The organism is Pilimelia anulata (assembly GCF_014647895.1).
Taxonomy (GTDB): Bacteria; Actinomycetota; Actinomycetes; order Mycobacteriales; family Micromonosporaceae; genus Pilimelia; species Pilimelia anulata.
Genome location: NZ_BMQB01000001.1, coordinates 170,010 through 400,695, shown reverse-complemented (window position 1 = coordinate 400,695; position 230,686 = coordinate 170,010). Strand labels below are relative to the sequence as shown.

Genomic DNA, 230,686 nt, shown 5'->3' with positions numbered 1-230,686 from the left:
GCCGGCGTTGACGCCGATCCGGATCGGCGTGCCGGCCGCGGCGGCGGCCCGGGCGATCTCGCCGACCTTGTCGTCGAACTTCTTGATGTTGCCCGGATTCACCCGGACGGCGGCGCAGCCGGCGTCGATCGCGGCGAACACGTACTTGGGCTGGAAGTGGATGTCGGCGATCACCGGGATCGGCGACTTGCGCGCGATGGCCGGCAGCGCCTCCACGTCGTCCGCCGACGGGACCGCCACCCGGACGATCTGGCAGCCCGCCGCGGTCAGCGCGGCGATCTGCTGGAGCGTGGCGTTGACGTCGGCGGTGAGCGTGGTGGTCATCGACTGCACGCTCACCGGCGCGCCGCCGCCGACCGGCACGCTGCCGACCATGATCCGGCGGCTCGGGCGCCGGGGGGCCAGGGGCGGGGGTGGGACGGGCGGCATACCGAGGTCGACGGCACTCAACGGGCTAACCCACTTTCGGCGTCAGCGGAACAGGGTGATCGGGTTGATGATGTCAGCCGCCACGGTCAGCAGCGTGAACGCCCCGAACACCAGGATGACCCCGTATGTCAACGGCATGAGCTTGGCGTAGTCGACCCGGCCGGGGTCGCGCCGGCCGATCCGGCCGTACAGCCAGGAGCGGGCCTTCTCGTACCAGCTGATCGCGATGTGGCCGCCGTCCAGCGGCAGCAGCGGCAGCAGGTTGAACAGGCCGACGAAGAAGTTCAGCGAGATGAACAGGAACAGGAACATCTCCCACGCGTCGTGGGCGAACGCCTCCCCGCCCAGCCGGCTCGCGCCGACCACGCTGATCGGGGTGTCCGCGTCCCGCTCGGCGCCGGTCAGCGACGCCCACAGGGCCGGGATCTTCTCCGGGAACCGCTGCATCGCCTCGACGGTCTTGTCCGCCAGGAAGCCGGTGAACGACAGGGTGGCGCCGACGGCCTCGCCGGGCCCGTACGTGAGCATGGTCCTGGTGCCCGGCGGCAGGGTGAGGCCCACGCCCATCGCCGAGACCGTGCGCGGCGCGCCGGCCGGGTCGTCGACCGGCGCCCGCTGGACGGCGGCCAGGTCGACGGTGAGCGTCCGCGGCTGCCCGTCCCGCTCGAAGCTGATCGTGGCCGGGCCGGGCGGGACGGTCCGGGTGGTGGCGAGCAGGTCGGCGAACGTGCTGACCGGGGTGCCGTTGATCGCGGTGATCCGGTCGTTGTCGCGCAGGCCGGCGAGGGCGGCGGGGCTGCGCGGGTCGGCCGCCGAGCAGGCCCGGGTGGGGTCGTTGGCCACCACGACGCACTCGGTGACCTTGACGTACGCGGGCAGCGCCGACGCCTCGTCGGGCAGGCTGCGGTTGGGCAGGCCGAGCGTCATCGCCATCACCCAGGTGGCGACCAGCGCCAGCAGGAAGTGCACGGCCGAGCCGGCGGACATCACGATCGTCCGCTTCCACACCGGGTACCGCCACATGGCCCGGTGCTCGTCCTGCGGCTCGACGTCGTCGTCCGCGGCCGTCATCCCGACGATCTTGACGAAACCGCCCAGCGGGATGCCCTTGAGGCCGTACTCGGTCTCGCCCCGGCGGAACGACCAGAGGGTCGGGCCGAAGCCGACGAAGAACCGCGTCACCTTCATCCCGAACATCTTGGCCGTGGCCATATGTCCGGCTTCGTGCAGACTCACGGAGATCAGGATCAGGAGCGCGAAGGCGACGATGCCCAGGATTTCCTTCATCAAGCTCCCTTACCGGTCTTGCTGGCGCGGTCGATCAGCTCGTTGGCCCGGCGCCGGGCCCACGTTTCGGCGGCGAGGACATCGCCCACGGTACTCGGTTCGGCAAGGTCGGGCGCCAGGCTGAGGGTTCGCTCGACGGTGTCCACGATCCCGAGGAACGGCAGCCGGCCGGCGGTGAAGGCCGCGATGCACTCCTCGTTCGCCGCGTTGTAGATCGCCGGGCGGCACCGGCCGGCCCGACCGGCGTCCATCGCCAGCCGGACGGCCGGGAAAGCCGACCCGTCCAGCGGGGCGAACTCCCAGGTGTGCGCGGCCGTCCAGTCGACCGCGCCGGCGGCGCCGGGGACCCGGTCCGGCCAGCCCAGGGCCAGCGCGATCGGCAGCCGCATGTCCGGCGGGCTGGCCTGGGCCAGCGTCGAACCGTCGGTGAACTCGACCATCGAGTGCACCACCGACTGCGGGTGCACCATCACGGTGATGTCGTCGTACGCCGTGCCGAACAGCTCGTGCGCCTCGATCACCTCCAGCGCCTTGTTGACCAGGGTGGCGCTGTTCAGCGTGACCACCGGGCCCATGTCCCAGGTCGGGTGCGCCAGCGCCTGCGCCACCGTGACGTCGGCCAGCTCGTCCCGGCCGCGCCCGCGGAACGGGCCGCCGCTCGCGGTCAGCACCAGCCGGCGCACCTCGGCGGCCCGGCCGCCGCGCAGGCACTGGGCCAGCGCGCTGTGCTCGGAGTCCACCGGCACGATCTGGTCCGGCCGGGCCAGCGCGGCCCGGACCAGCGGCCCGCCGGCGACCAGCGACTCCTTGTTGGCCAGGGCCAGCGTCCGGCCGGCGCGCAGGGCGGCCAGCGTCGGGGCCAGGCCGAGCGAGCCGACCACCCCGTTGAGCACCACGTCGCACGGCCAGCCGGCCAGCTCGGTCATCGCCTCGGGGCCGGCCACGATCCGCGGGACGGCGAAGCTGCCGGTGGCGTAGCCGCGCTTGCTCGCCGCGGCGTAGAAGGCGAGTTGCAGGTCCTGGGCGGCGCTGGCCCTGGCCACCCCGACGACCTCCACGCCGAGGTCGAGGGCCTGGGCGGCGAGCAGGTCGACGTTGCCGCCGCCGGCGCCGAGGGCCACGATCCGGAACCGGTCGGGGTGCCGCCGGGCGATGTCGACCGCGCTCCGGCCGATCGATCCGGTGGAGCCGAGCAGGGCGATCCGCCTCACGTCACCAGTCACCCGCCCATTCTCCCGGAGCCCCGCCCCGCCCCCGCCCGCCGGGTCAGCCGCGGTCCGCCGGGGTCCACGCGTCGTAGCGCTGGGCCGCCGCCGACTCGCGCAGCCCGAACCGGCGGTACAGCCGGGCCAGCGGCCGCGGCGCCCACCAGTTCCACCGCCCGAGCAGCCGCATCGTCGCCGGGACCAGCAGCAGCCGGACCAGCGTGGCGTCGAGCACGATCGCCACGATCACGCCCACCCCGACCATCTTGATCATGGTGATGCTGCCGGCGGCGAACCCGGCCACCACGAGGATCAGCAGCAGCGCCGCCGCCGTGATGATCCGCCCGGTGTGCTGGAGGCCGAGGGCGACCGCCCGGGTGTTGTCGCCGGTGGCCTCCCACTCCTCGCGGACCCGGGAGAGCAGGAACACCTCGTAGTCGGTGGCCAGCCCGAACAGCACCGCCAGCATGATGATCAGGTTCGTCGGGTCGAGGAAGCCGGTCGAGGTGAAGTGCAGCAGGCCGGCCAGGTGGCCGTCCTGGAAGCCCCAGACCATCACGCCGTACGAGGCGCCGATCGAGATCAGGTTCATCAGCACGGCCTTGAGCGGCAGCAGCAGCGACCCGAAGGCGAAGAACAGCAGCACGTACGTGCTCGCCGCCATCAGCACCGCCATCCACGGCAGCCGGTCGCGCAGGCCGTCGAGGACGTCCACGTCGTTCGCCGTCCGGCCGCCGACCAACACCTCCGCGCCCGCCGGGGCGGGCACCGCGCGCAGGTCCCGGACGAGGTCCTGGGTGCGCGCGTCGGTCGCCTCGCCGGGGTACCGGACCGCCACCAGCGCCGCGTCGCCGCGCTGGGTGACGACCTCCGCGCCGGCCGCCGGCGGCACCGCGCCGAGGGTGGCGGCGAGGCCCGGCACCGCGGCCGCGGGCACCCCGCGGACGAACACCTGGATCCGGTCGGCGCCGCCGTCGGGGAACTCCCGCCGGGCCACCTCGCTGACCGTGCGCGCCTCGGTCCCCGCCGGCAGGATGCGCTCGTCGAAGCCGCCCCAGGTCATCCGGTACGCCGGCACCGCGAGCGCGAGCAGCACCGCCGCCACCCCCACCGCGTACAGCACCGGCCGGCGCATGACGCTGTGCGCGATCCGTGCCCACGCCCCGGCCGCCGCGCCGGTCGGCCCGACCGGGCGGCGCCGTCGCGGCAGCGGCAGGCGCAGCGCGTTGACCCGGTGGCCCAGGACGGCGAGCAGCGCGGGCAGCACGGTCAGCGCGCCGAGCATCGCCACCAGCACCGCGGACATGGCGCCCAGGCCCATCGACCGGAGGAAGAACTGCGGGAAGATCAGCAGGCTGGCCAGGGCGAGCGCGATGGTCAGGCCGGAGACCAGCACGGTCCGGCCGGCGGTGCCGACGGTGCGGGCGATGGCGGCCGGCACGTCGTACCCGTCGGCCAGCTCCTCGCGGAACCGGCTCACCACGAACAGCGCGTAGTCCACCGCCATGCCGAGCCCGAGCAGCGTGATCACGTTGATGGCGAACACGGACACGTCGGCGAACATGGTCACGACCCGGACCATGATGAACGAGCCGAGCACCGCCAGCGCCCCGATGATCAGCGGCGTGGTCGCGGCGATCAACCCGCGGAAGATCAGCAGCAGCATCAGCAGCAGGACCGGCGCGGAGAACAGCTCGGCCCGGGTCAGGTCCGCACTGGACCGCTCCTTGACCTGCGCCTGGAACCCGACGCCGCCGCCGACGTCGGTGCGCAGGCCGGGCGCCCGGGCGGCCGCGGCGACCCGCTCGTACGCGGCCAGCCGGCCGTCGTCGTCGCCGGCGGTGAGCTGGATCGTCACCAATGTCGCGTGCTGGTCCCGGGCGATGTACCGGGCGGCCAGCGCCGCCGCGGCCGGCGTGCCGGGCGGGGCGTCGAAGGCGCTGCGCACCTCGCGCACGCCGGGCAGCGCGCGCACCCGGGCGACGGCCTCGGTGACCGGCTGCCGGAAGGTCGGCTGCTGCACGGTGGCGAGCGGGTCCCGGTACAGCACGACCACGTGGCTGCCCTGCTCGCCGAACGCCGCGGTGATCGCGTCGCCGGCCCGGGCCGCCTCGCTGTCCTTGACAAAAAAGCCGCCGCTGACGACCCGGTCGAAGACGCCGCCGCCCCAGGTCGCACCCAGTACCGCGACCGCGAGCCCGAGGGCCAGCACCCACCAGCGCAGCCGGACGACCGCGCGCCCCCACCAAGCGAACACGGCGACCTCCCAGATCGGACGGGCCCGACGCCGGTTCCGCGGCGTAGGCTTACGCCACGGCCAGCGAGGGTTGGACACCGGCCGCCGCCGCGAACCGAACGGCTGCCGCGGGCGACCGGTGGTGAACACTGTTCGCTGTTGCGAACAGTGTGGGCCAGCGGTGATGGTGTTTACCACACTCGGGAGAGCGATGACGTCCACCACACCGACGCGCGACGTCGGCCCGTCCCGCCGGGAGCGGCAGCGCGCCGCCACCCGTACGGAGATCAAGTCCGTGGCCCGCGGGCTGCTCGTGCGCGGCGGCGTGGCCGAGGTGTCGGTCCGGGCCATCGCCCGCGAGATGGGGCTGACGGCGGCCGCGCTGTACCGGTACTACCCCGGCCTGGACGCGCTGGTCGCGGCGCTCGCCACCGACCTGTACGACGAGCTGCGCGGCGAGGTGGAGGCCGCCCGGGACGCCTGCGCCGGCCCGCCGCCCGCGCCGCCGATCGCGATGGCCCGCGCGCTGCGGGCGTGGGCGCTGCGCCACCCGGCGGAGTTCGGGCTGCTGTTCGGCAACCCGGTACCGGCGATCCAGGCGCTCGAGGCCAGCGGCCTGGAGCGGCCGCCGGACCACGCCGGGCGGCGGCTGGGCGAGGTGTTCATCGCCGCGTTCGCGCCACTGTGGAACAACACCGCGGCGGCCCGGCAGCCGGCGGCGCTGGACGAGACGGCGATCACCCACTTCCGCCAGGTGCACGGCGACGCGCTGCCGACCGCGGCGGTCGCGTACTACCTGCGCGCCTGGACCCGGCTCTACGGCGTGGTGGCGATGGAGGTGTTCGGCCACCTGCGGTTCTGGGCGGCCGACGACCTGACGCCGCTGTTCGAGGCGGAGGTGGCGGCGTTCAACGCCGAGCTGTCGCCGCCGCCCGGCTGAGCCGCGCTCAGTCGACGCGCTCGGCGCGCAGCTTGTGGCCGACGCTCGTCAGGCACTTGCCGGAGTTCAGGTCGAAGCGCCAGCCGTGCAATTGGCAAGTCAGTACGTCGCCGTCGACCACGCCGAACCGGGTCAGGTCCGCCTTGAGGTGCGGGCAGCGGCGCTGCACCCGCCAGCCGTCCAGCTCGATGTCCTCGGCGTCGGTGGTGCGCTCGTGCTCGTCGTACCAGCCCTCGGCGTACTGCAACCGCTCCTCGGACAGGCACTTGAAGAACGAGTAGACGAACTCGTTGTACTGGCCGATCCGCGCCGCCGAGAACCGGCAGGACAGGAACAGCGAGTTCACCCAGTCGCCCTCGTCGATGTGGATCAGGTGCTCGATCAGCGCCCGGCCGGTGCGGAACCGGTACCGGACCTTCTCCCCCGCGTACGGCCGGACGACCTTGCCCGGGAAGTCCACGCTGATCGACTCGACCACCTCGCCGGCCTCGTCGGTCAGGTCGAACCGGACCGGCCCGCCGACCCCCTTGGCCATGTAGATGGACTCCTCCAGCAGCGGCTCGATCCGCTTCCTCAGCGCCGCCAGCACGTCGATCTCCGGGTGCCGCCAGGACGCCTTCTCCGCCTCGATGACCGGCCGCTTGCGGTCGCGCATCTCCTCCAGCACGGCCTTCTTGTCGGCGAAGTAGCCCTCGACGGACGGCACCGGCTGCACCGTGTCGCAGGTGTCCGCGGTCAGCTCGGTGACCGTGCCGGGCAGCAGCACGACGGCGTTGCTCCCGCCCACCTTGGCGTACTCGCGGACGAAGTCGGCCTGGTCCGGGAAGATGTTGCCCTCGTCGCCGTGGATGTCGTTGAGGTGCCACAGCTCGTCGTCCAGGAAGCACGGTGGTCCGGCGATCGGGAACACCCACGACGCCCTGAGGTCGTCGATGTACCGCCAGGTGCGGTCGTACTGCCGCTCCCGCTTCTGCTTGCCGAAGGCGGTCTTCGCCGCCTGCGGCAGCTCGTAGACCATCGGGTACCAGATCGCCCCGGAGAACTGGAGCAGGTGCGCGTGCACGTGGCCCAGCTCGGTGAACCGGGTCAGGTCGGTCGGGCGGGCGTCGTTCTGGTTGAGCAGCCGGACGCCGTCGTACTCCACCCACAGCGACGAGTCGCCGATCGGCCCGTCGGTGGGGCTGATCAGCGCCTGGATCATGACCCTGAGACCGCCGTCCAGCTCGTGCACCTCGTCGGAGACCGTGCGCAGGAACCGGGTGAAACCCAGCTCGCGCAGCTCGTCCTCCAACTGGCTGGTCGGGTACTCCGGCAGCAGGACCGTGGCCTTCTTGCTGACGTACCGGCGCAGGTGGGCGGCGTCGAAGTGGTCCCGGTGCAGGTGCGAGACGTACAGGTAGTCGACGTCGCCGAGCGACTCCCAGTCGAGCTGCGCGTTGTCCGGGAACGGGAACCAGGACGCGAAGTACGCGGGGTTCACCCACGGGTCGGTCAGGATGCTGCCCGCCGGGGTGTCGATGCGCATGCTGGCGTGACCGGTACCGGTGATCCGCACCGTGGATTCTCCCTTGGCCGTGGCGATGTCTCCCCACGACTATCCCAGTCTCCGCCACAACCATCCCACCAGGGCCCGACCCGGCCACCGGCGGCACGGCCGGCGTGCGAGACTGGGCGCGGACGACGCGCCTCGCGCCCGCGCCCGCCGCCCCGGCCCGATCGGCCGACCGGCCGCGCTCCGGGCGCGCGAGTAGAGCCCCGGGCGCGCGAGTAGGAAGGGCCGGACGACGTGGCTGGCAACGCTCCCGTGACCGCACCGGACCAGCTCAGGCCGACCCGCCGCAGGCCGTGGCAGATCGCCGGCGTGCTCTCGGCCCTGGTGATCGTGCTGATGGCCGTGTTCGGCAACCACCAGGGCCGGGTGGAGAACTACGTCTCGTACGTGATCGCCGGCCTCATGCTGCTCGGCATCGTCGTCGAGGAGGGCCTGCGCCGCAGCGGCCTGCGCTCCTGACCCGCCGCGCCACCCCGGCCGGACCGCGCTCCGCGGCCCGGCCGATCCCGCGCGTCAGTACCGGCGCAGCAGCTCGCTGACCTCGCGCAGCGCGGCCTCCACCTCGGCCTCGAAGTAGCCGCCGGGCACCAGGCCGAACCGGGCCCGCTCCAGCTCCGCCGGGCTCACCGGCATCGGGCCGCGGCCGGACAGCGCCGACAGGATCCCGTCGAACAGCCGGTCCACCTCGGCCGGGTCGTACCCGCTGCCGAACCGGCGCGGCTGGAACCCGCGCCGCAGCTCCTCGACCCGCTGGAACTCCGGACCCGGCCCGCCGGCGGGGCCGCCGCCCGGTCCGGGCGGGCCGCCGAAGCCGCCGCCCGCGGGCGGGCCGAAGCCGCCGCCGGGCGGCGGGCCGTAGCCGGGATCGCGCGGCGGCGGTCCGCCGTAGCCGGGCTCCGGCGGCTCGGGCCGGGCGGCGCCGAAGCCGCCGGTCGACGGCTCGCCGTAGCCGGGCTCGCCGCGCCGGCCGTAGCCGCGCGGGTCGTCGCGCTCGGGCTCGCCGTAGCCCGGCTCGGCGCGCGGGGCGCCGTAGCCGGACTCGGGGCGCGGGGGCTCGGGGGCGCGGGGCTCGGGCCGGCTGTACCCGGCCGGCTCGCGGGGCGGCTCGCCGCGGCCGAACCCGGGTCCGCCCGGGCCGCCGGGGTCGGGCTCGCCGCGGCCGTAGCCGGCCGGCTCGGGGCGGCCGCCGTACTCGCCGGGCGCGGGCTCCCGGCCGCCGTACGCGGGGGCGGGCTCGCCGCGGCCGCCGTACGGGGCGTCGGGGCGGCCGTACCCGCCGCCGTTCTGCTCGCCGCGGCCGAAGCCGGCGGGCTCGGGGGCGCGCTCGCCGTACCCCGGCTCGCCGCGGCCGCCGAAGCCGCCGGGCGGGCCGTCGGGTCCGGGGCCGCCGTAGCCCGGTTCGGGGCGGTCCCGGTCGGCCAGCCGCATCTCGGTCGTCATCTCGGCCTTGCCGTGCCGGCCCGGCCCGCGGCCGCCGAACCCCGGCTCGCCGTAGCCCGGCTGGTCGTCGCGGGTGGCGCCGGCGAACCGCTCGTACCCGGCCGCCTCGCCGCCGCCGCGGCCGTACCCGCTCGGCTCGCCCGTGGCGTACGCCGGCTCGGCGTACCGGCCGCCCTCGCCCGGCCGGGCGGCCGCTGCGGCCCGCTCGGGCACGCCGGCCCGCTCGCCCCGGCCGGCGTCGGCGGAGTCGCGCAGCGGCGCCCGGCCGCCGGACTCCTCGCGCTCGGCGAGCTGCCGCTCGACGCGGTCCAGGTGCAGGTCGACCTGCCACTCGTCGTACCCGCCGAAGCGCACGCGGAAGACCACGTCGTGCACCTCCTGCGCGGAGACCGGGGCGCCGGCCTCGTCCCCGGCGAGGGTCGCCTCGACCCGGTCCAGGAAGCCGTCGACCTCGTCGACCTTGTACCCCCGGCGGAGGGCCCGCCGGCGGAACCGCTGACCCTGACTGGTCACTGTGCCGCCTTTCGTTCACGACCGGTGGTCGCCGGCTGCCCGGCGGCGGCCAACTGGCCGCACGCGCCGTCGATCTCCCGGCCGCGCGTGTCACGGACGGTGGTGGACACCCCGGCGGCCCGCAGCCGGCGGACGAACTCCCGCTCGACGTGCGGCTCGCTGGCGTCCCACCGACTACCCGGCGTCGGGTTGAGCGGGATCAGGTTCACGTGGGTGGACCAGCCCGCCAGCAGGCGGCCCAGCAGGTCCGCCCGCCACGGCTGATCGTTCACATCCCTGATCATTGCGTACTCGATGGAGACCCGGCGGCCGGTTCGTGCGGCAAAGTCCCGGGCCGCGCCGAGCACCTCCGCCACCTTCCACCGCTGGTTGACCGGCACCAGTTCGTCCCGCAGCTCGTCGTCCGGGGCGTGCAGGGACAGCGCGAGCGTCACCGCCAGGCCCTCGTCGGCGAGCTTGCGCATCGCCGGGACCAGGCCGACGGTGGAGACCGTGAGGTGCCGCTGGGACAGGCCGAGCCCCTCGGGCGCCGGGCTCGTCAGCCGCCGCAGCGCGGCGGCGAGGCGGGGGTAGTTGGCGAGCGGCTCGCCCATCCCCATGAACACCACCCGGGACAGGCGGGCCGGCGAGCCGACCACGGCGCCGCTGGCCGCCACCCCGGCCAGGTGGACGACCTGGTCAACGATCTCCGCGACGGACAGGTTGCGGGTGAGCCCCGCCTGCCCGGTCGCGCAGAACGGGCACGCCATCCCGCAGCCGGCCTGGCTGGAGACGCAGGCGGTGACGCGGTCGGGGTACCCCATCAGCACGCTCTCGACCAGTGCCCCGTCGTGCAGCCGCCACAGGCTCTTGCGGGTGGCGCCGCCGTCGCAGACCTGCTCCCGGACGCGGTCGAGCAGCGGCGGCAGCAGGGCCGCCCCGGCGTCGGCGCGGAGCGCGGCCGGAAGGTCGGACATCTCACTGACATCGCGTACGAATCGTCCGAAATAGTGATTCGAGAGCTGATTAGCCCGGAACGGGGGCAGGCCGTGCGCGGCCAGCGCCGCCCGGCGCCCGGCGAGATCGAGGTCGGCCAGGTGGGTCGGGGGGAGCGCGGCCCGACCGCGGCGCCCGGCGCCGAAGTCGAGAATCGGCAGCTCACGCGGGGTGGCCGGATCCGGCTCGACGCCGGACGCGGGGGCGTGCTGGCCGGGCACGGTGGCCCGGGACGGGGACTGCGCAGTCATGGTCCAACCAGTCTCGCACGTCCACCCCGTACCGCGCCGGCAGCGGCCCGGGTGCGCGGACCTCCCCCGACGGCCGCCCGGCGGCCGCGGGCGGCGACGCCGCCCCATCAGCGCCGGCGCGGGAGCAAGGCATCGCGTACCTGCGCGCGGCGGCGCGGTCGGTCGCGGCGGGGCCGGTGGTCACGGTGGGGCCGGTGGGCTGCCGCCGCGGGTGGCGGCGGCGGGTGGGTGGCGGCGGTCAGCCGGGGATGAGCACGGACAGCAGCAGGTACGCCGTCGGCACCGCGAAGATGATCGAATCCAGCCGGTCCATCAGGCCGCCGTGGCCCGGCAGCAGGTTGCTCATGTCCTTGACCCGCAGGTCCCGCTTGATCATCGACTCGGTCAGGTCGCCCACCACCGCCATCGCCGCCACGGCGACGCCGAAGACCAGGCCCGCCCACGGCGCCAGGTCCAGCAGCGCCCAGCCCAGCCCGAGCCCGCCGAGGCCGGCGGCGGCCAGCGAGCCGAGCAGCCCCTCGCGGGACTTGTTCGGGCTGACCTGCGGCGCCAGCGGGTGCTTGCCGAAGCGGACCCCGACCGCGTACCCGCCGGTGTCCGACAGCACCACCACGGCCAGCGTCAGCAGCACCCGGAGCATGCCGTCCGGCGCGAGCGCCAGCGGCGCGGCGAAGCCGAGCAGGAACGGGACGTACAGCGCGATCAGCGCACCGGCGGCGATATCCCGCTCGTACCCCGCCGGCCCGTCCCCCAGCCGCCACACGCTGGTGGCCAGGACCGTGACCAGCAGCCCGATCGCCAGCCCGTCGGGCCCGGCGACGAACCCGAGGAACGGAATGATGGCCGCGCCGAGCAGCAGCGGCGGCAGCGGCGCGCGCATCCCGGCACTGCGGACGGCCCGGACCATCTCCCACACGCCGGCCCCGGCGGCCAGCGCCACGACGGCGGCGAAGGCGAGCGGATGCGCGAGCGACCCGAGCACCAGCACCCCGAGCCCGAGCCCGACCCCGATCGCGGCGGGCAGATTCCGCCCGCCCCGCGGCGCCTTGCTCCCCGCGGCCGGTACGGCCGGCAACTCCGTGGTGGCCCCCGCCTGCTCACCCCCCGCATGGCCCGCCGCCCCGCGATCACGGGCTGAGGTACCCCTGCCGGCGTCCTCGGGGTAGCTGTCCTCATGTTCGCCGTGGGCGGTCCCGGCGGCGGGCGGGGGGTGGTCGGGGTTTCGGCGGCGGCGGCTTGCCGGGTGGTCCGTGGCTGGTGTGCGGCCGGGCGGCTCGTCGCGGGGGTCCCGGGCGCCGGGGCGGGCCGGCGGCGGGGCGTACGGGTCGTAGGGCTCGGGCGGACCCTGGGCGTCGGACCAGCCGGCCGGCTCGTCACGCGGATGCTCGGCGTCCGACCAGCCCGGCGGCTCGTCGCGCGGGTGCCCGGTATCGGACCAGCGCGGCTGCCCGGCATCGGACCAGCCGGCGGGCTCATCGCGCGAGCGGCCGGTGCCGGACCAGCCGGGCTCATCGCGCAAGCGGCCGGCATCGGACCAGCCGGTGGACTCCTCACGGGAGTGACCGGCGTCGGACCAGCCGGGCTCGTCGCGTGAGCCGCCGGCATCGGACCAGCCGGCGGGTTCGTCACGGGAGGGCGGCCACCCGCCTGTCGCACCCGGCTCGCCCGCCCACGCCGCGGGTCCTCCGCCCGCGGGTCGGTCGTCCGACCACCCGGCGGGCGGTCCGCCCGCCCGCCGATCACCGGACCGGCCCGCCGGGCGGTCGCCCGTGGAGCGGTCGCCCGGCCGGCCGGGCGGCTCGCCGTAGCCGGGCCGGGGCGGTTCGCCGTACCCCGGTCGGTTCGGCTCGCCGTAGCCCGGCGGCGGGCCGTCGGCGTCCGGGGTCGGCCAGGTGCGGGCGCCGTCCGCCTCGGCGGACCGGCGGTGCCGGGGCCGGCGCGGTTCGTCGCCGGCCCACTCCCCCGGCGGCCAGCGCGGCTCGGCCGGGTTGCCGGGCCAGTCGTCGGCGGGCTTGTCGGTGTCGGTGGCGGCGTGCCGGGCGCGCCGCGAACGCCGACCCCCGACGGCGGACGGGCCGTCGGCGTGGTCAGTCGGGTCGGCGAACATCAGGTCACACCTCTAGGAGTTCGGCTTCCTTGTGCTTGATCAAGTCGTCGATGGTGCCAACGTAGCGCTGGGTGAGGTCGTCCAGCTCCTTCTCGGCCCGCCGGCCCTCGTCCTCGCCGGCCTCGCCGTCCTTGACGATGCGGTCCAGCTCCTCCTTGGCCTTGCGGCGGATGTTGCGGACGGAGACCTTGGCCTCCTCGCCCTTCTGCCGCACCACCTTGATCATGTCCCGGCGCCGCTCCTCGGTCATGGGCGGCAGGTTGATCCGGAGCTGGGTGCCCTCGTTGTTGGGGTTGACGCCGAGGTCCGAGTCGCGGATCGCCTTCTCCATCGCGCCGAGCTGGCTGGCGTCGTACGGCTTGATCAGGACCATCCGCGGCTCGGGGATGCCGACGGAGGCCATCTGCGGCAGCGGCGTCGGCTGTCCGTAGTAGTCGATCATGATCTTGGAGAACATGGCCGCGGTCGCCCGGCCGGTGCGGATCGCCGAGAAGTCCTCCTTGGCGAACTCCACGGCGCGGTCCATCTTCTCCTCGGCTTCGAGCAGCGCGTCATCGATCACGGCTCGTCTCGCCTCCTCTTCAACCTGGTGGGGGTGCACGGGGCGGCGGTCAGGCCGCGTCAACGCCGGTGCGGCTCACGCCGCGGTGATCAACGTACCGATCTGCTCGCCGCGCAGGGCGCGCACGATAGTGTCCTCGCCCTCGGCGCCGAAGACCAGCATCGGCAGCCCGTTGTCCATGCACAGGCTGAACGCCGCGGCGTCGGCGACGCGCAGGTCGCGGCGCAGCGCCTCGCCGAAGGTGACCGCGTCGAGCTTGCTCGCCGTGGGGTCGGTGCGCGGGTCGGCGGTGTACACGCCGTCCACGCCGTTCTTGCTCATCAGGACGATGTCCGCGTGGATCTCCAGCGCACGCTGCGCGGCGACGGTGTCGGTGGAGAAGTACGGCAGCCCCGCCCCCGCCCCGAAGATGACCACGCGGCCCTTCTCCAGGTGCCGGATCGCGCGCCGTGGGATGTACGGCTCGGCGACCTGCGCCATGTTGATCGCGCTCTGCACCCGGGTCTCGATGCCCTCCTTCTCCAGGAAGTCCTGGAGGGCGAGGCAGTTCATGACCGTGCCGAGCATGCCCATGTAGTCGGCCCGGGCCCGGTCCATGCCGCGCTTCTGCAGCTCCGCGCCGCGGAAGAAGTTACCGCCGCCGATGACCGCCGAGACCTGCACGCCGGTCCGGACCACCAGCGCGATCTGCCGGGCGATCGCCTGCGCCACGTCGGGGTCCACGCCGACCCGGCCGCCGCCGAACACCTCGCCGGACAGTTTGAGAACCACGCGCCGGGCGGGGCTGCGCCGCTGCGCCACCCGCCGTACCGCGGGCGCGCTCTCCTCCGCCGTCACCGCCATCCGCCCTGCCTTCCCTGTCCACCCCGCGTGTTGTCACCGGCGACATCGCCACCCGCGCGGGCGCCGGTCCGCCCCTCGCGGCCGGGGCCGGGCCGTACGGCCGCCCCGGTGGACCATATGCGACAAGGAGGCCACAGCGACCGATTGGTCCACCCGTGACCCCCTCGTCACCTCGAACGTGTGATCGCGCTCAGGCCTGGCCGACCTCGAACCGCAGGAAGGCCGTGACCTCGATCCCGGCCTCGCCGAGCACCTGCTTCACCGACTTCTTCTGGTCGGCGACCGACGCCTGCTCCAGCAGCACGAAGTCCTTGAAGAAGGAGTTCGTCCGACCCTCGACGATCTTCGACAGCGCGGCCTCCGGCTTGCCCTCCTCGCGGGCGGTCTGCTCGGCGATCCGGCGCTCCGACTCGACGACCTCGGCCGGCACGTCCTCGCGGCGCAGGTACCGCGGGCGCATCGCCGCGATCTGCATCGCGGTGGCCCGGGCGTCGGCGTCGGCGGCCTCGTCGGACTTGCCGGTGTACTCCACCAGCACGCCCACGGTCGGCGGCAGATCCTGGCTCTTGCGGTGCAGGTAGACGCCGACGGTGCCGTCCAGCACGCCGAACCGGTTGACGACCAGCTTCTCGCCGATCTTCGCCGACAGCGCCTGTACGGCGTCGGCGACGGTGCCGCCCTCGAACGCCGCGGCCAGCAGGCTCTCGGCGTCGGTGGCCTTGGCCTGCACGCCGTGCGCGACGAGCTTGTCGGCCAGCTCGATGAACTCGGCGTTCTTCGCGACGAAGTCGGTCTCGCAGTTCAGCTCCAGCAGCGCGCCGCCGGAGTGGGCGATCAGGCCGTTGGCGGCCGTCCGGCCGGCGCGCTTGCCGACGTCCTTGGCGCCCTTGATCCGCAGGATCTCGACGGCCTTGTCGACGTCGCCCGCAGCCTCGTCCAGCGCCTTCTTGCAGTCCATCATCCCGGCGCCGGTCAGCTCGCGGAGTTTCTTGACGTCCGCGGCGGTGAAGTTAGCCATGACTCTCTTCTCGGGTGTGTCGGGCTGGTTCGGTAGTGGGTGACCGGTGGGCGGCGCGGCGCGCCGCCCACCGGGACATCATTCGGCGCTGGCGGTCGCCGGCTGGGCGGCCGGCGCGGCAGCCTCGTCGGCGGGAGCAGCGGCCTCGACGGGCGCAGCGGTCTCGGCGGGCGCAGCAGCCTCGACGGGCGCAGCGGCCTCGGCGGGGGCGGCCTCGGGAGCGGCAGCAGCGGCTTCGGCGGCCGGGGCGGCAGCGGCGGGCGCGGCCTCCGCGGTCTTCTCCAGGAGGTCCCGCTCCCACTCCGGCAGCGGCTCCTCGGCCCCGGTCTCGGGCTTCTCCCGGTCGCCACCGCCACCGCGCTTGCCCGAGCGGGCGATCAGCCCGTCGGCGACGGCGGCCGCCACGACCTTGGTCAGCAGCTCGGCCGACCGGATCGCGTCGTCGTTGCCCGGGATCGGGAAGTCGACCTCGTCCGGGTCGCAGTTGGTGTCCAGGACGGCGATGACCGGGATGTTGAGCTTGCGGGCCTCGTCGACCGCGATGTGCTCCTTCTTGGTGTCCACCACCCAGACCGCGGACGGGGTGCGCTGCATGTCGCGCAGACCGCCGAGCGTGCGGCTCAGCTTGATCTTCTCGCGGGAGAGCTGCAGCGTCTCCTTCTTGGTGTACCCGGCGGCGGTGCCGGACAGGTCGCCCAGCGCCTCCAGCTCCTTCATCCGCTGGAGCCGCTTGTAGACGGTCTGGAAGTTGGTGAGCATGCCGCCCAGCCAGCGGTGGTTGACGTACGGCATGCCGACGCGCGCCGCCTGCTCGGCGATGGCCTCCTGGGCCTGCTTCTTCGTGCCGACGAACAGGATGGTGCCGCCCTCGGCGACGGTGGTGCGGATGTACTCGTACGCCTTCTCGATGTACTCCAGCGTCTGGCGCAGGTCGATGATGTAGATGCCGTTACGCTCGGTGAAGATGAAGCGCTTCATCTTCGGGTTCCAGCGCCGCGTCTGGTGCCCGAAGTGCACCCCGCTCTCGAGCAACTGACGCATCGTCACGACGGCCATGGAAAACTCCTCGGTTCCCTGGTTGTGCGGGTGCCGGTCGGCCCCGCCCTGGCGCCCGGTCGCCGGCCGCGCGGGCCGCGCTGCGGGCGCGGACCAGGGAGGCCGCCGCCACCGTCGGTAACCGACGGGGAGGGCGCGCGAGATGCGGCGCATCGATCGGCCGGACCGGTCCCCGGACGGGGTGCCGGCTCGGTGATCGCTGTGCCGGGCGGCCATCCATGGACGGTCGCCAGTTGGCAAGTGTACGCGCCACCGGGGCGCCGGCGGTGGCCGGGCCGGGCGGGCGGCGGGCCGGTGGTGGCGGCGTCGGCGACGGGTCGGCGGGGTATCGGCGCAGCCTGCCGCGGTCGCCGGTCCCGCCGCGGCGCCGCGCTGCGACGCCGCGGCCGGCTCACCGGTCGATGCGGTCCTCGCCGCGGGCGCCCCTCGGCTCGCCGCCGCCACCGGAGCCGCCAGCCGACCGGCGGGCTCGGGCCGCCGAGCCCGGAGCGGCAGGCCGGGGATGGCGTGCTGGGGGTGTGGCTCGGAGCGGCGGCCCGGGGTGGCGGGCCCGGGTAGCCGTGGCCGCACGGCGGCTTCAGGGGTAGCGGGCCCAAGTGGTGGGCTCGGGGCGCGGCCTCAGGGTGGCGGGGCGCGGGGTGGCGGGCCCGGGGTGGCGGGCCCGGGGTGGCGGGCCCGGGGTGGCGGGCCCGGGGCGGTGACCTCGGGGCGGCGGCGAGCCCGCGGGCCGAGCGCCCTCACGGCGTCCTGCTCCCCGCCCAGCCGGCAGTGTGAGGTTGACCGCGGCGTCGCCGACGGCCCCGGGGTGACCGGGTCAGTTCTGTTACGTCCGAGATCGATCTGGTTGACCCAAGCCGATCCCGGAGGAGCCGAGTCGGAATACTGCGGGCAATTCGGGCGAGCGCACAGGTCGGGGACCGTCCACAGGTCGCGCGGCGGCGTGGTGGCGGGCGGGTCGGGCGGCGGCGACCGTACCGGCATGGACAAGGCGACCCCCCGATCCCTCGGCGCCCGTGGCGAGGTGCTGGCGGCCGAGTACCTGGCCCGCGCCGGCCTGGTGATCATCGAACGCAACTGGCGCTGCCCCGACGGCGAGATCGACCTGATCGCCCGGGACGGCCCCGCGCTGGCGTTCATCGAGGTGAAGACCCGCCGCGGCGTCGGCTACGGCACCCCGGCCGCCGCCGTCGACCCGCGCAAGGCGGCCCGGCTGCGCCGGCTCGCGGCCCGCTGGCTGGCGACGAGCGGCATCCATCCGCCGGTGGTCCGCTTCGACGTGGTGGCGATCCTCGCCGACGACGCCGGGCCGCCGCGGATCGAGCACCGGGCGGGGGCGTTCTGATGGGCTACGCGCGTGCCCTCGGCGCCGGCGTGGTCGGCGTCGCCGGCCGCGCGGTCGAGGTGGAGGCCGACGTCGCCAACGGGCTGCCCACCATGCGCCTGTCCGGCCTGCCCGACGCGGCGCTGCACGAGGCCGGCGACCGCGTCCGGGCGGCGATCGCCAACTCCCGACTCCCCTGGCCGGACCGGCGACTCACCGTCAACCTGCTGCCGGCCGCGCTGCCCAAGCACGGTTCGGGCTTCGACCTCGCCGTGGCATGCGCGATTCTGGGCGCGGTCGGGGCGCTCCCGGTACCGGCGCTGCGCGGCGCCGCACTCATCGGCGAGCTCGCCCTCGACGGCGGCGTCCGCCCGGTCCGCGGCGTCCTGGCGATGGTCATCGCACTGGCAGCGGCCGGCGCCCCCGAGGTACTCGTACCGGTCGGCAACGCCGACGAGGCGGCACTGGTCCCCGGCGTGACCGTCCGCCCGGTCCGCCGACTCGATGAGGTCGTTTCCCACCTCCGCCGCGAGACCGAACTGGCGCCGGTCGACCCGCCGGTCGACGGCGCGCCCGCCCACGGCCCCGACCTGGCCGACGTCGCCGGCCAGGAACTCGGCCGCCGCGCGCTGGAGGTCGCCGCGGCCGGCGGCCACCACCTCGCCCTGCTGGGCCCGCCGGGCGCCGGCAAGACCATGCTCGCCGAACGCCTGCCCGGCATCCTGCCGGCGCTGGACGACGCCGCAGCGCTGGAGGTCACCGCGCTGCACTCGCTGGCGGGCGTCCTCGCCGACGGCGCCCTGGTCCGCCGCCCGCCGTTCCAGGCCCCCCACCACACGTCCACGCTCCCGGCGCTGGTCGGCGGCGGCAGCGGCCTGGCCCGCCCCGGCGCACTGTCGCTGGCCCACCGGGGCGTGCTGTTCCTGGACGAGGCGCCCGAGTTCGCCGGCCGGGCACTGGAGGCGCTGCGGCAACCGCTGGAGACCGGCCGGATCGTCGTGGGCCGCGCCGGCGGCGGCACGGACTTCCCGGCGCGGGTCCAGCTCGTCCTGGCGGCCAACCCGTGCCCGTGCGCGAGCGTCTCCCCCGACGGCCTCTGCCCGTGCACGTCGATCGCGAAGCGCCGGTACACCGGCCGCCTGTCCGGCGCCCTGCGCGACCGCATCGACATCCAACTCGAACTCCTCCCCGTCCGCGCCGCCGAACTGACCGGCTCGACCGCCGGGGAGTCCTCGGCCGCGGTGGCGGGGAGGGTCGCGGCGGCCCGCGCGGCCGCCGCCGAACGCTGGGCGCCGCTGCACCGCCGGACGAACGCCGATGTCAGCGGGGCTGACCTGGGCAGCGCCCGGTACGCACTGCCCGCGGCCGACACCCGCCGGCTGCACGAACGCCTGGACCGCGGCGACCTCACCGCCCGCGGCTACCACCGCACCATCCGCCTCGCCTGGACGATCGCCGACCTGGACGGCCGCTGCCGCCCGGACGCCGACGACGTCGCCGAAGCCCTGACCCTGCGCACGGGAGCCCTCACATGACCGCCGTCCCCCCGCCCGCCCCCAGCCGACCGCACGACGATCTCGTGGGCCTCCCCGCAACCAGCACGATCTCGGCCCCACCGCTTCGGCAGCCGGCCGACAGCGGCAACTCGGACTCCCACAGCAACAGCGGGAGCAGGGACGACGCTCGCGGAGACAGCAGCGGTGCCGCCGGACGTAACGCGTCCACCGGAGATCGGGGCGACGGCAGCGACGCCCGTGCGGACGTGAGCGCCGCCAGCACAAGCAACCTCCGCGCCGGCGTCAACGACGGCAACGGCAACGGCAACGGCAACGGCAACGGCAACGGCAACGGCAACGGCAACGGCAACGGCAACGGCTCAACGATCGAGGACGTGCGGGCGCGGATCATCCTCACCTGGCTGACCGAACCCGGGCACCGCGTGGTCCACGACCTTGTCGCGGCCGAGGGCGCACCCGCGGTGGTCGCGCGGGCGCTGGCCGGCGAGCTGCCGGGCGACCGCCTGCGCGACGCGATCGCCGCCCGCCTCCGCGCCGCCGCACCCGACCGCGTGGCCGACGCGGCTCTCGCCCGCGCCGACCGCCTGGGCGCCGACCTGCTCACCCCGGCCGACCCGGCGTGGCCCGGGCAACTCGCGGACCTGATCCGGCTCGACGGCACCGGCGACGGGCACAGCCGGCCGCCGCTGCTGCTCTGGGTCCGCGGCGACGGCGACCGCGATCTACTCGGCCGCCCGAGCGTGGCGGTCGTGGGCGCACGCGCCTGCTCGCCGTACGGCGTCCATGTCGCCGGGTCGCTCGGCTACGGGCTCGGTCAGCGCGGCTGGCCGGTCGTCTCGGGCGGGGCATTCGGCATCGACGCCGCCGCCCACCGCGGCGCGCTGTCGGCCGGCGCGCCGACGGTCGCCGTGCTCGCCTGTGGGGTCGACCGACCGTACCCGGCGGGCAACGCGGCCCTGTTCGATCGCATCCTCGCCAGCGGGCTGCTGATCAGCGAATGGCCACCCGGAGCGGCGCCACATCGACACCGATTCCTCGTCCGGAACCGGGTGATCGCGGCGCTCGCCGCCGGAACCGTGGTCGTCGAGGCGTCCCCGCGCAGCGGCGCCCTGGCCACGCTGCGCCGGGCACTCGCGATCGAACGGGTGGCCATGGCCGTACCGGGACCGGTGACCGCGGCCACCTCGACCGGCTGCCACCTGGCGCTGCGCGAGGAGCCGGCCACCCGGCCGGTGACGAGCGCCTCGGACGTCATCGAGGAGGTCGGCCGGATCGGCGTCGATCTGGCGCCCCTGCCGCGCGGCCCGGAGGGCGTGCGCGACCGGCTGCCGGCGGACGCCGCCGCGGTACTGGAGGTGGTCCCGGCCGGGCGTCCGGCCGGCGCGGACGCGCTCAGCGCCGCAGCGGGCGTACCCCTGCGGACGGTCCTGCGCGTCCTGCCCCTGCTGGTCGACCTCGGCCTGGCCCGCGCGCTGGACGGCGGCTACGTACTCGGCCCGCGCCGCTGAACCCCAACCCTGCCCACCCCGGCGTCGACCTCGCGGTCCGACGCTGACCTCGTGCCCTGACGCCAACGTCCGTGCCCTGATATCCGTGCCCCCTGATATCAGCCTCGTGACTGGGCATCGCCGCCGTCACCGCCCTGCTCGACGCCGGCCTTGACGTCGACTTCGTGCCTTGGCGTCGGCCTGTGTGGCGGCAGCAGGGGCCGGGCTGCTGGTGCGGGTCGGTACCTCCCCGCAGGTGCAACCGGTTCGCGCGGCTACCCGAGTAGCGGTAGCAGGCGGCTGCGGCCCAGGCCGAGGACGGCAAGGGGATCCAAGTAGTCGCGTTCACGGCGCAGTCCCCAGTGGAGGCAGGCCGGACGGGCGCAGCCGCGATGCCCCGCCGCCAACCGTCCGAGCGGCCCACCGGCGACAACCTCGGTACCGGCCGGTGGTGGCCCGGTCACCGGCTCGTAGGTGGTCCGCAGTCCGTCGGCGTGCGCAACACTGACCACGCCGCGACCGGCCACGGTCCCGGCGAAGAGCACTCGGCCGGCGAGCGCCGCCCGGACCACGGCACCGCCGCGGCCACCGAGATCCACGCCCCGGTGCCCCGGCCGCCACGGCTCGGGCGGCGGATCGAACGGCCGCGCCACATCGACCACCCCGTCGAGCGGCCATCGCCCCTCCACGCCAACACGAACGTGCGCGCCGTCCACGCCACCGCGGATGTCTCCGCCGACCGCGTCGCCGCGAGAGTGTCGGTAAGAGTGCGTCGGAGCGGGGATGGCGCCCGCCGGCGCGGTCCCGACCGACCGCTCCGCCGCGACAGCCGCGGTAGCGGCGGTAGCGGTAGCGGCGGTAGCGGCGCCGGGGGTCGACTCGATCGCAGCCGAGCCGACCGCGCTGATCCAGCACATGCCCACAACCAGCGCCCGGGCCGCACGCGCCGCAGCCCGGGCCCAGCCGCCAGCGGTATCACCCGGGCCGGGGCGAGCCCGACGATCAACACCAGAACCATGATCAAAGCAGGGGCGGGGTCGTCGGAAAGGTGACAGCCGCGACGGGCGCGAATCCCCCTCCACGCGGTGATAACCGGACGGTGGAGCCGGCGCGATACGCGGAGCTGCCGGGCATGGTGTCGCAGGTGTGGGCATGCGCCCACCCTCGGCGGCCCGGGCGGACAGCACCACCCGTCACCACCCTCGCCTGTGGACAACCACCGGCCTGTGGATAACTCCCGGCTGCCCGCCGGGAGGCGCTACGGTCGGCTCAGCTCCCGAATCCGGAGTCCGACGGCAGCGAGATGTCGGGCTTCTCCAGCTCCTCGACGTTCACGTCCTTGAAGGTGATCACACGAACATTCTTCACAAACCGCGCGGGCCGGTACATATCCCACACCCATGCGTCCTGCATCTCGACCTCGAAGTACACCTCGCCGTCGGCGTTGCGCACGTGGACGTCGACCTGGTTCGCCAGGTAGAAGCGGCGCTCGGTCTCCACGACGTACGAGAACTGCCGGACGATGTCGCGATACTCCCGATAGAGCTGCAGCTCCATCTCGGTCTCGTACTTTTCGAGATCTTCGGCGCTCATCGCCCTCCGCCTTCCATGGCCCCATCTTCCCCCACGGGCGGGGTCGACCGGCGGCGCGCCGGGCGCGCCACGCCGACCGTACCCCCCAGCGCACCGACCCGTGTCGGCGGCACCGCGCCGGTCCCCCCGGCTGCGCGGGCCGCGCCCGCGACGTTGACGTACGAGAACCGGTGCTCGGAGCAGGGCCCGAGCCGGGTCAGGGCGGCGCTGTGCTCGGCCGTCACGTAGCCCTTGTGCACGGCGAAGCCGTAGCCGGGGTACAGGGCGTCCAGCTCGACCATGATCCGGTCCCGGGTCACCTTGGCCAGCACGCTGGCCGCGGCGACGCAGGCCGCCACCCGATCGCCCTTCCACACCGCCAGCCCCGGGATGCCCGCCCCGTCCACCCGGAAACCGTCGGTGAGGACGTACTCCGGGCGGACCGCCAGCCCGGCCAGCGCCCGCCGCAGCGCCGCCACGTTGCACACGTGCAGCCCGCGGGCGTCGATCTCGGCGGCCTCGATGATCACGACCCGGTGGGCCAGGCAGCGGGCCATGACCTCGTCGTACACCCGTTCCCGGGCGGCCGCGGTCAGCAGCTTGGAGTCGGCCAGGCCGGGCACCTCGCCGCGGCGGCCGGGGGCCAGCACGGCGGCGGCGGCGACCAGCGGGCCGGCGCACGCCCCGCGCCCGGCCTCGTCGGCGCCGGCCACGACGGCGAAGCCGCGGCGGTGCAGGGCGCGTTCGAGGGTGTACAGGTCGCCGTCGCGGCGCAGCAGGGTCCGGGGCGGGGTCAGCATCGCGCCTCCCCGAGCACGCGGGACACCAGGCCGGCGAGGCCCTCCGGGTACACCACGTCGGTCGTCGCCGCCAGCTCGTCGAGCGGCCACCAGCGATGCGCGTCGATGCTGCGCCGCTCCACCTCGTCGAAGCCGGCGGTCACCACGGCCAGCGGGGGCGTCCGGAGCAGGAAGAAGTCCTGCTCCTGGCAGAAGGCCCGGCCGTCGAACCGGAACCGTACGGTCTCCCGGTGCACCGGCGCGCCCAGCGCGGCGGGCGGCACCCGCAGCCCGGTCTCCTCGGCCAGCTCCCGCGCGGCACCGTCGGCCGGCGACTCGTCGGGGTCGAGGCCGCCGCCGGGCGTGAACCAGTACGGGCTCGGGGCGCTCGAATCGAAGCCGTGGAACAACAGCACCCGCTCCCGGTCGTCCACCAGCAGCACCCGCGCGGCGCGGCGAAATTCGTCCTCCATCGCACCGCCCAGCCTAATGCGCCGCCCGACCACGACCCGCGGCCGGGACCGCCCGCCCGCCCGCGCCGGCCCACACCCCGGAGCGCGACGCGCCACCGACCCCGGTAGCGCACGCGCGAGGGTCGGTACCACCGAAGGCAGCGCGGCCGGCGCCACCGGGACCGACGGCACCGGGGCCGGCGCGGCCGCGTACCCGGGCGTCAGGAGCCCTTCGGAGCCGGGACCCCGTCGAACGTCGACGGCGGGCTCAGCCAGGTCGCCCGGGAGAACGGCCAGAACAGGACGAACGCGCGCCCCACCACCGAGTCCAGCGGGATGGTCGCCACCTGGATGTCCGCGCTGCGGCCCCAGTGCTCCAGCGAGTCCCCGGACTGGGACCGGTGGTCGCCCATCACCCACAGCCGCCCCTCGGGGACGGTCACCTCGAAGTCGCGGTCGGCGGGCGCGTCCCGCTCGCCGTTCTCCTGGAACAGGTACGGCTCGTCGATCGGGTTGCCGTTGACGGTGATGCGGCCCTCGGCCTGGACGTACTTGAGCTGGTCGCCGGGCAGGCCGATGACCCGCTTGATGAAGTCCTCGCTCTCGGCGCCCGTCCGCCACTCGGACGGCGCCTTGAAGACGATGATCTCGCCGCGGTGCGGCTCCCGGAAGTCGTAGACGAGCTTGTTGACCAGTACCCGGTCGTTGAGGTCGAGCGTGTGCTCCATCGACTGCGACGGGATGTAGAACGTCTGGAGGACGAATGCCCGTACGACGAAGGCGACCAGGACGGCCACCGCCAGCAAAATGGGCATTTCACGCCAGAAGGATGACCGGCGCTTCTCGGTCTGCTCGTCAATCACCCGAGAAGCCTACGACGTGGCCCCGGGAACTTCCTGCGGGTACGCGCGGACAGCGCCCAACTGGCCACGAGCGGGAGTACCACCCCCGCGCCGACGTCGTTCCCGCCGCCGGCGGTGCCGCGCAGCGGCGCGTTGGCCGCGTTCGGCACGGCGTCGAACGTGGACGGCGTACCGAGCACGCGCCAGCTCTTGGTGGGCCAGACGATGACGAACGCCTTGCCGATGATGTTGTCGATCGGGACGAGCCCCTGACATCGACCGTCCAGTGATACGAGACGGTGGTCGCCCATGACGAACATCTGCCCCTTGGACACCACGACCTCGTCGAACCGGCGCCCCCGGCACTGGCCGCCGGCGGGGGCGTCCAGCGGGGAGTTCTCGAAGACATACGACTCGTCGAGCGGCACCCCATTGACCAGCACCCGGCCGTCGGGGTCGCAGCAGGACACCCGGTCGCCGGGCAGGCCGATGACCCGCTTGATGAAGTCCTTGTCGCCGGGGCGGGTCACGCCGACGAGGTCGCCGAGCGTCCGGCCGAACTTGGCGGCGAAGCCCAGGCCGGGCTCCGGCGGGATCTCCGGCAGCCACGAGTCGGTGCCGGAGAACACGACGATCTCGCCGCGCTGCGGCCCCTGCATGTCGTACACCATCTTGTTGACCAGCACGCGGTCGCCGACCAGCAGGGTGTTCTCCATCGACCCGGACGGGATGAAGAACGCCTGGACGAGGAACGTCCGGATCAGCACCGCCAGGCAGAACGCCACGGTCAGCAGGACCGGCATCTCCTGCCAGAGCGGCATCTCCTTGCGCCGCGCCGGCGCGGGCGCCGGGCCGGCGCGGCCGACCGGGCGGGGCCGGCCGCCGTTCCCGCCGGCCAGGTCCACCCGGGCGCGCGCGGGAACCCGGAACCGCCCGGACGTGTCGCTGTCGGCCCGCAGCGGCTCGCGGCCGACTCCCCGGCCGTTGCGGTAGTCGCGCGGCGGCGCGAGCGGGTCCGGGCGCCCGCCAGGGCCGCTGTCGAGCGCCCGCGGGCCGCGCGGCGCGACGTCGCGGTACGACCGTGGCCGCTCGGTCGCCGGCCCGCTGCCGGCCCGGTCGCCCACAGCCGGCCTGCTACCGGCCCGGTCGCCCACCGCCGGACCGTCGTCCGGGCCGTCGTCGATCCACTTGTCCACTGCCGGCCCGGTCGCGGCCGTCGCGCCGGGGCGCGTCGCGCCCTCGCGGTCCCGGCTGGCCCGGTACCGGGGCTCCCCGTCGCCGGCCGCCCGCCGGCCACCGGCCGGCGCGTCGTCGACCCCGCGCCGGCCGCCGCCGGGGGCGTCGTCGTCCGCTTCGTGGCGGCCGCGCCCGTCCACCGGTCCCGGGTCGTCGTCGTCCGCGGCCGCGCGGCGGCGCCCGCCGCGCCGGTACGCCGCGTCGCCGCCCGGCTCGTCGACCAGCAGCGGCTCGCCGTACCCGGACCGCCGGCCCGGACCGGCGCCGTCGGTGTACTCGTCCCGGCGGTGGGTGCCCGCGGCCTGCGCGTCCCACTCCAGCCGGCGCTCGCGGTACCCGCGCTGCTCCCGGTACGCCCCCGGCTCCCGGCGCGGGCGGCGGCCGTCGTCGGCGGGGCCGCGGTCGGCGTGCCGACCCTCCCGGCCGGTGCCGCCGCGGATGTCCAGTTCGCGGCCGGCCACGCCGCCGGAGCGCTCCCGGCCCTCCGGGCGCGAAACACGACTACCGCTCGGGGGTGCATCCACCGAGCGGTAGTCGTACGGTTCGCCGCGATCGTCGTCGCGGTCGGAGCGTGTGGCGGACATCGGGGTCAAGCGTAGAGCGCGAGCGTGATCATGCCCAGCCCCGATCGGTCATTGCCGATGCACTGCTCGGCCGAACGGATCAGCCGACCTTCTCGCGCAGCTCCTTGATCTTGGCGGCCTTGCCGCGCAGATTGCGCAGGTAGTAGAGCTTCGCCCGGCGTACGTCGCCGCGGGTCAGGACCTCGACCCGGTCGATCGCGGGGCTGTTGAGCGGGTACGTCCGCTCCACCCCGACGCCGAAGCTGACCTTGCGGATCGTGAAGGTCTCGCGCAGTCCGGCGCCCTGGCGGCGGATCACGACGCCCTGGAACACCTGCACCCGGGAGCGGTTGCCCTCGACCACCCGGGCGTGCACCTTGAGCGTGTCGCCGGCACGGAAGTCCGGGGTGTCGGTCCGCAGGGACTGGGCGTCAAGAGCGTCCAGCGTGTTCATCGCTGCTGTCCTCGTCGGCTCAAGGCACACCGGACCACGCGGGGCCGACATGCGTACGTATCTGGTCGCTGAGCAATTCCCAGCACTGTCCCGCCGGAAAGGGCGGGGCGGGTGGCGCGCGGCGCGAAACGGCCGCGGCAACCTCCCTACTTTGCCATACCGCCGGCCGGGGGCGGAAATCCCCCCTCGACCAATACGGCGATGTCACGTTCGTCCAGGTTCGGCCGGGCCGGTCCGGCCAACAGGTCGGGCCGCCGCCGGGCCGTGCGCCGCAGCGCCTCGTCCCGGCGCCACCGCGCGATCCTACCGTGGTCCCCGGAGCGCAGGACCTCCGGTACGTCCCGCCCGCGCCACTGCGCCGGCTTCGTGTAGACCGGGGCCTCCAGCAGCCCGGCGGCGTGCGACTCCTCCAGCAGCGAGTCGGCGTTGCCGAGCACGCCGGGCAGCAGCCGGGTGACCGCCTCCAGCATCACCAGCACGGCCACCTCGCCGCCGAACAGCACGTAGTCGCCCAGCGACACCTCGGTCACCGGCATCCGGGCCGCCGCGTCGTCGAGGACCCGCTCGTCGATGCCCTCGTACCGGCCGCAGGCGAACGCCAGCCACGGCTCGGCGGCCAGCTCGACCGCGAGCCCGTGGTCGAACCGCGCCCCGGCCGGACTCGGCACGATCAGCCGCGGCACCCCGCCACCGACGGCCGCACCCCCGATCACGCCCGAGCCGCCGGCACCGACACCGACACCGTGCTTCCCGCCGCCGTTCTCGGCACTACCGCCGCCGACCCCGCCGTCGGCGGGTGCGCCGCCGACCAGCAGGGTGTCCAGGGCCTCGCCCCACGGCTCGGGCCGCATCACCATGCCCGGCCCGCCGCCGTACGGCGTGTCGTCCACCGTCCGGTGCACGTCGTGGGTCCAGTCGCGCAGGTCGTGCACGCGCACGTCCAGCGTCCCGGTGGCCCGCGCCCGCCCGACCAGCGACAGGCTCAGCGGCGCGAAGTAGCCGGGGAAGATCGTCAGGATGTCGGCCCGCAGCCGGGGCGGCGGGGCCGTCACAGCTCGAACAGCCCGGGCGGGGCGTCGACCACGACCCGGCCGCCGGGTACGTCGACCTCGGGCACGATCGCCGCGACGAACGGCACCAGCGCGATCGCGCCGTCCGGCCGGCGCAGCACGAGCAGGTCGGCGGCCGGCGCGTGGTCGATCCGGAGCACCTCGCCGACCGGGTCGCCGGCCGGGTCGACGGCGCGCAGGCCGACGAGCTGGTGGTCGTGGTACTCGTCCGGGTCGGCGGGCGCGCCGATGTCGGCGACGGGCACCCAGAGCACGACGCCGCGGACCTCCTCGGCGACGTCGCGGTCGGTGACCTCGTCGAACGTCACCAGCAGGCGCCCCTGGTGCGGCCGGACGGTACGCAGCCGCAGCCGCTCGGGTACGACCCAGCGCCCGTCGGTGGCCGGCGGTGCCGGGGCCGGGCCGCGGGCGGTGCCGGTCAGCAGGGCGGTGCCGGGCGTGAACCGCTGCTCCGGCTCGTCCGTCCGCACGTCCACGATGACCTCACCGCGGATGCCGTGCGGACGGACGATCCGGCCGACGATCACATGCATCGGTCGCGGGCGGTTCAGTAGGCGTCGACGATGTCGACGCGCACGCCGCGCCCGCCGATCGAGCCGACGACGGTACGCAGGGCCTTCGCCGTGCGGCCGCCGCGGCCGATCACCGTACCGAGGTCCTCGGGGTGGACGCGGACCTCCAGGCGCTTGCCGCGCCGCGAGTCGACCAGCCGCACGCGCACGTCGTCCGGGTTGTCGACGATGCCCTTGACCAGGTGCTCCAGGGCCGGCCGCAGCGCCATGTCAGGCCTGCTCACCGGCGGCGGCCGCCGGCGCGGCCTCCGCACCGTCGTCGGCCTTGGCCTTCTTCGGCGCGGCCTTCTTGGCGGCCGGCTGCTCCGCGGCGGTGTCGGCCGCGGCCGTCTCGGCGGCGGCGGCAGCGGCCTCCGCACGGGCCTTCACGGCCGGGACGAGCAGCGGCTTGGTCGGGGCCGGCAGGCCCTTGAACTTCTGCCAGTCGCCGGTCAACTCCAGCAGCCGCTGGACGGCCTCGCTGGGCTGGGCACCGACCGAGAGCCAGTGCTGGACCCGCTCGGACTTGACCTCGATCAGCGACGGGTCGTGCTTCGGCTGGTAGATGCCGACGTACTCGATCGCGCGACCGTCGCGCTTGGTACGCGAGTCGGCGATGACGATGCGGTACTGCGGGTTGCGGATCTTGCCCATCCGCATGAGCCGGATCTTGACGGCCACGTGTGCTCGCTCCTGATGTCTGTGGAAGCCGAGCGTGCGACCGACACCGTGGGGTTGGCCCGGTCGAACAGCTCTGGTGGACTGGGCAGCCCGCCCGGTTCAGAGGGCTCGCGCGCGCTGCCGCATACCAACTCGTCATTCTGCCAGACGCCGCGCCCGCCCGTGCCCCACCCCCGCCATCGACCATTGCCCGACATTTCGACCGCCCGACGGGACCCGACAGGGGTCACCGCGGGGCGCGGGGTCGGTTCAGCGGGCCGAGGGCCGGTCCCAGCCGGCCGGCAGCGCGTCCGGCACGGCCCACGCCGGGTCCGGCCGGAAGTCGCACCACGTCCCGTCGAACGGGAACGCCCCGGCCTCGATCAGCCCCGCCACCCGCCGGCCCTCGGCCCACACGGCGTCCGGGTCCGGCACCCAGTACCGGTCGGGCAGGGCGAGCCGCTCGGCGAACTCGTCCTCGTCCTTCCACACCCAGGTCCGGTCCGGCAGGGCGACGATGTCGAGGTCCTGGTCCCGCATGTCGACGCCGGCCAGGCCGGCGTCGGCCCAGCGGACGGCGGGCTCCTCCAGGTTGACGTACCAGTTCTTGAACCGGTCGTCGCCGTCGAAGAACCACCACACCGAGTGCGCGGCGCCCGGCGGCATCAGCTTGAGCACGCCCGGCCCGGACCAGCGGTGCGGGTGCACCCGGTGCTCCAGCGTCACCCACTCCGCGAACGGCATCGCGCGCAACTGCCGCCCGTCCGCCGCCACGCTGCTGCCGACCGGCGCGCCGCGCGGGATCCAGACCAGCAGGCCGCGGTCGTCGTCGGCGACGACCACGGCCGTGCGGACCCAGCCGATCACCCGCGGCCGGACGTTGCGGTGGACGATCACCTCGCCCGGCGCGAACCGCCGCATCAGTACGCGCGGGACAGGACGGCCACGAGGCCGTCCTCGTCCTCGCTGTCCGGCACCGAGCCGTCGGCCCGGACCAGGCAGCGGACGGTGACGCCCTGGTTGTTCGCCTCCGCCTCGCCGGCCGCGCCCACGGCCGACCACGGCACCCGGGCCCAGCCGGAGCCGGCGGCCTCCAGCGCCTCGCCGAGCGTGCCGACCTCCACGGTCCGGGCCTCGCGGGCGGCCAGCGCCGCGTCGTACAGCGCCCGCTGGTCCTCGGCCAGCGCCCGGACCACGGCGTCGACCACGGCGTCGACCGGCAGCGGGGTCTTGCTGCCGTCGACCCGGCGGACCAGCGTGGCCCGGCCCTCGGCGAGGTCGCGCGGGCCGACCTCGACCCGGACCGGGTACCCCTTCAGCTCGGCGTCGACCGCGCGGCGGCCGAAGGCGGTGTCGACCCGGTCGTCCAGGGCCACCCGGACGCCGGCGTCGCGCAGCGCGTCGCGCAGCTTGTGCGCGGCCGGCAGCACGCCGTCGCCGTCCTTGACCACCATGACGTACGCCTGCACGGGCGCGAGCGCCGGCGGGACGCGCAGCCCGTCGTCGTCGCCGTGCACCATGATCACGCCGCCGATCATCCGGGTGGTGACGCCCCAGGACGTCGTCCAGGCGTGGCTGAGGCCCTTGTTGGCGTCGGAGTACGTGATGTCGAACGCCCGGGCGAAGTTCTGCCCCAGCTCGTGGCTGGTGCCCATTTGCAGCGCCTTGCCGTCGCCCATCATGGCTTCCAGCGGGTACGTGTGGGTCGCCCCGGCGAACCGCTCCCGGGTGGTCTTGCGGCCGACCACGACCGGCACCGCGAGCACGTTGACCATGAAGTCCTCGTACACGTCGTGCAGGATCCGCCGCGCGTACGCCCGGGCGTCGGCCTCGTCGGCGTGCGCGGTGTGCCCCTCCTGCCAGAGGAACTCGGAGGTGCGCAGGAAGATCCGCGGGCGCAGCTCCCAGCGGACGACGTTGGCCCACTGGTTGAGCAGCATGGGCAGGTCGCGGTACGAGCCGATCCACTTCGCCATCGACTCGCCGATGATGGTCTCGCTGGTCGGCCGGACGACGATCGGCTCGGCGAGCTGCTTGCCGCCGCCGTGGGTGACGACGGCAAGCTCCGGCGAGAAGCCCTCGACGTGCTCGGCCTCCCGGGTCAGGTAGCTCTCCGGGATGAACAGCGGGAAGTACGCGTTCTGCGCGCCGGTCGCCTTGATCCGGGCGTCCAGCTCGGCCTGCATCCGCTCCCACAGGGCGTACCCGGTCGGTCGGATGACCATCGTGCCGCGCACCGGCCCGTTGTCGGCGAGCTGCGCCTTGGCGATGACGTCCTGGTACCACCGGGGAAAATCCTCGGCACGCGGAGTGAGAACACGACCCATGCGGCCAATCCTATCGGCGGCGTCGACCGGGTTGCTCAGGGGCGCACGACGCGCCCGCGCAGGATGATGTGCCGCGGCGCCTGCACCACGCGCAGGTCGGCGCGCGGGTCCTCGGGGTACACGACCAGGTCGGGCAGGCCGCCGGGGACGAGGCCGGCGAAGCCCAGCCACTCGCGGGCCCGCCAGGAGGCGGCGGCGAGGATGTCGACCGGCTTCATCCCGGCCTTCTCCCGCAGCAGCAGCATCTCGGTGGCGGCGAGCCCGTGGTGGATGCCGCCGCCGGCGTCGGTGCCGACGTAGATGGGCACCCCGGCGTCGTACGCGGCGGCCACCACCTCGGGGAACCGGCGGTGCAGCTCGCGCATGTGGACGGCGTAGCCGGGGAACCTCGGCTGCGCCTGCGCGGCGATCTCCTCGAAGTTCTCGATGTTGATCATCGTCGGGACCAACGCGGTCCCGTTGCGGGCCATGGTGTCGATCAGGTCCAGCGACAGCCCGGTGCCGTGCTCGACCGAGTCGACGCCGGCCCGGACCAGGATCTCCACCGCCTCCTCGGAGAACGTGTGCGCCGCCGCCCGGGCGCCCGCGGCGTGCGCGGCGGCGACCGCCGCCCGCATCGCGTCCGCGCTCCACGCCGGCGCGAGGTCGCCGACCCCGCGGTCGATCCAGTCGCCGACCAGCTTCACCCAGCCGTTGCCGGCCCGGGCCTGGGCGATGACCGCGTCCACCACGTCGTCCGCGGTGACCTCCAGGCCGATCCCGCGCAGGTACCGGCGCACCGGCGCCACGTGCCGGCCGGCCCGGGCCAGCCGGGGCAGCTCGGGGTCGTCGTCCAGCTCGGGGTACGGCAGCGGCGAACCGGCGTCCCGGATCGCCAGCACGCCGGCGTCCCGGTCGACCAGGGCGAGCTGCCGGGCGTGCCGGACGTCGGTGACCGGCTTCGCCCCGTACGCGATCCCGATGTGGCAGTGCGCGTCGACCAGCCCCGGCAGGATCCACCCCTCGGTGCAGACGGTCTCCGCGCCGGGCAGCGGTTCGAAGCTGACGGCGTCCTCGGTCAGCCAGAGGTCCCGGACCTCGTCATCCGGCAGGACCACGCCGCGTACGTGCAAGACCACGATCCGCTCCCCATTCCTGTCGCTGCGTCCGGATCACACCGTACGGCCAGCATGATCCGCCCGGACCGCCCCGGCCGGGGCCGGCGCCGCGCCCGTACTCCCGGCAGTCACCCATCCCGCACCACCGCAACGTGCCCGGAGGGACCCCGCATGCCGCCCGCAACCCGCACCGCGCTCCGCCGACTGACGGCGGTCGCCCTCGGCGCCATCCTGCTCGCCGAGGGCCTGCACCTCGCCACCCGGCCGGCCCGCGCCGCCGACCCGGGCACCCCGCGCACGCCCGTCGCCCTCGGCCTGGCCGGCGCGGTGCAGGCGCAGGCCGTCCGCGGCGTGTCCGCCAGCCGGCGCGGCGTGGTCGCGCTGACGTTCGACGACGGCCCCTCGGCGTACACCCCGCAGGTGCTCGGGGTGCTGCGCCGGCACCGGATCCGGGCGACGTTCTTCGTGCTGGGGTACGAGGTGCGCAAGTACCCGGCCCTGTCCCGGCGGATCGTCCGCGAGGGCCACGCGATCGCCAACCACAGCCTCTCCCACCCGGACATGCGCACGCTGAGCAGCGCCAACGTCCGCAGCCAGGTCCTGCGCACCCAGTCGATCATCCGGTCGGCCACCGGCCGCACGCCGACGTCGTTCCGCTTCCCGTACGGCGCCTCCGACGCCCGCACCCGGGCCGTGGTGCAGCGCTGCGGCGTCCGGTACGTCGACTGGAACATCGACACCCGGGACTGGACCCGCCCCGGCGCCAACCGGATCAGCAACCACATCGTGAGCCACGTCCGGAAGGACCGGCTGAACGTCGTGCTCATGCACGACGGCGGCGGGAACCGGGCCAACACGGTGGCCGCGCTGGACCGCACGATCCGCACGCTGAAGTCCCGCGGCTACCGGTTCGGGATCGTCTGACCCCGCCGGGCGCCGAGCGCCGGCAGGTCGAGGGTGATCGGGTACGGGATGATCGTCTCGTACCGCTCCTCGGTGGCCGCCCCGAACTCGTACGCCCCCCGCGCCCCGCGCAGGAACTCGGTCAGCCGCACCCGGTCGCCCAGCGGGTCGAGCAGCCAGTACGCGAGCACGTCGGCGGCCGCGTACCGGCGGGCCCGGTCGAACACCTCCCGGACGGTGGCCTCGGGGCCGACGATGTCCACGATCAGCAGGGCCCCGTCCACCGGCACCGGCGAGCCGGCGGCGGCCGGGACGACGGCCAGGTCGGGGCGGGCGTGCGCGCCGCCGGCGAGCTGCAGGGTGGGGCCGGCGCTGGCCCGGTACCCGGACGGGCAGCGGGCGTGCAGCGCGAGCCGGACGTCGTCGACGAACGCGGGCGGCAGCGGCGCGGTGGGTCCCGGCCCGCCGGCCGGCGCGTCGAGCATCTCCGGCCGGCTGCCGGGCCGGCGGAGCGCCTTGTTCCTTCTGGTCACCCGCTCACCGTAGTGAGCGGTACCCGTCCACACCAGACCGGTCGGGCATAACGGCCCGAACGCGCCCGCGCCGCACCGCGCCGCGGGTCGTCCGCGGGCGGCCTCGTACGCGGCCCGTGCGCGGTCCGTGGGTTGTCAGTCCTCGTCGCGGTCCGGCTTGGCGAGCTTGTCGAAGTCCAGGTTGGGCAGCTTGAAGCCGCCGGGCGCGCCGCCCGCGGCGCCGGGGTCGAGGCCCGGCGGGAGCTGCGGCATGCCCCCGGGGAAGCCGCCGGGCAGGCCACCCGGCAGCCCGCCGGGCAGGCCGCCGCCGCGCGGGCGGCTGCCGCCGCTCTTGCCCTTGCGCTTGTTCTTCGGCGACTTCGTCGCCTTCCGCCGGCCGCCGGGCAGGCCCATCATGCCGCCCATCTGCTTCATCATCTTCTGCGCCTGAGTGAACCGGTTGAGCAGTTGGTTCACCTCCATCACGGTCACCCCGGAGCCGTTGGCGATCCGGACCCGGCGGGACCCGTTGATCACCTTGGGGTTGCTGCGCTCGCCCGGCGTCATCGACCGGATGATCGCGGTGATCCGGTCGAAGTGGGCGTCGTCCAGCTCGGCGAGCTGGTCCTTCATCTGGTTCATGCCGGGCAGCATGCCGAGCACGTTGGCGATCGGCCCCATCCGCCGGACGGCCGTGAGCTGGTCGAGGAAGTCCTCCAGCGTGAACTGCTCGCCCCCGAGCAGCTTCGCCGCCATCTTCTCCTTCTGCTCGGCGTCGAACGCCTGCTCGGCCTGCTCGATGAGCGTGAGCATGTCGCCCATGCCGAGGATGCGGCTGGCCATCCGCTCCGGGTGGAAGACGTCGAAGTCGCCGAGCTTCTCGCCGGTGGAGGCGAACATGATCGGCTGCCCGGTCACCTGCCGGACCGACAGCGCGGCGCCGCCGCGGGCGTCGCCGTCCAGCTTGGACAGCACCACGCCGGTGATGCCCACGCCGTCCCGGAACGCCTCGGCGGTGGCGACCGCGTCCTGGCCGATCATGGCGTCGATGACGAACAGCGTCTCGTCCGGGTCGACGGCGTCCCGGATGGCGGCGGCCTGCGCCATCATCTCCAGGTCGATGCCCAGCCGGCCGGCGGTGTCGACGATCACGATGTCCCGGGCGGCCCGGGCGGCGTGCGCGACGGAGTCGCGGGCGACCCGCACCGGGTCGCCGACGCCGCTGCCCGGCTCGGGCGCGAACACCTCGACGCCGGCCCGCTCGCCGAGGACCTGGAGCTGGTTGACGGCGTTCGGCCGCTGGAGGTCGCAGGCCACGAGCAGCGGCTGGTGCCCCTGCCCCTTGAGCCAGCTCGCCAGCTTCCCGGCGAGCGTGGTCTTGCCGGCGCCCTGCAGGCCGGCGAGCATGATCACGGTCGGCGGGTTCTTGGCGAACCGCAGCCGCCGCGCCTCCCCGCCCAGGACCGCCACCAGCTCCTCGTGGACGATCTTGATGATCTGCTGGGCCGGGTTCAGCGCCCCGGACACCTCGGCCCCGCGGGCCCGGGTCTTGAGCGCGTGGATGAAGCTCTTGACGACCGGCAGCGCGACGTCGGCCTCCAGCAGCGCCAGCCGGATCTCGCGCGCGGTGGCGTCGATGTCGGCGTCGGTCAGCCGGCCCTTGCCGCGCAACTTGGTGAAGATGCCGGCGAGGCGGTCACTCAGGGTGTCGAACACGGTGGTAGTCCCCCCGGGGCGGTGATCCCCTGCGTCGGCGGCGGTCGTACGGGCCAGGATATCGGCCCGCCCGCCACCGCCGCCGCACCCCGCCCGCCGAGGCCCGCTCGCCGCCTCCCGCCGTTGCCTCCCGGCCGCCGCGGCCGGGAACGTGATGACGTCCGATTCCGCGCGCCGCCGGGCGCACCCTGAAGCCGTGCTCCCCTCCCCGCCGCCCGCCGCGGGCGGCCCCGCGAACCGCTGGGCAACGCTGCCCACGGCCCACCGGGTCGGCCTGGCCGCCGGGGCGGCCGCGCTGGGCTCGGCCCTGCTGTGCTGCGGCGCCGCCGTCGTCGGCACCCACGCCCCGCCCGACGGGGTCCGCCCGGCCGCCGACACGGCCCGCTCCACGGCGTCGCCCGCCGACTCCGCCGCAACCGGCTCCCCCGTGACCGGGTCGCCGACCCTGCCCGCCGACCTCGCCGCGACCGACTCGTCCGCGGCGTCCGCCGCGGGAAGCCCGCCGGCCGGTACCACCGCGACACCCGGCGCGCTCGCCGCCCGCACCTCGACCCGGCTGGTCAGCCGGGTGCGGGCGGTCCCATACGCCCGGCGCACCGTCCGCGACGCCACACTGGCCAGCGGCACCACCCGGCTGCGCACGCGCGGCGTCGCCGGCCGGGAGCGGCTCACCCACCGCGTGACCTACGCCGGCGGCGCCGCCACCGGCCGGGCGCTCGTCCGCCGGGTCCTGCTGCGCGCACCCGTCGCCGAGTCACCGCCGTCGGCACGCGCACGGCCGTGCGGGCGTCCTGCCACTCCGGGTACAGCGGCTGCGTCCCCATCGCCAGCGACGTCGACTGCGCGGGCGGCTCGGGCAACGGCCCGGCGTACGTGCGCGGGCCGGTGCGGGTGCGGGGCAGCGACCCGTACGGCCTCGACCACGACGGCGACGGCCTCGGCTGCGAGTGAACCCGCCCCCGCGCCGGCCGGTTGTGCCTATGGTCGGGTGATCCGTCTGTCCGGAGGGAGCCATGACCGCACCCGGCGACGCCGGCTCGCCGCCACCCACTGACCCGCCGCCGCCGGCGCCCGTGGGGCAGCCGGTGTACGTGCCGTACCCGGTCCCGACCGGGCGCCCCGGCTTCGGCGTCGCCGTGGCGGTGGCCATCGCCGGCACGGCGCTGACGGCCGTCGTCGCCTGCTGCGGCGGGGCCGCCCTGCTGCCGATGGCGCTCGCCCCGATGCTCGAGGACGTGGTCGGCGAGGCGCTGGACGCCTCCGAGAGCTGCGTCGGGCGGACGTACCCCGACCAACGCCCCGACGACGTCTGCGCCGACGCGGGCGGGGGCGTGTTCCTGACGGGCCTACGGGTGTTCAGTACGCCGCTGGCGCGCGACGGCGCGGGGCGGGTGTGCACCGCGGTCACGATCGTCAACGAGTCCGGCGGCCCGCTCGACGCCCGGACGGGCTGGACGCTCGCCCCGCCGATGGGACCGACCCGGACCGCCGACCTGATCCTGCAACCGCCGACAACGAGTACCGCCGTGGCGGCCGACAGTTCCCGCGCCGGCACGCTGTGCTTCCCGCCGACGGCGGGGAGTGGGCAATGGCGACCGGTGTACGAACCGACGCAGTCGAACGGCATGCGCGGGGTATGGCAGCACCGACTGTAGTCAATAAACAGAATTGACACCGCCGACGTACCGGCGGTGTCAATTCACAATTGAGCTTTCACATTGGCGTGGAACTATCGTTCACATTGCCGCCGTCAGCGCTCAGCCGCGACCCCAGCGCTGCTCGACCCGCTGCCGCTCCTGCGCATTCGGCTGGGAGTTGGTGCACGACGGACCGGGGCCGCCGCCGGACATCAGCTCGCTGCACGGGCCCCTGTAGTTGTCCGGGAGGCCGAGGATGTGCCCGGTCTCGTGGGTGGTCACCCGCACCGAGTCGTACTGCTGGTTCTGCTTGAAGTCCAGGTGGACCTTGTTGCCCTGCACGTAGGAGCCCTGCTGGAAGTTGCCCTCGGTGTAGGTGAAGTCGGCCCGCTGGCCGTTGGAGGGCGCGAGCTGGACGTTGCGGACGGCGGCGTTCCAGATCTCGGTGGACCGCGAGATCTGCTGCGCGAAGCTCCGCGCCCGGGAGGCGTCGTAGGTCAGCGTCCTCGCCCGGCCGGTGGCCCGGTAGTGCTCCAGCGCCTCCTTGAGGACAAGCTGGAACGACGCCTCGTTGTTGGCGGCGCGCTCGGCTTCCGTGTACGTGGCGGTGGGGGTGGGAACAGCGGCCTGCGCCGGGAGGCTGGTGGCCACGAAGCCGACCAATCCCAGGCCCAGCGCGGTCGTGATCGCTGTCTTCACAGCTCGCATTGGGGGACTCCTTGAGTTTCCGATGGCCCGGAACGGGATGGGGAAATGGGGAATCCGGGCCCGACGGATGAACCGTTGGTGCCGGGTAGCCTACGGGACCTCCACCCATCGGTAATAGACCTCAATCGATTACTATGGGTTCCGCGATGGCTGGATTTTTCGGCGGCGCCGGGGATGACCCCGCACCGGCCGCTCGGACAGGGGACAAATCGCCCCACCGGCCCGCGGCCGCCCCCGCCACCGGGCAGGGTGGGCGGCATGACTGACGACCGGCGGTTCGACGGCCTGGCGGCCCTGTTCATCAACTGCACCCTGAAGCCCGCACCAGAGGTCAGCAACACCGGCGGCCTGATCGACCGCAGCCGGCGGATCATGGAGCGGCACGGCGTCCGGGTCGACACCGTCCGGGCGGTGGACCACGACATCGCCAGCGGCGTGTACCCGGACATGCGCGAGCACGGCGCGGCCAGCGACGCCTGGCCGGAGCTGTACCGGCGGGTCGAGGCGGCCGACATCCTCGTGCTCGCCGGGCCGATCTGGCTCGGCGACAACAGCTCGGTGATGAAGCGGGTCATCGAGCGGCTGTACGGCAACTCGGGCCTGCTCAACGAGGCGGGCCAGTACGCGTACTACGGCCGGGTCGGCGGCTGCCTCATCACCGGCAACGAGGACGGCGTGAAGCACTGCGCGATGAACGTGCTGTACAGCCTCCAGCACCTCGGGTACGTCATCCCGCCGCAGGCCGACGCGGGCTGGATCGGCGAGGCGGGGCCCGGTCCGTCGTACCTGGACCCCGGCTCGGGCGGCCCGGAGAACGACTTCGTGAACCGGAACCTGACCTTCATGACCTGGAACCTCATGCACCTGGCCAAAATGATCAAGGAGGCGGGCGGGATCCCGGCGTACGGCAACCAGCGCGCCGCCTGGGACGCCGGCGCCCGCTTCGACTTCGCCAACCCTGAGTACCGCTGACCCGACGGCGACGAGCGGTCATCGGATCCACCGGCCCGTCCGACGCACGATCTCCGCGGATCGATCCCGCGTGCCCGCGGCGGCTGTCCGCCGCTTCCGGGGTGGGCGCCGCGGCGCCCACCCCGGAAGGCTCAGCGGATCCGGTACGCGCGCAGGATCGTCTGCTCGGTCGTGTTGCCGGCACGGTCGGCCACGGTGGCCCGCAGCGAGGCGAAGCCGGCGGCGGCCGGGTTGGTCGTCGTGTAGCTGTACCGGCCGTTGCGCCCGGTCAGCTCCACGTCGGTCCAGGTCCGGCCGTCGTCGTACGAGAGCTGGACGGTGACCGCCCCGAGCCGCGTGGCGGCGAGCTGCTTCTCGACCCGGACCGGGACGGTGATCGTCCGGCCGGCGGCGGTGCTGTTGGCGCTGTCCAGCGCGGGCGCGTAGCGGACGGCGGTGACCGGTGCGAACACCGGCTCGTCGTCGCCGCCGGGTGCGAGCGCGTACGTCCACCGCAGCCGGGTCTCCGTGCCGATGGTCAGGTCGGGGCGGCGGGCGGTCACGTCGAGCTGGTACCGGCCGGCGCCGGGCGGCACCGGGAACTCGACCATCGAGTCGGTCGACTCGCCGATCAGCCGGCCGTCGCGGCGCAGCGTGATCGTGCCGGTGCCCCGGGTCGTGCCGACCCGGCGGGCGCCGTCGAAGTGCAGGGCGCCGGCGTTCACCCCCATGACGTTGCCCAACTGGCCCACGGCCGGCTGGTCCGGGCCGAGGGCCGGCGCCAGCACGCCGCGGTTCCACTGCTCGAAGTAGCTGCGCCCGGCGCGGTACCGCAGCGGCGCGCCCTGGTACTCGGCGAGGAAGTCGCCCGGATCGTCGCCCTCCCAGGTGGCCCCGTGCCACCGGAGCCGGGGCGTGCCGGAGTAGAAGTACTCGGTCAGCATCACCGGGCGCGGCGCACGCGAGCCGATGAACATCAGGCCACCCTGGTCGGCGCTCCACTCGGCGGCCACGCCCCGGTACCCCGAGCCGGCGCCGAGGTCGGCGACGTCCGTGGTGAGGACGGCCAGCTCGGCGCCCGCGACGTCCCGGTCGAAGCCGGTCGGGAACCGGCGGTCGAACTGCCACGCCAGGTGGTACCGGTAGGGCCGGGCACGCCGGTCGTGGGCCTCCCCGCTGGCCCGCTCGACGTGGAGCATGGACCGCAGCGCCCTGGCGTCCCGGTCCGGTCCGAGCTGCGCGGTGTACATGGGCGTGTCGTCGGCCGACACGTAGAGCGTGCTGATCGAGACGGGATTGGGCCGGTCGGTCAGCAGCGTGTCCAGGTAGAGGGTGGCCGGCTCGCTGTCCGCGTGCGGCACGCGCACGTCGATGGGGCGGGCCGGCCGTGCGTCCAGCGCGAGCACCCCCGCCCGGGCCACCGTGAACGCCGGGATCGCGAGCCAGGCGCCGGAGTCGTCGTCGCCCGCTGCCGACACGCTGGCGCCCAGCACGGTGTACGTGCCCTTGGCCAGCCGGGTCGTGGGGCCCTGGTCCGCCGCCCGCGCCACGACCAGCCGGGTGCCGCCCTGCGCGTCGGTGACGAACGCGACGCCGTTTCCGGGGCGGCCCGTCCGGTCGACGGCGGTGACGCGGATGTCGTAGCGCTCGCTGTCCCGTTGCAACCCCACCGGCGTCCGCAGGGTGCTGTCACCCGCCGTCGCGGTGACCGCCCCGGCGAAGTCGCCCAGCGCGCCGTCGATCCGGGTGTCGGCCCGGACCGCGACCTCGGCGGTCGCGCCGGGTGCGATGGTCAGCCGGTCGGTACTCAGCGTGAACATGCCCGGGCTGGCCGCCCTGCCGTCGGCGGTGGCCATGTCCAGCCGCAGCGCCAGCGTGACCGGTGCCGGGCCGGGGTTGCGGTACGCCAGCGGGGCCCCGACCGGCCGGTCGTCGTCGTGCGGCCACTCCTGCCGCGGGAAGTTGACCGACGGCGCCAGCGGCTGCACGCCGGCGCCGATCGCCCGGGCCACGTCGACCTGCCCCGCGCCCTGCGCGTGCACCGGCACGCCGTCCGTCGGGCGGGCGTGGCTGACCAGGGCGGTCTTGAGCTGCGCCCCGGTCCAGTCCGGGTGCTGCTGGGCCAGCAGGGCGGCGGCGCCGCTGACGTGCGGCGTGGCCATCGACGTACCGGACATCGACACGTACGGCCCGCTGCCCGGGCTGTGCCCGCTGCGCGCGGCGTTGATCTCCACGCCCGGGGCGGCGATCTCGGGCTTGACGGCGCCGTCCTCCCGCAGCCCCTTGGCGGAGAAGCGGGCCACGTCGCCCGCGCGGTCGACCGCGGCGACCGACAGGGCGCTGTCGGCGGTCGACGGCGAGCCGACCATGCCGAGCCCGCCCGAGTTGCCCGCGGCGACCACGAACAGGGCGCCGTGCCGGGCGGTCAGCTCGTTCACGGCCTGCTCCAGCGGGTCGGTGCCCGGCAGGTCGTCGGCGCCGAGGCTCAGGTTGACCACCCGGGCACCCTGCTCGGCGACCGCCCAGTGCATGCCCTCCAGGATCGCGCTGTCCTCGCAGTAGCTGCCGTCGCACACCCGGCCGTTCACGATCCGGGCGCCGGGCGCCATGCCCCTGCGCGACCCGCCGGCGGCGCCGCTGCCGGCCACGGTGGCCGCCACGTGGGTGCCGTGGCCCTCGGTGTCGACGGCCGGGTCGCCGGTGTCGGTACCGAAGCTGCGGGCCGCCACGACCCGGCCGGCCAGGTCGGGGTGGGTGGCGTCCACGCCGGTGTCGAGCACGGCGACCCTCACACCCGCGCCGTCGAAGCCGGCCCGCCAGGCGGCCGGTGCCCCGGTCTGCGGGACGCTGTGGTCCAGCGACACCCGGCGCAGGCCGTCCAGCCAGACCCGGCCGACGGAGCCGCGCGCGGTACCGGCGGTGAGGTCGCGCCACAGCTCGCCCGCGGCCCGGCCGCCGGCGGCGGTCACGCCCAGCCCGCCGATCGCGGCGAGCGGCCGGACGGCCCGGCCCGGCCGGGCGGCCAGGGCGGCGCGGTCGAGGCGGCGCCCGGCCGGCGGGGTGACGATGACCCGGACGGCGTCGCTGCGCCGGGCCTCGTTGCCGGCCAGCAGCGTGCGGACGTGGAACAGCCGCTCGTCCAGCCGCCCCTCGGCCAGCGGGCGCACGGCGTCGCGCGGGATGACGACGATCGCGTCGCGCGAGCGCTGCGTGTGGAACGTCATGCGGGACCGGCCCGGTCCGGGGTGGACGCTGATCCCCCCGCCGGGGCGGACGGCGACCCGGTCGCCGGTGATCAGCGTGACCGGTCGGGTCGGGGCGGTGCCCGCCACCGGCGCGCCGGTGGCGGCGGGGCGCGGGGCGGCGGGGGTAGCGGTTGCGGGCGTTGCGAGGGTGAGGGTCAGCAGTGCCGCGCCGAACGCGGCCGAGGGCATCTGTCCGAAGTGGGGTGGCAACGGTCCTCCCGGGGTGGCTGGCCTGCGGCCATCCCACCATTGAGATCCGTCGCTGCGCCCGCCTCTGTCGGTCATCCGACAGAAGCCGGGCCGGCGGCCGGGTCAGTCGGCGAGGAGCGCGTCCACGAACTCCACCGGGTGGAACGGGGCCAGGTCGTCCGGCCCCTCCCCCAGCCCCACCAGCTTGACCGGGATCCCGAGCTTGCGCTGGACGGCGATGACGATCCCGCCCTTGGCCGTACCGTCCAGCTTGGTCAGCACCACGCCCGTTACGTCCACCGCCTCGGTGAACACCCGGGCCTGCGCCAGCCCGTTCTGCCCCGTGGTGGCGTCCAGGACGAGCAGCGTCTCGGCGACCGGGCCGTGCTTCTCCACGACCCGCTTGACCTTGCCCAGCTCGTCCATCAGGCCGACCTTGTTCTGCAGCCGGCCGGCGGTGTCGATGAGCACGGTGTCGGTACCGGCGTCGATGCCCCGCTTCACGGCGTCGAACGCCACGCTCGCCGGGTCCCCGCCCTCCGGCCCGCGGACCACCTCGGCGCCGACCCGGCTGGCCCACGTGGTGAGCTGGTCGGCGGCGGCGGCGCGGAACGTGTCGGCGGCGCCGAGGACGACGCTGTGGCCGTCCGCGATCAGCACCCGGGCGATCTTGCCGCAGGTGGTGGTCTTGCCGGCGCCGTTGACGCCGACGACGAGCAGCACGGCCGGCAGGCCGTTGCGGGGGGTCGCGGCGAGCGTGCGGTCCAGCGTCGGGTCGAGCGCGGCGACCAGCTCCTCGGCGAGCAGGGCGCGCAGCTCGGTGCTGGTCCGGGTGCCGAGGACGCGGACCCGCTCGCGCAGCCGCCCGACGATCTCGGTGGTCGGCTCCAGGCCGACGTCGGCGCCGATCAGGCTCTCCTCGACCTCCTCCCAGGCGTCCTCGTCGAGGTGCTCGCGGGAGAGGAGGTTCAGCAGGCCGCGGCCGAGCGTGCTCTGCGAGCGGGCCAGCCGGGCCCGCAGCCGGACCAGCCGGCCGGCGGTCGGCGCGGGCGTCTCGACCCCCGCCGCCGGCTCCGGCTCCGCGACGGGCGCCGCCGGCTCCGCGGACGCCGCGGGCGCGGCGGGCCGGTCGGGCGCGGCGGGCTGCGCGGGCGTGCTGGGCTGCGCGGGCGCGGCGGGCGTCGGCGCCCCGGCCCGCGGCGGCGCGACCGACCCGTCGGCGGGCGGCGCCCCCGGCTCGGCGACCGGCGGCACGCCGGCCGGCGCCGCGGTCGGCGGGGCGGGCGCCTCCCCCGCCGCGGTGTCGCGGGCGGGCGCCGCGGTGGTCCCCCGCTCGGGTGCGGCCGTACCCGGTTCGGTCGTGCCCCGCTCGACCGGCGGCGCCGGCCGGTCCGGGCGGCGGCGCAGGCGCGGGGCCAGCAGCGCCACGCCGGCGACGAGCAGTACCCCCAGGAGGACGAGGACAGCGACGACGGGTTCCATGCTGAAATCCTGGCAGATCGGCAGAATGAAGGTCCCCCGGCCCCGGAGGTTGCCCCGTGCCCGAGTCGTCCCTGGTCATCGGCCCCCTGCTCCGCCGCGTCGTCGGCGACCGGGCGACCGTGTGGGTCGAGGTGAGCGCCCCGGCCACCGTGACCGTGCGCGCCGGCGCGGCCGCCGGCACCGCGCGGACCTTCACGGCGTACGGGCACCACTACGCCCTGGTGGTCGTCGCGGGCCTGCCGCCGGCCGCCGCTACGGCGTACGAGGTGCTGGTGGACGACGTACGGGTGTGGCCGCCGGCGGACCGGCCGCAGCCGCCCAGCGTGATCCGCACCGAGCGGCCGGGCGCCGGTACCCGGCTGGTGTTCGGGTCGTGCCGGGAGTCCACCCACCGGCACAGCAGCCGGGGGCTGCCGCCGGACGCGCTGGACGCGTACGCCCGCCGGCTCGCCGCCGACCGCGACGGGCCGTGGCCGGACCTGCTGGTGCTGCTGGGCGACCAGGTGTACGCGGACGAGACCTCGGACGTCGTCCGTGGCTGGCTGCGCGCCCGGGACCGGCCGGGCCACGCCCCGGCGGACCAGGTGATGACGTTCGAGGAGTACACGGCGCTGTACCGCGAGTCGTGGCGGGACCCGGAGATCGCCTGGCTGCTGTCCACCGTGCCGAGCGTGATGATCTTCGACGACCACGAGATCGTGGACGACTGGAACTCGTCGGCGTTCTGGCGGGACCGGATCACCGCCGAGCCCTGGTGGCCGGAGCGGCTGGCGAGCGGGCTGGCCTCGTACTGGATCTACCAGCACCTCGGCAACCTCGCGCCGGACCGGCTGGCCGACGACCCGGTGTACGCGCTGGTCCGCGGCGGCGGCGACGTGACCGACGCGCTGGGGCGGTGGGCGGCGGCGCCGGAGGACTACCGGTGGAGCTACCCCGTCGACCTGCCCGACGCCCGGCTGATCATGCTGGACAACCGGGCCGGGCGGGTGCTGGAACCGGGCCGCCGGTCGATGCTCGCGGAGGCGGACTGGCACTGGCTGGCCGAGCGGGCCGACCGCCCGCCGGCGCACCTCGTCCTCGGCTCGTCGCTGCCCTGGCTGCTGCCGCCCGCGGTGCACCACCTGGAGACGATCAGCGAGCGGCTGGCCGAGTCGCGGCGGCCGTGGGCGCGGGCCTTCGGCGAGCGGCTGCGGCTCGCGGTGGACCTGGAGCACTGGGGGGCGTTCCGGGCGTCGTTCGACCGGCTCGGGGCGCTGTGCGCGGAGATCGGCGCGCGGGACGACGGGCCGGCGACGATCACGGTGCTGTCGGGGGACGTGCACCACTCGTACGTCGCGCGCGTGGTGCCGGGGGTGCGCACGCCGGTGTACCAGCTCACCTGCTCGCCGCTGCACAACGACGTACCGGGGTTCATGCGGCCGTTCCTGCGGGTGGGGTGGTGGCGCACGGTGGCGGTGGCGGCGCGGGCCTGGGCGCGGTGGCTGGGGCTGCCGCGGCCGTCGGTGCGGTGGCGGCGGATGGCGGGGCCGTACTTCGACAACGCGGTGGCGACGCTGGAGCTGGCGGGGCGGACGGCCCGGGTGACGGTGGAGGGGACGACGGCCGACGGCGGGCTGCGGCCGGTGGCGTCGCTGCCCCTGCACGACCCGGAGCGCACCTGACCGCGGCCGGCGGGCGGCCGGCCGGACAGCGGCGACCGGTCAGGCGGCGCGGATGCTCTGGGTGGCGTGGGCGATGGCGCGGCGGAGGGCGGCCAGGGGGATGGTGCGGTCGTCCTCCATCTCCGTCAGGCCCAGCTCGATCCACTCGCGGATCAGGGTCGAGAACGGGATGCCGGCGCGCTCGGCGGCGGCGCGGACCCGCCGGTCGAGGTCCACCGGTAGGCGGACGCCGCGCATCACCATCGGCTCGACCTCGGCCGGTGGCGGCGGTGCCGCGTCGATCTGCTCGGCGTAATCGACGTCGCCGCGCTGGAACGCGCGCGCGGCCGCCGTGAGCTGACGCTCCGATTGCGCTCCGGTCATGCCGTCGCCTCCCACTGCTCGAACCGGGCAAGCTCACCCGGTGTCAGCTCCCGGGCACCCAGGATGAGCTGGTCGAAATCATCGACCCGGCGGACCGCCACGACAAGCGCCCGCCCTGTCAGCGTACGCCCGGCAATCGTGATGATCCGGACTCCTGCGCTGATCGCCGCGACCGGCATCCGCCGCTCCGCGCCCAGCACCTGTGTCACTTCGTACGGCTGAATCCCCCGCAGCGCTTCCAGTGCCTGCGGCAGCCAGTCGTACCCCATGTCGAGGAGTGTAAAACGCTTGCAGTACACCATGGAATGGGCAGGATGGCGGGCATGACCTGGACTGCGCCCACCACCGAAACCACCCGAGTACCCGACGCGCCGACCGAGCGGGCGATGCTGGACGCCTGGCTGGAGTTCCATCGACGGACACTCCTGGCCAAATGCGGCGGACTGATTGGTGAACAGCTCGTCCTCGCCTCGGCGCCGCCGTCGCCGTTGACGCTGCTCGGGCTGGTCCGGCACATGGCCGGCGTCGAGCGGTACTGGTTCCGGCAGTTCGTCGACGGGCAGGACATCGCGCTGCTCTGGCACGACGACGCCGACCCGGACGCCGACTTCAACGACCTCGACCCGGCCCGGGCGGAGGTGGACTTCGCGGTGTACGCCGCCGAGGTCGACGCGGCCCGGGCGATCGCCGCCCGGTACGACCTCGACACCGTCCCCCCGCCCCCGCGGATCGGCACCCGCGGCCCGATGTCGGTCCGCTGGGTGCTGGTGCACATGATCGAGGAGTACGCCCGGCACAACGGCCACGCCGACCTCATCCGCGAGCGGATCGACGGCGCCACCGACGACTGACCGGCCGCGGGTCCCGGTGGCCGTGGGTGTCGGCCACCGGGCGGGGCTCACCGGGCGGTCACTCGGCGGTCAGCGGCAGGCAGGCCACCCGCGCGCCGGCCTGGCCGGGGTTGTGGTCGTGGTTGGTCGGGTCCGCGTGGATCACCAGCGCGCCGGGGGCGGCGCGCAGCTCCCACGGGTTCTCCGCCGCGGTGACGGCGGTGCCGTTGGCATCGGTGGTGACGTCCAGCCAGACCTCGTTGCGCGGGTTGGCCGCGTGCGGGTCGGTGCTCGGCTCGTGCTGGTAGTGCGGCCCGGACGCCGCCGGGTCGGTGGTGCACGCCTTGGCGTGCAGGTGTGCGCCGTACGTCCGGTTCGGCAGCAGCCCGCGCACGGTCAGGGTGGTCCTGGTGACCCCGGTGCTCAGCGACGCCGCGGTCAGGTGGATCGAGGTGCCGTCCGGCACCAGCTTCGGGTCGTGCCGGAACGCGCCGCCGGCCCCGTCGTCCGTCGCCTTACCGGACCCGTGCAGCGTGCGCGGGCCCGCGGCCGTCGCCGGTGCCATCGCGGCCAGACCCAGTGCGACGCCCAGCGTCGCCGCCATCACTCGCCCGTACCCCTGCATCCTGTCTCCTCGCCGTACGCAGTCGGCTTCGTCGATGTCCCGGCCAGCCAACCACAGCTCACGCCCCGACGCAGCCCCCTGTGCCAGGGTTTCATCGGGACCTAAGGCGCCCCCCGTCGCCCGGCCCGACGCCGAGCGCGGCCCGCACGTAGCGGGCGTCGGCCGGGCCGCCGGCCCAGCGGTACGCCGCCAGCCCCTGCGCTCGCGCCCCGCGGACGGCGCGCTCGTCCGCGGCGACCAGCAGGCAGTCGGCCGGGGCGGCGCCGACGGCCGCGCAGGCGGCGGCCAGGAAGTCCGGCGCGGGCGGGGCCGCGCCCAGGTCGGCCGAGTTGAGGACGGCGTCGAACGCGCCGGCCAGCCCCAGCGCGGCCAGCTCGGCCGGCAGCTCGGCGGTCGCGGCGGCGACCAGCGCGACCGGGCGGCCCGCGGCCCGGACCCCCGCGACCAGCTCCCGGGCGGCCGGGTCGACCGCGCCGCGGTCGGCGGCCCACTCGGCCACCAGCGCCGCGGCGGCGTCGGCGCCGCCGACCCGCTCGGCCAGGGCCGCGGCCACGTCGGCCCGCCACCGCGCCGGGTCGTGCCGCCCGAGGATCGCCGGGACCCGGTACGCCGGGCGCAGCGCCTCGGCGCGCAGGGCGTGGGGGTCGAGGCCGTACCGAGCGGCGAGGTCGGCGGCGACCGCCGGGTCGTACCGGCGGACGACCCCGTCGAGGTCGATCAGCAGGGCGGTGGCGGGCGAACGCCGCACGGGCGGCTCCAATCGGTCGGGGGCGGTGCGGGGCTGAGCGGGCGACGCGGGCTGGGCGGGGGTGGCGCCGGCCGGGCCGGGTCGGGCGGACTGAGCGGGTGGTGCGGGTCGGGCGGGTGGTGCGGGTCGGGCGGGTGGTGCGGGCGGGCGGGACGAGTGGGCGGCGGGGTGGGGCGGTCCGGCTGCGCGAACGGACCGACTTTTCCCCGACCCCGCGGGTAGGCGGGAGGGCATGCGGACGCGGTGCGCTGGCACGGCCGGCCGGCGGGCCCGCCGGCCGGCTCCGCGCGCCCCGCGGCCGACCGCCCGGTGCGACGACCGGCGTTCGCCCCCGACCGGCGTTGTGGCGCCGAACGGGCCGGCACGGTGCTGACCCGGACGCACCGCCTGGTCGCGCTGGCCGCGGCCGGCGCACTGGCGGCCGGCGCGCTGGCGCTGGTCCCCCGCGAGGTCGTCCGCCGGGCCGCGGCGACCCGCGGCGACGGCACCATCGCCGATACCGGGGTGCCGGCGCGCGACCCGGTCCGCATCATGCCACTCGGCGACTCGATCACGTGGGGCACCTCCTCGCCGCAGCTCGACGGCTGGCGCCGGGGACTGCGCGGCAAGCTCGGCCTGGTCGGCGTGCCGGTCGACTTCGTCGGCTCGCGGGCCAGCGGCGCGTTCGCCGACAACCAGCACGAGGGCCGGCCCGGCTGGCGGATCGACAACGCCCGCCGGGACGCGCCGCGGCTGGTCCGGTCCGCCCGGCCGGACGTGATCCTGCTGCACCTGGGCACCAACGACGTGAAGCTGCCGGGGCCGTACGTGGCCGCGGCGCCGGCCCGGCTCGGGTACCTGCTGGACGACCTGCTCCGGCTGGCGCCGCGGGCCACGATCCTGGTCGCCCGGGTGGCCAACTCGCCGCGGGTGGACGTGCGGGCGCGGCTGGCCCGGTACAACCGGGCGCTGCCGGCGGTGGCCGCCCGTCGCGGGCCGCGGGTGCGGGTGGTGAACATGGCGACGCTGAACGTGTTCAGCGACTTCGCCGACAGCCTGCACCCGAACCGGCGCGGGTACGCGATCCTGGCCCAGCGCTGGTACCGGGCCCTGGAACCGGTCCTGCGCGGGGACGGCCCGGCCTGGCCCGCGGGCGACGACCCGCAGACCGCCCGGTACCGGTGCGCGGGCTCCACGGTGGACGAGCACCGGATGGTCCACGGCACCCGGTGCCGCTGGTGGCACCTGCGCACGGTGGCGGCGGCCGGCGGCGGGCCGCGGCGGGCGTGGATGACCGCCCGGGTCGGGCGCGGCGGCGTCCGGTACTGGTCGCTGTACTGAACCGCACCGCGCTCGCACTCCGGGCACACCGGTAGAATTCCGGCGAACGTGCGATCGAGAGGGGCGGATCACCGGTGCCGGCAAGGGGAGCAGGACTGACGCGGCGGAGCGTACTGGCGGCGGCCGGGGGGCTGGCGGCGCTGCTGCTGGCCGAGCCGGCGCGGGCGGTGGACCGGGCCGACGGGGACGCGCCCGTCCGGATCATGCCGCTCGGCGACTCGCTCACCGCCGGCACGGGCTCGACCGACGGCGCCGGCTGGCGCGGCCACCTGTACTCCCGATTGACCGAGCTGACCAGTGTGGACTTCGTCGGCTCGGTCAGCTCCGGCGGGAGCTTCGACCCCGAGCACGAGGGGCATGCCGGGCTGCGGGTCGGGCAGGCGGCGGACGCCGTACCGGGGTGGCTGCGCGCCGCCGAGCCCGAGCTGGTGCTGCTCCAGCTCGGTACCAACGATCTCAAGATCGCCGGCCGGGAGGTCGGGGCGACCGACCGGCTGGCCCGGCTGCTCGACGCGATCGCCGCCGGGGCGCCGGACGCGTACCTGGTGGTCGGCTCGATGATCGGCTCGCCGGCCGCGCCGATCCGGGAGCGGATGGCCGCGTTCAACGCCGCCCTGCCCGGCCTGGTGGCGCCGCTGGCCGACCGGGCGCAGCTCGTCGACCTGGACGTGCTCGACCGGACGGCGCACTTCGCCGACAACCTGCACCCCAACGACCCCGGCTACGCCGTGCTCGCCGACCGCTGGTACGCCGCGGTCGCCCCGCTGCTCTCCCCGCGCTGACGAAGCGGCGGGCTACTCGTCCTCGACGCGCAGGCGCTGGGAGATCACCTCGGTGACGCCGGCGCGCATCGTCACCCCGTACAGGGCGTCGGCGACCTCCATCGTCCGCTTCTGGTGCGTGATGACGATGAGCTGACTCTTCTCCCGGAGCTGCTCCAGCAGCGTGAGTAGGCGGCCGAGGTTGACGTCGTCCAGCGCCGCCTCGACCTCGTCCATGATGTAGAACGGGCTGGGCCGGGCGCGGAAGATCGCGCACAGCATCGCCACCGCGGTCAGCGACCGCTCGCCGCCGGACAGCAGCGACAGCCGCTTGATCTTCTTGCCCGGCGGGCGGGCCTCCACCTCGACGCCGGTGGCCAGCATGTCGCCCGGGTCGGTGAGCACCAGCCGGCCCTCGCCGCCCGGGAACAGCACCGAGAACACCTGCTCGAACTCGCGCGCCGTGTCGTGGTACGCCTCGGTGAACACCTCGAGGATGCGGTCGTCCACGTCCTTGACGACCGTCAGCAGGTCCCGGCGGGTGTTCTTCAGGTCCTCGAGCTGCTCGGAGAGGAACTTGTACCGCTCCTCCAGCGCCGCGAACTCCTCCAGCGCCAGCGGGTTGACCTTGCCCAGCAGGTTCAGCTCCCGCTCGGCCTTCGCCGCCCGCTTCTCCTGCACCGGCCGGTCGTAAGGCTCGGCCTCCGGCGGGATGTCGCCGATGGCCGCGGCGGCGGCGATCTCCACCTCGGTCGGCGGGACGGGCTGGTCGGGGCCGTACTCGGCGATCAGCGTCTCGACGTCCAGGCCGAAGTCCTCGGCGGCCCTGGCCTCCAACTGGTCGATGCGCAGCCGCTGCTCGGCCCGGGCCACCTCGTCCCGGTGCACCTCGCTGGTCAGCCGCTCCAACTCGGCCGCGTGGTCGCGGGCCGCCGACCGTACCTCGGACAGCTCGGCCTCGCGCGCGGACCGGGCGGCCGCGATGCCGTCGCGGGCGGTCGCGGCGGCGGTCAGCGAGACCGCGACGCGGTCGAGCGCCTGCTGCGCCCCGGACCGGACGGCCCGGGCGATCCCGGCGCCGCGGGCCCGGGCGGCCCGGCGGGCGGCGGCGCGCTCCCGGGCGGCCCGCTCGGCGTCGGCCTGCCGGGCCAGCGAGTCGGCCCGGCCGGACAGCGCCGACACCCGCTCCTCCGCGGTCCGGACCGCGAGCCGGACCTCCAGCTCGTTCTGCCGCGCGTGCGGCACGAGCGCGGCCAGCCGGTCCCGCTCCTCCGCCGACGGGTCCGCGTCGACCGGGGTGGCCTCGGCCAGCTCCAGCCGCTCCTCCAGCTCGACGAGGCTGGCCAGGTCCGCGTCCCGGGACTGCTGCGCCCGGGCCAGCGAGGCGGCCAGCCGCTCGGTCTCCGCCGACGCCGACCGGGCCGCGGCGCCCAGCTCGGCCAGCCGGCGGGCGGCGGCGTTGCGCTCGCCCTCGGCGGCGCGGCGGGCCGCGGCCGCGGCGTCCACGTCCGCCTTGCGGTCGGTGACCTCCGCCCGGGCCGCGTCGAGCCGGCCCGCGAGTTCGACGACCGTACGCTCGGCGGCCACCCGGTTGGTCCGGGCCTCGTCCACGGCGGCCTGGACCTCGATGAAGCTGGTCGCCTTGGCCGAGCCGCCGGCCGCCGCGTACGCGCCGACGACGTCGCCGTCCGGCGTGACCGCGCGCAGCTCCGGATTGCCGGCCACCAGCTCGGCGGCGGCGCCGAGGTCCGGTACCAGGACCACGTCGCGCAGCGCCCGCAGCACGGCCGGGCGCAGGTCGTCGGGGCAGCGCAGCACGTCCGGCGCCCAGCGGGCGCCGGCGGGCAGGGCGGGGCGCAGCCGGTCCAGCGCGCCGTCCAGGCCGGGGCCGGCGGGGCCGGCGACGAGCAGGGACGCGCGGCCGGCGTCGGCGATCCGCAGCGAGCGCATCGCCTCGGCCGCCTCGTCCACGCCGGCCACGGCGACGGCGTCGGCGAGCCCGCCGAGCGCGGCGGCCAGCGCGGCCTCGCAGCCGGCGTCCACGGTCAGCAGGGATGCGACGCTGCCGAGCAGGCCGGGCACCTCGGCGGCGCGGGCGAGCAGCGCCCCGGCGCCGTCCTTGCGCTTGAGGCCGAGCGCCAGCGCCTCCTCCCGGGCCTGCCAGCTCGCCGCCTCCCGCTCGGCGTCCCGCTCGCCCCGGGTCAGCTCCCGGACGGCGGCGGTGGCGGCGTCGTGCGCGGCGACGGCGTCGGCGTGCCGGGCGTCGATCTCGGCGTTGTCCCGGTCCGCCTCGGTGGAGTGGGCGGCGACCTCCTCCAGCTCGCCCTGCGCGGCGGCGGCCCGGCCGGCGGCGTCGGTGTGCGCGGCGACCAGCCGCTCGATCTCCTCGGCGGCGGTGGCGGTCCGGGTCCGGGCGGACTGCACCTGCCCGGTCAGCCGGGCCAGGCCCTCCCGCCGGTCCGCGATGGCCTTGACCTCGGCGACGAGCGCGCGCTCGGCGTCGGCCAGCGACTCCTCCAGGTCCTCCCGGCGCAGTACCGCCTCGGCCAGCCGCTCCTGGTCCTCGCGCAGCGCCTCGCGCAGCTCGGTCTCCTGCTCCCGGACCCGCTGCGCCTCGGCGGCGAGCTGGTCGGGGTCGCGGCCGGGGCGCTCGGCCTCCTCGGGCGCCTCCAGGTGGCGCAGCCGCTGCTCGGCGAGCTGGTCGGTGGCCCGGAACCGCTCCTGGAGCGTGGAGAGCTGGTACCAGGTGTCCTGCGCGGCGGCCAGCAGCGGCGCGTCCGCGGCCAGCCCGGCCTCCAGCTCGCCCAGCCGGCGCTGCACCCCGGCGTACTCGGCCTCCAGGTGGCCGCGGCGCTCGCGCAGCGCGGTCTCGTCGGCGATCTCCCGGTCCAGCGTCGTGCGCAGGGTGGCCAGGTCGTCGGCGAGCAGCCGGAGCCGGGCGTCGCGCAGGTCCATCTGGATGCCGGCGGCCCGGCGGGCCACCTCGGCCTGCCGGCCCAACGGCTTGAGCTGGCGGCGCAGCTCGGCCGTGAGGTCGGTCAGCCGGTTGAGGTTGGTCTCCATCGCGTCGAGCTTGCGCAGCGCCTTTTCCTTGCGCTTGCGGTGCTTGAGGACGCCGGCGGCCTCCTCGATGAACGCGCGCCGGTCCTCGGGCTTGGCGTGCAGGATGCCGTCCAGCCGGTTCTGGCCGACGATGACGTGCATCTCCCGGCCGATGCCGGAGTCGCTGAGCAGCTCCTGGATGTCGAGCAGGCGGCAGGAGTCGCCGTTGATCTCGTACTCGCTCTCGCCGGAGCGGAACATCCGGCGGGTGATCGACACCTCGGTGTACTCGATCGGCAGCGCGCCGTCGGTGTTGTCGATGGTGAGCGTGACCTCGGCCCGACCCAGCGCCGCCCGCCCGCCGGCGCCGGCGAAGATGACGTCCTCCATCTTGCCGCCGCGCAGCGCCTTGGCGCCCTGCTCGCCGAGGACCCAGGCGATGGCGTCGACGACGTTGGACTTGCCGGAGCCGTTCGGCCCGACGACACAGGTGATGCCGGGCTCCAGCTTCAGCGTGGTGGCGGAGGCGAAGGACTTGAAGCCCTTCACCGTCAGGCTCTTGAGGTGCACGAATCTCCGCAGCGGGTTCGGCGCGCGGGCCAGGGCGCGGCCGCGCGGTCAGAGTGCCGAGGGTACCCGTGCCGGGTTCGGCCGCCGGTCGCGACACGGGCCGGCGGGCACCGGTCGGCGGCGAAAACACCCGGTACGCGCCTGTCCGGCCCGTTCACCCGGTCGGGTGGGCGGGTACGGCGGCGGTCCGGGTGGGGAGGATTCCCGGCGCGGGGTGCGACCGGGCAGCGCACCGCGGTACGGCGGCGCGGGTGGTGTGCCGGCACCGCCGACCGGCCGGGGCGTGGTCACCCGGGGGCCGGCGGGCCGGATGGTCCGTCGCGTGCGGTGCGGTTCGGTCAGGTCAGCGCCGGTTCGAAGCGCAGCAGATCGTCGGACTCGGCCACCGCGGCGGCCAGCCGATCGTTCTCCGCCCGCAGGCGGGCGACTTCGAACTCCAGTGCCCGCACCGTGGCACGCAGACGGGTGACCTCGTCGGTGATGCGGCGATCCCGCGCGACGCCGACGTGGCCATAGAGGGCCTTCGCCATATCGTCTCCTTGTCCCTGCGCAGCCGGATTCCCCGGCGATTCAACGCGCGCCCATCAATCAGGCTACCGCCCGAACACGGACCCCCGGATCGGAACACCCGGGTCGTTTCCGCGAACAGTGAGCGGCTGTCGCCGCTCCCTGTTCGCGTTTTTCGATCTCTCGCCGGATCCCCATGTCGGCAATTCGATCTTCAAGAGCGCCAGCAGCAGGTACTCGGCCATCACGCTTGACCATCACGCTCGATCATCGTGTTGCTGGACGGATATCCCTTGCTGGACCGGCGTCGCGCGTCCGGCGATATTTCTATAGTCCGTCGGCCCGGCCGCGACGTCAAGCCGGGGCGTCGGCCATCACGTCGCTGACCTCGGCCGCGGCCACCCGGACAACCGGAAAACGGACAGCCGGGACGGGCGGGCAGCGACGCAGCGGAACCTTAAGTCTCGCTTACCGGCGTTGCCCCGTTACCACCCGAATCGATAGCGTCCGCTGCCGGGTCGAGCCACCCCACCCGACAGCCACCCACCGTCGGGCTCGCCCGCGGCGGCGCCGGCCGGCGCCGCGCCCCCGCGGAAGGACAGATCAACGTGACGCGCCCATTCTCCCGCCCCGGAGAATCCCGCCCGCTCCGCCCCGCCCTGCTCTGCCTGGTCGCCGCCGGTACGGCCGTCGCCCTGACCGGCTGCGCCGTGCGCAACGACGGCACCGAGCTCCCCGCGCCGCTGCCCGAGAGCGTGCTCGCCGGCGCCCCGGTGGCCACCCCCGGGCCGACGACGGCCGCGCCCACCCCGACGCCGTCGCCGACCGCCGACCGCAAGGCCGTGCGGGCCGCCGGCCGCGCCGGGAAGCGGGCGCAGCCGGTGCGGCAGCGCGAGCCGCGCAAGCGGCCGCAGCGGCCGGTGTACCGGGGGAAGGGCAGCGCACAGGAGCAGGAGGTCACCCGGCTGATCAACATCGAGCGGGAGAAGGCCGGCTGCGGGGCGGTGTCGGTGAACGACAAGCTGTACGCGGCGGCCGCCGGGCACAGCCGCGACATGGCCGACAACGACTACTTCAGCCACACGGGCAAGGACGGTCGCAAGCCCTGGGACCGGGCCAGGGACGCCGGTTACAGCGGGAGCTACGTCAGCGAGAACATCGCCATGGGCGGCTCCGTGGACGCCGAGCGCGTCGTCGACATGTGGATGTCCAGCAAGGATGGGCACCGCGAGAACATCCTGCGTTGCGCCTCGCGCGTGACCGCGGTCGCCCGGGCGGCCCGGGGCGGTACCGCGTACTGGACCCAGATGTTCGGCTGAGCGCCGCGGCCGCTCAGCACACGTGCACGACGTCCAGGGCGTCGTTCGGGTTGATCAGGTTCCACCCCTCGGTCGGGTCGTCGCCGTCGGCGCGGGAGGAGAACAGGTGTTGCCAGTTCTCCGGCTTCCCCGCGTCGCCGGACCCGTCGTAGTGGTAGAAGTGTGACCACATGCCGGCCGGGCGGCGGTTGAGGTAGCTGCTCGCCTGGTCGTTCCACGGCTTGCCGGTGGACAGCTTGAACGTCGCCAGGTTGAAGATGCCGCAGGTGCTCAGCGTCACGATCTCGCCCTGGTAGTCGGCGTGCTCGTACAGGCACAGCGCCTCCGCCGGGCACGGCTTGCCGCCACGCCGCGCGCCGGCCGCCGCCGGCGCGGCCACGGTCGCCAGCAGCCCCGCGACCATCCCGGCCGCCACGACCCCGCGCCCGATGCGCGATCCCACCCTCGTCATCCCGCCCCTCCCCGGTCGGGCCGCCGCTACTCGGCGGCCTTCATGAAGTACGTCTCCCAGTCCGTACCGGCGGGCGAGATCACCCGCCGGACGGTGTTGATGCCGCCACTGCGACTGCCGCGCAGCACCCTGATGGCGAGCTTCTGCTTGTCGCCGACGCCGAGGATGGTGATGTCGGGCTGCCCGTCGCCGTTCACCTCGGTCCGGATCGCCGCCCCCACCGACGACTCCAGCACCCCGCTCGCCACCCAGTGCTGCTGCTCGCGGACGGCCGGCCCGCCGGGGGCCAGGTTGTCGAAGACCAGCAGCGCCACGCGGTGGCTGTCCAGCTCCCGGAGGGCGGTCAGCTCGGGGCGGCCGTCCCGGTCGATGTCGTACGGCACCAGCCGGTTCCCGAGCATGCTGTTGGCCTCCCCCGTCTTGCTCGTGAAGCGCAGGACCGGGGTGCCCCAGCCCGCCGCCCCGCCGGGGGTCACCCAGATCTTGGTGCCCTCGCGGGTCGACACGTAGCCGATCAGGTCGGCGTTCCGGTCGCCGGTCACGTCGCCGAGGGCGAGGTAGTACGGCGCGTACCCCGCGCCGGCGGCGCGCTGCCGCTGCGCGAATGCGCCCTTGCGGTCGGACAGGAACGCGACCAACTGCGGCTTGTACTTGTCGTCGTCGGCGGTGACCGCCAGGTCGGTCGCCCCGTCGCCGTTGACGTCGCCGGCGACCAGGTTGTCGACGAAGGTGTAGGACGCGCCCTTGCCCTGGTGCTCCCACCACAGGACCGGGGCCGTCCGCGGGCCCTCGACGTCGGGGAAGACGAAGATGCGGTGGTGGGTGTCGCTGACCTCGTACAGCACCGCGACGTCCCGCTTGCCGTCGGCGTCGAAGTCGCCGGAGGCGGCATCGAACCGGGCGAAGACCCAGCTCGTGCTCGACCACACCTTGCGGGCGGTGGCGGTCGTGCGCCCCAGGTGCCCGAACGCGTACAGCTCGACGCCCTTGGCGCTGGGGTCCTTGTGGGGCGTCCGGAAGGCGAAGACGTCCGGCGGGTCCTCGCCCAGCGCCCGGTAGCGCTGGAGGAAGACGATCAGGGGTTCGAGCCCGGCCGTCGCGAGCGTCCGGCGGGCGGCGACGGCGATGTTCTTGAGGCCGTCGCGCTCGGCCTGCCGGCGGACGTCGGTCACCGCGGCCCGGTACCCGTCGATGATCTCCGCGCGGCGCCGGGCGACGTCCTTCGCCACGACCTCGTGGACGCCCCCGTCGATGAACGCGCGGGACGCCTCGACGCCCGCGCGGATCGCCTCGAAGACGGCCACCGCGGTCAGCGTGTAGTGGGCGTTGCCGTACAGCAGCCCGTCGAGCCGGCGGAGGAAGTCGTCGTCGCGGATGTCCATCCAGGCCGGATCGGTGACCGGGGCGGCGACGCCGACGGCCGCGGCGGCCAACTGGCGCAGCAGCCGCCGCTTGGCCTCCTTCGCCGCGGCGGCGTCGTCGGCGTTGGCCTTGTCGATGAGGCGGCGCTGGTCCGCGGCGTACGCCTCGGCGAAGCCGAGTTCCAGGAAGCGCTCCCGGGCGGCCGACGGCGTGGCGAACGCCCTCTCCGCGGCGGCGATCGTCTCGGTGTACTGGGGCAGGGTCGTCTTCACGTGGTTCCACAGCGCGATGATGAACTCGCGGTCGCCGAGCCCGACCTGCGCGGCGGCGTCCGGCAGGTGGACCAGCTCCGCCGCCCGGGTCCGCCGGCGGACGGCCTCCGCCGCCGCTGCCTTGTCCCGCAGCTCCTGGTTGATGTCGCGGGCGAGGGCCTCGGCGAGCCCGGCCCGGATGTAGAGCGAGCAGGCGACGGTCTGCCCCGCGTCGGCGTCGACGTCGTCGTTGAGCGCGAGGACGGCGGCGGCCGCCGCCTCCGACTCGCGGCCCACGGCCTGCCAGAGCTTGAAGGTCGCGTCCCGGTCGCCGAGTCCCACGATCAGCCCCGGTTCGAGGCCGACGGACTTCGCCGCGGTGATCTTCTCCTCCACGGACGCCGGCGGCACCTCCGCCGCGCCCCGGCGCGGCCCGGGAACCCGTACCGCGGCCGCCTCCGCCGAGCCCGGCCGCGCGTGCGCGGGCGGGCCCGCCGCCACGCCGCCGGCGAGTGCCAGCAGCGCGGCCACGCCCGCCCGGATCACCCTGTCCGTGCCACTCATCCGGACCTCCGCATCCGTTCCTCGCCCGGCATCCGTACTCGCCCGCGTCGGTGCCAGCGCGCATGGACCCGTCCGCAGCGGGCCCGTGCGCAATGGACCCGTCCGCGATGGGTCCGTCCGCAATGGGCCCGCGCAGCCGGCGCCCGCCGACCGGCCCATCGACGCTAACCATTCGCGTCGGGCCCGACAACGGGTACACATTGTCGGGTTGCCGACAGGCGGCCACCCCCGGCGCCGCCCGCCCGGGACCATGACGGCGGATCGACCGACGCAACCACATCGGAGGCTGACATGCGGAGAACCCGGGCGGCCGGGCTGGCCGTACTCGTGGCGGCCACGGGCGCCGCGCCCGCGTACGCGTCGCCGGCGCCGAGCCCCTGCGACATCGTCCGGACCGCGCGGCACCCGGCGGTGGCCCGACCGGGCCCGACCCCGCGCGAGCTGACCCAGCACCTCGCGATCGCGGCGCCGTACCGCGTGGTCCGGGCGGCGGCGCTGATCGCGCTGCAATCGCCGCGCGGGGACGAGGCGATCCGCGAGTTCATCCCCGACGGCTGGTGCGCGGCCACCCGGCGGGCCGAGGAGGACGCCAACCGGTACGCCCACATCATCGAGCGGGTCCTCGGCGCGCACAGCGAGGCGACCTCGCCGCGGGTCGTCCGCGCGGCCCGTGCCGCCCGCGCGGGCACGGTGCCGGAGCAGGAGGCGTTCGTCCGCGACGGCCTGGAGCGGGCCCGGGCGGCGGACCGGGCCGACCGGGACGCCGACGGGCGGGCCGCGGCCGCGCTGCGCGAGTTCGACCGCCGCTACGTCGCCGACCTCCGCGACCGGGTCGCGGCCGGCCAGCAGGTCCGTGTGGCGGCGGCCTGGGCGACCCGGGCCGGCGCCGGGGACGGCGACGTCGTCGAGTTCTACGCGTACTCCTGGATCAGCGCGGCAAGGCTCGACAACGAGCGGCACCGCCTGGACCGGTACCAGCAGGAGATGCGCCGGCTCACCGCGATCCAGCGGCTGCAGGTCGACGCCCGGGCGGCGCAGGCGGCCGCGGAGGCCGCGAGCGGCGAGGCGGCGGCGGCACTGCGGCGCCGGGCGGCGGAGGCGTGGGGTTCGGTGGCCACGGCCGGTACGCCCGAGGTCGACACGTGGCAGCGGGCCAAGCAGGTCGCCGACGAGCAGGCCGCCGCGTGGCAGCGCGTGTACGAGGAGGCGCTCCGGCAGGAGTCGATCAACTGGCAGCCGCTGACCGGCACGGCCCGCGACACCCGCAACGCGTGGCGGGCCGACATCACCAACGCGACCGAGCGGGCCACTGCCTGGCGCGAGCTGGTGCAGGAGGCGCTGGACAGGGAGCAGGACATGCGGCCGCCGGCCGACCGGTGACCGCCGGGGCCGCCGGGTGCGGGGCGCAGCCGGCGGCCCCGGTCCGTCAGCGGGCCACCCGCGTGTTGGCCACCCGCCAGGCCGCGTCCTTGGCCGAGGCCCAGACCGGGCGCGCGGCCTCGAAGGCGGCGCCCGTCGACCGGACCGTCCACAGCCGCGCGGCCGTGTCGCCGTTCTGCTGGAGCAGCACGACGTCCGTCCGGCCGTCGCCGTTGACGTCGGTGGCCGCGGGGACGAGACCGGCGTACGTCCAGTCGGCGGGCGAGGTCCAGCGCTTGGCGTGGCCGACCGTGCCGGTCGCCAGGTCGGTGTGCGCCCACAGGGTGGCGCCCTTGGCCTCCCGGTGCAGCATCGCCAGCTCCGGGCGGCCGTCGGCGTCCAGGTCGCCGACCATCGGCTCGCTCCAGTCGGCGGCGTTCAGGCCGGCGCCGGTCCAGCGCAGGACCGGTTCGCCCGGACCGGTCGGCCCGCCGCGGCTGAGCCAGACCCGGGCGCCCTTCTTGTCCGGGACGACGGTGAGCAGGTCGGCCCGCCCGTCCCGGTCCACGTCGCCGGCCGCGGTCCGACCGTCGACCAGCGCGGCGGCCACCGGCGCGCTGGTCGGGGTGTAGCCGCCGTCGGCGCGCGCGGCCAGCGTGATGCGCTGGGGCCGGCCGGCCGGGTCGGTGCCGTGCAGCACCAGGTCCGTGCGGCCGTCCCCGGTCACGTCGGCGGCGACCGGCTGCCGGAGCGTGTGGCCCGCCTTCGCCGCGGTGGGTTTCACCTCCCACACCACCTCGGCCCGGGACCTGCCGGAGTCGACGTCGAGAAAGCGCTCGACCCGGTAGTGGAAGTCGCCGACGCGCAACAGGACGGCCAGGTCGCGCACCGCCGCGTCGCCGCCCAGCTCGCCCGTGACCGCCGCGGCCCGGTCGACCGGCCACTGCGGGCCGGCGGCGGTCCAGACCTTCCGCACGGTGCCCTGCTTGCGCCCGAGGTGGCCGAACACCCACATCGTGCCCGGGCGCAGCACGTGGCCGTAGAACGCCGCCAGGTCGCTGCCGTCCGGCGGGAGCTTCTCGTACCCGAGCAGGAACTCGATCAGCGGGCCGACCCGGCCGGTGGCGGCCGACGCGGCCAGCGCCCGGTCGGCGGCCACGGCCCGGTTCTTCCAGCCGTCGCGCACCGCCGGGTCGCGGATGTCGGTGACGGCCTTCCGGTACGCGGCCAGGTTCTCCGCCTCCCGCCGCTGCCGGTCCCGCAGCGCCGCGGCCGCCAGGCCGGTCTCGATGAACTCCCGCCACTCCGCCTCGGCGCCGTCGTAGATCGCGATGGCCAGCGCGTGGTAGGTCAGGGTGTACATGGCGTTGCCGGCGATGCGGTCCCGCAGCTTCGTGAGGAAGTCGACGTCGCTCACCAGGTACCACGACTCGTCGTCGCGCGGGAAGCCGCCGATGTGGTTCGCCGCCCGGAACCTGGCCTCGCGGCGGCGCAGCTCGGCGAGCTTCGCGGCGTCGCCCGCGGCCTGGTCGGCGAGCCGGTCGTCGGTGTCGGCGGTGTACAGCCGGCCGACGCCGGTCAGGAAGTCGACGCGCTCCGCCGGGGTGGCGGGCACCGCGGCCGCCGCCGCGGCGATCGTCCGGGCCGCCCACGGCTGCTTCGCCCGCAGGTGCTCCCACACGTTGAAGATGAAGGTCCGGTCGCCGTCGCCCACCGCCTCGGGGCGGGGGAAGGTGTACTGCACCAGGCCGGCGACCTGCTGCCGCCGGTTCCGGGCCTCGCGGGCCTCGGCGGCGTCGCGGAGGTCGTTCGCCACGTCGCGCTGCTTGGCCTCGTGGACGCGCGTCCGGACGTACACCGTGCAGGCGTCGCACCGCTGCGCGGCGGCGTCGTACTGGTTGATCGACAGCTCGGCCGCCGCCTGCACCTCGGTCGCGGGCGCGGCCCGCCGCCAGAGTTCGTACGTGTACAGGTAGTCGTTCAGCCCGTACAGGTCGTACGAGCCGGCCGGGATGCCCACGACCGTCCCGGCCCGCTCCTTCTCCTCCAGGCTGGCCTCCCGCGGCGGCGGGGGCTCGGCGGGGTCGCTGGGGTTCTCCACATCGTCCGGATCGTCGGCGACCGCCGGGGCCGCCGCCGCGGGCGCGGGCGAGCCGGCGAACCCGGTCACCAGGGCCAGTGCGAGGGCGGCGGCCGTCCAGCGCGCCCCGGCTCGGCCGAACGTGGCTCCCATGTGCCCTCCCGGCGTACGACGTCGTCGCGATCGATGGATACACCCGTGCAGCACGGTAGCGGGGCCCGCCGTCCGGGGCAGCCGCTGTGTCGGCTCCCCGACAGCGGCGGCGGATCTGCGACGATGCCCGGATGGACGACGACCTTGTGGGCAGGTGGAGCACCGAGCCGTACGACTACGGGGTGATGGAGTCCGGCACCCTGTGCTTCCGGCCGGCCGGGACGGGCTACGCGGCGTGGGCCAACGCCGGCGGCGGCATCGCCGTCACCCGGTTCGGCTGGACCGTGCCCGCCCCCGGTCACCTGCGCCTGCGCGTCAGCGAGGTGATCGGCGGCGCATGGGCGGACTCGCCGGACGAGATGACGTCCGTCCACACGCACGACCGCACGGCGACGGACCTCGCCACCGGCTACCGGACCGGTTTCACCGTCCCGCCCGGCTGGCCGGAGCGGGTGTACCAGCTCGACCTGGATACCGACATCGAGTGGGGCACCCGGTTCGCCCGGACGGCACCGGCGCCGCCGGACGACGACCCGGCCCGGCGGTTCGGCGGCGCCGCGTAGCCGGCCCGGGTCAGCCCACCAGGCCGTCCTCCAGCACGTCGCGGCCCCGCTCGGTGAGGAAGGCCAGTTGGTTCCCGCCCCACGCCGGCGTACCGCGGTCGGCCAGGAAGTCGCTGACCCGGCTCAGCAGCATCGGACCCTCCAGGTAGTCCTTGCCGGTCCTGTCCGGGTTGCCCCGGCGGCAGTGCCGGACCAGGTCGGTCAACTCCTGGCCCGCGGCGTACCGCGTGCTGGACAGCGCGTTCAGCCGGGCCGCGGGGACCCGGAAGTGGACGATGACGCCGGCCTGCCACTTCGCCGCCTGGTCCCGGAACCGGGTGACGTAGAAGCCCCGGCAGAAGTCGACGGTCGCCCGCCCCCTGGTGAGGTCGATGCCGTTGACCAGGATGCTGTCCGCCGCGGCGCGGTTGGTGCCGTGGTAGAGGTCGACGCACTTGCCCGGGCCGGGCGCGCGGCGGTCGTCGTCCGCGCAGCTATCGGCGTCCGGTGTCCGGCACTTCTTCTTGGCGGCCCCGGCGGCGCGGATGTCGATCACTTCGCCGGCGAGGTCCTTGATGAGACCGCGCTTGCACTTGTCGATCTTTCCCCACGTCTTGTTGATGATCTTCCGCGCGCGCTTGATCCCGTCCCAGAAGCCCTTGATCGACTTGGTCAGCTTGTACAGGATCCGCGCCACCCGGAACGCCTTGACCGGCCCGAGGAAGTCGGCGGCGGCGAGCAGGCAGCTCAGCAACTGCCCCGAGAAGCAGTTCCGGATGGTGTCGACGTTGAGCAGGTCCTCCAGCAGCTCCGGGCCGTACTGCCGGACGAACGCCACCGGATCGCCGCCGGCCGCCTCGATCAGCGGCTCGAACGTCGCGAGCTGCGCGTCGGACAGGTAGTCGCGCGCGTCGGCGAGCTGCGCCGGCGTGAACGCGAAGGCGCCCGTGAGGTCGCGGTCGTCGGCCGCCCGGATCGCGTCCTCCAGGTCCTTGGCCTCCTGCTCGGCGTCCGCCGCCTGCTGGTTCGCCTGCTTGGCGAACTCGACCGCGTCCCGCGCCGCCTGCTCCGCGTTCCGGGCCGCCGTCCCGGCCCGCTCGGCGTCGCGCCGGGCGCGCTCCGCGGCGGCACCGGCGGCCTCGGCGTCGGCCTGCGCGCGGGTCGCCAGCCGGTCCGCGTCCTCGGCCAACTGCTTCGCGCGGGCCGCGCTCAGGCCCGCGATCCGGGCGTCGTCCGCGGCCTGGTTCGCGTACCGGCGCGCCTCCGCCGCGGCCGCCCGCGCGGCCCGGTCCGCGTCGGCGGCGCTGGCCGCCGCCGCCCGCGCCCGGCGGCCCTGCTCGGCGGCGATCGCCGCCGCTCGCTTGGCCCGGGCGCTCTCGGCGGCGGCCGCCGCCGAGGAGCGGGCCGCCCGGGCGGCGGCCGCATAGGCTTCCTTAATCTTGCCGGCGGCGCTGTCGGCCGCCTGCTGCGCCGCCCGAGCGGCGTCCGCGGCCTCCTTGGCCCGCTGGTCGGCCGCGTCGGCCTGGTCCAGCGAGATCTGCTGCGCGAGCTTGGCCACCTCCACCGCGAAGTCGACGTCGAGATCCTGGCCGACGAACGGCGCGAGCAGCTCCACCGCGCTGTCCGCGGGAACGATCGCCGCCATGGCGGACTGGCGGGCGGCCAGGGCGGACCGCAGCGCGGAATCGGCCTGCGCGGCGGCCGACGCGGCCTCGTTCCCGGCGGCGGCGGCCTCGGCCTGCACCCGGTCGGCCGCCCACAGGGCCTTGACCGCCTCGACCGCCGCGCGCTGGGCGGCGACCTCGGCGCTGCGGGCGTGCTCGGCCGCCACCACCTGCTGCCGGGTCGCCTCCTGCGCGTGGGCGTCCGCCCGGCGGGCCGCCGCCTCCGCCTTCGCCGCCTCCGCCTCGGCGGCGTTCGCCGCCTCGTTCGCGGCCGCGGCGGCCGCCATGGCCCGGTCCGCCGCGTGGCGGGCCCGGGCCGCCGCCCGGTCGGTCTCGATCGCGGCCGACCGCGCGGCCGCGGCCTCGTCGGACGCGCCGCTCGCCTTGCGCGTCGCGTCCGCGGCCGCGGAGTCGGCGGCGTCCGCCTCCCGGCGGGCCGCGGCGGCCGCCGCCAGCGCCTCGTCGCGGCCCTGGTCCGCCGAGAGCGCGCGGGCCCGGCTCTCCATCGCCGCCGCCTGCGTCCGCTTGAGGTCCCGCTCCTGCGCCGCCGTACGGGCGTCGTCCCGCAGCCGTTCGGCGTGCCCCATGGCGGTGTGCGCCCTCGCCCGGCCGGCCCGGGCGGCCGCCTCCTGCGCCTCGGCCCGCTCCCGCGCGCCGCGCGCCAGGTCGGCGTCGTGCTGCGCCCCGGCCCGCAGCCGGGCGGCGCTGTCGGCGTGCCGCTTCGCCTCGGCGTGCGACCGGTCCGCGTCCCGCCGGGCCGCGTCGGCCCGGCTGCGCCACTCGGCGGCCTCCTCGGCGCGGTCGCGGGCCTCGTCCCGCCTGGCCCGCGTGTTCTCCGCGTGCCGCCACGCCGCGTCCCGCTCCCGCTCGGCCGCGGCCCGCTGCTCGGTGGCCCGCTCGGCCGCGGCGGCCGCCGCGTCGGCCTCCCGCCGCGCCGTGGCTGCCAGCTTGTCCGCGGCGTCGGCGTGCTCGATGGCCTGCTTGCGCCAGCGCTCGGCCTCCCGCTCGCGCGCCTCGGCCTCGCCGGCGTGGCCGAGCGCCCGGTGGGTGGCGATCGTGGCGTCGATGGCGTGCTGCGCCGTCAGCGTCGCGTTGGCGGCGGCGACCGCGGCGCGGTGCAGGCCCTTCGCCATCTCGGCCCAGTCCCTGCCGTACGGCAGCTCCACCTCGACGAGCACGGCGGCGGCCGCCTCGGCGCCGACCGCCGCGCGCTCGGCGTCGGTGGCGAAGCCCCGTGCGGCCGTGACCCGGTCCCCGACCGACGCCCGGGCGGCCTCCAGCTCCGCGAGGGTGCCCTTCGCCGCCAGGATCCGGGCCGCCCGCCGGGCCGTGGCCGCGGCCACGGTCATCGCGTTCGCGCCCTGCCGCAGCGCGTGGACCCCCTCGCCGTGCGCCCGGACCAGGTCCGCCCGGGCGCGGTTCGCCCGGGCCGCGCGCTGCGCGGCCTGGCTCGCCTGCTCGATGGCCCGCAGCTCGGCCTCGCGGGCGGCGAGCAGCTCGGCCCGGGCCAGGTCGTCCCGCTCGGCCGCGTCGGCGAATCCGGCGGCGAAGAAGCGCTCCAGGGCCGCGTCGTCGCCGTCGAGCGCGGCCTGCGCGGCGGCCACGACGTGCGGGTTCTCGGTCCGGTCCAGGCCGGCCAGCACCCGGGCCCGCGACCGGAGCACGGCCTGCCGGGCCCGGCGGTCGGCGAGCACCCGGTCGTCCCGGCCGCGGGCGATGTCGGCGCCGTACGCCCGGAAGGCCCGGCGGTCGGCCGGGGTGGCCGCCGGTTCGAGCACCCGGACGACCTCGGCGTTGAAGATCTCGCCGCCGGTCCCGCGCAGCTTCTCGATGGCCTCGACGTTGCCCCGGTCCTCGCGGGCGCGGCGGGCGTCGGCGGCCTTCCGGGCGCGGGCGTACCCGCCGGTACCGGGGCGGAGGAACTCGTCGACCGCCTCGGGGTGCCCGTCGCGCGCGGCGTCCAGCGCTGCCTGCGCCGCCTCGCGCACCTCGGGATCCGGGTCGGCCTCGATGTGCATCACCAGGATCTGGTAGACCGCGGGATCCAGGTCCGCGCTCGGCGCCGCACGGACCCGGAACTGCGGGAGCCGGTCCGGCGGCGCGGCGGGCGCGGCCGGTGCCGGCGGGGGCGGCGGCGCCGCTTCGGCGACCACCGACACCGCGGGCCCGAGGAGGGCGGCCGCGAGCACGGCGACGGCCGCCCGGCGTAGGTGTCCCGGCACGATGAGGCCCCCGTTCGCGACGCGGAGGCACGGCGCGACACCGACTCCGGGACGACCCGCGCCGACCGGTCGCGGTCGCGCGGCAGTTCGCCTCGAACCTAGGGGCAACCGTCGATGGAGGACAGTCGGCCCACTGTCGGATTGCGGACAGTCGATATCGGAGTGGGCGGATGCCGGTGGGTCAGGCCGACGAACGCGGGCGGGGCTGGCAGCGGGGGCAGGAGAACGACGAGCGGTTCATGAACGCCTCCCGCCGGATCGCCGCCCCGCACCGGTCGCACGGCAGCCCCTCCCGGCCGTACACGTGCAGCGACCGGTCGAAGTACCCGCTCTCCCCGTTCACGTTGACGTACAGCGCGTCGAAGCTCGTGCCGCCCACCCCGATCGCCTCGCCCAGCACGTCGACCACGTGGTCGAGCAGGCGGCGGGCGGCCGGGCCGGTCAGGCCGTCGGCCGGGCGGGTGCCGTGCAGGCCGGCCCGCCACAGCGCCTCGTCGGCGTAGATGTTGCCGACGCCGGAGATCACCGTCTGGTCCAGCAGGGCGCGCTTGACCCCGGTCCGCTTGCCCCGCAGCGCCGCGACGCACCGGTCGGGGTCGAAGCCGGGCTCGAACGGGTCGGCCGCGATGTGCGCGATCTCCGCCGGCAGCTCGGCGCCGCCGCGGGAGACGGCCAGTCCGCCGAACGTGCGCTGGTCCACGAAGCGCAGCTCCGGTCCGGTCGCGAAGCGGAACCGGACGCGCAGGTGCGGCCCGTCCGGCTCGCCGTCGTCGTGCACCCGGAACTGGCCGGACATGCCCAGGTGGCCCACCATCGCGTCGCCGGAGTCCAGCGGCAGCCACAGGTACTTGCCGCGGCGGCGTACGTCGGTGAACTCGCGCCCGGCCAGCGCGGCGGCGAAGTCGCCGGGGCCGGCGGCGTGCCGGCGGACCGCGCGCGGGTGCAGCACCTCGACGGCCGCGATGCGCCGGCCGAGCGCCCACTCGCGCAGGCCGCGCCGGACGGTCTCGACCTCGGGCAGCTCGGGCACCGGCTACTCCGCGGGGGCGACGAGCGGGGCGCCGGGGGCGTCGGCGGTGAGCACGCCCTCCTCGTCCGGGCCGGACAGCTCCCGCCAGGCCGCCTCGGCGGCCCGCTGCTCGGCCTCCTTCTTGCTGCGGCCGCTGGCCCCGGCGTACCGGCGGCCGGCGACGACCGCGGCGGCGGTGAACGTCTTGGCGTGGTCCGGGCCCTCCTCGTCGATCCGGTACTCGGGCACGCCGATGCTCAGCGACGCGGTCAGCTCCTGGAGCGAGGTCTTCCAGTCCAGCGCGGCGCCGCGGCCGGCGGACTCGGCCATCAGGTCGTCGAACAGGCCGTGCACGACCCGGGCGGCGGTCTCCATGCCGTATTGGAGGTACACCGCGCCGAGCAGCGCCTCCAGCGTGTCGGCCAGGATGCTGGCCTTGTCCCGGCCGCCGGTGGCCTCCTCGCCCTTGCCGAGCAGCAGGTACGGGCCGAGGCCCTCCGGGCCCATCCCGCGGGCCACGTCGGCGAGCGCGCGCATGTTGACCACGCTGGCCCGCAGCTTGGCGAGCTGCCCCTCGGGCAGCTCCGGGTGGTTGTGGAACAGCGCGGTGGTCACCACGACGCCGAGCACCGAGTCGCCGAGGAACTCCAGCCGCTCGTTGGTCGGCAGGCCGCCGTTCTCGTACGCGAACGAGCGGTGGGTGAGCGCCCGCCGGAGCAGGTCCGGGTCCAGGGTGACGCCGAGCGCGGCCTCCAGGTGGGCCGCGGACGGGCGGCGGCGGTCCGTGCGGTCGGTCATCGAGTGGCCTCCAGCCGGTCGGTGACGAGGGTGGCGAGGGCCGGGGCCACCCGCCGGCGGTGCAGGGTCGCGGCGAGGGCGATACCCGAGGCGAGGTCGGCGCCGGTGGCGGCGCCGTGGCAGACGACGGCCGTACCGCCGATGCCGAGCAGCGCGCCGGCGCGCGGCGCGGTGCTGGCCGCGCCGGCCATGGCGTACGCGCCCTCGATGCCCTTGAGCAGCACGTTGCCGGTGAAGCCGTCGGTGACGACCACGTCGGCCCGGCTGCCGGCGCAGACCTCGCCGCCCTCGACCAGCCCGACGTACCGGGCGCCGGCGGGCAGGTCGGCGGCGGCCAGCGCGGGGTCGGCGAGCCGGCGGGAGCGGTCGCCCTTGCCCGGCTCGACGCCGATCGAGAGCAGGCCGACCCGGGGCGCGGCCAGGCCGTGCACGAGCCCGGCGTACGCGGCGCCGAGGTCGGCGTGGCGCAGCAGGGTGGCCGGGCTGGCGTCCAGCGAGCCCCCCACGTCGAGCAGGACGACGGGGCCGGCGACCGCGGGCAGGATGGCGGCCAGCGCGGGCCGGCGGATGCCGGGCAGCCGGCCGAGGCCGAGCGCCGCGGCGGTGACGCTGGCGCCGCTGGCGCCGGCGGAGACGACGGCGTCGGCCGCGCCCGCGGCGACGGCGGCGACGGCCGCGCGGATGGTGGTGTCGGCCCGGCCGCCGCGGGCGGCGGGCTCGGCCATGCCGACGGCCCGGCGGGCGGGCCGGGCGGTGAGCCGGGGCCGGTCGCCCGGCGGCGCGGCCGCGCGGACCCGCTCGGCGACCTCGACCGGGCCGACGAGCAGCAACTGGAGGGTCGGGTCGGCGGCGCAGGCGCGCAGAGCGCCGTCCACCACCACGTCGGGGGCGCTGTCCCCGCCGAGGAGGTCGACGGCGATCCGCACGGCGTCCGGGGCAGTGGGCTGCGCCGGGGCGTCCGGGCTCTGCCGGTGCGCCGACCGACCGGTGGTCGGACGGGCCACTGGGCTCCTTGGGGTCCTCAGCCGGGCGGCGGGGCGGTCCGCCCCGCCGCGCCGGCCGCGAATCGGGTCAGACGTCGAGGACCTGACGGTTGTTGTAGGTGCCGCAGACGCCGCAGGCGGCGTGCGGCAGCTTCGCCGACTTGCACTGCTGGCAGGCCACCGTCGTGATCGGCGCGGCCTTCCAGTTCGCCCGGCGCGACCGGGTGTTGCTGCGCGACATCTTCCGCTTCGGGACGGCCACGGCTCTTACTCCTCAGTCCTGGTCATGGTGCGCAGGGCGGCCCACCGCGGGTCGGCCTGCTGGTGGCTGTGGTCAGCCGGGAGATCATCCCAGAGCGCCCCGCACTCGGGGCACAGGCCCCGGCAGTCCGGGCGGCACAGCGGGTTCGTCGGCAGTGTGAGCACCACCGCGTCCCGCAGCACCGGCTCCAGATCGATCAGGTCGTTGCGGACCCGGCCGATCTCGTCCTCGTCGGTCGTCTCATCCGTGACGCTGTCCTCGTACGCGAACAGCTCCTGGACCGTCACCGCCAGCTCGTCGCGAATCTCGCGCAGGCAGCGCCCGCACTCCCCCACCAGCGGGCCGGTGGCCCGGCCGCTGACCAGCACGCCCTCGGAGACCGATTCGAGCCGCAGGTCCAGGCTCAGTTCGGCCCCCTCGGGGACGCCGATCAGCTCCACGCCGAGGTCGGCCGGCGACGGCGCGACCCGGCTCAGCGTACGCAGCGCGCCGGGCCGCCGGGGCAGGTCCTGCGTGTCGAGGACCAGCGGCGACCTGGCATCGGGGTGTTTGGGCGATTGTCTGGGCATGACTCACGTTCGTCGCGGGCGACCACCCACCGGCGCGGCGGCTGGTCGGGGTGGTGGTTGAGGCGGTCGGTGTTGTTGCGTTGGTGCTCGGGTGACCGAAAGGCCGACTCGTTAGGTTACCCGAGCCCGCCGAGTCCAGTCGAATCGAGCCCGATCAGATCGTGAGCGGCCGCTGCTCCTCCTCCTGCGCGAACGTGCCGATCTCGCGCAGGGCGTGCATCTTGTCCCGGCCGCGCTCGATCGAGGCCAGCGAGCGGGTGAGGAACTGCTCGAAGTTGGCCAGGGCGGTGTCCACGTAGTCGTCCACCTCGTCGCGCAGCCGCTGGGCCTCGGCCCGGGCCTCGCTGACCAGCCGGGCGGCCTCGTGCTCGGCGGACACCGTGATCTCGTTGGTCGAGACCAGCCGGGCGTGCTCGCCCTCGCCCTCGGCGATGATCCGGTCGGCCTCCCGCTTGCCGGCCTCGACGATCTTGTCCCGCTCCTCCAGCAGCGCCGCCGCCCGGCGCAGGTCGGCCGGCAGCTCGGCGCGCAGCTCCTCCAGCATGCCGATCGCCTCGGCCCGCTCGACCACGCAGTTGCTGCGCGACATGGGCGCCGATCTGGCCTGTTCGATCATGGCAATGATCTCGTCGATGCGGTCGAGTGGATCCATCGGCGCATCACTCCCGTCATCCGTGTGTCGACCGTCGCGGTCGGTGTCCAGCGCATCCCGCACATACCCATAATGCTGCCGATCGGGACAACTGCCGCCGATCATCGCCGCGCGTCGCGCAACTTCCCCGCCGAGCCGGCGCGGCAGCGGCGGCCCGGCGCGTCCGCCCAGCGTGCGGCGGCGCGTCGCGCGGTCAGCCCGCCGGGTCGGCCGGCGGCACCGGCGGCACGAATCGCTCCCGCAGCCGGCGGGCGACGATCTCCGGTACGTGGGCCGACACGTCCCCGCCCCACTTCGCCACGTCCTTGACGAGGCTGGAGGACAGGAACGAGTAGAGCGGGTTGGTCGGCATGAACAGCGTCTCGACCCCGGCCAGCCCGATGTTCATCTGGGCCATCTGCAACTCGTAGTCGAAGTCGCTGACCGCGCGCAAGCCCTTCACGACGACCGGTGCGTCGTGCGCCTTGCAGAAATCGACCAGCAGCCCCCGGAACGTCTCCACCCGGACGTTGGGCAGGTCGGCGATGACCAGCCGGAGCAGCTCGATCCGCTCCTCGATGCCGAACAGCCCGGACTTCGCCGGATTGATCATCACCGCGACGACGACCTCGTCGAAGAGGCGGGACGCCCGCGCGACGATGTCGAGATGGCCGTTGGTGACCGGGTCGAACGAGCCGGGACAGACCGCACGTCTCATGATCCGCGACCGTACCAAATGGTCGTCTCGCCGTACCGCCGCGCGGCGTGCGGGGTGACGCCGGGCGGCCACGCCGGCCCGGCGGCGCGGGTGGACCGCTCGACCGCCAGCACCGCGTCCGGGGCGAGCCAGCCGCCGGCCGCCAGCGCCGCTAGCGCGGCGTCCACCTCGGGCCCGGGCACGGCGTACGGGGGGTCGGCGAACACGACGTCGTACGGCTCCGGCGCCGGGCCGGCGAGCACGGTCGCCACCCTCCCGGCCGTCACCAGGACGTCGGCGGCGGCGTCCAGGGTGGCCACGTTGGCCCGCAGCACCCGCAGCACCCCGGCGTCGGCCTCGACGAGCCGGACGTGCGCCGCGCCCCGCGACAGCGCCTCCAGGCCGACGGCGCCCGAGCCGGCGTACAGGTCGAGCACCCGGGCGTCGGCGAGGCCGGCGAGCGACTCCAGCGTGCTGAACAGCGCCTCGCGCACCCGGTCGCTGGTCGGCCGGGTGCGGTCGCCGGCGGGGGTGCGCAGCCGCCGGCCGCCGTACCGGCCCGCCACAATCCTCGTCACACCGGCGACGCTACGCCCGCGCGCGGCCCGCCCGCCGCCCGCCCCGACGTGCGCCGCGTCACCGCCCGGCCCGGTCGATGCGGGCCCGCGCCGCGCGGACCGGCGGCCGGCCGGGTCGTCCGGTCAGCCCTTCTCCAGGTACTCCGCGCGGTCCTCCGACACCAGGGCCGCGACCGCCGCCGCCAGCTCGGGGTACGCGGTCAGCTCCGGGTCCCCCGTCAGCAGGTCGATCGCCGCCAGCCGGGCCTCGCCGATCAGCTTCTCGTCGCGCAGCAGCGACAGCAGCCGCAACTGCGAGCGGCGGCCGGACTGCGCCGCGCCCAGGATGTCGCCCTCGCGCCGCTGCTCCAGGTCCAGCTCGGCCAGGCGGAAGCCGTCCAGGGTGCCGGCGACGGCGTCCAGCCGGTCCCGCGCGGGGGTGCCGGGCTCGGCCTCGGTGACCAGCAGGCACAGGCCCGGCGCGCTGCCCCGGCCGACCCGGCCGCGGAGCTGGTGGAGCTGGGAGACGCCGAACCGGTCGGCGTCGAGCACCACCATGACGGTGGCGTTGGGGACGTTCACGCCGACCTCGACGACGGTCGTCGCCACCAGCACGTCCAGCGCGCCGGCGGCGAAGTCGCGCATGACGCCGTCCTTGGCGTCCGCGGCGAGCTTGCCGTGCAGGACGCCGATGCGCAGGCCGTGCAGCGGCCCCTCGGCGAGCAGCGGCGCCACCTCGGTGACCGCCAGCGGGGGCCGCCGCCCGTCCTCCGGCGCCACGTCGACGTCCGGGTCGTCGGCGCCGCCGTCGGCGCCGATCCGCGGGCAGACCACGTACGCCTGGTGGCCCGCGGCCACCTCCTCGGCGAGCCGGCGCCAGGCCCGGTCCAGGTACGCCGGCTTCTCCGCCGCCGGGACCACGTGCGAGGCGATCGGCGAGCGCCCGCCCGGCAGCTCGGTGAGCGCGGAGACCTCCAGGTCGCCGTACACGGTCATGGCGACCGTCCGCGGGATCGGCGTCGCGGTCATCACCAGCACGTGCGGCGGCTGGTCGGCCTTGGCCCGCAGCGCGTCCCGCTGCTCCACCCCGAACCGGTGCTGCTCGTCGACCACCACCAGGCCGAGGTCGGCGAAGTCGACCCCCTCGTACAGCAGCGCGTGCGTCCCCACCACCAGGCCCGCCTCGCCCGCGGCGACCCCGGCGAGCGCCGCGCGCCGGGCGGCGGCGGACAGCGAGCCGGTGACCAGGGCGATCCGGGTGCCGCGCGGGTCGCCGTCCAGCTCGCCGGCCCGGCCGAGCGGGCCGAGCAGCTCGGCGATGCTGCGCAGGTGCTGCGCGGCGAGCACCTCGGTCGGGGCGAGCAGGGCGGCCTGGCCGCCGGCGTCGACGACCTGGAGCATCGCCCGCAGCGCGACGAGCGTCTTGCCGGAGCCGACCTCGCCCTGGAGCAGCCGGTGCATCGGGTGGGCGCCGGCCAGCTCGGCGGCGACCTGCTCGCCGATCCGCCGCTGCCCGTCGGTGAGCGCGTACGGCAGCCCGGCGTCGAACGCTGCCAGCAGCCCGGCGTCCGCCGCCGGCCGGGGCTTCGCCGGCCAGTCGGCGGCGCGCAGCTTGCGCTGGACGAGCGTCACCTGGACGGCGAACGCCTCGTCCCACTTCAGCCGCCGCTTGGCCCGGCCCAGCTCCTCCCACGAGTCCGGCTGGTGGATGCCGCGCAGCGCGGACAGCAGGCCGACCAGCCCGCGGTCGGCCCGCAGGTCGGTGGGCACCGGGTCGGGCACGTCGTCGAGCCGGGTGAGCGCCTCGCGCACGCAGCGGGCGATCGTCCAGGTCGGTACGGACGCCGCGGCCGGGTACACCGGGATCAGCGCCCCGGCGAAGTCGGCCAGCTCGTCGGCCCCCTCGGCGTCGGCGTCCAGCAGGACGTAGTCGGGGCCGTTGAGCTGGCGCTTGCCGCGGTACTCGGTGACCTTGCCGGCGAACAGGCCCTGCACGCCCGGCCGCAGGTCCTTCTGCCGCCACGCCTGCTGGAAGAACGTACAGGTCAGCACGCCCCCGGCGTCGTCGGTGAGGGTGACCTCCAGCAGGTTGCCGCGGCGGGCGCGCATCGGCCGGACCGACGCGCCGCGCACCCGGGCCAGGACGGTGACCTGCTCGCCGACGGTCAGCGCGGCCATGTCGGTGGGGGCGCCGCGCTCGTCGTACCGGCGCGGGTAGTGCCGCAGCAGGTCGCCGACGGTGTGCAGGTCGAGGTGCTCGGCGAGGGCCTTCGCGGTCTTGCCGACGACCCCGTCGAGCGGGGTGTCGAGCGTGGTCGGTTCGGTCACGCGGCTCCCATCACCGGCTGGTCGGCGGGCGGGCCGGGGCCCGGCGGCACGCGACCGACGACCCGCGCGGCCACGCAGGGGAAGCCTAGCCGCGCCGCCGGTCGCCCGCGGGCGACCGGCTAGGAGGCGCGGCCCACGAAGGCGTACGCGTAGCGGCCGGCGGCCGGGGTGCTGCCGGTGAACGCGAGCTTGCTGCCCGCCCGCTCCACCGGCACGCTGATCAGCAGCGCGGTGTCCGCGCACGTGTACGGCCGGTCGTCGGTCCGCGCCGCCCCGCCCGCGTCCACGCTGACCCACAGCGTCACCCGGGCGTCGCCGGTGCAGGCGAACAGGAAGCTGACCGAGCCCCGGTCGACCGGGTCGGCCAGCTCCTGCCCGAAGGACGAGCCGAGCCCGCCGGAGCCCGAGGCGAGCGGCTTCGCCCCGCCCAGGGCGTCGTCCAGGATCTCCTGCGGGTCGAGTGCGCCCCCGCGACCGCCGGGCTGCGCGGCCGGCCCGCCGCCGGCCGGCGGGGTGAACGTCGGCGGCTCGGCCGGCCCGGTGCAGGCGCCGGCGAGCGCCAGGGCGCAGAGGGCCGCGGCGGCGCCGGCCGCGCGGTGCGGGGTACGCGTCATCGACATGTCCTATCGTCGGGAATCGACCCCCGACGATAGTCCCGGGCGGTACCGCGCCGTCCGGGCGGTTCGGGAGGTCGCGGCGGTCGGCGGCGGTGGTCCGACGGGGGCCGGTCCCGCGGCGGGGCGGGCCGGTTCGCCCGGTGGGTGGCGCGTCAGGTAGCCTGATCCGGTTGCCGCAGCAGTGTGTCCGCGCACCGGCTGGCGACCCGGGAACCGCCGCGTCGCGGCGCGCCCTCCCGCACCAGCGAAGACTGAGCAAAGACCGAAGACTTCAGGAGATTCCCGTGGCTAGCGTGTGCGACGTCTGCGGCAAGGGGCCGGGCTTCGGCCACAATGTGCCGTGGTCGAAGAAGAAGACCAACCGCCGCTGGAACCCGAACATCCAGCCGGTCCGTACCCCCGCCGGTGGCGGCACGACCAAGAAGCTGAGGGTCTGCACCTCCTGCATCAAGGCGGGCAAGGTCGTCCGCGCCTGACCGGCGCACCCGTCGAGAAAGCCGCCGCCCCGATGGGGGACGGCGGCTTTTCCGTACCCGGGGCGGGGCCGGGCCGGGCGGGGTTACAGCACCCGGCCGAAGCTGCGGGACAGGTCCGAGTCCCGGTAGAAGCCGAAGCCGTCGATGGGCGCGTACCCGGCCGACTCGTACAGCGCGATCGCCTCCGGCTGGCGCAGCCCGGTCTCCAGGATCAGCCGCCGCCGGCCGGCGGCCCGGGCCGAGTCCTCGACCGCGGCCAGGATGCGCCGGGCGAAGCCGCGCCCGCGGACCGCCTCGGCGGTGTACATGCGCTTCAGCTCCGCGTCGTCGCCGTGGCTGCGCCAGCCGGCCGAGGCCACCGGGGTGTCGTCGAGGTAGCCGACCAGGAACGCCCCGCGCGGCGCCTCGAACTCGGCCGGGTCGACCGGGGTGGAGTCGCCGTCGCCGTCGTACCGGACGCGCAGGTCGGCCATGGTCGCCTCGATCAGGAACCGGGAGTCCGCGTGCAGGTACGGCCGCACCGCGATGATCAGGTCGCTCACGGCCCCAGCGTAGAGCCCGCCCGGAAGTGATCCCAACCGGCCGGGCCATCGACGTACGTGCGCCCGTCCACGGTCACCGCGCCGGTGTCGTTGACCGTGCCGATGGCCCGCCAGCCCTCCGGCAGCCGCCGGTCCGGCGGGAACGTGGCCGCGAAGGCGTGGTCGTCGCCGCCGCCCAGCATCCAGGTGTGCGGGTCGACGCCGAGGGCCGCGGCGGCGTCGCGCATCTGCACCGAGACGGCGAACGCGTCCCGGCGCACGTCCATGCCCACGCCGCTGGCGGCGGCGACGTGGCCGAGGTCGGCGATCAGCCCGTCCGAGATGTCGATCATCGAGGTGGCGCCCTGCTCGGCGGCCGCGGTCGCGGCGGCGTACTCGATCACCGGGCGGCGGTACGCGTCCACCAGCAGCTTCGGCGTCCGGAACCCGCGGGACAGCACGGTGTACCCGGCGGCGGCGTAGCCGATCCGGCCGGCGAGGGCGACGGTGTCGCCGACCCGGGCGCCGGAGCGCAGCACCGGCGCCCGCCCGGCCGGGTCGCCGAGCGCGGTGACGGCGATCGTCAGCACCGGGCCGGCGGTGGTGTCCCCGCCGACCACGGCCGCCCCGACCAGGGCCGCCTCGGCGGCCAGGCCGTCGGCCAGCTCCTCGGCCCAGCGCACGTCCAGCCCGGGCGGGGCGCACAGGGCGACCAGCAGGGCGGTCGGGCGGGCGCCCATCGCGGCGACGTCGGCGAGGTTCGCGCCGGCCGCCCGGTGGCCGACGTCCTCCGCGGAGCACCAGTCCCGGCGGAAGTGCCGCCCCTCGACCAGCATGTCGGTGGTGGCGACCACCCGCCCGTCCGGCGCGGCGACCACAGCCGCGTCGTCGCCGGGGCCGACCAGGCAGGCCGGCCCGGTCCCCAACCGGGCGGTCACCCGGGCGATCAGGCCGAACTCGCCGGCGTGCGCCACGCTCATCGGCTCTCCCTCGTCACTCATCCCGGATCACGGTACGCACCGGGCCCCGCCGCACCCGGCGGCGGGTACGCTCACCAGCACATCCGCTTCCGGCGGCTCGCGCGTGGGGAGTCCCGTCGTGGTCCAGGCATACATCCTCGTCCAGATCGAGGTCGGCACGACACGTGACGTGGCGGCGGCGATCTCCGACGTTCCCGGCGTGGTCCGGGTGGATACGGTCACCGGACCGTATGACATCGTGGTGCTCGGCGCGGCCGAGGACCTGGACACGCTGGGCCGGCAGGTCGTCGGCCGGGTCCGGGCCATCGCCGGCATCACCCGAACCACGACCTGCCCGGTGGTGAACCTCTAGGTGTCCGATCCGCTCCGCCGCGGCGCCGCCCGCCTGGCGACCGCCGTCGCGCTGCCGTTCGCCCTGCTCGCCGGCGTGGGCGGCTACCTCCTCCTGCGCCCCGCCCCGGCCGAGCCGGACCCGCCGGCGGCGGGCGCCGCCCCGCGACCGGTCCCGTCGACGGCCGTGCCGATGCCGGCGCCGCGACTGGCCGGGGCCGCCGCCGCGCGCTGCCGGGAGCTGCTGGCCGCGCTGCCCGCCGTGGCCCGGGACCTGCCGCGCCGCGCGGTCGCCGCCGGCCGGGAGCAGAACGCCGCGTACGGCGAGCCGCCGTTGACGCTGGCCTGCGGCGGCCCGGCGGCCACCGTCCCGCCGACCGCGCAGCTCCTGCGGCTGGACGGCGTGTGCTGGTACGGCCGGGCCGGCGGTACGGGCAGCGTGTGGACCACGGTGGACCGCGCGGTGCCGGTCACGCTGGCGGTGCCGCCGCCGGTGGACGGCGCGGCCCAGCGCGTGATCGACTTCTCGGCGCCGGTGGTCGGCGCGATCCCCCGCCACCCGGCCCCGCCGCCGGGCTGCGACCCGCTCCCTGCCCCGTCCCCCACCTGACCGCCCCGCGGGCGCAGGGCCGGCGGCGCGGGTCAGCGCAGGCCGGTGCCGCGGGACAGGGCCGTGTGCAGCAGGCGGGCGATCAGCTTCGGGTATTCCAGCCCGGCCGCCGCCCACATCCGCGGGAACATCGACGTCGTGGTGAACCCCGGCATCGTGTTGATCTCGTTGAGCAGCACGTCCCCGGCGTCGGTGACGAAGAAGTCCACCCGGGCCAGGCCGGCGCAGTCCAGCGCGGTGAACGTCGCCCGGGCCAGCTCCTGCACGCGGGCGGTGGTGGCCGCGTCGAGCCGGGCCGGGACGTCGTACTCGCAGGAGTCGTCCAGGTACTTGGCCTCGAAGTCGTAGAACTCGTGCCCGGTCACCACCCGCACCTCGGCCAGCGGGGACGCCTCCGGCGGCCCGCCCGCCTCGCCCTCCAGTACGCCGCACTCGATCTCCCGGCCGACGACCGCCGCCTCGACGATCACCTTGGGGTCGACGGCGCGGGCGGTGGCCAGGGCGGCGTCCAGGTCGGCCCAGTCGGCGACCCGGCTGATCCCGTGCGAGGAGCCGGCCCGGCAGGGCTTGACGAACACCGGCAGGCCCAGCCGCTCCCGCTCGGCGGGTTCGAGGGTGCCGGCGCCGGGGCGCAGGATCGCGTACGGGCCGACCGGGATGCCGGCGCGCTCGGCGAGCTTCTTGGTGAACTCCTTGTCCATCGCCGCGGCCGAGGCGAACACCCCGGACCCGACGTACGGCAGGCCGGCCAGTTCGAGCAGGCCCTGGATGGTGCCGTCCTCGCCGTACGCGCCGTGCAGCACCGGGAACACCACGTCCACCGCGCCGAGGGTGGCCACCCCGCGCGCGGCGGGGACGACGGCGACGTCGCCGGACTCCGGTACGGCGAGCACCCCCGCCCGGCTCGGGTCGGCCGGCAGCACCACCGCCGGGCCGGAGCCCGCGGTGATCTCCGGCAGCTCGCGGCCCACGATGCCGAGCGCCGCCGCGTCGCCGGCCAGCACCCAGCGGCCGTCCCGGGCGATGCCGACCGGCAGCACCTCGAACTCGCCGGGGTCGAGCGCGCCCAGGATGTTGCCGGCGCTGACGCAGGAGATCGCGTGCTCGGTGCTGCGGCCGCCGAAGACGACGGCGACGCGGATTCTGGGCTCGGTCACCCCGCTACCGTACTGCGCCCGCTCCATCCCGGTTCGCCGGTCCGCGCCCGGCGCCGCCGCGGCCGGCCGGGTGGCCGCCGAGCGCGCGGCGGGGTTCAGCCGCGGGCGGCGTCCAGGGCGGCCGCGAGGTCGGCGACCAGGTCCGCGGTGTCCTCGACCCCGCAGGAGATCCGGACGAAGCCCTCCGGCACCGCCTCGCCCCACACCCGCCGCCGGTCCACGCTGGTGTGCAGCCCGCCGAACGACGTCGCCGACACCGCCAGCGCGCTGTGCCGCAGCAGCCGGGTCACGTGCGCGGCGTCCGGCAGCTCGGCGGCGACGATGCCGGGCATCCGGCGCAGCAGCGCCGCCGCCCGCTCGTGCGCCGGGTCGCCGGGGCGCCCCGGCCAGCGCACGCCGGTCACCTCGGGGCGGGCGGCGAGCAGCGCGGCGACCGCGGCGGCGTTCGCCGTCTGCCGGGCCAGCCGCAGGTCCAGCGTGGCCAGCGAGCGGTGGGCCAGCCAGCAGTCGAACGGCCCCGGTACCGCGCCCGAGTGCTCCCGCCGGGCCCGCAGCAGCGCGGCCAGCGCCGGGTCGCGGGTGGCGGCGTACCCGATGAGCAGGTCGGAGTGCCCGGACAGCGCCTTGGTCCCGGACGCGAGCACCAGGTCGGCGCCGTGGTCCAGCGGGCGCAGCCCGAGCGGGGTGGCGGCGGTGTTGTCGACGGCGACCAGCGTCCCGCTGGCCCGGGCGGCGGCGACGATCGCCGGCAGGTCGGGGACGTCGAGTCGCGGGTTGGCCGGCGCCTCGACGAGCACCAGCTTCACCCCGGCGAGGTCGGGGACCGGTCCGGCGGTCGGCGCGGTGCGGACGGTGACGCCGAACGGGGCCAGCGTCTCGGCGCCGAACTGCGGCACGCTGAAGTACCCGTCCGCCGGCAGCACCACCGTGTCGCCGGAGCGCAGGACCGCGAGCAGCGCGCCGGTGATCGCGGCCAGGCCGCTGGCGTACGCGACGGCGGTCCCGCCCTCCAACTCCCCCACGGCGGCCTCGAAGCCGCGCCGGGTGGGGTTGTCGGTCCGGGCGTAGGTGTCCGGGTGGTCGCCGGGCCCGTCCGGGTCCAGGTGGTACGGCGCGGCGAACACCGGCCCCGGCAGCAGCGGCGCGCCCGGCGCGGCCGGCGGCAGGCCGGCCCGCACGCAGCGGGTGCCGTCCCCGGCGGTCACTCGGGCCTCGGCTTGCGGCTCATCAGGACGGTCAGCGCCTCGCGCGGGTCCACGCCCTCGTGGCAGACCAGCTCGACCTGTTCGGTGATGGGCATCTCCACGCCGTGCGCCCGGGCCAGGTCCCGGATGGCCAGGCAGCTCTTGACGCCCTCGGCGGTCTGCTTGGTGGCCCGCTGGGCCTCCTCCAGCGAGCCGCCGCGGCCGAGGTGCTCGCCGAAGGTCCGGTTCCGGGACAGCGGCGAGGAGCAGGTGCCGACGAGGTCGCCGAGCCCGGCCAGCCCGGCGAAGGTGAGCGGGTCGGCGCCGAGCGCCACCCCGAGCCGGGCGGTCTCGGCCAGGCCGCGGGTGATCAGCGTGGCCCGCAGGTTGTCGCCGAGCCGCATGGCGCAGGCCACGCCGTACGCCAGGGCGATCACGTTCTTCACCGCCCCGCCCAGCTCGACCCCGACGACGTCGTCGTTGGTGTACGCCCGGAAGTACGGCGTCGTCACCGCCTCCTGCACGGCCGTGCAGCGGGCGTCGTCGGCGCACGCGACGACCGTCGCGGTGGGCTCCTCGGCCATGATCTCCGGGGCCAGGTTCGGGCCGGACAGGACGGCGACCCGGTCCGCGGACACCCCGGCGATCTCGCCGACGACCTCGGTCATCCGCTTGCCGGTACCCAGCTCGATGCCCTTCATCAGCGACACCAGCGTGGCGTCGGGGTCGAGGTGGCCGACCCAGCCGGCCAGGTTCGCCCGCAGCGTCTGCGACGGTACGGCGAGGAACACCAGCCCGGCGCCGGCCAGCGCCGCGGCCGGGTCGGCGGTGGCGTCGACCAGGTCGGGCAGCCGGGTGCCGGAGTGGTAGTCGGGGTTGCGCCGCTGCTCCCGGATGGCCCGGGCGACGTCCGGCCGGCGGGCCCACACCGTCACCGGCGTGCCCGCGTCGGCGAGGATCTTCGCCACCGTCGTGCCCCAGGAGCCCGCCCCGAGGACGGCCGCGCGCGGCCGGGCGGTCACGCGGCGTCCCCGAGCGCCCCGCGCTCGCCGGCCCGCCCCCGGTACAGCGGCGGCGGGGTGCCGCCGCGGATGTCGGCGAGCATGTCCCGCAGCGTCAACATGATCACGTCTGTCATCTCGGCCAACGTCTCCCTGGTCGGGTCGGTGTCCCGGAACTGGCTCAGGTCGATCGGCGGACCCGCGGCCACGGTGACCGGGGTGCGCGGGCGCAGGCGCAGCGCGCCGGTGCGCGGGTCGAAGATCTGCTGCGGCCCCCACATGGCCACCGGGATGACCGGGGCGCCGGTGGCGAGCGCCAGCCGGGCGGCGCCGGTCTTGCCGGCCATCGGCCACAGGTTCGGCTCGCGGGTGGTGGTGCCCTCGGGGTAGATGACCACGATGCCGCCGGCGCCGACGGCGGCGACGAGGCGGTCCAGCGAGCGGGCGGCGTCGACGGTGCCGCGCTCGACCGGGATCTGGTCGACCAGGTGCAGCAGCGGGCCGATCAGCGGCAGCCGGAACAGGCTGGCCTTGCCGAGGAACTGCGGCCACCGCCCGGCCACGTGGATGAACCAGCCGGAGACCAGCGGGTCGGCGTGGGAGATGTGGTTGGCGACGACGATGGCGCCGCCGACGGGCGGGATGTGCTCGATGCCGCGCCACTCACCGGCGGTGAACACCGCGAGCGCCGGCTGGGCCAGGCACACGGAGAACCGCCGCCAGAAGCCCAGTTCGCGCCGTGCCACGCCGCCCCCCTCCTCGACCCCGGGGTACGCCCCGCCCCGACAGGTCATCATGCCCGCCGCGGGGGCGGGGGCGGTAGCCGACCTTGCCCTGGCGCGGCGTAGCGTCGGGGGCATGCAGGCGACCGTGGCGTCCTTCGATCCGGCCACCCGGACGGGTGTCGCCCTGCGGGACGACGGACGGGCAGTGGCGATCACCGATGCCGCGTTCGCCGCCTCCGGACTCCGGCTGCTGCGCCCCGGCCAGCGGATCCGCCTCGACCGCGACGCGGCGGGGGCCATCTGGCGGGTGACCCTGCCGACGCTGGACACCGGCGGGACTCCCTGAGTTCAGCCAGTGTTCACCTCGGTCGGGTGATGATGTGGCGGTGAATGCGACCCCCGCCGGCCCGCCCCGACCGGCCCGCCGCCGCTCCGCCACCCGGACGACGAGCCGCCTCCGTACCGTCGACGCCCCGCCCCCGCCCGGCCCCGCGCCGGCGCTGCCGCCGGACCGGTTCCTCAACCGGGAGCTGTCCTGGCTCGACTTCAACGCCCGGGTGCTGACGCTGGCGGAGGACCCGCGCACGCCGCTGCTGGAGCGGGCCAAGTTCCTGGCGATCTTCGCCAGCAACCTGGACGAGTTCGTCATGGTCCGGATCGCCGGCCTCAAGCGGCGCATGCAGGCCGGCCTGCCGGTGCGCGGCGGGGACGGCCTGCCGCTGCGCACCCAGTTGCAGAAGATCACCGAGAAGACGGCCACGCTGGTCGAGCGGCACGCCCGCTGCTTCACCGACGAGGTGCGCCCGCTGCTCGCCGAGCAGGACGTGCACCTGCTGCGCTGGGCCGACCTGGCCGCCGAGGAGCGGCGGGTGATGCACACGTACTTCCACGACAACGTGCTGCCGGTGCTGACCCCGCTGGCGGTGGACCCGGCGCACCCGTTCCCGTACATCTCCAGCCGGTCGCTGAGCCTCGCGGTCGCCGTCCGGGACCCCGACGGCGGGCCGGAGCTGTTCGCCCGGGTGAAGGTGCCCAACAACGTGCCCCGGCTGGTGCCGGTGCGGCGCGTGGACGGGGACTGGTTCCTGCCGGTGGAGGAGCTGATCGCCACCCACCTGGACCAGCTCTTCGCCGGCATGCAGGTGGTGGAGAGCCACCTGTTCCGGGTGACCCGCAACGCCGACTTCGAGGTCGACGAGGACCGGGACGAGGACCTGCTCCAGGCCCTCGAGCGGGAGCTGGCCCGGCGCCGGTTCGGCCCGCCGGTCCGGCTGGAGGTGGGCGCGGACATGTCCGACCACGTCCTGGACCTGCTGGTCCGGGAGCTGGACATGGACGCGCACGACGTGCTCCGGGTGCCCGGCCTGATCGACCTGTCCTTCCTCTGGCAGCTCCACGGCGGGGTGGACCGGCCGGACCTGAAGGACCCGCCGTTCGTCCCGGCCACCCACCCGCGGCTGGTCGACGGGGAGGCGCCGCGGTCGGTGTTCGCCACGCTGCGCGACGGGGACCTGCTGGTGCACCACCCGTACCACGCGTTCTCCACCAGCGTGCAGCGGTTCATCGAGCAGGCCGCCGCCGACCCGAACGTGCTGGCGATCAAGCAGACGCTGTACCGGACCAGCGGGGACTCCCCCATCGTCGACGCGCTGATCGACGCCGCCGAGGCCGGCAAGCAGGTGGTCGTGCTGGTCGAGGTGAAGGCCCGGTTCGACGAGGTGGCCAACATCGGCTGGGCGCGCAAGCTGGAGCGGGCCGGCTGCCACGTCGTGTACGGGCTGGTCGGGCTCAAGACCCACTGCAAGACCGCGCTGGTGGTCCGCAACGAGGGCGGGACGCTGCGCCGGTACTGCCACATCGGCACCGGCAACTACCACCCGAAGACGGCCCGGCTGTACGAGGACTTCGGCATGCTGACCGCCGACGCCGACGTCGGCGCGGACCTGACCGAGCTGTTCAACACGCTGACCGGGTACGCCCGGCAGACCACGTACCGGCGGCTGCTGGTGGCCCCGCACGGCATCCGGCAGGGCCTGATCGAGCGGATCGACCGGGAGGCGGCGCAGGGCGCGGCCGGACTGGTCCAGATGAAGGTCAACTCGCTGGTCGACGAGGAGGTGGTCGACGCGCTGTACCGGGCGTCGGCCGCCGGCACCCGGGTCGACCTGGTGATCCGCGGCATGTGCACGCTGCGGCCGGGGGTGCCGGGGCTGTCGGAGAACATCCGGGTCCGGTCGGTGCTGGGGCGGTTCCTGGAGCACTCCCGGGTGTTCCGGTTCGGCAACGGCGGCGAGCCGGAGGTGTGGATCGGCTCGGCCGACCTGATGCACCGCAACCTGGACCGCCGGGTGGAGGCGCTGGTCCGGGTCACCGACCCGGCGGCCGTCCGGGCGATCGAGCACGTCCTGGTGCTCGCGCTGGCCGAGGACGCCGACTGCTTCGAGCTGGCCGGCGACGGCTCGTGGACCCGGCGGACCGCCGGCGAGCGGCCGCTGCGCCACCCCCAGCGGGAGCTGCTGCACGAGGTGGTCGGCCTGACCTGAGAGCGAGATCACCCGGCCGGGGCGGTGATCGGCCTCACTTTGTAGGATCCCTACAACGTTCGTAGTGTGACTTGGTGGTGCCCGATAGCGCACCGGGCGCCATCCGTACAGGAAAGTCGACACGTGCTCGCAGTTCTCTCTCCCGGCCAGGGCGCGCAGAAGCCCGGCTTCCTCGCCCCGTGGCTCGACCTGCCCGGCGTCGCCGCCCGCCTTCGTTGGTGGTCGGCGCTGGCCGGCGTGGACCTGGTCCACCTCGGTACCGCCGCCGACGCCGACGAGATCAAGGACACCGCCCGGACCCAGCCGCTGCTGGTCGCGGCGGCGCTCGCCACGGCCGAGCAGCTCCCGCTGTACGACGTGTCGCTCGTCGCCGGCCACAGCGTCGGCGAGCTGGCCGCCGCGGCGCTCGCCGGGGTGCTCACCCCGGACGCCGCCGTCACCCTCGCCGGCGTACGGGGGCGGGAGATGGCCGCCGCGTGCGCCGCCGAGCCGACCGGCATGGCCGCGCTGCTCGGCGGCGACGAGGCGGCGGTCCTGGCCGCGCTCGCCGGCCTCGGCCTGCACCCGGCCAACCGCAACGGCGCCGGCCAGATCGTCGCCGCCGGCGCGCTGGCCGCGCTGGAGAAGCTCGCCGCCGAGCCGCCGGCCGGCGCCCGGGTCCGCGCGCTGCCGGTCGCCGGCGCCTTCCACACCCCGTACATGGCCCCCGCCGAGGAGGCGCTGGCCGGGGTCGCGGCCGGCATCGTCACCGCCGACCCGCAGCGCATCCTGCTCTCCAACGCCGACGGCGCCGCCGTCAACCACGGCCGGGAGCTGCTCCAGCGGCTCGTCCGCCAGGTCACCGCGCCGGTCCGCTGGGACCTGTGCATGCGCACGCTCGCCGACCTCGGCGTCACCGGCGTGATCGAGCTGGCCCCCGCCGGCACGCTGACCGGCCTGCTCAAGCGGGAGCTGAAGGAGCGCGGCGTACCGGAGATCGTCAACCTGAACACCCCGGACGACCTGCCCGCCGCGCGGGACCTGATCGCCCGGCACGGATCCGCGGCCGGGCACGAGCCCACCCCGCAGTTCCGCGTCGTCGTCGCCGGCGCCGCGGGCACGTTCAGCCCCGACGCCGCGATCGGCGAGGGCGACGTCGTCCGGTCGGGGCAGCTCCTCGGCCACGTGCAGACCCGGCAGGGCCCGGTGGACGTCACGGCCCACGCCGCCGGCTCGCTGACCGAGTGGCTCGCGCACGACGAGGACCCGGTCGCGCCGGGTCAGCCGCTGGCCCGCATCGGCGGTGCCCAGTCGTGAAGTCCGAGCACTCCGGGAAGGGGCGCCGATGACCGGCAGCCGTATCGTCTCCCTCGGCCACTACCAGCCGGCCCGGGTCGTCACCAACGACGACATCGCGAAGCTGGTCGAGACGACCGACGAGTGGATCGTGTCCCGGGTCGGCATCTCCAGCCGCCGGATCGCCGACGACGAGACCGTGGCCGACATGGCCACCGCCGCGGCGGAGAAGGCGCTCGCCGGCTCCGGGCTGACCGCCGCCGACATCGACATGGTCGTGGTCGCGACCTGCTCGTCCGCCGACCGCTGCCCGAACGTGGCCACCCGGGTCGCCGGCAGCCTGGGCATCGCGGCGCCGGTGGCGTTCGACATCAACACCGCCTGCTCCGGCTTCTCGCACGGCGTCGCGCTGGTCGACCACGCCATCCGCGCCGGCGCCGCCCGGCACGCGATCGTGGTCGGCGCGGAGAAGCTGTCCGAGCTGATCGACTGGACCGACCGGGCCACCTGCGTCATCTTCGGCGACGGGGCCGGCGCCGCGGTGGTCTCGGCGGTCGAGGGCGACGCCGAGCCGGGCGTCGGGCCGGTCGTCTGGGGTTCGGCCCCGGACAAGGGCGACGCCATCCGGATCGAGGGCTGGCAGCCGCGGATCGAGCAGGAGGGCCAGACGGTGTTCCGCTGGGCCACCACCGCGCTCGGCCCGCTGGCCGCCCGGGCGTGCGCCGCCGCCGGGGTCGAGCCGGGCGAGCTGGCCGCGTTCATCCCGCACCAGGCCAACACCCGGATCATCGACGGCATCGTGCGCAAGCTCGGGCTGCCGGAGAGCACCGTCGTCGCCAAGGACATCGTCGAGTCCGGCAACACCTCGGCGGCCAGTGTCCCGCTGGCCCTGTCGAAGATGGTCGAGCGGCGGGAGATCCCCAGCGGGGCCCCCGTCCTGCTGTTCGCCTTCGGCGGCGGCCTCACCTGGGCCGGGCAGGTCATCCGCTGCCCGTAGCCCCGCGAGAACGCCCGGCGCCGGCCGATCCGGCGCCGGAGAAGCACCACTACTGCGAGAGGAACACCAGCATGACCCGCGAGGAGATCACCGCAGGGCTCGCCGCCATCCTGGACGAGGTCGCCGGCGTGAACACCGCCGATGTCGCCGAGGACAAGTCCTTCACCGAGGACCTGGACGTCGACTCCCTGTCGATGGTCGAGGTCGTCGTGGCGGCCGAGGAGAAGTTCGGCGTCAAGATCCCGGACGACGAGGTGCAGAACCTCAAGACCGTCGGCGACGCCGTTTCGTTCATCGAGAAGGCTCTCTGAGCAACGTGTCCACGCCTGACGTAGTCGTCACCGGTCTCGGCGCCACCACCCCGCTCGGCGGGAACGTCGCGTCGACCTGGGAAGCGATGCTGGCCGGCCGCTCCGGGGTGGGCGTGCTCACCCCGGACTGGGCGGAGCAGCTCCCGTCGCGGATCGCCGCCGAACTCGCCGTCGACCCCAGCGAGGTGCTCGACCGGGTCCGGCTGCGCCGCCTCGACCGCTCCGAGGCCATCGCCCTGATCGCCGCGACCGAGGCGTGGGCCGACGCCGGCCTGGCCGACGGCGGCGCCGACCCGGAGCGGGTGGCCGTCAGCCTCGGCTCCGGCATCGGCGGCCTGCTGACGCTGCTGCACCAGGACGACGTCCTGGAGGCCAGCGGCCCCCGGCGGGTCTCCCCGCACACGGTGCCGATGCTCATGCCCAACGGCCCCGCCGCGCACGTCGGCATCGAGCTGAAGGCGCAGGCCGGCGTGCACGCGATGGCCAGCGCCTGCGCCACCGGCGCCGAGGCCGTCGCGTGGGGGCTGGACATCATCCGGTCCGGCCGGGCCGACATCGTCGTCGCCGGCGGCACGGAGGCGGTCATCCACCCGCTCCCGCTCGCCGGCTTCGCCACCATGCGCGCGATGAGCACCCGCAACGACGAGCCGACCAAGGCGTCCCGCCCCTGGGACAAGAACCGGGACGGCTTCGTGCTCGGCGAGGGCTCCGGCGTGATGATCCTGGAGCGGGCCGAGCACGCCGCCGCCCGCGGCGCCCGGGTCCACGCCCGGCTCGTCGGGGCCGGCATGACCTCGGACGCGTTCGACATCGTCCAGCCCCACCCGGACGGCATCGGCGCCGCCAAGGCCATCAGCCGCGCGCTCGCCGACGCGGGCGTCGCGCCGGCCGACATCGCGCACGTCAACGCCCACGCGACCTCGACCCCGATCGGCGACATGATCGAGATCAAGGCGCTGCGGCGCACCCTGGGCGCCCACCCCGTCCTGACCGCCACCAAGTCGATGACCGGGCACCTGCTCGGCGCGGCCGGCGCGCTGGAGTCGATCGCCACGATCCTGGCGATCCGCGACAGCGTCATCCCGCCGACGATCAACCTGGACGACCCCGACGACGACCTCGACCTGGACGTCGCCGCGCACCAGGCCCGCAAGCTGGACATCCCCGCCGCGCTGAACAACTCGTTCGGGTTCGGCGGGCACAACGTGGCGCTGGTGTTCGCCCGGGCCTGACCTTCCCGACTCCGCCCGGGGTACCCCGAGCCACCAGGAGGCAAAGCAATGACCACTCCGTCCGTCGTCTCCGATCAGCCGGCGGCCGACCACCGCGACCCCGAGGTCCGGCTCCGGCGCCTGTACGACGAGGGCTCCCTCCGGCTCGCCAACTCCGCCGACGGCTCCGGCGTCCTCTGGGCGCACGGCGAGATCGACGGCGCCCCGGCGATCGCGTTCGCGACCGACGCCACCCGGATGGGCGGCGCGATGGGCCTGGCCGGCTGCAAGCACGTCGTCGACGCGATCGACGCCGCGGTCCGCGAGCGGGTCCCGGTCATCGGCCTCTGGCACTCCGGCGGCGCCCGGCTGGCCGAGGGCGTCGTCGCCCTCGACGGCGTCGGCCAGGTCTTCGCCGCGATGGTCCGCGCCTCCGGCCGGGTACCGCAGATCTCCGTCGTCCTCGGCCCCGCGGCCGGCGGCGCGGCCTACGGGCCCGCGCTCACCGACGTCGTGATCATGAGCGACGGCGGCCGGATCTTCGTCACCGGCCCGGAGGTCGTCCGCAGCGTCACCGGCGAGCAGGTCGACATGGCCCGCCTCGGCGGCCCCGAGCCGCACGGCCGCCGCTCCGGCGTCGTCCACATCACCACCAAGGACGACGCCGCCGCGCTGGACAAGGCCCGCGCGGTCGCCGCCCTGCTCGGCAACCAGGGCCGGATCAACCCCGCCGACGCCGACGCCGGCGAGGGGCACGACCTGGCCGCGCTGATGCCGGCCGAGGCCGCCCGGGCGTACGACGTCAAGCCGGTGGTCAAGGCCCTGCTCGACGCCCCCGGCGTGGAACTGCACGCCAAGTGGGCGCCGAACGTCGTCACCACGCTGGGCCGCTTCGCCGGCCGCACGGTCGGCGTGATCGCCAACAACCCGCTGCGCCTCGGCGGCTGCCTGGACGCGTCCAGCGCCGAGAAGGCGGCCCGGTTCGTTCGGATGTGCGACGCGCTCGGCGTCCCGCTGATCGTGCTCGTGGACGTCCCCGGCTACCTGCCCGGCCTCGGCCAGGAGTGGGACGGCGTCGTCCGGCGCGGCGCCAAGCTGCTGCACGCGTTCAGCGAGGCCGTCGTGCCGCGGGTCACCCTGGTGACCCGGAAGGCGTACGGCGGGGCGTACATCGCGATGAACTCCCGCTCGCTCGGCGCCACCGCCGTCTTCGCCTGGCCGCAGGCCGAGGTCGCGGTCATGGGCGCCTCGGCGGCGGTGAACATCCTGCACCGCAAGAAGCTGGCGGCGACGCCGGCGGAGGAGCGGGACGAGCTGCGGGCGCGGCTCATCGAGGAGCAGACGCAGACGGCGGGCGGGGTGAACCGGGCGCTGGAGATCGGCGTGGTGGACGAGGTGATCAAGCCGGCGGACACGCGGCGGCGGATCGCGGAGGCGCTGGCTGAGGCGCCGGCGGCCCGCGGCGCCCACGGCAACATCCCGCTGTAGGTCGATCGGTGCGGCGGCGGTTCCCGGCGTGGTCCGGGGGTCGCCGCCGCTGCCGTTGCGCGGGGCGCTCGGGTCCGGCTACCGCGGGTCGGCGGGGAGCGGCTTCGAGCACAGGACGTCCGGGTACGGCAGGTAGCCGAGCGCGCGCCAGAACCGCAGGCCGGCCTCGTTGTCCGGCAGCACCAGCAGGTTCACCCGCGGGCAGCCCAGCCGGGCGAAGCGCCGCTCCAGCTCCGCCACCAGGTCGCGGGCGATGCCCTGCCGCCGGCGGTCCGGGTCGACGGCGAGCCGCAGGATCCACCCCCGCCGGCCGTCGTAGGTGCCCAGCAGCACGCCGACCACCCGGCCGTCGGCCTCGGCGACCAGGAACAGCTCGGGGTCGCGGGCGAGCTTCGCGCGCAGCTCCGCCCGGGGGACGACGTCCAGGCCCGCGCCGGCCCACAGCGCCGCGACGGCGTCGTGGTCACCCCACCCGAATCGACGCACGCCCACCACGCCCACCGCAACGATCAGCCGGCCGTCGCCGCGTGCGCCCGGCGGGCGGCGTCGACCAGCGCGGCGGCCGCCCGGGCGGCGCGCTTCACCTCGTCCGGCGTGGTCGGTGTGTGGCTGTACCCGGCCTTCGTCTTCAGACCCAGCAGCGTGCTCGACTGACGCGCGGCGTCACCGTCCACCTTGCGCAGCAATGCGACCGCCTCGCCGTGGCGTCGCAGCGCCGCGTGCGCTGGGCCATCACCGCTCCCCCGGGGTCCGGACCGCGTCGGCCAGCCACGATCGGGAGCCGAGCACGGTGATGCCGTCGGCGAGCACGTCCCGGAGTACCGGTTCCGCATGGCCGCGGGCGATGATCTCCCCGGCCGGCAGGATCAGGGGGCGCACGTCATTGCCCAGCCACTCCGCCCCGTCGACGACCAGCTCCGCCACTGCCGTTTCCCATCGCGGGTCGATCCCGGTTCCGGGGGCGACGAGGAGAATGTCGATGTCGCTGCCGGCGTGCATGTCGCCACGGGCCGCCGAACCGAAGACAGCGGCGTACAGCGGCACCGGCTCCCACCGGCGCAGTCGCCGCGCCAGTCGCCCGAGGAACGCGTCCGCCAGCTCGGCCAGCGCCGTGATGTGCGGCGCTGCGAGGTGCTCCCGGTTCAGGCGGAAGGTCGCCACGTTCCCGACCCTGGCGGAGCGCACGACACCCTGGTGTGTGAGGCGGTGCAGTACCTTTCGCACGCCCTCGGCGGACGGGCCGGCCAGGGCCTGCCGCACCTGCCCGATCGTCAGCGCGTCGGGATGGCGGGCCAGGACGGTCAGCACATCGCCGTCGAGCGTCGGCGTCACGGTGGCCAACGGCCGCGCCAGGTCCACGTCATACCTCCAGGCTTGCCACTATAGTGGCGGAACGCCAACTATAGTTGGCGTTCCGCCGGCCCGTGACCCCGTCGCGGAGGTACCCGCGGGTCGGTCGGGCGGCGACGCCGGTACTAGGGTGGCGCGGGTGGAAGCGACCGAGATCCGCAAGCTCGCCGCCCTCGAGGACACCCACTGGTGGTACCGCGAACGCCGCGCCCTCCTCGCCCGCGCCCTGCGCCGCCTCACCGCCGCCGGCATCGCCCCCGGCCGGGCGCTGGACGTCGGCGCCGCCGGCGGCGGCAACACCCGGGTGCTGCGGGCGCACGGCTGGCGGCCGGCCGCGCTGGAGTACAGCCGCGAGGGCGCCGAGGTGGCCCGCGAGCGCGGCCTGCCCGTGCTCCGGGCGGACGCCCGGCACCTGCCGGTGCGGACCGGGAGCCTGGATCTGGTCACCGCGTTCGACATCCTGGAGCACTTCGCCGAGGACGACCTGGCGGCGGCCGAGTTCCGGCGGGTGCTGCGGCCGGGCGGGACGGCGCTGGTCGCGGTGCCGTGCGACATGCGGCTGTGGTCGGCGCACGACGAGGCGGTGGGCCACGTGCGCCGGTACGACCGGGACGGGCTGCGGGCGGTGATCGAGCGGGCCGGGCTGGTCGTGGACGACCTGTGGAGCTGGAACGTGCTGCTGCGGCCGGTGGCCGCGTGGCGGCGGCGGACGTCCGCCGGCAGCGACCTGGGCGCGCTGCCGGCGGTGGTGAACGGGTGCCTGACCGGGGTGATCGTGGCCGAGCGGTACCTGCCGGTGCAGCGGATGCCGGGCGTCTCGCTGATGCTCCGCGCCCACCGCCCGCACTGACCACCGCACCGGCCGGCGGCCGGGCGGTCCGGGGGGCCGGCCGCCGGGCGGGTCAGGCGCCGGGCGGGGGCTCGTCGGGGAACGTGTGCAGGTCGACCGTGGTGCGGCCGGTGCGGGGCAGCGGTACCGCCGTGGCGTCCGCGTACTCCGCCGCCCGGTCGTACCAGCCGTCGGTGGTCCGCGGGCCGTTGCCCACCACCATCACCCAGTGCAGCTTGGCCTTGCGGTCGCCGAGGGCGAACACCTCGTACGCGTCCACGTCGGCGTCGTCGTTGCTGATCCCGAGGCGGGCGCCGCCGGTGGCGTCGAGGACCTCGACGAAGCGCAGGTTCTCCCCCGGCCCGGTCGGCGAGACCGCGCCGCTGATCCGGATGCCCTGCGCCGCCCGCAGCGCGACCGTCGCGGTCTGGCCGGACTGCACCGGCACGCCGGTGGCGGCAGCCGAGTCGGCGACGCCGCCGGCCCACTGGTGGGCGAAGCCCATGCCGGAGAAGCGCAGCGCCCAGTCGTACGGGCCGAGGCCGGTCATGGTGAACCGGCCCTGGTCGTCCGCGGCCACGCCGTCGGCGGCGTCCCAGGCGCGCTCGGTGCGCAGGTGCACCCAGGCGGGGACGTCCGCGCCGGCCGGGGTACTGATCGTCCCGCTGATCGCGCCGCCCGGGTCGAGCCGGGCGGTGGGGGCGGTGGTGGTGCTGCCGGCCGTCACGGTGATCGTGGCGGCGAGGCTCTCCCGGCCCGTACCGCCGTCGGCGCCGACCCACTGCCGGCCGAGGGTGCTGCCGTCGGGCGGGGTGACGAACAGCCGGTACTCGCCGGCGGGCAGCGGCGGGGTGCTCGCGGTGCCGTCGGCGCCGGCGTCGGCCCAGGTGTCGTACGTGCGCGGGCCGCTGGTGTTGAACGCCTCCAGCGTCGCGTCGCGCACCCCGCGGCCGGCGCGGTCCACGACGGCGCCGGTGATCAGGCCGCCGACCCGCAGGTCGGTGGTGACGTGGGTGCGCCGGTCGTCGCGGACCTGCGCCCGGACGGCCATGCCGACGTAGTACCGGTACGGCTTGGCCCAGATCGCGACCGTGACCAGGCCGGTGGGGATGTCCTCGATGGTGACCTTGCGGCCCTTCGTGCACCGCTGCCGGACGTCGTTGGGGTCGGGCAGCAGGATGCGCGCGCAGATGCCCTTGACGGCCCGGCCGGTCGCCTCGTCGGCGGCCGCGGCGACGACGGTGCCGCGGCCGCTGGCGATCCGGTGCGGCGTCCGGTCGCCGCGCGGCAGGCCGTCGACGGCGGCGGCCGGGTCGGCGGCGTGCAGCTCGGCGCTGGACGGGTCCTCGCCGCGGGGCCGGCCGGGCGCGGCCGGGGCGGGCGCCGCCGGGGCCCGGACGGCGGCGGGCGGCGCCGGGTGCCGCGGGGCCGCCGCGGCGGCCGGGCCGCCGGCGGTGGCCAGCGCGCACACGCCACCCATGATCATTGCCACGATTCCGCGCACACCGCCCCCAGTCATCGACCCACCCCGATGCGCATACCGTAGCGGGGCACCCGGCCGGGCGGAACACCACCCGTCACTCGACGTGATACACCGCCACGATGCCATTGTCGAAGCGGCGCGGCGCGAGTCCGGCCAACTCCGGGGACTCCGGGCCGGCGGACCGGTCCACGACCAGCCAGCGCACGCCGTACCGGTCGCGCAGGTCGGCCAGGCCCGCCGCGGTGGGCGCGGTGATCGCGGCGTCGTTGGCGGCGAACAGGGCTTGATCCCAGAACGGGCCGAACGGACTGATACCGAGCGTGACCGCCCGCGGGGCGAAGGCCCAGCCCTCGATCAGCACGGAGCGTTGCGCGTAGGCGCCGAGCCAGAACGTCCGCGAGTCGCACCAGCCGTCGACGACCGCCCGGCAGTGGGCGTTGGTGGCGAGCACGTCGGTGGGGGCGCTGTGGTCGCGCAGCCAGCGGGCCGCGGCCACCCGGGAGGCGGGCATCGGGACGTTGACGTTGGTGCCGCCGTTGGGCGCCGCCCGGTTGGCCCGGGCGTCGTTGACCAGGCCGGGCGCGCCGGCGGCGAGCAGCAGCGCGAGCAGGACCGCGCCGCCGCGGCCGCGCAGCCGCCCGCCGGCCAGCCGCCAGGCGACGCCGGCGACGAGCAGGAGGACGCCGAGCAGGGCCGCCCAGCGCAGCAGCGGCAGGACGGCGTCGCGGGGCACGTCCGGGTCCCACCCGGCGGGGCCGCGCCACCACTGGACGGCGACCAGCGCCCCGCCCGCCGCCAGGGCGGCCGCGGCCAGGGCGTACCCGCCGGCGCGGCCGAGCCGCGCCCGCTCCCACACCTCGACCGCGCCGAGCGCCGAGGCGAGCACGCCGAAGGCGAACGCGGTCCGGACGAAGTACTGGTTGCTGCTGCCGGGGTGGCCGAGCAGCAGGTACAGCGCCGGCCCGGCCAGCGCCCCGCCGACCAGCAGCGCCACCGGACCGTCCAGCCGGCCGCGCCGCCGCCACAGCAGCGGGACGATGCCGGCGAGCCGGAGCTGCATGTTCAGCAGGAAGGCGGCGCCGACCAGGGCCCAGTCCCCGGCGGACCCCACGTACGGGGACAGCCCGGACAGCGGCTGCACCGCGACGCCGTGCGTCTCGAACGCGAACAGCACCACCGTGGCGAAGCCCTGCGCGGCCAGCGCCAGGGCGAGCACCCCGGCGGCCGGCCGCCACCAGCGCCGGCCGCGCAGCACGCCGACGAGCAGCGCGAACCCGGCCGCGCCGCCGAACACGGGGATCGAGCTGGCCTTGGCCCCGGTGGAGGCGAGCAGCAGCGCGCCGAGCAGCACCCACGCGCCGCGGCCCAGCGGCGGGACGCCGGGGCGCCGGCCGAGCCGGTCGGCCGCGGCGGCGATCATCGGCAGCAGCAGCACCCAGCTGTAGGTCATCGACGGGCTGCCCCAGACGATGAACGCGGTCTGCGTGCCGAAGAGCTGCCGGATGCCGTTCTCGAAGCCGAACTCGCCGACGGTGAACATCAGCGCCGCGGCGACCGCGCCGACGGCCGGGCGGCGGGTCAGCCGCCAGCCGGTGACCGCGACGGCCAGCACGGCCAGCGCGCACAGCGCGGGTACGGCGAGCCGGAAGAACACCACCGCCAGGTCGACGCCGCTGACCAGGCTGGCCGCGGCCATGTGGGCGAAGCCGAACCAGTGGTAGTGCAGCACCTCCCCGGCGACCTGCGGTACGTGCAGCGGGAACCGGTGGGTGGCCTCGCCGGCCAGCGAGAGCTGGAAGGCCAGGTCGATGTACTGCTGCTGGTCCTCCCCGGTCGGCACGACCGGGTTGCGCCAGAGGAACACCTCGGCCAGGTACCAGGTGAAGCCCACGACGATCGCCGCGACCGCCCACGACCAGGCCGGCGGCGCCGGGGTGTAGCCGCGGACCCACCAGTGCCGGCGCAGCCGCGGCACCGCGGCGAACAGCGCGAACACCGCCAGCGGCCAGGTCCACAGCCAGCCCGGCACCCCGGTGGCGGTGTACGCCGCCCAGGCGACCAGTTCCAGCACCAGGCCGACGACGGCGCCGTACGTCAGGTCCTCGACGAGCGTGTGCGGGCGGGCCCGCAGCGCCCGGTACACCAGGGTGCCGGGGGCGAGCACGGCGAGCGCGGCGTAGCCGAGGAAGGCGGCGATCGCCCCGGCGGGGGTGTCGGCGGCGAGCAGCAGCGCGACGACGCCGGCGAGCCCGACGAGGGCGGGCGCGGACCGCACGCCGATCCGGGAGAACATTGGCGGCACGGTACCAGGGGTCAACCCGGACAACTCGTGCGCGGCAGCCCCTCCACGGCGACCGGCGAGCGGCCCGGCGCGGGCGCCCGGCCGGCGAGCACCGCGGCCGCCGCGCGCAGCGCCCCGGGCGTGCCGGCGTACGCGGCGAGCAGCACCGGCGACCGCGCCGCGGCGAGCACCCGCGGGCTGTCCAGGGCGATGGTCACCGCGGCGTCGGGGTTCAGGTCGGCCGGGCCGTCGCCGTACCCGACGAGGTGCACCGGGGTGCCGTCGGCGGCGACCGGCACGCCCAGGTCGGCCAGGGCGGCGCGCAGCGCGGCGGCCCGGCGTTCCCGGCCGCGGGCGGCGGTGACGGCGACCGGGCCGTCGACCAGCGGCCCGCCGCAGGGGCCGCGGAGCTGGGTGAGCGCGGCCCGGCTGACCGCGTCGGCGGCGGCGGCGTGCGCGGGGGCGCGCAGCACGCCGGTGCCGGGCGCGGGCCGGTCGGCGTACCGCTGCTTGAGGCGGAGGATCCGCGCGACGGACGCGACGAGCTGCGCGCGGGGCAGCCGGCCGTCGCGCAGCGCGGCGAGCAGCCCGCGCTGGACCGCGGGCAGGTCCAGCGGCATCAGCAGCAGGTCGTTGCCGGCCAGCAGCGCCCGCAGCGCGGCCTCGGCCGGCGGCCAGCGCTTGGCCGGGGCCATGTTCAGCGCGTCGGTGACGACCACCCCGTCGTAGCCGAGCTTGCCGCGCAGCAGGCCGGTGAGCACCGGCTTCGAGAACGTCGCCGGGGTGCCGGGGTCGACCGCGGCGACGTCGAGGTGGCCGGCCATGACCAGTTCGGCGCCGGCGGCGATGCCGGCCCGGAACGGCGGCAGGTCCTCGCGTTCGAGGGTGGCCAGCGGGCGGGCGAGCCGGGGCAGCGCGGCGTGGCTGTCCACCGCGGTGTGGCCGTGGCCGGGGAAGTGCTTGAGGGTGGCCGCGACACCGCCGGCGCGCAGGCCGCGGACGGCCGCGCCGACCTGCTCGGACACCGCGGCCGGGCGGCTGCCGTACGAGCGGGAGCCGATCACCCCGTCGGCGCCGCCGACGACGTCGGCGACCGGCGCGAAGGCCACGTTCACCCCGAGGGCGGACAGCTCGGTGCCGGCGGCCCGCCAGGCGGCGGTGGTCGCGGCGGGCCGGTCGGCGGCGCCGAAGGCCATCGCCGACGGCAGCGCGGTGACGCCGTCCCGGATCCGGACGACGGTGCCGTACTCCTGGTCGGTGCCGACGAGCAGCGGCGCCGCGGCGGGCAGCGCCCGGCCGGCCCGCTGGAGGCCGGCGGTGAGCCGGCGGACGGCGGCCGGCGAGTCGACGTTGGACGTCGGCTGGCTCGCCGCGGTCGGGTCGTCGCCGGTGGCGCCGACGAGGATGACGCCGCCGAGCCGGTACCGGGCCACCAGCTCCGCCGGGGTGGCGACGCCGGCCAGCGCGCGGTTGGCGGCGGCGGAGGCGGGGGTGACGTCGGTGGCGTCGGCGCCGTACGCGAACGGCATGAGCACCTGCCCGACCAGGTCGGCATCGGACAGCGCGGCGGCCCGGTCGGCGGCCGGCCCGGTGCCGGCGGCGGGCGGCGCGGGGGCGGCGGGACCGGTGGTCGCGGCGGCCGGGGTGGCGGCGACGAACGTCGGCCGCGGCGGCGCGGAACCGCATCCGGCGAGGAGGGCGCCCGCGGTCAGGGCGGCCAGCGCCGCCCGGGCCGCGCGGCGGCGAGGGGTGTCCACGCTGCCATGACAGCAGAGTGGGCCGAATCGGACGAACGGCCATCACGCCGGAATTCCCGGCGGCCGGCCGACCCGGCGTCAGCCGACCTGGGTGAGGACGGTGACCGGAGCGCCATCGCCGGCGTACCGGTACGGCTCCAGTTCGTGGTCCCACGCGGTGCCGAGCGCCCGTTCCAGCGCGTGCGCGAGCGCCTCCGGGCCGCGGGCGCCGGCGAGCAGCGAGCGGAGCCGGTGCTCGCCGAGGTGGATGTCCCCGGCGGCGTTGGTGGGGGCGTGGAAGAGGCCGCGGTTCGGCACGTGCATGAAGCGCTCGCCGTCGCAGCCGGGGCTGGGCTCCTCGGTGACCTCGTACCGCAGCATCGGCCACTGGCGCAGGGCGCCCGCGAGCTGGGCGCCCGTGCCGGGTCGCCCCGTCCAGCCGCACTCGGCGCGGTGCGCGCCGGGGTCGACGGGCTGCCCGGTCCACTCCAGGCGGACCGGGGTTTCGAGCACGCGCGCGATCGCCCACTCCACGTGCGGCCGAACGGCGACCGGGGTGGAGTGCACGTACACGACGCCACGAGTGGACACGGCTGACCTCCTGGGGACCGAGGTGCGTCTTCCCCTACGACCTCGGACCTGGTGGTGCCGCCGTGCCCGGCGTGCCGCGCCGTGTGGCGGGCCGGTGCGGTGCTATGGTGCGTTCCCCGCCTTGTTGCGCGCTCTGTGCAACTGCTGCGCGCTCTGTGCATCGATCGGCTTGGATCTGCCACTTGCTTCTCGATGCGACGTGCCGCGCCATTGCGGGGTTCCCGCGACGTTACGGGGTCCCCGCGACGTCGGTGCGGTTATCCGCCGGTCGGCGCGGGTGTCCGCGACGCGCGGATCCCGCGCGGGAGCGCGGCCCGCGGGCGAACGGGCTTGAGCGTGAGATCTCCCCCTCCGCGCCGATCGTGTCAATCACCCCCATGATGCCGGGTCGGGCGGGCGGCGCGCCAGTGATCGACCAAACTGACCGCTTCCCACCGGCGCTTCCCCGTCGGGTACGCTGCTCTCCGGTCCGCGGACCGGCACGCATTCGATCATCCCGAGGAGCCTCCCGTGGCGAGCAACACGTCGAAGACCGCCCGCGCATCCGTCCGGGCCGGCCAGGCCGGGCAGGGTGGCGCACTGAGCGTGCTCGGTGAGTTCAAGTACCTGATCCCGCTCAACGGCGGGAAGCACGCTTACGTCCGCAATCTGACCAACGGCAAGACCACCCACCTCAGCACCTCCTCGGACGCGTTCGTCGAGGAGATCCGCGTGCTGGCGGCGGCCGGGCACGGCACCAAGATCCGCGCCGAGCTGGCCGCGCTGGCCGAGGCGAACCCCGAGCACCCGTGGGCCGACGCCGAGGCGCGCCTCGTGTCCGCGGGCGTGTTCGAGGGCTGACCGCCCCGCACCGCGCCGCAGCGCCCCCGCCGGGAACGATCCGGCGGGGGCGCTGCGCTGTACCCGGATGTCCGGCTTTTCCGTCGACCATTCGGCCGCCGGCCGGATGTGGTCCGCGCCACACCGGCGACGGATCGACCGATTAAGGAATCGTTCAGTTCGGCGTACGGTGGGCGATAATGGTTACCCGCCGGTACGCCCGGCGGGATCCCAGCTTCCGTGGAGGTGGGGAGATGACGCAGCCGGAGCCCTCGGGCCAGCTCAGCGTGCGACTCACCGACGGGGTCCGGCTGCACGTCGAGGCGCACGGGCCCCGCCGCGCCCCGCTCACCGTGGTCCTGCTGCACGGCTGGACCCTGGACCGCCGGATCTGGTACCGGCAGATCCGCCGGCTGACCGCCGCCCCCGGCGGCCCCGGCGTGGTGGTGTACGACGCCCGCGGGCACGGCCGCTCCTCGGCCACCAACCGGGTCGGCGCCACCCTCCCCCAGCTCGGCGCCGACCTGGCCGCCGTCCTGGCGCACATCGACGGGCCGGTGGTCCTGGTCGGCCACTCGCTCGGCGGCATGACGATCATGGAGTACGCCGCCGCCGCGCCCGCCGACTTCGCCGCCCGGGTGCGCGGCCTGGTGATGGTCTCCACGACCGCCGAGGGGCACGCGCACACCGAGTACGGGCTGCCGCACCCGCTGGCCCGGATCGTCCGGGTGCTCGAACTCTCCGGCTCGTACGTCATGGCCCGCTGCGGCGACGTCCGCCCGCACCGGCCGCTGATGTCGGCGATCCGGCCGGCGATCCGCTGGCTGATGTTCGGCGACCCGTGCGACCCCGACGACCTCCAGCTCACCTGCGCCGCGGTGGCCGGGTCCAGCCTGCGCTCGATCGGCGGGTTCCGCGAGTCGGCCGGCACCCAGCAGCGGCTGGAGGTGCTGCGCGGGCTGCCCGGCGTGCCGTCGGCGGTCCTGGTCGGCGACCGGGACCGGATCACCCCGCTGCCGTGCGCCGAGGGCATCGCCGACGCGCTCGGCGGGGCGGGCCTGCACGTCTGCCCCGACGCCGGGCACATGCTGATGCTGGAGCGCCCGGACGAGGTCGACGCCGCCATCGCCTCGGTGCTGGCCGCGGCCGGCGGCGTCCGACTGCCCCGGGCGGCCTGACCGCCGGCGGTCCGGTTTCGGTCGGGTGGGGGTCGATGGGGTCCGGTAGGTTGGTACGCACTCCTTTCGCTGGGTTCCCGGGGGCGCTGCTGTGCATTCGATCCAGGGCTGGCTGGCCGCGCTGCCGCCCGAGGCGCTGTACGCCCTCGTCGGCCTGATCATCGGCGTCGAGAGCATGGGCGTCCCGGTGCCCGGCGAGATCGCCCTGGTCAGCTCGGCGCTGCTCGCCGCCACCGGCGCCGTCGACCCGTGGGGCGTGGCCATCGCCGCCGCGACCGGCGCGATCATCGGGGACTCCATCGGGTACGCGATCGGCCGGCGCGGCGGCCGCACCCTGCTGCTGCGGCTGGGCCGCCGCTTCCCGAAGCACCTCGGCCCGGCCCAGCTCGCCGCCGCCGAGCGGATGTTCGCCCGATGGGGCGTGTGGGCGGTGTTCTTCGGCCGGTTCGTCGCGCTGCTGCGGATCCTCGCCGGGCCGCTGGCCGGGGCGCTGCACGTGCCGTACCGGCGGTTCCTGCTGGCCAACGCCGGCGGCGGGCTGCTGTGGGCGTTCGGCACGGTGTTCGCGCTGTACTCGCTGGGCCAGGTCGCCGAGCGCTGGCTCAAGGGCTTCTCCTGGGTGGCGCTGGTGCTGGCGGTGCTGGCCGGGCTGGGTACGACGGTGTGGCTGAAACGGCGCGCCCGCCGGGCCGCCGCCGACGCCGACACGGACGCACCGCCGCCCGAGCGGACCCCCGCGGGCCGCGGCTGAGCCGGCGGGCCGGGCGGGCGGGGCGCGCGGGCCAGTAGTCTCACCCCGATGTCCGGAGAGTCGAGGAGAACGATGACCGACGCCGAGCACCGGCCCGCCGACCGGGTCCTGGCGCGGGAGCTGGCGGTCGAGCAGCGGCACCTGGACCGGGTGTACGCCCGGCTCGGCGAGCTGCGCCGCTCCGCGGCCCGGGCCGAGCGGGAGGGCTACGAGCTGGCCGGGGTCGGCAACTTCGGCGCGCTGGTCGAGCGGGACGCGATGGTGTTCCACGCGGCGCAGCGCCGGTACGTCCTCGACGCCGAGCACGAGGGCCTGGTCTTCGGCCGGCTGGACCGCCGCGACGGCGCCGTGCACTACGTGGGCCGGCTGGGCGTGCGCGGCGAGGCCAGCGAGCCGCTGGTGATCGACTGGCGGGCGCCGGCCGCCGCCGCCTTCTACCGGGCCACCGCCGCCGACCCGCAGGGGGTGGTCCGCCGGCGGATGATCCAGTCCAGCGGCGAGACCGTGACCGGCCTGACCGACGACCTGCTCGACCCGGCCGCCGCCCCGCCGGACCTGCCGCTGGTCGGCGACGGGGCGCTGCTGGGCGCGCTGTCGCGCACCACCACCCGCGGGATGCGCGACATCGTCGCCACGATCCAGCGGGAGCAGGACGAGGCGATCCGCTCGCCCGCCTCGGGCGTCACGATCGTCTCCGGCGGCCCCGGCACCGGCAAGACGGCGGTCGCGCTGCACCGGGCGGCGTACCTGCTGTACTCGGACCGGAACCGGTTCGCCGGCAGCGGCATCCTGGTGGTCGGCCCGTCGCCGGTCTTCGTCGACTACATCAGCGCCGTCCTGCCCTCGCTGGGCGAGGACGCGGCGACCCTGCGCTCGCTCGGCTCGCTGATGCCGAGCATCTCCCCCACGAACCGGGTCGACCCGCCGGCGCTGGCGTCGATCAAGGGCTCGCTGCGGATGCAGACCGTGCTGGGCCGGGCGGCCCGGGCGGCGGCGCCGGGCGGGCCGGAGGAGTTCCGGCTGGCGTACCGGGGCGGGCTGCTGAAGCTGGACCGCGACGCCCTCGACCGGGCCCGGGTGGCGGCGCTGACGCGCGGCGCCCGGCGCAACGAGGTCCGCCGGGCCGGCTTCGACAACCTGTTCACCGCGCTCTGGCGGCAGGCGCCCGACCAGCTCGGCGGCCGGCTGCCCGATCGGGCGCGGTTCGAGGAGGAGCTGAGCGAGCACCCGGCCTTCCGCGACTTCCTGCGCGCCTGGTGGCCGCAGCTCACCCCGCTGCGGGTGCTGAGCTGGCTGGGCGACGAGCGGCGGCTGCGCCGCTGGGGCCGGGACGTGCTCGGCGGCCGCGAGGTGACCGCGCTGGCCGCGTCCTTCGCCGGCCTGCTGGCGGACGGGCCGACGGTCGCCGACCTGGCCCTGCTGGACGAGCTGGACGCCCTGCTGGGCAGGCCGCGCCGCCGCCCGCGCCGGGTCCGGACGAGCTTCGAGATCGCGCCCGGCGTGCACGAGGTGAGCACGTTCACCGACCGGCAGCGGGCCGCCCGGGAGCGGGCCGCCGTCCGCCCGGACGACTACCGCGACTACGCCCACATCGTCGTGGACGAGGCGCAGGACGTCTCGCCGATGCAGTGGCGGATGCTGGGGCGGCGCGGCCGGTACGCCTCCTGGACGATCGTCGGCGACCCGGCGCAGAGCGCGTGGACCGGCGACCCGGCCGAGCTGGCCCGGGCCCGCGACGCCGCGCTGGGGCGGCGCCGGCGGGAGACCTTCACGCTGTCCACCAACTACCGCAACTCCGCGGAGATCTTCGCCGTCGCCGCCGGGGTGATCCGCCGGGTGCAGCCGGACCTGCCGCTGCCGGTGGCCGTCCGGTCCACCGGCGTCGACCCGACCCACGTCACCGTCGGCGCCCCGGCCGAGCTGGGCCCGGCGACCCGGGCCGCGGTGGCCGCGGTGCTGGCGGGGGTGGAGGGGACGGTGGGGGTGATCACCGCCCTGCGCCGCCGGGACGAGGCGGCCGGCTGGCTGGCCGACGCCGGCGCCGGCGAGCGCCTGCAGGTCGTGACGAGCCTGGAGGCCAAGGGTATGGAGTACGACGGGGTGGTTCTGGTCGAGCCGGCCGAGATTCTCGGCGAGGCCGAGTCGGGGGCGCGCACGCTGTACGTGGCGCTGTCGCGGGCCACCCAGCGGCTCACGACAGTGAGCCTCGACACGGACTGGCTACCGGACGGCGCGGCCACCTTACGACATATATCAAACTGACTATATAATTCCCCGGTCGTCGCCGGTCGCCGATGGAGGGGTCATGGGAGCGGGACACGACCACGGCGCGGATGCGCTCCGCGCCGGCCAGCAGCACATGGGTCGGCTGATCGCCGCCATCTGCCTGCTCGCCGTCCTGACGGTCGCCGAGGTGATCGTCGCGTACACGTCCGGGTCCTTGGCGCTGCTGTCCGAGGCCGGGCACCTGTTCACCGACGTACTGGGCATGTGCATGGCGCTGGCCGCGCTGGTCGCGGTCCGCCGCGGGGGCCGGCACGAACGCAGCCACAACCCGCAGCGCACCTTCGGCCTCTACCGCCTCGAGGTGCTCACCGCGCTCGCCAACGCCGTGCTGCTCACCGGCGTCGCGGTGTACGTCATGATCACCGCGCTGCGCCGGCTGACCGAGCCGCCGGAGATCGAGTCCGGGCCGGTCATGATCGTCGCGGCGGTGGCGGTGGGGGTCAACGTCGTCGCCTTCCTGCTGCTGCGGGCGGGCGCCAAGGAGAACCTGAACCTGCGCGGCGCCTCGCTGGAGGTGCTGAGCGACCTGATCGGCGCCGCCGGCGTGCTCGCCGCCGGGCTGATCATCCACTTCACGGACTGGTGGTACGCGGACCCGATCGCCGCGCTCGGCGTGGGCGTGTTCATCCTCCCCCGGACGATGAAGCTGGCCCGGGCCGCGGTCCGGATCCTCATCCAGACGGCGCCGCACCACATCGACGTGGTCGCCGTCGAGGGGGCGCTGCGCGGGGTCGCGGGCGTGGACGACGTGCACGACCTGCACGTCTGGACGCTCGCCTCGGGCATGGACGTCGCCTCGGTGCACCTGCGGCTGGCCGGCGACGCGGACGTGGTGACCGTGCTGCACGCCGCCCAGCGGATGCTGCACGACCGCTTCCACATCGAGCACCCGACGCTGCAACTGGAGCCGGCGCGCCCGGACCCGGTCTGCCACGGCGCGGCCTGGTAGCCGCGGCCGCCCGGCGGGGCGAACCCGGCCGGCTCGCCCGATGGGGCAGACGGCCGGGATCAGCGGCGGCCCGAACCAGCCGACCGCCGGGCACGGCCCGGGGGCCGGCCACTGTCGGGGGCCGGGGTCAGCCGGTGGCCAGGGACGGGGTCGGGGCGCCGAACAGGCCGTGCAGGCCGGTGACCCACAGCGTCCGGTGCACGGCCGGGGACAGGTCGGTGACCACGAGCTTCGCGCCGGTCACCGACGCCGCCTGGAAGCCGGCCACCAGCGAGCTGATGCCGACGGAGTCCATGAAACTGACCGCGCGCAGGTTGAGCGCGATCCGGCGGGGCCGATCGGTCAGCAGGCGCGTGATCGTGTCCCGGATCTCGTGCGCCGTGTCGATGTCGATCTCCCCGGACGGGACGATCTCGACCTCGTCGTCGGGTAGCTGTCGCACCCGTACCGTCAAGCTCACGTCGTTCCTCCCACAGCATCCCGGAGCGAAGGGCGATCGGCGCGCGGTCGGAGCCGGGCGCCGCACCTTCGTTACCGAGGTGCTCCGTTACCCGACCCCCGCCGGCGGCAAACCGCCCCGGTCCCCCATCCGCGGTATGACGCCGCTCACAGGGCTCCGGTTCCCACCCCGGCGCGATGATCAGCGCCGGGCGGCGGCCCTGGCCAGCACGGCCTCGCGGCGCTCGGTGAACCGGCTCGCGCTGCTGTCCAGCTCGGCCAGGAAGGCGGCCAGCTCCTCGCGGGCCCGCTCGCCGTCGGCGGACAGCCCGGTGCGCTCCATGATCCGGAGCTTGCGCAGGATCGGGCCGATCACCTCGTCGTGGTGGATGCGCAGATCGTAGATGCCGGCCATGGCGATCTGTACCGATTTACGGCCGAAGTTCTCGATCCCGTGGCCGGGCATCTGGAAGCCCTTGATCACGTCCGCGACCGCCCGCATCGTCTGGTTCGGGGCCAGCTCGAACGACGCCTGGAGCAGGTTGCGGTAGAAGACCATGTGCAGGTTCTCGTCGTTGGCGATCTTGCCGAGCAGCAGATCGCAGATCGGGTCGTCGCTGACCTTCCCGGTGTTGCGGTGGGCCACCCGGGTGGCCAGCTCCTGGAACGAGACGTACGCGACCGACCCGAGCATGTCCATCGTGTGGTCGCTGGTGAAGCCGGCGGCCATGTGCGTCATCCGGGCCCGCTCCAGCGCCACCGGGTCGACCGCCCGGGTGGTCAGCAGGTAGTCCCGGATGGCGATGCCGTGCCGGCCCTCCTCGGCGGTCCAGCGGTGCACCCAGGTCCCCCAGGCGCCGTCGCGGCCGAACAGGGCGGCGATCTCGTGGTGGTAGCTGGGCAGGTTGTCCTCGGTGAGCAGGTTCACGATCAGCGAGGTCCGGGCGACGTCGGAGAGCTTGGACTGCTCCGGGTCCCAGGCGGTCCCGTTGAGCGGGCCGTCGAAGTCCGCGCCCTCGCTCCACGGGACGAACTCGTGCGGGAACCACTCCTTCGCCACGGCCAGGTGCCGGTTCAGGTTCGTCTCGACGACGCTCTCCAGCTCGTGCAGCAGGGCGGTCGGGTTCGGTTCCGGCTCGGACATCGGCGCTCCCGGGGGCGAGAGGGTTCACGGGGTGGGCGGGCGGAGCGGCACCGGGGCGGCACACCCGCCCCGGGGGCACCGGCACGCCCGGGCGACACAAACCTACGGTGTCGTAACCTACGATACCGTAAGTTGGGCCCGCCGCTTCCCCCCTCGCGAGCCCCTCACCTTCTGTAGCCTGAAGTCGCTCATGTCCCGCTGCTTCGGGTCGATCCCGACACCGACGGCGAGTCGAGCCGTACGGGACCGGGTCGCACGGGGGCGCCATGAATCCGACGTTCTACCCACTGCTCGACGCGCTGCGTCGCGCGGGTGTGGATCCGGGCGCCATCGACAAGGCGGTCCGGGAGGTCGAGCGCAGCGGGCGCACGATCCGTGACGTGCTGATCAACGACCACGTCGTCACCGAGACCGAGCTGACCAAGGCGGCCGCGGACGCGTTCGGCTTCGCCCACGCGGACCTCATCGACTTCGACATCGACGACGAGGTGCTGGCCAAGGTGCCGCTCTCGCTCGTCCTCCGGCACCGGGTCATCGGCCTGGCCATCCACAACGGCGAGCTGACCCTCGGCATCACCGACCCGGCCGACGTGATGGCCATCGACGACGCCCGGGCCGCGACCGGCATGGTGATCCGGCCGATCGTGGTCCCGCGCAGCGAGGTCCGCAAGGTCATCGAGCGGCTCCAGCGCGAGGGCGCGGACATCGGCTCCGAGGCGTTCGACGACTTCGAGGACGAGACCGGCTCGGACATCGCGCAGGCCGAGGAGGACGCCCCGGTCGTCCGGTACGTCAACTCGCTGATCGAGCAGGCCATCCAGAACCGGGCCTCCGACCTGCACCTGGAGCCGACCGAGCACGAGATGCGGGTGCGGTACCGGATCGACGGCGTGCTCAAGGAACTGGACACCGTGCCCAAGAACGTCCAGGCGTCGCTGATCTCCCGCATCAAGATCATGTCGAACATGGACATCACCGAGCGCCGGATCCCGCAGAACGGCCGGGTCACCGTCCGGATCGGCCGCCGCTCGGTGGACCTGCGCGCGGCGACGCTGCCCACGGTGTTCGGCGAGAAGATCGTGCTGCGGGTGCTGGACACCGGCGGCGTCGAACTGGACATCGCCAAGCTGGGCTTCACCGACCACAACTTCGACCGGTACGGCCGGGCCTTCTCCAAGCCGCACGGGATGACCCTGGTCACCGGCCCGACCGGCTCCGGCAAGTCGACCACGCTGTACGCCACCCTCATGGCCATCAGCGAGCCCACCGTCAACATCATCACCGTCGAGGACCCGGTCGAGTACCGGCTGCCCGGCATCAACCAGGTCCAGGTCAACCACAAGGCGGGCATGACGTTCGCCCGGGTGCTGCCGGCGATCCTGCGGTCGGACCCGGACGTGGTGCTGATCGGCGAGATCCGGGACAAGGACACCGCCCAGCTCGCCGTGGAGGCCGCGCTCACCGGCCACCTCGTGCTCTCCACCCTGCACACCAACGACGCGCCCGGCGCGATCACCCGGCTGATCGAGATGGGCATCGAGCCGTTCCTGGTGGGCTCGTCGGTGGACTGCGTACTGGCCCAGCGGCTCGCCCGCAAGCTGTGCGACTGGTGCAAGCAGGAGTACGAGCCCACCGACGCCGACCTGGAGGCGGTCGACTGGCCGATCCGGCTGCTGCCCCGGCCGCCGGTGCTGTACCGGCCGGGGACCTGCCGGTCCTGCTCCGCCACCGGGTACCGCGGCCGGCTGGCGCTGCACGAGGTCATGGGGGTGAGCCAGGAGATCGAGACGCTGGCCGTCCGCCGGGCCTCGTCCAGCGAGATCCGGGAGATCGCGCTGGACCAGGGCATGCGGTCGCTGCGGGTGGACGGGTTCGCCAAGTCGGCGATGGGGCTCACCTCCGTCCAGGAAGTGCTGCGTGTCGCCATCTGAGTCGTACGGGCGGATTGCCCGGATGATCCCCCGCGCTCCGGAGCGCGGGGTCCGATCGGGCAATCCGGCTAAAGTGCCCGCCCGGGCGGTCGATCCAAGCGAATGATCGGTACGCCCGTTCGCGGGCATCCGGTAGGGGGCACACGGAGAAACCTGCGAGGAGCACGGCTTGATGGAAGCGCACACGCTGGACGAGGCGGTCACGTACCCGCCGATGGGCGGCGACCGGGACTACCTGTACCGGCTGTTGGAGGAACTGATCCACCACCGTGGGTCCGACCTCCACCTGTCCGCGGGCGCGCCGCCCACCATGCGGCTGCACGGCGCGCTCACGGCCATGCCCGGCTACGACCGGCTGAGCCACGCCGACACCGCGATGCTGGTCCGGGCCGCCTGCGACGCCGAGCAGTTCGCCCGGTTCGAGCGCGACCACGAGCTGGACTTCTCGATCAGCGTCCGGGACCTGTCCCGGTTCCGGGTCAACACCTACTTCCAGCGCGGCGCGCACGGCGCCGCCTTCCGGGCCATCCCGCACGAGATCCGGCCACTGGAGGCCCTCGGCGTACCGGACACCGTCAACCGGTTCGCCCTGCTCCCCCGCGGCCTGGTCCTGGTGACCGGCCCGACCGGCTCCGGCAAGACCACGACGCTGGCCGCCCTGCTGGACCTCGCCAACCGCACCCGGTCCGGGCACATCATCACGATCGAGGACCCGATCGAGTACCTGCACCCGCACAAGCGCTGCCTGGTCAACCAGCGCGAGGTCGGCACCGACACCGAGTCGTTCGGCATCGCCCTGCGGCACGCGCTGCGGCAGGACCCCGACATCATCCTCGTCGGCGAGCTGCGCGACCTGGAGACGACCGCGACCGCGCTCACCGCGGCCGAGACCGGCCACCTCGTGCTCGGCACCCTGCACACGCAGAGCGCCGTGCAGACGATCGACCGGATCATCGACATGTACCCGCCGCACCAGCAGAGCCAGGTGCGCTCGCAGCTCTCGATGACCCTGCAGGGCGTGGTCAGCCAGGCGCTGTGCAAGACCGCCGACGGCCAGGGCCGGGTCGTGGTCACCGAGGTGATGTCGACGACCCCGGCGGTCCGGGCGCTGATCCGCGAGGGCAAGACGGTGCAGATCCCGTCGTTCATGCAGTCCGGTACGGGCGAGGGGATGCTCTCGTTCGACCAGCACCTCGCCGAGCGGCTGGCCAACCAGCTCATCACGTACCAGGAGGCCATCACCCTGGCCCACTCACCCGACGACTTCCGACGACTGACTGGACGGTCCTGACATGGCAGGGACGAAAACCCGCAGCCGTACCTTCGAGTACGAGGCGGTCGACACCAAGGGCAACCGCAGCAAGGGCCAGGTCGACGCGCTGAGCGAGGCCGCTGCCGCGCAGATCCTGCGCCAGCGCGGGGACATGCCACTGGTCATCGAGGCCCAGGCCGGCAAGGGCCTGCGCCGCGACCTCAAGCTGCCCGGTGCCAGCAAGCGGGTCGGACTCAAGGAGCTGGCGATCTTCTCCCGCCAGTTCGCCACGCTGGTCTCCTCCGGCATGGCGCTGCTGCGCGCGCTGAACGTGCTCGCCGACCAGGCCGCCAACCCGGTGCTGGAGCAGACCGTCATCGACGTGCGCACCGACGTCGAGGGCGGCCTCGCGCTGTCCGAGGCGCTCGGCCGGCACCGCAAGGTCTTCCCCAAGCTCATGGTCTCGCTGATCGCCGCCGGCGAGGCGGGCGGTTTCCTCGACCGGGCGCTGGCCGACGTGGCTGCGAACTTCGAGAAGGACACCGAGCTGCGCGGAAAGATCAAGGCGGCGCTCACCTACCCGGCGATCGTGCTCGCGTTCAGCTTCGTCCTGATCGGCGCGGTGCTGCTGTTCATCGTGCCGATCTTCGAGGACATGTTCACCCAGCTCGGCGGCGAGCTGCCGTTCGTCACCCAGGTGATCGTGACGGCCAGCCACAGCATGGTCTGGGCCGGCCCGCTGTTCGTCGCGCTGGTGGTCGGCGGCTTCCTGGGCTTCCGCAAGCGGCTGGAGACCAGCGACAGCATGCGGCTGGCGTTCGACCGGTTCAAGCTCAAGATGCCGGTCTTCGGCAGGCTGCTGCAGAAGCTCGCGATGGCTCGCTTCACCCGGAACCTGGCCACCCTGCTCAACGCCGGCGTCCCGGTGCTCAACGCGCTCAGCGTCGTCGGCGGCACCACGGGCAACCAGGTCATCACCGACGCGATGGACGACCTGCAGGCGGCCGTCCGCGAGGGCCGGCCGATGTCCTCCCCGATGCACGATCACTGGCTGTTCCCGCCGATGGTGACGCAGATGATCGAAGTCGGCGAGGAGACCGGTGAAATCAGTCAGATGCTCGATAAGGTCGCCGATTTTTACGACCGAGAGGTGAACAGCGCCACCGAGTCGCTGACCGCGGCCATCGAGCCCCTGATGGTCCTGGTCATGGGTGTCCTGGTCGGCGGCATGATCATCTGTCTGTACCTGCCCATGTTCACGATCTACCAGAACATCCAGCAGTGACCGCGCCAGTGGGTCCCTACCCGAAAGGAATCACGATGCAGCACCTGCTCCGCAGCCTGCGAGCGCGGCGCGACCGCGGGGACGCCGGCTTCACCCTGATCGAACTTCTCGTCGTCGTCGTGATCATCGGCGTGCTCGTCGCGATCGCTGTCCCGACCTACCTCAACTACCGCGAGGGCGCTGCCGACAAGGCCGCCCAGTCCGACATCCGCAGCGGCATCAGCGCGGTCGAGGCGTTCTACACGAACTCGGGCACCAACACGTACCCGACCAACGACGCGGCGGCCAAGGCGGCCACGCCGGCCGGCGCGGGCGTGAAGGTGTCGGCCGGGGTCACCCTGCTCTACACCCAGGTCGGCTCGGGCTACTCCTTCTGCGCGTTCGCCGCCAGCGGGAGCAACGCCTTCACGTACACCAGCGCCAACGGCGGCGCCCCCACGGCGAAGTCGACCGTGAGCAAGACCTGCCCGTGACCCCGGCTCGACCCGCCCCGGAAGGAACCAGATCATGATGTGGACGCTCCACCTGGCGACCGGCATCGCCGGCCTGTTGGTGGGCTCGTTCCTGAACGTCGTGATCCACCGCGTTCCCCGGGGCGAGTCGATCGTCCGGCCCGGTTCGCACTGCCCGCGCTGCCAGCAGCCGATCGCCGCCCGGCACAACGTGCCGGTGCTGTCCTGGCTGCTGCTGCGCGGGCGGTGCGCCCACTGCGCGGAGCCGATCAGCGCCCGGTACCCGCTCGTCGAGGCGGGCACCGGGGCGCTGTTCGTCGCCGTGTCGCTGCGCTTCGGCGCGGACCCGGCGCTGCCGGCGTACCTGTACCTGGCCGCGATCGCCGTCGCCCTGGCGATGATCGACGTGGACGTCAAGCGGCTGCCGAACGCGATCGTCCTCCCCTCGTACGGCGTCGGCCTCGTCCTGCTGCTGCCCGCGGTCCTGCTCGGCGGCGACTGGGCCGCGCTGGGGCGCGGCCTGCTGGCGATGACCGCGCTGTTCACGCTCTACTTCGTCCTCACCCTGGTCCACCCCAACGGGATGGGCTTCGGCGACGTGAAGCTCGCCGGCCTGCTCGGCCTGTACCTCGGCTGGCTGGGCTGGTCGTCCGTCTGGTTCGGCACCCTGGCCGGGTTCATCCTCGGCAGCGTCGTGGGCCTCGGCCTGATGGCGCTCGGCCGGGCCAACCGCAAGACCGCCCTGCCGTTCGGGCCGGCGATGCTCGCCGGCGCGTTCCTGGCGGTCTTCGCCGCCGCCCCCATCACCCACTGGTACGCCTCGCTGCTGACGGCGGGCGCCTGACCCCCTGCGGAGGGAGCACCACATGGCCAGCGACATGCCGGTCGGCCTGGACATCGGCGCGATGTCCATCCGCGCCGTCGAGGTCGGGCGCGCGCGGGAGGGCCTGGTGGTCTCCCACTTCGGCCAGGTGCCGCTGCCGTACGGCGCGGTCCGGTCCGGCGTCGTGCAGGACCAGCCGATGGTCACCGCGGCGCTGAAGAAGCTCTGGGCGCAGGCCAAGTTCCGCTCCCGCGACGTCGTCCTCGGGGTGAGCAACCCGCAGGTCGTCGTCCGCGAGATGTCCGTGACGAACCTGCCGGCGCGCGAGCTGAAGCAGTCGCTGCCGTTCCAGGTGCGCGACTCGCTGCCGCTGCCGGTGGAGCGGTCGCTGCTGGACTTCTACCCGCTGGAGGACGCCGGCGAGCGCAAGACCGTCCGCGGCCTGCTCATCGCCGCGCCCAAGGACGCGGTGATGACCGCGGTCAAGGCCGCCGAGAAGGCGGGCCTGCTGGTGGCCCGGGTCGATCTGGCGTCGTTCGCGCTGCTGCGGGCCGCGTCCCGGCTCGACTCGTACGCCGAGGCGCTCGTCGACATCGGCGCCCAGGCCACCACGGTGGTCGTGCACGTCAACGGCGAGCCGCGGATCGTCCGGACCGTCCCGCGCGGCGGGGCCGAGGTCACCGAGGCCATCTCGAACCGGTTCGGGGTGTCGCTGGCCGACGCCGAGACGCTCAAGTGCCGGGTCGGGCTGCAACTGCACGAGGGGCCGGAGGTCGCGGAGCTGATCCGGGACAGCCTGCGCCCGCTGGTCAACGAGATCCGCAGCTCCTTCACGTACCTGTCCTCCGGCGAGCAGGCCACCGACGTCCGGCGGGTCTCGCTCACCGGCGGCGGGTCGAACCTCGCCGGGATGGTCGAGATGCTCCGCGTCCAGCTCGAGATGGACGTGGTGCTCGCCGACCCGGTGATGCGCCTGCACCGCCCCGGTCGGGGCCGGCACGACCAGCTTGACCGTGCCCGTTCGTCCGCCGCCGTGTCGATCGGCCTGAGCCTGGGAGCTGCTGCCTGATGTCCTCCACGAACGTCACCCGGGGCACCGGTACCCCGCCCGCGCACGTCGTCGCCGACCCGCTGCGCGTGCCGGCCATCGCGGCCGACCTGCTGCCCGTCGAGATCCGCGACGCGCGCAGCAACAAGCGCTCCCGCCGCCGCGTCGTCGTCGGCCTGGTCGCGACCGCGCTGCTCGTCGGCGCCGGGTACGCCGGCCTGTTCGCCCTGTCCGCGGCCGCCGAGATGCAGCAGGAGTCGGTCGAGGCCGAGGTCGCCACGGTGCAGCAGCAGCAGAACCAGTTCCGCGATCTGGTGGACGCGCAGACCCGGACCGCGGCGATCGACCAGCAGCTCGCCTCGCTGATGGCCGACGACGTCCGCTGGCAGAAGGTCGTCCGCTCGATCCAGCAGGCCGCGCCGTCCGGCGTGCGGGTCAGCTCGATCAGCGCCAACCTGTCCGGCTTCGGCGTCGTCGCGGGCGGCGGCGCGGCCGGCACCGCCGGCGGCGGCCAGGGCGGCGTGAAGGTGCCCGGCGGCGGGGCCGAGCGGGTGCTCGGCACGATCACGATCAGCGGCACGACCCCGCGCCGGGACGCGATGAGCCGGTTCCTGACCGACCTGGAGAAGGCCGAGGGCCTGGACCGGCCGCTGATCGACTCGCTGAGCGAGACGACCGAGAGCGGCTCGTCGTACAGCTACAGCGCCCACTTCGACCTGACCGCGGCCGCCCTCGGGGGCCGGTTCGCCAAGGGGGGCAAGTGATGGAGAACCGCGCCTCCGCGGACCGCACCTGGCTGCTCATCGGGGTGGCCGGCGCGCTGGGCCTGCTCGGGCTCGGCTGGGTGCTGCTGCTCGGGCCGGCCCTGACCGACCTGGGCAAGCAGCACGACCGGACCGAGGCCGCCGAGATGGAGCTGGCCCAGCAGCAGTCCCGGCTGTCCCAGCTCCGCCGGGAGAACACCGAGCTGACCAAGTACCAGGCCGAGCTGGCCGCCGCCGAGCAGGCGCTGCCGACGGACGCCGGGCTGCCGGCGTTCCTGCGCTCGCTTCAGTCGCTCAGCTCGATGTCCGGCGTGACCGTCACCAACCTGACCGTGAGCCCGCCGGTGGCCGCCAAGCAGCCGGGGACGATCGCCCTGCCGATCAGCCTGACCGTCCGCGGCCCCGCCGCCGCGACCGAGGCGTTCCTCGGCCGGGTGCAGGACCGCGGCCGGGCGGTGCTCATCGGCGGCGTGTCGACGAGCATCGAGGGCAGCGAGACGTCGATGACGCTGAACATGCAGGCGTACACCGCGACCCGGTAGCCGGACCGACACCGCGACCCGCCGGTTCCGCCGCGCGGCGCGGCGTGCCGCGGCCACTGTGGTCGGTGAGAATGGAGTGACAGCCGCCGGCCCCCGTTCCCCCGGGGGTGCCACGGTGGACTCCGTGCTCACCGAAGGGGCCGCCATGGGTCCGCGCGTCGCCGCCGCCAGCCTCGCCGCCGCCGCGCTGCTCGGCGCATTCGCCCTGTCCGGCGGCGACCCGCCGGGCCGCACGCCCATCGCCGCCGTCCAGGGCACCGGCGCGCTGTCCCCGCTCGCCGGCCGGCCGGTGACCGTCGCCGGCGTGGTCACCGCCGTCCGGGCGGTGAAGGGCGGCGGCGGGTTCTGGCTCCAGGACACCGCGCCGGACGCCGACCCGCGCACCAGCGAGGCGCTGTTCGTCTTCACCGGTACCGCCCCCGACGTCGCGCCCGGCGCGTCCGTCGAGGCCACCGGCACCGTCACCGAGTACCGGCCCGGCGGCGCCCCGGCCGGCGGCCTGTCCCGGACCGAGCTGAGCAAGCCGCAGTGGCGCCGCCTCGGCGGCCCGGACAAGCTGCCCGAACCCGTCGACGTCACCGCCGCCGCGGTCCCGGCCGCGTACGCCGCCGACGGCGACCTGGAGGCCCGGCCGCTGGACCCGGCGGCGTACGCGCTGGACCGGTACGAGTCGTGGGAGGGCATGCGGGTCCGGGTCCGGGACGCGCCCGTCGTCGGCCCGACCGCGCACGGCGAGCTGTGGGTGACGGTCCGGCCGGCCGACCGGCCGACCCCGCGCGGCGGCACCCTCTACGCCGGGTACGCCGCGCAGAACGCGGGCCGGCTCAAGGTCAAGCCGCTCGCCGGGCCCGCGCCGGCCGCCGACGTCGGCGACACGCTCGCCGGGGAGACCGTCGGCCCGCTCGACTACGACCAGTACGGCGGCTACCTCGTCGCCGCCACCGCCATCGGCGCGCACCGCCCCCGCGGCCTGCCCCGCGAGGTCACCGCGCCGGCCGGGCCGGGCGAGCTGACCGTGGCGACGTACAACGTGGAGAACCTCGACCCCGGCGACCCGCCGGCGAAGTTCGCCAAGCTGGCCGCCGGCATCGTCACCCACCTGCGCGCCCCGGCGATCGTGGCGCTGGAGGAGGTCCAGGACGACAACGGGCCGACCAACGACGCGGTGGTCGGCGCGGCGGCCACGTACCGCAAGCTGCTCGCCGCGATCACCGCCGCCGGCGGCCCGGCGTACGCGGTCCGGCAGATCGACCCCGTCGACGACGCCGACGGCGGCGAGCCGGGCGGCAACATCCGGGTGGGCTTCCTGTACGACCCGGCCAGGGTGAAGCCGGACGACCGGCCCGGCGGCGGCCCGACCGCCGCGGTCGGGGTGGTCGCCGACGGCGGCGCCCGGCTCACCCACTCCCCCGGCCGGGTGGCGCCGGCCGACCCGGCCTGGTCGCACAGCCGCAAGCCGCTCGCCGCGGGGTTCACCGCGAACGGGCAGCGGGTGATCGTGGTGGCCTGCCACTTCGCGTCCAAGGGCGGGGACCAGCCGCTGACCGCCCGGGTCCAGCCGCCGGAGCGGTCGTCGGAGCGGCAGCGGACCGCGCAGGCGGCGGCGCTGCGGGCGTTCGTGGACCGGGTGCTGGCCGTCCAGGCCGACGCCCGACTGGTCGTGCTGGGCGACCTGAACGACTTCGCCTTCTCGCCGACCGTCGGCGCGCTCACCGCCGGCGGGGCGCTGCGGCCGCTGATCGACGAGCTGTCGCCCGGCGAGCGGTACGGCTACGTGTACCAGGGCAACTCACAGGCCCTGGACCACATCCTCGTCAGCCGCGGCTGGCGCGGCGCCGCATACGACGTGGTGCACCTCAACGCCGAGTACGCCGACCGGGTCAGCGACCACGATCCGCAGGTGGCGCGGCTGGTCCCGTGACCGCGGCGGCGCCGATCGGGCGGCGCACCGGGTGGTCGTACGCCGGGGCCATCCGGCACGGGTTGCTCTCGCCGCGCAGCGTCGGCCGGATCTCCCGCAGGACCGCCCGGGCGCGGTGCCGGCCCAGGTTCCACTCGTACCAGCGCTCCGGCCCGCCGAGCCGGCTGGGCAGCTTGCCGAGGGCGCAGCGGCGCAGGTCGGCGGGCAGCTCGGCGAGCGCGGGCGCGGCGTCGGCGGAGAGCGCGCGGACGTACCACAGGTCGATCACGCCGTCCCGCTCGTACCGGTCCAGGTTGCGCCGGGCCGCGTACCCCTCGGGGTTCAGCGCGGCCAGGGCGAGCAGCATCGCCACCTGGAGCGCGACGATCGCCCGCGGGATCCACCGGCCGTCCCCGCGCAGCCCCGCCACCAGCACCAGCACGAACACCAGGCCGAGCACACCCTCGACGGCCATCACGAAGATGCGCTCGCCGGTGAAGCTGTAGACCTGCTGGTACACGTACATCCGGCCCAGCGCCGACGCCACGATCACCAGGCTGAGCAGGCACAGCGGGCCGAGCAGCCAGCGCAGCAGGGCGCGGTCGCCGGCGTCTTCGCGGCGGGCCCAGCGGGTGATGGCGAGCAGGACGAGCAGCGTCAGCACGGTGACGACGGCGAGCTGCCAGAAGCCGCCGCGGGCGTACTCGGCGACGCTGAGCCCCGCGGTCGCGGCCAGGTGCTTGCGCCCGCCGAACAGGGCGGTGGCCTGGACGGCGACGAACCCGGCGAACAGCAGCACCAGCGCGCCGGTCGGCGCGGCCCACTCCCACCGGCCGAGCCGGGGCGCGCCGGGGCTCTCCAGCCCGCCGCGGTCCAGCGGGGCGGCGGCGGTGAACGCGCCGGCCAGCGCGATGAGGCCGCCGGCGGCGAGCAGGAAGCCGCCGGAGAAGACGGTGGCGGCGGTGATGTCCGGCAGGACGCGGCTGAGCAGCTCGTCGAAGGCGGCGTCGGCGGAGGCGAGCAGGCCGCCGAAGACGATCAGCACGCCGAGCGTGCCGAGGGTGGCGACGACGACCCGGCGGACGGTGGCGGCCCGCCGGTCGACGCCCTCCCCGCCGGTGCCGCCGCGGCCCGCCGGGGCGAGCAGGGTGCGGCCGAGCCAGGGCAGGCCGCGGACGGCGGCCAGCGGGGCGCCGAGCAGGCCGAACGCGATCCCGCGGATCGACCGGCCGCCCACGATGGCCAGCGCGGTGCAGCCCAGCGCGCCGAGCACGCAGAACGCCACCAGCCACCAGGCGTTGCGGAACGCGAGCACCGACAGCAGCGCCAGCGCGGCCGCGGACCAGCCGAGCCGGGCCCGCCGGTCGGCCGGGTCGAGGGGGCCGGTCCGGGCGACGGCGACGACCGCGCCGAGGACGCAGGCGCCGGCCAGCGGCCAGCCGATGCCGACCCCGCCCAGCGGGGTGAAGATCGCGGCGCCGACGGCGGCGCCGGCGATGGCGAGCAGGGCGGCGGGCCCGGCCGGGGCGGCGGGGGCGGGCCAGCGGCGGGCGAAGAAGCTCGGCGGGACCGGTACGGGCGCCGGATACGGCTGCACCGCGGGGGCGGTCGGATGCGCCGGAACGGCCGCGCCCGGCGGCGCGGGGGCGGCCGGCGATGCGGGGGCGGCGGCCGGTGGGGTGGGTGTGGATGGCGGTGCGGCGGGGGCGTCGGGCGGGGTGGGTCCGGGGTCGGCGGGGTCGCCGGTGGGTCGTGGGTCCGGCATGCGGCCGTCCTTTCGCTCGACCGGCCGCACGCAGCGTGACGCGACCGCTCCGCGACCGTAGTCCAGCGCCGCAACCGCGTCCGGCCGCCGGGCCGTTATTCGGCGATACGCCCGGACGTGCTCGCCGGAACGACCCGGGTGGGCCTCCACCGTCCGCCTGATTCATCCGCACGGGTGCGCCGAGCGCCGCCGCGCGACCTGCGGGGATCGACCTCGTTGTCCTTTGTGGTCAAGGTCACTGTTCACTACGCTGGCGGTCGGGCGAGGGTGGACCCCCGAGGAGGTTGACGTGGTGGATGCGGACCCCGGTACGGGCGGCACGGTCGCGCCCGCCACCGCGATCGACACCTGGCGCCGCTCGCTGGCCGACACCGCCGGCGTCGGCCGGTCCCCCGGCGGGCACATCACCGCCCGGACGGTCTCCGGCGGCGCGCTGCGCGAGCTGACCGTCGAACCGGCCGCGCTCCGGCTGCCGCCGGCGGAGCTGACGGCGGAGATCGTCGCGGCGGTCAACGCGGCGCAGGCCGACTACGCCCGCCGGGCGTACGCGATCATGGCGCCCGCCCTCGCGGCGCCGGGCGCCGCGGCCGGCGGGGCGGACGACGACGTGGCCGACGGGGTCACGGGGGGCACCGGGGACGGCCGCGACGAGGTGGGCGATCCCGCCGCGACCGCCGGAGGCGGCGGCGGGGCCGGTGGCCGCGGGGCGGCGGCCGGCGCGGGGCGGGCGGGCGCGGTCCCGGCGCAGGCCGCCGCGCCGGCGCTCGAGGACGGCATCAGCCGCATCGAGGCCCTGGCCGCCCACCTGCAGCGCCTCACGCGCTGACGCGGCGGGGCCGGCGCGGACAACCCGCGCCGGCCCCGGTGGTGCGGCGGTACGTCAGCCCTTGACGATGAGCTGCGCGGTGTTGTTCTGCGCGTTCAGGTCGGACTTGTGGGTCACGAACTCGTCGTTGGTGACCAGGGTGACCCGGCCGGCGCCGTTGGCGACGATCCGGTTGACCTTGACGTGGAACGAGCACTCCTCGCCCTCGCCGTTGGCCAGCAGCGTCGAGTCCGCGTAGCAGCGCCAGGTGTTGTCGGCCTCGCCCTCCTCGCAGCCGACCGGCTCCGAGATCAGCGTGACGCCCTGCGGCAGCACGACGTCGACCGCGGTCAGCGCCAGCTCCTCGTTGAGCGTCTCCAGGTCGGCCGGGCCGTTGTTGACGTACCCGATCTTCAGCTCGACCTCGGCGCCGACCTTCGCGGTCGTGGTGCTGCCGGTGACCGCGACGTCGGAGCCGTTCTTGCCGGTGACGTTGACGGTGACCGTGGACGAGTTGTTGTCCCCGTTGCCGTCGGCCTGCTCCCCCTCGCGGGCCAGCGGCGCGCGGGCCTGCGCCAGCGCCAGGGCGTCGCTCTCGCCGGGCTCGCCCTGGTCGTCCTCGTCGATGGCGTCCTCGGCCTCGGCGGTGGTCATCCAGGTGACCTCGCTGGCCTGCTGGCCCGGCGCGGTCGCACCCTCGGCGACCCACATCGGGACCTTGGCGCTGTACGACTTGCCGACGGCGAGCACGGTGTCGAACCGGCAGAACAGCAGGTACCCGTCCTCGTCGTAGTTGCAGTTGGAGTAGTCGGTCTCGTCGTCGACCAGGTTGTTGCTGGCGTCGAAGACGGCGATGACGCCGTTGACGGCCTTGCGGCCGTTGTTCTTGACGCTGATCGTCCGGTCGAAGCCGCTGTTCAGCGCCGCGCTGACGGTCGTGGCCGCGCCGGCGGCCAGGTCGACGTTCTCGCCGACCCGGACCCGCGAGGTGACGTTCGCGGTACCCACGGACTTGTCGGTCAGGGTGACGTTGATGTCCCCGGTGGCCCCGACCTTGGCGTTCGCGGCGGCCTTGATGGCGACCTCGGGCAGCGCGTCGTCGTCCTCCCCGTCCAGCTCCCAGCCGGCCGGCAGGCGGCAGGTCAGCTTGCCGGTACCGGTCGTGCAGGACTCCCACGAGTCCTCGTCGTCCGGGTCGGCGGTGCCGGTCACGCTGAGGACGCCGGCGGCCTTGCTGTAGTCGTAGGTCACGGTCGCCTGGGCCAGCTCCACCGGCTCGCCCTGGGTGTTCACGTACAGCTCTTCGTACTTCGCGGAACCGCCCTGGGCGACCGTGACGTCGTAGAGGTAGATCGACGCTGCCGCGCCGGCGGGTGCCGGCGCCGCCGAGACCGGAGCAGCGACGGCTCCGACCAGGCCCAGCGCGACCAGCGCGTGCCCAACGGGATGCATGCGCATGAGGGGTCCTCTCTCGCGGACAAGATTACGAACAGGGGCAGGCTAGCGGCACGCGCGCGCGTCCGGGAGTGATTGCTCTCGATGTCGTTGCTCACTGCGCAGTGACACACAGCAATCAATCAGGAGTAAAGGGGACATCATCCGGGCCCCACTCCGAAAATCGGGCCGTTCGACCGTCGGCGCCGCTTCCCGCCGCGGCGCCGACCCCGCCGGGAGCGGTGTGGGGCCGGTGCACGCCGACCCCACACCGCCGGCGGGCGGCGCGCCGGGGAGGGCTGATGAGACGCGCGCCGCGGACGGCGCCGCCACCGCGCGGCGCGTGGCGCCGGGGTGGGCCGGCGGCGGCCCCGGGGACGTGCCGACGATATCGACCGACGATTCCGTAGGGCAACAATCCGCACTACCGCCATGGTGGAAATGCGCCGCGCCGATGCGGTCCGGTCGCAATTCTTCCGGCGGGACCGGCCCATTCCGGGTCGCCGGCCGGGGAATCGCCGCGGCCGGCGCGGAATCTTCGTGACGTGGCGGTCACGGCGGGTTCGCGGCAGCTAATGTTTCACACAGGTCCCGGCCGGATCGCCGCCCCGATCCGGACGTCCGGGCGCGAATGCCGCGGCGGCTCAGCGCAGTGTTTCGGGTCCGTTATGGAGTGCCGGGCGGGAGTACCAACTCGCGGACGAAATCGTCCTCGATCTCGTCGCCGACGCGGAACCGCTTGTGCCCCACGACGGCGAAGCCGCACTTGTCGTAGAACCGGTTCGCCCGCGCGTTCTCCCGGTTCACCCCCAGCCAGACCGCCGCGGACCCGCGCCGCCGCGCCGCCGCGAGGCTCTCCCCGACCAGCGCCGCGGCCACCCCGCCGCCGATGTGGTCGGGGTGTACGTAGCACTTGCTCAGCTCGGTGGTCGGGCGGGCGGTCAGCGCGGCGACCACGTCCGGGTCGGCCGGCTCGCCGTGGACGAGCATCGTGTACCCGGCCGGGGCGCCGCCGGCCTCGGCGAGCAGGAGGTCGCGGGCCGGGTCGGCGAGGTACCGGGCGAAGCTGTCGACCCCGAGGTGCGCGACCACGAACGCGGCGATCGCGGCGGGGGCGCAGCGGGGCGGGCAGGCGAGCGGGAAGGTCAGCGCGGCGAGCCGGTGCAGCGCCGCGGCGTCGGCCGGCCCGGCCGGGCGGATGCGGACGGGGTCGGGGTCGGCGGCGCGCGCGGTCATCGCCCCAGCCTAGCCACCCGCGCCGACCGGGCGGCACGGCGGCGGTGTCGGCGCCGCCGTGCCGGGCACGGCACCCATTCGCCGGGTACCGAAAGCCATTCCGGGGGATTCAATTCAGGCGCCGCCGGCGTCGATCCGGACTGCCGGAATGGTTTGCCGGGATGGCGTCCGTCGATCCGCTGTGCGACGGCGACGGGCTCCGGCGGGCCGATCCGAACACTCGGGTCGACTTGGCGTTTGCGCAGCTCAGGGCCGCATCGGCGGGTACTCGGGCGGAGCCGGGGTCGCGGCCGGCGGCGAGGTGTGTGCGTCGGTGCGCGAGTGAAGATGTACAGGTCGAGTAAACGTTCAACAAACTATCGACAATTGTGGATATGCATGGCAGGGTTATCGCCACTTTCCCCCACCCCACAGGAGAGGCTCATCCCCATGCGCCATGTCGTCCGGAAGGCCGTTCTGGCCACCGCCCTGGCCATCCCCCTGGTCGCCACCGCCGCCCACGCCGAGTCCCGGGGCGCCGACCTCGCCGCCACCCCGCTCGACCCCGGCACCGCCACCGTCACCGAGACCGGCGGCGAGCGGACCGCGGTCGAGGAGGCGACCGACACCACCCTGCGGTACACCGCCGGGCGGACCGTGCTCAGCCACCCGGGCGCCAGCTCGGTCAAGGTGCACATCAACACGCTGCGGCTCGCCCCGGGCGACCGGCTGGTCGTCAGCGACCCGGCGGGTACCGAGCGGTACGCGTACTCCGTCGACCCGAGCCGGGCGACCGCGCCCGCGAGCGACGCCAGCGCGACCCTCCACCGGACCCGCGGCTTCGCCGCGATGTCGGTGGAGGGCGACACGGCGGTCCTGACCATCGAGAAGAGTTCGCGGACCGCCGCGGCCACCCTGGACCGCGCCGGGTACGGCGTCCGGGTCGACCGGGTGTGGCGCGGCCTCAGCGACGCCGAGCGGCTGGCCGACCGGCAGCAGCGCGCGGTCTGCGGCAAGGACGCCCGCCGCGACGTCGTCTGCTACGCGCAGAGCCACCCCACCGAGTACGCCCGCAGCAAGGCCGTCGCCAAGCTCATCATGAACGGCTCCGGCGCCTGTACCGGCTGGCGGGTCGGCAAGACCAACCGGATGCTGACGAACAACCACTGCATCGGCAACGCGAGCACGGCGAAGTCGACGGAGGTGCAGTTCGCGTACGAGTGCAAGACCTGCGGCGGCAACGACCCGGGCGCGGTGACGAAGGTCGCCGGCACGGAGATGTTCAAGACGAACGGGTCGCTGGACTACACGCTGTTCTCGGTGGACAAGTTCGACGCGATCTCGTCGTTCGGCACGCTGTTCCTGGACCCGCGGGCGCCGCGCGACGGCGAGCAGATCTACATTCCCGGCCACGGTGACGCCAAGGTGAAGCGGCTGAGCATCGTCGAGGAGCCGGGCGAGACGAAGAACTGCACGGTGTTCGGGACGAGCGGCAACCGGATGCGGTACAACTGCGACACCTCCGGCGGCAACTCGGGCTCGCCGGTGCTGGCCACGTCGAGCCACAAGGTGCTCTCGCTGCACAACACGGGTTCGTGCCCGAACAACAACGGCTCGAACCGGATGGACAAGATCTTCCCGGAGATCCAGTCCATGATCGACAACAACGGCTGACGACCGACGATTTCGCGGGGCCGGCGCCGGAGCGCCGGCCCCGCTTCGTGCCAACGCGCGCGACCGGCGACGAGAGCATCGAGAGCTGCCTCTCGGGGGTGCCGGACGACCACACCGCCGGCGGCGAGGGGGTCCAGCACCTCGTCGCCTCGACGGGGATCCGGATCGACGACGTGGAGGCGCACCCGATGGCGGGTACCAAGCTGCCCTGGCTGAGCTTCTCCGTCGCCCTGGACGCCGCCGGCCGGCGGCGACCTCGATCGGCTGATCCACCGGCGTCGGGCGGTACGGTCGCACGGCCCGGTGGTGTCGTGACACCGGTGTGGTGATGCGCCGTTGGTGGCACCGGCCGATGGGTACCGGGAACGGCTGTCCGGGCTGACGCCGCTGGTGACGCTGGTGACGCTGGTGACGCTGCCGAGCCGGTCCCCGGTCGTCGGCTATCCGACACATCGGCGGCGGCGAATGCGGGATCCGTCCACCGTCTGGTCGGTCCGGCCGGTCTCGGCTCAGTACTGACCATCGGGGGACCAACCGCCGGGCCCGGTACGCCGAATCCCGCGCGCTGGTCGGATGCAGCCGAACCTCAATAGCTGGTACACCGTCCGTCCGGCCGCCGGGACCGACCCGGCCGTCCTCCTGCGGGAACTCGGCAGCCTGCCCGGAGTCGAGGCCGCCTACCAGCCCGGCGCGGTCGGGCCGGCCGACGGCGCGGGCGCGGTGCCGCCGATCCGCCGGGTCAGCGCGACGCCGGATCTGGAGCCCGGGCAGGGCTTCCGCCGGGCCGGCGGCGGGGTGGACGCGGACCACGCCCGCACGGTCCCCGGCGGGACCGGCCGCAACGTCGCGGTTCACGTCGTCGACGGCCCGTTCCGTTGGAGTCACGAGGATCTGTCCAAGCTTCGCGTACCCGGTGTGCTGGTGCCCAACGGCACGCCTGTCTGGCCGGCGGCGGGAGATCACGGAACCGCCATTGCCGGCATCCTGGCCTCGGACGCCAATAGCTTCGGCACCACCGGCCTGGCCAGCGACGCGAAGCTGAGGGTGACCCACCGGGCATCGAAGGAGAACGGGGACAGCATCGCCAACGCCGTCCAAGTGGCTGCCCAGTCGCCTCAGGCGGGTCACGTCATCGGCGTTTCCCGGTGGTGTTCGCCGACAAGCCCTGCGGCAACGACGGCTCGGTCAGCCTCCCGATCGAGTGGGACAAGGCGGCCCAACGATGCGATCAAGGCGGCGACCGCGCGCGGCGTGCACGTGGTCGTGGGTGGCAGCTCGGTGAGCGACCAGTGCACGCGCGCGACGCGCAAGCGCAGGGAGTTCTCGTCCCATGGCGCTCGGGTGAACCTGCAGGGCTGGTCGGAATGCATCGTCACCCCCGACTCCGAAGGCACGATCGGGAACACGCCGGACACGAAGTAGAGCGACGGCTACTTCGGCGGCACGTCGGCGGCGAAGCCGATCGTGGCCGGTGCGGTGGCCCTGGTGTCGAGCGTCGCCGAGGAGCGCGGCCGACAACTGTCCCCGCAGCAGGTTCGGGAGCTGCTGGTTCGGACGGGTCAGCCGCAGGTCGACCCGACCGACGGCAACATCGGCCCGATGCCGGACCTGAAGAAGGCCATCGCCGCGCTGTGATCGGCCGGCCGGGGTTCGACCGGGGCCCGGCCACCGGCGCTCGCCACCGTGCTGGCGTCGAGCTGACCACGTACCGCGGGAGTCGGCGCCAGCACGCCGGCGAGGATCCTCAGCGGAACTCTGCACGTGTTCACGTGCAACGACAGCGCCCCCGCTCCGGTTCGCCCGGGCGGGGGTGCTTCGTCGTGTCGTGAAAGTGAGGATGGTGGCGCCGGAGCCAGCCGGCGACCATCTCGCCGGCGTCGAGGTAGGACTCGACGGTGTCGGCGGAGCGACCGCGGGCGAGCAGGGACGCCCCCGGGATCACGCCGGTCGGCTCGGTGGTGGTACTTCGCTCGAATAGGCATTGCTCGGTTCTCCTGAGCCGGGGTGGTAGCGGAAGTGCCGCTACGCTTTCCTGCTCTGGCGCCCGATGGTGGGGCGGGCGGGGCTCGAACCCGCGACCCAAGGATTATGAGTCCCCTGCTCTGACCGGCTGAGCTACCGCCCCGGCGTGCCGAGATTACCGGATATCCGGCGTGCGGCTCCACCACGCGGGATGGGCGGGACATTCACACCCGATGACCCATTCGCCCCACCGGCCCGACCCGGATACCGGCCGCCGCTCATCGGAACGGTCGGCCGCCGCGCCGCGGCCGACCGGGACCAACCGATCATGCCCACCGGGCAACGCCCATCCCGCGGCCGGACCGTGCATCCGCGCCCGACCGGCGACCGCCACACGAGCACCGACCATCCCCGCCATACCGCGCCCCCGCCGGGCACAAACGAAGGCCGGCCACCGCGATATCGCGGTGGCCGGCTCGGCTGCTCCCCCATTTGGACTCGAACCAAAAACCTGCCGGTTAACAGCCGGCTGCTCTGCCAATTGAGCTATGGGGGAATGTGTCGGGACGCGCGCACCACAAGGCAGGCGTTCCGGGGATCACCTTACAGCAGACCGAGCCGCCGCGGGCGACGGGGTGGTTCGCCGAGTTTCCCTCTGGGCCCGGGCATACCCAAGGGGGAGGATGGGTATGCCACGACCACGAACGACACCGAGTCGCCTCCGGCGGACCCCCCGCCGTACGGGTGTTGCGACCGGCCACGTACTGAGAGGAGCGCGGGATGCGCGGGAAATTGTGGTTCGCCCTCGGGGCCGCCGCCGGGTACGTCATCGGGGCGCGCGCGGGCCGGGAGCGGTACGAGCAGATCGCGCTGACCGCCCGCAAGCTGTGGGATCACCCCACCGTGCAGGAGGCGGCCGGCGTCGTCCAGGCGCAGGTCGGCAAGCTGTACGACGAGGGCAAGGACGCGGTCAGCCACACGCTGAGCAACACGAAGCTGGGCGAGAAGCTGCGGCACGGCAGCGCCGAGCCGCTGACCCCGGCGGGCGCGGGCTCGCGGTCGGGCGCCGACCGGCTCCCCTAGTCGACCGACATCCCGGGCCGGCCCGTCGGGTCGGCCCGGGATTCACCGGGACTGCCCGAGGCGGGCGCTGCGGACACGCGCGCCCGCTTCGCGCTGTCCACCCGCTGGCGCCCGCGACACCCGAGCAGGACAGCACCGGCGCCACCCACGAACGACGGCGCCCACGACACCCCCGCAGGGCGGCGGCCGTACCGCCCGAGAAAGCCGGCACCCGCGAAGCGCGGCGCCAGCACCGACCGCGAAGGACGACACCCGCGCCACCACCGACGGCGCCGCACCGCCGACGGCGCCCGCACCGCCCCGAAGCGGGGATCACCAGCCGGCGCCGAAGCAGACCAGCGGCGCCGGGCCGGGTGTGCGCGACAGCGCCTCCGCCAGCGCCGCCGCCGGGCTCAGCCCGCGGCGCAGCGCCGCGTGGTGCGCCGGCCCCACCTCGTACGCCGTCTCGTCGTTGAGCCGGGCCACCCCCGCCACCACGCTGCCCGCGCCCGCGTGCAGCAGCGCGGCCGTCAGGCCGAGCGTCTCGTCGCCCGGCCGGCTGTCCGACAGGCCCAGCTCGCACGCCGACAGGACCACGTGCCGCGGCGGGCGGGCCCAGCCGTCGCACTCGTGGCCGGGCAGCGGGCCGTCGGCCAGGTGCAGGTGGGAGAAGAGCGGGTTGTCCGGCTCGTGCGTACCGTGCGCCGCCACGTGGACCAGGTCGGCGGCGCCCGCGGCGTCCCGGACGGCCGTCGCGGTGGCGGCGGGGCCGGTGAGCGTGCGGGCGTGCGGCCAGACCTCGCCGACCAGCTTGATCTCCGCGTCCGCCCGGGCCACGCCCGGCCCCGCGGCGAGCGCGACGGCCGGGTCGGCGGGGAGGGCGGCGGCGGTGCGGGCGGACAGCCAGGCCGTCGGCGAGCCCACGACGGTGAGCGGGCGGCCGCGCAGGGTGGGCAGCAGGGTCCACGGCAGGGCGGCGAGCCGGGCCGGCGGGGCGAGCAGAACCGGGCCGTCGCCGAGCAGCGGGGCGAGCGGGCGGGTGAGCACGTCGTCCAGGCGGGTCGCCGCGGCCGCCGCGGCCGCGGCGACGCTGGCCCGCAGCGCGGCGGGCAGGGCGTCGGTGGCCAGGGCGTCGAGGTCGGCGCGCCAGCGCCGGTGCAGCTCGTGGACGGCCGCGGCGGGGCCGAGCGGGCGCAGCACGCGGCGACGGGCGGTGATGACCAGGGCGTACAGGTGGTCGTCCACCAGCAGGTGCGCGAGCAGGGCGCCGGGGCCGAGGGCGGTGGCGATCTCGCGCAGCGGGGCGGGGGCGGTGACCTGCCGGGGGCCGGGGCGGTACCAGGCGCGCTGCCGGATCTGGCGTTGCAGGGCGAGGCAGCGGGTGCGCAGGACCGGGTCCGGCTTGCCGGCGAGCGCGCCGGCGCGCAGCGCGGTGGTGGCGTGGCGCAGTTCGGCGAGCATCTCGGCGGCGGCCGGGTCGGCGGGGGCCCGGACGGGCGCCAGCCGGGCGGACAGCGCCCGGGCCCGCTCGGTCCAGGCCAGGATCGCGGCGGGGGCGCCCTGGTCGAGCGCGCGGCGCAGGCCGCGGGCGGCGAGGTGCTCGACGTGCACGGCGGCGGCGGTCTGCAGGTCGAGGCTGCCGAACGACGCCTGGTACTCCTGCAGGTCGGCGACGGCGGCGCGCAGCTCGGCGAGCGCCCGGCGGGGCTCGCGCTCGGCGTCGGCGAGGTCGGCGCGCAGGGCGCGGGCCTGCATCCGGGTGCCGATCGGGTCGTCGCGGCGCAGCCGCAGGCCGTCGCCGGCGAGCCGGCGGGCGAGCACGGCCCGCTCGGCGGCCGGGCCGGCGCGGCCGTCGCGGCGGGCCAGGGCGGCGGCCGCGGCGGTGAGCGCGGTGCGCCGGGCCTCGTCGGGGAGGCCGTGCGCCCGCAGCCGGGCGGCCAGGGCGGCCCCCGCCACCCGTACGGCGGCCAGCCCGCGCCCGGCGCCGACGTCGGTGGCGAGCAGGACCGCGTCCGCGACCAGGGCGTACGGCTCGGCGCCGCGCTCGGCGAACAGCCGGCGCGCGGTGGCGGCGTGCGCCCGGGCCTCGGCCCAGCGGCCGCGGCGCCCGGCGAGGCGGCCGCGTTCCAGCTCGGCCTCGGCGACGTCGCGGGGGCTGTGCGCGGCGGCGAACAGGTCGGCGGCGCGGTGCAGGTCCTCGTCGGCCTCGCGGAGCAGGCCGGCGGTGAGCAGGACCCGGGCCCGGTCGAGGTGGTACACGGCCGACACCATCGGCGACCGGTCCGCGAGTACCGGGGCGACGGCGTCCATCTCGCGCAGGGCGCGCGGGAGGTCGCCGGCGAGCAGGGCGAGGTACCCGAGGTTGTGCCGGGCCTTGGCGGCGAGCAGGGTGAGGCCGTGCGGGTCGGCGATGGCGACGCAGCGGTCGAAGTCGGTCCGGGCGGCGGCGAGGGTGCCCGGCGCGAGGCGGAGCATGCCGCGGTTGAGCAGGGTCCGGCAGTAGTCCTCCGGGTCGCTCTCGTCCAGCAGCTCGACCGCCGCGTCGAAGCCGGCCAGCGCGGCCCCGGTGGCGCCGGCGCGCAGGTGCAGCAGGCCGCGCTGCATGGCGATGACGCCGCGGACCCGGTCCGGCAGGCCGCCGCTGGTCTCGGCCTCGTCCAGCAGGGCCAGGCCGGCGGCGAGGCTGCTCCGCTCGGCCTCGTGGAAGGCGAGGCTGACCAGGATCCGGGCCCGGCAGGCCGGCGCCGGGCGGGTGCGCAGGGCGGCCTTGAGCAGCCGCCAGGCGCGGTCGTGCCGGCCGCGCTCGGTGGCCCGTACCGCCTGCGCGTGCAGCTCCGCCGCCTCCCCGGACACGGCTCAGACCTTGAGCAGCGCGGCCAGCGCCCGCCAGCCCCGTTCGACGGCCTGCTCGCCGGTGGCGTCCAGCGGGATGCCGGTGGGGCGGCGGGACTGGGCGAGCAGCTCGCGGGCGATCCGGGCGGCGAAGACCGGGGTCGCGTACGAGGTGCCGCTGCCGACCGCGAACCCGCCGACGGCGTCGGCGGCGCCGGTGAAGTTGTCCAGGTCCAGCGAGCGGCGCTCGCGGCCGGTGGGGTCCTTCGTGGTCGCCGTGGGGTTCCGGCCGTTGGTGAAGCCGGGCATGGTGCTGACCAGCGCGGCGCCGGGCTCCCAGCGGAGCACCCAGTCGCCGCTGTTGCTGAACAGGGCGACGCTGTCGTCCGGGTTGAGCGCGCCGACGCTGACCACCGGTACGGCCGCGGGCCGGTCCGGGCCGAGGGCCCCCTTGCCGAACGCCGCCGGGTACAGCGGCCGGACGGTGGCGTCGTTGCCGGCCGCGCAGACCACCGGGATGCCGAGCCGGCCGAACCGGTCGATGATCGCCAGCAGGGCGCTGTCGGTGGCGGTGTCGTCGGCGGACTCGTGGTAGTACCCGAGCGACAGCGACACCACGTCGATCCGGTGGCCGCCGGGCTCGCCGGCGGCGTGCCGCCGGGCCAGCTCGGCGAGCTGCTCCAGCGCGGTGATCAGCGACGACTCCGGGATCACGCCGTCGGAGTGGATCACCCGGACGGCGAGGATGTCCGCGTCGGCGCAGACCTGGCGGATCAGCCCGGCGATGAACGTGCCGTGCCCGGCGAGCGGGTCCCGGTTGCCGTCCAGCGGGCCGATCAGGTCGCCGGTGCGCTCGGGGTCGGGCTCGGCGTACCCGATCCGGGCCGCCCCGTCCGTCTCCGGGTCGGTCAGGTCGAGGTCGGTGAGCACGCCGTCGCGCAGCCAGGTGTGCGCGCCGCAGCCGGTGTCCAGGGTGGCGACGACCGGCCGGATCGGCACCTTCGTCCGGGCCGGCGGCGGCAGCACCACCGCGACGGGCTGGGTGCCGCCGTAGCCGGGCTGGGCGTACTGGGCGATGGCCCCGCCGTCGAACGGCGCGGCGGAGTAGTACGGCGCGGCCGAGTAGTAGGGGGCCGCCGAGTAGTACGGCGCGCCGAAGAACGAGCTGGTGGAGAACATGAGGTGGTCCAGCCCGACGCCGGGCAGCGGCGTGCCGCTGGCGGCCCGGGCGCGCTGGAGCACCTCCCAGGCGTCGACCACCGCGGCCCGGCCGGGCGCCGGGTGGATCTTCAGCCGGACGCCGAGCGAGGTCCCGCCGGCGGTCCGCGGCTCCTCCCGGATGACCAGGCCGAGGTCCTTGGCGGCGGCGGTCAGCGACGGCAGGACCCGTTGGAGCCGGTCGGCGCGGGCGAGCAGCCAGTCCGCCCGGTACGCGGTCGGCCGGACCCGCTGCCCGTCGAGCAGCGCGGCGGTGGCGCCGTCGAGGGCGCGGGCGCCGTACTGGGCCAGCACGGCCGGCGGCGGCAGCGGCGGGTCGACGTCGCCGGGGGCACGGGTCCGGGCGGCCGGGTGCGGGTCGATCGGGTCGGTCATGGCTGCCCCCTAGAGCTGTACCGCGGGTGTGACGACGGCGCGCGTCAGCGGGCCGCCCGGCGCGAGCCGGAGCTGGACGAGGCCGGCCGGTACGGCGTCGAACGCGAACCGCCCGTCCGCGTCGGCCGTGGTGTGCAGTACGGCGCTGCCGGCCCGCACCTCGACCGCCAGCGGCGCGGCCGGGGCGAGCCAGCCGTCGAGCCGGCGCAGCGGCGTGCCGTCGGCGGCCGCGCCCGCGTCGCGGACGCCGAGCAGGACGGTCACCTGCGAGGCGTGGAAGGTGATCGACGCGGCGGTCTCGGTCGCGGCGGCCCGGGTGCCGGCCAGCGCCGACTGCTGGCGGAGCTGCGCCAGCTCGGCCTCCACGTCCTCCAGCGCGAGGGTGAACAGGACCCGCTCGGCCAGGTCGGCCGGCGCCGGGTCGGCGTCGGTCCACATCCGGCGCAGGTCGCCCAGCAGGGCGGCGTCGTCGCTCATGACGGGCTCCACTCCGGATCGTCGGCCAGCAGGGCGCGCAGCCGGTCCAGGCAGCGGCCGCGGGTGGGTCCGATGCTGCCGACGGGCATGCCCAGCTCGGCGGAGATGCTGGCGTAGTCGGGGCGGTCGTCGAACGCGATCACCCGCAGCAGCCGCCGGCACCGGTCGGTGAGCCGGGCGACCTGCCGCCACAGCGCCGACGCCCCGGCGTCGGCGAGGACGACCTGCTCCGGGCCGCCGGCCGCGGGCGCGGCGGCGTCCAGGGCGGCGCTGTCGTCGGTGGCCCGCTCGCGCCGGTCCTGCCGGGCGGTCCGCCACGCCTCGCGGCGGGCGGTGACGGTCACCCAGCGCCAGACCGCGCGCGGGTCGCGCAAGCTGTCGGCGCCGCGGACCAGCGCCAGCCAGGTGGCCTGGACGACGTCCTCGGCGGCATCGCGGCCGAGGCCGTACGAGCGGGCGGTGTGCCACAGGACGGGGGTCATGGCCTCGACGAGCCGGCGCAGCGCGGCGGCGTCCCCGGCCCGCCAGTCGGCGAAGTCTCGGGCGGCCAGCTCCCAGGCGGGCGCCGTACCGGTGGCGGGACCCGGCGGGCGGCCGGCCGCGGCCGCGGAACCGGGAGCGGCGGGGCCGGGGCCGGGAGCGGCGGGGTCGGCGCCGGTGGGGCCGGGTGGCGCGGCGGGCCGCGGCGAGGTGGTCGGGGCCATGGTTCCTCCCTTGCGCGCCGGCTCATTGTCAGCGTATGCCCGTTTCAGGCATTACGTGCCGGTACTGGGAGGAGACCCCGGCCCGCCCGCTGATACGCCCGCGGGAGGTTCCGCGCCGCCGGGTCAGCGGTGGAGGCGGCGGGCCAGCCGCCGGGCGGCCACGGCGAAGCAGGCGGCGGCCAGGGCCGCCAGCAGGGCGGCCGACAGCGCCAGCCGGCCCGCGCCGGCCCCGCCGACGAGCAGGCCGCGCAGCAGCGCGACCGCGTGGGCCAGCGGGCTCAGCTCGACCAGCCAGCGGGCCGCGCCCGGCAGCCGCTCCGGCGGGATGAAGGTGGCCGAGAACAGCAGCAGGACGTACTGCGCGGTGATCGTCAGGTCGAAGTCCTGCCAGCTCCGCAGCAGCGTCGCCACCAGCATCCCGGCCGCCCCGAACACCACGCCGACCAGCAGCGTCACCGGCAGCGCCGCCAGCGCCCGCGGCCAGCTCGCCAGGTCCAGGCCGACCATCAGGGCGAGGAACAGGGCGCTGTACACCGTCCCGCGCACCAGCGCCCAGCCCAGCTCGCCGAGCGCGATCTCCACCGGCCGGACCGGGGTGGCGAGAATCGCCTCGTACAGCCGGGCGTAGCGCAGCCGGCCGAAGAAGACGTACAGCGTCTCGGTGATCGCCCCGTTCATCGCCGCGGCGGCGAGCATGGCCGGCGCGACGTACGCCGCGTACGGCACGCGGCGGCCGTCGGCCAGCGGCAGGTCGCCCACCAGGGAGCCCACCCCGACGCCGATCGACAGCAGGTAGAACACCGGCTCCAGCACACCGGACAGCAGCATCAGCGCCCGGTTCCGCCGGACCAGCACCAGGTTCCGGGACAGCACCGCGGCCACCCGGCCGGCGGTCGGGCGCAGCGTCAGCACGGGCGCACCGTCCTCACTCGACCAGCCGCCGCCGGTACGCCCGGACGGCCACCGCCGTGCCGGCCGCCGCCCACAGCGCGAGGTACCCGACCTGCCCGGCCGCCGACCGGGACGCGGGTACGCCGAGCAGCGCCGCCCGGCACAGGTCCACGGCGTGCCACAGCGGCGAGGCGTACGCCAGCCACTGCACCGCCGCCGGCAACCGGTCGACCGGGAAGTACACGCCGGCGAACAGCGTCATCGGCAGCACCCCGAGCCGGTACAGCGCGTGCAGGTGCGCGTCCCCGGTCGCCGCCGCGGCGGCGGCCATCACCGGCGCGCCGACGGCCAGCCCGAGCAGGACGGCGACGGGCAGCGCCAGCGGCGCGGTACCGGCCCGGGGCACCCCGGCGGCGTACGCCACCAGCAGGAAGAACCCGGCGCCCAGCAGCATCCGCAGCGCGATCCAGACCAGCCGGCCGGCGACGAGCTGCCCCGGCGCGAGCGCCGTCGCGGCCTGCGCGTGGTGGGACCGGTTCCACCGGAAGGCGTCCAGCACCGGCCAGGACGACTCGCCCACCGCCGCCTGCATGGCCGCCGCGGCGAGCAGGCCGGGCACGACGTACGCGCGGTACGGCACCCCGTCGACCGCCGGGACCAGCGCGCCGACCCCGAATCCGAAGCCCACGACGAACAGCACCGGCACGACGAACGACATCGTCACCGTGGACCGCCACAGCCGGCGGAAGCACACCGCGTGGTACGCGACGACCGCCGCCGTGCCGCCCATCAGTCGACCAGCGTCCGGCCGGTGAGGTGCAGGAACACGTCCTCCAGCGACGCCCGCCGGACCAGCGTCGCGGTCGGCGCGAGCCCCCGGCCGGCCACCGCGGCGACCGCGGCGTCGCCGTCCGCGGCGTACAGCAGGATCCGGTCCGGCAGCACCTCGCGCCGCTCCCCCACCCCGGCCAGGCGCGCGGCCAGCGCCGCCAGCTCGCCCCGGCCGGCGGCGCCGAAGTGCAGCTCGACCACCTCGCGGGTGGCGTGCGCGGCGACCAGCGCGCGCGGCGAGCCGGCGGCGACGATCCGGCCGGCGTCCAGCACCACCAGCCGGTCGCAGAGCTGCTCGGCCTCGTCCATGTAGTGCGTGGTCAGCACGAGCGTCACGCCGCGCTGCTTGAGCCGGACCAGCCGCTCCCAGACCAGGTGCCGGGCCTGCGGGTCGAGGCCGGTGGTGGGCTCGTCGAGCAGGACCAGCGCCGGGTCGTTGACCAGCGCCCGGGCGATCACCAGGCGGCGCTTCATCCCGCCGGACAGCGGCTCCACCCGCTCGTCGGCCCGGTCGGCGAGCTGCACGAAGTCCAGCAGCCGGTCGGCCCGCCGGCGGGCCTCGGCCCGGCGGATGCCGAAGTACCGGGCGTACGTGGTGAGGTTCTCCCGCGGGGTCAGCTCCTGGTCCAGGTTGTCCTGCTGCGGGCAGACGCCGAGCCGGGCGCGGATCGCCGGGCCGTCGGCGACCGGGTCGCGGCCGAGGACGCGCAGGGTGCCGGCGGTCGGCGGGGAGGTGGCGCCGATCATCCGCATGGTGGAGCTCTTGCCGGCGCCGTTGGGGCCGAGGAAGCCGAACGCCTCGCCGGGGGCGACGTCGACGTCGATGCCGGCGACGGCGGTCCGGTCGCCGAACCGCTTGACCAGCCCGCGGGCATGAATCAGCGCGTCCACCACGCGGGCGACGCTAGCCGGCCGCCGCCCCGACAGCGACCGATTTCCGCGCGGGCCGGGGCCGGCCCGGACAGAGCCGGGCGACCCGGCCGGCGCACGCCGGACCGCGCGCGGCGGGCGGCCGCGCCGCCGGGGGCGGGCCGCTAGTCGGGCGGGGCGGTGGCGGCGCGGGCGGCCGCGACCAGGACGTCCGTCGCCTCGACCACCTCCGGGGCATCGCCCGCCGTACCCGGGTCGTACCGGACCGTCCAGGTCAGCCCGTCCGCGCCGCTGCGCCGGCGCCCCGCCACCCGCACCCCGCCGCCGACCGTCAGCGCCTCGTGGGTCGTGTACCCCACCGACCCGGTCACCCGGGTGCGGACCCGGTGCGGCACCTCCCCCGGCGCCCCGAGCCGGTACGCCAGCGGCGCGCCGTCGGCGACCACCGTGTACCCCTCGCGCTCGGCCACCGGCTCCGCCGGGACGACGGTCAGCACGGCCTCGTCCCACGTCGCCCTGAGGATCGCGTCCCAGGCGAGCCGGTCGGCCCGGCCGGGCAGGTGCAGGCCGCGGTTGGTGACGACCAGCGTGCCGGCGGGGTCGACCGGCGACCAGGCCAGCACCCGCTCGTCGCGGTCCAGCGCCGGGCGGCGGTCGGCCGGCAGCCGCTTGCGGAACAGCCCCATCACCACCCCCCGACGGCCTGCTCGCGCAGCGCCCGCGCCTGCTGCTCCAGCGAGAACAGCTCGCCGGCCAGCGTCAGGTACTCGTCCTTGCTGCTCACCGGGTTGATCCGCTGCACCCGGGACTTCAGGTCGGCGATCCGGCGGGACACCGCGCCCCACTGCACCCGGGCGAGCGTGATCGCCACGTATCCCGGCTCCACCTCGCCGTCGACCCGCAGCGGCTCGACGGTCAGCTCCGCGATCAGCGCGTGGCCGCCGAGGTCGGCGCAGTGCTCGCGGACCGCGTCGCACCAGACCGCGCCGCCGGTCGCCGCCGCCGGGCCGACCGCGCCGCCGGCGGCGGCGATGGCCTCGCGGACCGGGCGCAGCAGCGGGTGCCGGTAGTTGTCCGGGCCGACCGCGTCGAACATCGGCCCGGCCAGTACCGGGACCTGGAGGGCGAGTTTCAGCGCCTCGCGCTCGACCAGGGCGTCCGGGCCGTCGACCTCGGCCGCGGGGGCGGCGGACTGCGCCGGTACCGGGGCCGCGCCCGCCCGCGCCGCCGCCGCGGCCACCGCCCGCTGGACCGGCTCCAGCTCCATGCCCAGGTCGCCGGCGAGCTTGCGGACGTACTCGGGGCGCTTCTCCCGGTCCTTGAGTGCGGCGACCAGCGGCGCCGCCCGGCGCATCGCCTCGACCCGGCCGTCGACGGTGTCCAGGTCGAACCGGTGCAGCACCCGGCGCAGCGCGAAGTCGACCAGCGGCTCCCGGCTGGCCACCAGGTCCCGGACGGCCAGGTCGCCGCGGGCCAGCCGCAGCTCGCACGGGTCCATCGCGTCCGGGCCGACGGCGATGAACGTCCGCCCGACGAACCGCTGGTCGGAGTCGAACGCCCGCAGCGCCGCCTTCTGCCCGGCCGCGTCCCCGTCGAAGGTGTAGATGATCTCGCCGGCCACGCCGTCGGTGTCCATCAGCAGCCGGCGCAGGACGCTGATGTGCTCGGAGCCGAACGCGGTGCCGCAGGTGGCCACCGCCGTCGGCACGCCGGCCAGGTGGCAGGCCATCACGTCGGTGTACCCCTCGACGACAACGACCTGGCCGCGCTTGGCGATCTCCCGCTTGGCGTGCTCGACGCCGTACAGGACCGTCGACTTCTTGTAGATCGGCGACTCGGGGGTGTTCAGGTACTTCGGCCCGTTGTCGTCCTCGAACAGCTTGCGCGCGCCGAAGCCGACGATGTCGCCGTTCAGCTCGCGGATCGGCCACAGCAGCCGGCGCCGGAACCGGTCGATCAGCGACCCGGACCGGGCCTCCTTGGCCAGCCCGGCGGCGACCAGCTCGCGGGCGGTGAAGCCGCGCCCGCGCAGGTGGCCGGTCAGCGCGTCCCAGGCGTCCGGGGCGAACCCGCAGCCGTACGTGACGGCGTCGTCGCGGCCGAACCCGCGCTGGGCCAGGAACTCGCGCGCGATCCGCGCGCCCGGCGCGGCCAGCCGCTCGGCGTAGAACTCGGCGGCGGCGGCGTGCGCGGCGACCAGCCGCTGCCGCTGGCCCTGCCCCTGCCGGATCGGCGCGGCGCCGCCCTCGACCACCCGGAGCTGGATGCCGGCCCGGCCGGCGAGCCGCTCGACCGCCTCGGCGAAGGGGAGGTGCTCGACGTCCATCACGAACTTGATCGCGTCGCCGCCCTGGCCGCAGCCGTGACAGAAGTACACGTTCCGGGCGGGTGCGACGGTGAACGACGGCGTCTTCTCGTCGTGGAACGGGCACAGCCCCTTGAGGTTGCCGCCCCCGGCGTTCTTCAGCGTCACCTGCTCGGAGATGACGTCGACGATCGAGGTCCGCTCGCGGACCAGCGCGATGTCCTCGTCCCGAATCCGCCCGGCCACCCAGACCCCCTCCCGGTCGTACCGCCCCCATCCTGCCGCGATGCCCCGGCCGCGGCGACGGCGGGGCCGGGCCCGGGGGCGGCGCCCGTACGCTGGCCCGATGACGGACGGCACCGGCGGGCACCCCACGGCGATCTCCCGGCGGGCGGTGCTCGCCCGGGCCCGGGCCTGGTGGCTGCGCCGGGACGCGCTGACCTACTCGCAGGAGGAGGCCGACGCCATCGCCGGCCCGGACGGTACGCACCGGTACCGGCTCGACTGCTCCGGCTTCGTCAGCATGGCCCTGGACCTGCGGCACGGCACCGGCCCGGACACCGACGAGCTGGCCACCGACCGGTGGACCACGCCGATCCCCCGGTCCGCGCTGCGCCCCGGCGACCTGCTGGACAACGTCGAGGGGCCGTTCGCGGAGCACCACGTGCTGCTGTTCGCCGCGTGGCGGGCGCACCCGATCGGCTTCGCGTTCTACCACTTCGGCGGCGGCGGGCTGGAGCACTGCCCACACGCGACGTTCACCCAGCCGATGCTGGCCAACCACCCGGCCGACCACTACCGCGCGCTGCGCCCGCACCACGTCACCGACTGAGCCCCGGGCCGGGCCGTCAGCGGCGGCCGGTGGCCAGGACCCAGCCGCCGCGCAGCCGGTCCAGCGCCGCCCAGTCCCGCTGCCGCACCACCGGCGGCCCGCCGCGCAGCGCCCGGTCGGCCAGCGCCAGGTAGACGAACTGCCGGGTCGCGTCGTCCCGGGTGCGCCGCCGCCACTGGTACCGGGCCAGCTCGGTGCGGACCGCGTCCGGCCGCACCGGCGCCGCCAGCGGCGCGTCGGCCGCCGCGGCGAGCAGGCCGCGGATCGTCGCCGCGCCGTCGCCCTGCCAGATCCGGGCGGCGGTGGACCGGCCGGTGCCGACCGAGACGTACGGCACGTCGGCCCACTCGGGCACGAACCGCGCGACCACCGCGGTGTGCAGCCGGCGGGCCAGCTTCAGCGCCGGCGGCAGCGCGAAGCAGGCGGTCACCACCGCCGGGGCGAGGAACGGGGTGACCATGCCGGGCGCGTACGCCGAGGTGGACCAGCGGCGCATCCGCTCGGTCAGGTACACGTAGTCGGCCAGGTCCGCGCCGGCCACGCCCAGGTCGGCGGCGTGCCGGAGCAGGCCGGCGAGCCGGTCCCGCTGCCGCTCCCGGGCCGGCCGGGCCAGGCCGGCGCCGGCCGCGCCGAGGTGCCGGGCGGCGATCGCCCGCTCGACCGCGAGCCGGTCGCCGAGCAGGTCGGGCTCCGTCGGGTACCAGTACCCGGTGGCCAGCTCCCCGCCCGCGCCGGTGAGCGAGAGCCGGGGCGGGCCGTCGCCGGGGACGCCGGCGACGGCGGGCCGGACCAGGTACGTCGACGGGAACTGGTGGTCGTAGTGGCGCAGCAGGCGGACGCCGCGCTCGCGCAGCCCGACCCGCAGCACGGCGGCCGGCGCGGCCGCGGTGACCAGCTCGTGCGCGGGGTCGAGGCCGCGCCCGCGCAGCAGCGCGACGAGCCGTTCGGCGGTGGCGCCCTCGGCGGGGGTGTCGGCGTTGGTGCGCAGCCGGGGCAGCCGGCCGCCGCCGACGAAGGCCGCGGCCAGCACCCGGGAGTCCTTGCCGCCGGACAGGCCGAGCAGCAGGTCGCCGCCGCACAGGTCGTGGGTGGCGGCGGCCGCCGCGGCGATGCCGTCGGCGGCGGCGGCGACCGCGCGGTCGGGGTCGCCGCGCCGGTCCAGGCCGGCGGCGACCAGGTCGTCGACCGTACGGCCGGTGCGCCGGGTCAGCCGCCAGCCGGCGGTGCCGGGGAGCAGGCAGTACCGGGCGCCGGGCGCGAGCAGCCGGACCCCGCGGACCGGGGCGCTGTCGGCGCCGAAGTGGCCGCTGGCGGCGTACGACTCCCAGGCGTCGGGGTCGGGCTCGGTCCGGCCGTACAGGAAGCCGGCGAGCAGGCTGGGCCGGCTGGCGAAGGCGACCACGCCGTCGTGCTCGGCGGTGAACAGCCGGGACATGCCCAGCCAGTCCTGGGCGACGGTGACGGCGCCGTCGGGCCCGGCGGCGATCAGGCCGAACGGCGGCAGCACGCCGGCGGCGGGGTCGGCGCCGGCGAGCACCCGGCGGGCCAGGCCGACCGGGCCGCCGGTGGTGTCCAGGCCGATCGGCAGGCCGAGCGAGACGGCGGTGACGCCGTCGGCGCTGGCGAACGCCGGCCAGGGGCCGGGGCGCGGGGCGCTGCGCACGTACAGGCCCCAGGTGGCGTCGCCGCGGGCGTCGGACCGGTACGACGGCGGGGCGACCGCGTCGACCGCGGCGGCGGCCCGGGCCGCGTGGTCCCGGCGGCCGGCGGGGCGCCGCGCGAACCAGGCGAGGACCACGTACATGCGCTCACTCCCGTGCGTCGACTGTTTCCATCCTCTCCCATACGTCATGAATCGGACAAATCTGACACGGCCGACCGGCGGGAGCCGCGGCGGCGGGGCGCGGGGCGGCGGGGCGCATGGGCGTCAGCCGGCGAGGTGCTGGTGCCAGGCGACGGCGGCCGGGTCGGTCAGCGAGGCCACCTGGTCGATCACCACGCGCAGCCGGCCCGCGTCGTTCGGCGCGGCCCGCCACAGCGGGGCGAAGACCGGGTCCAGCACGGTCGGGGCGCGCAGGGTCAGCGCGTGCACCAGCTCGGTGATGATCTCCCGCTGCCGCTGGTAGCCGGGCTCGGCGCCGCGCCGGCGCAGGACGTACCGCAGCGCCATGCCCTTGAGCAGCGCCACCCGGGCCCGGGTCTCCTCGGGTACGACCAGGTCGGCGGCGTACCGGCGCAGCGACCCGTCGCCGAACTCCTTGCGGGTGGCCGCCACCGCCGCGGCCACGAAGCCGCCGGTCAGCGCGCTCGTCGCCCCCTTCAGGGCGGCCTGCGCCCGGTGCCCGCCGTCGTAGGACACCAGCGGCGCCAGCACCGGCTCGGCCAGCAGGTCGACCAGGACGGCGCCGAGCGCGGCGGTCGACTCGGCCGAGTACTTGCCGGCCACGTCCGCGCACAGCGCCGCCCGCTCGTCGGCGTCGTCCATCAGGTGCGGCAGCCGGACGTGCCCGCCGAACACGCCGTCCTCGACGTCGTGCACCGAGTACGCCACGTCGTCGGCCCAGTCCATGACCTGCGCCTCCAGGCACTGCCGCTCCGGCTCGCCGGGCGGGGCGGACGCGCGCAGCCAGGCGAACACGTCGGCGTCGTCGGCGTACACGCCGAACTTGTTCCGGCCGGGGCGGCGCGGCCACGGGTACTTGCAGGCGGCGTCCAGCGCGGCCCGGGTCAGGTTCAGCCCGGCGGACCGGCCGTCCGAGAAGTGGATCTTCGCTTCGAGCCGGGCCAGCACCCGCAGGGTCTGCGCGTTGCCCTCGAACCCGCCGCAGCCCTCGGCGACGACCGCGAGCGCGTCCTCGCCGTTGTGCCCGAACGGCGGGTGGCCGAGGTCGTGGGCGAGCCCGGCGACGTCCACCACGTCCGGGTCGCAGCCGAGGCTCTCGCCGAGGTGGCGGGCGATCTGCGCCACTTCCAGGGAGTGGGTGAGCCGGGTGCGCAGGAAGTCGCCGGCGCCGCCCGGCCCCGGGTGCGCGGGCCCGGTGCCGGCGGTGTGCACCTGGGTCTTGGTGGCGAGCCGGCGGAACGCGGCGCAGTGCAGCACCCGGGCCCGGTCCCGTTCGTACGGCGAGCGGTCGTTGCCGGTCGGCTTGCGCGGCTCCGGCGCCCACCGCTGCCCGTCGGGCGCGCCCGCTCCCGGTGCGTCACTCACGCGCCGAGCCTATCGAGTGCGCCGCGCTTTGTCCGCCGGCCGCGCGGCCACACCCGCAACGCTCCGCCGCACCCGCAACGCTCCGGTGTGGAGGCCGGGCGGGTGGGCCGGCCGCGGCCGCCCCACCCGCGGCGGTCAGCGCGAGTCCGAACCGGCCGTGGCGACGGCGGCGCGGCCGGCCTCCAGCCGGGCGATCGGCACCCGGAACGGCGAGCAGGACACGTAGTCCAGCCCGACGGCGTGGAAGAAGTGGACGGAGTCGGGGTCGCCGCCGTGCTCGCCGCAGACGCCGAGCTTGAGGTCCGGGCGGGCGGCCCGGCCCTCCTCGACGGCGATCCGGACCAGCCGGCCGACGCCGTCGGCGTCGATCGACTCGAACGGCGAAACGCCGAAGATGCCCAGCTCCAGGTACCGGGAGAAGAACGCGCCCTCGACGTCGTCGCGGGAGAAGCCCCAGGCCATCTGGGTCAGGTCGTTGGTGCCGAAGGAGAAGAACTGCGCCGCCTCGGCGATCTGCCCGGCGGTCAGCGCCGCCCGCGGTACCTCGATCATCGTGCCGATCAGCACGTGCACCGGCCGCTCCGCGGTGACCTCGGCGATGATCCGCTCCGCCTCGGCCCGGACCGACTCCAGCTCCTGCACGGCGCCGACCAGCGGCACCATGATCTCCGGCCGCGGGTCGCCGCCGCGCTCGCCGCAGGCCACGGCGGCCTCGGCGATGGCCCGTACCTGCATCGCGAACAGGCCGGGGATCATCAGGCCGAGCCGGACCCCGCGCAGGCCGAGCATCGGGTTCTGCTCGTGCATCCGCTGGACGGCGGCGAGCAGCTCGGCGTCCCGGCCGGGGTCGACGCCCCGCTCCCGGGCCAGCGCGACCTTCACCGTCAGGTCGGTCAGCTCGGGCAGGAACTCGTGCAGCGGCGGGTCGATCAGCCGGACGGTCACCGGCAGCCCGTCCATCGCGGTCAGGATCTCGGTGAAGTCCGCCCGCTGCAGCGGCAGCAGCGCGCCGAGGGCGGCCTCCCGCTCGGCGGGGCTCTCGGCGAGGATCAGCCGCTCGACCAGCTCGCGCCGGTCGCCGAGGAACATGTGCTCGGTCCGGCACAGGCCGATGCCGGCGGCGCCGAACCGGCGGGCCCGGGCGGCGTCGGCGCCGGTGTCGGCGTTGGTCCGGACGCCGAGCCGGCGGGCGCCGTCGGCATGCTTCAGCAGCCGGTCCACGGCGGCGACCAGCGGCGAGGCGTCGGCGGCGGTGCTGCCCTCGAAGTACTCGACGACCTGCGACGGCCGGACCGGGACCTCGCCGGCGTACACCTTGCCGGTGGTGCCGTCGATCGAGATCACGTCGCCCTCGGCGATCGTGGTGCCGCCGACGGTGAAGGTCTTCCCGGCGACGTCCACGTCGAGGGAGTCGGCGCCGCAGACGCAGGTCTTGCCCATGCCCCGGGCGACGACGGCGGCGTGGCTGGTCTTGCCGCCGCGCGAGGTGAGGATGCCCTGCGCGGCGATCATGCCGGGCAGGTCGTCGGGGTTGGTCTCCCGGCGGACCAGGATCACCCGGTCGCCGCCGGCGGCCACCTCGGCGGCCCGGTGCGCGTCGAACACGGCCCGCCCGACCGCGGCGCCCGGCGACGCGGCGACCCCCTTCGCCAGCGGGGTCGGCTCCCCGGACAGGTCGAACGCGGGGAACATCAGGTGCGCGAGCTGCGCCCCGGTCACCCGGGAGATCGCCTCGTCGAGGTCGATGACGCCCTCGTCGACGAGCTGGTTGGCGATGATGAACGCCGCCGCCGCGGTCCGCTTGCCGACCCGGGTCTGGAGCATCCACAGCTTGCCGCGCTCGATGGTGAACTCGATGTCGCAGAGGTCCCGGTAGTGGGCTTCCAGGGTGGCCATGATCTCCATGAGCCGGTCGTACGAGGGCTTGTCGAGCTGCTCCAGCTCGTCCAGGTGCAGGGTGTTGCGGATGCCGGCGACGACGTCCTCGCCCTGGGCGTTGGCCAGGTAGTCGCCGTACACGCCGCGGGCGCCGGTGCCGGGGTCGCGGGTGAAGGCCACGCCGGTACCGGAGTCGGCGCCCAGGTTACCGAAGACCATCGACTGCACGTTGACGGCCGTGCCGAGGTCGGTGGGGATGCGCTCCTGCCGCCGGTACAGCACCGCCCGGTCGGAGTTCCACGACCGGAAGACCGCGCCGATCGCCATGTCGAGCTGCTCGCGCGGGTCCTGCGGGAAGTCCCGGCCGGCGTGCTCGACGAAGATCTTCTTGTACGCGTCGACCAGCGCCTTGAGGTCGCCCGCGGTCAGGTCGAGGTCGTTGGCGACCCCGCGGGCGGACTTGGCGGAGTCCAGGGCGTGCTCGAACTCCTCGCCCGGCACGTCGCACACCGTCTTGCCGAACATCTGGATCAGCCGCCGGTACGAGTCCCAGGCGAACCGCTCGCCGTTCTCGCCGGCGGTCTGCGCGGCCAGCCCGGCCACGCTGCCGTCGTGCAGGCCCACGTTCAGGACGGTCTCCATCATGCCGGGCATGGAGAACTTCGCCCCGGACCGGACGGAGATCAGCAGCGGGTCGCCGGCGTCGCCCAGCCGGCGGCCCATCGCCCGCTCCAACGCCGCCAGGTGGGCGGTGATCTGCGCGGCCAGCCCGGCCGGCTGGTCCCCGGTGGCCAGGTACGCCCGACACGCCTCGGTGGTGATCGTGAAGCCCGGCGGGACCGGCAGGCCGAGATTGGTCATCTCGGCCAGGTTGGCCCCTTTGCCGCCGAGCAGATCCTTGAGGTCCTTGTTGCCCTCGGCGAAGTCGTACACCAGTTTGCTGGCCGCTGGTTCCCCAGTCGTCTGCTGACCGGTCACGTAAGCCTCCTGAAAGCCCATGGGTGTCTGTTGACGGCGCGATGGGTGGCGGCGCCCCGACGGCGTAAGGGGTTGGCCACCCATCCGTAGTCACCCGTTGGGCCGGACGTTATGCGACGTCGGGGCCTGTCGGGAGCCCGGCGTGACGCTCGGCACACCGAGGTCGGGATTGCCGCAGTTTCGTGCGCGCGGTGCAGGGGTTTCGCGCACAAGACGTCACGTTGATCAAGCAGCATCGGCGGCCCGGGGCAGCATGATGATCAGGCGGGCGCCCGGCTGGGCGGGCTCGTACCGGACCCGGCCGCCGTGCGCCCGGGCGAGCTGGTCGACGATCCACAGCCCCAGGCCGACCGCGTCGGCCTCCTCGCTGTCGGTGCCGAAGCGGGCGAACAGGGTCCGGCCGACCTCCGGCGAGATGCCCGGCCCGTGGTCGCGCACCTCGATCGAGACCCACCCCGGCACCTCCTCGGCCCGGACCACCACCGGCGGCCGCCCGTGCCGCAGCGCGTTGCCGATCAGGTTGATCAGCATCTGCTGGAGCCGCTCGGGGTCGGCGGTCACGGTCAGCCCCGCCGGGACGGCGTTGGCCACCCCGGCGGCGGCGACGTTCTCCACCGCCTCGGTGACCGCCTCGGCCACCGGCACCGACGCCAGGTCCAGCCGGAGCCGGCCGTCGGAGTCCACCCGCTCCATGTCCAGCAGGCTGGTCGACAGCCGGCTGATCCGGGTGATCTGCCGCTGCACGTTGCCCAGCAGCCGCTCCCGCTCCCCCGCCGGCATCTCGTCCACCTCGTCGCGGACCATCTCCACCGCCGTCTGCATGGTGGCCAGCGGCGAGCGCAGGTCGTGCGCCAGCGTCGCGGTCAGCGCCGCCCGCCACCGCTCGACCCGGGCCACCCGGTCCCGGTCCCGCTCCCGGGCCTGGATCTGCGCGGTGATGGCGAGCCCGACCAGGACGCAGACCAGCAGCAGGATCAGGCACTGGGCCGCGGACAGCGCCGCCGGCTCGACGACGGCCAGGGCGGCGAGGTAGGACAGCGCGGTGGCCGGGGCGACCGCCCAGGTCACCCAGCGGGGAAAGTTCAGGCCGATCCACGCGTGCATGAGCACCAGGTACGGCCCGTTGCCGGCCTCGAAGCCGCCGAAGGTGACGGTGGAGAACGCGACGTTCACCAGTTGCAGGGGGACCAGTACGAGCTGCCACAGCGGCGGCCACCGGCGCCAGGGCAGGAAGCCGGCCAGCGCGGCCATCGCCAGGCTGGTGCCGGCGTAGCCGAGGTCGAGCAGGGGGTGGCTGCTGAACAGCGCGAGGATCAGGTTGATCAGCCCGGCCACGACGAGCAGGACGGCCGCTTGCCTGGCTGCCGCCCGGGGTCCGGCGTCCGCCGGTCGGTACCAGGATCCGCTCACCGCGGACCGAGTGTACGACGGCGCCGCCACGCCGGACGCGTACTCGGACAACCCGGTCGAGCCCACCCGCAACGCCCGCGCCGCGCCCACGGCCGGGGGAGGCGCCCAGCGCGCGCGGGTACGGTGGGTGACCCCGGCGGGCCCCGACCGCCGCGACCGCCGAGGAGGCCCGGTGCCGCCGACCCGCCCGCCGCGCCCGGCCGCGCCGACCGGCCGGGTGCGCCGCGCCGGCGCCGCGCTGCTGGCCGGCGCGCTGCTGCTCGCCGCCGCGGCCTGCGGGCCGGACGCCGCCGGCGGCGCCGCCGCGGTCCGGGTGGACCAGGTCGGGTACGCCGCCGCCGGCCCGAAGATCGCCTATCTGATGACGGACGGTGACGACGACGCCCCGTTCGAGGTCCGCGACGAGAACGACGCGGTGGTGCTGCGCGGCACCGCCGGCGGCAGCCGGGGCGAGTGGAGCGACCGGTACCCGGCCGTCCGCCCGCTCGACCTGACCGCGCTGCGCGACCCCGGCCGGTACCGGATCGTCGTCGCCCGCCCGGCGGCCACCTCGCCGTGGTTCGCCGTCGCCGCCGACCCGCACGCGGCCCTGGCCGACCGCGCGGTCCGCTTCTTCCAGGCCCAGCGCGACGGCGCCGACGTCGTACCGGGCGTCCTCGACCGCCGCCCGGCGCACCTGGCCGACCGCACCGCCACCCGGTACGACGCGCCCGAGTACGACGGCGACACCCTGACCGGCCCGCTCGCGCCCGCGGGCGGCACGCTGGACGCCGGCGGCGGCTGGTACGACGCCGGCGACTACCTCAAGTTCACCCACACCGCCGCGTACGCGACGATCGCCCTGCTGCTCGCCCAGCGCGAGCGCCGCGCCGCCGCCGGCACCCCGCTGGCCCGCGAGGCCGCGTTCGGGCTGGCCTGGCTGGACCGGATGTACGACGCCCGCACCGGCACCCTGCACGCCCAGGTCGGCCTCGGCGACGGCGGCGACGGCGTCCTCGGCGACCACGACCGCTGGCGCCTCCCCCAGCGCGACGACGCGACCCGCCCCGCCCGCGGCGACAACGACTACTACCTCTCCTTCCGCCCGGTCTTCCCGGCCCACGCCGGCACCGACGGCATCCCCGGCAACCTCGCCGGCCGGGTCGCCGCGGCCCTGGCCCTCGGCGCCCGGCTGACCGCCGACCGCGCCGCCGCCCGCCGCCTGCTGACCCGCGCCGCCGCGATCCTGGACCGGGCCGACCCCGGCGCGACCGTCACGACGTACCCCGGCACCTACTACACCGACGGCGGCGCCGAGGACGACCTGGCCCTCGGCGCCGCCGAACTGTCCCTGGCCGCCACCCGGCTGGGCGACCCCCGGGCCGCGCGGTGGCGCGCCGACGCGACCCGCTGGGCCACCGCCCACGCCCGCGACGGCGACGTCGCCGTCCTCGGCGCGGCCGACGTCAGCGCGCTGGCCATCGCCGAACTGCTCCCGGTCGTCCCGGCCGGCCCCGACCGGGACACCCTGCTCGCCGGCCTGCGCGCGCCGCTGGCCGCGGCCGGCGACCGCGCGGCGAAGGACCCGTTCGGGGCCGCGGCGCCGGTGACCCGGTTCGACGCCGTACCGCAGGCGTTCGGCCTGGCGGCCACGGCCGCGCTGTACCGGCGGGCCGGCGGCGGCGACGAGTTCACCGCGCTGGGCGCGGGGCAGCGGGCGTGGGCGCTGGGCGGGAACGCGTGGGGGGTGTCGTTCATGATCGGGGCGGGGACGACCTACCCGCGCTGCCCGCACCACCAGATCGCCAACCTGACCGGCGAGCGGCTCGACGGCGCGGTGGTGAACGGGCCGAACAAGGCGTCGCTGCTCAAGGGGCTGGCGACGCCGTCGGGGGCGCGGCGGTGCGCCGGGGTGGACGTGGGCGGGTACGACGGCGGGGGTGGGGCGTTCCGGGACGCGACGGCGGCGTGGCCGACGGCGGAGCCGGCGATCGACTTCACGGCGTCGGCCCTGCTGGCGGTGGCCCTGCCCTGAGGGCGGCGGCGTGGACCTGTCGGTGGTGGTGGTCAGCCGCCGGAGTCGGCGAGTTCGGCGCCCTCCGGGACGGCGTCGTCGTCGCGGGCCGCCAGCCAGCCGGCCGGCAGGAACACCTTGCCCGGCGCGTTCGTCCGCCCCCGCGGCTGCCCGAGCGTCGCCACCGGGAACGGCTCGGCCGGGTCGAGGACGGCGATCAGGTCGTCCAGCTCGGCGAGGCTGGAGATCATCGCCAGCGCCCGCCGGGTCTCCCCGCCGATCGGGAACCCCTTCAGGTACCAGGCGATGTGCTTGCGGAAATCGGTACACCCGTCCCGCTCGGTCCGGAAGTGCCCGACCAGCAACTCCGCGTGCCGCCGCATCACCGCCACCACCTCGCCGAGGTGCGGCAGCACCCGCCGCCCGTCCCCCGCGAACGCGGCCTCGAGGTCGGCGAACAGCCACGGCCGCCCGAGGCACCCGCGCCCCACGACGACGCCCGCGCACCCGGTCTCCCGGACCATCCGCAGCGCGTCGTCGGCCTCCCAGATGTCCCCGTTGCCGAGCACCGGGACGTCCAGCGCGTCGACCAGCGCGGCGATGGCCGACCAGTCGGCGGTGCCGGAGTACCGCTGGGCCGCGGTCCGGCCGTGCAGCGCCACCCAGGCGACGCCGGCGTCCTGCGCGATCCGGCCCGCCTCGAGGTACGTGAGGTGGTCGTCGTCGATGCCCTTGCGCATCTTCACGGTGACGGGGAGGTCGCCGGCGGCGCGGACGGCCCCGGCGACGATCCGGGCGAAGAGGCGGCGGCGCCAGGGCAGGGCCGCGCCGCCGCCCTTGCGGGTGACCTTGGGTACGGGGCACCCGAAGTTAGAGGATTGCAAACGCCTCTGACCTGGAGCTACATTGATGATCATGCAGGAACGCTGTCTCGGAGCCATCCGCTTATCGGTCCTGACCGACGCGTCGACCAGCCCTGAGCGCCAGCAGGAGTACATCGAGCGCGCCGCCGCCCAGCGTGACGGGCGCCTGGTTGGCGTGGCGAAGGATCTCGACGTCTCGGCCAGCAAGGTGCCCCCGATGGAGCGCCCGGGGCTGGGCCCATGGTTCGCGGAGCGAAAGGACGAGTGGGACACCCTCATCGTCTGGCGCCTCGACCGCCTGGTCCGCAAGGTGGGTGATCTGGCTGAGCTGATCAAGTGGTGTGAGGAGAACGGCAAGAACATCGTCAGCGCTACGGAGCCGTTCGACCTGTCGACTCCGCTGGGCAAGGCGTTGGTGTACCTGGTGGCGGTGTTCGCTGAGATGGAGGCGAGCGCCATCCGGGAGCGCGTGACTGGGGCGCATAAGGCCTTGCGTAGCTCCGGCCGCTGGGGCGGTGGGACGCCGATTTTTGGTACGAAACCGGTGCCGAACCCGGATGGGAACGGATGGGTGCTCGACGTGGATCCGAAGGCCCAAGCGCTGCTAATGGAGATCGTCGAGCGGGTCGTCGGCGGTGAGTCGATGAACTCGGTTGCCTACGACCTGAACCAGCGTAAGGTGCCCGCGCCGAGAGATTTCGGACGGGTCGCCAGCGGTAAGGAGAAGCGGGGCACCCTGTGGACGGTGACCACGATGGGGACGCTGTTGCGCTCGCCGGCGCTTCGTGGCATCGCCATGCATAAGGGCAAGGTCGTTCGAGGCGAGGACGGCATGCCCATCAAGAGGGGGCCCGAGCTTCTGTCGCAGAACAGGTTTGATGCTGTGCAGGCAGCGATTGATCGTCGATCTTTCAAGCGAGGTGTGACCGAGCCCAGCCCGTTGCTTAACGTGGCCCTCTGCGGTTTGTGCGGTCGTCCGCTCTACAAGCAGCGGCAGCGAAGAGGCGAGAAGGTCTACACGTACTACAAGTGCCCGACTCGCAACATGCATCGGGACTGTGAGACTCGGAACTGTCGTGCTGAGGATCTGGAGCAGATTGTCGAAGAGGCGCTGCTCGACGAGATCGGTTCGGCCCAGGTGACTCGTCAGGTCTATGTCAAGGGGGCCGACCACCAACGGGAACTGGCGGAGGTGGAGCAGGCGATGGCGGATCTGCGGGCGGACCGTGCTGCCGGTCTGTTCAAGGGTGAACGCGGTAGTGCCGAATTCCGACGTACTTATGCGGGCTTGGAGGCCAGGCGTGAGGAGCTGGAAGGGTTGGAACCCGCCGTGGCGGGCGTTCGGTTCGAGTCGACCGGCCAGACATGGGAGGAGGCATGGTCGTCGTCCGACGAGCAGAAGCGGAGGGCCCTTTTACTGGACGCCGGAATCCAAGCGGTGGTCCAGAACGTTACCCACCTGTCGGTGGCGCTGAAAATCCCTGAGAACATCCTCGCCCGCCTCACCCTGCCTGCGGAGGCCGGCCGATGAGGGGGCGCCTTACGGCCAGCCACGCACCGACTGCGGGTCGGCTGCCGGTGGTGTGTCATCCTCCCCAGATGACATCTCCCCTGCGGTTCGGGCGCTTCGCCATCGACACGCCGGTAGTCCTGGCCCCCATGGCGGGTATCACCAATGTGGCGTTCCGGCAGCTGTGTCGGGAGCAGGGGGCCGGTGTGTACGTCTGCGAGATGGTGATGACCCGGGCGTTGGTCGAGCGCAACCCGAAGACCATGCGCATGATCGCGTTCGCGGACGACGAGCGTCCTCGCAGTCTCCAGTTGTACGGCGTGGACCCGGACGTGACGGCCGCGGCGGTGCGCCGGATTGTGGATGAGGACCTGGCGGACCACATCGACATGAACTTCGGTTGTCCTGTGCCCCGCGTGACCCGCAAGGGCGGTGGCGCGGCGCTGCCGTGGAAGCGCCGGTTGTTCGGCCAGATCGTCAGTGAAGCGGTCAAAGCTGCCGCGCCTGCGGGCGTGCCGGTGACCGTGAAGATGCGGATCGGCATCGACGACGAGCACCAGACGTACCTGGAAGCCGGGCGGATCGCCGAGGAGGCGGGCGCCGCTTGGGTGGCTCTACACGGACGCACCGCCGCGCAGCGTTACTCCGGTCAGGCGGACTGGGAGGCCATCGCCAAGCTCAAGCAGGAGCTGAGCGTGCCGGTTCTGGGCAATGGTGATATCTGGGAGGCCGAAGACGCGCTGGAGATGGTGCGCCGGACAGGTTGCGATGGCGTCGTCATCGGCCGAGGCTGTCTCGGGCGGCCTTGGCTATTCGCGGACCTCGCCGCCGCGTTTGCCGGCGACCCCCGCCGGACCCGCCCCGCGCTCGGCGAGGTCGTCAAGATGATGCTGCGTCACGCTGAGCTTCTGGTTCAGTGGTGGGGCCGTGAGCGGGAAGGCGTGACGGACTTTCGCAAACACGTGGCGTGGTACCTCAAAGGTTTCCCCGTAGGGTCCGAGCTGCGCCGGAGCATGGCGATGACCTCGACTCTGGACGAACTCGTACGCCTGGCCGAGCAGCTCGACTTCAGCGCGCCGTTCCCCGAGGCGATTCTCGGCAAGCCCCGCGGACGAACCAACAGCCCCGGTAAGGTCAGCCTGCCGTACGGCTGGCTTGACGACCGCGACAGCACCACTGTGCCAGCCGCCGCCGAGATGGAGGACTCCGGCGGCTGACACTCATCATCGGGCGTCAAGCAGCAGTGCGCATGGATGAGGGTGCGGTTGTAGACCCGTCCGCGTATTCGACACCGTCCACAGTGAAACTGCCGTCGGCTCTGAAGGAAACCAGCTGCGGTTGGGCCGGCTGACGTCCCACCTCCAAGATCACGAATGAAGGCAGTTCCATTGCGCTCACCGTCCTGCCCGCAGGCACTCGGCCGAGTTCCACCGCCCAGATCGGCGTCTCGCAGCCGTCCCACTTAACGGTCACACTCAGCACGGACGTGCTGCTACCTCCGGCGCAGATGACGTTGCTGCGCAGTACCCGCGCGAGGCGGATTGCCTGGGCGCCGGCGTATCGACAGTTGCCCTTCGGATTGAGGGCAACGACTCGCCACCCGTCGGTGATCGGGTACGGGCCGCCGGTCGTTGCGACATCCCGCAGTGAAGGCCAGCCGCCGTGGCGGTGTAACCGGGACTGCATCATCCCGCCGTACAGCAGGGTGACCGGGCCGCCATAGTCGGCGCGCAGTTGCTCGATGGCGGTGGCGGCGGCGACTGGCTCAGTGCCGGTTGAGACGACGACAACGACGGCGTCCGGGCAGCTTGAGGCAACGTACTTGCTGAACGCGCGGGCGGCGGAGTCTTGGGGGTTGGTGCTGAACAGGTCAGGTGCCACGACAAACCGTCGGACGGGCGGGATGTCGGTCTGGGGCGTCATCGGGTACCTGCGCGTGAGGTGGTGGTGCTGAGGTGGGTGCGAAGCCAGCTGCGCACCTCGGTCGGGTCGTAGCGGTGGTGCTTGCCGACCTTGTAGCGGTTGGGTCCGCGGCCGTTGATGCACAGGTGGTGCAGGGTCCAGGGCGAGATGTGCAGCCATGTCGCGGTCTCGTCGTGAGTCCACAGCCGTTGGTTCGCGTCCATCACCAACCTCCCAATTCGACAAGTGAGCTTGTTGTATCGACATGCTGAAAAGTTTGGATCATGAAACCTCGACTTGTCAATCGAAGCTTGGTAACTTGTTTATATGACAAGTGAGGGTATTGGGCAGAACGGTCACCCGGCCCGGATTCGGGCGAGTGCGGTGGTCGCGGCGCAGGTAAAGTCGTTGCGGAAGCGGCGCGGCATGTCGGCGACGGTGTTCACCAGCCGGTGCGCTGAGTTGGGTGCCCCGGCGATGACTCTCAACGTGCTCGCGAACATCGAGACCGGGCGGCGTGGCGTGTCGGTGGACGAGTTGCTGGTTTTCGCGTTGGTCTTGGATGTGGCCCCGGCCCACCTACTCGCTCCGCCGGATGACGCGAGGCATCTGGCGATCACCGATGACGTCACGGTCCCCGACGCCCGGACGGCCGAGCAGTGGATGGTTGGCCGCCAGCCGTTGCCGCAGTCACACGCCGGCCGCTATTTGGGCTACGCGCTCGAACGCTCCGGCGGCGACAGTTCCTCGGAGGCGGCCCCAGAGTCCAAGGCCGCCGTCCACGCCGCCGCGATGCGACGCGCCCGCCGACGTACCGCCGAGATCGACGCCGACACGGATCGGCTCGCGGCGACCATGCGGACCCAAGCGTCGGCGTTTTTCGACAACCTGCAACAGATGGCGGTCATCGGCGGCGCTACCCCAGAGCACGCCCGGAAAATCATCGAGGTGGTCAAGGAAGAACTGGGCGAGGCTGACGCCTGATTCGACACCCACATCAGGTGGGCGGTCATCGTGAAACGTCGTCAGTCAGAAGGTGGCGCGGGCGAAGCGCAGGCGGCACTCGTGCGTGCGGTGCCGGGCCGGCGGTGCTGGCCCTTGACGCTGGCCGGCTGCCTGGTCGGGCGCAAGGCGAGCCGAGAAGATCTTGACCTTGCGGTCAGAGATCTTCTCGGCTCTTTTGCCTTGCCGCCCTCCTGGCGGCTGCCGGCGCGTCTGTCGGAGCCAGCACGCGCTGCGGCCACGGCCAACCCACGCCGAACAGTTCCGGGCGCGTGACCGTCCCGCCAACACCCCGTCCCTTCCACTCTGGTGGGGTGGGGTGGTGCACTGCCTGGAAGGCAGCCCGTAATGACAGACGACAACCAGCCCACCCCTAACTCCGACCCGCAGTCGGCCAATCCGCGGCCGGTGGCGCTTGATCTTCACCACCTCGCGACCCCGTTCGCCACCGTGCGGCTGTCGACACCGCCGCACGACGCCGTGGTGTTGACCCGCCGCGGCCAGTCGATCGACGTACTGCTGGACACCGGCGTGACCCGCACCGTCCAGGCCACCACGAGCGCTACGGCGATCGAGGACGCCGGCCGGCAGATCGAACTGCTGCGCGGCGCGGCCAGCGTGCTGTCCAGCCAGGCCGAGCAATACCGGCAGGCCAGTCAGCGGGCCGCCGGTGAGCATGTGGACAAGCTGGAGGCGATCCGCCGGTACGCGATCGGTAAGCACCGTGACGGCGAGGTCTGCCGCAACGGGCTGGATGCGTTCCTGGCCGAGTTCGACATGGAGTCCTACCAGCCGCGCAAGCGGGTGACCTTCACGATCACCGGCAGCTACGAGGTAGACGCCGGCGACGCCCGCAACCCCGAGTACGACGGCCGGCAGAGTCTGACCGTGGACGCCTCCGCCGCTGACGGCTACATCGACGGCAGCCTCGACGTCGACAACATCAGCATCGACGAGGTCGAGGACGTCGACGAGGACTAACCCGTCACGCCCCGCCAATCGGCCTTCGCCTCACCTGTTTCACCTCAACCGGCGTTGACCGGGCCGTTCCTGCTGCCCGCGTGGCGCCACGACCTCGACCTTCGCCGACCTCAAGCCCAAATTTGATGGGAGTTCGTTGTCATGACTGCTTCACCCGTTGACCTTGCCGGCACCCGACACTTGGAACTGCAGTCCATGGTCGCCCTGCTGCGGGAGCAGAAGGCCCGCGCTGTGGACGTGATCGCTGGCGCCGGAGCGATCCGCGCTGTGGGCGGCAACCTCGTGTTGGACGGCACTGAGCCGCAGCTGACCGACGCGGGTGTCACCATGACTGCCGGCACCTACGGCGTGAACGACATCGCCCAGAGCGGTATTGCCGACAAGCTCGGCATCCCGACCGCTTACCTGCGGCGGATGGCCGGGGAGTGTCCGGAGTTGTATGACGAGAACGTCAACACCTGGCTGGCCCGCGACCCCCGCCGTTTCCTGATCCGCTGTCTGCGCGGGGAGGCCGGGACGGGGGTGGCGCGGGCGTTCCTGTCTGACCGGTACAACCGGATCGAGAACCTCGACGTCCTCCTGGCCGCTTTGCAGGGCATCCGTGACTCCGGCACGCCGGTGGACATTGCCGGGTGTGACCTGTCGGAGCGGCGCATGTATGTGCGGGTCACTTCCCCGCAGGTGCAGGTGCTGTCCCCCCAGTTGCTGGGAAACTATCGGTCGCCGTTCGACGGCCGGCGCGGCGCGGACCTGCCGGTGATCTCCGGCGGGTTCATCATTGCCAACAGTGAGACCGGCTGCGGTGCGTTCTCTGTGGCGCCGTGGCTGCGGTTCGAGGTGTGCCGCAACGGTCTGGTCGTCAAGCAGAACGCCCTACGTCGAGCGCACCTCGGGGCGCAGTTGACCGATGAGGACGGGGTGATCATCGCATCGGCGGAGACGCAGCGCCGGAACCTGGATTTGATCACCGCTAAGACCACCGACGCCGTCCGGTCGTTCCTGGACGTCGACTATGTGACCCGCATCGTCCGGGAGCTGGAGGTCGAGGCGGGCGCGGAAGTCGCCGACCCCGACACCACGATCAAGCTCGTCGGGCAGAAGCTGCGGTACAGCGACGAGCAGCAGACCGACATTTTGAATCATTTCATCCGCGGCGGTGACCTGTCCGCGGGCGGGATCATGCACGCGGTCACCTCCGTCGCCCAGACGTTGACCGACGCCGACGCGGCACACGAGATGGAGTCCACCGCCATCGCCGCTCTGCGCCTGGCCGCAGCCGCCGCCTAACCCTGTTCGTCCGCCTGGCCCGGCGGTACCGCCCCGCGATCCCTTTCGCGGTGTCGGTGCCGCCGGGCCTTTCCCATTTCTGGGGGTTCCCCTTGTCGAACACCAACTCCACCCCATCCGTGCCGCCGACCGATGCTGACTGCCGGGTGGTGGATCAGATCTGCGCGGTCATCAACAACGCCGACAGCAGCAGCGACATCGGCGAGGCCGTCATGCGGATCGTGCGCGATACCGGCCGCCCGTACATCAACGACATGCCCTGCCTGGAAGCCGACGTGACCCACGACCGGTACGGCATCCCCACCGCCCGCATCCACCTCGACGGCGAACAGATCGTCACCCTCGCGGTCACCCAGCGGGGCCTGCACCTGAGTGTGGCCACCGACCCCGACCAGCAGATCCGGGTAGACGCCGAGACCCCGTTCGGGGGGATCAACCATGGGTGACATCTTCACCATCACGCTCCCGGGCGGGAGTCCGGGCGAAGTCCTCACCCACGTCTGTACTGCCACAGGCCGGGTCCGCTACCAGGTGCGAGGTCGCGGCGTGGCGGGGTCGTTCACGTTCGTGCCGATCCCCGACGCCGACGGCGCCGCCGCGTCGGGGTGGGTTTTCGTGCAGTACGGGCACGACCCCGACCAGCACCCCGCCTACCACCGGTACCGGCGGTTGCAGGACGCGCCACTTGTCAGGCGGATCCTGCTATTCGGCGGTGGACAGGTTATCGCCGACCCGCAGGCGCGGCTGGACGGTGCCCTGCTCGCCCCGCAGCGGATCGGCGCCCTGGGCGCACCCAGCGATGCGCCTCCGGCCACGGCGCAGCTCACCGCGGCGATCATCATTCAGTTGCGCCGGCATTGGGCATCGCGCGACGACTTGCCAGCGCTGTGGCGGGCGGCGCTGGCGCACCTGGCCCCGCAGCAGATCGCCGACCTGGAAACCAACCTGATCCCCGCAGCGGTGCAGCGCCGCGACCAAGCACAGGCCAGCCTGAACACCAACGGCCGGCGACTCGCCGCCTTGAAGGCCCTGCTGCCCGAGGAAGGGCAGGTGGGGTCGTGAGTCCGCCGATCATGGCGTGTAGGACCTGCGGCGTTGTCCTCAACGTGTTGACCGATCCGGCCGGCAGCACCGACTACCTTCACCCCGCACGGCTCGGCGGCTACAGCCACGAACCCGACCCCGCCCCGGCGGCCGAAGTCACCGACGTCGACTGGCGCTGCGACCTGTGCAGTGATCCACGGCCAATGTGGGAGAGGGCGACACTCGACCAGGTCGCCGCAATCCTCACCGGTGACGGTCAGGAACTCGTCCAGCAGTTCGGGGACAAGTGGTTGGCGTGCATCACCTGCGACCAGTTCCTGAACACCCGCGACACCTCCGGCCTACTCGACCACGTCGCCGCAACGATGCCATTTGACGATCCGGTGTCGGTGCGAGCGTTGGCGGCGATCCAGACCGCGGTGGTCGCCGGCCTCACCCATGAACGGACGCTGGTCACCGACGTCCCATGGCCACCAGGCCCGCCGGCGGCGGTCGGGCTGCCCAAGGCCCGCGACGCACTCACCCGACTACTGGCCTCCGACGCTGGCATTCCACCGCTGCCGCAGGCGGCCCGGCCGGTAGTGACCGCAGGTGTCGGGCAGTGCGGACTGTGGTGGGTCGACGGCGAATTCACCAGCCTGGCTTCCCACGCCGCTATCGCCCTGCCGGACACCGCCCTCACGTCCGAGTTGCTGCCGGCGGCGCACGGCCTGCTGGTGTGGGCCGCAGCGATCGACAGCCGGTCGACCGTCGCCGCGTCCTGGACCAGCACGGAACGTGACGGGTGGAAGGTGGTGTTCTACCGGTCGGTCGGCACCGGCCTGGACCCCAAGCCGCTGCAACAGGTGCGGGAACAGATCGGGTGGCTCGTACCCACCAGCCACCACCATGCCGACACCAACACCCCTGTCGGGGCGGCCGACGGGCCGATGGCCGTACTGACCGTCACCCTGCTGCTGATCGCGCAGCGCGCCGCTGAGCAGGCCCCGGCACCGCTGGACAAGAAGGTGCGCCGCGCCCACGCCCGTGCTGGCCGGCCGGCGCCCGAGGTGCGGATTGTGCGGGTCGCCGGCACCCGCCGCCCCGACGGGCCGCCGGTGCCCTCGCAGCGTGGCGTGGGAGCGGCGGTGTCGGTGCGACGGTGGGTGTCGGGGTTCTGGCGCCAGCAGCCCTACGGCCCCCGCCGCGCCCTACGCCGCCCCGTCTACATCCACCCCTACCTGCGGGGGCCGGGCGACGCGCCGATCGCGGCGACCACCACCGTGCGGGTCCTCCACACACCAACCCCACCACCGCCGCCGCGGCGCTGAGTACCGGCGCCCCGTCTGTGTCCCGTGACCGGCTCGGTCGCGGGGTTTGTTGTTGGCCCAGGGCGGCCGTCAAGCCTGGCAGCTACGACCGCCCTGGCGCTCCTGACTGAGAGGAGCCCATAAATGTTAACTGCCCAATTCATTCTCATTGCCACCGTTGGTTTCCTGACCGGACTCGCGTTGGCGGTCATCCCGATCACCAGCCTGCGCCGGCAGCTGCGGGAGGCGCTGCACCAGGCCCACCACGACGCGCTGACCGGGCTGCCCAACCGCCGGCACCTGCGGACCCGCATGCGCCAGGCGGTGGCCGCCGGCGAGCCCATCGCGGTCGCGGTGCTGGACCTCGACGGGTTCAAAGGCATCAACGACCGTTTCGGACACGGCGCCGGCGACGACGTCATCGCCGAAGTCGCCCGACGCCTCACCGCTACCCCCGGCATCCGAGTGGCAGCGCGGCTGGGCGGTGACGAGTTCGCCCTGCTCATCGACCAGACCAGCACCCAGCAAGTGCAAGACGTCGTCGCTGACGCGGCCCGGCGGGTGCTGAGCAAACCGGTGTTCCTCGGCCGCCAAGGCTGGACCAGCGTCCCGGGACTGAGCGTCGGTATCACCGCAGCTGACCCGCAAGCCACCCCCCAACTGCTGCTCCACCGCGCCGACGCCGCCATGTACCAGGCCAAGACCCAGCAAAGCGGCATGGCATGGCACCAACCCGACACCGACGACATCGCCGACACGGTGCCGGAGCGGCCGAGCGTCCGGCAACGCGACCGCCGCACCACCACCCAGCCATAACCCCGATACGCCGGTGGCGGCCCGGACGGCCGTCGCGCCGCTACGGGACGCCACCACAACACCATCACCACCAGAAGGAGAACAAGCGCATGACCGAACACAGCTTCTACCGCGATGACTACGTCATCCTCGACCCCCGCTGCGCCACCGCCGCCCAACGCGAAGCCGTCTACCGGGTCCTACGGGTCAACAAGGTCACCCTCACCGTCGAGAACATCGCCACCGGCGCCACCCTGCGCAGTGACAAAGCGGCATTCCAGCCCGCACCACGCGAGAAAGTCGACGCCGCGCTGAAGTCGGCAGCCGAGCAGCCCCGCCCCCCGGTCGAAGCCGGCGTGCTGGTCACCGTCGCCGGACCCGGCTGGAACCAGCCCCCCGAACAGCTCTTTGTCGTCCTACGCGACAAGGGCGACCACGTCGCCCTCGCCCGCCTCGGCGGCAATAGCGGACGGTACTGGCCCAAGATCCCAATCGGGTACTGCACCATCGTCGACCCAGCAACGCGGACCGCCGCAGCCGAGGTGTTCCTGCTCGGCAACAGCGTCGGCGACGGCGCCATCACCTGGGACGTTTACGCCACCCACGACGCCGCTATGGCCGCCAAGGAGCTGATGGCTCGCACCCGCTGGCCCGAGCACGCCGCCAAACACGGACTCCCCGCCCAGCCGCCTTCCGATGCCGGCGAACTGGTAGATCAGTTCTACGGGCGCCAACCTGCGCCCGGGTACGGGCAACTCCTGCGCTGCAAGGTCAATCCCTAACAGTCGGTGGGTGGGCGGGTCGGTAGAACCGGCGCCGCCCACCCGGGTCACCCCTGCTGTCCGCACGGCTGCCTGAACCGACGACTCGGACGCTGACCTGCCCGACACGCTCCTGGAAGATCAACGAATGTCGAAGTCATGGCCGGATGCCACTGGGGTCACCACGCCCGAGGGTGACGGGCCGGCGGTGGTTATCCGGTCCGGGTGGCCGTCCGACAGAACCCTGCAGGTGGCGATGTGGCGGCTGCTCGCCCGCCGCACCTTGTGGGTGCTGCACCGGCCGAGGTGGGCCAGCGTATACTTCCTGTTCGTCGGTCTGGTCCTGGCATTCTGGTGGGCCGCCACCAACGTACTCCCGGTGGGCACCGCCCTCGCCGTAGCTGTGGTCTTCGCGGGTGTGACGGCCGAAGCGTTCGCCGTCGTCGTGGCGACGCTCGTCCAGTTCCCGGTGCTGTGGACCGCCGGGCACCGCACGGACCGGCGGCTCCTGCTGGCCACCGGCCCACAAGGGCAGATGGCGCTGCTGATGGCTCGCCGCAGACACGGCCCCGACGGCCCGTTCTGGTTCGGGCACGACTTCGTCTCCACCGGAAACGGCTTCGGCGCGCACCTGCTGAACCACTTCGTCACTTGGGCACGACAAGGCGGCCACACGGTGGAGATCACCACGGCGCACGCCAAACTCGTCGCCCGCTACCAGCAGGCAGGATTCACCGTCGTCGGACGGCGGTTCCCGGCAAACACCGTCATGCGCTACCGGGATCGCAAACGACCGGCACCCTGCCGCTGCCCACGGCGTCGACCGCCTAGAGGACGCGCACGTGCCGGTTTGTCCGGCCGGCATACGCTGCAGAAGTGACTCAGACTCCAGCCGACTACACGGCCACCCTGGCTCGCAAACGGATGGGCGCAGGCGTCGTTTTCCACGACGCCGCTGGGCGGGTGTTGATTGTGGAGCCCACCTACAAGGAGGACTGGGAGATTCCCGGGGGTGCGGTGGACGCCGATGAGGCGCCGTTAGATGCCGCCGTCCGGGAGATCAAGGAGGAACTGGGTCTGCTGGTTCAGCCCGGCCGGCTCTTGACGGTGGACTGGGTACCGCCGCGTGATGGCCGTACCGAGGGAATGATGTTCCTCTTCGACGGCGGCCAGCTCACCCCTGAACAGGAGAACAGTATCCGGTTGGCCGCCGATGAGCTTCGCTCGTGGGCCTGGTGCGACCAGGGTGAGGCTACGCAGCGGTTGTCGCCGCTGCTGGCCCGCCGCGTGGCGGCGGCGCTGCAAGCAGCAGCCGCCACGACGACGGTCTACCTGCACAACGGATACCCGCGAGCCTGACTAGACGCTCCATTGGCAAAGTGGGTGGCCCGAACCGGGGCCACCCACCTTCGTGGGGGTCCGCGACGCAAAGTGACTGGTCCCGGTGCTGTTCCACGGTAGGCCCGAGAGGGGTGAGACGCCGCAAAGGCGCCCCACCCCTGTCGGCTATCGCCTGGGCTGCGGGCTGCAGACGACACCGTGCCAGGCCAGGTATCGGCCGTGAGCTTCCACATCGGCAGTCGCGGCTGCCGATGTGGCGGTCTGGCGGTGGCGACCGGCGTAGGCGCGGTGGGTCACTGTCAGGTCGCCGGCGGTGATGTCCAGTGCGGGTCGTCCGTTGATGGTGGTGGCGTTGGCGGTGACCGCGCTGACGATGATCCGATCGCCGGTGCGTAGGCCGGCGGCGGTGTCGGCGAGCCGGCCGGTGCAGGTGATCGTCAGGGCCAATGCCGGGCCGGGGGTGCGGAAATGTAGGGCGCGCAGGACCACGGTGCCGTCGGTTGCGGTGGTGGGGGTGCCGGTGATGGTGGCGTCGATGCTGATGGTGATCATGAGCGGGCCTCCCGTCGGTGGGTGCGACCTGCCCGGGTTTGCCGAGGTTGGCTGCCGGGGTGTGGATCGCGGTGACGGTCGTAGGCCAGGACCCGCTCGCCTGGATGGGTGCAAGGGGGCAAGCACGAACGAGTTCGCGGAGCCGGTAACGCGCGTTGCGTCTCCCCGCTGTTGGGAGCGGCGGCGCGCAGTCGTTGGTGCGGCCCTTGCACTCAAGCGGGTGGGTGGGTCACAACTGTGACCTCAAGCGCCGATCCGCCCCGGGCAGCCCGTACGGCAACCCAGCCCACCGGTGCCGCACGATCTCTACTGGCTCATGTACATCAGCGCGGTCGATGCCCCTGGCCGCAGCCGCTCATGATCGGGTCGGCGGGTGCTCGCTGAGCCATGCTGCCGCTCGGCGTCCTGACGCGCGCGACAGCCACGCGTCTTGGACCACCTCTGCCAGCTCCGCCTGAGTCAGCTCCCCGACTCGGGCGGCCCGCAGCAGAACCGAGGGGTGGCCGTTGAAGTGCGCGGTGGTGAAGAACGGCGACGCCTCATCTTGGACCAGTGCCTGCTTGTCCGCCTCGGACGGCACCCAGAAGACGATCACATCCGTATACCGTTCGCCGGTTGCGGGGTCGATCGCGTCCGGTCGCGGGTTGCGGAAGAAGACGAACGACTTGCCGCCCACCTGGTAGACCGGGTTGTCGCCGCTGGCGCACTCGACGGTGACGTGTGGCATGTCCAGCGCCAGCTCGTGCACGTCCCCGACCCGAGCGGGCCGACTCCCGTCATCGGTCACCTCTACATGGTAGGAACGGACCCCTCGACGTGCGGGCATACGCGGTCACCGTGTCGAGCCGCTGCCGCGGGTGGGGCTGCGGCGCTGTGAGCGGTGCGGTGGAGGCAGCTCAGTGTTGATGGGGTTTGACGGCCCGGGTGGCGAAGTAGCCGGGCAGCCAGCCGGCGGTGGCGTCAGCATGGTGTGGCGCCTCCTCGAACCCGGTGATCACCAAACCGGCGGCGAGCTGGCCGCCGATCTGTCCGGCGAGGGTGTGGCTGTACTCCAGCGGCGCGTCCGTACCCCACAGGCGTGCGCGTTCCTCGGCGGGGACGTGGGTGAGGTCGCTGTAGGGCAGCCGGTGGTGGACCACCAGTTCGCCGCGCTTGTCCATGGCCTCGTGGTCGAACAGGTAGACGTCGGGGTTGAGGAAACCGGACAGCAGCGTCCCGCCGGGGCGCAGCACCCGGCTGCATTCTCGCCACACCGGAGGCAGTTCGGGGACGAACAGGTTCGAGACCGGGTGGAAGACCAGGTCGAAGGAGGCGTCGGCGAAGACCGACAGGTCACGCATGTCACCGAGAACCGTCCGCAAATCCAGGCCGTCGCGGTCGGCGACCATCGTGTCTTGTTCGAGCTGGCGCGGGGAGTTGTCGAAGACGGTGACCCGCGCGCCGGCCGCGGCGAGCGTCGGGCCCTGTTGGCCGCCGCCGGAGGCCAGGCACAGCACGTCTGCGCCCGCGAGGTTGGGGAACCAGGATCGGTCGACGGGCTGGTAGCCGATGAGCACCACCGACCAGTCACCCGCGCGCGCTTTGGTGATCGTCTCGGAGGAGACCGGCCGGGACCACTCGTTGCCTTCGGCGACCTGCTGGTCCCAGGCGGCCCGGTTGTGCGCTACGGGATCAGGAATCATCGCAGCCACGTTAGCGGTCAGGACCGGGGGCTGGCGCAGGCGGCTTGAATGGACTGCCCCGTTGTTTCACCCTCGCAGCACGCCTCGTTGGGCTGGGAGCGGATACTGAGGTCAACGAGTTGATTGGCGTCAGACGTACAAATGACGCTGAGCCCAGAGTCCTGGGAACCAGGTCAAGTCTATAGCTGGCTCGGCGCGGTCGTTCCGGGCCGTCATGCCGGCCTGTCGTGTCGGTCAGTGCGCGGCGTCGGCGTAGCAGTCGACGACCTGGATGTCGGTGGGGAACCGTACCGGCGTCGCGCCGAACAACAGCGCCGACGCCTGCTGCCCCGCAGCCGTGATCGCCGCTGCGACCGTAGGCGCTTCGTCGGCTGGGCAGTGGACGACGACCTCGTCGTGTTGGAAGAACACCAGCCGGGCCCGCATTCCCCACAAGGACGTGCGCAGCGTCGCCAACAGGGTGAGCGCCCATTCCGCGGCGGTGGCCTGGACGACGAAGTTACGGGTGAACCTGCCCCGGGCCCGAGCCCGTGCGGTCGCACTGTTGGACTCCGGCCCGGCCGAACCTGCCGGCTCCCCCAAGCCCTCGCCGAGCAGATCCGCCGCGTCGGCCGACACTGGTGGGCAGGTTCGGCCGAGCCAGGAGCGGACCAGGCCACCGCTCTCCCCAGTGCGCGCCGCTGCCTCCACGAACTCCCATGCCACCGGGTAGCTGCGGCGCAGCGCGGCCAGAGCGGGTAGGGCTGCGCCACCGGTCTGCCCGTACATTGCACCCAGCAGCGCCACCTTCGCCTTCGCCCGGTCCCCGCCGAACGCCTCGGCGGCCAGTGCCGCGTACAGGTCCCCGGCAGCGCCGGCCGAGGCCAGTCGTTGGTCGCCGGAGATCGCGGCCAGGATCCGCGGCTCCAACTGCCCTGCGTCGGCGACGACCAGCTTCCAGCCCGGGTCGGCGACCACCGCCCGGCGGATCACGCGCGGGATTTGCAGCGCTCCTCCGCCGCGGGTGGCCCACCGCCCCGAGACCACCCCGGCCGGTACGTACTCCGGCCGGAACCGGCCCTCGTGTACCCACGCGTCGATCCAGGACCAGCCATGCGCGGTCCAGATCCGGTACCGCTCCTTGAAATCCAGCAACAGCGGCACAGCAGGATGATCAACGCCTCGCAGCACCCATGACCGGGTGTTAGGCAAAGTGACACCGACACGCGCAAATGCGCGCAGCACTTCGGCCGGCCGCTCAGGGCGCAGAGCGCGCACCCCGAACGCCGCCGCGATCTGGGCACTCAGCTCGACCAGCCGAGCCGGTGGCCCACCAACCGGCGACGGCGCGCCGAGCAGATCCGCCAATAGATCCCGGTGAACGTCAACCCGCCATGGCAGCCCCTCATGACCCATCTCCGCTGCCACGAGTGCGCCGGCCGACTCCGCGGCCATCAGCAGCCGCAGCCGGCCCGACTCCGGCATGGCGGCTAGCCGGGCGACTTGTTCGGCGTACCCATCGACGACATCCCGCAACGACGACTCGGCCAATACAGGCGTGAACAGCGCCGACTGCCCACCACCCGGCGGTTCAGCGAGCCGCACCGGCGGATCGGCCGGTACGGGACGCCTATCGCGGCGGGCGACCACCGCAGCCGCCGAACACGGCTCACCCCACCGACCCTCATACGCCAGCAGCAGCCCCTCGACCAACTGCATATCGTGACACCGACCGACCCGGACCCCGGCCCGCAGCAGACCCGGCACCACCTCGGTGGCCGACGCCCATAGCCAGCGCGGCGTAGCACGCGCCTCCCACCCGGCTACCGCCGCCGCAAGATCGGCCACAGCAGCCGGCGGCCCGGCACCGGCGCCGCCAGACCCCAGCGGACACAACTCACCACCACCGGACCCGTCGGACCTCACCGCGATCAACACCCGGTGATCCTCCCCGCCAGGTGCGACACCGCCACCCCAACGGCAGGTACTGTGAGATGTCGTGCCAGAACTCGGCCTCCGAATGCTCATGGCCTACCAATGTTGCGCCACAGCGACCGGTGCGACACGAGACGGCTACATGGTCTTGCTGGATCTACACGTCCGCTCGTGCCGAGATGAGTACCCCCGGCCGTGCAGATGGCGACCCAGCGCGGCGGCGTTGCACTAACATTGCTTGAAGCCACGCCAATTGTATGCCGAGACCTTATCGATGAATATTCCACGCGTGAACTAGGGCATTGTGCAGAACAAAGGCTCCTTTCAAGTACACCTCCGAATCATCACGGCGATGGTAGAAGTGCATGTAGCTCTCCGTCTTACCTGCGACCCGGTTCCCTATAGCTCCGGCATAGAACAGCAGACTTAGTAGTCTGGTCGCCGGCACGGTCGCCCCGTCCAACTCCTTGAGGGCTACTTCAAACTCGTCGGCGTCAAACTCCTGCTTGTCAACTTTCTTGAGGGCTGAAAGCGCAACAGATGCGCTTTCCGGACCACCTTCAAATCCCACGAACTCGTTCGATATGGCGCCCACGAAGTACTTTGTTGAGTATTGCAGCACCCCTTCTCGGATGACGTCTTGGCGCAACTCTCCTCGCGGGTTGCCGTTGCCGTAGATCTCCGAAGACTCAACCTTTCGGATTTCTTCAAATAGGCGGAGCAGGTCTCTCGGAGTATGTCGCGTCATATTCAAAAGGTACTGGAGGGTAGAAAATGATCGGCTGCGGCCATTTCGGCGCTGGCCTACCTCGATTCGTTTCGGGAAGTAGTCCAAGACATGTACGGAATCGATTTCGAGCGCCTTCGCGGCCTTCTGGTTGGCCAATCTAATCAGTGGCGCATTCACCCCAGCGGCTCCCGACAACACCCTCCAGTCGAGGTCAAACGATAGGTCATCGCGCATCTTTTGAGAATCGGGAAGTGACAGCGAAATCCGGGAGAATGCATCGTTACGCACCAAGAGAACGACGCTGCCTGAGGCTTTGGAGGACATCAATCGCTGATTCACGGAGTATGCCGCCTGCACTAGAGAAGACAGACTCTCGTCATACTTTTCATCGTTGAGAAAGATAGAGTCTAGACCATCCACGACTAGTAGGTGGCGTGAGGACGACTGTGCCGAGGACAACCAATCCTCCAGGTAAGGAACCAGGTTGTAGATATTGAGGTACGGCTTGCTCTCTCGCCTATATATAGTGCCAAGCTTTGGAATGGGTATCTCTACCGTGGTGCTGGATGCCTTTAATAGAGCACGCCCAGCCGCGTCCCCCATGAAGCCGAAGTCTCGCAACAGCTTGGATACTCTTTGGACTTCCTTACTGAATTGAAGATCGCAATCTGTATCTCTCAACAGAAGCTCTAAATAGTTGCAGAGAATAATGAACTTCCAAGCCACAACTGTGCGCTCGGGCCCAGCAACTTGTCCCGTTTGCACGCGAGGGACTTCTGACAAAGGCAGCGTTGTGGCATCCTTGACCAGCACGAGGTGACTGCCCTCATTCTCGGTTGCCTGCAGATACCACGCAAGTGCGGATTTCCCAGTTCCCTTTGGGCCTAGAACCAGGAACTTTCTACCGCAAACAAGTTCAGATGATGCTTCGCTGAGATCAACGTAGCTTTTTAGGAAAGACGATTGGTCTTCGCTCACCTCGTTCCGCGCGTCACTCTTGCCGAAATAGAGGTCACGGTACGCGGGTCTCATAGGCACCTCGGCGCGTGAGGCTTGACGGATAGCAGCCGGGCGGGACCAATGGGTAAAATTTTCGGCGCTGCCTACATACATCCATACTAGATCTGAGCCACGATCGATGCCGCTTTCGACTTTCGGCGCTAAGTCTGCCCACTTGGCCGACAGGCAGACTCAATCCCGGCAGACCGATCGGGCGACGGTCGTCCGACACACTCCGTAAAACGCCCTGGCGCCTCCGACCCCACTACATCAACCGCGGACTCCGGCTTGTTGATGTCTGCCGTGTTTGGATGAGCTGAGGCGACCCCAGCCTTCCGTCGCGCTGCGCCGGCTGTGCACTCTCTTGCCGCGATGGGTCCCGCCCCTGCGGCCCCTCACGCGGTACGACGCTCAGGGCTGGTTTGATCGGCCGCCGTAACCGGCTGTCCGACCTTTCGGTCTCCCGTCGGCAGCGGCAGCGGCAGCGGCATGGTGATGGTGATGGTGTCTGCTGCGGCTGGGGCGCCGCGTCCGGTGGCCGCTACGGTCTTTCAGCTGACGCAGTCGTCCGCGTCCGGCTTTTAGCCCGTGCCAGGTTTTGCCGGTCGCGGTCAGGGTGAGGTCCCAGCCGGGCCACTGCGCGTTCATGGGGATGAGGAGGCTGCCGGCTCGGCGGGCTCGCGCGCTGAGCGCGCGGGCGGTGGAGGCGGAGACCGGGCCGGTGGTGTTGACGGCCACCACTGGTAGTCCATCGAGCAGTTGCGCGACCACGCTGGGCCAGTCTGGGCCGGGGTCGGCCACGATGGCCAGGCGGTCCAGCGGCAGGCCGTGCTCTGCGGCGGCGACCATTCCTAGGCTGGGGTCACCGACGACCGCGGCCCACTGGCCGGTGGCGACGATCGACGCCAGGACCGCCCAGAGCAGTGTCCGGGAGCCGGTGACGGCCAATGTTGCGCCACGTCGTAGCCCGCCGGGCCATGGGCACAGCTCTCGCAGGATTGGATGCAGCGGCAGCACCGCGTCGGTACCCGCCGACGTCGCCGCTGACGCTGTGGTGACCGGCCGTGTCACCGAGGCCAGTTGCCGGTGGCTGCTGGCCGCCTCGGTGACCGCTTGCAGTGCACGGGAGATCGCGGCTGGGTCGGCGGTGTTGACCGCCGTCGGTCCCGACGACAGCGCATCACCCATCCGTTGACCTCCCCTTTACCGGCGCAGCGGGAACCGCCACGCGCTCAACTCCGGGGAAGTGGAGTAGAACACCTGTACGAATTGATCTTAGTGACCGTACCGGTAGCGGGGTGCCGTCGGGCCGAGGTTGGAAACGTTTGCTGGCCCGCGGGGTGCCGGTGTGCCGGGTGTCGGGGTGGGCTGGCGGGTCACTGTGGCCGACTCGTCCTGGTCCGGCAAGGGGCCGGAACATCTTGGCTACGCCAAGATGTTCCGGCTGTTTCCCTTGCCGGCCGGCGTCCGTGTCGGCCGTCGTGCCCTTCTCGCCAGCCCGCCACGCGACACCCCGGCCAACGCGCCGGCACCGGTAGCGCAGGTGGGCTTCACCTATCGGGAGGGAACCTCATGAGTTGGACCATTCACCACGTCGATCCGCGGCTGCTGGTGCCTAACGAGACGAACCTGCGCCACGACGAGGGCGATGTTGAGGATCTGCGGGCATCCGTCCGCGCCGTCGGCATTTTGCAGCCGCTGGTCGTGATCGCCGACCAGTGCGCTGACGGGCAGTCGCAGACCTACACCATCGAGATCGGCCACCGGCGCCGCAAAGCGGCCCTGGCGGAGGACTTGGCGACGGTGCCGTGCCTGATCGCCCCGGACAGTGACGCTGCGGTGCGGATCGTGCGGATGCTGGGTGAGAACAGCGCCCGGGTGGACCTGACCGAGTCCGAGCACGCCGATGCCTACGCCCAGCTGCTGCTGTTGGACTGGACCCCGGAGCAGATCACCGCCGTGACGGGCCGTCCGGTGGAGCAGGTGAAGGCGGCCGTGAGTCTGACGAAGCTGCCGGCGCGAGCCCGTCAGGCCGCCGACCGGGGTGTGCTGACGTTGGAGGACGCCGCCCAGTTGGAGGAGTTCGCTGACGACGACAAGACGATCGAGCGGCTACTCCGGCGTGGGGGGCACGGCTGGGGCCTCAAGCACGCCATCGCTGATGAGAAGGCCAAGCGTGAGCGCAGGGACACGGTCGCCCAAATGAAGGCCCAGCTGGTGCTCGACCGAGTCAAGGTAGTCCCGACTCCGCAGGGCTGGGGCTATGGCACCCACACGATGACCGCGGCCCGGGATCTGGTCGACGCCGACGGTGTGCGGCTGGACCCCGAGCAGGTCAAGACCAAGCCGGGGTTCGCGGCGATCATCGTCAACAGCAGCACCGCGCCGAAAGTCGAGATCGTTTGCACCGATCCGGCCGATTGGGGTTACCGCAGGGCCCGTGATGTGGAGGCCGCGCAGGCCGATCCGGAGAAGGCCGAGCGTGAGGCCGCGCAGGCGGCGCAGCGGGAGGCGCTGACTGTGGCTGCCGGGGTGCGGGAGCAGTTCGTCCGTGAGGCGTTCGGCTCGGCGCGTGGGGCGAAGAAGGTGCTGGTGGAGGCGGTGCGGTTGGCGGTGCTGGCGCCGCGGCTGCTGACCGTCGGCGGCAACGAGAATGACCTGGTCGCCGCGTTGGCCGGTGCGGCGCTGCACCCGGCCGCCGAGACGGCCGGGGCGGACCGGTTGAATCGGATGCTGGTGGCCCGCTGGGTCGGGGCGTGCGAGACCAACCTGCGGCGGTACGAGGACCAGTACACGTACTCGGCGAACGAGGCGCAGGGGTTGGCGTACCTGAACGTGCTCACCGGCGTCGGTTACCAGCTCAGCGACGCCGAAGCGCAGTTGCACGCCGAGTTGTCGCAGCACCCCGACGACCAGGACGACGACGGCGAGGCGGCCGAGGCCGTGGAGGTCGTTCCTGGTGATGAGGACGGCGCTGAACTGGGCGAGGACGGCGAGGAGCTGACCGAGGAAGCCGACACCGCCGCGGACGCGGATGCGGTGGGGGTGCCCGATGACCTGTCGAGCTTGGACGACATCGACACCCCCGCCGTGATCACGGCCTGAATCACCATTCGGCCCGGTCACGGGCTGGTGTTCGTCTTTTCGTGCCTGGCACGACCCCAACACGCCGTGCCAGGCACGACCCGTCTAGGGAGTTTTCTATGAGTGAGCAGTGCGCTGTCGGCGCTGTGCCGCGGGTGTGGGTGGGGTGTCTGGGCTGCTACAACGACGGTTTCCTACCCGGCGCCTGGTTCACCGCCACCACCGCACCGACCGACATGACCACCTTCAACCAGCAGGTCCGCGACGTCGGCCGCTACCACCAGGTCGATGAGCATGAGGAGATCTGGTGCCTGGACCACGAACACTTCGACGGTGTCCTGACCGGCGAGTTCGCACCGGCCACCGGCGCCCGCGTCGCGGCCCTCATCGCCGACCTGGCCACCGAGCAGCGGCACGCGCTGGCAGCCTGGATTACCCACACCGACACCACCGCCACGACCCTGACCGACACCCATATACAGCAGTGGCGGCAGGGGTACATAGGACTGTTCGACAGCGAGGAAGCATTCGCCAGGGACCAGGCTGACGAGGAACACGGCAAGGCGCTGGCGGCGATGCCGTGGCCGTTCGGGCACATCGACTGGCCCGCAGCCACCACGGATCTGTTCTCCACCCGGTACTGGTCCCACCGCGTTGTCGGCGGGGCGGTCGACGTGTTCCACGAGCAATGAGCGGCGCTGACCTGCTCGCCTCCGGCTGGTGCCAGCAGCACCACCACCGGCTCGCGACCCACTGCCCGCCCAGCTGTATCCGAAGCGCCCGGACCCTGGCCCTGATCATCGAGGTGGTCACCAGTGAGTGACAAGGATGCAGGCACGCAGCCGGCCGACGCCGGCCGGCAACTGGACATCACCGTCCATCCCAGCGGTGACGGCCGGCATCGGGGGTACTTCGTACAGGTGCCGCTGGCCCGGTGGCTGGCCACGATCGCCGACAGCGACGACGACCTGACTGATCACGCCCAGGGGTGGATTGTCGAGAACGCCGGCCTCGGTGGGCTCGGCTGGGCCGGCTCCGAGGAACTGAACGCCTGGCTGACCGCACGCTTCGGTGAGGACCAAGTGTCCGGCGCGTACGGCGAGGGTGAGCCGTGGGCCCTGTCCACCCAGACCTCGGCGAGCCTGCTGGCCGAGGAAGCCGCCGGGTTCGTGTGGGCGCACACCACCGCCGGGGAGCTGGTGATCGTCTACGCGGACCGGTTCGGTCGCCTCTGCTCGCCCGAGGTGTGGCGAGTGCGGGTCGGGGTGAGCGAATCGGCGGTTAACGACTTCACCCGCGCTGTCGGCACCTGCCCGAGCGGCCACCAGCTCGACTACGACGGCGACCGGCACCGGATCACCGCCGACCTCGACCATCTGGTCGCGGTCGGTTTCAACGAGCTACTGCGGGTGGAGGTCGACGCCTACGGCGACCTCGATCCCGACAGCGTTTGGCTGGCCTGTCCGGTCTGCGGCCAGCCGGCCACGTTCACCACCATCACATGAAAGCGAGGGACCACCGCATGTCCACACCCGACCCTGCCGCTAGCGAGGACGGCCCGCGGATCATCCGCATGCTCGACGCCAGCACCGAGCACCTCCCGCCGCCGCTGCGGCACCCCACCACCGGACTGACGGCGGTGACCGGAGTAGTCGCTGACGCCCGCGAGTACGGGTTCCTGCTGTGGGTGCCGGCCGACCCCGACGCCTACGCCACCGACTATCCCGGCGTTCGCGCCGACGTGCTGGCCCTGCAGCGGTACGCGCGCGAGCTGGGTTGTGACTACGTGCTGCTGGACTCCGACGCCGAGCCGGTCCCCGGCCTGGCCGTCTACCCCGAGCCGCTGATGCAGCCGTAGACCGACGCCGCACAGAGAACCGTTTCAACGCTTGTGGGCCGCCCGAGGTGGGCGGCCTTTGTCATGCCCGCAACCCCACCCGAGGGTTGCGGGCCCTTTTCGTTTCTGGGATTGGAGAGATGCTCTATGTCGGCGTTCATGGTGGGGACAAGGCACATTGATCTGCTGGTGTCTGCCGCAATCGGTACCCGCACCGACGACCAGCTGCGCTGGTTCGCTACCGCCACCGACAGCAGTCAGCCGCGCAGCATGTCCGACCTGCAGTGGGCCCGCCCCGATACGGCTGACGCGGTCGGCGCGATGCTGCTGGCGGAGAACGCCGCGAGCATCAACTACCGGTACCCGAACGACGAGCCGGAACGGCCGACCGGGTACCGGTGGACGCGGGTGCCGGTGCCGGGGCCGCTGGTGGTGCTCAAGGCGATCGACTGCTTCGACTACCAGGCGTGTGAACACCCCGGCCGGGAGACCAGCCAGGCGTGGCGGTTCTGCGACGCGCTGCGCCGCAAGATGATCCGCCAGCTTCCCGGCTACAGCGCCGCCGACGGCTGGGAGTACACCGGCACCACCGTCGGGAGCCAGCGGTGAACCGCCTGCAGCTGTACCGGCGCGAACGCGCCGACGGCGTACGGGCCGTGCTGGCGTGGCGGCGCGCTACCGAGGCCAGCACCGTGCCAGCGTGGGCTACCAGCCTGTGCGCTGAGCAGGAGTGGTGGCGTGGTGAGGTCGACGGCTGGCAGGTGAGCATCACCACCGTGATCGAGGACTGCCCGGACATCTCCTGGCTCGGGGAGTTCACCGACGACCCCGCCGGCGCGGTGCCGAACCCGGAGTACCAGCACGGTCGGTACCGGTACTTCCGGCCAGCTACGCCGCCGACGCGTGATGCCCTGTGGAATGCCGGCGTCGCCCGCCGCGATATCGGACGGCAGCTGCACGAGATCGCCGTCGAGAATGCGCGGCTGGCGCTGGAACCGCATTACATGATCCGCATCGAGGTCGAGCGCGACGACGGGCCGTCAGGTGTCGCCAGCATCGGCGGGGTCTTGCTCGACGGGTTCAACGAGGTGTTGTGGTTGGTGCACGAGCACCAGCTGATCACCGAGGCCATCGAGTCCGCCCGCGAAGCCCACGCGAGGCAGTGCGGCAAGATCGCCGCGGTGTGCCGCGGCTACGGCCACGAGCCTGAGTCCGTGGGCTCAGGGCAGTCGGGGTCCGATGGGCTCCGGCCGCGTCACTGCGATGGCACCCCCGACGGCCGGTACACCGTGACGCCGGAGTGGTGCGGCTGGACCCATCCAGCACCAGGGTTGCCGCTGGGGCAGGCGTGGGTGGCCCGCTGGTGCGGGCAATGGCTGGCCGCAACCGCCACCGCGACCGCCGCGTGGGCGGCGTGCCGCGGCCACCAGTGCCAGCGCGGGCTGGTCCGGCCGCCAGGGTCGGCGCGGTTCGTCGGGGTGTTCGGGTACGCCTACCGCACCGCCGACGGCTGGACCGGCGCCACGTTGGCCGATTGCCCGACCGTCGAGTTCGTCACCGCATCCGGTCTGACCGAGGCGCGGCAGATGGCCCGCCGGATGCCGGGCGTGGGGGTCGGCGACGTCATCCACACCGGCGGGCAGATTCGCACCGTCACCGAGCTGCTGATCGCGGTGTACGAGGTCCGCCCATGACCCTCCGCAAACAGGCTATGCCCGCCACGCCGGCATCGACGCCGGTGGTGGAGGTGTGGGAGGAGCCGGCCCGCTACGGCTGGACCTGCACCCGCTGCCGGATCGGCACCTTCCCCGAATGGCGCACGCCGGAAGCGGCGCGGGCCGACGCCGACACGCACACCTGCACCCCGCGCCCTAAACCCGCTGTGAGGAGCTGACGATGGAAACCGATTCACTACAGGTGTTGGAGCGCGAGGCTGCCTCCTACGTGTGGGGTCGCCAAGACGCCGGTGAGGGCGAACGGGACACGCTGAGAGCTGGCGAGTTCGCTGAGGCGTACCGGACACACGCGCACCGGTTCGCCACCGCGCAAATCTGGTGGCGCTCCAACCTGCAAAGCGCGTGGGAGCGGTGGGCGTGCCACGCCGATATCGAGGCCGCTCACCAGGGCTGCTGCGAACAATTCCGCGACGCCGAGGACCACAGCGGCCCCGGTGGTGGGCCGTAGCCCGCGGGCCGCGCGGCGGTCGGTGGCGGCGTGGGCCCCCGCGCGCGGGGTGATTGGCGTGGGCCGAGCGAAGCTCGCAGCCCCCACGGGCCGTAGGTGGGGGCTGCGGAGTACCGCCCCGGCGATGGGCTTTATGGCAGCTGCGCGTTTGGCCGCCTGGTTGGCCGAGCGGGCTGCGGAGTCTTGCACCGCTGACAGCGGGTCCGACGCGCACGGCGGGTTCGACGCGTGACGGGTCGTCGGTGATGGGGACGGGTGCCATCGCGGTTGCGGTTGCTGCCGTCACCGCCGCAGGGCGCTCGCACGGGCGGGCCGTTTCGGCCCGGGTTCGGTGCAGCCGCGCGAGCTGTGCGGCCGGCTTAGCCAGGAGGCGGGCCGGGCCGGAGCGGATGCCTGTTTCGGGCTTGACCCCGGCGGCGGCGCGCTCGTGCCGCTAACCGGTCGCCGGGTGCGCCGTCCATCGGTCACGATCCTGCATCGCGGCGGCGGCAGCCGTGACCTGGACGGCTGTTCATCTGGCCCGCCACGGCGTCACGTCCGCCGCCTTGCGAGGTGTCGCACCACGGAGCGCGGCGGCGCGCCCGCCTCTGGGATGCGCTGCCTTGCACCGCGGGGCCGGGTCTACGTCGCGGCGCGGCGTTGTGCCGGGGTGGTACCGCTGTAGTCGGCGGTGCCACCCCGGTCTTGTTGAGTGCGTTGCCTTTCGGAGCCGAGGCCGTACGCGGCGCGGCTTGAGCGAGTGGGCCGAGACCGTCGGCGTGCCGCAACAGGTTGATTGTGTTGGCGCGGATCGAGGCCCGGGTGACTGCCCAGGCCGGTGCCGGACACGCCTACGCGCGGGTGGACGGCGATGTCCGTCGTTGCTTTGGGTCGCGTGGTGACGGCAGCGACCGTCCGGCCCGGCCGCGTCGCGCTGCGCTGCGCTGCGTGCACGGTGGCCCGCCGTGGCTACCGATCCGAGGTCAAGCTGCTGCCCGCCAGGAAACGAGGGCGTGGCCCAGTAGCAGGCGCCGGCCCCCGCCGATACCGGTACGGGTGCGCGGCCAGCGGTTGCGGTGGTGGTTGTCGACGGATTCCCGGTTGCCGGGCCCGGGGCCTTGACCGGAGCCGGGGGCGGGTCGGATCAGGCTCGGACTTCGGCGTCGCTTCGTGCGACGCGGTCGCGGTGAGCTGACACGCGGGCAAGCCGCCGTGGTTCGTGTCGGCGAGGTCCGGTCGGCGGGTGGTCGATAACTGTCAGCGCACCGCCCACCGGCGGCACATCCCGCACTGGCGCCCGATCCTGGCCGTCCCGGCCCTCAGCTTTCGGCACGGCTGTCGGCCGACGGGGGGTGCGGTCGACTGGGCCGCCGGTTGCCTGCGGTGGTGGCCCGTGCTGATGGTTGCGCCGGTTGCCCGCCGCTGACCGGTGACCTGCTGTGGTGCTCCTGGCGGGCCGTCGGTGGTGTGCGTCTCGGTTGGGTCAGGGGCGGGGTGTGGTTCCTGCGGGGGCGCAGCACTCGCGCTGATGGACCCGAAGGTCAGCCCACCCCGTTCGGGTTTGGCAAGGGCCGCCAACCATCTTGACACCCGTGCCGCCTGCGGCGGCGTCAAGATCGTTGGTTCGGCTGATCCTTGCCGCCCCCGCCCGATGGCGGGCTTGACCGGTCCTATCAGCGCGGCGCTGGCACCGCAGGAGACCTCGACGTCCTGCCGGTGACCGACCAGCGGACCGCACCACAGAACTCACGGTAGGAGCACGCTCATGCAGTTCAACCTCACCTTCGAAGGCAACCTCGGCGCCGACCCCGAGCTGCGCGTCACCCCGTCCGGGGTGTCGGTAGCCAGGATGTCGGTCGGTCACTCCACCCGCCGCCGCGACGCCAAGTCCGGCGAGTGGGAGAACGGGCCGACGGTGTGGATCGAGGTCACCTGCTGGCGGGAGCTGGCCGACCGGGTCGCCGGCCTCAAGCGCGGCGACACGGTGATCGTCGATGGCCGCAACGACCTGTCCGCCTGGGCCTACACGGTCCAGGCCAGCGGCAAGCCGGCGGCGAAGTTGCAGGTCACCGCCAACAACGTGTCGGTGTCGATGCGGTTCGCCGAAGCCGCCAGCCTCCGCAAGCCCCGCACCACCGTGGCGCCGGACAACGAGGACATGTGGGCCGGCACCGAGGCGCAGGTCCCCGACAGCCCGGCCGAGCTAACCGAACTCGCCACCGCCTAACCGACATCCCCTTCGGTGGGGTCGGCCGCCCGGCCGGCCCCACCCGCCTTCCACCAGTCACCGAAGTCTTTGGAGTTGATGACCGTGTCGTTGTTCACCTGCATCGTCGAAGGCAAGCTCACCGCGTCCCCCACCCGAGGCCACACCCGTTCCGGGGCGGTGTGGGTGCAGTTCCCGATCGTCCACCGCGAGCGCTACCGCGACCAGTCGGGCCGGTGGGTCGACGGCAAGGCGATGTTCCTGGACATCGTCTGCTGGGGGACGCTCACCGACCGGGTCGGCGAACTGGTGCGCGGGGACCAGGTGGTGGTGGAGGTCGGGCACCTGATGGCCTACGACAACGACTCGGATCTGCCCGCGATGAAGGCGTCGGCGCGCAACGTGTCGGTGTCGATGCGGTTCCAGCCCGCCCACTCCGGCACCCGTACGGCGCAGCGGCGCGGGGACGTCGTGGTCACCGCGGACGGTGAGCGCATCGCCTCGCAGGCGTACCCGGAGCGGGTCGCCGACCTCGAACTCGCCCACTAACCCGATCGCTTCGCTGGCCCCACCGGATTCCGGTGGGGCCAGCGCCGTTTTTCAGCCCAGAGGAGATCTGCCATGTCTGCCACCCCCACCGTCGACCCTGATCTGCTGGAGTGCGACGACTGCCACGCGCCGGCCGGTGAACCGCACCACTACGCCTGCATCTACCTACTCGACCTCGGCCTCGGCGACGACGACCACGAGGTGTGTCCACCGGAGATCCACGTCCTGCTGCCTGTGGAGGCGAACCGGTTCGGTGAGCCGTACGACCGGGCGGTCGCCGATCTGCTCAGCCCATTGTTCGACTCTGGCGTGGTCACCGCGTGGCGGCTGGCGTTCCCGCCCGGCGACGCCCGCCACGGCGCGGGCCCGACCGTGCCGGCCGAGCGGCCCACGCTGCCAGCTGGGCGGCGGTGGTTCACCGTCGCCCTCACCCTCCCACTGGCCGCACCGCAGGTGCGGGCCGAGGACACGGCTGTGTGGGCGCCGGTCGCCGCCGTGGCCCTGGCCGGCGAGCCGGTCGTGGTTCACGGTCGCCAGCAGGCCGCGCCCGGCCGGTATGCGGTGGCCGGTGACTTCCCCTACCAGCCGGCGTCGTGCCGCGACGACTCCGGCCAGGGGCGGTGGCTGGCCGGCGGTCGGCTGCTGATCTGCATGGGCTGCGGCACCGACTGCACCTGAGCCGCCGCGCCGCCACGGCGGTGCGGTCACTTGCTCGCGGGCGTCACCCCTGACCGGGGTGGCGCCCGTTTTGGTTTCCACCCGATGAAGGAGGCACCTCATGTCCGAACCAACCACCGCAGCCGGTGAGCTGGGCGGCGGTATCGCCGTTCGCCAGCGGCGTATCCGCGAACTGCAGTTGCTGTTTGCGCTGCACCGTTACGGGCCCGGCTACCAGCGCGTCACCGGTAACGGTGTGCGGTACGTCGCCGAGATCGTTAACGCCACCGCTGATGAGCGGGCGTGGCTGCGCTCGCGCGTCGCCGCCGAGCGGCAGGTGTGGCAGACGCCGTACCGCACGGACGCGCAGTGGGACGCCGAGCGGCGCGACCGGGGCGAGGCCGCGTTCACCGCCTCTGACACCGCGTGGAAGGCCGGCCGTCCGGGGCGGTCGCTGGAGCTGGTCGACGAGGCGTACGCCTACGGCGTACTCACCCCCGACCAGTGGCAGGCGCTCGCCGACTACATCATCACCAACGCCGCCACTGCCGTGCCGCCGGCCGCTGACACCGGCTCCGACGCGGGAGCCGGTGCGGGGGTGGTGTCGTGAGGGCCGTGACCAACACCGAGCTGTTCAAGCTGGTCGAGTGCGGCCACGATTGTCGGTCGGCTCGGCTGTCGGCCGTCGATGTCCTTGGCCGCTACGGCGGCACGACCGTGCCCGCCGGGCAGCTTCACCCCGCCCCGGCGGCCCAGTTGGCCGCGGCGTTGGAACGCCAGTACGGCGAACCCGGCAGCGGCGACCTACCGGCCTACGTGGTGTCCTGCGATGGCACGCCGGTGGCGTGGCTGACCCTGCGCGGGCAGGCCGTCGCCCCGGCCGCCACACTCACGGCGTTGCAGCACCGCCACCAGGACAAGGCCCTGACCGCGCTCGCCCGCGTCACCGATCACGTGATCGTCGGTCTGGCCGAACGCCGCGACGCCTACGAGCACCGGCAGGTGACACAGTCGCCGACTGAGCACGGCGGGCCGGCGTGGGTGCGGGTCGCTGCCGCCGAGGACCCGACCCGGACGTGGTGGACCTGCGTGTCCGCCGACTACGACACCGCGCTGGGACAGGTGCGCGGGCTCGTCGGTTCGGACCGGGTCCGGGTGATCCGGTCGGCCGGGTACGGCATCGGCGCGACCGTGCTGCGGCATCCCGGCCTGGATGTGGTGTGCGCCATCCAGCGCACCGCCGACCTCACCGGGGCGCCACCGGCCGTCGTCGGTGAGTGGGTGGTCACCGTCGGGTGCCAGGATCCGGCGGCGATCGGGCAGCAGTTCCCGCCGGCGTACGCGGGTCGGTTCGCCAACCGGGAGGAGTTCGCCGTGCACCTGTGTGCGGTGCGTGGGTGGACCAAGGCGATGACCGAGGTGGGCATGGGGTCGGAGTACCTCGACCAGTCCCGGTTGACCTACGACCTGTTCCGCCAGGAGTTCCTGGCCATCACCATCCCCGGCGGTGGCGGCATCGCCGTAATCGCCCGCTGACCGACACCACCCAGAGGTGGCCGCGCCCGAGGATTCGTGCGCGGCCACCTCGCGTTTCTTCTGGAGGCGCTGTGACGAACCACCTTCTGGCCGCCGCGCTGTCCTACGCCCGCGCCGGCCACCACGTTGTTCCCCTGCACACCCCGACCGGCGACGGTTGCTCGTGCTGGGACCTCGACTGCCCGAGTCCTGGCAAGCACCCACGCGTGCGCCGGGGCCTGAATGCGGCGAGCACCGACCCGGTGGTGCTGGCCGGCTGGTGGCGGCGCTGGCCGAGCGCCAACGTCGCCCTGCGCACGGGGCTGCTCATGGATGTCTGCGACATTGATGTCGCAGACGCCCGGCACGATATCGCTGCGCTGCTCGACGAGCACTGCGCGGCCGGGCCGCTGGTTGCCACCGCCCGCGGCTGGCATCTGTGGGTGCGCCCGACCGGGCTGGGCAGCACCGCCGGGTTCCTACCCGGCGCCGATTGGCGCGGCCGTAACGCGCTGGCCGCGGTCCCACCGTCGCTGCACGCGGCCGGGGTTCGGTACCGGTGGGTCCGCGATCACCTTCACCGGATCCCGACGTGCCCGCCGCGGCTCCTGGCAGCGGTGCGTCCCCGACCAGTCCCAGTCCCGGTCCCGGCGTTGTCTACCGCGGCGGTCGGCGACGCCGGCCGGTACGCCGCCGCCGCGCTGGCCGCTGAGGCGCAGCGGGTGCGCTGCGCCATCCCACCTACCGGTGGGCGGCCGGGGAATCGCAACGACACCCTCAACCGGGCCGCGTTCAACCTCGGCCAGCTCGTCGCCTCCGGCGCCCTGGGCGAGCACACCGTCCGGGCGCACCTCACCGAGGCGGCACTATCCACCGGTCTGCCGGTGGCCGAGACCCGCCGCACCATCACCTCGGGTTTGAGCGCCGGAGGCCGCCACCCCCGCCGGCGGCGCGCCTGACCCCGCACAGCAGTGCGCCCCGGACTCGAACCCGAGCCCGGGGCGCACCCACTCATTCCGCTATGTCGACCAGTCACCGCCCTCCCGCCAGTACGGCGCCTCACCGCCGTCGGGGTCGTTGTCCTCGCCGACGTCGTCGTCCTGCGGCTGCACCAATCCGTGCCGCCCCGCCGACTGGTTGTGGCCGTCGCTGGCGTAGTCGTTGGTGGCGACCGCGTCGCGGATCGCCGCCAACGACCACCCGGTCAACTCCGCCACTGCCGTGCGGGTCTCACCCAGCTCCAGCATCGCCCGCAGCGCCACCGCTACCAGCTCGCTGGCCTCCTGCGTCTTCATCTCACCGACCGCTGTGACCTTCGCCAGCTTCGCCGCCGTGTCCGCCTCGATCTGCTCGACGGTCGCGGTGTGCTCGAAGAACTCCGCCAGCGCCTGCTCCACCTTCCTTTCCCGAACGAGTCGTTCGGCGTCGCGCCGCTGTTTCGCTTCCTGCGCCTTACGCATCGCCGCGTAGCGCACTCCCTTATTTCTCATGAGCGAAACCGTACGAGCCGGCCATCAGTTCTCGTGAATAACCAAACCAACCCCCGCCAACCCCACACAACCCCAGCCAACACGCATCCACAAACCACACCCAACCCACCCACATAACCACCCTGAGCAGCACGAACAGCCGAGATCAAAGATCACGAACAAGAGACGAGACACCTCTTGCACTACCAGTGAAAGTGGGTCATGGTGGTCCTCCGCCCAGCGCCGATCGGAGGTGAACACCACCAATGACGGCACCCGTTTTACCCCAATTGTGGAATAGCGGTTTTGGTGTGTGGTTCGCCATTTTCCGAAATGGGTGGCGGTGAGCAGTCGTGGTGATGACGATCCACAAACTGTCCGTCGGCGACGGGTACCTGTACCTGACGCGCAACATCGCCGGCGGCGACGTGGACAAGAAACGCACCCAGGACGCGGCCGACTACTACACCGCCGAGGGCAACCCGCCCGGCACCTGGATCGGCCGGGGCGCACCCTTGCTCGGGCTCGCCGGGCAGCAGGTGACCGAGGACCAGATGCGCGCCCTTTACGGGCATGGCCAACACCCCGACGTGGACCGGATCATCGCCGAGTACCTGGCCCAGCACGCCAACCCGGAGATGGGTGAGAAGCAGATCGCGGCCCTGACCGCTCAGGCCCGCAAGGCCGCGTCGTTGGGGCGGGCGTTCCCCGACTATGAGGCCCTGGAGCCGTTAAAGCAGAGGGTTGCAGAGCGCGCCGCCCGGGTGGTGAAGGAGACCGGGCGACGTCCCACCGAAGCCGAGATGAAGAAGATCCAGCGCGAGGAAGCCAGCCGCGGTCGAGGCGGTGTCGCCGGCTACGACGCCGTCTTCGCACCGGTGAAATCCGCCGCCCTCCTGTGGGCGCTGGACCCGCGCGAGGAGGTCCGGCAGGCGATCTTCGACGCCCACCAGGACGCCAAGAACAGCGCCCTGGCCATGCTCGAACGCGATGCCGCGTTCACCCGTACCGGCGCCGGTGGGATCGCCCAGGTCGATACCAAAGGTTTGATCGCGGTGGCGTTCGACCACTACGACTCCCGTGACGGTGACCCCAACCTGCACACCCACGTCGCCATCAGCGCCAAGATCTGCGGCACCGACGGCAAGTGGCGCTCCCTCGACGGGCGCGCCCTTTACCGGGTCACTGTGGCGGCATCCGAGCACTACAACACCCAGTTCCAAGCCGGGGTCACCGCCCGCCTCGGCGTCGGTTGGGTGGCGCGGACTCCGCACGGTAAGAAGCAGCCCATCTATGAGATTGACGGCATCCCCGCGCAGGTCATCGACCACTTCTCCCGCCGCCGCAACCGCCTCTACGCCACGTACCAGGAGCTGATTGACGCCTACCGGGTGCAGCACGGCAAAGACCCGACCCCGGCGGTGTGCCACAAGCTCGCCCGCCGCGCGACCCTGGACACCCGCGACGGGAAGAAGCCGCCCCGATCGCTGGCCGGGATGCGCGCGGAATGGACCGCAGATCTCACGAAGCGGTTCGGGCGTGGGGCCATCCAGTCCGTCATGGACGCCGTACCCGGCCCCGGGCGGCGCGCTCCCGGCCAGCCAGTTGGGGAGCCGGACGTGCCGGAGTTGGCGTCGGTGGTGGTGGGCAATGTGTCCGAGCAGAAGTCCACCTGGTGTGCGGCGAACCTGCACGCCGAAGCCGAACGCCTCATCCGCGCGCAAGGTCACGCCACCGACCCGCAGGCGGCCAACATCCTGGTCGAACAGGTCCTGGACGTCGCGGTCAAGCAACTGTCGATCAGCATCGAAGCACCCGCCATGGTCCCCGAACCGGCCGAGTTGCAGCGCGCGAACGGGGACTCGGTATTCCGGCAGCACGGCGCCGCCCGGTTCACCAGCACCGCCGTACTCGCCGCCGAGGACCGCCTGCTGGACGCCGCCCGCACCGCCACCAACAATGGGCTGCCGAAGGTCACCGTGCAGGCCGCCCTGGCGGGGTTCGACCGGGACGCCAAGTACCCGCTGGATGCCGGACAACGGGAACTGGTGACCGCGTTCGCGTGCAGCGACGCCCTCATCGCGGTCGGGATCGGCGCCGCCGGCACCGGTAAGACCACCGCGATGCGCGCCTACCTGCACACCGTGAAAGCCCACGGCCGGCGCATCATCCCGTTAGCCACCTCCGCATCCTCGGCAGCTGTCCTCGCCTCCGATCTCGGCGTACCGGCCGAGAACCTGCACAAGCTCCTTCACGAACACCTCGTCGGAGAACACGCCGAGGCGCTGTGGGAACTGGCCGACCAACCCGATGCCCTCCTGCCCCGGCAGGCGCGGCAGTTCGCGCTGGGCGCCGGAGACGTGATCCTCGTTGACGAGGCCGGAATGGCCGGCACCGCCAACCTTGACCGGCTGCGCGCCATCGCGCAACGCCACGGCGCCGTCATCCGACTGTTGGGCGACTACCGGCAGCTCGGCGCCGTCGAATCCGGCGGCGCCCTCCGACTGATCGCCCACGACGTCGGCGCCGTCGAACTGTCGGTCGTGCACCGCTTCCACAACCCCGCCGAAGCCGCCGCCACACTTAAAATGCGGGTCGGGGACAACAGCGCACTGGACTTCTACGAGCAGAATCAGCGCATCAAGGGCGGGTCAGCGCACGCCATGCTCGACGCCGTCTACAACGGCTGGCAGCAAGATACCGCCGCCGGCAAGGTATCGATCATGTGCGCGGCCACCAACCACGACGTCACCGCCCTGGCCGCCCGCGCCCGCCTCGACCGCATCGCCCGCCGGCAGGTCGAAGCCGCCGGCGTCGAACTGCGCGACGGGAACCTCGCCGGCCGCGGAGACTGGATCGTCACCCGACGCAACAAGCGCCGCTTCACCCTCAACCGCGGCCGGGACTGGGTCCGCAACGGCTCCTGCTGGACCGTCGTCCAACGCCACGACAACGGGACGCTCACGGTACGCAGCATCGAGCACAACGGCACCGTACGACTACCCGCCGACTACGTCGCCGCGCACGTCGAACTCATGTACGCCACCACCGTCCACCGCGCCCAAGGCGACACCGTCGACACCACCCACGCCCTGATCACCGACGACGTCGCCCGCGAAAACCTGTACGTCGCGGCCACCCGAGCCCGCGCCAAGACCACCCTCTACACCGTCACCCACCAACTCCTGGACCTCGACGAAGACCTACGCATCGACAAAGTCCGGTACGACCCCGACGCCCGCGCCGCCCGGGAAGTCCTGGAGAACATCATCGCCCTGGACACCTCCGAACTCACCGCGACCGAGGCGATCCGCGACAACCAACACCGCGCCGAATCCCTGGCCACCCTGATGCCGCAGATGATCCACGTCGCCGAACTCGCCGCCGAACCCCGCTACCGGCAACTCGTCCTCGACACCCTCGGCCCCGAGGGCGCCGACCTGGTCGAAGACGAGGCATGGGGCGGCATCCGCTCCGCACTGCTGAACGCCGAGAACAACGGCTGGCCCGCCGCCCAACTGCTGGCCGCAGCCGCCCAACGCGGCCCCCTCACCGAGGCACGATCGCCGGCGAAACTACTGGCCTGGCGGCTGGACCACATCACCAACACCCGGCCCGCACCCCCACCACTGGCGCGCCCCGACGCCGACCAAGCCGACCGATACGCCACCCTGCTGGAACGCCACACCGGCACCCGACCCCGCACCAACCTCCTGACCGCGACCCCTGGTGCGCTGCGCACCGACACCACCACCGGCAACGACGACGGCCACATCGGCGTGGACATCGAACACCTCGACCGGTACGCCGCACTAGCCGCCCACGCCACCGCAACCGACCCCCGCACGGTCGCGGCCCACCACGCCTGGCCCCGCCTGGCCGCCGCCATCGGCGCCTGGCACCGCGCCGGCCGGCACCCCAACCAGATCCTGTCCACCGCTGACAACGACCTGGACACCTTCGCCAATGCCGCCGCCCACTACGCCCAGCAGCACGGCGTCCCAGCCGCCGACCAGTTGACCCCGGCGCTGCTGCGGCACCACCAGACCGTCACCGATGTCCTCGGCCCCGAACTCGCCGACCAGGTACGCGTACAGCCCGGGTGGACCGCACTGCACGCCGCCCTCGCCCGCGCCCACCGGCAAGGCCACGACCCCAAAACTCTGCTCGCCACCATCGCCAGCGCGCGGACACTCGACGACGCCGGCTCAGCCGCGCAGGTCCTGGCCTGGCGACTCAACCGCTACCTGACCAGCCAACCCGCCCCCACCCACACCCCCGGCTCCGCAGGCGCCTGGGCCACGATCGCGTGGACACTGGCCGCGCACGAACATGCCGGCGGCACCGCCGAAGAACTCCTCCACACCGCCCCAACCGGCGCCAAGCTGCACGACCTAGCCGCCCACATCACCGAACAGGCCCAAGCCGCAGCCGCAGCCCGCCGCGACGACCGAGCCGTCCCACCATGGACCCCGAACGTCCTCCCCGACGCCGCGACGAACGTCGACCCGCACCTGAGGTACCTCGCCGACTCCGAACAGCAGATCGCCGCCCGCACCACCCAACTCGCCGAACAGACTGCCCGAGAACGGCCCACCTGGGCCGGCGCACTCGGCGAAGAGCCGACCACCCGACACGAACGCAACCGGTGGCTGCGGCAGCTCGGCATCGTGGCCGCCTACCGCGACCAGCAGAACATCACCGACGACGACCCAGGCCACCCCCTCGGCCCCTACGTAGAGGCGGGCAAGGCCGGGCACCGGGCCTACTGGCACGCCGCCCGAGCCATCATCGACGCCCAACCCACGAGGCGGGCCGCCGCCGGAACCGTACTGGGCGCTGACGACCAACAAATCGCCACGGACACCTACCTGGCCCTACCCGAAGGCGAACGGCGGATCGTCGCCGCCACCGTCATCGGACGACTCGGCGCCATCTGGTACGGCGACACCACCCACCCCGACGAAGCCATCACCCACCCCACCTACGCCCCACACCTCCACCGCGCACTACGCGACCACCGCCACCTCACCGACCCACAAGGACAGCCGACGCAGCCGGCCGCCGACACAGCACCAGCAGGGCCGCCGCCACCCCGACCGCGACGTGATCCCACCCCCATCAGGGCACGCGATAGCCGGTCGACCAAGACACCAAGGCCGACAACGGAGCCGGCTCAGCCACCGAAGCTGCTACCGCCACCCCGGCCACAACCGCGGCCAGGTGGACCCCAACCACGCCCCTAACCCGGTTGCCGATCGCGCACGCAGCAGCCCAGGAATCTGCACCGCCGGCACCCTTCGACGACACCACGAATCCGACGGCATCTCCGGAACGCAGACGTCGAGGGCACGGACGAGACGCGGAGTTGACCGAGCATCTGGGCTATGACAAGCACGACCCGGCTGGCCGTGGCAGCGGCAACTCTCGTAACGGGACTCGGACCAAGACGGTGTTCACCGAGGTCGGGCCGGTTCAGATCGAGGTGCCGCGGGATCGGGATGGCTCGTTCGAGCCGGCGATCGTGCGGAAGCGGCAACGGCGCCTGAACGGGATCGACCAGATCGTGTTGTCGCTGACCGCCCGAGGGTTGACGACTGGGGAGATCGCGGCGCACTTCGCTGAGGTGTATGGGGCGTCGGTGTCCAAGGACACGATCTCACGGATCACCGACAAGGTGATCGCGGAGATGCTCGAGTGGTGCCAGCGTCCGTTGGACCGCGTCTACCCGGTTGTGTTCATAGACGCCCTGGTCGTGAAGGTGCGAGACGGTCAGGTCACCAACCGGCCGATCTACGTGGTGATCGGCGTGAGCGTCAACGGTGACCGCGACATCCTGGGCCTGTGGGCCGGCGACGGCGGTGAAGGCGCCAAGTTCTGGCTCGGTGTCCTCACCGAGATCAAGAACCGCGGTGTGGCCGATGTGTGCATCCTGGTCTGCGACGGGCTCAAAGGACTGCCCGACTCGGCGGCCACAGTGTGGCCGCTGGTCACCGTCCAAACGTGTGTCCTGCACCTGATCCGCAACACGTTCCGGTATGCCTCCCGGCACCACTGGGAGGCCATGGCCAAGGACCTGCGACCGGTCTACACCGCAGCGACCGAAACCGCCGCAGCCAGCCGGTTCGCCGAGTTCACCACCCGGTGGGGGCCACAGTATCCGGCGATCATCAAGCTGTGGGCCACGGCCTGGAATGAGTTCGTGCCGTTCCTGGACTACGACGCCGAGATCCGGAAGATCATCTGCTCCACCAACGCCATCGAATCGTTGAACGCCCGCTACCGACGCGCCGTCAGAGCCCGCGGCCATTTCCCCACCGAGCAAGCGGCACTCAAGTGCCTCTACCTAGTCACCCGATCCCTAGACCCCACCGGCCGCGGCCGCGCCAAGTGGGCCGTCCGCTGGAAACCCGCCCTCAACGCCTTCGCCATCGCGTTCGAGGGCCGTATCGTCCCCTCCACCACCAACTAACCCGCCGAGCCGGTTACACCGGCAATCGGACAGTCCCACGAGACGCTGGCTGATGCGATCGGCACGGCACGTTTGCCGACGGACGAACCAAAGCCCTCCGGTGATCGAAGCTGTGGGCCCTCGCATGCGCTAAGTGCATTGAGGTGCTCGATTCTGGTTTGTGGTAGAGCGGCCGGCCTAGGGTCCGGCCGCTCCGTTCGGTGGCCTTCGTCTTGCCGGCCCCACCTCCGAATAGGCGTGGCCGGTCGGCAAGAGGTGACCTCGCCGTGGTACCCCAACGACCATCTCGCGAGTGATCGATGGAGCGCTACCGGCGGCTCCCGCCGCTGTGGACAACGTCGCGCCTGTGGATAACCACCTCGCCCTTCCCCTCCTCTGCTATGGCGTTCACCCCACCACCGCGGCGGCTATTGGAAGTCGCGGGAGCCTGTCTGAGCTGGTGCGTTCAGTGGTAACGCGTGGTCGGCGACGAGGTTGACCACGCCGCTGTACTTCTCCAACCGGCCGCGGACGAGCAGCGCGTTGCACTCGCGCAGGAGCCGGCGGTGGCGTTGCCAGAACCCTGGCGAGCAGACGATGTTGAGCATGCCGGTCTCGTCTTCAAGGTTCAGGAACGTGATCCCGTTGGCGGTCATAGGCCGTTGCCGGTGGGTGACGATCCCTCCCACCCGTACCCGATCACCGTGCTCGTGATCCACGAGCCGGGCCAGTGGCACAGCCTCCGCGGCGGTGAGGGCTTGTCGTAGGAAGGCGATGGGGTGGGTATCCGGTGACATGCCGGTGGCCCACACGTCGGCCGCGAGCAGGTCCAGCTGCGACATCCCCGGCAAGGTCGGTGGAGGTGGGATGCCGACGGCGAGCCGGTCGGGGCGTTCGGCTGCGGCGGCGCCGGCCTGCCACAGCGCCTGCCGCCGCTGCATCCCGAACCCGTCGAACGCCCCTGCGGTGGCAAGTGCCTCCAGCACCGGAGCGGTGACACCGGTGCGTCGGGCCAGGTCGTCGATGCCGGCGTAGGGGCCGTGTCGATCGCGTTCGGCTTCGATCTGTTCGGCGGCCTCGGGGCTGACGTTGCGTACCGCAGACAGTCCGAGTCGGATGGTCGGCCCGCCGCGTCCCCACTGCTCGGGTGGCTCGTCTACGCCGGCGGCGGTCTTGGTGTCGGTGATGGTGGTGAGGGTGGCTTTGGCGCCGCTGGTGTTGATGTCTGGGCGCAGGATCTGCACGCCGTGGCGTCGGGCGTCGTCGCACAACGATTGGGGGTTGTAGAAGCCCATGGGTTGGTTGTTGAGGAGGGCGGCGCAGAAGGCGGCGGGGTGGTAGCGCTTGAGCCAGGCGCTGGCGTACACGATGAACGCGAAGGACATGGCATGGGACTCGGGGAAGCCGTAGGAGGCGAACGCGGCCAACTTCAAGAAGATGTCATCGGCCAGGTCACCAGTGATGCCTCGTTGGGCCATGCCGGCGTAGAGGCGGTCCTTGAGGCGGTTCATCTTCTCGGCGGAACGTTTGGAGCCCATGGCCCGGCGCAGCTGGTCGGCCTCGGCCGGGGTGAACCCGGCCACGTCGATGGCCAGCTGCATCATCTGCTCCTGGAACAGCGGCACCCCGTACGTCTTAGCCAGGCTGTTGACCATCGCCGGGTGTGGGATGTCTGCCACCTCTTCACCGTTGCGGCGGCGGATGTAGGGGTGCACCGACCCGCCCTGGATCGGCCCAGGCCGGATCAGCGCGACCTCGACCACCAGGTCATAAAACTTGCGCGGCCGGAGACGAGGCAGCGTGGCCAGTTGGGCGCGGCTTTCCACCTGGAACACGCCGACGGCATCAGCGCGGCACAGCATGTCGTACACCTGCGGATCATCAGGTGTCAGATCCCCAAGGTCCAACTGCTGGCCGATCAGGTCGTAGGCGTCATGCAGGGCACCGAGCATGCCCAGGCCGAGGAGGTCGAACTTGACCAGGCCGGCGGTGGCGCAGTCGTCTTTGTCCCACTGCAGGACGGTGCGGCCGGGCATCCGCGCCCACTCCACCGGGCAGACCTCGATGACGGGCCGGTCGCAGATGACCATGCCGCCGGAGTGGATGCCCAGGTGTCGGGGGAAGTCCAGCAGCGCGGTCGCGTACTCGACGACCTGCGCCGGCACTTCGGTGACTTCGTCGGAGGTGATGGCCGACCAGCGGTCGACCTGCTTACTCCAGGCGTCCTGCTGGCCGGCCGAAAAGCCGAACGCGCGGGCGACATCCCGGATGGCGGAGCGGGGGCGGTAGGAGATGACGTTGGCGACCTGCGCGGTGTGCTCACGGCCGTAGGTGGTGTACATCCACTGGATGACTTCCTCGCGGCGGCCGGATTCGATGTCCACGTCGATGTCGGGTGGGCCGTCGCGTTCGGGGGCCAGGAACCGTTCGAAGAGCAGGTTCCAGGCCACCGCGTCGACGTTGGTGATCCGCAAGGCGTAGCAGACCGCGCTGTTGGCGGCTGAGCCGCGGCCTTGGCAGTAGATGTTCTGGTTGCGGCAGAAGTCCACGATGCTGTGCACGACCAGGAAGTAGCCGGCAAACCCCAACTCCTCGATCATGTTCAACTCGCGCTCCAACTGGACGTACGCCTTCGGATTGGCCTGCGGCAGCCCGTACCGGTCCGCCGCACCCTGCAGGGTCAGGTGACGGAGCCAGCTGATCTCGGTGTGACCCGGCCGGTCGAAGCGCGGCAGCCGCGGCGCCACCAGGGTCAGGTCAAACGCCAACTCCGCACCCAGCCGGGCGGCGTTGGCGACCGCGCCCGGGTAGTGGGCGAACCGGGCGGCCATCTCGGCGCCGGAGCGCAGATGCGCGGTGCCGGCCGGCAGCCAACCGTCGATCTCATCCAAACTCCGGCGGGCCCGCACCGCAGCGACCACGTTGCCCAGGTGATGGCGGCCAGGCCGGGCGTAGTGGACGTTGTTACTGGCCACCACCGGCAAACCCCGCTCAGCGGCCAGGGCGGCGAGAGCGTCGTTGCGGTCGACATCGTCGGGGTTACCGTGCTCGATCAACTCCACGCCCACACCGTCGGGGCCGAACAACGCGACCAGCCGATCCAACTCCACCTCGGCCGCCGCGTACCCACCGGTGCTGAAGGCCAGGGGTACGTGGCCCTTGCGGCAACCGGTCAACACCAGCACTTCATCGCGCAGTTGGTCGGCGAGGTCCTCCAGCGACGGGTACCGCGGCATCCCCTTGGTTCCGCCGGCGAGCTGGGCTCGGGAGATCACCCGGGCTAGGGCGGCGTAGCCGTCCGGGCCGCGGGCCAGCGCCAGCAGGTGCGGGCCGGGCGGATCCGGCTGCCCGGCCCGCTGCTCGGTGAGGTCCATCGACAACTCCGCACCGAACACCGTCGGCAGCTTCAACGCCCGCGCTGCCTCGCTGAACCGGACGATGCCGTAGAAGCCGTCATGGTCGGTGACCGCCAGCGCTGTCAGTCCGAGGTTCACGGCTTCCTCGGCTAGCTCTTCGGGGGTGCTGGCGCCGTCGAGGAAGCTGAAGTTGGAGTGCGCGTGCAACTCCGCGTACGCCACGCCACTCGCGGCAGACGCTGGCGGGAGTGGCGGCGGGGTGTAAGGGGATCGTTTTCGACTGAAGGCGGGACCGTCGCCACCGTCAGCGTCGGCTAGGACCTCACCCGGTTCCCGGGTGCTGCGGCCGGAGAGCCGCCGTTCCAGCTCCGACCAGGGAATATCCGGGTTGTTGAAGCCCACCCCGCACCCACCCCGCACCCACCCCAGCCGACCCCTCGAAGCCCCAAGGCACCTACCGCAGTTGCCCTATGACCTTGATCGACTCGAACATACGTTCGATAGGTGGAGCCGTCAAGATCACGGTTGGCGGCAAACACGCGACGACTCGGGCGCCGGATCAGCGATGCCGCCGTCGCTGTTCGTGAAGGGCATCCAGGCATGGCGATGACCACGCCCTCCGCCGACGACCGCGGCGTGGCGAACTGCCGGTGTGGGCCCGACCGCACCAGCTGTCGGTGGCCAGTGAGATTTCCCCACTGGCGGCCACCTACGGTCCCCACCGTGACCACGCGGATTCCCTACTGGCGGCCACTTGAGGACGGAGCGTGACGACCGGCGCGTCTATCGATCCTGTCGTTGTGGGCCCCACCACGGCAGGATCGGTGGAAGATCCGCCAGCGGTCGACCGGGCCGCTTCGGCGCCGGTGTTTCGCCGTCGTCTGCGTCCCAGGCCCGGCCGTACTGATCGGGGATGTCGCCCCAGCCCCAGAACGGCATTGGCGCCTGCGGGACGACACCAAGCTCGTCGAGGGGATCGATGCGCTGTTCAGCAACGGTGCACAGGTGCGCCCAGTCGTCGCCGAGGTCGAAGACGTACGCGAACTGTTCGCCCGGCCGCAGTCGGCTCAGCTTGCTGGTACGACCGTCGAGCGTGGCGTCCGGTGCCTCGCCGTCCCACAGGTGCAACGGGCTGACCGGCGTGCCGTCCGCCAGCGTGAACAGGTGCAGATGGGCGCGGTCCCACCGGGCGAAGGCGTCATCGATCGCCTCGGCGAGCTGGTCGAACGTGTGGCTTCGCGCGGCGGCCATGATCCGCCCCGGACGGGGCCAGTAGTCGTTCCCGCGACCCGACACCAGCTCCACCTTGATCGACAGCCAGGTCCGGGCCACGTCTGCTCTCCTGCCGCTCACCGATGCCGCTCGACCTTACCGATCGTGGTCGGTGGGTGGGGAATCCATCTGGCCGTCCACGGGGAAGAAGCCGGTGGCCGCTGACAACCAGCGCCTGGTGCACGGGCGCGGCAGACCGGTGAGCGTGTGGGCCTGGTGGCCCGCGCTCGAATCGGCGGCGGCCCTTCACCGGTTCGACTGGGAGACCTCATTCTGGCTCATGCCGTTCATCATTTGCTTCAGTGGTATTCGCTGGGTCGGCACCGAGGGCGCTGTGGTGCGAACGCTGCCGAGCCACAGCCGGTCGCGGGCGCGGGTCATGCCGACGAACAGGCGAGTCTTGGCAGTGATTAGGCGGTCGGGGTTGACCGCGGCGGTCTTCTCCGCTTGCCGTTGCTCCTCGTCGTGGTGGGGCAGGTACACGTACTTGAACTCCAAACCTTTCGCGCGCAGCACGGTGCCGATCTTGACGCCTTCGGCCGGTGTCCCGTCGTACTTCTCCAGGTCCATGCACGGATGGCCGGCGTCGGTCAGCTGGGTGAGGTAACGGTTGACTTCGGCGTGGGTGCGGCACAGCACCGCCGCCTGCGCCAACGCCTCGTCGCCCAACTCGCTGCGAAGGTCGGCGATGCGCTCCAGCAGCTGCTGGTCGTGCTCGACGGCGCTGGCGCAGGGCATGTGGATGACCTGCCCGTCGTGGTAGGTGCTCTCGACATCGGGTTGGTTGATCTCCACCCCGTCGATGTCTTCCAGCGGGGTGCCTTCCAGGACCTGCATGGCGGCGGTGAAGATCTGCGCGGCGTTGCGGTAGTTGACCCGCAGCAGACTGGACTGGGCACCGCGCACGGTGATGCCGGCGTCAGCGAGCCGGAATCCGCCCGGATACACCGACTGCTGCCCATCACCGATCAGCAGCAGCCCGTTCGGTGCGTCGCCGGTCAGGGCGTGCAGGAGTTTGACGGCGACCAGGGTGAAGTCCTGGACCTCGTCGGCGATCACCGCCGCGTACTCCGGCGGGTCGTCCTGTACCAGCTCCAGGGCATTGATGAGCACGTCGTCGAAGTCGACCAGGTCCTGCTCGGCCAGCAGCGCGTTGTACTGCTCGCATAGTGTCCACACCGCCTCGCGGTGTGCCTGATACAGCCGTAGCATCTGGCCCCGGCCGCGCCGGTTCAACGCCAGGTACTGCGGCAGGCTGGCGATACCGCGGCCCTTGATCACGCAGCGGATCTCGTCGTACCAGTACCACAGGTTCGGTTCCAGATCCTTCAAGCCGCTGTCTCGGCCTACGCGCATCCACGCCTGCTCGAAGCAGTGTCGGGCCTTGTCGTCGTCGAGGGTCACCCGCCGCCGGGTGCGCTGGTTGAGTAACTTCAGCGCCCACCGGTGCAAGCTGGTGAACTCGATCCGATCGACCATCCGCGGTGCCATCTGCGCCAGCAGGTTCGCCTGCACCAGCGGCAGGTTCTTCACGTAGGTGATGAACAGAATCTTGCCGGTTGTCTGCTGCGCCAGGTGCACAGCGCGGTGCAGTCCGACGACGGTCTTGCCGGTGCCGGCCGCCCCGCCGATGCGTGCCGGGCCGGAGAAGTTCCGCGCGACCAGAGCCCGCTGGTCCTGGTGCAGGAACGTCATCCAGTTTTCGATCGGCCCGGCCAGCGCCGCCGCCATCTGCGCGCGAACGACCTCATGCGGGTCGAACAGTTCCAGGGCCTCTGCATTGCCCGCCATTGCCTCTCCGGCGCCTGCGGTCGCTCCGGTGCTCCCCTCGGGCGCCGAGTCCAGAGCACCGGCCGGCAGGTCCGGTGCTTCATGCTCGACGAACACCGCCTCCAACTCCGCGGCGATGATGGCGACCAGCTTCGGCTTCAGCCGCTGCCGAGGCGCGGCCAACACCTCCAACACGTTGCTGGTGTCACGCAGCAGCACCCGACCCGCGACAGCATTCATCTTCCGACCGGCGAACACCATCATCGGGGTGACCGCCAACGGCGCGGTCCCCAACTCCTTGAGCGCGTCCTCGACCATCACGGTGGCTGCCAGCAGCTTGTCGACCTGATCGTGTCGGTCCTGACCGCCGGCCTGAAGCCGACCTGCGACTACCAGCGGCTGGTGCGCCCACATCTTGGCGTCGATCACGAACACACCGGACGGACCAACCATGATCACATCGACGTTGGCTGCCTCGTGACCCGGCCAGCGGCGATCCACCAACGCCCGCCACAGCTCGTCCTCGGTCAACGACAGCAGCGCCGCCGCGACCTTCCGCTCACCCTCCGCGCCAGCGGCGAACCGCTGCGAACGCTCCAACCAAAACCGGTAAGCCCGATGCACCCGCTCGGCCCGCCGCGCGCACTCCCGAGCGTGCGCGGCGGCTGAATCACCCGCACCCATTACATCCTCCCCCACGTATGGTGAGGAGGATAAGACACACGGCAACATCTGGACAGACCCGACAACCAGACGCAGTCCACCTTGGTCACCATCGTCGTGCCCAGGCCCGCGAAACCGGCAGACGCGACGTCGTACACGGCGGTACCTATAGATGCCCGACCGCCGACCGCAGCGCACCCTGTCTAAGGCCGAGCGGGGCCCCTCGTAGGCGCGACCCCTGCCAGATTCAATGATCGACGGATTTGAACATCGCGGCGGTGCATCGACGGCGTACCGCCGGCGCCGGCTCGGCCGGGAGAGTATGCGGCTACCCCGGTCATCGGCTCTACACGTTGGTCGCCAGACCGCGCGGTACCTGCCGGCATCGCCGGCGTGCGAAGGTGGCAGGCATGGATTTCCAGGATGTGGTCCGCCGCCGCCGTATGGTCCGTAGCTACGACGAGCAGCGCCCGGTACCGCCCGAGGTCGTGGACCGGATCCTGCACAACGCGCAGCGCGCACCGTCGGCCGGGTTCTCCCAGGGCTGGGGCTTCCTGGTGCTCGACGTAGCCGCCGACATCTCTCGGTTCCGTACGGCGGTTACCCCGGCCGAGGGACCGCAAAACTGGTTCGCCGCGCAGGTCCGCGCGCCGCTGCTGGTGGTCGCGCTGTCCAACAAGTCGGCGTACCTCGATCGCTACGCCGAGCCCGACAAGGGCTTCACCGAGCGCTCAGACGCCTGGTGGCCGGCGCCGTACTGGGACATCGACACCGGCATGGCCGTACTACTAATGCTCCAGACCGCTGTCGACGCCGGCCTCGGCGCCTGCTTCTTCGGTATGCCGGTCGACCGGATCCCCGCCTTCCGGGAGGAGTTCGGAGTGCCCGAGCAGTACCACCCGATCGGCGCGGTCTCCTTCGGATACTCCGACGAACCGCCCCGCAAGCTCGGCGACCGGCGCAAGCCCGCGATCGACGTGGTGCACCGTGGCGGCTGGACAGCGCAGTGACGGGCGCGCGCGGAACGGCGTGGCCAGGATGCCGCCGCCCCACATCTCGGTGTCGTCGGGGTGGGCGAGCAAGGTCATGACGGAGGGGTGATTTAGGGTCACCAGAGCCCCAGGGTCTCGACGATGTCGCGAGGCGCGGGCAACGGCAGGGCAGATCGCCCGGTGGGCTGGTAAGTGAGGTCCACGGCTGTGTTGAGGCGGATCATGTCGCGGTACTTGCAGGCCAGCTCGTAGTCGGCCGCTACGAGCCGGCCGCGGCCGTGCTCCAGCCGCCCGGAAGCGGGCAGGGCGTCGAGGGTGAGGCCGTCGACCAGGAGCATGGCGGCGGTACCGGCACCGATGCCGCGGATGCCGCGGATGTTGTCGGCCGGGTCCCCGACCAGCGCGCGGAAGTCCGGCCACTGCCTGGGCCAGACGCGGTAGCGGGTATGCACGGCGGTGGCGTCGATGTGCCGGCCACCGGACCGCATCGCGGTGTTGAGGACACGGATCCGGTCGTTGATGAGTTGGTAGTAGTCGCGGTCAGCGGACATGATCAGCGTTTCGCGGTCGGGGTTGCCGGCGGTGAGGGTCGCGATGACGTCGTCGGCTTCGACCTGGTCCAGCTCGATCCAGGGAATGTGGTGCCGGTTGAGTCCGTCTTTGACGCTGGGTAGGTAGGTGATCGGGGTCAGGGCGGCGGCGCCGGTCGGGCGTTGGGCCTTGTAGCCGGCGTCGACGGACAGCCGGCCGCTGTTGCCGTGCTGTCCGTCGAAGACGACCAGGACTTCGGGGTCGCCGTCGATCTCGTCTCGGATCGCCACGCGCAGCAGGGCGAAGAACCCGAACAGGCCGGTCAGGACGCGGGCCCTGTCGCGGGAGCGGATTTCGGCCGGGAAGCCCAGCGCGGCGCGCCACAGCAGGTTGTGGCCGTCGACGAGCAGGAACGGGACATCAGCAGACGGGGACTGGACGCCGCCCATCAGCTCACCACCTAAAGAAGGTCAGCGATGTGGGCGGGCCGATAGTCCCGTGACAGGTAGTACGCGGCCCGTGAGGTTAAACCCGTAGCTTACCTGCGTCTTGTCGGCGACCATCGTGGCGCCGCAGCGCCCGAACCTGCCCGTCGGCGTCGTTCGGAGATCGCCGCGGACACGACGGAGAGCCGCATCGGTGATGCAATACCAGAAGCAGACGGTCGAAGCACGGGCTAGACGGCAGCCGCTGCGATCGGCACACTTGCCGACGTGCACACCCCTGACCACTCCCGCAACCACACCGCCCGGCCCGGCCACCACCTCAATGACGTGGTCGATCTACCCGGTTGGGACCACCAGAGCATCTGGGGCTGGGACGACGGCGTGGGCAGCTTCTACGCCCAGCTCTGGCGCAACAACACCAACAGCGACGCACCCGAAATCTGGCTCTCCGGTGCCACCAACACCTACCCATGGCCCGGCTGCATCGCCCTGGAAATCGCCACCAAGGCCCGCGTTGACCCACTCACCGTCGTCCGAGCAATGGGCATCGCCCATCCCCAACCCCGCCTGCTTGCCGACCGTAAACTCGCCGACCGTCTCAAAGAGATGGGTCCAACCGGCGACAGTCCGTACGTCAGCGGTCACTCCCACGCGCTCGCCTGGACCCTCGGCCACGCCGCCACCACCCCCGGCGGTGGCGCACCCAGCAGAGGCAAGCCAACTCCCGAACAAGCCGACGCTGAGCATCACATGGTCACCGGCCGCGTCTACCTCGGCGGAGCCCAGGGACGGGACTACTTCGGCGGCGCCGACGAAGCACTCTGGTGGGCACTGGGCCGCAGCTCATAAGCGCCGCGCCCGTCGCTTTCTGAGCCGTCCGCCATGACCTTGGTCGGGCATGATGCCGACGGGCTAGCTGCTGACTTCGCGCCAGTCATCGGTGGGATGCGGTTGCATGCGACGCTCCGCCTCCACGACGGCGGAGCCTTCGGTAGGGAAAGTCGCTCGGACGCTGCGCCCGTCGTACCCGCCCTCTCGAAGCTCCAGCTCCACTCCGCTGGGCGTCTGCCGGATGAAGATGTCACGCCGGGCGAGGCGTCCCCACTTTCCGTTCCACCAGTGCCGCCGTGTCCTCGCCATGAGCAGCACATTAGTACAGACGTTCGGATCTCCTGCGGGTGCGTCCACGGGCGCCGGCGCCAACGCCTGTGACTGATTCGTCCTGGCAGGATGACGGCATGCTGCAACTTGGGCCCGCCCTTGCCCGCCCCGACCTGCTCGCTGACCCAGTGATCGCGGGCCTGCAAGCTTTGCCGCCCGAACTGGCGAGGGAGGCATTGGTTGCGCCGATCGACCCCGCGTTGGCCGACACCGCCGCGTTCTGCCAGGCGTACAGGGTGGCCCTCGACGAGTCGGCGAACTGCGTCATCGTCGCCGGCCGGCGCGGTGACATCACCCGATACGCAGCCTGCGTAGTCCTGGCCACAACACGCGCGGACGTCAACGGCCTGGTCCGGCGCCGGCTGGACGCACGCAAAGCCAGCTTCGCGCCGATGGACCAGACCGTCTCCCTGACCGGCATGGAGCACGGCGGCATCACCCCAGTCGGCCTGCCAGAGCGCTGGACGGTACTGATCGACACACGCATAGACGCCTACCAGCATGTGATCATCGGCTCCGGCGTCCGACACAGCAAACTACTCGTCACCGGACGCCTACTCGCAGCCCTACCTGGTGCTGAAGTTGTTGAAAGGCTCGGCACGCCCGCCATCGGTCTAGAGCACAGGTCGCCGTCGTAGACCGGCAGAATCCACTCCACCGCCGCTGGCCCGCACGTCGAGGACGAGGCACCAAGCAGAGCCCGAACGTCTACAACGTGAGCGTCTCATCAAAAGCCAGACGCGGGTACGCCGTGTGGTCGATACCGTGTTGCTGGTAAACGTCACCACCGGTGCTGACCCGTTCGGCGGTGAAGCCGAGCGTGGCGGCGGTGCGGTAAACCTCGTCGGCGTTGTCGGCCTCGATCTCCAGGAATGGTGGGATCATCGGCCACTGGTCGATGGAAATTTTCGCGCCAGCCAGCACGAACATCGTTCGCCTGCGCTCCTGGTAGAAGGTGATCTCGTGACCGATCGCTGCCAGAAGTTGGCACGTCGATTCGTAGTCGTCTACGCCGATCTCCAACTCGCCGACGCCTTCGATGCCGCCGTGGTTCACGTCCTGGACGGTCAGGGTTGCGCCGGAGCCTTTCGAGCGCAGCTGCAACCATCGCTGCCCGTCGGGCTCACCGGCGGTCAGCGGGTAGATGTGGCGGCGCAACAGAGCTGTGTCCCCGCAACGGTGTCCGCCAGATCTGAGGATCGCCTGTTCGACTGCGGCGGGGGTGATGTCGAGGATTCGGGCTTCGTATTCGGTTCGCATCGTGGTCACCTTGGGATCAGGACGCCTCAGCCGGTAGACGAGTACCGCCCTGGGCGGGAACGGTCGGGGTCGGGGTCGCGGTCTTGGCGTCTGCGTAACCGGCCGCCTGCAACGTGAAGAGGTCCTTGTAGAGCCCGGTGGCGGCCATTAGGTGGTGGTGGTTTCCTTGCTCAACGAGCTGGCCCTCGTGAAGGACGTAGATGTGATCAGCGTGACGGACGTTGGCCAGCCGGTGCGTGACGAGCACTGTGATCCGGTTGGCGGCGTGCTCGCGTAGCGCAGTGAAAAGTTTGTGTTCGGCGCGGGCGTCCAGCGCCGCTGATGGTTCGTCGCAGATCAGTAACGGCGCATCGCGATAGAACGCCCGGGTGCAGGCGATGCGCTGCCACTGCCCGCCGGACAGGTCCACCCCGGCAGCGAAGGCCCGCGACAGCAGGGTGTCGTAACCACGCGGCAGGTTTTCGATCATGGCGTGGGCGCCCCCGGTCCGCGCTGCGGCTTGGATCGCTGCGTCACTGCCGCGGGCGTCAGTGTGATCTGTGCCGATCGTGATATTGGTGTGGACAGAAAACGGCCATCGCATGTGGTCCTGCGGCACCAGAGCGACATGCTGCCACAGGTGTTGGCCGCCAGCGGGGATCGGTTGCTGGTTCCAGTGCACTACTCCGGCGGTGGGCTGGTACAGGCCAGCGAGGACTTTCGCCAGGGTGGTCTTGCCGGAGCCGTTCTCACCGACAAGGGCGATGGTCTGCCCTCTGCTGACGGTGATGGAGACCTTTTCGAGTGCCAAGCGGTCGCTGCCGGGGTACTGCAGCGAGACGTTTCGGACGTCGATTTCCTGTGGCGCCGCGATGGCGGCGGTTCCATCCCGAGCGGTGGTTAGGGAGTTGGCTCGCGCCGAGAAGTCTAGGAAGTCACTGAAGTACAAAGATTCTTCGTAGATCCGGTTGACGTTTACCAGCGCGAGGGCCAGTGATTGGCGGGCTGCTTGCAGAGCGAGCACGGCCGTTCCGGCAGCAGCCAGTGGAATGATGGCGTCGGCGAGCAGGAGCCCGAGTAGGCCGTAGACACCGGCGGTTGCGGCGCCGCCGGCTACGCCGCCGACGAGTCGGATACGGGAGCGGACGTTGGCGACGTCGATGTCGGAGGCGGTCTGGGCATCGGCGACGGCGTCGTACTGGCGCAGCAGGAAGTCGCGGGCAGTGTAGGCGCGGACTTCGGCGGCGGCGTCGCGGTCGGCCATCACCTCTGCGAGCATCCACATCCGCCTGCGGCGGTCGGAGAACAGCCGTTCGACGAGGTAGCCGCATCGGCCGCTGCGTACAGCTGTCCAGGCGCCGGGGATGGTGGCGATGACCAGCGCGAGCAGGAGCAGCGGGTGGACGAAGCACAGGGCGGTCGCGGTACCGATCAGGCCGGCAGCGCCGGAGGCGAGGTCGATTGTTGCGCGCACGAGCCACTGTGCGGATAGCCCGCCGCGTTGTCGAACGCGCTGCATTTCCTCGACGAAGCCCGCGTCGTCGAAGGCGGCCAGGTCCACGGCGGTGGTCGTGGCGAACATGCGCCGTTCGATCGCGTTGACTACCTGCGGTTCCAACCGCGACTGGGCCCACCCGGCGGCGATCGACAGCCCTGAGCGGATGGCGACGGTGACAGCGACGAGTGCCAGGGCGGGCACGGCGGCGCGTACTCGGTGCAGGGTAGGCCCTTGCGCGAACAGCTGCGTCAGGACGCTCTGTGTGGCCAGGAGGCCGACTGCGGTGGCCATGCCACCGACCAGGTTAAGGACCAGCGCCGCTAGGGTGTCCCGCCGGTTGGCTGCCCATGCCACGCGCAGCGCCCTGCGCACGATCGCCGGCAGGCGTCTGGCGACGGACAGAAAGCTGGTACCGACGAGCACGTCGGTGTGTCCCAGCCAGGACGCCTCACCCAGCTCCGGCAGGACGCTCTGGCTGTCGCTCGCCGTTGGCAGTTTCGGGTTGAGCCATCCGATCGACATCCCCGCTCCCGTCGATTCCGTTACCTACGGTTGGTCGGTGACGCTGCTCGTGCGCGGGGGCGCACGCTACGGCACTGGTGTGACAGCCGCGCATTCTGATCATCGGGTCGGTGGTGTTGTCGACGCGTCAGGCTGAGGCCGCTGACCGAAGATCGGTGCGACGGGGCGACGCGAGGTGAGGGCCTGTTCGGCGGTGTTAAGTGCCCCGTTGAGGAGGTCCTGCACTTGTGTTGGGATGTGACCGCGGTCGATTCCGCAGGCTTCCATGACATCGGTCAGCGAGCGGGTTTGGGAGGCTGTCGCCGTCGACCTACTCCGAGGATGGTTGAGAAGATCGCGTACCACGTATCCGTCTTCCGGCGCGGATTGCAGGATCGATGCCGTGATGCGCTCTGCGGCCGGTTCGTCGTGTCCTTCGAGAGCGTCGATAACGGTGAGGTTGAGTCGGGTGTGGAATACGGCGAGCCCTGAGTCGGGCGGGTAGGTCTGCTGCCAGCGCGTCCCGTCTGCTGCAGCTGTCTGCTTGCCGTGGGTACAGATGATGTGTAGGCAGTCGCTGACCGACTTCTCCCATGGCTCGCCATCTTGGGTGTTTCGCACAAGGACCTGCGCGTGTTGGGGCTGTTCGCCGAGGTGGTGGGCGATGACGGCGATTTGCCGGCCGTCGAGCATCCGCTTGCCGATGCCGTTGTGTTGGGCGACTCGTCGGCGTGCCTCTTCCCACCGGCCGATACTGACGAGGGCTCTGGCGCCGGTGGACAGCAGGTTTGCCCATAGCCAAGTGCGAACTTGGTGGTGGGTGTCTGGTTGATGGGTGAGGCGCTGGATCGGGATGTCGATGCCGTCGATGGTCGCGTCGGATCGTTCTATCACTGATCGGTAGAGATACTCCAGGAGGTTCCAGGCGGCGAGTCCGTCACCGGCGCGGATGTGGAGTCGAGCCAGGTTGATGATGGGTTCCAGGGCGGCGGTGGCATCGGCACCCTGGGTCGGGGACTGACGTAGGGCCGTGTGGGCGAGGCGGTGTGCCCAGTGACGGGCGAGGTCTGGTAGGCCGCAGTCGGAGGCGATCAGCGCGGCGAGGTTGAACACGGCGGTGGCTTGGGCGGGGCTGCCGGTTTGCGCGACAGTCTTGGCCATGTAGTGGATGTTGGAGGCCCGTTGTGTCAGGGGCATGCAGGCGGGTCGGGGCCGGGCTACCAAGGGGAATCGGGCTTGGAGGGTGTGGGCGGTGACGGTCATGCCAGGTTCCCGTTTACGGTGTGGGGCTGGGGGTGGCCGCCGGGTTCCAGCCGTTCAGTTGGGGTGTTGAAGTTGTTGAATATGGCATGTTTCGCGGCGTTGCTGAGCGCGGATTGGGCGTTGGCGGGCAGGCCGAGGCGGTTGAAAGCGAACACGATGTGGTGGGCGAGGATGTCTCGCTGACCGCGGTGCAGGTTTCCGGCGTTGTTGAGTGCGCTGATTTGGTGTCCGAAGTCGATGTAAACCGTCGCCCATTCAGCGAGGTCCGCTAGCGGCTTGTTGGATTGAGTAAGAGTGGCGGTGTCTGCGGCCAAGAGCCGGCGAGTTTGGCCGATCAGTAGGGCCAGCCCTTCGGGATCGGTGGGCGGCGGTCGGTGGGCGGCGACGCGAGCCCACACGTCGCCTTGTTCGTACCAGTCGAGGCGCGCGGCGTGCAGCATGGCGGTGACAAGGAGTACGGCGAGTTCTCGTCGCTTCCGGCCGATGGCTGGTTGCGCCAACGCGGCCAAGATATGCCGGCTGTCGAGATGCCAGAAGCGGTGGGCTGCGTCCATCGACTCGTGCCCCCCGAACGCGTGTACCTCGGGCTCGTAGACGACCGCGGTGGCGGACAGTATTTGCCGCTGGGCAAGCAGCGGAGTGAGCGCCCCGCGCATCTTCTCCCGGGCGCGGTCGGGGTCCGATCCGGTGTACCGCAGCCGCCAGCAGGGGGCTTTGCGGATGAAGAACCAGGCATCTAACACCCTTTGGGCCTCTAGGGCGGTGAGCGCCGGCGCCAGGTCGGTGACTGCTGTGCGTTCGGCGTGTGCCCAGGTCGGAAACTCAACGCTGATTTGTTGCCAGTGGGGTTCAGTCATCGTTGGCCTCCCGGTTTATGCCAGTAGCAGGAATCGGTCCCATCGGGGGCCGGTGGTGGTGTCAGGTGTCGCAGCGCTGTGCAGGGCCAGTGCCGCCCCGGCGGCGCCGTCCATGAGGTCGGGATCGGTGATCGGTTCTTCTACTAGTTGCGCGGCCAGGTGGGCGGCCAGCTTTTTCGCCGCCGCGCGGACGTCTGGGCAGCCGCTGTCCTGGGCCATCCGGTGTGCGGCCGTTAGGAGTCCGGCTTTGCCGTGGCATAGGCCAACTTCGGGGAGCTTGCCGTGCAGGTAGGGATCGTTGATGGCGTCCAGGATGGACCTCTTGGCGTGTGCTTGGCGGGTGTCGTCGCGCAGTGCGATACCGGCGAGCTGTTGGGCGCGGGCTGTTCCCGCGACGCCGTAACACCAAGACGGTCGGGGCTTGCGCAGCGCGTGCCTGCGAGTGCCGCAGTCGTGTTGTTGTGGGGTGAGGTAGCCGGGCCACCAGGTGCCGGCGTCATCGTGTTGGCGCCACTGGTCGGTCCAGGCGCATAGCCGCTGCAGGGCCTCGGTTGTCTCGGCCATGGCGTAGCCGTCGCGGACGGCCAGCGCGAGTACGGCGATGACTGCGCTGATGCCATGGGCGACGCCGAGGTTGCCGTGGCCGTCGGGGTAGTCGGGGTGCGGCTCTCCGTTGAGTCCGCTGGCAAGCCACCACGGCGGACGGGAGCGCTGTGGCCGCTCGGTGAGGTTCACCAGGTAGGACAAGGCTCGTTTGGTGACGGGATGCTCGGGCTGGGTGCCGAGGAGGTGGGCGGTCAGGCCGGTGATGCCGTGGACTAGGTCAAACTCGCGCATCGTCAGAGCAGCGCCGGACTCGATGCGTGCCCAGGCTGCGTCGAGGCGACTTGCAGCAATGGAGAGGGTGTGGTCCTCGACCGCCTGGAGGGGCCGACTGTAGGCGCTGGTGCCGTCGGCGGCTGCGCGCAGTACGAAACAGATGGCGGGGGCTCCGTTAAACAGGTTCGCGTTGGGGCCGGCGCTTATCGGATCGCGGGTTGCGGCGGCGAGCCAGCGATGGGCAGTGTTTTCATCGCCGTGTCCGGTGCGTGCACGGTGCACATGCAGCAACGCGACACCAACGGCTCCTCCTGCCAACGATGCGGGGCTGGCCCGGTTCGTGTCCGGCCAACGCACGCGGTCCGGGTCGCTGAGTGCGTCGGCGATGGCGGATGCGGCGTCCAGCAGGCGGGTGGCGGCGCTAGTCATGGTTGGCTCCTAGGGCGGCTGATCAAGCTCAGTGCGGCTGAGCGCGCCAGGTGCAGGCAGGTCCGTTCAGCGTCAAGGTCGACGCCCGCAATCCGGGTGTGGTGCAGGTGCATCAGGTCGGGTAGCAGCCCGACGGGGTGCAGACCGGCGTCGTTGAGGGCCTGTCGGTATGTGGCCAGTGCCTGGTGGCGGCGCTGCCAGCTGGCCAGGACCGGCTCATACCCCTGTGGTGCCAGGCTCGGATTTTGGCTGCCGGTAAGCATCAGGACTTGCGCATGGAGGTCGCGCGGCGGGGCGTCACGCACTGGCCTGGTTCGGCTGATCAAGGCCCGCATGCCGTCAGTGCTATCGCCGAGGAGCGAGGTGGCGATGTTCAGGATACTGGCCGCAGTTACCGCCCGGACGTCGAAACGCGCCTGGCCGACTGTCCGGAGCTGCGCCTGCGCAGCGGCGGAGTCGGCCATGAACACGTTCTGCGCGGCGCGGTAGGCGGCGGGTCCGCCGTAGCGGGCGAATTCGGGGTAGTCGGTGTCGATCTGCATCCGCCACAGCAGCCCGTCGCGGCGCAGTTGCGCCGCCCACGGGCCCAACGCCGGGCCTACGGCCGTCGGAAGCCGCAGCCGTAGATGGGGCTTCGGATCGTGATAGCGCAGGTACCACCAACGCTGTTCTGCCGGGGGCACGTGATCTAGCAGCGTGTCGAGGCGTTCGGCCAGGATTTCGGTCTGCCGCTGCGGCGGGGCGTACAGCTTGACGTACAGGTATTCGCTGGCACCGGGTAGGTTGCCGTGATCACCGTACTCGACCGCCGCTGACAGCATTGCCAGGTCCGGTGCTGGCAGCGGACTACTGCCGGATGCCACGGGAACGACGATCTCGTGTGCGCGTCCGGCCAGCCAGCCGGCGTGATCGTTGTCAGGCGCTGGTCGCAGCGCGGCCCGCTTGCTGCGGTTGAGGTAGTCGCGAAGCAGCGCCTGGTGGGCTGATTCGGTCAGATCCAGCGCCAGCCGTTGATCGCCGTCACCGACCAGCACCCGGTTCGGACAGCCGGTGTTCGTCAGCCAGCCAGTCAGGGCGGCCCGCCATGTCGGCCAGGAGGCACTGTTGCCGGGTAGCGCTTCGGTTGTCAGCAGCCAGCGTGCGGGCGCCAGGATTGTTCTCCCTGATCGCAGTGCCGGCAGAAAAGGCAGGTCGGCGGCGGCGCCCCAGTCGAATCTGGTGCAGGGGGTGCAGAAGGCTGCCGGGAGTTCGGTCAGGAACCGAACGACCGGCAGGGTGTGGCGCACGGGCTCTACCGCGTTGAACAGGATCGGCTCAACCACCCGGCGGCGCGACAGGCTGACTAAGTAAAGGCGGTCCCGATCGGCGGTCACGGCCAGGTCGTCGAGCCGAACCACCTGCTCAGCGGGCAAATCGTGGTACTCACCGACTGGCAGCAGATGCGGTAGCACCTGCTGCGACCGGGCCACATCCAAGGTGTCAATGTACGGGCCGGTCGCCGTGACCTGGACCGCCAACGCCCCTACGGTAACGGTCGGTACCGCAGCCAATGCGCCCACCATCGTCTGCTGAGCGTCATCGGGTAGCAGGTCAAGGAACCGTCCGATCGTGGTGCCGGCATGGCGGGACACACCAACGACCGTCATATCGAACCGGCCCTGCACGATGGCATCGGTACTGTCGGCGTGAACGCGAACCGTCAACGCACAACTCGGTTGCACCTGCCCGGTAGCGTCCTGAACGCCACCGGCAACCCGATCTATGAGAGCGTCATCGACGCTGATTTCGTGCTGACCAGTCAATGCCGCGGTCTGAGCCAACGCCAGCAGGGCCCGATCTCGGTCGGTGAAAACCTGACGGGGTCGCAGCGGCCCACCATGGAAGCCGGCAGGGTAGCCCAAACCCATCGCCTCATCCACGACATCAAGCACCCTTACCGCCGCGCGCAGCCCATAGCGATCCAGGAACGCCACATGCCACGCTCGCCATCCGCCCGGGTTCGGATTCGCAAGCCGAACCAGCGTGGCGCACGCACGCGCGACCTCATCGACCGCCCGACGCGGCAAGGTAACAGTGGCGTCCAGCCGAAGATCAACGGCCACGCCTTCACCGGCCCTGTCGCCTTCGACCACCTTGTTGAGGCGCTGGCGACGAATGGCGGCCTGCGCCAAGTTGGGGGCGCCATCGTGCTCTGCCGCCAACTGAACAACGGACGTGGTGAGGTCACGAACCGCAGCCAGAGCCGTGCCGTCGACGTGAACATCCACGACCTTGGCGCTGGCCAGCTGCTGCGCGAGCCGGGACGCGGGGCGGGTGTCGACCATCGAAGGACTGAGGTGCGTCAGCAGAAGCCCCTGCTGCACCAATCCACAGATGAGCCCATCGGCGACAGCCCCATCAACACCGAACGACGTAGCGAGCCTTGTGGAGAGCTGCGGCCATCGGATAGATGCGTCGGCGTAAGCCAACGCCGCCCGGGTAGGAGCGGTGGCCCGGACGTTGACGTGGGCCGGTGCGCCGTCCGGGTCACGGCTCGGCCGGTTCGGCAATACCAAATACCCGACCCGCTGTGTCACCAGATTGTTCGCCTGCACCAGCAGTAGATTTCGAAGCTTCGGGTCCGCTTCCAGCTGTTCAACCAGCTGCGCGAACCATCGGGCCCGAACGCGCGCCTTTGGCCGATGGCGCTCGCCGATCACTGCGGTGGCTGAGCCGCCGAGTTGTACGGGGGCGACGCCGGCGAATAGTCCGTACGGGGTGGCTCGTGCGGTTGCGCGAAGCACGTACCGCATCATCGACAGCGTAAGCCGCCGAGCATCCCGTACTCCCAGCGTGGCGCCAGCGGCGAAGCCGTGGGCGCGCTGAGCGAGGAAAGGACTGGCGTGTGCGAGCGCGCCGGCGAACGCAGCATCGGTCGTCACGTCACTCGTCCACTGTCGCCATAGTTGCTCGTTGCCGTCTTCTAGCGCCGGCCACCAGGCCGGGCCTGCACTCAGCGGCGCAGAAGCGGCGCGCACCAACACCGCGTCAATGACCTGAAACACGCCGCTCCTTCCCGGGGTGGGAGGGCGTCCAGCGACGCCCTCCCACTGGCTTGCCGACTTTTCAGAGGAGGGCTACGGGCAGCTAACGCACGCCGAGGCGCAGGTTTGGCCGCAGTTGTCGTTGGTCATGTAGATTAGGTGCTTGACCGAGTCGCCGGCCTCGATGAAGGACACATCCAGATCCCATTCGCCGGTGTCCACCGGGTTGGGATTGTCGATCGTGATCGGGGCGGTCTCTAACTGCACTGACACAGCTTTCTCCTTACTAGGGGTTGTTGATCTCCCGCGGCCGGGCTGGCTGCGGGGCGTCGGTCACGGCCAGGTGACCGTGAGGGTGCCGTGACGCTTGACGGCTTCCCATCCATCGCCGATGACGCCGACGGTTCCGGGGTGGTAGGCGATGCGGGCTGCCCCACGTCGGTGGTATTCGTCCGCCCATCGGCGCAGCAAGCTGAGATAGCGGTCGGCGAGCGTTTCGGCGTTCGGCCCGTGTGCGATGACTCCGCTTTCGTAGCCACCGGTCTTTGGGTTGGGCCGTTTGATTCGGTATGCGAAGCTGCCCCCCTCGACCAGGACCGGTACGCCTCTGCGCGCGGATGCGTTGAACACATCCTGGTTTGCCATGTTGTCGCTGACGTGCAGCATCGCCATCCGTGGTTCGCTGGTCAGCAGGAACATTTCCAGCTCGTCGGGCATGTCGAAGATGGCACCGGACCAGCGTTCGATTCGCGGCCCGTTGACTGCCTTGCGCAATGCTGGAATGTCGAAAGCGGCCGGTTGTGGCTGATCGACCCGCAGTGCAACCTCGCCGTCGACCGCGATGGTCTGTTCCTCGAACGCTCCGTCGCCTTGCATCGGCACGAACATCCCGAGCCGGTAGTTAGCGGCGACCAGGCCGTCACCGACCCGGTCGAAGGCGATGGACCGGCTGATACCGGCGAATCGCAGGGGTACGACGATCCGGCCGGACGGGGTCAGCTGCTCCAGCCAGGTTGGTGGGATGTCCCAAGCCCCAACGGTCACGATGATGACGTCGAACAGGCCAGCGTCGGCGAGCGCGTGCTCGGCGTCAGCGTGTACCACCTGGACGTGGTGGTATCCGGCCTCGGTGAGAAACTGCCGCGCGCGGGCGGTGATGTCCGCGTCGATGTCGACCGTGGTGACGGCGCCGGTAGGGCCAACCAGCTCGGCGATTAACGCGGCGTTGTAGCCACCCGAGCCGATCTCCATTACCCGCATGCCTGCGGTGATCTCGGCCTGCTTCAGCATCGCCGCCTGAATGTGCGACGCTGAAACGACGCTCATCTCTGAGCCGTCGGCTGCCAACTTCGGAAGGAGTGTCACGTTCGTCGCGTACACCTTCTCCAGCGGCTCGCCTGGAGCGAACATGTGTCGGGGTACGGCGTCGAAGGCCGCAGCTACCGCATCCGACAGGATCATCTGCTCGTCGCGTAGCGCATCTACCATCGCGGCCCGCAGCTTGTCCGGGTCTTCGGCTTTTTCGCGCAAAGCGGTCACCCTTGTTTCCTCATTTCGGTGAATCGGTTGAGTACATGGACGGTTGCGCCTGTGGGACCAAGGCGGATGCTTGTGCGGTCGGCTACCGACGGTGCCGACGCCCGGTGGTGATGATCGTGGGTTCAGTGCCGCCACATGGGCCACAGCGGCGGGCAATGATCGGCGACGTGGAAGGGTGGCTGGGTCTGGTAGCCGTGACGGGCATACAAGTCACGTGCGCGCATGGAACTGGCCTCCAGATAGGCCGGTACCCCGGCGGGTAGACGCTGGTGGTGGGCTCGCAGTAAGGCGGTGCCGACTCCGGTGCCTTGCCGGGTTGGGGTGACGCCGAGCAGGGCCAGGTGGTGGTGCGGCTCGGGTGGGGTGTGGGAGGCCAGTAGCGCATCGAAGGTACGGAACCGGTCGACGTGCTCCCCACACAGCGCGGCGAGGCGGCTGTCGTAATCGCCAACTTCCGGGGCGTCGGTGGTGCGGTCGCACCAGACCGCTGCACCCGCGCCCCGATCGGCGAGGTAGACGGTGCCGTGGGCGAATGCCTGCTCTGTGATCAAGCACAAGTGCCCCCGCATCGCTGCGCGCCGCTGCGCCGGGTCCGGCACCAACCAGGCTGCCACGTCAAGCGTGAGGAAGGCGTCGGTGATGACGTCCACGACCGTGGCGAGTTCGGTGGGGTCGGCGACTGCGATCTGCGGTGCGCGGCTCACCGGTGCGCCGCCTTGTCGGTGGCGCAGTGGGTGGGTATGTGGCGCTGCTGCTGGCGTGGCACCGGTGGCACGGCCAGGCTGGCGTGGGCGCCGAGCCCGATACGCGGGTACACCGCGGAATGCGAGGCGCGTAGCGCCAGCCCGTACCCCACACCCAGCAGGGTGACGAACAGGTAGAACAACGGAACAGCGATGGGCAGCCACGCCGGCGCCGAGCCGAGCACGACGTCGAACTGGACCACTCCCAACCCCGCTGCCGCAACCATCAGCACCGCCGCAAGGATTGGCGCTGTCCGGCCGGTCCACCAGCCCTCTCCGTCGGGCTGCCGGCCCAGGAACACGGCGATCGCTACCGACGCTGCGGCGATGAGGAGCAGAACGCCGAGCCCACCTGCGGTGCCGGCCCAGAAGAACAGGTTCGCGACCGGGTCCCAGCCCCCGACGGCGTAGACCACGATCACCGTGAGGCCGAGCAGGCTCTGACACAGCGACCCGGCCCTCGGCGCCCCGGCGGCGTTGGTGCGGCCGAACGCGTGCGGTAGTACGCCTTCGCGGCCCAGCGCGAACACATACCGTGCGCTGGTGTTGTGGAAGGAGATCGCCGCGGCGACCACGGAGGTCGCGAACAGGGCGTGTCCGGTATCGGCGGCGAACGCCCCCAGGTTGGCGTTGGCGAGGTTGAACAACAGCTCCGGGCCGTCGGCCTGGGCGCGGGTAATGATCTGGTCCGGGCCGGCAGCCACCGTCATCGCCCACGACGACACCGCATACAGCACCGCGATCACCCCGATCGAGACGTACGTGGCGACGGCCACGGTGCGTTGCCGATCCCGGGACTCCTCGCTGAACACCACCGCACCCTCGAAACCCACGAACCCCAGAATGGCCAACACCAACAGCGCGCCCACGCCACCGCCGGCGAGGTTGGTCGGGGACAGCGCGCCCAGGGCTAAGGTTCCGTCGGCCGGGTGCGTCAAGTTCGCGGCGTGGTAGACCGCCAGGACGATCACCTCCGCGCACAGCAGCGCAGCCAGGATCCGTCCGTTGACGTCTACGCGCAGCACGCCGAGGACGGCCACCAGCGCCCAGCAGGCCAGGGCGATCAGCCACCACGGCAGCGGCACCCCGAACCACTGCTCCACGACCGGGGCCGTCGCCGCACCCACCAGCCCGTACAGGCCGACCTGCATCGCGTTGTAGGCCACCACCGCGACCCACGCTGCCCCGACACCAAACGGCCTGCCCAGGCCACGGGCGATGTAGGCGTAGAACGCGCCCGCGTTGCTCACCCTGCGGGCCATCGCCACGAACCCGACCGCGAACAGCGCGAGGCCGGCGGCCACGGCCAGGAACGCCACAGGTAGACCGGTCAGGCCGGTGACCGCGTAGGCGGTCGGGATCACCCCGGCCGCCACCGTCAACGGCGCTGCCGCCGCGAGGTTGAAGAACACGATGTCAGCCGGTCCCAGCCGGCCGGCAGCCAGCGCGGGAGATTGAGCAGGTGGTGCCATGACAAAGCCTCCAACAAATCGAGAGATGGAAAGCCGGATTACCGCCGCTGGTAGGCCAGCACCGCCGTACCGACCAGCACCTCAGTACGGGTCACCAACTCCGACAACGGCGCCGGCAGGAACGTCAGGACGTGATCGAGATAGGTGGTGGTCTCGCGGTCGGCGCCGTCGAGGACCCGGCCGATCAAGCCCGTGGCCCGAGCCAACGCGGCCAGGAACGCATCACGCTGATCCATCGGACTGCGTCGCCGCAGCCGAGACGACAGACCGGCCATCGGCATTGCCGCAGCACTCATATCCGTCGGCACGTACCGCATCTCCGTGCGCAGCAGCCGGCGGACCGTGGTCGGCCGTACGTGGCCCGTACAGACCAGACGCGCGGCGACCTGCTCATAGGCGGTGGTGCTGATCGTCGTCAGCCAATAGCTGACATCGTGTTGTCCGCGATCAACGAGCAACCGTTCGTGCAGGCGTCGGCTCACCGCATCCGGTAGCGGAAACGGAGCCGGTCCTACCCGCAGCAGACCGTCTTGCAGGTCCACCAGTCTGGCCCACATCAGCTCCGCGACCAGCGTCGCAGCGAGCCCCAGATCGAGTGGACCCCGGTGTATCACGGGCCGTCCGTTGACGTCGTGGTGCGCGAGCCGAAAGTAGTCAGTTGCCAGGGACATGCCGCACATCCCCGTCCGGCTGATGTGAGCCCGCACTGGCCCGTCTCAGCTCAGTGGCAGTCATGCGAGGTGCCCTTGCGGTGATGGTTGCTCGGTGGGCTGCAACAAGGAAGGCGGTCGGATTGGACGTCTCGGGCTGGGTAGGGCGGTCATGTTATTGCCGGGCGCCTTGGGAGATGATCCGCACGGTGTCGTCGGGTGTGTCGATCCACAGTGTGCTGCAGCCGTCGATGGTCGTGGTGATGCCGAGTCGGTCGATCGCGGGCTGGTCGTGGTCATTCCAGCTGTGCCACGCCTGCAGGACGGCTTGCCAGAGCGCTTGTGGGCCGCCGCTATTGACGGTGGCTCTGCCGTTTACCGGCGGCGTGATTTCTACCCATGACCTGTCGGTTTCGGTGAGGAGGAACAGGCCGGGCCGGTTGTCGCGGATGGTGTCGGAGATGGGCAGGAGGTGGGGGACGGCGAGTTGGAGCCAGAACAGGAAGTGCGGGTTGGTGAACAGCTGCGGTGGGATGGTCGTGGTGGTGGTGCTGGGGTTGTTGAAGTCGATGACGAAGCCGGGGTCGGTGCCGAGGCGGCCGGGGTGTTCCAGGCGAGGGCGTAGCCACATGAAATGACCGGGGGTGCCGACGAACCGGCCGGTGACCGTGTTGGCGTCACTTTTGTGGGCGACCAGCAGGCTGCTGGTGAGGTTCCCGCGGTAGTCGGTGACGAGCCGTCCGCGGTGGTTGAGCTGGTCGATCCAGGCCGGTGGGATCGCGGCGACGGCGGCGGTGGACAGGATCCGGTCGTAGGGGACGCGGGTGGGGACCCCGGCGGCGCCGTCACCGACGATGAGGCTGGGGAACCGGTGTAGGTCGGTGAGCCGGTGGCGGGCTTGGCTGATCAGGGTGGGGTCCAGGTCGATGCTGGTGACGTACTCACAGCCGAGGTGGTGGCAGAGGATGGCGGTGTTGTAGCCGGTTCCGGTGCCGATTTCCAAAACCCGGTCTCCGCCGCTGGTTTTCAGCAGGTCGAGCATGGTGGCCATGAGGCTCGGGCAGGTGGAGGAGCTGGTGGGTGCCTCACCGGCGGCGTCGGCGCGCTGTTGGGTGATCAGGGGTTCGTCGCGGTAGGCGGCGTGGAGCCAGGCGCGTCGCTGTTCGAGGTCGGGGCTGTCCTGGTACTCGCGGCCGTGGAGGCGGAAGTACGGGACGAATTGGTGCCGGGGGGTGTGGGTGAAGGCGTTGCGCCACTGCTCGGTGAGGACCCCGGCGGCGGTGAGGGTGGCGGCGAGGTCGGCGGCCAGGGGACGCCAGTCGTCGCTGGTCACTGGTGATGGCCTTTCTGAAGTAGGTCAGCGATGGCCGCTACGACTTGGCCAGCCGTGTTGCTCATCCAGCACACGTCGAGGGCGGCGTGCAGGCCACCGATGCTGTGGCGGGCTTCGACGGCCGCGAACACTTCATCTGCGGGTGACGTCCCGGCAGGCGTCCTGAACTTCGTTGGCCACCGGTACACCGAACGCATCTGCTCCAGCTCAACGCTGGAGTGCGTGTGGTGTGTGGCCGGTCCAGGTGCCATCCGCTGCCGTCGTCGCCGACAGGCGCAGCTCCATCGGGAAGTCACTGCTATCGCGTCAGAAGGTTTCACGGCCGTCGAGCCGTTGCCTTAGCTGTCAGAGTCGGTGACGCGCGTGGTGCCGGGGTACGCCTTCCCGTCATTGGAACGGCTGGTGCCTGTCGAGGTCCCCGGTGGCGTTGGGGTGGTGGCGTGCCTGACCGTCGCCGGCATGGGCCTGGCCAGCCGGGCGGCGAACGGGAGCCTTACGCCGGGGGTGTGGGCCATCGGGAACACATCGGCTGACTCGCGCAGTGGTAGCAGGCCACCGCCGTTGATGAGGGTCAGGTGCGGGCGCCGTAGTCTTTCTGACACTCTCTCGACTCCAATAAGATGTGGCGGAAGTTGGTTACCTGTCGAATTCGTTGAGCTTTGCTCCACCGATGAACGCGTCCCATTCCTGCGGGGTGAAAACGAGCTGCGGGCCGGTCGGGTTCTTCGAGTGGCGCACGGCCACGGACCCGTCGTGGCGGTGGTCGACTTCTACGCAGTTGTCGCCTCCGCTGGAGAGAGTGGACTTGTGCCAACCGGTTCGGCGGCTGATGGGTTTCATTGAGGGGCTCCTACCTGTCGGTGCAGCGATTCTGCTGCGTTTTCGATGAAAGTGAGGCTTCCTGCCGGCGGTAAGGCGGCATCGCGGAGCCGGTCGAACAGGGTGCGGTACCGGGTGACCTCGGCCGGTTCGGTGAGCACTAGGTCGGAGGTGACGGTGTCTACGGTGACGATCGTGGGGTCGTCGGGGTCTGGGTATTCGTATCGGGAGAACGCGGAGCGGGGCACCGAGTGGGACCCGATGCGGGCGGCCAGCGGCAGCACCCGCACGCACAAACTGTTCTGCGGGCGGGCTTGGGCGACGATGTGTTCCAACTGTGCGGCAACGAGGTCCGGGGAGGCTGTGTGCCTGCGTATAGCCAATTCGTCGATGATGACCTCGTAGCTGGGGCCGCCGGGGCGTTGGATCATCTGCTGGCGAGTTCGGCGGCAGGTGACCGCGCGCTCGGTTTGGAAGTCATCGGCGAGCCCGTCGCGGTCGCACTCGGCGCGGAAGCGCGTGAATTCCGGTAATTGCATTAGCCCGGGTAGGAATGTCAGGTGGTATTCGAAGATGGCTGCGGCGCCGGCTTCTAGGTTGGCGTAGAGGGCTTGGCGTGGACCCATCTCTCGCGTCCACCTCTCCCACCATCCCCGCTCCCGGGCATCTCGGGCGATGTCCATTACCTGGGTCCAGCAACGCTGGTCTGCGCCGAGGGTTTCCAGGAGCCGCATGATTTCTTCGAGGTCCGGGATGATGTGACCGTTTTCCAATCTAGAAAGCCGCTGCCGGCCAATGCCGATGCGCTGCGCCAGCGTTTCCGCCGGCATCTTGGATGCGTCGCGTAGCCGCGCCAACTCAATGCCAAGTCGTCTACGTCGGACGTACGGACTGATCACACCCCCTCCTCTCTCGCTGCTCTGGCGGGTCTGTCGCCTGCGGCGGTGCGGTAGGAGGAGCTTAAGGGCGTTCTGTGCCTAACCCCACCGAACGCGATCATGGTCCTCGCCTGTTTGTGCAGGTCAGAGCACAGTCACTACCTAACTCACTACCTAAATCACCCCTCAGTCCCGTCTTACAAGGTCGCTGACGTTGGGCGAGTGTGGACGTACACCGACCGGGCACGAGCGGGAGCGCAACGGCCGCTCAAGGTTCAGGGGCGGTCCGATCGCACGACGGGAGGCAGACAGGTGGACCTGGCGATACTGGCCGTCACCGCCGTGGTGCTGGGATTCGCGCTAGGCGTTTTCGCGCTGCGCGGGATTGCCCGCTGGTGCCCAGACTGCGGACACAGGCTGACGTGTGGGTCGTGCCATCCCCCACTGAATGCCCCCGCGATGACGCATCACCAGCCGGCGGGAAGGAACTGAAAGTGGAGGCGTCGATCTGGGCACACCTCGGGACGAATCAAACACGTCGAGGAATCGCCACGGCAGACGCGATCCTGGCGCAGCACCGGCAGTTGGGGCGCCTATGTGTATGCGGCCGGCCCACGCCTTGCTCGGTGGCCGAAACCGTCCGGTCCAGACGGGCCGGACTCATGCGAACACTACGCAATATCACCCCCGCGCGCGGCGTGGCAATCGTCGACCAGAACACCGTACCCATTCCTACCCAATGCCGCCCATCAGATTTTGGTGGCTGATTTGCACTCAACTTTCTGCCAGCAAAGCTCGGGTGGTTTTCGTGCCATCCGTGACCATATTTCGACTATCCATGGAAGGAGGGGAAACACATGACCAGCAGTGTGATGACGACTCGTCGTTGGGCGACCGTCGTGAGCGTCGCGGAAACCGCGGCGCACGAGCTGAAGGAGTCGCCGAACAACAGTGCGGCACAGCTTCCGCTAATCACGCGTACCGGCTTCGAGCAGCGGCACATCGTGACCAGTCAGATCGGCAGCCTGTAACACCCAGCAGTGGTGGGGCCGACGCGCCAGTCGGCCCCACCATCTTCGAACGACTTGGAGGATCACGACGTGGGCCGCATCCGCACACGCACGACGGCATTCGATCTCGACGTCCACACAGGTGAGGGCGAGACCGTTCTCGAAGCTCTGCGCCGCCACAATTTACCGGCACAGGGTCTGCTGCTGTTCAACGACGACATGCAGTTCGTGTCGCTGACACGGGTTCTAGGGGCCGTGGACACGATTTCGGCGTACTCGATGCGTAACCCCGACTTCGGCATTCTCGATCCGACGATTCAACTGAGCGTGTCGGCGGACCCTGTGGCGGAGATTTTCGCCGCCGACATCGACCAGAAGCTGACCCTGCTGCAGTTCGACCGCCGGGAAGCCATCGACTACATCTACGCCTCATTCAGCGCCGTCCTGGACAACTACCGCCGCGCCAACGGCCCCGACGCGGTGATCCAGGTTGCTTTATCCGGTGGCGGGGACGGGCGGATCGTGGGCGAGTGCGTCGGCCGATACCGCGACCACCACCCGGGCGCACAGTTCCAGGCGATCATCACCGCCAACGGGTTCGAGGACGAGACCGCACACATCGAGGCTGCCACCACCATCGCCGTGAACTTCGGCATCCCGTACGCGGTGTACGACGAGGCCGCGTCGGCGAAGATGCTCGGCTTCACCGACGGCTTTGCCAGCGCCCTGGACCGGTACAGCAACGAGTTCCCCCACGACGAGGCCGAGATCCTGGCCACCTACTGGGTGCAGGAACTCAACATGGAAGTCGCCAAGGCCGCCGGCCGCCGCGCCGTCATCTTCGGGTTCAACCAGGAAGACGTGATCGCCGAGCGGCTGTACCAGGCCCTCACCGGCCGGATCCTGCCGCCGTACCCGGTCCGGCAGATCCGCGACGTGGACCTGATCGCCCCGCTGTACCAGATCCCGAAGCGGATGATCGACGCTCTGGACGTCGAGAACACGATGCGTAACTACCAGCGTCGCACCCCGTCGGTGAGCTACCTGCGTTCCTCGCTGTACTTCACCGCCTACCTGATCGCCGAACGGTTCCCCGCGCTGGCGGCCGGCTTCGCCGACCCGACCATCCTGGCCCGCGCGTCCGAGGAGATCCCGTCGTGGCTGGTCGCCGCCGGGGACCAGACCGGCCCCGAAGGCACCAGCTCGTGACGGCCGCCGTCACCGCGCCGCTGAATCTAGCGGCCATCCGCGGCGCCACCGTGCACACCCAGCCGTGGACGTACGCGATCATCGGCGACACCTTCGCCAGCCCCGCGATCACCGAGGCCCTGACCATCTCCTACCCGACGCACGGGTTCAAGCGGCTGAGCCAGACCGGTACTGACAAGAACTTCACGCTGGAGGCGCGCAACGACATCACCCTCCGCGGCCCGAACGACCCCTGCCCGTGGCAGCAGCTCCTCCGACAGCTCACCGATACGCCCTACCGCAACGCCCTACAGGCCCTAACCGGCGCGGACCTCACTGACGCGGTCTTGAAGATTGCGTTCTACCGGTACGGGCCGGACGCCTGGTTCAGCCCGCACCGCGACGACGAACGCAAGCTGCTATCGCACATCTTCTACTTCAACACCGACTGGCCCGAAGACATCGGCGGCGACCTGCTGATCAACCGGTCAAACAGGATGCTCGACACCCACACCCGCGTCACCCCCAACGCGGGAACCAGCGTGGTCGTCGTACGCAGCGACAACTCATGGCACGCCGTGCAACGGGTCGACGCCGACGCCGGCCGCACCCGGCAGAGCCTCATCGCGCACTTCTACCAGCCCGGCTCCGACGTGTCCTTCTACGACAGCTGAGCCCCCAAGCCACCGCGCCGGCTCGGTGAAGCCCCCTAGCGCCCGGGCCGGCGCGGTCCTCATTCACGTCCCCACCATTGAGAATGGAGCGGTGCCGCGTGCAGATGCCGGAGCTGGCCCTGTGCTACCGCCAGGCCATCACCCACGACCAGTTGCGGCACGACCTCACCACCGTCGCCGGCATCGACCGCCTCCAGGGCAGCCACGGCCTGAACAACCTCGCCGACGACATCGCCGACCGCGCCGCCGCCTGCGGCCTCGACGTGCAGGTGCGCCGCTACCAACCTGGCGCCCCTGATGCCCGCTGGTGGAACTACACCGCCCCGCAAGCCGGCTCCCCGCGAGCGGCGTCCCTGACCATCCTCGGCGAAACCGGGCCGGTCACCAGCTACCCGCTCGACCCTTGCACCCTGGCTCGGGGATCGGCATCCACCCCACCCTCGGGCATCCGGGCACCGCTGATCGACCTCGCCCGCACACCCCAGCCCCGGGTCCCCGGCGCGTTCGTGATCAGCCCGCCGCTGGGACGCTTCGCGCTGCGGACCCTGGTCGAGCAACTCCACGACTGGGGTGCCATCGGCCTGGCCTTGCGATCGACCCGCCGCGAGGGCTGCGACGACACAGTCATCGACCGCATGGAACTACCCGACGGATGCCCCCTCGTCGGCTTCAGCGTCTCCGCGAGCCAGAGCAACCGGCTGCAGGCCGCCGCAGCGAACAACGGCCACGTCCACGTTCATGCCGAGCACGACCCCGCCGCCCCCATGCCGCTGGTCTACGCCCGACGCCGCCACCGCACCGGCGGACAACTCGGCGTGCTGATCGCCCACCTCTGCCACCCCGCGCCCGGAGCAGACGACAACGCCTCCGGCGTCGCCGCGCTGCTGAGCATCGCTCGCGCCGCCCACCACATCTACGGCCCGGACCGGGGTCCGAACTTGGCGTTCCTGTGGGCACCGGAAATGGTCGGCACCGCCGCGTACCTCCACGACATCGCCGACCACCCCGACCACAAGCCCGCGTTCGCGCTCAGCCTCGACATGCTCGGCGGTGACCCCAACATCTGCGGCGGCGTCCTCACCATCGAGCAAAGCCCAGACCACCTACCGGCCCCGCTCGCCGGCGCGTTAGAAGCCGCCGCGCGTGCTGTGAGCCCTGCCGCGGTTTCCTACTCGACGGCCGTTCAGCTACCGACCTGGCCGCGCGCGGTCGTCCCGTTCGTTGGCGCCAGCGACCACCTGCTGTTCGCCGACCGCAGCATCGGCATCCCCGCCGCCCACATCACCCGCCTGCCTAACCGGTTCCACCACACCTCCCACGACACCACCGCCACAATCTCCTACCCCGAACTACACCGCGCCGCAGTCACCACAGCGGTCGCCGTCACAGCCCTGTCCACCGGTGGGCCGGCGTTGGCCCAGGTGATCGACGCCGTCGCAGACCTCGGCTGCCGCCGTCTCACCGCACTGATCATCTCCGCCGACGGGGCCAATACGACTGCGGAGGACCTGCGGCACACCGCAGAGGTGGCAGACGGTGCGCTGCGCACGCTCCAGCTCTGGCACCCCACGATGCTGACCGACATCAACCACACGCGCGCCCACCTGGCCGACATCGCCGATCGCCTCATCCCGAGCGGCGAGACCGCGCCGAGCACCGACTCGGCCACGGCCGCCGTCCCGTTACGCCGGTGGCAAGGGCCGTGGAACCTTCACAACCTCGACCACGCCCTCAGCCGGGACGGACGCACCCGCCTGGCCCGGCTGCTCGTCGGTGGCGCCGCGGACTACGCGAGACTCGTCGCCGTGGCCCACAGCATCGATGACCAGCACAACGTCGCGCAGATCGCCGCACGCGCCGCCCGGATCACGGCACTCACCGTCCACCCCGCCCACGCCCACGCACTGTTGGACGTGATGGCCGAAGCCGAATGGATCGCCTGGCAGTAGCGGCTATCGGCCCTGGCCTCCGGCCCCCCACGCCGACCGGCCCGACGCCGCGACACTCGCTGCCAGGAAGCCGCAGTTCACGACCGTGAACAGCGCCATCACCCAAACCATGCCCGCCGGCCACAGCACCAGCGATACGGCGACCAGGGTCACCATGAAGCCGTAGTCACGGACCAACTTCACCAGCCGCACCAGCGGAGACCCGGAGGTCACCAAACTCACGTTGGTGCCTTCCTTGGCCATCACCGAGGTCACCATGTTGACCATCCACGAAGCACCGAACACCGCCAGCAACCACGACGGCACCCACGAACTCGCCGCCGACACCACCGCAGCGACCGCACCCACCAACGCAATCTGCACCGCGATGTCACACAACACGTCCAGCCGACCACCGGCCGCACTCGACTGACCAGTCACCCGCGCCAGCTGCCCATCACAGCAGTCACACACATACGCCACCTGCCACAACAGCCAGGCGACAACCCCCCACCACCGGGCCGTACCGCCGGCCACTGCCTCAGCCAAAGCGACCGTGGTCAGCGACGCACCCACCCCAAGCACCAGGTTCGCCAACGTCAGCGCCGACGGGCGCAGTCCCCACCTGTGCGCCGCGACGCACAATCGCGCCGACACCGGGTAGTCCACCCACACGGTGAACAGACCAGCCGGCCGGGCCACCGCCCGATACTGCGCCCAGCCCGGCGCTGCCATCGGCGGTGTGGTCGTTTGCGTCATCGTTGCCTCTCGCCTCAAACGCTCAGGTAAGCGATCAGTGCACACGCCTCATCGGCAGGGCCTGGTTCGAGCACCATGACGCCGCCCTAGACGAGCGGCTCGTAGCCCCGGCAGCCTGAGCCTGCCTCGATGGTGTGGCCCATCGTTCGCTGTCGTCATTTTGCCTGGTCACCGTACGGGATCGTGCGGCGGTCGCCCGCTGTGGCGAACACGTTCCCGCTGACCTGCATGATCGGCTGAGCGGTCTCGCGGGGTACACCGTCGGGGTCGAAGTCGGCGGAATTGAATGCGACTTCCTCGACGGCAGCGAGGTACACGCCGTGGTCGCCGCCGGTATCCAGGCGCTGTGTGCGCCGGCATGTCATCCAGCCGAGCCCGTTACGCAGCACCGGACCGTAGGCAGACACATCCTCGGCTATCGGTAGCCCGCACGCTGCCAGCTTGGTCGCCCGGTCGGGGAATTCGTATCGGGAGTAGCGGGCGCCGAGCCGCCACACGCCTTCCAACTGATCCGCCCGCGGCACCGACAGCGTGAACCCGTCAGCAGACGCCAAGTTCCCACAGGTCCGAAAATCCCGATGAACCGCCACGATGATCATCTGCGGGTCGGTAGACACCGAAGTCACGTTCGACACCGGAATCAGGTTCGCTTCGCCACTGGGGCTGCGACTACCGATCAGGTAGGCGACCCTCGGACTGAGCAGGCGATGCGCCCGCCCCAGGTCGCCGCGGATCAACGGGCCGGTCATGCTGTCGCCTCTTGACGGAACGATCGGATCGCCTCGGTCAGCTCACGGCCTGATCGGGATGTCGCGTGCCGTCCGGCCCGCAACCGGGCTGTCACCTCACCGAGCACCTGGTGGACTTGCTTGATCCGCTGCTGCTTCGGCATCTCCAGCACCGGACGCACCGCCTCAACTGCCCCCTCCGGCCCACCGCCAGTGGAATCCAATCGGGCGATGGCCAGATATCCGCGCCCAAGCGCCCAGCTCACCGGCCAACTGCCACCAGCCGGTGCCGACTGGCCGTAGCCCAGCGCCGCCATCGTTTCCTCCACCGCACCCTGATCACCCAGATGGGCGTAGCTCACCGCCCGGTAATACAGCTGCCGATGATGCGGAAACGAAAACAATCCCCCGAACTCAGCCAGAGCCCCCACCGGTGACCGCGGCGGCGGTTCAGTACGCAACAGTGCTCGCGCTTCATCCCGGCGGCCCAGCTGGGCGAGCGCCCGCACCTGTAGACCACGCAGCCGCCGGTGCCCGTCGCCGCCCACCGCCACGTCGTTGCCTTCGGCAGCGTGGGCGAGGACAGCTTCGGTGTGTCCGCGCCACAGGTCGATCATCGCTTTCGTGCACAGCGCCCAGCTCCGCAGCCCGGTGTGCCCGGCCATTGCCGCGAACGACTCGGCGCTGCGCGCCTGCGCCATGCCCGCCTCCGGCTCACCCACATCATGGGACAGCGAGGCCAGGAGGAGGCAGGTGGCGCTCATGGTCACGTACAAGTCGGCTGCCGTCCGTGGATGCTGCCGGCCGCTTTCGATCTGAGCGGCAACCCGATCACGCAGCACGACGGCGTCGACGATTCCGCGCCCGACATCGGAGGTGGCCACGTAATCGTCGGCGGCCCGCCGTAGGTCGGTGCGAAGCGCCTGCAGGTCCGTCGACACGGGCTGATCTTGGTGGGCGGCCTCGGCCAGCCGGAGGGAGTCACCGGCAGCAAGCCGCAGGAGACCCGGCGCGGCAGCCGCGCCTCCGCCCGCTGCAAGAGACATCAGTAGCGCGCGACGCCGCATCTGCTCATCCTCCCCACCCAACCCACAGAGACTCTGTCCTTCATCCACGACAGCACGCCGTGGCCGCCGGCCGCCGTAAAAGCCAAGGTCAGCGTCGCACGCCGCACCCAGGACTGCCCGGTATCCCTCCCGCACCAGCGCCGTCGGCCAGCGGTGCCGGCCACCTTCATGCTCGACAACCTTTCGATCATCAAGTGTCGGCGAACCAGGACCGTGCTGTTGCCACAGGTAGCGGTTGACCGCCTCCGCCAACTCCTGAGGTGACATAGGACCGCAGGCACCGGACGGTGACGGACGACGCAGCCGCGCCGCCCGCAGACGATCATTCGGCGGTTTGTCATCTGCCGTCGCCACCACACCTCCAACTTGCCAAGATCAAACAAATGGTGTCCGATGCAGCATTTCAACGGCCTAGCGCCAGATCAAGACGCGGCACGACATCAACGAGAGCCTGTTCGTGACGGGGTCGACGCCCCCGGGTGCGGCTGCGGCAGAGTAGTCCTGCGAGGAAGAACCATCCCGGCGGAGGCCGGCGGCTTTTGGCCGCCCCTGCTAACGCATTATCCCGACCGCCGACGGTGAAGCGGCGCGGAGGTGCCGCGCCCGCCCCGTAAGACTGTGACCCACTGGCTCCATGATCATGTTCGTGGGGACCGAGCGGAACAGTCCATTGGGCTGGGTAGCGCACGTAGGAGGTCCAGGACCGGCGACCAGTGGTAGGGCCCGTCGGGATCGGCCGGGCGTAGTGCCTCTGTCGTTGTCAGCCGGACTCCGCTGTCGGCGAGCCGTCGCAGGTGGCCGTCGAATGCGGGATGGGCGGCGAGGTCGGCTTTGGCGTAGGGCGAGGCCACGATTGGCAGGCGGGTTCCGAGCGCGCCGTTGAGGACGCCAAGGGCCAGGCTGTCGTTGATCCCGGTGGCCCACTTGTTGATCGTGTTGAAGGTGGCGGGGACGACGGCGAGCGCGTCGGGCATCGGTTGGGTGCTCTGTTCGTCGGGGTGACGCTGCCGATGCCGTACCGGACTGCCGGTCTGTTCGGCGAGGTCGTCGACCGGCAGCCAGGAAGTGGCAGTGGGGGTGGCGATGATGTGTACGGTCCATCCTTCGCGTTGGACAGCGGCGACGAACTCACCGATGCGGCGGGCCGGCGGGGCTGCACATACCACCAGGCACAGCGTGCGGCCGGTACGAGGGGGCACTTACGCCGCCACGGCGGTGCGTTCGGCGAGCGCCCGCAGGCCTGGCATGTCCGCATGCCGTTCTCGCTGGAGAAGTTCGGCGATTAGGTGTCGTGCTGGTTGGTTGACGCTGAAGATCTGGGCGGAGAGACGTTCGGCTTCTAGCAGGTGCAGTACTGCGGAGGCGTCGTGGCCCGCACCGCGGGCGTGGGCTGCGGCGAGATCCAGATGCACCCGCGTTCGCCGGCCAATGAGTGCTTCGGGTAGCCGGGAGAGGTCCACGCTTGCCCCGAGCCGGAGCGCGGCGGCGGGGTCGTAATCGGCTGCGATGCCGATGCGGTGAATGGCCACGTTGGTGGGGCCGAAGCCTGTCCAGACGTCGTTGTGGTCGCCACCGATCTGATCAGCCATGCTGGCCGCGCGGTCCAGGTAACAGGCGGCGTCTTGGTGTCGTCCGCGACGCGCCGCGATGACGCCGGAAAGCAGCGTCAGCGCTCCACGAACCGAAAGTCGGGCGCGGGTGCGCAGGCCGTCTCGGTCGAGGACATCGAGTGCCTCCGCCACGAGGTCCGCGGCTTGGTCCTGCCGCTGCGGTGTCGCCAGGACGGCGCAGGCGATGCTGTGCGCAGCCGCGCCGGCCAAGTCATTGTTTCCGGTGGAGTCGGCGCCTCGTCGTGCACGGTCAGCGGCGACGAGAGCCAAGCTGTGGTCACCTGCCCTGAGCGCAAGTTTCGCCGCTGCTAGGTGGGCGGCAGGCAGGAGGTACTCCGCCGCCTGCCGCTGCCGGCCGCCGCCTAGGCCTGCTTCAGCGCGGCCGATGATGTCCGGTAGCAGGGATGCCGTAGTGGAGTAGTCGGCGCGTTGGTAGGCGAGGTGTGCCGCCCCGATATCCGCACGTTGCGCGTGGTGGTCTGGCTCGCCGGCCGACCGGGGGGAGCGTCCTGGCGCCAGCAGACAGCGTCGGAGTGCGCTCAACATCTCCTGATGGTCATTGGCGGATGCGGTGTCGAGCCCGGGGGTGCAGTAAGCCGGCACCGTGTAGGGGCGGATGAGTGTGCTTCCCGCGCCGGGATCATGGTCGCAGGGCGGTGTCCGGCCGCCGTAGAAGCCGAGGTCGGCGTCGCACGCCGCGCCCAGGACCGCTCGGTACCCCTCCCGCACCAACGCTGTCGGCCACCGGTACCGGCCACTCTCGTGTTCTCGAACCTTCCGCGCATCGATCGTCGGCGCACCGGACCCGTACCGCTCCCACAGGTAGCCGTTGACCGCCTCAGCCAACTCCTGAGGCGACATCGGGCCCCCGAACCCAGACGGCGTCGGGCGGCGCAGCCGGGCGGCGCGTAGGCGATTGTTCGGCGCCTTGTCAGCCGAGGCCTTCACCGTCCCCCCATCACTGGTCGCGACCCGAATAGTGCCGAAGGGTCAGCATTCCAGTGGCATCCTGTCGGATCAAGGCTGCCACGGCGGTCGACGCCGGCACGGACGGTTGCATCAACCCGATCAAGATCAAAAGACCTGCGCCGGCGGGTCCGGACATCTGGAGCCGACGGTAAATCCCGCCCGGAGGCCGAGGCGCCGAGGACAGCCGTTCCCGATGTCCCCGATTTGTCGAGGTGGCCTCGCGGATCAGTCGGCGGGACGGGGAAGTGCACGCAGCAGATCCAGGACCGGCGACCACTGGAATGGCCCGTCGGGATCGGCCGGGCGTAGTGCCTCGTTGCTGTCAGCCGGACACCGCGTTCGGCGAGCAGCCGGAGGTGGCCGGCGAATGCGGGGATGGGCAGCGAGGTCAGCTTTGGCGTAGGGCGAAGCGACGACTGCAAGGCGAGTTCCGAGCGCGCCGTTGAGGACACAGAGGGCCAGCCTGTCGTTGATCCCGGCGGCCCACATGTCAATCATGTTGAAGGTGGCGGGAACGACAGCGACCGCGTCGGGCACTGATTGGGCGCTCGGCTCGTCGGGGCGGCGCTGCCGATCCCGCACCCCGCCCTGCCGGTCTGCTCCGCGAGTTCATCGAGCGGCAGCCAAGCAACGGCGGTGGGGGTGGCGATAAGGTGGACGGCCCATCCCTCGCGCTGGACAGCGGCGACGAAGTCGCCGATGCGGCGGGCCGGCGGGCTGCGCACACGACAAGGCACAGGGCACGGACGGGAGGATGGGAAGTCATCTACGCAGCCACGGCAATTTGCTCGGCGAGCGCCCACAACGCGGTGGCGTCGGTCGGCCAATTCCGGCGTTGCAGCTCTACGATGAACCGTCGAGCGGGTTGCCTGACGCTGAACACCGGATCGGTATGACCTTCGATCTCCAAAAGGTGTCGTGCCACGGCAGAGTCCTTACCCGGACCGCGGGCATTGGCTGTGATGAGGTCTACTATGGTCATTTAAAATGGCGGGACCTAGTAGTGTGCCGTGACGTCTCGCTGTCCACCCGCTCTAATGCAGCCAGCCAGGGAAAGGGGCTGATGTTGCTGTTGCCAGATCCCGGGGGGTGCGGTTCGTAACCTGATGTTCCGAGTAGCACGTCGATGCCCTCCGCGCGCAGAGTCTCGATCGCGTTACGCAGCGGTATACGGGCGGCGAGGGCGGCGTTGATGAAGGGCAGGACGACGATTGGAATGTCGGTGCCGATTTGTTCGGCTAGGAATCCGAGTGCATAGGTGTCGCTGATCCCGGCTGCGAGTTTGTTGATCGTGTTGAACGTCGCAGGGGCCACGATAATTGCGGCCGGTGTGAGGCGTGGTCCACGAGGGGTGGTGGGCTTGCGGTAGCTGGACTTGACCGGACGTCCCGTCTGGGCTTCCAAAGCCTTGACGTCAAGAAAGCCTATCGCGGCAGGAGTGGCTATCAGTTGAACCTCCCAACCGCTGGCTTGTGCAAGCGCCACAAGACTGCCGACCTCGCTTGCCGGTCCAGCGCCGCAGACCACAATATACAGAGTTCTGATGGTGCTATTCACAGAGCGGCGCCGATACGCTGCGCCAGGTCTCTTACCGGCGGCCGGCGGTTAGCTGGCACCCTTCGGTGCAGATCGGTGACTAGCTGATGAACTGCGGGACGTAGTCGCACTTCCTCCGGTGCGACGCGTTCAGCATTACATAGTGCACGGGTCGCGTTTTCCCAGTGCTCGCGTTGGGTGTGGGCACGTGCGAGGTCGAGGTAGAGGTTCGCGCGGCGTTCGACAGATGGGATGTGAGCACTGGCGGCTGCCGACTGGCCGAGATGCACTGCCACTCCCGCGTCTCCAAGGATGGTGGACACGCTGATCCGATGAAGTATCACGTTCGTGGGGCCGAAGGCGGTCCACTGCTCATTGCCATCTCCGCCAAGCCGATGCGCGGCGCCAGTGGCTTGATCCAGCAGGGTGAGGGCGGTGTCTCGGTCGTCACACCGGGCCGCGGCGACGGCACCGCGAAGGAGCAACGCACCCGTCAGCGCTAAGCCGGCGCTCGTGCGCCCTGACGCCGTCAATGAGACTGATGCGGCGGTTTGCTTGGCTATTTGCGCCGCCAATCGGTGATTGCCACCGCGGCTAAGCGCGTGTACGAGCGCTCGGCTACTTGCTGCGATGGTTAGGGGGTCATCGCATTGGCGAGCTGCCGACACGCTGCGGTCGGCGGCTATCAAAGCTAGGGGCGTGTCACCTGCTTTCAGTAGCAGGCTCGCGGCCAACTGGTTCGCGTGGACGTTTAGCGCCGTGGGGCGGACTGAGTCTTGTAGGTGTGCCAGCACCTTTGCTAATAAAACCGCCGCCGCTGAATGCTGACACCGCTGGTAACGCGCTTTAGCACTCTGGAGTAAAGCTGCAGCCTCGGACGAACCAGGACTGTCCGATGAGGCGCGGTGGGGTGTAAACAGGGCGGCGGCGAGGACACATAACCCACCTCCGGCCTGGTAAGCGCCTGTCGCGGCAATCGCTCCTGCGTAGTCGAGGAACTCTCGGCGTCGCACCGTCACCTCCTCATCTGAGTCGCTGTTCGCTGCGGCAACGGCAATGTTGGGGTCCGTTCCGGCGCACAGTTCGCCCTGTGTGTACCCATTGGGCGTGATTCGGTTGCGCCCGCCGTGGAAGCCGAGATCGGCGTCGCGTTCCACGCCGAGGACGGATCGGTAGCCTTCGCGTACCAGGGCTGCCGGCCAGCGGTACCGACCGTTCTCGTGCTCGCCGACCTTGCGAGCGTCGAGAGTCGGGGCCCCCGTGCCGTAACACTCCCAGAGGTAGGCGTTGACTGCCTCAGCCAGCTCCTGTGGTGACATGGGGGCGCCCACGTCTGACGGTGATGCTTTACGCAGCCTGGCAGCGCGCAGACGCTCGTTGGGCAGTCGATCACCAGACCTCACCACCCGCGCCTCCACCGTCAAGATCGTCACTTAGGATGCCGAGCCAGCATCTCAGCGTCGATGGCGCGTATCAAGGCTGCAACGCGATGAACTCGGATCGGTTAGGTGCGCCTGGCTACTTCTGTCTTGCCCAGCGGGCGTGGCGTTCGAGCCGGTGGATGGTCAGGTCGTCGGTGATGCGTAGCCATCCGGCGAGGTCGGCGATCCACCAGGCGTTTTGGTAGAGGACGAAGTCGGTGATGGTGTCGGACAGGGTGGTGGCGGTGCCGTTGTCGAAGGCGTCGCCCATTTCGTGGTGGCTGACTTCTAGACGCAGCGGCTGGCCGGTGTCGCTGTGGGGGTTGTGGTCGGGGACGGTCGGTTGTGGTGTGTCGTGGTTCATGGTCTGCCGTCCCTTCTACTGGTCGTGGCGGGGCGATGGTTGGGTTCCGGGGGCTGGTTGGGGTGGTTTGAGTTGGGGGTCGATGCCGGTGGTTGCTGTGCGTTGTGGTTCGAGGGTGGCGAGGCGTCCGGCGAGGCGTTGTCGCATGTCTTCGGTGAGTAGGTCGCGTCCGAGTTCGATGGCGGTTCGTGCGGGTTGGGTGCGGCGGAGCCTTGCGAGGAGTGCTTGGTCGGTTTCGGGGGCTGCTCCGTATGCCCAGATGGCGGTGGGTAGGTCGGTGAGGTGTTGTGATCGTTCGTGGGTGCGGGTTTGTTCGAGGTGCCAGGCGACGGTGAGTTCGTCGATGGGGTCGCCGTCGAAGCCGATACTGATGATCGTTTCGTAGACCTGTTGGCGTTGTGGGCTGGTGAAGGTGTCTGAGTGTAGGAATCGGCCGAGTTGGCGTGCTTGGTCTGGGTGTTGGAGCAGGTCGGCTAGTAGTTCTTCCTCGGCCATGATGCGGGCGGGGTCGGCTTGCTCGACCGCGAGGGTCGGTTCGGGGAGGGCGGCCTGGCGAGGTGTGGGCTCGTCGAGGTCGGCTTCGATGAGGGCTGCGTTGATTTGGGCTTGGCGGGCGAGGGCTGCGGCGAGGCGGTTGAGGTGCGCGGCGCCGGCTTCGTCGCGGCTGTGGGCGGCGTTGGTGGTGATGCGTTGGGCGTGTTGTTGAATATCGCGGCGTAGGCCCGCGTCGATGACCATGCGGGCGTAGGCGGCGGCATGCTGTGGTTCGGGGCAGGTATCGCGTAGTCCGTCGAGCCAATCGGGCGCCACACCGTTGGCGTTGACCCGTTCGGCGACCAGTTCGGTGAGCGTGCTGCCGGAGGCGTGGGGGTAGGCGGTGCGGGTGTCGGTGATTGCGGTGTACACGGCGGCGTGGAGGCTGTTGCCGAAGTCGCCGGGCCGTAGGTGCCCGAACTCGGGGCCGGCGGGGACGGGTTCGGCGAGCAGTGCGCCGAGGAGGGCTTGTTCGGCTCGGGTGTTCAGCGAGGTCATTGCTGTTTACCTCCAGTCCTGTCGGCTACTGCGTGTTCGAGATTGCTGTGCCTGCTCGACGGCGTGGTCGGCTTCGGCGAGGCGTTCGGCGGATCGGTCGAGGTCGGCGGCGAAGACAGGGTCGCTGATCTGCAACCACATGCCTGCCCCGTCCTCAGGGGTCCACCAGAAGCCGTCGTAGTGGATGAAGTCGGCGACCTGTTGCCCGAGTGGCCGGGCGTCGCCGCGGTGTAGGGCATCGTGGATGACGGCATCGGGCACGCTCTGGCCGCCGCGGGTCTGCTCCGCGCTAGCTGAGATCAGGTTGGCGGGCACGGCCGCGAGTGGGTCGGCGGACAGCCATCTGCCGCGGAGTTCGGCGTTTGGGGCTGCCTGGTCGGCTTTGCCGGGTGCGCGGTGTCCGGCGCGGCAGGGTTGGGCGTAGGCGGTGGCTGCGTTTTGGAGCACGATCCGTAGTTCTGAGTGCCAGTAGCGGGCGGCCTGGCCGGACGGGGCGGTACTGGTGTAGATCTCGTGCCGCCAAGCCTTCAATGCCCAGAGTTCTTCGATGAGGCCCGGGTGCTGCGGCCAGCAGTGCGGTAGCCGGTGTTCGGTGGCCAGTTCGTAGCGGTCATGTAGCCAGGTCACCCAATCGACCAGCTCCACCCACGCGGTGCGCCGTTCGGTGGGGGTCATGGCGTGCCACTCGCGCACCAACGTGCGCGGGTCGGCCTGCGGGGTGTCGCTGTCGCGCTTGGCGCCGGGCGCGGGCCGCCGTGGACGGGGGGTGGGGTTGCCGCGTCCGCCGGGCCGTAGGCGGGCGATGGGGTTTTCGGGGTCAGCCACGCTGGTGTTCCTCCAGTTCGGCGAGTTCTTTACGTACGGCAGCCACGGAGGTTGCGTAGGCGTGGGCGCGGTCGGATTCGTAGTGGCGCACCATTCGGGAGATCAGCGCGGGGGTGGTCCCGGCAACGATCAGCGCTTCTCGCTTGTCCTCGTCGAGGGTGCGGACCTGGTCGGGGTTCAGTGTTTTCCGGTCGCTGAGGTTGGTTTGCATGGTGGTGCCGTGGTGCAGGCTGCGGCTGGTACTGCTCAGCGTTTCCCGGTATTCGCCGGCCAGTCGTGAGAATTCGGCCAGCTCGTCGCCGGACAGGCCGCCGAGGGCGATTTTGCAGGTGGCGGCGCCCCAGATCATGTCGGCGCCGTCGCGGCCCCACCGCTGCCGTGCCTGGGCCAGGTCCTGCAGGACGGCGACGACGAAGATGCCGGACCCGCCGGCGTAGGACATCAGCGCGGGCAGATGCGGCAGCGGGACAACGTTGGCCACCTCGTCGAGGATCAACGCCAGTGGTGGGGTGAGCCGGCCATGCGGTCGGCGTTCAGCCAGCTGCTGGGCGGTGGTGGTGATCTCGTCGACGAACGCCGAAATCAGCGGGGCCAAGGATCCGGCCTGCTTCTCCGAGACCTGCAGGTAGATGGTGCCGCTGCGGGTGAGGAAGTCGGCGATATCGAATCCGCCGCCGGCGGGTGGGCAGAACACATCGCGGGCCGCGGTCGACAGCAGGGGGGCGACGGCGGTCTGCACGGTGGTCCACATGTTGGAGCGGGTTTCGGCTGGTGACTGGTAGATGTTGTTGATCAGCTCGGCGACCCCGGGTGCGGCGCCGGCGTGGGCGGCGAGCAGCCGGATGGGTTCGTCGTCGGTCTGATCCAAGGACCAGCGCAGCACGTCCGCCATCGAGCGGTCGGTGAGGGCGGCGGCGTGTAACCATGCGGCGAGCAGGTTCGTGGCGGTCAGGCCGAAGAACCCGGCGTTGGTGGAGTCCGACCCGCCGGTCTCCGGCTTGCCGACGGTGACCATCACCTCGGCGCGTTCGCGGGCCTTGTCGAACCGCTCGCAGTCGCTGGTGGGTGACCAGCGCAGGGGGTGCGGCCAGCGGGTACCGGACAGGTCCATCACGGCCACCGGGCCGCGAGACGTGCGCAGAGCCATGGTGTTGAGGGCTACGTCGTTGCGTACCGACGTGACGAGGGCGGGGCCGCGCCAGTCGGCCAGCCAGGGGATGATGACCTGGCTGGTTTTGCCCTGCCGTGGTGCGGCTAGCAAGAGCACCGAGTGTTGGATGCCCAGCCACAGCGGGATTCGGGTGCGGCCGAGCGGGACTGCCACATCAGCGGGTTCCAGCCGGTCCCGGTCGTCGCGTAGACGCCGGCCGCGTGTCAGCACCGCCTTCTGCGCGAACGCGGCGCGGGTCTGGGCGGGTGAGGCGAAGCCGCGGTAGCGGCGCCGGTCACCCACCCGCCGAAGTGCCATCCCGGCGGCGGCCGTGAATCCGGCGACCGTGAGCACCGCCGCGGTATACATGCCGGCGGGGCCGGGCAGCTGCGCGCGGGCGGGTGCGGGCCAGGCTTGGCGAGGATCGGCCCAGTTGCCGTGCAGATGGGTGAGGATATGCAGGCTGTCACCCACGGACGCGGCCGGCCAACTGAACGCGAACAGCAAGCCGGCGACCTGTCCGACCGCCCACACCCCCACCACCACGGCCGCGACAGCGGCTAGCGCCGCGGCGAACAGGTAGTCGGACACGCTGTCGAACAACGGCCGGCGGGCGATGGTGTGATCGGCCATCACAGCGCCATCCGCTCGTTGGTGTAGAACAGGGCCCGCTCGGCCGGGTGCAGCACGGTCTGCACGACGTGGGAGGCGTGCCGGCCGATCTTCCAGATCGCGCGGCCGACCTGTTCACCAGACCAGGAGGCGATGTGCGCGCACTCGGTGTCGGTCAATCCGATCGCATCGCGGGTCATCGCTAGCGGGGCGGTGTCTTGGTGCAGGCAGATCCGCACGTCGCAGGAGGCGATCAGATTTCGGGCGATGGCGACTTCGGCGGAGCCTTCGGGTCCGACGGCTTCGAAGTCGGCCAGCCGGTGGGTGGCCAGGATCTGGATGGTGCCGTGGGCGCGCGACAGGCGAAGGTCGGAGTCGATTTTGCGGATCATCGCCGGGATACGCATGGCCCGCCACAGTTCGTCGCGGACCACCATCCGGACGGGGCCGTTGGGTTCGTCGATGGCCGCTTGCCCCCAGCTGCTGACGCAGGCCAGGGTCATGGCGACGGTGTCGTCTCCGCGGCCGTCCAGGCGGGACAGGTCGACGGTTTGGATAGGTGCGTCGAAGTCCAGGCGCACGGTGGTCGGCCGGTCGAACAGTCCGGACAGTGAGCCTTGGACCATGTTGCCCAGCGCGTCGGCGGCGGGGCGGATCATCTCCCGCAGTTCGAAGATGTCGTCGTTGCGTATCCGCAGGTCGTGGGCCATCTCCGGGGTGGGGTCGCGTAGCAGCGCCCACACCTGCGGGATGGTCGGGTCGTACAGCCGGTCGTGGTGGTTGCCGGTGCTGTGGTGGATGGCCAGCGACACCGCCGCTTCCTCGGTGGGGGTCAGGTTGCGGCCCAGCCGCACCACCAGCAGCGACGCCAGCAACGTGATCCGGCGACGATGGACCTCGTCCAAGCGCTCCCGCAGCTGGTGCTCGTCGCGGGGCAGGTTACGGCCCAGCGGCCCGGCATCCAGCGGGTTGAGGCGTGCCGGCAGGCCGGGACCCAGCTCGACCGGCTCCACCCCGAGGGCGCGGGCCAACTGGGCGTACTCGTTTTTCAGGTCGCCGGGGATGAACATCCGCACGCCGTAGGCCATCAGTCGGTGCCCGATCGCCTTGATCGTGGCGGACTTCCCGGCGCCGGGGATGCCGGTGATGAGCATGTTCGGGTTCGTGATCAGCCCGCGGCGTAGCCACTCGATGGGGTGGCAGCTGAACGCCCCACCGGAGAGGGTGTCCACGCCGATATACGCCCCGACCGGGGGTAGGGAGGCGCCGAACAGCCACGGATACAGGCCCTGCACCTGGCCGGTCGACCCCCGATACGTCGGGGTGGGCGGTAGCGCGGGGGCTCGGCCGGCGAACGGCCGATCCCAGCCCCGCCGCGGCGCAACCCGGTGGGCAGACCCACGCGATTCCTTCGGCGGTTTGGGTGGCCGACCCGGTTTGGGTGCCGGCCCGGTGGGGGCGAGAATGTCGGCGACGTCAGCCACGGGCAGGTCACCGGCGCGTTCACGACGCCGCAGCAGTCCCATGTCCGGTCACCAGCGCCGTTGGGGCAGACCGAACCCCAGCGGCAGGGCGGACATCGCGAAGCCGATGTCCTGGGCGAACCACATCCGCCGTAGCGCGATCCCGGCTGCCGCCGCATCGGCCTCCAGCGCCGCGCAAGCGTCTTCCAACTCGTCGGGTCGGGTGACGGTGGCGGTGACGTAGCCGGTGAACCGGACCAGCCCGTGTCCGGAGGCCCGCTCGGCGTCCTGGGTTTGGGCGCGTTCAAGAGCTTCACGTTCGTGCTCGGGAATGATCTGCCCGGTGCGTTGCCGCAGCCGCACCGCCGCCGAACGGGCCGTGCGCTCGCGCATCACTTCCCGCTCAGCCTCGCGCGGACCCAACGGTTCGATGTGCAGGGAGATGGACCTGCGGTGGTGGCCCTCACCGAGCAGCGGACCCAGGACGGTGGAGTAGACGTGGGACTTGGGCCAGGAGTGAACCCAGTAGGTGACCGACTTGCCGCCGTCGTGGGTGTAGGAGCCGGCAGAGGATTCCGCGGCTGTCGGACCGGCCAGGCCCGGATCCACCCCGGCGGCCACAG

Annotated in this window: 206 protein-coding genes, 2 tRNA genes and 4 pseudogenes (2 of these 212 only partly in view); 87 read left to right on the top strand and 125 right to left on the bottom strand. The window is 72.8% G+C overall.

Annotated features, from left to right (window positions below):
* The 4 genes in view from ispG to IEY94_RS01780 are tightly spaced (at most 55 nt apart) and all read right to left on the bottom strand, a layout consistent with a single transcriptional unit that may run on beyond the window.
* A protein-coding gene (ispG, locus tag IEY94_RS01795) for a flavodoxin-dependent (E)-4-hydroxy-3-methylbut-2-enyl-diphosphate synthase (protein WP_189168227.1) crosses the window boundary here: on the bottom strand, positions 1-450 show its beginning. The gene continues 723 nt to the left of window position 1, outside the view; only the first 450 of its 1,173 coding nucleotides appear in the window; the start codon lies at positions 448-450; the stop codon falls past the left edge of the window.
* A gap of 21 nt (positions 451-471) precedes the next feature.
* Positions 472-1,716 carry a M50 family metallopeptidase gene (locus IEY94_RS01790; RefSeq protein WP_189168226.1) on the bottom strand — a complete coding sequence of 415 codons (1,245 nt, stop codon included), beginning with the start codon at positions 1,714-1,716 and terminating at the stop codon, positions 472-474.
* Positions 1,716-2,927 carry a 1-deoxy-D-xylulose-5-phosphate reductoisomerase gene (gene dxr / locus IEY94_RS01785; RefSeq protein ID WP_189168770.1) on the bottom strand — a complete coding sequence of 404 codons (1,212 nt, stop codon included), beginning with the start codon at positions 2,925-2,927 and terminating at the stop codon, positions 1,716-1,718. Before dxr ends, IEY94_RS01790 begins: the two co-directional genes overlap by 1 nt.
* Positions 2,928-2,982: 55 nt before the next feature.
* Positions 2,983-5,178, bottom strand: a complete 2,196-nt coding sequence (locus IEY94_RS01780; protein WP_189168225.1) for an MMPL family transporter — start codon at positions 5,176-5,178, stop codon at positions 2,983-2,985.
* Positions 5,179-5,368: 190 nt separating this feature from the next.
* Between IEY94_RS01780 and IEY94_RS01775 the strand changes: the two genes are divergently transcribed.
* Entirely contained in the window at positions 5,369-6,097 is a 729-nt protein-coding gene (locus tag IEY94_RS01775) for a TetR/AcrR family transcriptional regulator (protein WP_189168224.1), read from the top strand.
* 7 nt (positions 6,098-6,104) lie between these two features.
* Here the strand turns inward: IEY94_RS01775 and IEY94_RS01770 are convergent, their stop codons facing one another.
* The gene (locus IEY94_RS01770) at positions 6,105-7,652 is read right to left on the bottom strand and encodes a Rieske 2Fe-2S domain-containing protein (protein ID WP_189168223.1); all 1,548 of its coding nucleotides are present in this window, start codon (positions 7,650-7,652) and stop codon (positions 6,105-6,107) included.
* A 249-nt stretch (positions 7,653-7,901) separates the two neighbouring features.
* Between IEY94_RS01770 and IEY94_RS01765 the strand changes: the two genes are divergently transcribed.
* Positions 7,902-8,108, top strand: a complete 207-nt coding sequence (locus IEY94_RS01765) for a DUF2631 domain-containing protein (RefSeq protein ID WP_229783230.1) — start codon at positions 7,902-7,904, stop codon at positions 8,106-8,108.
* Between the two features lie 54 nt (positions 8,109-8,162).
* On the opposite strand, the gene IEY94_RS01760 is transcribed toward IEY94_RS01765, so the two are convergent.
* The 7 genes from IEY94_RS01760 to rpsB form a co-directional block, all read right to left on the bottom strand.
* Positions 8,163-9,602 carry a DivIVA domain-containing protein gene (locus IEY94_RS01760; protein ID WP_189168221.1) on the bottom strand — a complete coding sequence of 480 codons (1,440 nt, stop codon included), beginning with the start codon at positions 9,600-9,602 and terminating at the stop codon, positions 8,163-8,165.
* Complete coding sequence (gene rlmN / locus IEY94_RS01755) at positions 9,599-10,828, bottom strand: dual-specificity RNA methyltransferase RlmN (RefSeq protein WP_189168220.1); 1,230 nt, start codon at positions 10,826-10,828, stop codon at positions 9,599-9,601. The genes IEY94_RS01760 and rlmN overlap by 4 nt, the downstream gene beginning before the upstream one ends.
* Positions 10,829-11,066: 238 nt before the next feature.
* Positions 11,067-12,935 carry a phosphatidate cytidylyltransferase gene (locus IEY94_RS01750; protein WP_373291159.1) on the bottom strand — a complete coding sequence of 623 codons (1,869 nt, stop codon included), beginning with the start codon at positions 12,933-12,935 and terminating at the stop codon, positions 11,067-11,069.
* 4 nt (positions 12,936-12,939) lie between these two features.
* The gene (frr, locus tag IEY94_RS01745) at positions 12,940-13,497 is read right to left on the bottom strand and encodes a ribosome recycling factor (protein WP_189168219.1); all 558 of its coding nucleotides are present in this window, start codon (positions 13,495-13,497) and stop codon (positions 12,940-12,942) included.
* A gap of 75 nt (positions 13,498-13,572) precedes the next feature.
* On the bottom strand, positions 13,573-14,268 hold the full coding sequence (gene pyrH, locus IEY94_RS01740) for a UMP kinase (RefSeq protein ID WP_229783308.1): 696 nt from the start codon (positions 14,266-14,268) through the stop codon (positions 13,573-13,575).
* Between the two features lie 262 nt (positions 14,269-14,530).
* Positions 14,531-15,358 carry a translation elongation factor Ts gene (gene tsf / locus IEY94_RS01735; RefSeq protein WP_189168217.1) on the bottom strand — a complete coding sequence of 276 codons (828 nt, stop codon included), beginning with the start codon at positions 15,356-15,358 and terminating at the stop codon, positions 14,531-14,533.
* Positions 15,359-15,436: 78 nt separating this feature from the next.
* Positions 15,437-16,414, bottom strand: coding sequence for a 30S ribosomal protein S2 (gene rpsB, locus IEY94_RS01730; RefSeq protein ID WP_189168216.1), 978 nt, complete (start codon positions 16,412-16,414; stop codon positions 15,437-15,439).
* A 979-nt stretch (positions 16,415-17,393) separates the two neighbouring features.
* Here rpsB and IEY94_RS01725 point away from each other — a divergent pair.
* The 3 genes from IEY94_RS01725 to IEY94_RS01715 all read left to right on the top strand — a co-directional run bounded on the left by IEY94_RS01725 (position 17,394) and on the right by IEY94_RS01715 (position 20,760).
* Positions 17,394-17,756 carry a YraN family protein gene (locus IEY94_RS01725; RefSeq protein WP_189168215.1) on the top strand — a complete coding sequence of 121 codons (363 nt, stop codon included), beginning with the start codon at positions 17,394-17,396 and terminating at the stop codon, positions 17,754-17,756.
* Positions 17,756-19,270: a YifB family Mg chelatase-like AAA ATPase gene (locus tag IEY94_RS01720; RefSeq protein ID WP_189168214.1), complete on the top strand. Its 1,515-nt coding sequence runs from the start codon at positions 17,756-17,758 to the stop codon at positions 19,268-19,270. The genes IEY94_RS01725 and IEY94_RS01720 overlap by 1 nt, the downstream gene beginning before the upstream one ends.
* A gap of 227 nt (positions 19,271-19,497) precedes the next feature.
* Positions 19,498-20,760, top strand: a complete 1,263-nt coding sequence (locus IEY94_RS01715) for a DNA-processing protein DprA (protein WP_229783229.1) — start codon at positions 19,498-19,500, stop codon at positions 20,758-20,760.
* A gap of 254 nt (positions 20,761-21,014) precedes the next feature.
* On the opposite strand, the gene IEY94_RS01710 is transcribed toward IEY94_RS01715, so the two are convergent.
* The 14 genes from IEY94_RS01710 to IEY94_RS01645 all read right to left on the bottom strand — a co-directional run bounded on the left by IEY94_RS01710 (position 21,015) and on the right by IEY94_RS01645 (position 32,363).
* A complete protein-coding gene (locus tag IEY94_RS01710) occupies positions 21,015-21,656 on the bottom strand; it encodes a murein hydrolase activator EnvC family protein (RefSeq protein ID WP_189168212.1) in 642 nt (213 codons plus the stop codon).
* A gap of 352 nt (positions 21,657-22,008) precedes the next feature.
* Complete coding sequence (locus IEY94_RS01705; protein WP_189168211.1) at positions 22,009-22,332, bottom strand: DUF2469 domain-containing protein; 324 nt, start codon at positions 22,330-22,332, stop codon at positions 22,009-22,011.
* The gene (locus IEY94_RS01700; protein ID WP_189168210.1) at positions 22,329-23,111 is read right to left on the bottom strand and encodes a ribonuclease HII; all 783 of its coding nucleotides are present in this window, start codon (positions 23,109-23,111) and stop codon (positions 22,329-22,331) included. Before IEY94_RS01700 ends, IEY94_RS01705 begins: the two co-directional genes overlap by 4 nt.
* Entirely contained in the window at positions 23,105-23,563 is a 459-nt protein-coding gene (locus IEY94_RS01695) for an NUDIX hydrolase (protein ID WP_189168209.1), read from the bottom strand. The genes IEY94_RS01700 and IEY94_RS01695 overlap by 7 nt, the downstream gene beginning before the upstream one ends.
* Before the next feature lie 200 nt (positions 23,564-23,763).
* Positions 23,764-24,405 (bottom strand): signal peptidase I, encoded by a 642-nt coding sequence (gene lepB, locus IEY94_RS01690; RefSeq protein ID WP_189168208.1) that lies wholly within the window; start codon positions 24,403-24,405, stop codon positions 23,764-23,766.
* A complete protein-coding gene (gene lepB / locus IEY94_RS01685; RefSeq protein ID WP_373291201.1) occupies positions 24,402-25,283 on the bottom strand; it encodes a signal peptidase I in 882 nt (293 codons plus the stop codon). The genes lepB (IEY94_RS01690) and lepB (IEY94_RS01685) overlap by 4 nt, the downstream gene beginning before the upstream one ends.
* 1,000 nt (positions 25,284-26,283) lie before the next feature.
* The gene (gene rplS / locus IEY94_RS01680; RefSeq protein WP_189168207.1) at positions 26,284-26,637 is read right to left on the bottom strand and encodes a 50S ribosomal protein L19; all 354 of its coding nucleotides are present in this window, start codon (positions 26,635-26,637) and stop codon (positions 26,284-26,286) included.
* A gap of 146 nt (positions 26,638-26,783) precedes the next feature.
* A complete protein-coding gene (trmD, locus tag IEY94_RS01675; protein WP_189168767.1) occupies positions 26,784-27,668 on the bottom strand; it encodes a tRNA (guanosine(37)-N1)-methyltransferase TrmD in 885 nt (294 codons plus the stop codon).
* A gap of 17 nt (positions 27,669-27,685) precedes the next feature.
* Positions 27,686-28,240 (bottom strand): ribosome maturation factor RimM, encoded by a 555-nt coding sequence (rimM, locus tag IEY94_RS01670; protein WP_189168206.1) that lies wholly within the window; start codon positions 28,238-28,240, stop codon positions 27,686-27,688.
* 14 nt (positions 28,241-28,254) lie between these two features.
* Positions 28,255-28,488, bottom strand: coding sequence for an RNA-binding protein (locus IEY94_RS01665; RefSeq protein WP_189114053.1), 234 nt, complete (start codon positions 28,486-28,488; stop codon positions 28,255-28,257).
* 1 nt (position 28,489) lies between these two features.
* Positions 28,490-28,939: a 30S ribosomal protein S16 gene (gene rpsP, locus IEY94_RS01660; protein ID WP_189168205.1), complete on the bottom strand. Its 450-nt coding sequence runs from the start codon at positions 28,937-28,939 to the stop codon at positions 28,490-28,492.
* Positions 28,940-29,188: 249 nt separating this feature from the next.
* Positions 29,189-29,839: a ribonuclease FAU-1 family protein gene (locus IEY94_RS01655; protein ID WP_189168204.1), complete on the bottom strand. Its 651-nt coding sequence runs from the start codon at positions 29,837-29,839 to the stop codon at positions 29,189-29,191.
* Complete coding sequence (gene proS / locus IEY94_RS01650) at positions 29,839-31,245, bottom strand: proline--tRNA ligase (protein WP_189168203.1); 1,407 nt, start codon at positions 31,243-31,245, stop codon at positions 29,839-29,841. The genes IEY94_RS01655 and proS overlap by 1 nt, the downstream gene beginning before the upstream one ends.
* A gap of 35 nt (positions 31,246-31,280) precedes the next feature.
* A complete protein-coding gene (locus IEY94_RS01645) occupies positions 31,281-32,363 on the bottom strand; it encodes an amidohydrolase family protein (RefSeq protein WP_189168202.1) in 1,083 nt (360 codons plus the stop codon).
* A gap of 150 nt (positions 32,364-32,513) precedes the next feature.
* Here IEY94_RS01645 and IEY94_RS01640 point away from each other — a divergent pair, with 150 nt between their 5' ends.
* A complete protein-coding gene (locus IEY94_RS01640; RefSeq protein ID WP_189168201.1) occupies positions 32,514-33,266 on the top strand; it encodes a polysaccharide deacetylase family protein in 753 nt (250 codons plus the stop codon).
* Here IEY94_RS01640 and IEY94_RS01635 read toward each other — a convergent pair.
* Positions 33,245-33,778 carry a Uma2 family endonuclease gene (locus IEY94_RS01635; protein ID WP_189168200.1) on the bottom strand — a complete coding sequence of 178 codons (534 nt, stop codon included), beginning with the start codon at positions 33,776-33,778 and terminating at the stop codon, positions 33,245-33,247. The genes IEY94_RS01640 and IEY94_RS01635 overlap by 22 nt on opposite strands.
* 135 nt (positions 33,779-33,913) lie before the next feature.
* Positions 33,914-35,473 (bottom strand): signal recognition particle protein, encoded by a 1,560-nt coding sequence (ffh, locus tag IEY94_RS01630; protein WP_189168199.1) that lies wholly within the window; start codon positions 35,471-35,473, stop codon positions 33,914-33,916.
* A 154-nt stretch (positions 35,474-35,627) separates the two neighbouring features.
* Between ffh and IEY94_RS24200 the strand changes: the two are divergent.
* The 3 genes and pseudogenes from IEY94_RS24200 to IEY94_RS01620 all read left to right on the top strand — a co-directional run.
* Positions 35,628-36,215, top strand: a pseudogene (locus tag IEY94_RS24200) (G5 domain-containing protein); the annotation flags it as partial.
* A gap of 38 nt (positions 36,216-36,253) precedes the next feature.
* Positions 36,254-36,424, top strand: coding sequence for a hypothetical protein (locus IEY94_RS23235; protein WP_229783228.1), 171 nt, complete (start codon positions 36,254-36,256; stop codon positions 36,422-36,424).
* Positions 36,425-36,486: 62 nt separating this feature from the next.
* A complete protein-coding gene (locus IEY94_RS01620) occupies positions 36,487-37,128 on the top strand; it encodes a hypothetical protein (protein ID WP_189168197.1) in 642 nt (213 codons plus the stop codon).
* Between the two features lie 102 nt (positions 37,129-37,230).
* Here IEY94_RS01620 and IEY94_RS01615 read toward each other — a convergent pair whose 3' ends face one another.
* Positions 37,231-37,818, bottom strand: a complete 588-nt coding sequence (locus IEY94_RS01615; protein WP_189168196.1) for a snapalysin family zinc-dependent metalloprotease — start codon at positions 37,816-37,818, stop codon at positions 37,231-37,233.
* Between the two features lie 258 nt (positions 37,819-38,076).
* Between IEY94_RS01615 and IEY94_RS01610 the strand changes: the two genes are divergently transcribed.
* A complete protein-coding gene (locus tag IEY94_RS01610; RefSeq protein ID WP_189168195.1) occupies positions 38,077-38,790 on the top strand; it encodes a flavodoxin family protein in 714 nt (237 codons plus the stop codon).
* A 131-nt stretch (positions 38,791-38,921) separates the two neighbouring features.
* Here the strand turns inward: IEY94_RS01610 and IEY94_RS01605 are convergent, their stop codons facing one another.
* The gene (locus IEY94_RS01605) at positions 38,922-42,203 is read right to left on the bottom strand and encodes a S8 family serine peptidase (RefSeq protein WP_189168194.1); all 3,282 of its coding nucleotides are present in this window, start codon (positions 42,201-42,203) and stop codon (positions 38,922-38,924) included.
* A gap of 123 nt (positions 42,204-42,326) precedes the next feature.
* Positions 42,327-43,685, bottom strand: coding sequence for a signal recognition particle-docking protein FtsY (gene ftsY, locus IEY94_RS01600; RefSeq protein ID WP_189168193.1), 1,359 nt, complete (start codon positions 43,683-43,685; stop codon positions 42,327-42,329).
* Positions 43,686-43,741: 56 nt separating this feature from the next.
* On the opposite strand from ftsY, the gene IEY94_RS01595 reads away from it, so the two are divergent.
* The gene (locus tag IEY94_RS01595; RefSeq protein ID WP_189168192.1) at positions 43,742-45,346 is read left to right on the top strand and encodes an alkaline phosphatase D family protein; all 1,605 of its coding nucleotides are present in this window, start codon (positions 43,742-43,744) and stop codon (positions 45,344-45,346) included.
* Positions 45,347-45,385: 39 nt separating this feature from the next.
* Here IEY94_RS01595 and IEY94_RS01590 read toward each other — a convergent pair whose 3' ends face one another.
* Both IEY94_RS01590 and IEY94_RS01585 read right to left on the bottom strand, forming a co-directional pair.
* Positions 45,386-45,709 carry a hypothetical protein gene (locus IEY94_RS01590; protein WP_189168191.1) on the bottom strand — a complete coding sequence of 108 codons (324 nt, stop codon included), beginning with the start codon at positions 45,707-45,709 and terminating at the stop codon, positions 45,386-45,388.
* Positions 45,706-45,978 carry a hypothetical protein gene (locus tag IEY94_RS01585; RefSeq protein WP_189168190.1) on the bottom strand — a complete coding sequence of 91 codons (273 nt, stop codon included), beginning with the start codon at positions 45,976-45,978 and terminating at the stop codon, positions 45,706-45,708. Before IEY94_RS01585 ends, IEY94_RS01590 begins: the two co-directional genes overlap by 4 nt.
* A gap of 54 nt (positions 45,979-46,032) precedes the next feature.
* On the opposite strand from IEY94_RS01585, the gene IEY94_RS01580 reads away from it, so the two are divergent.
* Positions 46,033-46,560 (top strand): DinB family protein, encoded by a 528-nt coding sequence (locus IEY94_RS01580; RefSeq protein ID WP_189168189.1) that lies wholly within the window; start codon positions 46,033-46,035, stop codon positions 46,558-46,560.
* A 58-nt stretch (positions 46,561-46,618) separates the two neighbouring features.
* Here IEY94_RS01580 and IEY94_RS01575 read toward each other — a convergent pair whose 3' ends face one another.
* Positions 46,619-47,164: a superoxide dismutase family protein gene (locus IEY94_RS01575; RefSeq protein WP_189168188.1), complete on the bottom strand. Its 546-nt coding sequence runs from the start codon at positions 47,162-47,164 to the stop codon at positions 46,619-46,621.
* Between the two features lie 91 nt (positions 47,165-47,255).
* On the bottom strand, positions 47,256-47,912 hold the full coding sequence (locus IEY94_RS01570; protein WP_189168187.1) for an HAD family hydrolase: 657 nt from the start codon (positions 47,910-47,912) through the stop codon (positions 47,256-47,258).
* Between the two features lie 309 nt (positions 47,913-48,221).
* Here IEY94_RS01570 and IEY94_RS01565 point away from each other — a divergent pair, with 309 nt between their 5' ends.
* Together IEY94_RS01565 and IEY94_RS01560 are read left to right on the top strand one after the other, a co-directional pair.
* Complete coding sequence (locus IEY94_RS01565; protein ID WP_189168186.1) at positions 48,222-49,232, top strand: SGNH/GDSL hydrolase family protein; 1,011 nt, start codon at positions 48,222-48,224, stop codon at positions 49,230-49,232.
* A gap of 74 nt (positions 49,233-49,306) precedes the next feature.
* The gene (locus IEY94_RS01560) at positions 49,307-50,014 is read left to right on the top strand and encodes an SGNH/GDSL hydrolase family protein (RefSeq protein WP_189168185.1); all 708 of its coding nucleotides are present in this window, start codon (positions 49,307-49,309) and stop codon (positions 50,012-50,014) included.
* 12 nt (positions 50,015-50,026) lie between these two features.
* Here the strand turns inward: IEY94_RS01560 and smc are convergent, their stop codons facing one another.
* On the bottom strand, positions 50,027-53,605 hold the full coding sequence (gene smc, locus IEY94_RS01555) for a chromosome segregation protein SMC (RefSeq protein ID WP_189168184.1): 3,579 nt from the start codon (positions 53,603-53,605) through the stop codon (positions 50,027-50,029).
* 338 nt (positions 53,606-53,943) lie between these two features.
* Positions 53,944-54,135 (bottom strand): hypothetical protein, encoded by a 192-nt coding sequence (locus IEY94_RS01550; protein ID WP_189168183.1) that lies wholly within the window; start codon positions 54,133-54,135, stop codon positions 53,944-53,946.
* A gap of 585 nt (positions 54,136-54,720) precedes the next feature.
* Between IEY94_RS01550 and IEY94_RS01545 the strand changes: the two genes are divergently transcribed.
* Positions 54,721-55,431 carry a CAP domain-containing protein gene (locus tag IEY94_RS01545; protein ID WP_189168182.1) on the top strand — a complete coding sequence of 237 codons (711 nt, stop codon included), beginning with the start codon at positions 54,721-54,723 and terminating at the stop codon, positions 55,429-55,431.
* 13 nt (positions 55,432-55,444) lie between these two features.
* On the opposite strand, the gene IEY94_RS01540 is transcribed toward IEY94_RS01545, so the two are convergent.
* The gene (locus IEY94_RS01540; protein ID WP_189168181.1) at positions 55,445-55,882 is read right to left on the bottom strand and encodes a peptidase inhibitor family I36 protein; all 438 of its coding nucleotides are present in this window, start codon (positions 55,880-55,882) and stop codon (positions 55,445-55,447) included.
* A gap of 26 nt (positions 55,883-55,908) precedes the next feature.
* Positions 55,909-58,059, bottom strand: a complete 2,151-nt coding sequence (locus IEY94_RS01535; RefSeq protein ID WP_189168180.1) for an FG-GAP repeat domain-containing protein — start codon at positions 58,057-58,059, stop codon at positions 55,909-55,911.
* 291 nt (positions 58,060-58,350) lie between these two features.
* Here IEY94_RS01535 and IEY94_RS01530 point away from each other — a divergent pair, with 291 nt between their 5' ends.
* Positions 58,351-59,439 carry a hypothetical protein gene (locus tag IEY94_RS01530; protein WP_189168179.1) on the top strand — a complete coding sequence of 363 codons (1,089 nt, stop codon included), beginning with the start codon at positions 58,351-58,353 and terminating at the stop codon, positions 59,437-59,439.
* Between the two features lie 46 nt (positions 59,440-59,485).
* Here IEY94_RS01530 and IEY94_RS01525 read toward each other — a convergent pair whose 3' ends face one another.
* A complete protein-coding gene (locus tag IEY94_RS01525) occupies positions 59,486-61,651 on the bottom strand; it encodes an FG-GAP-like repeat-containing protein (RefSeq protein WP_189168178.1) in 2,166 nt (721 codons plus the stop codon).
* 131 nt (positions 61,652-61,782) lie between these two features.
* Between IEY94_RS01525 and IEY94_RS01520 the strand changes: the two genes are divergently transcribed.
* Positions 61,783-62,214 (top strand): hypothetical protein, encoded by a 432-nt coding sequence (locus IEY94_RS01520; protein ID WP_189168177.1) that lies wholly within the window; start codon positions 61,783-61,785, stop codon positions 62,212-62,214.
* A gap of 10 nt (positions 62,215-62,224) precedes the next feature.
* On the opposite strand, the gene IEY94_RS01515 is transcribed toward IEY94_RS01520, so the two are convergent.
* From IEY94_RS01515 to IEY94_RS01465, 11 genes are all read right to left on the bottom strand, one after another.
* Positions 62,225-66,079: a DUF3990 domain-containing protein gene (locus tag IEY94_RS01515; protein ID WP_189168176.1), complete on the bottom strand. Its 3,855-nt coding sequence runs from the start codon at positions 66,077-66,079 to the stop codon at positions 62,225-62,227.
* 181 nt (positions 66,080-66,260) lie between these two features.
* The gene (gene mutM, locus IEY94_RS01510) at positions 66,261-67,109 is read right to left on the bottom strand and encodes a bifunctional DNA-formamidopyrimidine glycosylase/DNA-(apurinic or apyrimidinic site) lyase (RefSeq protein WP_189168175.1); all 849 of its coding nucleotides are present in this window, start codon (positions 67,107-67,109) and stop codon (positions 66,261-66,263) included.
* Between the two features lie 3 nt (positions 67,110-67,112).
* Positions 67,113-67,886 carry a ribonuclease III gene (rnc, locus tag IEY94_RS01505; RefSeq protein ID WP_189168174.1) on the bottom strand — a complete coding sequence of 258 codons (774 nt, stop codon included), beginning with the start codon at positions 67,884-67,886 and terminating at the stop codon, positions 67,113-67,115.
* Positions 67,883-68,812 carry a phosphate acyltransferase PlsX gene (locus IEY94_RS01500; protein ID WP_189168766.1) on the bottom strand — a complete coding sequence of 310 codons (930 nt, stop codon included), beginning with the start codon at positions 68,810-68,812 and terminating at the stop codon, positions 67,883-67,885. The genes rnc and IEY94_RS01500 overlap by 4 nt, the downstream gene beginning before the upstream one ends.
* A 145-nt stretch (positions 68,813-68,957) precedes the next feature.
* Positions 68,958-69,131: a 50S ribosomal protein L32 gene (gene rpmF, locus IEY94_RS01495; RefSeq protein ID WP_189168173.1), complete on the bottom strand. Its 174-nt coding sequence runs from the start codon at positions 69,129-69,131 to the stop codon at positions 68,958-68,960.
* A gap of 5 nt (positions 69,132-69,136) precedes the next feature.
* Positions 69,137-69,700, bottom strand: coding sequence for a YceD family protein (locus IEY94_RS01490; protein ID WP_189168172.1), 564 nt, complete (start codon positions 69,698-69,700; stop codon positions 69,137-69,139).
* A gap of 154 nt (positions 69,701-69,854) precedes the next feature.
* Positions 69,855-70,352 carry an aldehyde dehydrogenase family protein gene (locus IEY94_RS01485; protein ID WP_189168171.1) on the bottom strand — a complete coding sequence of 166 codons (498 nt, stop codon included), beginning with the start codon at positions 70,350-70,352 and terminating at the stop codon, positions 69,855-69,857.
* A gap of 193 nt (positions 70,353-70,545) precedes the next feature.
* A complete protein-coding gene (gene coaD, locus IEY94_RS01480; RefSeq protein ID WP_189168170.1) occupies positions 70,546-71,049 on the bottom strand; it encodes a pantetheine-phosphate adenylyltransferase in 504 nt (167 codons plus the stop codon).
* The gene (rsmD, locus tag IEY94_RS01475; protein ID WP_189168169.1) at positions 71,046-71,606 is read right to left on the bottom strand and encodes a 16S rRNA (guanine(966)-N(2))-methyltransferase RsmD; all 561 of its coding nucleotides are present in this window, start codon (positions 71,604-71,606) and stop codon (positions 71,046-71,048) included. The genes coaD and rsmD overlap by 4 nt, the downstream gene beginning before the upstream one ends.
* A 123-nt stretch (positions 71,607-71,729) precedes the next feature.
* The gene (gene recG, locus IEY94_RS01470) at positions 71,730-73,913 is read right to left on the bottom strand and encodes an ATP-dependent DNA helicase RecG (RefSeq protein ID WP_189168168.1); all 2,184 of its coding nucleotides are present in this window, start codon (positions 73,911-73,913) and stop codon (positions 71,730-71,732) included.
* Between the two features lie 119 nt (positions 73,914-74,032).
* On the bottom strand, positions 74,033-74,527 hold the full coding sequence (locus IEY94_RS01465; protein WP_189168167.1) for a hypothetical protein: 495 nt from the start codon (positions 74,525-74,527) through the stop codon (positions 74,033-74,035).
* Positions 74,528-74,814: 287 nt separating this feature from the next.
* Between IEY94_RS01465 and rpmB the strand changes: the two genes are divergently transcribed.
* Complete coding sequence (gene rpmB / locus IEY94_RS01460; protein WP_189168166.1) at positions 74,815-75,006, top strand: 50S ribosomal protein L28; 192 nt, start codon at positions 74,815-74,817, stop codon at positions 75,004-75,006.
* Positions 75,007-75,089: 83 nt separating this feature from the next.
* On the opposite strand, the gene IEY94_RS01455 is transcribed toward rpmB, so the two are convergent.
* Positions 75,090-75,548 carry a GNAT family N-acetyltransferase gene (locus tag IEY94_RS01455; RefSeq protein ID WP_229783227.1) on the bottom strand — a complete coding sequence of 153 codons (459 nt, stop codon included), beginning with the start codon at positions 75,546-75,548 and terminating at the stop codon, positions 75,090-75,092.
* Positions 75,545-76,507, bottom strand: a complete 963-nt coding sequence (locus tag IEY94_RS01450; protein WP_189168764.1) for a thiamine-phosphate kinase — start codon at positions 76,505-76,507, stop codon at positions 75,545-75,547. The genes IEY94_RS01455 and IEY94_RS01450 overlap by 4 nt, the downstream gene beginning before the upstream one ends.
* Positions 76,508-76,625: 118 nt before the next feature.
* Between IEY94_RS01450 and IEY94_RS01445 the strand changes: the two genes are divergently transcribed.
* Positions 76,626-76,859 (top strand): Lrp/AsnC family transcriptional regulator, encoded by a 234-nt coding sequence (locus tag IEY94_RS01445; RefSeq protein ID WP_189168165.1) that lies wholly within the window; start codon positions 76,626-76,628, stop codon positions 76,857-76,859.
* Positions 76,860-77,447 carry a DUF3515 family protein gene (locus tag IEY94_RS01440; RefSeq protein ID WP_189168164.1) on the top strand — a complete coding sequence of 196 codons (588 nt, stop codon included), beginning with the start codon at positions 76,860-76,862 and terminating at the stop codon, positions 77,445-77,447.
* Between the two features lie 32 nt (positions 77,448-77,479).
* Here IEY94_RS01440 and IEY94_RS01435 read toward each other — a convergent pair whose 3' ends face one another.
* From IEY94_RS01435 to IEY94_RS01420, 4 genes are all read right to left on the bottom strand, one after another.
* On the bottom strand, positions 77,480-78,604 hold the full coding sequence (locus IEY94_RS01435; RefSeq protein ID WP_306341579.1) for a D-alanine--D-alanine ligase family protein: 1,125 nt from the start codon (positions 78,602-78,604) through the stop codon (positions 77,480-77,482).
* 95 nt (positions 78,605-78,699) lie between these two features.
* Positions 78,700-79,809 (bottom strand): cystathionine gamma-lyase, encoded by a 1,110-nt coding sequence (locus IEY94_RS01430; RefSeq protein ID WP_189168162.1) that lies wholly within the window; start codon positions 79,807-79,809, stop codon positions 78,700-78,702.
* Entirely contained in the window at positions 79,806-80,810 is a 1,005-nt protein-coding gene (locus IEY94_RS01425) for an NAD(P)H-dependent glycerol-3-phosphate dehydrogenase (RefSeq protein ID WP_189168161.1), read from the bottom strand. The genes IEY94_RS01430 and IEY94_RS01425 overlap by 4 nt, the downstream gene beginning before the upstream one ends.
* Entirely contained in the window at positions 80,807-81,535 is a 729-nt protein-coding gene (locus IEY94_RS01420; protein ID WP_189168160.1) for a lysophospholipid acyltransferase family protein, read from the bottom strand. The genes IEY94_RS01425 and IEY94_RS01420 overlap by 4 nt, the downstream gene beginning before the upstream one ends.
* A gap of 112 nt (positions 81,536-81,647) precedes the next feature.
* On the opposite strand from IEY94_RS01420, the gene IEY94_RS01415 reads away from it, so the two are divergent.
* The 7 genes and pseudogenes from IEY94_RS01415 to IEY94_RS01385 all read left to right on the top strand — a co-directional run bounded on the left by IEY94_RS01415 (position 81,648) and on the right by IEY94_RS01385 (position 89,339).
* On the top strand, positions 81,648-81,860 hold the full coding sequence (locus IEY94_RS01415; RefSeq protein WP_189168159.1) for a cold-shock protein: 213 nt from the start codon (positions 81,648-81,650) through the stop codon (positions 81,858-81,860).
* A gap of 121 nt (positions 81,861-81,981) precedes the next feature.
* Positions 81,982-84,057 (top strand): annotated as a pseudogene (locus IEY94_RS01410) (RNA degradosome polyphosphate kinase); the annotation flags it as partial.
* Positions 84,058-84,180: 123 nt separating this feature from the next.
* Positions 84,181-85,353 (top strand): acyltransferase domain-containing protein, encoded by a 1,173-nt coding sequence (locus IEY94_RS01405; protein WP_189168157.1) that lies wholly within the window; start codon positions 84,181-84,183, stop codon positions 85,351-85,353.
* Positions 85,354-85,381: 28 nt separating this feature from the next.
* Positions 85,382-86,329 (top strand): beta-ketoacyl-ACP synthase III, encoded by a 948-nt coding sequence (locus tag IEY94_RS01400; RefSeq protein WP_189168156.1) that lies wholly within the window; start codon positions 85,382-85,384, stop codon positions 86,327-86,329.
* Between the two features lie 71 nt (positions 86,330-86,400).
* Complete coding sequence (locus IEY94_RS01395) at positions 86,401-86,640, top strand: acyl carrier protein (protein WP_189168155.1); 240 nt, start codon at positions 86,401-86,403, stop codon at positions 86,638-86,640.
* Positions 86,641-86,645: 5 nt separating this feature from the next.
* Complete coding sequence (gene fabF / locus IEY94_RS01390) at positions 86,646-87,872, top strand: beta-ketoacyl-ACP synthase II (protein WP_189168154.1); 1,227 nt, start codon at positions 86,646-86,648, stop codon at positions 87,870-87,872.
* A gap of 48 nt (positions 87,873-87,920) precedes the next feature.
* Positions 87,921-89,339 (top strand): acyl-CoA carboxylase subunit beta, encoded by a 1,419-nt coding sequence (locus IEY94_RS01385; protein WP_189168153.1) that lies wholly within the window; start codon positions 87,921-87,923, stop codon positions 89,337-89,339.
* 78 nt (positions 89,340-89,417) lie between these two features.
* Here IEY94_RS01385 and IEY94_RS01380 read toward each other — a convergent pair whose 3' ends face one another.
* From IEY94_RS01380 to IEY94_RS01370, 3 genes are read right to left on the bottom strand one after another with little or no spacing between them, the layout of a single operon-like run.
* A complete protein-coding gene (locus tag IEY94_RS01380) occupies positions 89,418-89,831 on the bottom strand; it encodes a GNAT family N-acetyltransferase (protein WP_229783225.1) in 414 nt (137 codons plus the stop codon).
* A gap of 17 nt (positions 89,832-89,848) precedes the next feature.
* On the bottom strand, positions 89,849-90,025 hold the full coding sequence (locus IEY94_RS01375) for a hypothetical protein (RefSeq protein ID WP_189168152.1): 177 nt from the start codon (positions 90,023-90,025) through the stop codon (positions 89,849-89,851).
* 46 nt (positions 90,026-90,071) lie between these two features.
* Complete coding sequence (locus IEY94_RS01370; RefSeq protein WP_189168151.1) at positions 90,072-90,698, bottom strand: nucleotidyltransferase family protein; 627 nt, start codon at positions 90,696-90,698, stop codon at positions 90,072-90,074.
* 130 nt (positions 90,699-90,828) lie between these two features.
* On the opposite strand from IEY94_RS01370, the gene IEY94_RS01365 reads away from it, so the two are divergent.
* The gene (locus IEY94_RS01365) at positions 90,829-91,539 is read left to right on the top strand and encodes a class I SAM-dependent methyltransferase (RefSeq protein ID WP_189168150.1); all 711 of its coding nucleotides are present in this window, start codon (positions 90,829-90,831) and stop codon (positions 91,537-91,539) included.
* Positions 91,540-91,591: 52 nt separating this feature from the next.
* Here the strand turns inward: IEY94_RS01365 and IEY94_RS01360 are convergent, their stop codons facing one another.
* The 4 genes from IEY94_RS01360 to IEY94_RS01345 form a co-directional block, all read right to left on the bottom strand.
* Positions 91,592-93,004 carry a carboxypeptidase-like regulatory domain-containing protein gene (locus IEY94_RS01360; protein ID WP_189168149.1) on the bottom strand — a complete coding sequence of 471 codons (1,413 nt, stop codon included), beginning with the start codon at positions 93,002-93,004 and terminating at the stop codon, positions 91,592-91,594.
* 91 nt (positions 93,005-93,095) lie between these two features.
* Positions 93,096-95,294, bottom strand: a complete 2,199-nt coding sequence (locus IEY94_RS01355) for a hypothetical protein (protein WP_189168148.1) — start codon at positions 95,292-95,294, stop codon at positions 93,096-93,098.
* A 20-nt stretch (positions 95,295-95,314) separates the two neighbouring features.
* Positions 95,315-97,039, bottom strand: coding sequence for a glycoside hydrolase family 3 N-terminal domain-containing protein (locus IEY94_RS01350; protein WP_189168147.1), 1,725 nt, complete (start codon positions 97,037-97,039; stop codon positions 95,315-95,317).
* A gap of 78 nt (positions 97,040-97,117) precedes the next feature.
* Positions 97,118-97,609 (bottom strand): DUF3145 domain-containing protein, encoded by a 492-nt coding sequence (locus IEY94_RS01345; RefSeq protein WP_189168146.1) that lies wholly within the window; start codon positions 97,607-97,609, stop codon positions 97,118-97,120.
* Positions 97,610-98,119: 510 nt separating this feature from the next.
* Between IEY94_RS01345 and IEY94_RS01340 the strand changes: the two genes are divergently transcribed.
* The 5 genes from IEY94_RS01340 (at position 98,120) to IEY94_RS01320 (ending at position 103,592) form a co-directional block, all read left to right on the top strand.
* The gene (locus IEY94_RS01340) at positions 98,120-98,449 is read left to right on the top strand and encodes a hypothetical protein (protein WP_189168145.1); all 330 of its coding nucleotides are present in this window, start codon (positions 98,120-98,122) and stop codon (positions 98,447-98,449) included.
* A gap of 233 nt (positions 98,450-98,682) precedes the next feature.
* A complete protein-coding gene (locus IEY94_RS01335) occupies positions 98,683-99,606 on the top strand; it encodes an alpha/beta fold hydrolase (protein ID WP_189168144.1) in 924 nt (307 codons plus the stop codon).
* 91 nt (positions 99,607-99,697) lie between these two features.
* Positions 99,698-100,357, top strand: a complete 660-nt coding sequence (locus IEY94_RS01330) for a DedA family protein (RefSeq protein ID WP_189168143.1) — start codon at positions 99,698-99,700, stop codon at positions 100,355-100,357.
* A gap of 72 nt (positions 100,358-100,429) precedes the next feature.
* Positions 100,430-102,619 (top strand): HelD family protein, encoded by a 2,190-nt coding sequence (locus tag IEY94_RS01325; protein ID WP_229783224.1) that lies wholly within the window; start codon positions 100,430-100,432, stop codon positions 102,617-102,619.
* A 43-nt stretch (positions 102,620-102,662) separates the two neighbouring features.
* The gene (locus IEY94_RS01320) at positions 102,663-103,592 is read left to right on the top strand and encodes a cation diffusion facilitator family transporter (protein WP_189168141.1); all 930 of its coding nucleotides are present in this window, start codon (positions 102,663-102,665) and stop codon (positions 103,590-103,592) included.
* A gap of 127 nt (positions 103,593-103,719) precedes the next feature.
* Here the strand turns inward: IEY94_RS01320 and IEY94_RS01315 are convergent, their stop codons facing one another.
* Together IEY94_RS01315 and IEY94_RS01310 are read right to left on the bottom strand one after the other, a co-directional pair.
* Positions 103,720-104,052, bottom strand: coding sequence for an STAS domain-containing protein (locus IEY94_RS01315; RefSeq protein ID WP_189168140.1), 333 nt, complete (start codon positions 104,050-104,052; stop codon positions 103,720-103,722).
* 180 nt (positions 104,053-104,232) lie between these two features.
* Positions 104,233-105,174 carry an acyl-ACP desaturase gene (locus IEY94_RS01310; protein ID WP_189168139.1) on the bottom strand — a complete coding sequence of 314 codons (942 nt, stop codon included), beginning with the start codon at positions 105,172-105,174 and terminating at the stop codon, positions 104,233-104,235.
* Positions 105,175-105,440: 266 nt separating this feature from the next.
* Here IEY94_RS01310 and IEY94_RS01305 point away from each other — a divergent pair, with 266 nt between their 5' ends.
* The 9 genes from IEY94_RS01305 to IEY94_RS01265 all read left to right on the top strand — a co-directional run bounded on the left by IEY94_RS01305 (position 105,441) and on the right by IEY94_RS01265 (position 115,192).
* On the top strand, positions 105,441-107,105 hold the full coding sequence (locus tag IEY94_RS01305; RefSeq protein ID WP_189168138.1) for a GspE/PulE family protein: 1,665 nt from the start codon (positions 105,441-105,443) through the stop codon (positions 107,103-107,105).
* 172 nt (positions 107,106-107,277) lie between these two features.
* Entirely contained in the window at positions 107,278-108,396 is a 1,119-nt protein-coding gene (locus IEY94_RS01300) for a type IV pilus twitching motility protein PilT (RefSeq protein ID WP_229783307.1), read from the top strand.
* A gap of 1 nt (position 108,397) precedes the next feature.
* Positions 108,398-109,642: a type II secretion system F family protein gene (locus IEY94_RS01295; protein WP_189168137.1), complete on the top strand. Its 1,245-nt coding sequence runs from the start codon at positions 108,398-108,400 to the stop codon at positions 109,640-109,642.
* A 35-nt stretch (positions 109,643-109,677) separates the two neighbouring features.
* On the top strand, positions 109,678-110,115 hold the full coding sequence (locus IEY94_RS01290; protein ID WP_189168136.1) for a type II secretion system protein: 438 nt from the start codon (positions 109,678-109,680) through the stop codon (positions 110,113-110,115).
* A gap of 34 nt (positions 110,116-110,149) precedes the next feature.
* Positions 110,150-110,938, top strand: coding sequence for a prepilin peptidase (locus tag IEY94_RS01285; RefSeq protein ID WP_229783223.1), 789 nt, complete (start codon positions 110,150-110,152; stop codon positions 110,936-110,938).
* Positions 110,939-110,960: 22 nt separating this feature from the next.
* Positions 110,961-111,986, top strand: a complete 1,026-nt coding sequence (gene pilM / locus IEY94_RS01280) for a type IV pilus assembly protein PilM (RefSeq protein ID WP_189168135.1) — start codon at positions 110,961-110,963, stop codon at positions 111,984-111,986.
* Positions 111,986-112,729, top strand: coding sequence for a PilN domain-containing protein (locus tag IEY94_RS01275; protein ID WP_189168134.1), 744 nt, complete (start codon positions 111,986-111,988; stop codon positions 112,727-112,729). The genes pilM and IEY94_RS01275 overlap by 1 nt, the downstream gene beginning before the upstream one ends.
* Complete coding sequence (locus tag IEY94_RS01270) at positions 112,729-113,271, top strand: type 4a pilus biogenesis protein PilO (protein WP_189168133.1); 543 nt, start codon at positions 112,729-112,731, stop codon at positions 113,269-113,271. Before IEY94_RS01275 ends, IEY94_RS01270 begins: the two co-directional genes overlap by 1 nt.
* A 145-nt stretch (positions 113,272-113,416) precedes the next feature.
* Positions 113,417-115,192: a DUF8508 domain-containing protein gene (locus IEY94_RS01265; protein ID WP_189168132.1), complete on the top strand. Its 1,776-nt coding sequence runs from the start codon at positions 113,417-113,419 to the stop codon at positions 115,190-115,192.
* On the opposite strand, the gene IEY94_RS23890 is transcribed toward IEY94_RS01265, so the two are convergent.
* Positions 115,152-116,936 (bottom strand): DUF4153 domain-containing protein, encoded by a 1,785-nt coding sequence (locus IEY94_RS23890; protein WP_189168131.1) that lies wholly within the window; start codon positions 116,934-116,936, stop codon positions 115,152-115,154. The genes IEY94_RS01265 and IEY94_RS23890 overlap by 41 nt on opposite strands.
* Before the next feature lie 289 nt (positions 116,937-117,225).
* On the opposite strand from IEY94_RS23890, the gene IEY94_RS01255 reads away from it, so the two are divergent.
* Entirely contained in the window at positions 117,226-117,762 is a 537-nt protein-coding gene (locus IEY94_RS01255) for a YbaB/EbfC family nucleoid-associated protein (RefSeq protein WP_189168130.1), read from the top strand.
* Between the two features lie 54 nt (positions 117,763-117,816).
* Here the strand turns inward: IEY94_RS01255 and IEY94_RS01250 are convergent, their stop codons facing one another.
* Both IEY94_RS01250 and IEY94_RS01245 read right to left on the bottom strand, forming a co-directional pair.
* Entirely contained in the window at positions 117,817-119,199 is a 1,383-nt protein-coding gene (locus IEY94_RS01250; protein WP_189168129.1) for a DUF11 domain-containing protein, read from the bottom strand.
* 642 nt (positions 119,200-119,841) lie between these two features.
* A complete protein-coding gene (locus IEY94_RS01245; RefSeq protein WP_189168128.1) occupies positions 119,842-120,411 on the bottom strand; it encodes a GNAT family N-acetyltransferase in 570 nt (189 codons plus the stop codon).
* 429 nt (positions 120,412-120,840) lie between these two features.
* Between IEY94_RS01245 and IEY94_RS01240 the strand changes: the two genes are divergently transcribed.
* The 4 genes and pseudogenes from IEY94_RS01240 to IEY94_RS01225 all read left to right on the top strand — a co-directional run.
* Positions 120,841-122,064, top strand: coding sequence for a trypsin-like serine peptidase (locus IEY94_RS01240; protein WP_189168127.1), 1,224 nt, complete (start codon positions 120,841-120,843; stop codon positions 122,062-122,064).
* A 47-nt stretch (positions 122,065-122,111) separates the two neighbouring features.
* Positions 122,112-122,393 carry a hypothetical protein gene (locus IEY94_RS01235; protein ID WP_189168126.1) on the top strand — a complete coding sequence of 94 codons (282 nt, stop codon included), beginning with the start codon at positions 122,112-122,114 and terminating at the stop codon, positions 122,391-122,393.
* Positions 122,394-122,637: 244 nt separating this feature from the next.
* On the top strand, positions 122,638-123,486 hold the full coding sequence (locus IEY94_RS01230) for a S8 family serine peptidase (RefSeq protein WP_189168125.1): 849 nt from the start codon (positions 122,638-122,640) through the stop codon (positions 123,484-123,486).
* Between the two features lie 21 nt (positions 123,487-123,507).
* Positions 123,508-123,699 (top strand): annotated as a pseudogene (locus tag IEY94_RS01225) (S8 family serine peptidase); the annotation flags it as partial.
* Between the two features lie 413 nt (positions 123,700-124,112).
* On the opposite strand, the gene IEY94_RS01220 reads toward IEY94_RS01225, so the two are convergent.
* Positions 124,113-124,189 (bottom strand) — tRNA-Ile (locus IEY94_RS01220).
* A 320-nt stretch (positions 124,190-124,509) separates the two neighbouring features.
* Positions 124,510-124,582 (bottom strand) — tRNA-Asn (locus IEY94_RS01215).
* 224 nt (positions 124,583-124,806) lie between these two features.
* Here IEY94_RS01215 and IEY94_RS01210 point away from each other — a divergent pair.
* Positions 124,807-125,109, top strand: coding sequence for a YtxH domain-containing protein (locus IEY94_RS01210; RefSeq protein ID WP_189168123.1), 303 nt, complete (start codon positions 124,807-124,809; stop codon positions 125,107-125,109).
* Between the two features lie 312 nt (positions 125,110-125,421).
* On the opposite strand, the gene IEY94_RS01205 is transcribed toward IEY94_RS01210, so the two are convergent.
* The 9 genes from IEY94_RS01205 to dnaG all read right to left on the bottom strand — a co-directional run bounded on the left by IEY94_RS01205 (position 125,422) and on the right by dnaG (position 135,837).
* Positions 125,422-127,941, bottom strand: a complete 2,520-nt coding sequence (locus tag IEY94_RS01205; protein ID WP_189168122.1) for a CHAT domain-containing protein — start codon at positions 127,939-127,941, stop codon at positions 125,422-125,424.
* Positions 127,942-127,944: 3 nt separating this feature from the next.
* A complete protein-coding gene (locus tag IEY94_RS01200; protein ID WP_189168121.1) occupies positions 127,945-129,513 on the bottom strand; it encodes a S8 family serine peptidase in 1,569 nt (522 codons plus the stop codon).
* Between the two features lie 9 nt (positions 129,514-129,522).
* Positions 129,523-129,990 (bottom strand): hypothetical protein, encoded by a 468-nt coding sequence (locus IEY94_RS01195; RefSeq protein WP_189168120.1) that lies wholly within the window; start codon positions 129,988-129,990, stop codon positions 129,523-129,525.
* Positions 129,987-130,694: an RNA polymerase sigma factor gene (locus tag IEY94_RS01190; RefSeq protein ID WP_189168119.1), complete on the bottom strand. Its 708-nt coding sequence runs from the start codon at positions 130,692-130,694 to the stop codon at positions 129,987-129,989. Before IEY94_RS01190 ends, IEY94_RS01195 begins: the two co-directional genes overlap by 4 nt.
* A 123-nt stretch (positions 130,695-130,817) precedes the next feature.
* Positions 130,818-131,606 (bottom strand): ABC transporter permease, encoded by a 789-nt coding sequence (locus IEY94_RS01185; RefSeq protein WP_189168118.1) that lies wholly within the window; start codon positions 131,604-131,606, stop codon positions 130,818-130,820.
* Positions 131,607-131,619: 13 nt separating this feature from the next.
* The gene (locus IEY94_RS01180; RefSeq protein ID WP_189168117.1) at positions 131,620-132,375 is read right to left on the bottom strand and encodes an ABC transporter permease; all 756 of its coding nucleotides are present in this window, start codon (positions 132,373-132,375) and stop codon (positions 131,620-131,622) included.
* Entirely contained in the window at positions 132,375-133,307 is a 933-nt protein-coding gene (locus IEY94_RS01175; RefSeq protein ID WP_189168760.1) for an ABC transporter ATP-binding protein, read from the bottom strand. The genes IEY94_RS01180 and IEY94_RS01175 overlap by 1 nt, the downstream gene beginning before the upstream one ends.
* A 143-nt stretch (positions 133,308-133,450) precedes the next feature.
* The gene (locus IEY94_RS01170) at positions 133,451-133,972 is read right to left on the bottom strand and encodes a hypothetical protein (RefSeq protein ID WP_189168116.1); all 522 of its coding nucleotides are present in this window, start codon (positions 133,970-133,972) and stop codon (positions 133,451-133,453) included.
* The gene (gene dnaG, locus IEY94_RS01165; protein ID WP_189168115.1) at positions 133,972-135,837 is read right to left on the bottom strand and encodes a DNA primase; all 1,866 of its coding nucleotides are present in this window, start codon (positions 135,835-135,837) and stop codon (positions 133,972-133,974) included. Before dnaG ends, IEY94_RS01170 begins: the two co-directional genes overlap by 1 nt.
* Positions 135,838-135,937: 100 nt before the next feature.
* Here dnaG and IEY94_RS01160 point away from each other — a divergent pair, with 100 nt between their 5' ends.
* Complete coding sequence (locus tag IEY94_RS01160) at positions 135,938-136,423, top strand: NlpC/P60 family protein (RefSeq protein WP_189168114.1); 486 nt, start codon at positions 135,938-135,940, stop codon at positions 136,421-136,423.
* A gap of 16 nt (positions 136,424-136,439) precedes the next feature.
* On the opposite strand, the gene IEY94_RS01155 is transcribed toward IEY94_RS01160, so the two are convergent.
* The 4 genes from IEY94_RS01155 to IEY94_RS01140 form a co-directional block, all read right to left on the bottom strand.
* Entirely contained in the window at positions 136,440-138,227 is a 1,788-nt protein-coding gene (locus tag IEY94_RS01155) for a hypothetical protein (RefSeq protein ID WP_189168113.1), read from the bottom strand.
* A gap of 123 nt (positions 138,228-138,350) precedes the next feature.
* Positions 138,351-139,631: a deoxyguanosinetriphosphate triphosphohydrolase gene (locus IEY94_RS01150; RefSeq protein WP_189168112.1), complete on the bottom strand. Its 1,281-nt coding sequence runs from the start codon at positions 139,629-139,631 to the stop codon at positions 138,351-138,353.
* A 135-nt stretch (positions 139,632-139,766) separates the two neighbouring features.
* The gene (gene ppdK, locus IEY94_RS01145) at positions 139,767-142,487 is read right to left on the bottom strand and encodes a pyruvate, phosphate dikinase (protein WP_373291154.1); all 2,721 of its coding nucleotides are present in this window, start codon (positions 142,485-142,487) and stop codon (positions 139,767-139,769) included.
* Positions 142,488-142,712: 225 nt separating this feature from the next.
* Positions 142,713-143,897, bottom strand: coding sequence for a sensor histidine kinase (locus tag IEY94_RS01140; RefSeq protein WP_189168110.1), 1,185 nt, complete (start codon positions 143,895-143,897; stop codon positions 142,713-142,715).
* 172 nt (positions 143,898-144,069) lie between these two features.
* Here IEY94_RS01140 and IEY94_RS01135 point away from each other — a divergent pair, with 172 nt between their 5' ends.
* A complete protein-coding gene (locus IEY94_RS01135; RefSeq protein WP_189168109.1) occupies positions 144,070-145,911 on the top strand; it encodes a glycoside hydrolase family 9 protein in 1,842 nt (613 codons plus the stop codon).
* 32 nt (positions 145,912-145,943) lie between these two features.
* Here the strand turns inward: IEY94_RS01135 and IEY94_RS01130 are convergent.
* Positions 145,944-146,762, bottom strand: a pseudogene (locus IEY94_RS01130) (tRNA dihydrouridine synthase); the annotation flags it as partial.
* A gap of 37 nt (positions 146,763-146,799) precedes the next feature.
* Here IEY94_RS01130 and IEY94_RS01125 point away from each other — a divergent pair.
* Both IEY94_RS01125 and dusB read left to right on the top strand, forming a co-directional pair.
* On the top strand, positions 146,800-148,284 hold the full coding sequence (locus tag IEY94_RS01125) for a recombinase family protein (RefSeq protein ID WP_189168108.1): 1,485 nt from the start codon (positions 146,800-146,802) through the stop codon (positions 148,282-148,284).
* A gap of 68 nt (positions 148,285-148,352) precedes the next feature.
* Complete coding sequence (gene dusB / locus IEY94_RS01120) at positions 148,353-149,480, top strand: tRNA dihydrouridine synthase DusB (RefSeq protein ID WP_189168107.1); 1,128 nt, start codon at positions 148,353-148,355, stop codon at positions 149,478-149,480.
* Between the two features lie 16 nt (positions 149,481-149,496).
* Here the strand turns inward: dusB and IEY94_RS01115 are convergent, their stop codons facing one another.
* Both IEY94_RS01115 and IEY94_RS01110 read right to left on the bottom strand, forming a co-directional pair.
* A complete protein-coding gene (locus IEY94_RS01115) occupies positions 149,497-150,144 on the bottom strand; it encodes a hypothetical protein (RefSeq protein ID WP_189168106.1) in 648 nt (215 codons plus the stop codon).
* Positions 150,145-150,182: 38 nt separating this feature from the next.
* Positions 150,183-150,389, bottom strand: a complete 207-nt coding sequence (locus IEY94_RS01110; protein ID WP_189168105.1) for a helix-turn-helix domain-containing protein — start codon at positions 150,387-150,389, stop codon at positions 150,183-150,185.
* A 103-nt stretch (positions 150,390-150,492) separates the two neighbouring features.
* On the opposite strand from IEY94_RS01110, the gene IEY94_RS01105 reads away from it, so the two are divergent.
* From IEY94_RS01105 to IEY94_RS01060, 10 genes are all read left to right on the top strand, one after another.
* A complete protein-coding gene (locus IEY94_RS01105; RefSeq protein WP_189168104.1) occupies positions 150,493-151,149 on the top strand; it encodes a helix-turn-helix domain-containing protein in 657 nt (218 codons plus the stop codon).
* Positions 151,150-151,515: 366 nt separating this feature from the next.
* Entirely contained in the window at positions 151,516-152,148 is a 633-nt protein-coding gene (locus IEY94_RS01100) for a hypothetical protein (RefSeq protein WP_189168103.1), read from the top strand.
* Positions 152,149-152,343: 195 nt separating this feature from the next.
* Positions 152,344-153,435: a DUF932 domain-containing protein gene (locus tag IEY94_RS01095; RefSeq protein ID WP_229783222.1), complete on the top strand. Its 1,092-nt coding sequence runs from the start codon at positions 152,344-152,346 to the stop codon at positions 153,433-153,435.
* 50 nt (positions 153,436-153,485) lie between these two features.
* The gene (locus IEY94_RS01090; protein ID WP_189168101.1) at positions 153,486-153,881 is read left to right on the top strand and encodes a hypothetical protein; all 396 of its coding nucleotides are present in this window, start codon (positions 153,486-153,488) and stop codon (positions 153,879-153,881) included.
* A complete protein-coding gene (locus IEY94_RS01085; protein WP_189168100.1) occupies positions 153,874-154,497 on the top strand; it encodes a hypothetical protein in 624 nt (207 codons plus the stop codon). The genes IEY94_RS01090 and IEY94_RS01085 overlap by 8 nt, the downstream gene beginning before the upstream one ends.
* On the top strand, positions 154,494-155,789 hold the full coding sequence (locus IEY94_RS01080; RefSeq protein ID WP_189168099.1) for a hypothetical protein: 1,296 nt from the start codon (positions 154,494-154,496) through the stop codon (positions 155,787-155,789). Before IEY94_RS01085 ends, IEY94_RS01080 begins: the two co-directional genes overlap by 4 nt.
* A 123-nt stretch (positions 155,790-155,912) precedes the next feature.
* Positions 155,913-156,584, top strand: coding sequence for a GGDEF domain-containing protein (locus IEY94_RS01075; RefSeq protein ID WP_189168098.1), 672 nt, complete (start codon positions 155,913-155,915; stop codon positions 156,582-156,584).
* An 89-nt stretch (positions 156,585-156,673) separates the two neighbouring features.
* The gene (locus IEY94_RS01070; RefSeq protein ID WP_189168097.1) at positions 156,674-157,345 is read left to right on the top strand and encodes a hypothetical protein; all 672 of its coding nucleotides are present in this window, start codon (positions 156,674-156,676) and stop codon (positions 157,343-157,345) included.
* Positions 157,346-157,472: 127 nt separating this feature from the next.
* The gene (locus tag IEY94_RS01065; RefSeq protein WP_189168096.1) at positions 157,473-158,204 is read left to right on the top strand and encodes a hypothetical protein; all 732 of its coding nucleotides are present in this window, start codon (positions 157,473-157,475) and stop codon (positions 158,202-158,204) included.
* Positions 158,201-158,683 (top strand): NUDIX domain-containing protein, encoded by a 483-nt coding sequence (locus IEY94_RS01060; protein ID WP_306341578.1) that lies wholly within the window; start codon positions 158,201-158,203, stop codon positions 158,681-158,683. The genes IEY94_RS01065 and IEY94_RS01060 overlap by 4 nt, the downstream gene beginning before the upstream one ends.
* Positions 158,684-158,830: 147 nt before the next feature.
* On the opposite strand, the gene IEY94_RS01055 is transcribed toward IEY94_RS01060, so the two are convergent.
* The 6 genes from IEY94_RS01055 to imuA' form a co-directional block, all read right to left on the bottom strand.
* On the bottom strand, positions 158,831-159,217 hold the full coding sequence (locus IEY94_RS01055; RefSeq protein ID WP_189168095.1) for a hypothetical protein: 387 nt from the start codon (positions 159,215-159,217) through the stop codon (positions 158,831-158,833).
* A 355-nt stretch (positions 159,218-159,572) separates the two neighbouring features.
* Positions 159,573-160,004 carry an MmcQ/YjbR family DNA-binding protein gene (locus IEY94_RS01050; RefSeq protein ID WP_229783221.1) on the bottom strand — a complete coding sequence of 144 codons (432 nt, stop codon included), beginning with the start codon at positions 160,002-160,004 and terminating at the stop codon, positions 159,573-159,575.
* Positions 160,005-160,113: 109 nt separating this feature from the next.
* Complete coding sequence (locus IEY94_RS01045; RefSeq protein ID WP_189168093.1) at positions 160,114-160,899, bottom strand: class I SAM-dependent methyltransferase; 786 nt, start codon at positions 160,897-160,899, stop codon at positions 160,114-160,116.
* A 234-nt stretch (positions 160,900-161,133) separates the two neighbouring features.
* The gene (locus IEY94_RS01040) at positions 161,134-162,816 is read right to left on the bottom strand and encodes a bifunctional 3'-5' exonuclease/DNA polymerase (RefSeq protein ID WP_373291153.1); all 1,683 of its coding nucleotides are present in this window, start codon (positions 162,814-162,816) and stop codon (positions 161,134-161,136) included.
* 265 nt (positions 162,817-163,081) lie between these two features.
* Positions 163,082-164,575, bottom strand: a complete 1,494-nt coding sequence (locus IEY94_RS01035) for a P-loop ATPase, Sll1717 family (RefSeq protein WP_189168091.1) — start codon at positions 164,573-164,575, stop codon at positions 163,082-163,084.
* Between the two features lie 378 nt (positions 164,576-164,953).
* A complete protein-coding gene (imuA', locus tag IEY94_RS01030; protein WP_189168090.1) occupies positions 164,954-165,730 on the bottom strand; it encodes a DnaE2-dependent mutagenesis accessory factor ImuA' in 777 nt (258 codons plus the stop codon).
* A 384-nt stretch (positions 165,731-166,114) separates the two neighbouring features.
* Between imuA' and IEY94_RS01025 the strand changes: the two genes are divergently transcribed.
* From IEY94_RS01025 to IEY94_RS00960, 15 genes are all read left to right on the top strand, one after another.
* Entirely contained in the window at positions 166,115-167,647 is a 1,533-nt protein-coding gene (locus IEY94_RS01025) for a ParB/RepB/Spo0J family partition protein (protein WP_189168089.1), read from the top strand.
* Between the two features lie 98 nt (positions 167,648-167,745).
* Positions 167,746-168,318, top strand: coding sequence for an antirestriction protein ArdA (locus IEY94_RS01020; RefSeq protein WP_189168088.1), 573 nt, complete (start codon positions 167,746-167,748; stop codon positions 168,316-168,318).
* Positions 168,315-168,449 carry a hypothetical protein gene (locus IEY94_RS23885; RefSeq protein WP_268244810.1) on the top strand — a complete coding sequence of 45 codons (135 nt, stop codon included), beginning with the start codon at positions 168,315-168,317 and terminating at the stop codon, positions 168,447-168,449. Before IEY94_RS01020 ends, IEY94_RS23885 begins: the two co-directional genes overlap by 4 nt.
* Entirely contained in the window at positions 168,442-169,131 is a 690-nt protein-coding gene (locus tag IEY94_RS01015) for a hypothetical protein (protein ID WP_189168087.1), read from the top strand. Before IEY94_RS23885 ends, IEY94_RS01015 begins: the two co-directional genes overlap by 8 nt.
* Before the next feature lie 17 nt (positions 169,132-169,148).
* Entirely contained in the window at positions 169,149-169,484 is a 336-nt protein-coding gene (locus IEY94_RS01010) for a DUF5983 family protein (RefSeq protein WP_189168086.1), read from the top strand.
* Positions 169,485-169,652: 168 nt separating this feature from the next.
* Entirely contained in the window at positions 169,653-170,072 is a 420-nt protein-coding gene (locus IEY94_RS01005; RefSeq protein WP_189168085.1) for a hypothetical protein, read from the top strand.
* Positions 170,069-171,157 carry a hypothetical protein gene (locus tag IEY94_RS01000; RefSeq protein WP_189168084.1) on the top strand — a complete coding sequence of 363 codons (1,089 nt, stop codon included), beginning with the start codon at positions 170,069-170,071 and terminating at the stop codon, positions 171,155-171,157. The genes IEY94_RS01005 and IEY94_RS01000 overlap by 4 nt, the downstream gene beginning before the upstream one ends.
* Positions 171,154-171,357 (top strand): hypothetical protein, encoded by a 204-nt coding sequence (locus IEY94_RS00995; RefSeq protein ID WP_189168083.1) that lies wholly within the window; start codon positions 171,154-171,156, stop codon positions 171,355-171,357. The genes IEY94_RS01000 and IEY94_RS00995 overlap by 4 nt, the downstream gene beginning before the upstream one ends.
* 2 nt (positions 171,358-171,359) lie before the next feature.
* Positions 171,360-171,647 carry a hypothetical protein gene (locus tag IEY94_RS00990; RefSeq protein WP_189168082.1) on the top strand — a complete coding sequence of 96 codons (288 nt, stop codon included), beginning with the start codon at positions 171,360-171,362 and terminating at the stop codon, positions 171,645-171,647.
* 1,744 nt (positions 171,648-173,391) lie between these two features.
* Positions 173,392-173,853, top strand: a complete 462-nt coding sequence (locus IEY94_RS00985; RefSeq protein ID WP_189168081.1) for a single-stranded DNA-binding protein — start codon at positions 173,392-173,394, stop codon at positions 173,851-173,853.
* Positions 173,854-173,931: 78 nt separating this feature from the next.
* Positions 173,932-174,381, top strand: coding sequence for a single-stranded DNA-binding protein (locus IEY94_RS00980; protein ID WP_189168080.1), 450 nt, complete (start codon positions 173,932-173,934; stop codon positions 174,379-174,381).
* A gap of 72 nt (positions 174,382-174,453) precedes the next feature.
* Entirely contained in the window at positions 174,454-175,059 is a 606-nt protein-coding gene (locus IEY94_RS00975) for a hypothetical protein (RefSeq protein ID WP_189168079.1), read from the top strand.
* A 100-nt stretch (positions 175,060-175,159) separates the two neighbouring features.
* Positions 175,160-175,648, top strand: a complete 489-nt coding sequence (locus IEY94_RS00970) for a hypothetical protein (protein WP_189168078.1) — start codon at positions 175,160-175,162, stop codon at positions 175,646-175,648.
* Positions 175,645-176,574: a hypothetical protein gene (locus IEY94_RS00965; protein ID WP_189168077.1), complete on the top strand. Its 930-nt coding sequence runs from the start codon at positions 175,645-175,647 to the stop codon at positions 176,572-176,574. The genes IEY94_RS00970 and IEY94_RS00965 overlap by 4 nt, the downstream gene beginning before the upstream one ends.
* A 71-nt stretch (positions 176,575-176,645) precedes the next feature.
* Entirely contained in the window at positions 176,646-177,512 is an 867-nt protein-coding gene (locus tag IEY94_RS00960; protein ID WP_189168076.1) for a bifunctional DNA primase/polymerase, read from the top strand.
* A gap of 60 nt (positions 177,513-177,572) precedes the next feature.
* Here IEY94_RS00960 and IEY94_RS00955 read toward each other — a convergent pair whose 3' ends face one another.
* Positions 177,573-178,043 carry a hypothetical protein gene (locus IEY94_RS00955; RefSeq protein WP_189168075.1) on the bottom strand — a complete coding sequence of 157 codons (471 nt, stop codon included), beginning with the start codon at positions 178,041-178,043 and terminating at the stop codon, positions 177,573-177,575.
* Positions 178,044-178,381: 338 nt separating this feature from the next.
* Here IEY94_RS00955 and mobF point away from each other — a divergent pair, with 338 nt between their 5' ends.
* Positions 178,382-183,268: a MobF family relaxase gene (gene mobF / locus IEY94_RS00950; protein WP_229783304.1), complete on the top strand. Its 4,887-nt coding sequence runs from the start codon at positions 178,382-178,384 to the stop codon at positions 183,266-183,268.
* Positions 183,269-183,273: 5 nt separating this feature from the next.
* Positions 183,274-184,494, top strand: coding sequence for an IS256 family transposase (locus IEY94_RS00945; protein WP_373291150.1), 1,221 nt, complete (start codon positions 183,274-183,276; stop codon positions 184,492-184,494).
* Between the two features lie 407 nt (positions 184,495-184,901).
* On the opposite strand, the gene IEY94_RS00940 is transcribed toward IEY94_RS00945, so the two are convergent.
* The 3 genes from IEY94_RS00940 to IEY94_RS00930 form a co-directional block, all read right to left on the bottom strand.
* Entirely contained in the window at positions 184,902-188,231 is a 3,330-nt protein-coding gene (locus IEY94_RS00940; protein WP_189168073.1) for an error-prone DNA polymerase, read from the bottom strand.
* Between the two features lie 381 nt (positions 188,232-188,612).
* Positions 188,613-189,161, bottom strand: coding sequence for an IS1096 element passenger TnpR family protein (locus tag IEY94_RS00935; protein ID WP_189168072.1), 549 nt, complete (start codon positions 189,159-189,161; stop codon positions 188,613-188,615).
* Between the two features lie 186 nt (positions 189,162-189,347).
* Entirely contained in the window at positions 189,348-191,471 is a 2,124-nt protein-coding gene (locus IEY94_RS00930; RefSeq protein WP_229783220.1) for a nuclease-related domain-containing DEAD/DEAH box helicase, read from the bottom strand.
* Between the two features lie 473 nt (positions 191,472-191,944).
* On the opposite strand from IEY94_RS00930, the gene IEY94_RS00925 reads away from it, so the two are divergent.
* Positions 191,945-192,544, top strand: a complete 600-nt coding sequence (locus tag IEY94_RS00925; RefSeq protein WP_189168070.1) for a nitroreductase family protein — start codon at positions 191,945-191,947, stop codon at positions 192,542-192,544.
* Between the two features lie 98 nt (positions 192,545-192,642).
* On the opposite strand, the gene IEY94_RS00920 is transcribed toward IEY94_RS00925, so the two are convergent.
* A complete protein-coding gene (locus IEY94_RS00920; protein ID WP_189168069.1) occupies positions 192,643-193,506 on the bottom strand; it encodes a 5'-3' exonuclease in 864 nt (287 codons plus the stop codon).
* Positions 193,507-193,770: 264 nt separating this feature from the next.
* Here IEY94_RS00920 and IEY94_RS00915 point away from each other — a divergent pair, with 264 nt between their 5' ends.
* Together IEY94_RS00915 and IEY94_RS00910 are read left to right on the top strand one after the other, a co-directional pair.
* Positions 193,771-194,352, top strand: coding sequence for a hypothetical protein (locus IEY94_RS00915; RefSeq protein WP_189168068.1), 582 nt, complete (start codon positions 193,771-193,773; stop codon positions 194,350-194,352).
* Between the two features lie 389 nt (positions 194,353-194,741).
* Complete coding sequence (locus IEY94_RS00910; protein ID WP_189168067.1) at positions 194,742-195,302, top strand: YbaK/EbsC family protein; 561 nt, start codon at positions 194,742-194,744, stop codon at positions 195,300-195,302.
* Between the two features lie 70 nt (positions 195,303-195,372).
* Here IEY94_RS00910 and IEY94_RS00905 read toward each other — a convergent pair whose 3' ends face one another.
* From IEY94_RS00905 to IEY94_RS00840, 14 genes are all read right to left on the bottom strand, one after another.
* Complete coding sequence (locus tag IEY94_RS00905) at positions 195,373-195,924, bottom strand: CYTH domain-containing protein (RefSeq protein WP_189168066.1); 552 nt, start codon at positions 195,922-195,924, stop codon at positions 195,373-195,375.
* 16 nt (positions 195,925-195,940) lie between these two features.
* Positions 195,941-197,923: an ABC transporter ATP-binding protein gene (locus IEY94_RS00900; protein ID WP_189168065.1), complete on the bottom strand. Its 1,983-nt coding sequence runs from the start codon at positions 197,921-197,923 to the stop codon at positions 195,941-195,943.
* Positions 197,924-198,022: 99 nt separating this feature from the next.
* A complete protein-coding gene (locus IEY94_RS00895; RefSeq protein WP_189168064.1) occupies positions 198,023-199,063 on the bottom strand; it encodes a hypothetical protein in 1,041 nt (346 codons plus the stop codon).
* A 98-nt stretch (positions 199,064-199,161) separates the two neighbouring features.
* Positions 199,162-200,022, bottom strand: a complete 861-nt coding sequence (locus tag IEY94_RS00890; RefSeq protein WP_189168063.1) for a thiopeptide-type bacteriocin biosynthesis protein — start codon at positions 200,020-200,022, stop codon at positions 199,162-199,164.
* Between the two features lie 15 nt (positions 200,023-200,037).
* Positions 200,038-201,270 carry a lanthionine synthetase C family protein gene (locus IEY94_RS00885; RefSeq protein ID WP_189168062.1) on the bottom strand — a complete coding sequence of 411 codons (1,233 nt, stop codon included), beginning with the start codon at positions 201,268-201,270 and terminating at the stop codon, positions 200,038-200,040.
* A complete protein-coding gene (locus IEY94_RS00880) occupies positions 201,267-204,314 on the bottom strand; it encodes a lantibiotic dehydratase (RefSeq protein WP_189168061.1) in 3,048 nt (1,015 codons plus the stop codon). The genes IEY94_RS00885 and IEY94_RS00880 overlap by 4 nt, the downstream gene beginning before the upstream one ends.
* A 72-nt stretch (positions 204,315-204,386) precedes the next feature.
* Entirely contained in the window at positions 204,387-204,560 is a 174-nt protein-coding gene (locus IEY94_RS00875) for an FxLD family lanthipeptide (protein WP_229783219.1), read from the bottom strand.
* Positions 204,561-204,626: 66 nt separating this feature from the next.
* Positions 204,627-205,832: a methyltransferase, FxLD system gene (gene fxlM / locus IEY94_RS00870; RefSeq protein ID WP_189168059.1), complete on the bottom strand. Its 1,206-nt coding sequence runs from the start codon at positions 205,830-205,832 to the stop codon at positions 204,627-204,629.
* A 122-nt stretch (positions 205,833-205,954) separates the two neighbouring features.
* Positions 205,955-206,536, bottom strand: a complete 582-nt coding sequence (locus tag IEY94_RS00865; protein WP_229783218.1) for a GNAT family N-acetyltransferase — start codon at positions 206,534-206,536, stop codon at positions 205,955-205,957.
* The gene (locus tag IEY94_RS00860; protein WP_189168058.1) at positions 206,533-208,047 is read right to left on the bottom strand and encodes an APC family permease; all 1,515 of its coding nucleotides are present in this window, start codon (positions 208,045-208,047) and stop codon (positions 206,533-206,535) included. Before IEY94_RS00860 ends, IEY94_RS00865 begins: the two co-directional genes overlap by 4 nt.
* Before the next feature lie 38 nt (positions 208,048-208,085).
* Positions 208,086-208,718: a GOLPH3/VPS74 family protein gene (locus IEY94_RS00855; RefSeq protein ID WP_189168057.1), complete on the bottom strand. Its 633-nt coding sequence runs from the start codon at positions 208,716-208,718 to the stop codon at positions 208,086-208,088.
* A 154-nt stretch (positions 208,719-208,872) separates the two neighbouring features.
* Positions 208,873-210,030 (bottom strand): methyltransferase domain-containing protein, encoded by a 1,158-nt coding sequence (locus IEY94_RS00850; protein ID WP_229783216.1) that lies wholly within the window; start codon positions 210,028-210,030, stop codon positions 208,873-208,875.
* A gap of 636 nt (positions 210,031-210,666) precedes the next feature.
* On the bottom strand, positions 210,667-210,870 hold the full coding sequence (locus IEY94_RS00845) for a DUF397 domain-containing protein (protein ID WP_189168056.1): 204 nt from the start codon (positions 210,868-210,870) through the stop codon (positions 210,667-210,669).
* The gene (locus tag IEY94_RS00840; protein WP_189168055.1) at positions 210,867-211,748 is read right to left on the bottom strand and encodes a helix-turn-helix domain-containing protein; all 882 of its coding nucleotides are present in this window, start codon (positions 211,746-211,748) and stop codon (positions 210,867-210,869) included. The genes IEY94_RS00845 and IEY94_RS00840 overlap by 4 nt, the downstream gene beginning before the upstream one ends.
* Before the next feature lie 836 nt (positions 211,749-212,584).
* On the opposite strand from IEY94_RS00840, the gene IEY94_RS00835 reads away from it, so the two are divergent.
* From IEY94_RS00835 to IEY94_RS00820, 4 genes are all read left to right on the top strand, one after another.
* Positions 212,585-212,758 (top strand): hypothetical protein, encoded by a 174-nt coding sequence (locus IEY94_RS00835; protein ID WP_189168054.1) that lies wholly within the window; start codon positions 212,585-212,587, stop codon positions 212,756-212,758.
* A gap of 69 nt (positions 212,759-212,827) precedes the next feature.
* Positions 212,828-213,946, top strand: coding sequence for a hypothetical protein (locus IEY94_RS00830; protein ID WP_189168053.1), 1,119 nt, complete (start codon positions 212,828-212,830; stop codon positions 213,944-213,946).
* The gene (locus IEY94_RS00825) at positions 213,943-214,599 is read left to right on the top strand and encodes a 2OG-Fe(II) oxygenase (RefSeq protein ID WP_189168052.1); all 657 of its coding nucleotides are present in this window, start codon (positions 213,943-213,945) and stop codon (positions 214,597-214,599) included. Before IEY94_RS00830 ends, IEY94_RS00825 begins: the two co-directional genes overlap by 4 nt.
* 104 nt (positions 214,600-214,703) lie before the next feature.
* The gene (locus IEY94_RS00820) at positions 214,704-216,548 is read left to right on the top strand and encodes a M28 family peptidase (protein ID WP_229783302.1); all 1,845 of its coding nucleotides are present in this window, start codon (positions 214,704-214,706) and stop codon (positions 216,546-216,548) included.
* 3 nt (positions 216,549-216,551) lie between these two features.
* Here the strand turns inward: IEY94_RS00820 and IEY94_RS00815 are convergent, their stop codons facing one another.
* The 7 genes from IEY94_RS00815 to IEY94_RS00785 form a co-directional block, all read right to left on the bottom strand.
* Complete coding sequence (locus IEY94_RS00815) at positions 216,552-217,286, bottom strand: CDP-alcohol phosphatidyltransferase family protein (protein WP_189168050.1); 735 nt, start codon at positions 217,284-217,286, stop codon at positions 216,552-216,554.
* A gap of 155 nt (positions 217,287-217,441) precedes the next feature.
* Positions 217,442-218,035, bottom strand: coding sequence for a flavin reductase family protein (locus IEY94_RS00810; protein ID WP_189168049.1), 594 nt, complete (start codon positions 218,033-218,035; stop codon positions 217,442-217,444).
* Complete coding sequence (locus IEY94_RS00805) at positions 218,032-218,955, bottom strand: hypothetical protein (protein WP_189168048.1); 924 nt, start codon at positions 218,953-218,955, stop codon at positions 218,032-218,034. The genes IEY94_RS00810 and IEY94_RS00805 overlap by 4 nt, the downstream gene beginning before the upstream one ends.
* Positions 218,956-219,719: 764 nt before the next feature.
* Positions 219,720-220,280: a flavoprotein gene (locus IEY94_RS00800; RefSeq protein WP_189168047.1), complete on the bottom strand. Its 561-nt coding sequence runs from the start codon at positions 220,278-220,280 to the stop codon at positions 219,720-219,722.
* Entirely contained in the window at positions 220,281-221,639 is a 1,359-nt protein-coding gene (locus IEY94_RS00795) for a hypothetical protein (protein WP_189168046.1), read from the bottom strand.
* 787 nt (positions 221,640-222,426) lie between these two features.
* Complete coding sequence (locus tag IEY94_RS00790; RefSeq protein WP_189168045.1) at positions 222,427-222,585, bottom strand: hypothetical protein; 159 nt, start codon at positions 222,583-222,585, stop codon at positions 222,427-222,429.
* 53 nt (positions 222,586-222,638) lie between these two features.
* Positions 222,639-223,217: a flavoprotein gene (locus IEY94_RS00785; protein WP_189168044.1), complete on the bottom strand. Its 579-nt coding sequence runs from the start codon at positions 223,215-223,217 to the stop codon at positions 222,639-222,641.
* Between the two features lie 311 nt (positions 223,218-223,528).
* Here IEY94_RS00785 and IEY94_RS00780 point away from each other — a divergent pair, with 311 nt between their 5' ends.
* A complete protein-coding gene (locus IEY94_RS00780; protein WP_189168043.1) occupies positions 223,529-223,699 on the top strand; it encodes a hypothetical protein in 171 nt (56 codons plus the stop codon).
* Positions 223,700-224,714: 1,015 nt separating this feature from the next.
* On the opposite strand, the gene IEY94_RS00775 is transcribed toward IEY94_RS00780, so the two are convergent.
* The 6 genes in view from IEY94_RS00775 to IEY94_RS00750 are tightly spaced (at most 15 nt apart) and all read right to left on the bottom strand, a layout consistent with a single transcriptional unit that may run on beyond the window.
* Positions 224,715-224,981: a hypothetical protein gene (locus IEY94_RS00775; protein WP_189168042.1), complete on the bottom strand. Its 267-nt coding sequence runs from the start codon at positions 224,979-224,981 to the stop codon at positions 224,715-224,717.
* A gap of 15 nt (positions 224,982-224,996) precedes the next feature.
* Entirely contained in the window at positions 224,997-226,013 is a 1,017-nt protein-coding gene (locus IEY94_RS00770) for a DnaB-like helicase N-terminal domain-containing protein (protein WP_189168041.1), read from the bottom strand.
* 6 nt (positions 226,014-226,019) lie between these two features.
* On the bottom strand, positions 226,020-226,838 hold the full coding sequence (locus tag IEY94_RS00765) for a hypothetical protein (RefSeq protein ID WP_189168040.1): 819 nt from the start codon (positions 226,836-226,838) through the stop codon (positions 226,020-226,022).
* Positions 226,831-228,621 (bottom strand): type IV secretory system conjugative DNA transfer family protein, encoded by a 1,791-nt coding sequence (locus IEY94_RS00760; protein ID WP_189168039.1) that lies wholly within the window; start codon positions 228,619-228,621, stop codon positions 226,831-226,833. The genes IEY94_RS00765 and IEY94_RS00760 overlap by 8 nt, the downstream gene beginning before the upstream one ends.
* A complete protein-coding gene (locus tag IEY94_RS00755; protein ID WP_189168038.1) occupies positions 228,621-230,126 on the bottom strand; it encodes a putative type IV secretion/conjugal transfer ATPase in 1,506 nt (501 codons plus the stop codon). The genes IEY94_RS00760 and IEY94_RS00755 overlap by 1 nt, the downstream gene beginning before the upstream one ends.
* Positions 230,127-230,132: 6 nt before the next feature.
* On the bottom strand, positions 230,133-230,686 hold the 3' portion of the coding sequence (locus IEY94_RS00750) for an SCO6880 family protein (protein ID WP_189168037.1). The gene runs 991 nt beyond the window's last position; only the last 554 of its 1,545 coding nucleotides appear in the window; its start codon lies beyond the right edge, outside the window — the gene reads right to left on this strand; the stop codon is at positions 230,133-230,135.

Coding starts and splice junctions, on each gene's coding strand:
- IEY94_RS01620 (WP_189168197.1), top strand. CDS start 36,487: ATGACCGCACCCGGCGACGCCGGCTCGCCGCCACCCACTGACCCGCCG.
- IEY94_RS01010 (WP_189168086.1), top strand. CDS start 169,149: ATGTCCACACCCGACCCTGCCGCTAGCGAGGACGGCCCGCGGATCATC.
- IEY94_RS01385 (WP_189168153.1), top strand. CDS start 87,921: ATGACCACTCCGTCCGTCGTCTCCGATCAGCCGGCGGCCGACCACCGC.
- IEY94_RS01665 (WP_189114053.1), bottom strand. CDS start 28,488: ATGGCGCTGCGGCCGGCCCTGGAGCACCTGGTCAAGGGCATCGTCGAC.
- IEY94_RS01190 (WP_189168119.1), bottom strand. CDS start 130,694: ATGGCCCCGACCACCTCGCCGCGGCCCGCCGCGCCACCCGGCCCCACC.
- IEY94_RS00820 (WP_229783302.1), top strand. CDS start 214,704: ATGCCGGAGCTGGCCCTGTGCTACCGCCAGGCCATCACCCACGACCAG.
- IEY94_RS01400 (WP_189168156.1), top strand. CDS start 85,382: ATGACCGGCAGCCGTATCGTCTCCCTCGGCCACTACCAGCCGGCCCGG.
- proS (WP_189168203.1), bottom strand. CDS start 31,245: ATGGGTCGTGTTCTCACTCCGCGTGCCGAGGATTTTCCCCGGTGGTAC.
- IEY94_RS01535 (WP_189168180.1), bottom strand. CDS start 58,059: ATGAGTGGCACGGACAGGGTGATCCGGGCGGGCGTGGCCGCGCTGCTG.
- IEY94_RS01580 (WP_189168189.1), top strand. CDS start 46,033: ATGACCTGGACTGCGCCCACCACCGAAACCACCCGAGTACCCGACGCG.
- rpsB (WP_189168216.1), bottom strand. CDS start 16,414: ATGGCCGTCGTGACGATGCGTCAGTTGCTCGAGAGCGGGGTGCACTTC.
- IEY94_RS01490 (WP_189168172.1), bottom strand. CDS start 69,700: ATGCCCAGACAATCGCCCAAACACCCCGATGCCAGGTCGCCGCTGGTC.
- IEY94_RS01790 (WP_189168226.1), bottom strand. CDS start 1,716: ATGAAGGAAATCCTGGGCATCGTCGCCTTCGCGCTCCTGATCCTGATC.
- IEY94_RS01195 (WP_189168120.1), bottom strand. CDS start 129,990: ATGAGCGACGACGCCGCCCTGCTGGGCGACCTGCGCCGGATGTGGACC.
- IEY94_RS00905 (WP_189168066.1), bottom strand. CDS start 195,924: ATGCGAACCGAATACGAAGCCCGAATCCTCGACATCACCCCCGCCGCA.
- IEY94_RS01240 (WP_189168127.1), top strand. CDS start 120,841: ATGCGCCATGTCGTCCGGAAGGCCGTTCTGGCCACCGCCCTGGCCATC.
- IEY94_RS23890 (WP_189168131.1), bottom strand. CDS start 116,936: ATGCCGGACCCACGACCCACCGGCGACCCCGCCGACCCCGGACCCACC.
- IEY94_RS00900 (WP_189168065.1), bottom strand. CDS start 197,923: ATGTCGATCGGATGGCTCAACCCGAAACTGCCAACGGCGAGCGACAGC.
- IEY94_RS00990 (WP_189168082.1), top strand. CDS start 171,360: ATGGAAACCGATTCACTACAGGTGTTGGAGCGCGAGGCTGCCTCCTAC.
- IEY94_RS01020 (WP_189168088.1), top strand. CDS start 167,746: ATGAGTGAGCAGTGCGCTGTCGGCGCTGTGCCGCGGGTGTGGGTGGGG.
- IEY94_RS01055 (WP_189168095.1), bottom strand. CDS start 159,217: ATGATCACCATCAGCATCGACGCCACCATCACCGGCACCCCCACCACC.
- IEY94_RS00925 (WP_189168070.1), top strand. CDS start 191,945: ATGGATTTCCAGGATGTGGTCCGCCGCCGCCGTATGGTCCGTAGCTAC.
- IEY94_RS01155 (WP_189168113.1), bottom strand. CDS start 138,227: ATGTACGTGGTCCTCGCCTGGTTCGCGCGGCGCCCCGCCGGCCGCCGG.
- IEY94_RS01450 (WP_189168764.1), bottom strand. CDS start 76,507: ATGAGCGTGGCGCACGCCGGCGAGTTCGGCCTGATCGCCCGGGTGACC.
- IEY94_RS01695 (WP_189168209.1), bottom strand. CDS start 23,563: ATGGAGGACGAATTTCGCCGCGCCGCGCGGGTGCTGCTGGTGGACGAC.
- IEY94_RS01250 (WP_189168129.1), bottom strand. CDS start 119,199: ATGCGCATGCATCCCGTTGGGCACGCGCTGGTCGCGCTGGGCCTGGTC.
- IEY94_RS01325 (WP_229783224.1), top strand. CDS start 100,430: ATGACCGACGCCGAGCACCGGCCCGCCGACCGGGTCCTGGCGCGGGAG.
- IEY94_RS01180 (WP_189168117.1), bottom strand. CDS start 132,375: ATGGGCGGCACGGCGGCGGTCGTCGCGTACCACGCGGTGTGCTTCCGC.
- IEY94_RS00775 (WP_189168042.1), bottom strand. CDS start 224,981: ATGAACCACGACACACCACAACCGACCGTCCCCGACCACAACCCCCAC.
- IEY94_RS01585 (WP_189168190.1), bottom strand. CDS start 45,978: ATGGGGTACGACTGGCTGCCGCAGGCACTGGAAGCGCTGCGGGGGATT.
- IEY94_RS01170 (WP_189168116.1), bottom strand. CDS start 133,972: ATGGGGCTGTTCCGCAAGCGGCTGCCGGCCGACCGCCGCCCGGCGCTG.
- IEY94_RS01290 (WP_189168136.1), top strand. CDS start 109,678: ATGCAGCACCTGCTCCGCAGCCTGCGAGCGCGGCGCGACCGCGGGGAC.
- IEY94_RS01710 (WP_189168212.1), bottom strand. CDS start 21,656: ATGTGCTGGATCAGCGCGGTCGGCTCGGCTGCGATCGAGTCGACCCCC.
- IEY94_RS01590 (WP_189168191.1), bottom strand. CDS start 45,709: ATGACCGGAGCGCAATCGGAGCGTCAGCTCACGGCGGCCGCGCGCGCG.
- IEY94_RS01360 (WP_189168149.1), bottom strand. CDS start 93,004: ATGATCATGGGTGGCGTGTGCGCGCTGGCCACCGCCGGCGGCCCGGCC.
- IEY94_RS01270 (WP_189168133.1), top strand. CDS start 112,729: ATGGAGAACCGCGCCTCCGCGGACCGCACCTGGCTGCTCATCGGGGTG.
- IEY94_RS01045 (WP_189168093.1), bottom strand. CDS start 160,899: ATGATTCCTGATCCCGTAGCGCACAACCGGGCCGCCTGGGACCAGCAG.
- IEY94_RS01125 (WP_189168108.1), top strand. CDS start 146,800: ATGATCATGCAGGAACGCTGTCTCGGAGCCATCCGCTTATCGGTCCTG.
- IEY94_RS00920 (WP_189168069.1), bottom strand. CDS start 193,506: ATGGGCGGCGTCCAGTCCCCGTCTGCTGATGTCCCGTTCCTGCTCGTC.
- IEY94_RS01230 (WP_189168125.1), top strand. CDS start 122,638: ATGCAGCCGAACCTCAATAGCTGGTACACCGTCCGTCCGGCCGCCGGG.
- IEY94_RS01100 (WP_189168103.1), top strand. CDS start 151,516: ATGACAGACGACAACCAGCCCACCCCTAACTCCGACCCGCAGTCGGCC.
- IEY94_RS01605 (WP_189168194.1), bottom strand. CDS start 42,203: ATGCCCTCGGCCGCGTTCGGCGCGGCACTGCTGACCCTCACCCTCGCA.
- IEY94_RS01465 (WP_189168167.1), bottom strand. CDS start 74,527: ATGACGCGTACCCCGCACCGCGCGGCCGGCGCCGCCGCGGCCCTCTGC.
- IEY94_RS00975 (WP_189168079.1), top strand. CDS start 174,454: ATGTCTGCCACCCCCACCGTCGACCCTGATCTGCTGGAGTGCGACGAC.
- IEY94_RS00955 (WP_189168075.1), bottom strand. CDS start 178,043: ATGAGAAATAAGGGAGTGCGCTACGCGGCGATGCGTAAGGCGCAGGAA.
- pilM (WP_189168135.1), top strand. CDS start 110,961: ATGGCCAGCGACATGCCGGTCGGCCTGGACATCGGCGCGATGTCCATC.
- IEY94_RS01245 (WP_189168128.1), bottom strand. CDS start 120,411: ATGACCGCGCGCGCCGCCGACCCCGACCCCGTCCGCATCCGCCCGGCC.
- mobF (WP_229783304.1), top strand. CDS start 178,382: ATGACGATCCACAAACTGTCCGTCGGCGACGGGTACCTGTACCTGACG.
- IEY94_RS00845 (WP_189168056.1), bottom strand. CDS start 210,870: ATGAAACCCATCAGCCGCCGAACCGGTTGGCACAAGTCCACTCTCTCC.
- IEY94_RS01775 (WP_189168224.1), top strand. CDS start 5,369: ATGACGTCCACCACACCGACGCGCGACGTCGGCCCGTCCCGCCGGGAG.
- IEY94_RS01655 (WP_189168204.1), bottom strand. CDS start 29,839: ATGCGGCGGTTCGCGCCGGGCGAGGTGATCGTCCACCGCAACGTCCGG.
- IEY94_RS00815 (WP_189168050.1), bottom strand. CDS start 217,286: ATGACGCAAACGACCACACCGCCGATGGCAGCGCCGGGCTGGGCGCAG.
- IEY94_RS01395 (WP_189168155.1), top strand. CDS start 86,401: ATGACCCGCGAGGAGATCACCGCAGGGCTCGCCGCCATCCTGGACGAG.
- IEY94_RS01575 (WP_189168188.1), bottom strand. CDS start 47,164: ATGCAGGGGTACGGGCGAGTGATGGCGGCGACGCTGGGCGTCGCACTG.
- IEY94_RS00755 (WP_189168038.1), bottom strand. CDS start 230,126: ATGGGACTGCTGCGGCGTCGTGAACGCGCCGGTGACCTGCCCGTGGCT.
- IEY94_RS01705 (WP_189168211.1), bottom strand. CDS start 22,332: ATGAGCGCCGAAGATCTCGAAAAGTACGAGACCGAGATGGAGCTGCAG.
- IEY94_RS01200 (WP_189168121.1), bottom strand. CDS start 129,513: ATGACCGACCCGATCGACCCGCACCCGGCCGCCCGGACCCGTGCCCCC.
- IEY94_RS00980 (WP_189168080.1), top strand. CDS start 173,932: ATGACCGTGTCGTTGTTCACCTGCATCGTCGAAGGCAAGCTCACCGCG.
- IEY94_RS01285 (WP_229783223.1), top strand. CDS start 110,150: ATGATGTGGACGCTCCACCTGGCGACCGGCATCGCCGGCCTGTTGGTG.
- IEY94_RS01095 (WP_229783222.1), top strand. CDS start 152,344: ATGGTCGCCCTGCTGCGGGAGCAGAAGGCCCGCGCTGTGGACGTGATC.
- IEY94_RS01335 (WP_189168144.1), top strand. CDS start 98,683: ATGACGCAGCCGGAGCCCTCGGGCCAGCTCAGCGTGCGACTCACCGAC.
- rlmN (WP_189168220.1), bottom strand. CDS start 10,828: ATGACTGCGCAGTCCCCGTCCCGGGCCACCGTGCCCGGCCAGCACGCC.
- IEY94_RS01750 (WP_373291159.1), bottom strand. CDS start 12,935: ATGTTCGCCGACCCGACTGACCACGCCGACGGCCCGTCCGCCGTCGGG.
- rimM (WP_189168206.1), bottom strand. CDS start 28,240: ATGCATGTGATCGTCGGCCGGATCGTCCGTCCGCACGGCATCCGCGGT.
- IEY94_RS00895 (WP_189168064.1), bottom strand. CDS start 199,063: ATGGCCAAGACTGTCGCGCAAACCGGCAGCCCCGCCCAAGCCACCGCC.
- IEY94_RS01700 (WP_189168210.1), bottom strand. CDS start 23,111: ATGCTGACCCCGCCCCGGACCCTGCTGCGCCGCGACGGCGACCTGTAC.
- IEY94_RS01485 (WP_189168171.1), bottom strand. CDS start 70,352: ATGGATCCACTCGACCGCATCGACGAGATCATTGCCATGATCGAACAG.
- IEY94_RS01160 (WP_189168114.1), top strand. CDS start 135,938: ATGACGGACGGCACCGGCGGGCACCCCACGGCGATCTCCCGGCGGGCG.
- IEY94_RS00885 (WP_189168062.1), bottom strand. CDS start 201,270: ATGACTAGCGCCGCCACCCGCCTGCTGGACGCCGCATCCGCCATCGCC.
- IEY94_RS01640 (WP_189168201.1), top strand. CDS start 32,514: ATGCCGCCCGCAACCCGCACCGCGCTCCGCCGACTGACGGCGGTCGCC.
- IEY94_RS01305 (WP_189168138.1), top strand. CDS start 105,441: ATGAATCCGACGTTCTACCCACTGCTCGACGCGCTGCGTCGCGCGGGT.
- tsf (WP_189168217.1), bottom strand. CDS start 15,358: ATGGCTAACTTCACCGCCGCGGACGTCAAGAAACTCCGCGAGCTGACC.
- IEY94_RS00760 (WP_189168039.1), bottom strand. CDS start 228,621: ATGGCCGATCACACCATCGCCCGCCGGCCGTTGTTCGACAGCGTGTCC.
- IEY94_RS00890 (WP_189168063.1), bottom strand. CDS start 200,022: ATGACTGAACCCCACTGGCAACAAATCAGCGTTGAGTTTCCGACCTGG.
- IEY94_RS01295 (WP_189168137.1), top strand. CDS start 108,398: ATGGCAGGGACGAAAACCCGCAGCCGTACCTTCGAGTACGAGGCGGTC.
- rplS (WP_189168207.1), bottom strand. CDS start 26,637: ATGAACACGCTGGACGCTCTTGACGCCCAGTCCCTGCGGACCGACACC.
- IEY94_RS00770 (WP_189168041.1), bottom strand. CDS start 226,013: ATGACCTCGCTGAACACCCGAGCCGAACAAGCCCTCCTCGGCGCACTG.
- IEY94_RS01085 (WP_189168100.1), top strand. CDS start 153,874: ATGGGTGACATCTTCACCATCACGCTCCCGGGCGGGAGTCCGGGCGAA.
- IEY94_RS01540 (WP_189168181.1), bottom strand. CDS start 55,882: ATGACGAGGGTGGGATCGCGCATCGGGCGCGGGGTCGTGGCGGCCGGG.
- IEY94_RS01615 (WP_189168196.1), bottom strand. CDS start 37,818: ATGCGAGCTGTGAAGACAGCGATCACGACCGCGCTGGGCCTGGGATTG.
- IEY94_RS00860 (WP_189168058.1), bottom strand. CDS start 208,047: ATGGCACCACCTGCTCAATCTCCCGCGCTGGCTGCCGGCCGGCTGGGA.
- ftsY (WP_189168193.1), bottom strand. CDS start 43,685: ATGGAACCCGTCGTCGCTGTCCTCGTCCTCCTGGGGGTACTGCTCGTC.
- IEY94_RS00855 (WP_189168057.1), bottom strand. CDS start 208,718: ATGTCCCTGGCAACTGACTACTTTCGGCTCGCGCACCACGACGTCAAC.
- imuA' (WP_189168090.1), bottom strand. CDS start 165,730: ATGGGTGATGCGCTGTCGTCGGGACCGACGGCGGTCAACACCGCCGAC.
- IEY94_RS00810 (WP_189168049.1), bottom strand. CDS start 218,035: ATGACCGGCCCGTTGATCCGCGGCGACCTGGGGCGGGCGCATCGCCTG.
- IEY94_RS01310 (WP_189168139.1), bottom strand. CDS start 105,174: ATGTCCGAGCCGGAACCGAACCCGACCGCCCTGCTGCACGAGCTGGAG.
- IEY94_RS01070 (WP_189168097.1), top strand. CDS start 156,674: ATGACCGAACACAGCTTCTACCGCGATGACTACGTCATCCTCGACCCC.
- IEY94_RS00995 (WP_189168083.1), top strand. CDS start 171,154: ATGACCCTCCGCAAACAGGCTATGCCCGCCACGCCGGCATCGACGCCG.
- IEY94_RS01720 (WP_189168214.1), top strand. CDS start 17,756: ATGGGCTACGCGCGTGCCCTCGGCGCCGGCGTGGTCGGCGTCGCCGGC.
- IEY94_RS01415 (WP_189168159.1), top strand. CDS start 81,648: ATGCAGGCGACCGTGGCGTCCTTCGATCCGGCCACCCGGACGGGTGTC.
- IEY94_RS01065 (WP_189168096.1), top strand. CDS start 157,473: ATGTCGAAGTCATGGCCGGATGCCACTGGGGTCACCACGCCCGAGGGT.
- rnc (WP_189168174.1), bottom strand. CDS start 67,886: ATGACCGACCGCACGGACCGCCGCCGCCCGTCCGCGGCCCACCTGGAG.
- IEY94_RS01520 (WP_189168177.1), top strand. CDS start 61,783: ATGGACGACGACCTTGTGGGCAGGTGGAGCACCGAGCCGTACGACTAC.
- IEY94_RS01550 (WP_189168183.1), bottom strand. CDS start 54,135: ATGGCGAAGGCCCTCTATGGCCACGTCGGCGTCGCGCGGGATCGCCGC.
- IEY94_RS00835 (WP_189168054.1), top strand. CDS start 212,585: ATGACCAGCAGTGTGATGACGACTCGTCGTTGGGCGACCGTCGTGAGC.
- IEY94_RS01355 (WP_189168148.1), bottom strand. CDS start 95,294: ATGTTCTCCCGGATCGGCGTGCGGTCCGCGCCCGCCCTCGTCGGGCTC.
- IEY94_RS00985 (WP_189168081.1), top strand. CDS start 173,392: ATGCAGTTCAACCTCACCTTCGAAGGCAACCTCGGCGCCGACCCCGAG.
- IEY94_RS01265 (WP_189168132.1), top strand. CDS start 113,417: ATGGGTCCGCGCGTCGCCGCCGCCAGCCTCGCCGCCGCCGCGCTGCTC.
- IEY94_RS01610 (WP_189168195.1), top strand. CDS start 38,077: ATGACTGACGACCGGCGGTTCGACGGCCTGGCGGCCCTGTTCATCAAC.
- dusB (WP_189168107.1), top strand. CDS start 148,353: ATGACATCTCCCCTGCGGTTCGGGCGCTTCGCCATCGACACGCCGGTA.
- IEY94_RS01525 (WP_189168178.1), bottom strand. CDS start 61,651: ATGGGAGCCACGTTCGGCCGAGCCGGGGCGCGCTGGACGGCCGCCGCC.
- IEY94_RS01725 (WP_189168215.1), top strand. CDS start 17,394: ATGGACAAGGCGACCCCCCGATCCCTCGGCGCCCGTGGCGAGGTGCTG.
- IEY94_RS23885 (WP_268244810.1), top strand. CDS start 168,315: ATGAGCGGCGCTGACCTGCTCGCCTCCGGCTGGTGCCAGCAGCACCAC.
- IEY94_RS01035 (WP_189168091.1), bottom strand. CDS start 164,575: ATGAGACCCGCGTACCGTGACCTCTATTTCGGCAAGAGTGACGCGCGG.
- IEY94_RS00910 (WP_189168067.1), top strand. CDS start 194,742: ATGCTGCAACTTGGGCCCGCCCTTGCCCGCCCCGACCTGCTCGCTGAC.
- IEY94_RS01075 (WP_189168098.1), top strand. CDS start 155,913: ATGTTAACTGCCCAATTCATTCTCATTGCCACCGTTGGTTTCCTGACC.
- IEY94_RS01105 (WP_189168104.1), top strand. CDS start 150,493: ATGACAAGTGAGGGTATTGGGCAGAACGGTCACCCGGCCCGGATTCGG.
- coaD (WP_189168170.1), bottom strand. CDS start 71,049: ATGAGACGTGCGGTCTGTCCCGGCTCGTTCGACCCGGTCACCAACGGC.
- IEY94_RS01275 (WP_189168134.1), top strand. CDS start 111,986: ATGTCCTCCACGAACGTCACCCGGGGCACCGGTACCCCGCCCGCGCAC.
- IEY94_RS01025 (WP_189168089.1), top strand. CDS start 166,115: ATGAGTTGGACCATTCACCACGTCGATCCGCGGCTGCTGGTGCCTAAC.
- IEY94_RS01210 (WP_189168123.1), top strand. CDS start 124,807: ATGCGCGGGAAATTGTGGTTCGCCCTCGGGGCCGCCGCCGGGTACGTC.
- IEY94_RS01300 (WP_229783307.1), top strand. CDS start 107,278: ATGGAAGCGCACACGCTGGACGAGGCGGTCACGTACCCGCCGATGGGC.
- IEY94_RS00970 (WP_189168078.1), top strand. CDS start 175,160: ATGTCCGAACCAACCACCGCAGCCGGTGAGCTGGGCGGCGGTATCGCC.
- IEY94_RS01530 (WP_189168179.1), top strand. CDS start 58,351: ATGCGGAGAACCCGGGCGGCCGGGCTGGCCGTACTCGTGGCGGCCACG.
- IEY94_RS01320 (WP_189168141.1), top strand. CDS start 102,663: ATGGGAGCGGGACACGACCACGGCGCGGATGCGCTCCGCGCCGGCCAG.
- IEY94_RS00780 (WP_189168043.1), top strand. CDS start 223,529: ATGAAGTATCACGTTCGTGGGGCCGAAGGCGGTCCACTGCTCATTGCC.
- IEY94_RS01110 (WP_189168105.1), bottom strand. CDS start 150,389: ATGGACGCGAACCAACGGCTGTGGACTCACGACGAGACCGCGACATGG.